Below are 230,686 nucleotides of genomic sequence, written 5' to 3'. Positions count from 1 at the left end.
ATCCTAGGGTGTGGGTTCGTTATAATCATAGGCTTTATATCCTCCAACGGCTGAGGTGCCATGCGCGTCATTCGAGGTCTGCACAACTTGAGAGCGGCTCATCGTGGCTGCGTTGCCACCATCGGTAATTTCGATGGGGTGCATCGTGGCCATCAAGCCATTCTGCAGCAATGCCGCGAGCATGCGGCGCGCTGGAATGTGCCGCTAACAGTGGTGGTGTTCGAACCCCAGCCGCGTGAATTTTTTGCCGGTGATCAAGCGCCGCCACGGTTAACGCGCCTGCGTGAGAAAGTGCGGTTGCTGCGTGATTTTGGAGCGGAACAAGTGCTGGTGCTGCCGTTTAACGATACGCTGCGCAGTCTTACCGGGCGTGAGTTTATTGATCAGGTGCTGATTGATGGGCTGGGCGTTAAGCACCTTGTCGTGGGCGATGACTTCCGCTTCGGCTGCGACCGCCGCGGCGATTTCGCGCTGCTGGCGGAAGTCGGGCGTGAACAGGGGTTTGGCGTCGAGCACACTCGCACCTTTACCGTGGATGACGAGCGGGTTTCCAGTTCGCGGGTGCGCACGCTGCTGGCTAGCGGTAATTTCTCCGCCGCCGCGAGTTTGCTGGGCCGAGCCTATTCGTTACATGGCCGCGTGGTACGCGACCAGCAGTTAGGGCGCACCATTGGTGTACCGACTGCCAACTTGCCGCTGATGCCCCAGCCATTAACGCTGCGCGGAGTTTATGCGGTGGTGGCTGAACTGGAAAATGGCAAGCGCTATCCAGCCGTGGCGAATGTGGGCTTCCGCCCTACGGTAGGTTCGAAACGGCCAACGCTTGAGGTGCACCTGCTGGATTTTAAAGGTGATCTCTATGGCCAACGTATGACGGTGTTTCCCTGTGCCCGTCTGCGGGGCGAGGTGAAGTTTGACGACCTTGAGGCACTTAAAGCGCAAATTGAACGTGACCAGGCCCGCGCTCGCCACTATTTAACGGAGGCTGTTGGTGGGCAAAGCAGCGCTGACCAGGAGCACTCGGAACAGGACTATTCTCTTCCGCTGGCCTCGGCCCCGCTTGGGCGGGAGGCCGTGTCTTCAAGTGCCATGTCTTCAAGTGCGGTGTCTTCAAATACGATTTCTTCTGATTCATATTCGGCGGATGATGCCGCCGATGCTAACAACGGCTGACCAGACCATGGATTATAAGCACACGCTGAATTTGCCTGAAACTGATTTCCCCATGCGCGGCATGCTGCCTAAGCAGGAGCCAGGGCGAGTTTCTCAGTGGCAGGATATGAATATTTACCAGCGCCTGCGGGAAGCGCGTGCGGGCGCGCCGCTGTTTGTGCTGCACGATGGCCCTCCCTACGCTAACGGCAGTATTCATATTGGTCACGCCGTTAATAAAATCCTGAAAGATATTATCGTTAAATCGAAGAATTTAGCCGGTTTTGATGCGCCTTATGTGCCCGGCTGGGACTGCCACGGCTTGCCCATTGAGCACAAAGTAGAAACCACTCACGGTAAGCACCTGGCGCCGGAACACGCCCGTGAGCTTTGCCGTGAATACGCGGGTGCCCAGGTTGAAACACAGCTGGCCGACTTTGTGCGCTTGGGTATTATCGGTGATTGGGATCACCCGTACCGCACTATGGATTTCGCCAATGAAGCGGGCGAAATCCGCGCTTTGGCCGAGATGGTCGATGCGGGTTACGTGTTTAAAGGTTTGAAACCGGTCAACTGGTGCTTTGACTGTGGTTCAGCCCTGGCGGAAGCCGAAGTCGAGTACGCAGATAAAAAGTCTGACGCTATCGATGTCGCCTTCCCGGTAGAAGATGCCGACAAGCTCGCCGCCGCCTTTGGCTTACCCGAGCTGGCCAAGCCAGCGGCAGTGGTTATCTGGACGACCACGCCGTGGACCATTCCGGCTAACCAAGCGCTTAACGTTCACCCAGAGTTCACCTATGCACTGGTCGATACTGGCGAGCGTTTGCTGCTGCTGGCGGAAGAGTTGGTGGAGAGCTGCCTAGAGCGCTTTGGCCTGCAAGGTAAAGTGATTGCTACCACTCAAGGCAAGAATCTTGATCTGATCAATTTCCGTCACCCGTTCTATGATCGTCTCTCTCCTGTCTATCTGGCAGAGTACGTCGAGTCTGAAGTGGGCAGCACCGGTATCGTTCACTCCGCACCCTCTTACGGCATGGATGACTTTATCACCTGCCGCGAGCATGGCATGGAGTTTGACGACATGCTCAACCCGGTGCAGGGCAACGGCGTTTACGTTGACGACCTGCCGTTCTTCGGCGGCCAGATGATTTGGAAGGCTAACCCCCAGATCGTCGAAAAGCTGCGCGAAGTGGGTGCGCTGATGGCGCATATTCCGATCAAACATAGCTACATGCACTGCTGGCGCCATAAAACGCCGGTGATCTACCGTGCCACGGCGCAGTGGTTTGTGGGCATGGATATTCAAGGCAAAGACGGCAAAACGCTGCGTGAACGTGCCCTTGAAGGTATCGAAGCCACGGCGTTTACGCCTGCCTGGGGGCAGGCGCGTCTGCACAGCATGATCGCCAACCGCCCGGATTGGTGTATCTCCCGCCAGCGTAACTGGGGCGTACCGATCCCGTTTTTCTTACACAAGCAAACCGGCGACCTGCACCCGCGTACCGTTGAACTGATGGAAGAGGCTGCCAAGCGCGTTGAGCAGGAAGGCATCGACGCCTGGTTCAAACTCGACCCCGCGGAACTATTGGGTGCTGAAGCGGCGGATTATGACAAGGTCACCGATACACTCGATGTTTGGTTCGATTCCGGCACCACACATCGCCATGTACTGCGCGGCTCCCATCCGCACGGCCATGAAAGCGGCCCGCGGGCTGACTTGTACTTGGAAGGCTCTGACCAGCACCGTGGCTGGTTCCACTCGTCGCTGCTCACCGGTTCTGCCATTGATGGCCATCCGCCGTATCGTCAGTTGTTGACCCACGGTTTTACCGTCGACTCCCAGGGCCGCAAGCAGTCCAAGTCGCTAGGCAATGTGGTCGCGCCCCAGGAAGTGATGGACAAGCTGGGCGGCGATATCCTGCGCCTATGGGTCGCTTCCACCGACTACTCCGGTGAAATGGCGGTGTCAGACGAGATTTTGAAGCGCACTTCCGATGTGTATCGTCGGATCCGGAATACGGCTCGCTTCCTGCTTTCGAACCTTAACGGCTTCGATCCAGAGAAAAACCAAGTAGCGTTTGGCGATATGCTGGCACTGGATCAGTGGGTGGTGGATCGTGCTCACCAATTGCAGGCGCGGATCGAAAAAGCCTACGAAGAGTACCGTTTCCTGGATGTTTACCAACAGGTACATGGTTTCTGCGCCCGTGAGCTTGGCGGCTTCTATCTGGATGTGATTAAAGACCGCCAGTACACCACGCAAACCGACTCGCTGGCACGCCGCAGTGCACAAACCGCGCTGTATCACGTGGTGGAAGCCTTGAGCCGCTGGGTCGCGCCGATTCTCTCCTTCACTGCCGAAGAAATTCACGAGAACATCCCCGGCAAGCGCGGCGACAGTGTGCTGCTGGAGACTTACTACTCTGAACTTGGCAGCCTGGAAGAGAGCGCTGAGCTGGGTCGTGCTTTCTGGGAGCAAGTGCTGGAGGTTAAGCACTCAGTCAACAAGTGTCTGGAAGATGCCCGCAATGCCAAAGTCATTAAAGGCAGCCTGGCAGCTGAAGTCACGCTGTATGTCAGCGATGACCTGCAGACGACGCTGGCTAAACTGGGTGATGAACTGCGCTTTGTGATGCTGACAAGCGAAGTCACGCTGAAACCCCTGGCTGATGTGAGTGAGACTGATGCAAGCGATGTAGAAGCCACAGAGCTTGAGGGTCTTAAAGTCGCCGTCAAAGCCAGCGACAACACCAAGTGCGAGCGCTGCTGGCATCATCGCCCGGATGTGGGTACTCATGCTGATCATCCGGATCTATGTGGTCGCTGTATCAGTAACCTCCCCGAAGGCAGCGGTGAGATTCGTTACTATGCCTAGTCAAACTGATACGCCTGATACAAACGCGCGGCCAACGATGCACCGGCCGCTGCGCTGGCTATGGCTGGCAGCGGCGGTGATCGTGCTTGATTTGGCCACCAAATACGTGGCCAGCAGTCAGTTGGGCTATGCCCAGCCGGTAGAAGTGCTGCCTTTCTTTAATCTGACGCTGCTACACAATACTGGCGCGGCGTTCAGCTTTTTAGCCACGCATCCTGGCTGGCAGCGCTGGTTGTTCGCGTTGATTGCGATTGGCGCTAGCGTGGGCTTAACGATCTGGCTTACACGCATCAAACATGATGAAAAACTATTGGCGATAGCGCTGCCGCTGATTATTGGTGGGGCGCTAGGCAATCTTTATGACCGCCTGGTGCATGGCTATGTGGTCGACTTTTTATCGTTTCACGTCGCCGGGTGGTACTACCCGGCGTTTAATGTGGCGGATATAGCGATTACCCTGGGGGCGGTCGTTTTAATCTGGGAATCCATTATGGGCGAGCGTAGGCGCAAAAAAGCGGCCAACGCTTCCCATTAATCGAACGTTGAGAACTGCGATGAGCGACTACCTGATCGATGAAGGCATGGAAGTGACGCTACACTTCACCTTAAAGCTGGAGGATGGCACGTTGGTGGATTCCACCAAAGACAAAGCTCCCGCCACGTTTGAGTTTGGTGACGGCAATTTGCCACCGGGTTTTGAACACCCTATTAAAGGGTTGGCCGCGGGGCAGGAAGGCACCTTTCAGATAACCCCCGAGCATGCTTTCGGTCAGCACAACCCGCAAAATATTCAGACCCTCAAACGGGTAGATTTTGGCGATGAAGCCCCGGAAATTGGTATGGTGATGTCGTTTGCCGATAAAGCGGGAACGGAATTGCCAGGTGTGGTCAAAACCATTGACGGTGATCGTATCGAGGTCGACTTCAATCACCCGTTAGCAGGCCGCACGCTCACCTTTGAGGTCGAAGTGCTCGACGTCAAGCCGGTGACAACGCATTAATTCACTAAGCGATGCCGCTTACGCATCAAGGCGCTATTATGCAATCGACGCAAGCACAGCCCATTCAGATTAAATTGGCCAATCCGCGTGGTTTTTGCGCTGGTGTGGATCGCGCCATCGATATCGTCAACCGCGCACTGGATGTGTTTGGGCCGCCCATTTATGTGCGCCACGAGGTCGTCCATAACCGTTTTGTGGTCGAAACGCTGCGCGCCCGCGGGGCCGTGTTTGTTGAAGAACTGGATGAAGTGCCGGACGACGTTATTGTTATTTTCTCCGCCCACGGTGTTTCCCGTGCAGTGCAGGCCGATGCCGAACGGCGGGGTTTGAAGGTGTTCGATGCCACCTGTCCGCTGGTCACTAAAGTGCACCTGGAAGTTTTGCGCTATGCCAAGCGTGGCCAGGAGTGCATTCTCATCGGCCATGAAGGCCACCCGGAAGTCGAAGGCACCATGGGGCGTTATGACACCTCCCACGGTGGGCGTATCTATTTGGTAGAGGATGAAAAAGACGTTGCTAAGCTGGAGGTGAATGATCCCTCAAAGCTGGCCTTCGTGACCCAAACGACGCTGTCGATGGATGATACCGCCAAGGTGATCGACGCGCTGCGCGAGAAGTTTGCCGAAATTCAGGGGCCGCGCAATGACGATATCTGCTATGCCACGCAGAACCGTCAAGACGCGGTGCGTGAACTAGCGAGCCAGAGCGATCTATTGTTGGTAGTGGGCAGCCCGAATAGCTCAAACTCTAACCGTTTGCGCGAGCTTTCAGAGCGCATGGGCACACCCGCCTACTTGATCGATAACGCTGATCAAATCGACCCCAATTGGCTTGAGAATGTAGCGCGTGTCGGGGTAACTGCTGGTGCCAGTGCCCCTGAAGTATTGGTGAAAGGTGTGATCGCCAAGCTGCAAACCATGGGTGCTGCATTACCTGAAGAGCTACAGGGCCGCGAAGAGACCATTACCTTCTCTATGCCGAAAGAGTTGCGTGAAAAGGTGATCGCCAGCAGCTGATCACACGCTTGGTAATGCAATGCGTATTGGTTTGCGACATACTGAAACAGTTTGAGCCAACTAATACGGGAGCGAAGCCGCGTGTCTTATGTCTCTAATCTTTCTAATGGCCGTTCTTTACTGAATGGCCAGCGCGGCTTCACCCTCATTGAATTAATGATTGTGCTGGTGATTATCGGCATCGTCGCCTCCATTGCCTACCCCAGCTATACCCGCTACGTGCAAAAATCAGTGCGAACCGACGCTCATGCGGGCCTTATGCAAGCCGCTTCGGAGCTAGAGCGCTGTTATACGCGCTCTTATACTTATAGCAATTGCACCATTAGTGAGTCTTCCCCCGAAAACAACTATGAGATTAAGGAGAGTATTACCGGTAGCGGTTATCTACTGACAGCAAGTACCACTCAGAATGATGGTTGCGAAGAAGATATAACTTTAAGTTCGAGCGGCGAAAGGTTACCCAATGCCTGCTGGTGAATTGAATAAACAGCGCGGCTTTACTCTGATTGAGCTGTTGGTAACGCTGATGATCGCAGCGATTATCGCTGTTATGGCGGTTCCCGCGTTTGCTGGTTTCCTTGCCCGCCAGCGACTGGCGAGCGATGTAAACGAACTGATCTCTGTGCTGAGCTTTGCCCGTAGCGAAGCGATAAAGCAGCGCCAACCGGTCTTAGTAGCGTTTTTACCCCCTGATGATTGTGACGATGTTGAAGGAGTAGACGAGGGTAACGATCGTCAACAGTGGTGTTACCGCGTACAACGTGAAGATGATGATGAGATCATGCGAGTAGGGCAGTCAGCCAATATCACTACGCCGGACCAAGCTTTCTCACTCATCTTTCAAAGTTTAGGCGATGCCGATATTGATGGCTGTGGCGCTTCTACTTGTAACGTCACGCTCACTCCACAGCGTGACAATATTGATCCTGTGACGCTTGTTATTAATACGACTGGCAGTATTCGACGGGGGGAACCATGAAGCAACAGCGTGGTTTTAGCCTGATAGAGGCTTTAATTGCTTTAGTGGTTCTTTCTATTGGCCTAATCGGCGTAGCAGCCATGCAGCTTAAAGCGCTGCAGAGTGCGAATGCGGGTTATCAGCGTTCGGTAGCCAGCGTCGCTGCAGTAGATGCCCAGGAGCGGCTCTGGGCACACTTGGCAACCCTGGATGCTGGCCAAACCTGTGAAGATATCGTGGCTGCCGCTGTTCAAACTGCATGGAAGGAGCATTGGTTTAATAACAGCGGTGAAGGGACCCCGCTGCGTGGCGCTTCCCCAGGCAACAGTGCTATTGAGAGTAGCAATAGTAATGCTAGCTGCCGGTTCCGTGTCATCGTGGCTTTAAGTGATGATGTGAATGACCAGTTTGATTATACCTTTAGCCTCCCACGTATTGAGAGTTCGCCATGAGTCAACGCCAACATGGCTTTACGTTGGTTGAGTTGATGGTGGCAATGGCTATTGGCACGGTCATCATTTTAGGTGCTGGTCAGCTGTTTTTAACGACCTTTAAAACATTTAAAACCGTCGACCAGGTAAGCCGTAAGCAAGAGGCATTAATCTTCGCGGTCAGTACTCTGACTGAAGCCGGTCGTAAAGGAAATATTGGTAACTACGCTATCGTTCCAGATGAGAGAAACTCTGAAGGTATTGCTCGCCATTATTGTGTTCTGCAAGACCTCTCACAAGGTCAGCCTATAGTAGATCTTGCCCAGGTTGATCAAGCAACAGATTGTCCAATGCTATCTGAATTTAATGAAGATGACACATCTCACTTAGTAACGTTGGCAGTTGGTGATTGCCGAGAAGAAAAGAGGGCGATGTGTGACGTGATCACAATTTTCGTCACAGAGCGAAATAAAGTAATCGCATCACAAGAGACAACACTATGAAACAGCAGCAAGGTGCAGCTTTAGTGATTGTGATGGCATTACTATCAGGCGCCCTGATGTTAGGCATGTCAGGGATGCAGAGCGCGTTGATTGATGAGCGCTTGGCAGGCAACTATCGTGCGTCCGTTCAATCACAAATGAGTGGTGAGGGTTTTGTAGCTGGTGCTGTCAGTGATGAAAACAATGACAACTTAACCGAGTTTTTAAAAAATAGCTTGGCTGATCTAGATGATGGAGAGAGCAAAACACTTAGCGAAGATGAATTAATAGCTCTTTCAGGCAATCATCTGAGTGAAGCTGATAGCAACCTGATAGTGAATGTGTCTCGCAGCGGCGACCAAGTGACGTTAGAAGCATGGGGAGCGCAGGCTGGCGCTAAAGCACCTACAGTGATTACTTTCAATGCATCAGGAACTGCGCAGAATTTTCGTTCGCCCTTCTTGGCATGTCGGCAAATACTGCTCAATGGAAGCTCGTTGGCTGCAAGCTATCGCTCTAATGAAGATCCAGCAGAATTTATTTCGGCTGATTCACAAACCTACAATCTTCTTTATAATTTAGGCAGTGAGCAAGGTGATAACATTACGTTAGACGTAGATGCTGACGTATACGGTAATGTGCGATCTCAACGGGATATTTTATTGACTGGCTCTTCAAGCATTAGAGGTGATGCATATGCTCAAGGCGCTATTATCCATGGGGGAGAGACCCGAGTTTGGGGAGAAGAATTGATAACAGAAAGCTCGCCCCAACGTTGCGATCTTTATCTAGATTCTCAAGGCTTGAGTGTTGAAGTTGAAAATCTTAAACAGCGATATGGTGATAGCGTTGGCAATATAAAAATGGGTACTGATAAAAGAAGGCAATGGGCATTAACGCCTGAAGGACTATTTTTTTATGATGAAGAGACTCGGTCGTCCGGGCCGCCGGTATTTAGCCAATGTGGTTTTTTAGATTTTCGGTGCATTGTGAATTTTTTCGTAAACTTTTTCCGGAATTTGTTGGGTTTTAATATTTGCAATAATAACTATGTTTCATGTGACAGCAGTCAGGCTGGCTGGACTAAGCACTCTCAAATTATTGACAACACTATTGTTGTCAATAATTTAATGTTAACGGGTAACCCTACCTTCATTATCTCGGGACTTGAAAGCGATACCCAAGTAAATCCTGCTCAGCTTCGAATGGTGGTAGAAGGTGAGTTTAGTGTTAGCGGTGATGGAAGAAATGGCTTAGTGGTCGAAGACAATGCTCAGCTTGAGCTTTTTGTGAAAGGGAAAACGGAGCTAGGGTCTAATTGCCAATTAGGTGATACAAAACCAACGCGAGCTGGCACGCCGCCGCTAACGATCAACTCTAGTTACTCAGGGGCGGGCGATGCAGTCGCCGTCAACAGCGGCAGTCACTTGGTAGGTAATATCTATGCACCGGCCGGGAAGGTGTCAGTCAATTCAAGTCGTGTAACAGGTAGTATTTGGGCGCAGGAAATCAATGTCCTTAATAACAGCTACATCATTTATAACGAAGTAAATGTGGTCGCAGATAGCCAAGCCATTGAAACAGAGACGGCCGGTGAGAGCGGCAATGGTTTTAATTGGCAATGGAGGTGATCGAGAATATATGTCGATTAGCACCTATGGTATGTTAGGTCTTTTTACACCCTGAAGGATCTGCATATCATATGCAAGCGTCTAACAAAACCCGCGTTCTTACCGGTATTACTACCACCGGCACACCTCACCTAGGTAACTATGTAGGGGCGATCAAGCCTGCTATTGAGGCCAGTCAAGACCCTAATGTTCAGTCGTTCTACTTTTTGGCCGATTACCACGCGCTGATCAAATGCCCAGACCCAAAGCGTGTTCAGGAGTCGCGACTTGAAATTGCTGCTACTTGGCTGGCGCTGGGGCTGGATACCGACAACGCGATTTTCTATCGCCAGTCTGATATTCCAGAAATCCCAGAGCTCACTTGGATGCTCTCCTGTGTATGTGCCAAAGGCCTTATGAACCGCGCCCATGCCTACAAGGCGGCGGTTGCTGAGAATGAAGAGGCGGAAAACCAAGATCCGGATAAAGGCATTACCATGGGGCTTTTCGGTTACCCCGTGCTGATGGCAGCGGATATTTTAATGTTCAACGCCAATAAAGTACCGGTAGGGCGTGATCAGATTCAGCATATCGAAATGGCCCGTGATATCGCCGGGCGTTTCAACCATCTCTATAAAGGTCAGCACTTTGTCCTCCCGGAAGCCGTCGTTGACGATAAGGTACAGCTGTTGAATGGCTTGGATGGGCGCAAAATGTCCAAAAGCTACAACAATACCATTCCGCTTTTTGTTGCTGAGAAGAAGCTCCAAAAGCTGGTGCGCAAGATTAAAACCAACTCGTTGGAGCCCGGTGAGCCGAAAGATCCGGATAGCTGCACGCTGTTCCAGATTTACTCAGCCTTTGCCACAGCGGAAGAGACTGCAAGCCTGCGTGAGCAGTATATGAACGGTATTGGCTGGGGCGAGGCTAAGGATCAAGTGTTTGAATACTTGAATGCCCACTTAAGCGCCCCGCGTGAGCGCTATAACGCCCTGATGGAAGACCCCGCCCACATTGAAGCGGTTTTGCAGAAAGGTGCGGAACGAGCGCGGGAAGAAGCCGCAGTCACGATGGATCGTTTACGAGCTGCTGTAGGCCTGGGTCGGTTTGTGTAATCCCCGAGCCTTGCCGCAGCACCAGTAGCGATACGTCAATAACGCCGAAGCCCCTTCCAACTGGAAGGGGCTTCGCTTTTTTAAGGCCTAGTGTCTAGGTCTCGTTTAGGCTTTTCACAGCTTAGCCTTCAATCGGTGCGCGCCAGTCGTCGGAGCCAGAAGTGCCGGCAACAGTGTGCTCCCAATCAATCTTGCGGTAAGCCAATGATACGTCCATCAACTGAGTGAATTCAGACTTGTTGATGTCTTGGGCATGCGGCATGCGCAGATTGATGTCTACGATAGTGGCGTCGGTCAATGTGGTGGTGAAGAAGTGTTCCTGTTTACCTTCAACAGAAGTGCGGTACCACTTAAGTGCTACGTTAGGCAGCATTTCACCAGAAGCCAGTGCGTTATACATCAGCGGCACTGATTTGTTGAGTGCAACAGTAAAGATAAAGGGTTTATGTGCGCGCTGGCCAGAAGGCTGACCAGACTGTGGATCCGTCGGTACAGTAACGACATGCTTGAACTCTTGAACCAGCATCTCATCTTCGTGGCCTTCAACATAAATGTTGCCGACAGAATCAGGAGTAAAGGCTCCTGCAGTGATATTGCCCTGAGTTTGGCCTTCAATGCTGATATAGCATGGTGTTGGCATGGTCATCTCCTTGAGTGAAATAGTAAAAGAATATCGCGTGTACTATGTGGTTAGAGCAAACAGCATGCCACTATTATTTTTCACTTATTTTTCAATAATTTATATATTTTTTATTATTTTATTATTTATAATTAGGCAATTTATTGCCTGATATAAGCAACTCATTGCCTAACAAGCCATGAGTTGCTTGCTCTCATCGTATTGATAATTTAAAAAGCCTTGAGCAGTAATTTTGCATATGTTTTAAGTTTTATTTGGTAACCAATATCTGCTAAATGTTATTTTTTAAATCGCCCATTCACCTATAAATGCCTTTTCTTTTTGATATCGACTCGTTTTAACAACGACCTTTGTGCGTTATCTCTGTCAAAAACCTTAAGTGATTGACGATAGAATTTGTAAGAGATATCTTACAAATTTTAATTAGATAATTTTTTGATGTCATAAGTGCCGCTATTTTCTTGAAATTTCGCCAAAAAATACAAAAAAACATGAAAGCAGGGCATGTGATTTTTGTTCGCTAAACCAACAGCTGTTTTTGCTAGATAAAGTTGGATTTGGCATTACTTTTTATAATAGTTACGCTCCCACGAATTGAGAACTATTCACAGTTACATTGATACATCTCTCTTCAGGGCTAAATATCATGGCTAAACAAGGAACCGTTGCGCCCAAAGAGCGCATCAACATCAAGTATGTGCCAGCCACTGGCGATCAGCAGGCTGAGACAGAGCTACCGCTGAAGTTATTGGTGGTGGGTGACTTTAAAGGTGGTGAGGAAGAGGCGCCCATAGAAGAGCGTCAGTCCGTTTCTGTCGATAAAAACAACTTTCAGTCCGTTATGCGCGAAGCTGGACTGAGCTTGCAAACGGCAGTACCTAATCGCCTTGATGAAAGTGACGAGCCTACAGATATTGCTGTCAATCTTGACTTCAAATCCTTGGAGGATTTTTCCCCTGATGCTGTTGCTAAGCAAGTGCCCGAATTGCGCAAGCTAGTTGAATTGCGTGAGGCGCTGGTTGCGCTAAAGGGCCCGTTGGGCAATGTGCCGGCTTTCCGTGATCGGCTGCAGAAGCTCCTGGAAAACGATGAGGCCCGCCAGCAGTTATTGAATGAGCTGGCTTTGCTGGAAACGGATAAAGATCAATAACTCCTCAGCATTAGCAACGTTTTTTTATTGCAGATCACCGGATTCGAGGCACAGCAATGAGTAAGACAGCAAAGCAGCAGAATGCAGCGGTAGAAACGGAAGCGGATGTTTCGTTGCTTGACCAAGTGATGGCGCAAACGCGCATGGCGCCAGCAGATGAAGGTTATGACGTTGCCAAGCAAGGGGTAGCTGCCTTCATTGCGGAACTGCTGAATGGCGATGAGGCGGCTCCAAAGGTCAACAAAGCACTTGTTGATAATATGATTGTTGAGCTAGATCGTAAAATCAGTCATCAGGTGGATGAAGTCCTGCATGATACGAGTTTTCAGCAGTTGGAGTCGGCTTGGCGCGGCTTGAAACTGTTGGTTGATCGCACTGATTTCCGTGAAAACATTAAGCTCGATGTGCTGCACGCCACCAAGCAAGAGCTGCTGGAAGATTTTGAGTTTGCCCCTGAAATTAGTCAGAGCGGTCTCTATCAGCACGTGTATAACGCGGGCTATGGTCAGTTTGGCGGAGAGCCTGTGGCAGGCATCATTGGCCACTATGACTTTTCTCCCTCCACGCCGGATATGAAGCTGCTACAGCACACGGCAGCGGTTGGCGCCATGGCGCATGCGCCCTTTATGTCTTCAGTTGATCCCTCTTTCTTCGGTGTTGAGAGCTTTGAAGAGCTTCCCAACATCAAAGACTTCAAAGCCATTTTTGAAGGGCCTAAATATGCCCGTTGGCGCAGTCTTCGAGAGTCTGAAGACGCACGCTACTTGGGGCTAACAGCGCCGCGTTTCTTACTGCGTACTCCCTATGACCCGGTAGAAAATCCGATCAAAACATTTAACTACCGCGAAGACGTTAGTGAAAATCACGAGCACTATTTATGGGGCAATACCGCTTATTTGTTGGCGGAGCGCCTTACGGATAGCTTCGCCAAGTACCGTTGGTGTCCCAATATCATTGGTCCACAAAGTGGTGGTGCAGTCGAAAACCTACCTGTTCATACCTACGAAGCATTTGGCCAGTTGCAGGCCAAAATTCCTACAGAGGTGTTAATTACTGACCGGCGCGAGTTTGAAATGGCCGAAGAGGGCTTTATTTCATTAACCATGCGCAAAGGCAGTGATAATGCCGCCTTCTTCTCGGCCAACTCTGTTCAAAAACCTAAGGTCTTTCCGAACACAGCTGAAGGTAAAGCTGCAGAGACCAACTTCAAACTGGGCACGCAGCTTCCCTACATGTTCATCATTAATCGCTTGGCGCACTACGTAAAAGTGCTTCAGCGCGAGCAAATTGGTTCATGGAAAGAGCGCCAGGATCTTGAGCGTGAGCTAAATACTTGGATTCGCCAGTACGTGGCCGATCAAGAGAACCCCCCTGCCGATGTACGTAGCCGCCGCCCGCTGCGCGCCGCCTCAATCCAGGTGTCGGATGTCGAGGGTGATCCAGGCTGGTATCAGGTATCCATGGCGGTGCGCCCGCACTTTAAGTACATGGGTGCCAACTTCGAGCTTTCGCTTGTTGGTCGTCTCGATAAGGAATAATGGGGCGCCTAATGGCAACTGATGGCAGTGGATTGTTGAGTAGGGCGTCGCTAGGGAGCCGGTTATTTGAACGGCTTGCGGCCCCCTCTCATCCCGTACTTAGGCAAGAAGCAGACGAGTTGGTAGCGGTTGTCGAATCAATTAAGCGCCATTTGGTTGATTTGCTTAATAGCCATCCGGGGAATAGTGCCTGTGCACCTGAGCTTGGCCTGCTCGACTTTAACGATGCCACGATCGGAGTATTGGATCTGGAACGCAATATTCAGCAGGCCATTTGTCAGTGCATTGAGCGCTATGAGCCCCGTGTCAAACGCGTAGATGTCGAGTCTTTGCCTAATCATGGTGACCCGTTGCAGTTACGTTTTCAGGTGCATGCCACCGTCGCTTTAGGTAAGGAAAATACGCAAGCGACTATCGATTTGTTGCTTAACAACAAGCGTTATCAGTGTCTCAACTGATAGGCCTGAGAGGCACGAATGCTGAATCGCTATTATCGAGATGAACTCAATTTTTTAAAGCGACAGGGGCGGGAGTTCGCCGATGCGAACCCCGGCTTGAGTCGCTTCTTATCCGAGCGCAGCACTGACCCTGATGTAGAACGGTTGTTAGAAGGGTTCGCCTTTCTAACTGGCCGAATGCGCGAAAAAGTGGAGGATGAGTTTCCCGAGCTGACTCACTCGTTAATCAGCATGCTATGGCCGAACTACCTGCGGCCGGTACCTAGTATGACAGTGGTGCAGTTTACCCCGAGCTGGTACGCCTTGAGTCAGCAACAACGGGTCGAGCGAGGAACGCAACTGGCCAGTGAGCCCGTAGAGGGTACGCCATGCTTGTTTAGAACTTGCCATGATGTCGCACTCTATCCATTGGCGCAGATAGGCGTCGATGCAAGACATACGCGAGAGTCCTCTATCGTCGAATTAGCAATGGAAGTGCGCAGCGACCAGCCGATGAATGCGATGGGCATCGACTCGCTGCGTTTGCATCTCGGCGGCGATGGCTACACAGCCCGTACGCTGTATTTATGGATGAGCCATTACCTGACACGGCTGGAGCTAGAGATTGATGGGCAGACGCAGCGCTTACCTGCTAATGCGCTTAAAGCCGTCGGGTTTGAGCGTGACCAAGCACTGCTGCCTTACCCGCAGAATGTTCATCAAGGGTATCGCATTTTGCAGGAGTACCTCTGCTTTCCAGAGGCTTTCCATTTTTTCGATGTCGTAGGGCTTGCCCAATATCTGCCTGCTGACACGGCCAGCAATGTCACCCTGCGCTTTGTTTTTGCCCGTACTCTTCCCACCGATGCACGGGTGCGGAATGAGCATTTGGCGCTTTACTGCACGCCGGCGATTAACCTTTTCGAGCACGACGCTGAACCCATTGATCTAAGTGGCGAGCGCAGTGAGTACCGTATACGGCCCAACAGTCGGGCACCCTCTCACTATGAGGTTTTTAGTGTTGATGACGTGCTAGGCACGCTAGAAGGTGAGCGCACGGGGTGGCAAGACAAGCCGCGCAGCTATGTACCGTTTGAAAGTTTTCAGCATCAAATTGAGCGTGATCGAGGGCGTGAAGCACTGTATTACCGTGTGCGAGTACGTGACAGTCTGCGTAGTGATGGCTTTGACCACGACATCGCCTTTGTACGCGGAGATGAACGTGCGTCCCTTGGCCGCCGTGAGACGATTTCCCTGCAGTTAACGTGCAGCAATCGTGAACTGCCCGAGCAACTGACTATCGGCGATCTGTGCGTGGCGACGGAAGAGAGTCCTGCTTACGCCACGTTTCGCAATATCACCCGGCCAACGCCCGTGCTCCGCCCTGCGCTCGATGATGGGTTGCTGTGGATATTAATCTCAAATTTGTCGCTCAACTACCTCTCCTTGCTAGAGCGCGATGCGCTTTGCTCGGTACTACGTGCCTACGACTTTAGGGCCCTGGTAGACAGGCAAGCAGAAAGGGTCGCGCAAAAAAGGCTGGCCGGCATTCTTGATATCGATACCCAGTCCGTTGATCGCCTGCGCAAGGGGCTGCCTGTGCGTGGGCTGCGTTCAGTGATGACGTTAGATCAAGAGGCCTTTGGCGATGAGGGCAGCCTCTATTTGTTCGGCAGTGTGTTGGCGCGCTTCTTTTCGTTGTACGCAAGCATCAACTCATTTCACGAGTTGCATGTCATTAACCGCCATAACCAAGAGCGCTATCAATGGACCTTACAGGAGGGGCAGCAGCCCCTGATGTAGCGCTGGCGCCGGTTATTCGGGGAGCGCGACGTTACGAGTTTTATCAACTAGTAGAGCTTCTGCACCGTCATCACGGCGATGATTTAGAGCAGCGGCATGGCGGTAGCGTGCCCTCATTTGAGCGCGTGCGCTTCACTGCGTCGGCTTCACTGGGTTTTCCAGGTAGCGATGTGCTTGCTCTTAGCGCTAGCCAAGCCGGTCAGTATGCGATGGAAGTCAGTTTCCTGGGGTTACAAGGTGCGCAGTCGCCACTGCCAGGTTACTACTTGGAAACCCTGGCGCACAACGCGGCTCACCGGGAGGGGGCGGCTGGGGATTTCCTGGACTTCTTTAACCATCGGTTAATAACGCTGCTGCACCGAAGCTGGCGCAAATACCGCCATTACGTTCGCTATCAAAACGATGCGAAGGATGGTTTTTCTGCCGCTATCTTTGCGCTGGTAGGGCTTGCTGACAGTGATTTGCGCGGTGAAACGCCAATCAACTGGAGCAAAATGCTCGCTTATGCGGGCTTATTGGCTGGGCGTTCGCGTTCACCTGATGTGGTCAGCGGCATTGTTGGGCACTGTTTCGACTTAGCCAGGGTAGAAATAGAGGAGTGGGTGCAGCGGTGGGTGGAGATCCCTCTGGACCAGCGCAGTTGTATGGGCACTTCAGGGATGACGCTTGGCAGTGACATGGTCGCAGGCGAACGTGTTGCGGATGTGAATGGCAAGTTTGCGCTGTGTCTGCGCGGTTTAAGTCTGGCCCGTTTTAGAGATTTTCTACCTGATGGTGAAGAGCATAGCCCCCTCAAAACGTTGGTGAGTTTTGTGTTGCGTGAGCCTTTGGCCTACGACCTTGAGCTTGAATTGTTAGAGAGCGAAGTAAAGCCCATGTGTTTGGGTGATGCCGGGTCGTGCCAGCTTGGCTGGACCACCTTCGTAGATCCCGAGAGTGACGACCGTTCCACGCGCCGTCGCGTACGTATTCAGATGACGAGTTAACCCATGCAACCCAATCAACTAGACGCCATTACGTTGGTCGTTACCAACAGTGAGCTGCTTGAAGGGCGATCAACCAGCAGCTTCGTCTTCTACGAAGAGGGGGGGACGCTAGGCAGCAGTCTCCACGATGACTGGCTACTGCAAGATCATGGCGGCCGCATCAGACCCAGTCATGCTGAAATCACCAAGATCGATGGCAAGTTCTGCTTAGTAGATCTTAGTGGCCATACCTACATCAATCGCACCACGATGCCGATTGGGCGCCAACGAAAGGTCGCTTTACGCGATGGCGATGAGCTGTTGATTGGTGAGTATCACCTGAAGGTACATCTCGGGGATCGCCATGCGTGGCAGCCAGGCGTGAATTCGCTTGCCACTCTCATTGACGAAGAGCATGACGAAGTAACCACCCACGGCTCTGTTTGGTCAGTTGGGAAAGGGGAGGTCTTTGATCATTCAGAAGAAAAAGGCGATCCCATGGAGGCCTTGGGCGGTGCAATGCCCGGCTCTATTCAGCATGACCCGATGGTTGCATTAGATCACGATGAACGGTCTGCGGAGGCCATGGAACCGATAGAAGCGATGGGGCTCTCGAATCGCGACTACATACATCAAAACGCTGCGCATCAAAGTGGGCAGCAGTGGCAGTACCAAGAGCGCCATGATGAAGCATTAAGCCTTCCCGGTATCAGAACACCTAATGGCACAACAACGCAGAGGAGTAGTGGCATGGATGAGCGGCAGATAAACGACTTGGAGCGCTCTGTTGGGGAGCAATTGGAAGATCGCTGGCAAAAACCGGCATCGCCTTCGCTTGGCCATATTGGCGCAGATCCTTTGTTAAGAGGCTTAGGGCTGGATCTACCTTTTCGTGATAGCGAAGAGCAGCAAGCGTTCTTAGAAGAAGCGGGGCAAACGCTTCGCGCTACTATTGATGGTCTGCGTCTACTGCAGCAGTCCCAAAACGATAGTAAGTACCCGCTTCGGGACCGTCGCTTACAGCCAATTGAAGATAATCCCCTGCGTCTTGGTCAATCCTATGAGGAGACGGCTGAAACCCTATTTTCTGCCCAGCGTAGCCCCGTACACCTATCAGCACCAGAGGCGGTAGCAGAGTGCTTACGTCACCAGGGCCAGCATCAAGCCGCTGTAGAAGAAGCCATTGGTCACGCCCTGGGTGCCATACTCGATGCGTTCTCACCTGACGCTCTGCTCAAGCGTTTTCATGCTTACCGTGGTGCTGGTAATCGCATTGAAGACGAAGGGGGCTGGGCGTGGGAGATGTACCACCACTACTACCGCGAGCTTAACTCAGGTCGCCAGCAAGGCTTTCAAAAACTGTTTTGGGAAGTTTTTGAGCAAGCCTATGACCAATCGGTGCGTCGCCAGCAGCGGGAGGAGGCATGAACGCGCAGAGCATGAGCTTGCAGAATGTGGCACGACTTGTCTGGTTACTTTGCATCATTTTGCTGTTAACAGGCTGTGCCTCAACGCGTGAAGCCACAGGCAAAGCGTGGCAGGTAATGCGCGATCCATCGATTCCTGTCGGTTATCCCGAAGACCGACCTACAACGGTGGATCTCAGCATGATTGCTGAGCCAAACGTCAATCCCAACCTGGAAGGCGAAGGAACGCCGCTGCGCTTTCAGGTGCTGCAGTTAAAAGATGACTCCATGTTGATGGCCGCCGACTTAGGTCAACTAAGTCGTGATTTGGAGGAGGCATTAGGTACCAATTACCTCACCCACGATGACTTTACTCTGCTACCGGGGCAGTGGAAGTTTTATGAACCTTTCGACGTCGATGAAGAAACGCGCTACATCGGGATAATTGCTTTCTACGCCACCCCCAACGAAGCCGAGTGGAAGAAGGTCGTTAAGGTCAAAAGCCGTGGCGAGCATTACCACTTGCTGGTTCATCTCCGGGATAGCGAAGTAGAACTAAGGAAGGAGGAGTAATGGCTAGCCGAAATCGTGTGGTATGGAGCGAGGGGCTATTCATTAAGCCCCAGCATTTCCAGCAACAGCAGCGCAGTTTAGAAGGGCTGATAGATGCTCGTCTAAAAGCTATTAGTCACTATCTATATGGCTTTCATACGCTGGAGTTGAACAGTGAGTTCCTCAGCTTCGGGCGTATTGCCATTAGCCGTGCCAGCGGGGTTATGCCCGATGGCGTCGCTTTTCAGCTGCCGGACGATGATATCGAGCCTAGCCCGTTAGAAATTAGCGATGCCAGTATTACCAATCAGGTGGTCTACCTGGGGCTGCCATTGGCAACCGATGGTGTCGGCGAAGTGCGCTGGCCGGGAGATGAGCTACCGGCACGCTATCGCCTCTCGTCACGCAGCGTACGTGACCTGCATTCCCGCGATGGTTCTACAGCAGAGCTCGAGGTGGCGCGCGTTTCTCCACGCTTGCTACTCGAAAGCGATGATCGCAGTGGTTACGCCTGCCTATCGGTAGCGCGCATTATCGAGCGTCGCCCGGATGGCAGCTTAGTCCTCGATGAGCAATTTCTGCCCACTCTACTTAACGTCCAGGCAGCGCCTGGTTTGCAGCGCTTTGTGGGGGAGATGGCCGGTTTAATGCGAGAGCGAGCGCGCAATATTGCCCAGCGACTTTCTACACCGCATCAAGCAGGGGTCGCCGACGTCTCTGACTTTATGCTGCTGCAATTGCTGAACCGTGCTCAGCCGCGTTTTCAACACCTGGCCCGGCTTGGTCAGCTCCACCCAGAGCGACTTTACGACACCATGCACGAAGTGGCCTGTGAGCTGGTGACCTTTACCGATGAGTCGCGGTTACCGCCGGAGTGTCCGGCCTATGATCATGACCACCCTGAACGCGCGTTTCGGCCGCTGATGAAGATGCTACGCCAGGCGCTTTCCACCGTGCTTGAGCCACGCGCTGTCGCCATTCAAATTCAGACCCGCCGCTTTGGCTTGCTGGTGGCGCCGTTGTCGGACGTTAGCCTCATTGAGTCGGCAGAGTTCATTTTGGCGGTTCGGGCTGACATGCCCAACGAGCGCTTGCGCAAGCTGTTCTTGCAACAAACCAAAGTGGCCAGCGTCGAGCGTATTCGTGACCTCATCAGCCTACAGCTACCCGGTGTACCACTTGAACCGTTACCGGTCGCGCCCCGCGAGCTGCCCTATCACGCTGGCTATACCTACTTCCAACTGGATCGCCAGAGTGAAGCGTGGGGAATGCTCAACGGGGCCAGCGGATTTGCCTTCCACGTCGCCGGTGAATTTCCAGGACTGGAAATGCAGTTCTGGGCCATCAGGAGTTAAGCCATGCAACATCTCGCAACCGATGATCAACGCTTTGTACGACCGCGTGGCGATCACGACAAAGTGCGCCATGAAGATCTGATTAATGAGCGTGGCTTGGAGCATCTGATACATAGCCACGCAGAGCAGCTTGATGCCGATGAGGACTACTGGTTTCGTCTGCGCGGCCATAATCTAAACCCTCTAGTGGATGCCGCCAGCAGCCTACTTGGCATGGTGGTGCGCGTTCGCCAGCTCGACAGTGCGGGCGATGTGGAGCGCCTCTACCGCCAAGTGGTAGATGAAATTGCCGCCATTGAAATTGAGCTGACTGAGCAAGGCTATGACCGTGCCACGCTGCTCGCTTACCGTTACGTGCTCTGCTCCTTCATTGACGAAGCAGTCATGGGTATGCCCTGGGGCCGGCAAAGCAAATGGGCTGAGCACTCGCTGTTAACACGTTTTCATAATGAAACCTGGGGCGGCGAAAAAGTATTTTCTATTCTCTCGCGCCTACAGCAAGAGCCTCAGCGTTACCGCGATATGTTGGCGTTTATTTATTTGTGCCTGTGTCTCGGCTTTGAAGGCCGTTATCGCGTGATGTCTCACGGACGCGATGAGTACGAGCAAATTGTGCGTGCCCTGGGTGACCAATTGGCCACGCTTGATCAGCCACCTGAGGAAGCGCTGACACAGCCGTTGCGCAATGTAGTGAAAGGCCAACAAAACCTGCGCAGCGGGTTTCCTGTATGGGGCATCTTTACCCTGTTTGGGATAGCCATGGTGGCGGTGTATTTGGGCCTGTCTTGGTCGCTTGACCAACAAGCCGAACAGATTACCTCGCTTCTTAACCAAATTTACCGTTAGGAGAACCCATGCTCAGGGTAGAGCTTCCAGCGCTTATTAGCCGTTTAAATGTGATCGCTCGCCAAGGACTCGAACAAGCCGCCGTGCTGTGCGCGCAGCAGCAGGCGCCCGAAGTCACTGCCGCTCATCTATTACAAGCGTTGCTTGATCAGCCACTGTGCGATGTGCGCTGTTTATGTGAAAAATTCGATATTGATGTTGCACAGCTGCGTGCTCAACTCGCAGAAGAGACGCGTCCACCGAGGGATTTAGACGTAACGACCCCCAGCTTTTCACCTCTGTTGGTGGAGTTGCTACAAGATGCCTGGCTGCTGGCCACCACTGAGTATCAGCATAGCGAACTGCGCAGTGGGGCGGTGTTAACCGCTTTGCTTCATAACGCTGACCGTTACCTTGGGGCAGGCTCCGCTCGTCTATTAGCGGACATTAATCGTGAAAATTTACGTCGCCACTTTAAGAGCTTAACAGCCGATTCAGCCGAAGCGCCTCAGCAGAGTGCTGACACGCGCCAAGGCCAGCCTGCCCACCGTGCGGGTGATGATAGTGCGCTGGCTCGCTTTGCGACCTCGCTGACCGAACAAGCACGTCAAGGTGAGCTTGACCCCGTTCTGGGGCGTGACCCGGAAATCGACCAAATGCTCGATATCCTGGGACGTCGGCGAAAGAACAACCCCATTGTGATTGGCGATGCCGGGGTGGGAAAAAGTGCCGTGGTAGAAGGCTTGGCAGCCCGCATTGTGGCAGGGCAAGTGCCCGCCGCGCTGGCAGATGTTGAGCTGCTGACCCTTGATCTAGGTGCACTGCAAGCCGGCGCCGCGGTGAAAGGTGAGTTTGAAAAGCGCCTGAAAGCGGTGATCGACGAAGTCAAAAACGCCCCGCGTCCCACGCTACTGTTTATTGATGAAGCGCATACGCTAATTGGTGCTGGCAATCAGGAAGGCGGTGGTGACGCGGCCAACTTGCTCAAACCTGCCCTGGCGCGGGGCGAGCTGCGTACCATCGCCGCCACTACTTGGCGTGAGTACAAAAAGTACTTTGAAAAAGACCCAGCTTTATCGCGGCGCTTTCAGCCGATTGCGATTTCCGAGCCAAGTGTCGAACAGGCGCTGGTCATCCTGCGCGGTTTGCGGGATGTGTATGAGCGCGCACATGGTGTATTGATTGGCGATAGCGGTCTGCGTGCTGCCGCTGCGCTTTCGGCCCGTTACCTGGCCGGTCGGCAACTGCCTGACAAAGCCATTGACGTGCTGGATACCGCCTGTACTCGGCTGGCGCAGGCTCTGGATACCCCGCCCCGCAAGCTAAGCCACTTGCAGAGTGAGCATATCGCTGCGCTACGTGAGCGCGATCAGGTCGAGCGTGAACGTCTGCTGGGGCGCGAACCCGATAGCGAGCGCCACCACGACTTATCCGAACGCTTAGCCAAGCTGGAAGAGGAGTTGGCAAGCCTGGAAGCCGCCTGGCAAGCGCAGCGCGAGTGTGTGGATGCCATTGTGGCGCTACATCGCCAGTTGCTAGAGGCCACCGATGGCGATGCCGTTGATCAACTTCCCGAAGGCGTTCATCAAGAACTCGCCGAACGGGAGCAGCAGTTGGCCCAGCTTCAAGAAACGTTTGCACTGGTCAATCCCAGCGTAGAAGAAGCCCAGATCGCCCAGGTGATTGGCGACTGGACCGGTGTACCGGTCGAGCGCATGACCAGCGATGAGCTAACGCGGCTCACCGAACTGCCGACGCATCTGGAGGCATTAATTCAGGGACAAAGCAGTGCGATTGAACGTATTCACCGCCACTTGCTAACCGCGCGTGCGGACCTGCGCCGCCCGGGACGGCCCTTGGGCGCGTTCCTGCTAGTAGGCCCCAGTGGCGTTGGTAAAACCGAAACCGTGGTGCAAATTGCCGACCAGCTATATGGCGGCCGTCAGTTTCTTACCACGATCAACATGTCGGAATACCAGGAAAAGCATACCGTTTCACGTCTGATTGGTTCGCCGCCGGGGTATGTCGGGTTTGGCGAGGGCGGGCTACTCACCGAAGCGATCCGTCAGCGTCCTTATTCGGTGGTGCTGCTGGACGAAGTCGAAAAAGCCCATCCAGATGTGCTTAACCTCTTCTACCAAGCGTTCGATAAAGGCGAATTGGCGGACGGGGAAGGGCGCGTTATCGATTGTAAAAATGTGCTGTTCTTCCTGACCTCCAACCTGGGCTACGAAGCCATCGTTAGCTATGGCGATGACCCAGTAGCGCTGGATGCCGCGCTCTATCCGGTGCTGGCTGGGTTCTTCAAGCCGGCACTATTAGCGCGTATGGAAGTGGTGCCTTACTTGCCGCTGGACGTCGATACTCTGCGCGACATCGTCAAAGCCAAGCTGGATACCTTGGCTGCTCGCATCCGCGAGCGCCATCGCCATGCCGAGGTGGTGCTTGATGAAAGCCTAGCCGAGGCGATCTGCAAACGCGCAACGCGCAGCGAAAACGGCGCGCGGATGCTGGAGTCGGTGATTGATGGTGAACTGCTGCCACCGCTTTCCCGTGCACTGCTAGAGCGTATGGCACGACGCGAGCAAGTGAGCCGGGTAGCGTTGGGTGTGGACGCTGAACACGGCACCTTTACTGCGGAGGTCGCGTGACACCATGACGCTTCAAGCCATTGATACCTTCGCTGCTACTCGAGAGAGCTCATCTTCACCGCTAGCCGCCATGCCTATTGCGGTAACACTGGTGGAGAGCGTTAGCGCAGAAGCATTGCGCAAACGCGCAGCTCAAGTGCTGCGCGAGGTAGTAGGGCTGGATTGCGCTGAGTGTCTCTATGTAGAGGGCAGTGGACGTTGGCTTGGGCGCGACGGTGATGAGGTGCAGTTTGATTGCAGCGATTTTAGCCACCCTTACGCCCACGTGATACGCAGTGGTAAAGCGCTCACATTAAGCGTTGGTGATGCGCGTACGCGTTTGGATCATGCCGGCTTTCAAGCTCAGGTCGTTCACCTGGGAGCCAAAAAACGCCTGCAAGTAAGACCACTTCGCGCCAAAGATGGTGAGCAAGAGTGGCTGGGGGCGCTGTTAATGGTGGGCGAGGGCAGTACCTTTAGCGCCCTAGACGATGATCCAGGTATGGCGGCGTTTGAAGAATTGTTATGCCAGCTATGGGCGCGACTCTCTCGCGAGCAGGGTGAGCGCCACCGTTCGCGGGCACTGCGTGATTCGTTAGTCAAGCTTAACGACGGGGCGCGCCGACAAGCGTTGGCCGACCAGTTGTCGGAAGACCTGTTGGGGCAGTCAACCGCCATGCAAACACTACGCCGCCAAGTGGTGAGGGCGGCAGAAACCAACCTGGCTGTGTTGCTGCAGGGAGAAACAGGCACGGGGAAAGATCGGGTGGCGCGTGCCCTTCATCAACTCTCTGGGCGTGCGAAAGGCCCTTTCATGGCCATTAACTGTGCCGCTATACCCGAAGCGCTGCTCGAATCGGAGCTTTTTGGCCATGCCAAAGGCGCGTTTTCAGGGGCTGACCACGCCCAGCAGGGGTTAATCAGCCAAGCCGATGGCGGTACGCTATTTCTTGATGAGATTGGCGATATGCCCCTGGCACTGCAAGCCAAGTTATTGCGAGTGCTAGAAAGTGGCCGCTATCGCCCGCTCGGCGCTAGCGAAGAGCGTTGTGCCGATTTACGTCTTGTGGCCGCTACACATCAACCGCTTCGCGAGCATATCCGTGCGCAGCATTTTCGTGCCGACCTTTACTACCGGCTGGGCCAGTTCCCCCTTTCCTTGCCGCCCCTCGCAGAGCGGCGCGATGACATTGCCCAGTTAGCGCAATCCTTCATTAGCGATTTCTGCGCGCGTGAACAGCGAGACGATATGGGTATCACCCCGTCAGCGCTGCGCTTATTACAGCGACGCGAATACCCCGGCAATGTCCGTGAGCTGAAGAACCTGATTGATTACGCCTGCGCTATGACACCGCAAGGGGCGGATATTGATGCCTATGTCTTGCCGGGCGAGCAAGAGAGCGACGCTCAAGCGTCACCGAATTCGCAGGTAAACGGCACGGCGTACTCTTTGCCGAACGATATCGATGACTTGCGCCAAACGCTTCGCGACGTTGAGTCCGCCATTATTCGCCAGAGGTTAATGCATTTTGGCGGCAATCGTGCCCAAGCCGCTGCAAGTCTCGGCTTACCCAAGCGAACACTGGCACATAAATGCCAACTGCTAGAACTGGATACCAAATGAAAGTGACGCTACCAATCCGCCAGTGGTCACGCTGGGGAATGCTTATCATCGCTGTTTTGGGGAGCTCGGCTGCGTTAGCAGAAGAGCACCAGGCAATGTTGGAAAGCGCCTTGGCATGTGCTGATGAGACTTCGCGCTTAGAACGTCTGAGTTGCTATGACGATGTGTTCAAAACAGCGACCGTATCGACCCAGGATAGAGAGTTGCCTGATTTGTGGTACGCGATTGACCGGCAAGAGAGCGAGCGTGATAGCGATGATCTTAGTTTGCTGGTTGGGCACACCGGCGACGATGTATTGATGAGTGTTCCTGCGCTGGGTACCACTCCGCCACGGCCCATTATGGTGATGGCCTGTGAAAAGCAGATCACTCGTTTCCAACTACACATGCCAGAGCCAATCGATAACGCCCGCGTTGATCTGCAGCTACACGCGAATGGCACCACTATTCGACAGCAGTGGCGAGTCCGTGATGGTGGGCATGTCATCAATGGTGGCCGTGGGTTGCCGGCCATCGAAACGCTTCGCCAACTGCTAAGTGCCAACAACGTCACGATTAACAGCGATTTGGCGAGCTTAGACGGGCTGCGTTTTGATATTACCGATCTCCGCCAACTCATTCAGCCGTTACGCGAAGCGTGTCGTTGGTAAGGGAGCAAGAGCTATGCGTATTACTGCTGAAACTCATCTTGAACCTTTATTGGCACCGCTAGCGGCCAATGATCAAGGGCAGCCAGTGGGGGAGCCGCTTGAAGAGTCGAGCGATTATTTGGCGCTTGATGCTGAAATGATGAAAGTCGGTTCGTTGCAGCACGCTAGTGTCGCTTGGGAAACCGCTGAAACACTTGCTATTCAAATGCTTAGCCAGCGTGGCAAAGACTTGAAAGTGTTAGGCCATTTACTGCACTGCCTGCAGCACGATGGTAACGGTGTGCGCTTTGTTCTTTCGCTGCGCTTGCTAACGCGCGCGCTTGAGCAACCCTGGTGGGAACATGCCTACCCGTTTAATGGCCAGCGTGGTGCGAAGCTGCGTCCGCGGCTGTTTCAACAGTTTACTCAGCGCAGCGTAAAACTCGCTGGGGGGCTCGACTTTCACAACGCCGAAGATGAATTCGAGGCCTGCCAAACCGCGCTCACCGAACTAAAGGCGCAGGTAGAGCAACTCTCGTTACCTGGGGATTCGCTGGGCGAATTAAGTCGTCAGTTAATGACGCAGCGCCCGGCCCAGTCGTCCTCTACAGAGAAGAGTAGTAACGCTTCCCAGCAGGCAGAGAGTAGCGACAAAACGAATAGCCCTAATGCTGATCACGCTGACTCTGCGCATGCGGCAGCCCAAGCCCCTGCGAAAGCGCCAGAGCTGCGTTTAGAAGCGGGCAATGAACGCTCTAATCGTCAGGCTCTGCTCAAAATGGCGGATTTTTTGAGCGAGCAGTCGCCAGGTGAACCGCTCGCTTATCGCCTTCGCCGCTACGCCATATGGAGCGCAATACAAGCGCTGCCAGCAGCTAAGGCGGAAGGGAAAACTGAGTTAGCTCCGGTCTCGGCAGACCGTATTGCCGATTATCGCGAAGCTCTCGCGCGGGGTGGCGACAGCGGTCTTTGGCAGCGAATCGAAAATAGCCTGGCGGTAAGCCCCTACTGGCTGGAAGGCCACCGGCTTAGCGCTGGGCTTGCCAAGCAGCTCGGACATCCCCGTTGTGCTGAAGCGATTCGTGATGAAGCACAACGATTTGTAGCGCGGCTTCCGGGCATCGAAACCCTGACATTCAACAACGGCGCGGGGTTTGTCGACGATGAAACGCAACGTTGGCTATATAGCAGCGCATCAGGTGGCAGCGGATCCAGCGGTAATGGCAGTGATGCATGGCAGATGGGCCTCGAGGAAGCTCGCGATGCCGTGGAGAGTGGCGATATTGGCGCGGCATTAAAAGTGCTCGACCAAGGCTTAAGTGCCGCCCGATCACCTCGCGAGAACGCCTATTGGCGCTTGGCAAGTGCGGACCTATTGCACGAAACCGGGCTAGAAAGCCTCGCGCAGCAGCACTACCACACCTTGCGTCAGCGTGTAGCCGAGCTGGCGCTAGAGCAGTGGGAACCAGCGCTGGTATCACGCCTTAAAGCAGCGGTTAAAGAGACGCACTAATAATGTTCATCATTAAAGGGACGAGGGATAAAGGCTAATGTGGTCAACATTAAAATCGAAGCTAAGCCGCTGGGTGCCAGGTATGTCGAAGGCACAGTCAGCGCACAACCGGGCCCAGGCACATGGTAATAAAGCCAAAGGCCTACTGCGGATCTCAACGCTGCTGTGGGCAGTCCTGCTGATTGTGTTACTGGTCGCGATCTGGTGGCTAGGGCCTAGCTGGGAAGTGCGAGGTGTCATGCCCCTCGCGCCCTTAACGAATCGTCTATTGGCCACGTTGGTAGTGGTCACCGTGATTGCCGTGGTATGGGGAGTCCGCTTGGCGCGTCGTTTACGGGCGTTGGATGAAGAGCGTCAACAGGAAGACGCCCGCCAACAAGACCCGATTATGTCGCAAGTCGAGCGTCAGGAAGCGTCTCTTAACAGCGTGTTAAGCGAGATTACCAATAGTTTGGGAGGTGGTCATAGCAGCCGCTACCATCTGCCCTGGTACTTGGTAATGGGGGTCGAAAACGCGGGCAAAACCAGCCTTATCAATCGCTCCGGCCAGAATTTTGCACTCACCCACGTCATGAAGGCATCCGGCCAAAGCAGCAAGCAAGGGCAGCTTGGCTTTGACTGGTGGATTGGCGATAAAGCCGTATTGATAGACCCTGACGGAGAGCTGTTGACCCAAGGTGCCATGGAAGGGGGCGAGCCGCAGGCATTGCAGAGCAGGCTGTGGGATCACTTTGTTGATTGGTTAGAGCGCAATCGCGCCCAGCGGCCGCTGGATGGTGTGGTGCTGGTGCTGGATCTTGCCCGGTTGAGCCACGCTCAAGTGGCAGTGCGCAAGGCCTATGCCGCGCTGCTACGCAGCCGTCTGCGAGAGCTGATGGAGCGTCACGGCACTCGTCTGCCGGTTTACGTCACGTTCAGCAAAATGGATTTGCTACACGGCTTTGATGACTTCTTTCGCCACTACTCTCGCGAGGCCCGACGTGCGCCGCTTGGATTTACCTTTACCCCGGCGTCCATGGAAACGCCAGGTAAGTGGGAGTCAGAGTTTGAGACCGACTACGATGCCATGCTGGCGCGTTTGAATCAGCTGTTACCGTCCATGTTGTCGGAGTGCCGAGACCGCGAAGAGCGCGAATCAGTATTCCGTTTTGTACGCCAGTTGGCGGGTCTGCGCGATGTGTTGTTCGGCTTCTTGACCGAGGCGCTATCAAGCGACCGCTTTTCGACTGCCGCCATGGTTCGCGGTACTTATTTTACTTCCGTGTATCAGCAAGGCGTTCCCGAAGACCCCTTTGTGGATGCGGCTGCCCGGCGTTACGGCATGGATGACAATGTTCAGCCCGCCCACCGCGCTACGCGCAGCGCACTCTACTTTACCGAGGAGCTGTTCGATAAAGTTATCTACCCCGAAGCAGGGTTGGCCGGGGATAACGCTAGGGTCACCCAGCGGCGGCGGCGCACACGCAATATCAGTCTCGTCGCCTGCTTGGTGATGGGGATGGGGCTTATCGGTGGCTGGGCGCACTTCTACCAGAAGAACAGCGTGTCTCTCGCGGCCGTCGAAGAGCGGGCAGAAACATTTTTAGCGACTCAGCCGGAGGCGTTTCAAAGCGATGACCCCAGTGGTTATGAGTTTCTAGCGCCATTAGACAGGCTGCGTTATGCGTTAGAGACCTTCTCCGAATACCGCACGCACACGCCTTACCTGGCGGATATGGGTCTGTATCAAGGGCATATCATTGGTGCCCAAATTGAGCGGGCTTATCTAGCCATGCTTGAAAATCAATTTCTGCCTGCACTGATGATTGGCATCATGGATGACATGAACCGCGCCGAAGAGGGCAGTAATGTCAAATTAGCGCTGCTGCGCGTGCTGCGCATGATGTCGGATGCCAGCGGCCGTCAACCGGAACGGGTAGAGCGCTTTATGGCCCAGCGCTGGCAGGGCTATTTTCCCCAGCGGGGCGAGATTCAAGAGCGGCTGTTAACCCACCTGGACTATGCCTTGGAGCATAGCGATTTAGTGGGCCATATTGCTGAAGGTCAGCAGCTTCCCGCCCAAGCGATGGCGCCGCTTCAGGGCAGTATTGCAGCGGCCCAAGATGAGTTAGCGCGTCAGCCGATCGACGAACGTGTTTACGCCGCACTCAAAGCCGCAGGTAGCCGCCAAGGCGAGCCGCTGGATCTACGGCGCAGTGTGGGCACGTTGTTCGATACGGTATTTATGGCGCGTAGCGATAACCCCGAACATGTGCGCTTACCGTATCTGGTCACCCGGGATGGGTTTGAAAATTATTTCTTACAAGAACTTGAGCGGGCCACAGAACTGGCACTGATCGATGTGTGGGTGCTTGGGCAGCGCGACAACATCAACTTTAGTGATGCTGATAAGCAACAACTGCAAACGGCGTTACGCGAGCATTACGTCAGCGATTACCATGTTAGCTGGCGCGATGCCCTGCGCGATACGCAACTGGTCCCCCTGCCGGACATTCATCAAGCCATCGTGGTAGCTGATGCTCTGGTTGGGGCACAGCGTCCGCTTGATCGGCTGTTGGCAGCGGTTGAGCGCAATACCAGCCTCTACCCTGAACTACCCGTTGATGATGAACAGGCGCGCAAAGCGCTGCAACAGTCCCAGCGTTACCAGCTTGCACTCGCGATTGAGCAGCCCTTTACGCCTATTAATCAGTTGAGCCAGGAACGTAACGATAATCCGTCATCGCTGGAGGAGATTAAAACCGCGGTAACAGAGCTGCGTGACTATTTACTTGAAATTGAAGAATCGGGTGATGCCGGGCGTACTGCTTTTATCAATGTGCGAGACCGGCTCTCGCTTCGCGGTAACGACCCGATTAATAACTTACAGCGTATTGCAGACAACACGCCCCAGCCAGTGGGTGACATGCTGCATAACTTAGCCGATCAGAGCTGGCAACTGATGATGGCGAGTGCCACGCGCCACTTGGAGCACCTCTGGCTTGATGACGTCGTTGCGCCTTACCAAGAGCGTCTGGCTGGCCGCTACCCTCTCGCTCCCGGCGCCAGCCGTGAAGTGGCGCTAAGCGACTTTGAAGAGTTTTTTGCCCCCGACGGCATCTTGGATGCGTTTTATGAAGAGAGCTTAAAACCCTTTATTGAAGGCGCCCCAGAGTACTTAGTAGATGCCGAAGGCAACTCACTGCTTCGCGATAGCCTGCATACGGCCATTCAACAGGCCGAACAGATTCGCCGCGCCTACTTTAGCCGTGACGGTGTTTTAGACGTGGAGTTTGCCCTTGAGCCCGTCAGCCTAAGTCCCGATAAGCGACGCAGTGTGATCAGCGTGGATGGCCAGTTGATTGAATATGCCCACAGCGCCAGCCAGCGTGTTTCGATGATTTGGCCGAACACACTGCGCGGCGGTACAGAAAGCCGCGTCACCATGGTGCCCAGTGAGGTTAATCGCTCACCCCGCAGCGTGAGCCAGGACGGCGCCTGGGCGTGGTTCCGGTTATTGGAGCAGGCCGATATCACCAGTATTAGTGAGCGTGAATTGGAGCTGCGCTTCAATGTTGACGGCGGCACGATGCGATACCGTCTATTTGCCAATGGTGCGCCTAATCCCTTTACGCGGCCGCTAGCAGCGGGCTTTCAACTGCCGGCAGCGCTCTACGCGGAGCGAGGTAGCAATGCTGACCAAACTTAAGCGGCTGTTTACCCCAGGCTCGCCCCAACCCACTGCCCGCCAGAAGCGTCAGGGGAGAAAACGCTCCCCTCCATTAGAAGACGCGTGCGGAGAGGATATCGATAATTTTATCCAGGCGGTCTACCAAGCCGATGCCAAGGGGCATTCGCCGTGGGTGTTGCGAGATAAAAGCGTGCTGGAGACGCTGCGCCGGGCGCTGGAGTTTACTGTTCATCGCGGCTTGTGGCTGCAGCGGGAAGAGGGCCAGGTAGCCCACTGGCAGGGGCGGTTGCTAGCCCTTCGCCACGGTGAAGGGCCACCGCTCGGCATGGTGCTCGCCTGTCGGCCAGATGATGAAGCCGCTTGGCAACTGCGCTTTTTCTACATCAGCCAAGAGTGGAAAGGCAGTGGTCATGGCACCCGACTGCTTATGGCCGTACGGCGCAGTTTAAGTGGTGTGCCACTGCAAACACGCCTGCCACTGACCTGTCACTCGGCCATCGACAGTCTTGAAGCCGCTGGCTTTACCCGTCAGTTCGTAGACGCTTTTGACGTTGCCCGCTACGAAGCGCCGGCAAAGTGGGATGAATAAGCGGAATCGGAATTAAGGAGCATCAGCAATGGGCCAGAAATTTGTACTAGTGGGTGATATAGGTACCGACCACGATGGTTTTCCGCCGACGCCGGTTACCGCAGGCAGCGGCACAGTGCTAATGGATGGCAAGCCGGTTGCTCGCTTAGGCGACCCGCTAGCGCCGCATGATAAACCCAAACATCCGCCGCACCCGCGAGCCATCGCTCAGGGCTCTAGCAGCATTTTAATTGACGGTAAGCCGGCAGCACTGACGGGCCACTCGGTGGATTGCGGCGGCGTGGTGATTGGCTCTGGCTCAGGGGAGGGAGGCGATATGACCGGTGCCAGTGGAGTGTCCGCGATGGGGTTTATGGCAGTTGCTGCGCCCGCAACTGAATCGACTAACAACGACGATGCCACTCTTTCTGATGCTACATCCCTAAGCTTAGAAGGACGGCAGTGGCTACAGAGCATTGAGAGACTACGCTTGATGCCTTATGACGATCAAACAGGGGAATATATTGAGCAGTGGATGCCCGGTGCCACTATCGGCTATGGACATCTTATCGCTCAACAGGAGTGGTCAACTTATCAAAACGGTATTACTTCAGAACAAGCTGATCAAATTTTTGAAGATGATCTTGCCCCATTCGTCAATACAGTAAATCGCGTTATCAACGTTCCACTTAAATCTCACCAATTTGATGCAGCCGTTATGCTGGCTTATAACTCTGGGGTTAGCGGATTTAGCTCATCTTCAGCAGCAAAACTAATCAATGATCCTAACGCAGAAACACCCTATTCCTCACTTGAAGATGCATGGAAGGCATGGAATATATCACAAGGTAAAGTAAATCAAGGTCTGATAAATCGACGTTCCGCAGAATGGGAAATGTTTTCAAAAGGGGTGTATGAAAGATGGTAAAAACATTGAAAGCACTCATATGTTTTGTTTTTCTAACGTCTTTTTCTTCAACTTATGCTGGCGGTGTTGAAGAAGGCGATCTATTGGAGAGCCTTTACGGTACTTATGAAGTGGCCAATACAGAGCGATATCGTGGAGGATTAACGAGTAGAGAAGAAGCTCTTAAGCAGCTAGATACGTTAGTGATAGTTAGAAAAAATGAGTTTTCATTTTGGAATGGGGTTTTTTATGAAAACCCCATTTATGAAATAAAAGATTATCCTGTATTGAACCTGGAAGGTGAGGTTCCTAGTGCAACTCAAAGGTTTGGGGATTTCTACGGCTATGGCCAAGAAAGAGAAAATATTAGAACGCTAAGTGTGTATAGCCAAGAGCCAAATGAGCCCCCTTATATATTTGAAGTGGTGGAGGGTAACCTTTGGATGTTTTTAGACGGGTGGTTTTACACGCTTGAGAGAGTTTCATCTGACGATAGCGTCCTTTCATTCAGCAAGAACGCTGGCCCCTGCTTAAGCACTGAAATCAAAGGATGATGCCATGACAGGTTTGCAATTTACCCTAACGCTACCCGGCGTTGATGACGTCGCGGTGATCGACTTCACCCACCGCGAGGCGCTCTCCCAGCCTTTCGAGCTGGTGCTGAACCTGGCGAGCCGGGACGGCAGTCTTGATGCCGCTGAACTGCTGGATCGCGAAGCCACCCTGACCATCTGGCAGGACGGCGAACCGCTGCGTCGGGTACACGGTATCGTTAGCGAATTTGGCCGGGGTGATCGCGGCCACCGTCGTACCTTCTACTCACTAGTGCTGCGCCCAGCACTATGGCGGCTCTCGCTGCGCCAGAACTCGCGTATTTTCCAAAAAGTCGACCCGCTCACGATCATTAATACCCTCTGCGACGAGCGGGGTATTACCGACGTCTCCTTTGCGGTCACCCGCGAGCCGGAGCAGCGTGAGTACTGTGTACAGTACCGCGAGACCGACCTCGCCTTTATTGAGCGTTTAGCCGCCGAAGAAGGCTTGTTCTACTTTCATGAATTTGAAGAGAGTGATGGCGGCACCCACCGCTTAATCTTTGCCGATGATCCAAAAGTACTCACCAGCTTGGGTGAGCGCACTTACCACAGCCGCGCTGGTGGAACAGCCCCCACACGCCATGTGCGCAAGCTTAGTCATACCGCCCGCGTGGCAGCGGCCACCGCCACCCTGAAAGACTACAGCTTTAAAAACCCGGCCTATGCGCAGTTGCATGAACACCTAGGCCGCGATGTTGAGCAGCACGGACAAAACGCTGACTACGAGCACTACGACTACCCCGGCCGCTACAAGCAAGACGCCTCCGGCAAGCCCTTTACGCGCATTCGTCTGGAACAGCTACGCCGCGAAGCGATTACCGCCAGCGCTGAAAGCGATTTACCCGAACTCGCTCCAGGCCTGCGTTTCACCCTGACCGATCACGATACCGACAACCTCAACCGCGATTGGCAGGCCATTGAAGTAAGCCACTTCGGCGAGCAACCCCAGGCGCTGGAAGAAGATGGCATGACTCAGGGTGATGCAAATGGTATGACCCGTTATTACAACCAGGTCACCCTCATCCCCGGCGATGCACCCTGGCGAGCAACCCCGAATCCCAAGCCCCGCGTCGATGGCCCTCAAGTGGCCTTTGTCGTCGGCCCCGAAGGCGAAGAAATTCACTGCGACGAACACGGCCGGGTCAAAGTACAGTTCCCCTGGGACCGCTACGCAGAGCCAAATGACACGGCGAGCTGCTGGGTACGCGTCGCCCAAGGCTGGGCAGGCGGTGGCTACGGCAGTATCGCCATCCCGCGTATCGGCCATGAAGTGATTATCTCGTTTCTGGAAGGTGATCCCGATCAACCGCTGGTCACCGGGCGTACCTACCACGCGGTGAATACCGCACCTTATCCGCTGCCGGAACACAAAACCCGCACGGTGCTGCGCACCCAAAGCCACAAGGCTGAAGGCTTCAACGAACTGCGCTTCGAAGACGAAGCAGGCGAAGAACAGATTTGGCTCCACGCCCAGAAAGACCTGGAGCTGTTAACGCTTAACGACCGCACCGAAGAGATCCGCAACGACAGCCACCTCAAGGTGCACAACGACCGCATCAGCGAGATCGACAACAACGATCACCACACGGTGCATAACAACCGCCACACCCAGGTAGACGGCGACGACCACCTGAAGGTCGACGGCACCCGCCATGAAAAAGTCGGCCAAGCGCAGCTGATGGAAGCAGGGCAAGAGATTCATCACAAAGCGGGCATGAAGGTGGTGATCGAAGCAGGCGCGGAAATCACCCTAAAAGCCGGCGGCAGCTTCCTGAAAATCGACCCCAGCGGCGTCACTATTGTTGGCCCGCAGGTCAAGATTAACTCTGGCGGTAGTCCTGGCAGTGGCAGTGGTCAGGCTGCGCAGGGGCCGCAGTTGCCAGGTCAAGCAACTGCAGAAACACATGAAGCAATACCGCACGTGACCCATGAGGCACTGCTGGAAGCCTCGGCAGTAGAGGCCAGTATCATCCAGTTATGCCAAAAGCAAACCGATGGCAGTTGCCCGCTGGCTGACTGTCCTTGCCGGGCTAGGGTTAGCTGATAATGCGCTACGCAGTAAAATTGCCGGAGCAAAGGAAGCAGCGTTATTGGTTGGTTGATACCGGAAGTCTTCCCGAGGGGGAGGTGTTACGTCGTTTCTATGCAGAGGCGACTCAACCCACGTTTCGCTGGCTTTACGACGATACGGCTTATAAAGGGGTCAGAAATAGCGGCCCTGTGTTACTTGATATCACTCAAAATAGCGACTTTTGGCAACAATGCTGCACCGATTGGGTGGGAACAGCCGCGTCGGTAGTGATTGACACAAACGAGACCCTAGATGAGCTGCAACAGCGTTTAGCAACGCATCTAACCATACACACCTTAGGGAATGGAAAGGGATTGCTGCGGTTTCACGAGCCAGCGGTCTTACATCTCTTGCTAGGCGAAGAGCAACTTTCTCCGGACGGTCGACTGATGCTGATGGGCAAAGACACGACATGGTATTGGGCGCTTTGTCTAAGCCAGGGAACGATCATTCATGAGCATTGTTCCTCAGTTAACAGCGAGGACATTACGCCCAACCAGGCATTAAGGTTAGACGACGTTACCCAACAGCGACTGACCAGCTTGAGGCAGTTTTCCCGATTAATGCCGTTAATGGGTGATGCTATTGATCGTTTCGATCTGTTGCAAAGTGAGGACGAGATCACATCCCTCTGGCGGGCGCTTGAGCAGTATTGGGGTGCCACTTGGCAAACCCATTTGCCACGCAAGCAAGCCGTTGAAAACGCGCGAAATATGCTGGTAAGCAGTAACGCACTCGAACAATTCATTGATGAGTTGGGCGCGTATGTGCAGAGCTCCTCTCTCGATGCGATGAGATGACAAAGGATACAGAAATGTCACAGAATCATGCGTGCAGCCCAAAGGCCATCTATCTAGAAATGACCGGCCAACATGACGATAACCACCAGAATGAATACTGGCTTTATCAGGGTGACAATGCAGTTGAACTCCTGGCAGAAGGAGATGCGTCGGAGGGGCGTTTCGGGCCCATCGTCGAGTCGCAGAAAGAGTTTTTTGAAGAAGAGCTGGCAGACTATCGACTGGTACAAAAGATAGGCGATATTGAAGTACCGCTACTGCAGGTGGAAGAGGTCTCACAATGTGGTCTGATTCCCAAACAGCGCGCATTCCAACATAACCTCATGGTGTCGACCGTACCCATGCTGTACCTCGATCATCAGGAGCTAGCGTCGGGGCCATGCCGCGGCGGTTTTATCTATGTGTTTCTCAACGGGCGTCTGATTCGTGAACTAGTGGTATCGGGTGAACCGAGCCAAGCGCCTCGCTTTATCGATAGTGATATCGCCACTTATAGGCAGCAGGGAGATGAGGTGCCTGCCGTTCGGGAGTTTACCGGCCCAGCCCTGTCCCATCTGCATTTGCCTCTCAAGCTCGATGGCGAGGCTGCCGATGTAAGCCTTGCCTTCTCGGATCACCCATGGCCCTGGGCTCACATCCAGCAGCTAGAAGCCAACCCAAGCCTGATTGAGAAACGCTGCCAGCCACTCGCCCTCAATGAATCGTCGGTGAGTGCCATGCTGCAGAGCGACATGCGCAACATGTACACCCATAGCGTGGAAGTCAACCGTGACGAGTGCGCTGGCAAGGCCTCCCTGGACTGGCTGCCGCCCATGCGCCCACGCGATGTGATGTACGAGCAAGCCTGGGGCAGCGCACGGGATTATCTGGAAGACACCTCTGCCGAGGGCTGGAACACGCTCGTCGAACAGCTACGCGCCGAGCGTGAGTTCTTCGAGTCCGATGATCAGCAGGCAACACCACCAGAAAGCGATATTCAGACGCGTCAGCGATATTTTTCACCTGCGCTGCGTAGCTGCCTGGTGCAGCAATGGAACAATGCCTGCCGTGCGGATGATGAGCGTGCGGATGATGCCTCGCTTGCCATGCTTCCCGCGCCGGAGGGAACCGACGATTGCCTGGCGGCGCTTCGCGCACAGCAGCTCTGTGCAGTTTTCTTGCGTGACCCCAAACAGGCGATTGACCACTTGATCGAAGATATCCAGGCGGGTCAGGAACTGCTTTGGGTACTCTCTGAAGGCATGAAATATCATCCCCACGGCAAGTCTGCTGAACTGATCCAGGCCAACTGTTTCATGCCGCACGGCCCAAGTGGTGAAGAAAACCCACTCTACCTCGACACTTGGTACGACACGCGTCTCGAACGCTCCCGGGAGAGCCTGTTCGCCCGCTTGATCAAGGAAGAAGAGCGCCGCCTAGCCCGCCTGCGGATCGACGAGCGGCTATCGGCGCTGGTGACGCTGTTCAATGACACATCGCCGGGGGCCTTTTGCCATACCCTGCGCGACGCCATGCTGTTTGATGATATCAACCACCTGGAGCCCTACACACTGCTGGCAAGGTGTATAGAGACCCTACAAATCGGCTTGAACTGCCTCGACTTCAAGGCAACACCCGACGAAGCCCAAACCCTCCAGGCGCCTGCACAGTGCCAGCAAGCTCTTGAAGCACTGTTCGCTTCCAATCAACAGCAGGCGGGCCATGCTTGCTCTCCCCTGCTGTTTGCCGAGGAGAGTTGCAGCACAAACCTCTGGGGCAGCCCTTATGCCAGGAACCTGGACGTGCTGCAGGTGGCCGCCAAAAACGTCATGGACCAGCAAGATAAGGTCGCTACCCCAACCGGAGAGCAACTGATTGCCTGGCAGCAGCGCCTGGATGAAGAAGTCGGTGATCTGGGGCCCGCCATGAGTAGTGCCCGCATGGCGCTCAACGGTACGGACGCCGTCGCCAGCAGCATCGTACCGACCTTGCTCAACGCGGTGGCGGGCCTGAAGCTGGGCGAGACCATGACCATCACCCTGGCCTCCGATATAGCCGACCTCAAAGGCGCTTTGATGGGAGGCCTCCCCATTGAGGTGGCCGATGTCGATGGCACAGTTCATTGGCTCTTGCCCAGCCAGTTCAAACCTTTGACCGAGGAGATGGCCCAAGGTGGCATCGCCCTCCAGGCCGCCTCCGCCCGCAATGTCTTGGGTGGCGAAGTCACCTCGTCTCCATCAGCCACGAGTCGAGCGCAGGTGACGGGGCAAGTGACCAGCGAGCAGGCCTTCCGGTGGACACAGACGGGGTATATCGGGTTGTGGTCGGGTTTGGTAGTGTTGGAGGCATTCAATCTGGTGTCGGCTATTGATGACGCTTTGGAGAAAGGAAGTATTGAAAACCTTCTAAAAGCTGCTAGTTCGACTATTGATGCCTCCCTGCTGACATTACAGGGCCTTAAGTTGTCCAATGTCCGCTGGGGTTGGGCTGTTCGTGCCAATGAGTTTCTTGATATACGCTTGATCAAAAATGCCGGGTGGCAAGAAGCTATGGGTGAGGCGGGTCAGGTGCGTGGCTTTATGACACTCAGTGCTGGGTTCTTTACCGCCTCGTTGGTGGCCATCGATGCCTATCAACTTTATCAGCAAGGTTTGAGGGACTCGGCTAAGTGGACAGCGGGCGCCAGTGGCGCTATCGGCGTAGGTAGTTATGTTGGTTCCGGCTATGGTCAGGGGATGGCGAACGCCGCCAGGATGAATCTGGTGCGCAATCGCTTTCTGAATGGCCTGTTGGGCTTGGTGGGCACTCCGCGTCCGGTACCGGTGATGCTGGTTAGTCTCGGGGTGGCGTTGGTATGTCAGTACATGGCTACCAACGCTCGCGATGATCGCCTCTCCCTTTGGGTACGCTATGGACCCTTCGGGAATCATCAGGATGAACTGGCAGGGAAGCTCCAGTCCCTGGCGGAGGAGGCCGAGGATGATGCTCGGCAGATGGACAAGCACGATTACCTCAAAGACCTTCAGTCAGCTTCTTCCGAAGGTGCATATTTCCAGTTATTGCAAGGACTTTTCCAGGTACGCTTCGCGCTGGTGGCGCCCCAAGGCTTGGTCGATATCGATCCGGATTTCCTTGACTGCGATATCGCTATTCGCATGACCTGCCCGGGGCTGCGTTATGGCGAGTTTCAATTGCCCATCACCCAAATCGAAGCCGCCTGTTCGGCACCGGTGCCAGATAGGCGCCACACCTATCAATATGCTCCCATGGATCGCCGCCGCTTACTGGTAGAGCTTTTGAGGCAAGATCCAGATGACCCTACGGTGCGTTATTTGGGTATTCGTATTCCTCGGGAGTGGCGTCGCCTGGGTGTTCCCACCACGGGGCTTGGCGATGTGCCCGCCAAATGGTTGGCGGCCAGCTATGATCAATTCCGCCATGAGCCAGATTATCAACGCGAATACCACCAGGGCAGTTACCTGGTGCGCATAGGCCTGGGTGATATCGAAGGCCAAGGGAGCGTGGAATACTGGGACCCAGTCGAAAGACAACACCGTAAGCTGGAAGATAGCGTTGCTTTTGCGGCGCAACCTTCGACGCTGACCTGGGTATGGAACAAACAAGGAGCCGGAGTATGAGTTCGACGGAACAGCCACAAGATCACTATGCCGAGACCGCGTTCCGGGCCGACGCCATTCCCCGCCAGACACCACCGCCAGAAAAAAGTGTTTGGGGGAAACTGGGAAGTAACTTTGACGTCGCCCGTCTACCTTGGGGTCACTATGTAGGCATTAATCCATCGGAATTTGAATATGAATATTCTGGAGGATGGTATCGTGACTACGAGTATATGGGCGAGCATGATTTCCATGACTTTAACCATATAAACGAGTTGCGTTGGTCAAAGTTCGTCGATGAAGACATCAGCCTAGTCTATCGTTTTTTTCGCTTTTGGTTTGTCGTTATTAGTCATGGATTTAGTTTTATCGCATCGGGTGGGGGTAAGGGGGGAGGGTGGTTTTTTTCGGCAATAGGTGTGTTTGTTTTACTGCTATTATTAACTTCTGCCTTTTGGGTAAACCCAGATGAGCCATTTCCATATGATGGGCTTTTGGTTCCGTTGTCATTTTTTTTAATCTGTGGTGTAGCGACTGTATTTAAAACCCTGTTTGAGAAACATAGTATTCGTTTCTACAAGAGTAACCAGAACTGGTCGGATGATGTTGCTTTCTGTCGTCGTTCGGGCCTGGTCAAGAGCTTTCAGGGCAATTTTCCTTTCTACGAGTTCGATGCCTTTATCGAGATGGCCGCAGACATGAAGGGCAATCAGCGTCACACCCTCAAGGTGCGTCATCGCTATCCCCAGTTTAGCAAGGACAAGCACAGTGGCTTGCCGATGGAGTTCACCTTCCCCACCGATACCGGCAGTATCGCCGAGCGCTATGCCATGTGGGACATGCTGGGCCGCTATATGGATGTCAGCCAGCCGCTGCCGGATATTCCTCGCTTAGAGCCGTTTCGGCATCTTGACCCCACCACCAAGGCCTTCGATGAGGCGGGTAAGCGCGGCCGCCCGGCGACCTACTGGCGCGATCTCTACGCCAAAGCCAGCGAGCAGGAACTGAAACAATGGCGCGAGGAGCACCGACAGGTTGTCGACGCCGCGCCTTGGGGTAGCCGCCCGGACCTGATGGCCCAATCCGTGCCCGGCTATGGCGACAGCTATACCGCAGAACCCGAAGACGTTAACGCCTACGGCCGCTTTCCCAGCAAGTCGGACCGTTTTGTCGAGCGCGCTGAAGCAAACGACGCTTTCCCGCAAAACAAACGCGATAGCGATTAACGACACCACAACAGCGTTATCAAGACTTGCTTCTGGAAGGCCGCTGGCGGCCTTCCCTAGCGGTAGTGTGGCTAAACGAGTATGGAACACATTAGGAGCCGGCATATGAGCCAAACAGAACAGCCACAAGATCACTATGCCGAGACCGCCTTTCGGGCCGCCGCCATTCCCCGCCAGGCGCCGCCGCCAGAAAAAAGCACCTGGAAAAAACTGGGCAGTAACTTGGACGTGGCCCGGCTACCCTGGGGGAATTATGTCGGTGTCAATCCAACCCTATATGAGTACGATAATGAGTGGTTTGAGGATTACCAGTACATGAAAGAAGATTATCTTGGCTATGCCATGATTAATGAAGTGCGCTGGTCGAAATTTGTCGATGAAGATATCAGCTTGCTTTATCGCTTCTTGCGTTTTTGGTTCGTGGTCATCTCTCACGGTTTTAGTTTTATCGGTGGGGGGGGGTACTTTATTCTCGCTCTAGCCGTCATAACTTCTATTGTTGGAGTAATTGCGCAATTCTTTTCTGAAACACCTGAATACCCACTTCTCCTTTTGAAACTTCCACTGGGAGTAGCAGCATTCTGTGGAATCGCTACCATACTGAGAAGGCTTTACGAGACATACAGCATTCGCTTTTACAAAAGTAATAAAAGCTGGTCAGACGATTTCGCTTTTTGTCGTCGCACGGGCATGGTGAAGACCTTCCGTGGGGAGTTCCCTTTTTATGAGTTCGATGCCTTTATCGAAATGCGCGCGGATATGAAGGGTAATCAGTTCCATAGCCTCAAGGTGCGTCATCGCTATCCACAGCACAGCAAAGACGAGCGCAACGGTCTACCGCTTGATTTCGATTTCCCGGCTGACGGTAATATTGCCCAGCTTTATGCCATGTGGGACATGCTGGGCCGCTATATGGACGTCAGCCAGCCGCTGCCGGACATTCCTCGCCTGGAGCCGTTCCGCCATCTCGACCCCACGACCAAGGCCTTCGATGAGGCGGGTAAGCGCGACCGCCCGGCGACCTACTGGCGCGATCTCTACGCCAAAGCCAGCGAGCAGGAACTGAAACAATGGCGCGAGGAGCACCGAAAGGTTGTCGACGCCGCGCCTTGGGGTAGCCGCCCGGACCTGATGGCCCACTCCGTGCCCGGCTATGGCGACAGCTATACCGCAGAACCCGAAGACATTAACGCCTACGGCCGCTTCCCCAACAAGGCGGACCGCTTTGTCGAGCGCGCTGAAGCCAAAGACTCAACTGCGCAGAACAAACGCGACAACCATTAACATCATCACAATAACTGTCATCAATACATTCTTTGGAAGGCCGTTGGTGGCCTTCCCTAGCGGTAGTGTGGCTAAACGGGTATGGAACAAACAATGAGCCGGAGTATGAGTTCGACGGAACAGCCACAAGATCACTATGCCGAGACCGCCTTTCGGGCCGACGCCATTCCCCGCCAAGCGCCGCCGCCAGAAAAAAGCACTTGGAAAAAACTGGGCAGTCATTTAGACGTAGCCCGGCTACCCTGGGGAAATTATATCGGGGTTAATCCAACTGATTTTGAATATGAACATACAGTAGGCTGGTTTCGAAGCTATCAACACATGGGAGACGACTATCGCAAGTACAACATGATCAATGAAACGCGCTGGTCACAAGTTGTCGATGAAGATATCAGCTTACTTTATCGCTTCTTGCGCTTTTGGTTTATGGTCATCTCTCACGGTTTTAGTTTTATAGGTGGGGGGGTATTTTATTGTTGGCCTTACTGTTGTGGCTTCATTGTTGATTGCAGTACCACAGCTTTTTTCTGAAACCCCTAAACTATCAGTTAACTTATTGATCATTCCAGCATGGACTATCGCTTTCTGCGGAGCAGCTACCATACTTCGAAGACTTTACGAGAAATACAGCATCCGCTTTTACAAAAGCAATAAGAACTGGTCAGACGATATCGCTTTTTGTCGGCGCACGGGTATGGTGAAGTCTTTCCAAGGTAACTTTCCATTCTATGAATTCGATGCCTTTATCGAAATGAGCGCCGATATGAAAGGTAACCAGCTCCATAGCCTTAAAGTGCGTCATCGCTACCCTCAGCACAGCAAAGACCCTCGAAACAATCTGCCGCTTGATTATAGTTTCCCGGCCGACGGGAGAATTGCCCAGCTGTATGCCATGTGGGACATGCTGGGCCGCTATATGGATGTCAGCCAGCCGCTGCCGGACATTCCTCGCCTGGAGCCGTTCCGCCATCTTGATCCCACGACCAAGGCCTTCGATGAGGCGGGTAAGCGCGGTCGCCCGGCCACTTACTGGCACGACCTCTACGCAAAGGCCAGCGAGAAAGAGCTTAAGCAGCTACACGGAGAGCACCGACAGGTTGTCGACGCCGCGCCTTGGGGTAGCCGCCCGGACCTGATGGCCCAATCCGTGCCCGGCTATGGCGACAGCTACACCGCAGAACCCGAAGACGTTAACGCCTACGGCCGCTTCCCCAACAAGGCGGACCGTTTTGTCGAGCGCGCTGAAGCAAAAGATGCATCCCAGCAGAACAAACCTGACAACCAGTAACGGCCAAGATAAGTCGTCATCAATCCATTCTTCTGGAAGGCCGCGGGTGGCCTTCCCTGGCGGTAGCGTGGCCTAAGCGGGTATGGAACAAGCAAGGAGCGGGAGTATGAACCAGACGGAACAGCAGCATGAACATTATGCCGAGACCGCCTTTCGGGCCGACGCCATTCCCCGCCAGGCACCACCGCCAGAAAAGAGTATATGGGGGAAGCTGGGCAGTAACTTCGATATTGCCCGCCTGCCTTGGGGAAACTATGTAGGCATTAATCCATCGGAATTTGAATATGAATATTCCGGAGGTTGGTATCGTGACTTCGAGTATATGGGAGAGCAGGATTTCCATGGCTTTAATCATATTAACGAATTGCGGTGGTCGAAGTTCGTCGATGAAGATATAAGCCTGATCTACCGCTTTTTTCGCTTCTGGTTTGTTTTCTGGACGCACCTTCTTAGCTTTATTGGCCCAGGCGGGGGGAAGGGAGGGGGGTGGTTTTTTACTAGTATAGTTGCAGTCTGTACGATTTTGTTTTTGTTTGCCGCAGATACTATCTTGGCTGCGCTAACTCCTCTAGCTATTACGGTAGGTTTGTGTGGGGTGGCGACTGTATTTAAAACTTTGTTTGAGAAACATAGTATTCGTTTCTACAAGAGTAACCAGAACTGGTCGGATGATGTTGCTTTCTGTCGTCGTTCGGGCCTGGTCAAGAGCTTTCAGGGCAATTTTCCTTTCTACGAGTTCGATGCCTTTATCGAGATGGCCGCAGACATGAAGGGCAATCAGCGTCACACCCTCAAGGTGCGTCATCGCTATCCCCAGTTTAGCAAGGACAAGCACAGTGGCTTGCCGATGGAGTTCACCTTCCCCACCGATACCGGCAGTATCGCCGAGCGCTATGCCATGTGGGACATGCTGGGCCGCTATATGGATGTCAGCCAGCCGCTGCCGGATATTCCTCGCTTAGAGCCGTTTCGGCATCTTGACCCCACCACCAAGGCCTTCGATGAGGCGGGTAAGCGCGGCCGCCCGGCGACCTACTGGCGCGATCTCTACGCCAAAGCCAGCGAGCAGGAACTGAAACAATGGCGCGAGGAGCACCGACAGGTTGTCGACGCCGCGCCTTGGGGTAGCCGCCCGGACCTGATGGCCCAATCCGTGCCCGGCTATGGCGACAGCTATACCGCAGAACCCGAAGACGTTAACGCCTACGGCCGCTTTCCCAGCAAGTCGGACCGTTTTGTCGAGCGCGCTGAAGCAAACGACGCTTTCCCGCAAAACAAACGCGATAGCGATTAACGACACCACAACAGCGTTATCAAGACTTGCTTCTGGAAGGCCGCTGATGGCCTTCCCTGGCGGTAGTGTGGCTAAACGGGCATGGAACAAACAAGGAGCCGTAGTATGAGTTCGACGGAACAGCCACAAGATCACTATGCCGAGACCGCCTTTCGGGCCGACGCCATTCCCCGCCAAGCGCCACCGCCTGAAAAAAGCGTTTGGGGGAAATTGGGCAGTAACTTTGACGTCGCCCGTCTACCTTGGGGTCACTATGTAGGCATTAATCCATCGGAATTTGAATATGAATATTCTGGAGGATGGTATCGTGACTACGAGTATATGGGCGAGCATGATTTCCATGACTTTAATCATATAAACGAGTTGCGTTGGTCAAAGTTCGTCGATGAAGACATCAGCCTAGTCTATCGTTTTTTTCGCTTTTGGTTTGTCGTTATTAGTCATGGATTTAGTTTTATTGCATCGGGTGGGGGTAAGGGGGGGGGTGGTTTTTCACTAGTATAGTTGCAGTCTGCACGATTTTGTTTTTGTTTGCCGCAGATACTATCTTGGCTGCGCTAACGCCTCTAGCTATTACGGTAGGTGTGTGTGGTGTGGCGACTGTATTTAAAACCCTGTTTGAGAAACATAGTATTCGTTTCTACAAGAGTAACCAGAACTGGTCGGATGATGTTGCTTTCTGTCGTCGTTCGGGTCTTGTCAAAAGCTTTCAGGGGGATTTTCCCTTCTACGAATTCGACGCTTTTATCGAGATGGCCGCGGATATGAAGGGCAGTCAACGTCACACCCTCAAGGTGCGTCATCGCTATCCCCAGTTTAGCAAGGACAAGCACAGTGGCTTGCCGATGGAGTTCACCTTCCCCACCGATACCGGCAGTATCGCCGAGCGCTATGCCATGTGGGACATGCTGGGCCGCTACATGGATGTCAGCCAGCCACTGCCTGATATCCCTCGGTTGGAGCCGTTCCGTCACCTCGACCCCACGACCAAGGCCTTCGATGAGGCGGGTAAGCGCGGCCTTTCAGCCACCTACTGGCGGGATCTCTACGCCAAGGCCAGCGAGAAGGAACTGAAACAATGGCGCGAGGAGCACCGAAAGGTTGTCGCCGCCGCGCCTTGGGGTAGCCGCCCGGACCTGATGGCCCAATCCGTGCCCGGCTATGGCGACAGCTACACCGCTGAGCCCGAAGACGTGAACGCCTACGGCCGCTTCCCCAATAAAACCGACCGCTTTGTCGAGCGCGCTGAAGCAAAAGCTGCATCCCAGCAGAACAAACCTGACAACCAGTAACGGCCAAGATAAGTCGTCATCAATCCATTCTTCTGGAAGGCCGCGGGTGGCCTTCCCTGGCGGTAGCGTGGCCTAAGCGGGTATGGAACAAGCAAGGAGCGGGAGTATGAACCAGACGGAACAGCAGCATGAACATTATGCCGAGACCGCCTTTCGAGCCGACGCCATTCCCGATCAGAGCTATGCACCCAAAAACGAAATGCTGCGCGGGTGCATCCTCGAAACCCGCTTGCCTTGGGGCAGTTATCTGGGGGTAAACCCCACTACTTATCAATACTCGGAAAGCTGGTTTCGGGATTATAAATATATCGGTGGCGACTATCATGACTACACCATGATCAATGAGAGGCGCTGGTCAAAGCGGGTTGATGAAAATATAGGCATTCTTTATCGCCTGTTACGCTTTATCTTTGTTATCTACTCCCATGGTTTTAGCTTTATTCGAACGGGTGGTGGTGTGTGGGGGGGGGTATGTTCACGGGAATAATGGCATTTTGCACAATACTTTTTATCTTTGCGGCCGATACTTTGTTACAAGCTTTTATTCCTCTTGCCATAGTATCGGCCTTTTGTGGAGGCGCGACTCTTCTTCTTAAGCTTTGGGAAAAGTATGAGTTAAAATTCTACAAAGGCAATCGCAATTGGTCAGATGATTATGCTTTTTGTCGACGCACTGGCATGGTCATGACCTCTCGAGGTGACTTCCCCTTCTATGAGTTCGATGCTTATATCGAAATGCGGGTAGGCACCCAAGGGTCACAGTTTCACTCGTTCAAAGTAATCCACCGCTACCCTCATCGTAGCCCTGACCCGCTTACTAATAACCCACTGGAATTTAGCTTTGCCGTGGATGGCAGTATCGCCCAGCTATACGCCGCCTGGGATATGCTGCAGCGCTATATGGATGTCTCTCAGCCACTGCCGGACGTACCCGAATTAGAACCCTTCCGTCACCTAGACCCGACCACCAAGGCTTACGACGAAGAGGGTAAACGCGGCCGCCTCGCGACTTACTGGCGCGATTTATATGCCAATAGCAGCGAGGAAAAGCTCAAGGTGCTGCGTGAGGCGCACCGCGCCGAGGTGGATGCTACCCACTGGGGCGGCCGCTCAGACCTGATGGAGCTCTCTGTGCCCAACTTCCGCGAAACCCGTAAGGGCGAACCCGAAAACGTCAATGCCTTTGGCCACTTTCCCTGGAAGGCCGGTAAATTCCTTGACCGGTCGGAAGCGACACCGTCAGTGGATTCAACGGATCAGCAGCAGAGCGACGATAACCCGCGCTAAGCGCTAATAAGACAAACATCCATTTATCCGCTTCGGAAGGCAGCGACTGCCTTTCAGAGCGCTGCTGCCCAATTAAATACTCACCAGCCTGGGTGAACACACCCACTACAGCTTCGCCAAGGGCTAACTAGAAGAAACGACACTTTCAGCTTGAAGTAATAGGCATGTCAGGCCGAGAGCATGCTCGACAGTAATGAATCAATAACCCAGCAGAGGAGAGCTAAAGCAGTGAATGAAAAAGAACCTATTGAAAAGCAAGATAAAGCATTAATTGAAAGTATTGATTTTGAATGCCCCGCATGTGGCTCTTGTTTTTGCGAGGAGTCGCAGTGGATTAATGGGCTTTTGAAAGCCGATACGGCCACTTGCCCGCATTGTGAAAGCGATCTATTGATCGAAACCGAAGACAAGGATCGTCTAACGATCACAATGAAGAAAAAAGAGCAATTCGGAAAGGCAATGTTTGTCTTTATGGTGCCCTACATCATCGTAGGACTTATCGTCTCCCTCTCATTCGGCGGAATCGGCTTTATGCTTTATATGCCCGTCGGGCTGTTGGCTTTTTCTTTACTAAAAATGCTATTCGATAATCAGCCGGATCTGACGATAAGTCTGAAATCAGCCACATAACTGAAAGCTATCTATTCAATCGACAGTTAGGTGCTCGGCACCATTTTAAGGGGCGTTTGCGTGTTTCCATTAAGTTTTAAGAAGTCTTTTGACATTGAGTTTATCCAATCGCTGTATGACCGGCTAGTGAGCCATGACGACTCTCTAAAGCTAATACTCAGAACAAAGAATGGACGAAAGACCGATGATCCCAGCAAGGCCGGTATTGGTGAAATTCGAAATGCCAGCAACAAGCAGCTGTTTGGGATGAGTGCGAAGGAAGGCATCGTCCACACGAAGCATGCGGGGGTGCTCCAAACCCCTTTGTTTGACTTTCTGAAGGAGCGGGGCATCCACCAACAGGAGGTCAGTCCGGATACCGGCGTAGCTTGTGTTCTTCTTTATGTTGTTTTGGTTGCCGGCGGTGGGTTGCTATATACCACTCACAATAATGTCGGATTTCTCTACCCCTATCTGCTGGGCTGTGTGGCCTCCGTCCTCTTAGGACTCGCATTGATATCTTATGCTTACAAGCCTGGCCAAAAGAAGTGGTCCATCCCCGCTATGGTACTCCTCGCTATCGGCGCCTTACCCACTGCCCCTTCGAGCCTGCTGGCATTGCCGATGATCAATTACCTGGGGCGAGCCAAGTTACATAGGGTATTTAACCAGGGTGGGGAAGACGCCGAGACAATCCATACCTAGCCCCATATATGCAGCACCCGATGTCGCCCTACCGGTGGCAGGGGCTCAAAGCATGATCATGTTAACGCGACAAGGATGTCAGTTATGAGCCAGAAGACACCAGACTCGCCGCGCCCGGATATCCTCTAGCCCCACCGGGCCGGTGATATCGAGCCCTTCCCAGGTGGCAAGGTTATTTACCTGTCGCCGACTCCCTTACCCACGGGAACAGCCCCCCTGGATTTTAACCAGGCGATTGGGGAAGTAAACGATGCTTATCTGGATTTTGGCGGCAGTCTCCCTTCACCCTTTACATGGCAAGTGGTACTAGGGGGGGCCTTTATTAGTTCTCTGTGGATTGTTGTGCTTACTCCTTTGGTACTCGGTTGGCTAACTTCTAACGGAGAACTCTCTTTTGCCAGTGAGTTTATGGCCTTCTTCGACATTACTCTCGGAATGGGGCTATGGGGGGGCGATATTCCTTACATTAGCCCTAGTAATCAAAGCCCACTACCACTTTAAGTTCCGTGAGGCTGTCCCCACTCGTTTCCACCGCCAGCGTCGTGAGGTGGCTTTTGCTCCAGGCGGAGGAAAGCCAGCCATCATTGTGCCCTGGGAAGATGTCGTCTCGGTATGCGGTTTTAATCCCAACTTGGGGCCTGGGGCAGTCACCGGCTTTGGCTACAACTTTGGACTGTTGCCGCCGGACCCTCAGCGACCTGGTTGCACGCTGCCGGGTGCTGGCATTATGGTCAGCGTAGGTGGCCTGCCAGGGGCGCTGGCCCAGTGGGCCAAGCCGTCGGCAGTTGTTAACGAACTCAGCGAACACCTGCGCGCCGCTTACCAACGTGGCGAAAAGTTTGTGGAGATGGGCGATATCGAAAAACGCTTTGGGGTAGCGGCCCCATCTGCCGAACAAGCTCCCTATCCGTCGTTTCCGTTCCGGGCAAAGGCGGAGCGGGCATAATCACCAATGGTCAACGACAAGGATGACGTTATGAACGACGTGACGAAAAAAAGAACGTTGGCCTTTTGATGCGCTGGCCATCGTGACCTGTGGCCAGTGTAGCCATTCATGGGCAACTAAGGGGAAGCAGGTCACCACGCTCAAAGAGGGGCATTCGTTTACTTGCCCACAATGCCACCATGAAGGCTCACACAATGAAGATCAGCAGGTCGATTTGGTCGCTCATCTTACACATGTCGATAAGGTGACAGGGAAAGGCAGCACTTGGGTCACTATCGCTGGATTAGCCGTTTTTTTGGTGGGGATCGGCAGTTTCTTGGGCCTAGTGCCTATTTGGGTTGTCGTGGCGGTCGTGATTCCAACGGTGTGAGCGATGGTGTCCTCTTCCTCCGAGGCGAACAAAATCAATCCTATCTGCTTAGCGCTCAAGTCACCTTAACGTTGTGAAGAAGCAGTTGAGACGTATTCTCGCGCCTAGCTGTTAGCCGAGGATAATGTCATAGGCGCTTCCACCATCCGGAACCCCATAATTAATCATTTAGATAGGCTCAAGAATGATAAAGATCATCAGATATCTTATGCTTTCTACAGTTATGCTGACTAGCTTTTCGGTAGCTGTGGCCGAAAATGAGGGCGAGAAAGACGAAGTGGTTGAGTTGTTTTTCGAATATCTGGAAGCGTATTCAAATTCAGACTTTCATAGGGCAGCTACGTTTGTCCACCCGAAACATTTGAATGACTACGAAGAATATACTCTCCCTGTACTTATTGAGGCAAAGAGCAATCCGCGTAGTGAACAGCACCCAATTGTGGAGGTGTTTTTTGAAGGTGTCCCAGACGACAAAGCTCATGAGTTAACGGGTATTGAGATATCTGCTCGCCTTGATAACGCTATGGTGAGCGTTTTACCGGTGCTGATTGAGTCAGCGCGTTTAGAAAATCTTGATATTAAGTCGGTCGTTTTTTTGGACGAAAGCCGTGCCAGAATAAACTACGATTATCTTACTGGAAATGGCGAGAAAGAAGCGCTTGAGGATAGTTTGGCTAAATATGAGGGGGAATGGCGCATTTTGCTACCCGAACCACCTAAACAATCTGCTGAGTATTTGGAAAGCCTTTATCAGTAAGCACGATTAGTTTTGTTGGGTGGGCGTTATGGACAAGCTGGACCTTGGTTATCTTGAGCGCCTCCTATTCGCTCTTTACTCTATTTGTCAAATATACAGACTTGGTGCAAAAACCTTAGGATTTGGCTTTATCGCAGTAGCAGGGGGAGTTATAGCCAATGGTCTGATAGCGATGAAGAGCGATCCGCTGAGCTACTCTCACTAAGGAGGTGCTGCTTGAGCCTTGCCCGCCTCGCTTCCACCGCTAGCGTCACGATATCGCCCTTGCGCCGGGCGACGGAAAGCCGCCTATCATCGTGCCCTTCGAGGGCGTGCATACCTTCCACAACACAAAATGCTGCAATGTGAAAGTTCCCTGCGAAGATTTTCATTTAGATCAAACCAATCGCAGCCTCGAAACTGGCTCGCTATCACAACTGATGTTCTATAGTGCCTCTCACAGGTCAAGCATCTTCCTCATTTTGACAATAGCTTGGCGGTATCAAGGCATCTACAAAGGGATATTGTATGCGATCAAGGTATCGGCATCAGACGTTTACGGAGTGTGCTTTGATTGCATTAACGCTGGCGGTCGTCGCGTTAATACTTTGGAAGCTGGTTGGCCTACTTATCTTGATTTTTGGCGCGGTGGTGGGCGCCTGTATATTGCAAACGTGTATGATGCCGCTTTTGCGGCTAGGGGCACCCAGTTGGCTTGCGCTGACGACGGTGATTATTACGCTAACCCTGGCGCTGGGCTTAATTAGCTGGGCATTTGGCGCGCAGGTGTCTTCTGAGCTGGAATCACTGATGGCTCTGTTACCTGACGCGTGGGAACAGCTACAGCAGCGGCTTGAAGGTACGCAGTTAGCACCATTGATTAATGATGCCGCTGATCGGGCAGGTGGCGTTTTAGAAAACGGTATTTCTCAGGTTGGCATGGTTGTGGTCTCGATGGGAGGCAGTGTTGTCAGCTTCTTCGCGCTCATTGTCGGCATGGTTTATTTTGCTGCCCAGCCCGGTGTTTATCGCCGTGGGTTATTACTACTTGCACCGATTAAAAGTCGGCCACGTTTGGCTGAGGCCCTCGATGAGAGCGGCAAGGCGCTGCGTTTTTGGCTTGGCGGGCAGTTGGTGGCTATGGTGATTACCGGTTTGTTAGTTGGGGTAAGCATGTGGTTGTTAGGGGTGCCAGCGCCAATTGCCTTGGGGCTAATTGCAGGGCTAATGGATTTTGTACCGTTAGTAGGGCCTCTTATCGCTGCTATCCCGGCGCTGTTGCTTGCCTTCACCGTGAGTCCTCAAACCACGTTGTTTGTACTGATTGCATATACGGTTATTCAACAAATAGAGGGCAATATTTTACAGCCGCTGGTACAGCAGCGTGCAGTCAGCCTACCCCCTGCGATGCTATTATTTTCGCTGTTTGCGGCAAGTACCCTATTTGGTGTAGCGGGTTTGCTATTGGCCGCACCGCTGACCGTCGTGGCATTTGTATTGATTAATCGTCTTTACGTCACCCGTGAGGAAGACGTGCCATAGCTAGATAAAAACGTAATATCAAACGGTTTATAAATAGTTTTACGCTCTATGAGAGCAGCGTTAAGCTTATAGCCATTAATCCATACTGTCTGAGAGCGTCTGTTTATTAGCAGGCGCTTTTAGCATTGAAAAAGGTGAGTGTATGTCTACAACGGCTGCTGCTGCGTCGCCGCAGAGCTACCGCGTGCCGATGATAGCCACAGCGGCGATTGTGCTGGGAGCATTGCTTATTGGGGTTGTCTTTGACGCCAACATTGGTCTGCTAATGATTGTCGGCGGGCTGTTTGGCATGGTGCTGTATCACGCCGCGTTTGGTTTTACCTCGGCTTGGCGCGTGTTTATTACTGAAAGGCGGGGACGTGGCTTGCGGGCACAAATGGTGATGCTGGCGATTGCCGTGGTGCTGTTTTTCCCGGCGCTGGGCGCAGGTAGCCTGTTTGGTACCGAGGTGCGCGGCTTCGTTGCTCCCATTGGTATCTCTGTGTTGGTAGGGGCGTTCCTGTTCGGGGTGGGCATGCAGTTGGGCGGCGGCTGTGCCTCTGGCACGCTTTTCACCGCGGGCGGTGGTAACGCACGCATGCTGATTACTCTGGTGTTCTTTATTGTCGGCTCGGTGATTGGCACCGCGCATTTTGCCTGGTGGCAGAGCTTACCGGCCTTTCAACCGGTATCGCTGGTTAACGTTGCCGGGGTTAGTGGTGGCATATCGATTAGTCTCGTGCTGTTTGCTGCAATTGCTGCTTTCACCTGGGTGATGGAGAAGCGCCGCCATGGTCAGTTAGAGCAGGCGCCCATGGTCGATAAGCATGGCTATGAGCGTTGGCTGACGGGGCCTTGGCCTTTGATTGCTGGTGCCGTCGCGCTAGCGCTGCTGAACTTTGCCACCTTGGCACTGGCAGGGCGCCCGTGGGGAATTACCTCTGCGTTTGCGCTGTGGGGGGCTAAAAGCTTTGAGCTGGTGGGCGGCGATGTCAGCCAGTGGGGTTATTGGCAGTCTCCTGGCAATACAGCGGCCCTTGAAGCCAGCGTTTGGAGTGATATCACTACCGTCATGAACGTGGGCATTATGCTCGGGGCACTGGCTGCCGCCAGCTTGGCGGGGCGCTTTGCGCCTAACTTTAGGATTCCGCTGAAGTCTATCTTGGCCGCGGTCATCGGTGGCATCTTGCTAGGTTATGGCGCTCGCTTAGCGTATGGCTGCAACATTGGCGCTTATTTCAGCGGTATTGCGTCTGGCAGCCTCCACGGTTGGGTATGGCTGGTAGCGGCGTTTGCGGGCAACATGGTCGGCGTTAAGCTACGGCCGTTTTTCTTCGCTGGCGTAGAGGGCCGCAAACCCACCGCTAAAACGTGCTAAGACATCATTAATAGCGTTGTTTGCGGAATAGCGAATAGCGTCATTACGCCTCGGTTTAGGACGACTAAACCGAGGCGTTTTTTTATCGACATGGTTGCGCGCTTCCACCTTTGTCGCAGGAGCATGTTACATTACGCTCAAACGCCGCGAACGCCCGATATTGCTGCATTGCAGCAGTGATTGATATAAAAAAGAGAGTGCTTATGACTACCCAGAGTAGACGCCCCCTATACCTTCCTTACGCCGGTCCTTCTTTGCTCGAAATGCCGCTATTGAACAAAGGCAGCGCGTTTACTCAGCAGGAGCGCTTGGCGTTTAACCTGATTGGTTTGCTGCCGCAAAAGGTGGAAACCATTGAAGATCAGCTAGAGCGTGCCTATCGCCAGTACCAGCAATGCCATAGCAGTCTTGAGAAGCATATACATCTTCGCGCCATTCAAGATGACAACGAAACGCTCTATTTCCGGCTCGTATCCCAGCACCTTGAAGAGATGCTGCCGATTATTTATACCCCAACGGTAGGGCAGGCGTGTCAGGAATTTTCCAATATTTACCGTAACCACCGCGGCCTGTTCATTAGCTATCCTGACCGCGAACATATGGATGACATTCTGCGCAGCGCCACCAAAGATAACGTCAAAGTGATCGTGGTGACGGATGGTGAGCGCATACTAGGCTTGGGTGACCAGGGGATCGGTGGCATGGGCATCCCGATTGGTAAACTGGCGCTGTATACCGCCTGTGGCGGCATTAGCCCCGCTTACACACTGCCGATCATGATTGATGTGGGCACTAACAACAAAGCGCTGCTGGATGACCCCATGTACATGGGGTGGCGCCATGAGCGGGTAGGGCAGGAAGAGTACGATGCTTTCATGGCGGAGTTTATTGCCGCTGTGAAGCGCCGCTGGCCGAACGTACTGCTGCAGTTTGAGGACTTTGCCCAGGCCAATGCGGTGCCGCTGCTAGAGCGCTACCGCAACGAGCTTTGCTGCTTCAATGACGATGTGCAGGGCACCGCCTCTGTGGTGGTCGGCACATTGATGGCCGCTTGTCAGGCCCGGGATGAAACCATTGCCCAGCAGCGTGTCGTGTTTGTCGGTGGCGGTTCGGCGGGCTGTGGGATTGCCGAGCAGGTGGTCGTTGCCATGGAAGCCGAAGGCTTGACCGAAAGTGAAGCTCGGGCGCGCATTTTCGTTGTTGATCGTGATGGCTTGATGACCAGCGATCAGGAGTGGCAGCGCGACTTCCAGCGACGTTTAGCCCACGACCCTTCGCTAGTCGCCGGGTGGAATGGTCAGGGTCTGGAAGAGACGATTGCGCAGATCAAACCGACGGTATTGATCGGCGTTTGCGGCCAGCGCGGTATCTTTACCGAGCAGGTAGTGCGCACCATGCATGCGGGCTGTGAACACCCGGTCATCATGCCGCTATCTAACCCTACTTCCCAGGCAGAGGCCGTACCAGAGGATGTTATTCGCTGGACCGATGGACAAGCCTTGGTAGCCACCGGCAGCCCCTTTGCGCCGGTGGTTTACAATGGCCGTACTTATCCGATTGCCCAGTGCAACAATGCTTATATCTTCCCAGGCATAGGTTTGGGCGTGATTGCTGCCAGTGCCAATCGAGTTACCGACGAGATGCTTATGAGCGCCTCGCGGGCGCTGGCTCGTGAAGCGCCGCTGGTTAAAGAGGGCAAAGGTGCTTTGCTGCCGCCGCTTTCGCGTATTCGCGATATCAGTAAGTCGATTGCCTTTGAAGTCGCTGCCCAGGCACAGCAGAACGGTGTAGCGTTAAAAACCAGTGGCACAACGCTGCGTGAGCTAATCGAACAAGCGTCCTGGACACCGGATTACCGCACGTATCGTCGCCGCGCTTTTTAAGCGTTTGGCTAAAAAAAAGCCCCCACCGAGGTGGGGGCATGCAAGCATTGGTAGGTTTTACCCTTTAGGCTGCGCCGATCATCTTGCGCAGCACGTAGTGAAGGATACCACCGTGACGGTAGTAAGCCAGCTCGTTTACCGTATCAATTCGGCACTTGGCATCAACGCTACGTTCCCCTTCGGCATTTTTGATCACGACTTTGACCGTACCACCCGGCGTCAGGTCGCTTAAACCGGCAATCGAAATCTCTTCATCCCCGGTTAATTCCAGCGTTTTACGGCTTTCGCCTTCGGCAAACTGCAGCGGTACAACGCCCATGCCGATCAGGTTAGAGCGGTGAATACGCTCGAAGGATTCGGCGATCACCGCGCGAACGCCCAGCAAACGGGTGCCTTTGGCCGCCCAATCCCTTGAAGAGCCGGTGCCGTACTCTTTACCGGCGATGACGACCAACGGTTTGCCTTCCTCTTTGTACTTCATGGCCGCATCGTAAATGGCCATCTGCTCACCGCTGGGTACGTGGCGCGTTTCACCGCCAACCACACCATCGAGCATCTCATTTTTGATCCGCACGTTGGCGAAGGTGCCGCGCATCATGACTTCATGGTTACCCCGGCGTGAGCCGTAGGAGTTGAAGTCGACCGGCTTGACGCCGTGTTCTTGCAGATAGTGACCGGCAGGGCTGTCAGGCTTGATGGCACCGGCAGGGGAGATATGGTCGGTGGTCACCGAATCACCCAGCATGGCAAGTACACGGGCACTGTGCACATCTTCAATGGCATCCGGCTCGCGGCCCATGCCTTCGAAGAAGGGCGGGTGCTGAATGTAGGTGGATTCAGGCCACTGGTAGACCTTGCTTTCTGAGACGTCGATGGCTTTCCAGACGTCGTCACCCTCAAACACCGCGCCGTACTCTTTACGGAACATGGCGGTGTTGACCTGCTCAACTGCGCTGGCAATCTCGGCCTGGCTGGGCCAGATATCTTTGAGGTAGACCGGGTCGCCGTTACTGTCTTTGCCAAGCGGCTCCTGGGTAAGGTCAAGCTGGACGTTACCCGCCAGGGCATAAGCCACCACCAGAGGCGGTGAAGCCAGCCAGTTGGTTTTGACCAACGGGTGTACGCGGCCTTCAAAGTTACGGTTACCGGAGAGCACCGACGCCACGGCGAGGTCGCCGCTGTTGATCGCTTTTTCGATCTCATCGGGCAGGGGGCCGGAGTTGCCGATACAGGTGGTGCAGCCGTAGCCGACCAGGTTGAAGCCGAGTGCATCCAAGTCGTCGTTTAATTCAGCGGCTTCCAGATAATCGGTGACCACTTTGGAACCCGGTGCTAGTGACGTTTTCACCCAGGGCTTCGTGGTTAATCCCTTTTCACGCGCTTTACGGGCCAGCAACCCGGCGGCCATCATCACGCTGGGGTTAGAGGTGTTGGTGCACGAGGTAATCGCCGCAATCACCACCGCGCCGGGATCGAGGCTGAAATCATGATCATCAAGCTTAACGGCTTGGCTGGTGTCATGCTCGAAGCTACGTTCCGCCCCTACAGCGGTTTGGCCACCTTCAGAGGAGAGTTTCCCTTTTGCACTGGCATCCGCGTTGACGTCTTCCTGCATGAACTTGTCAAAGGCCGCCGCCATGTCTTTCAGCGCCACGCGGTCTTGGGGACGTTTGGGGCCGGCCAGGCTGGCCTCTACCTCGGTCATGTCCAGTGCTAGGGCGTCGGTGAAAATCGGCTCGTCATTAGGTTCACGCCATAGCCCTTGGGCCTTGCTGTAAGCTTCCACTAGCGCGACTTGTTCATCCTCACGCCCCGTTAGGCGCATATAGTTCAGGGTTTCTTCATCCACCGGGAAGAAACCACAGGTAGCACCGTACTCAGGGGCCATATTGGCGATCGTGGCACGATCCGCCAGCGGCAGGTCTTTCAACCCATCGCCGTAGAACTCGACAAATTTACCCACTACGCCTTTTTTACGCAGCATTTCGGTAACGGTGAGTACCAAGTCAGTGGCAGTAATACCTTCGCGTAGCTTGCCGGTGAGTTTGAAACCAATCACTTCGGGGATTAGCATTGAAACCGGTTGGCCAAGCATGGCTGCTTCGGCTTCAATACCGCCCACGCCCCAGCCAAGTACGCCCAGGCCGTTGATCATGGTGGTATGGGAGTCGGTGCCGACGAGGGTGTCGGGGTAGGCAAAGGTTTTGCCGTCTTCGTCCTTGATCCATACCGTTCTGCCTAGGTACTCCAGGTTGACCTGGTGGCAGATACCGGTGCCAGGGGGCACGACGCTAAAGTTGTCAAACGCCTGCTGGCCCCAGCGTAGAAACTCATAGCGCTCGCGGTTGCGCTGCATTTCGATATCGACGTTCTCTTGGAACGCGGCAGGATTGCCGAATTTATCGACCATTACCGAGTGGTCAATAACGAGATCGACAGGTGATAGCGGATTGATCTTCGCCGGGTCTTCGCCCAGGCTTTCAACCGCGGCACGCATGGAGGCCAAATCCACCACGCCGGGCACGCCGGTAAAGTCCTGCATGAGTACCCGTGCCGGGCGATAGCCAATTTCTCGGCTGGATTTGCCCTCGGTCTGCCAGTCGACCAGGGCCTGCATATCTTCTTGATCAACGCTTTCGTCATCGGCGAAGCGCAGCTGGTTTTCGAGTAGAATCTTGAGCGTCTTGGGAAGGCGGTCAATGCTGCCCAGGGTGTCGGCCGCATGGGGCAGGCTGTAGTAGTGATACGTTTTACTGCCCACCTCTAGGGTGCTTAGCGTATCGGGTATCTTGCTCATATCTCTCTCCTCATGTTGCTGAGCGCTGCGCTCAGCGTGACGGTCACGATCTTTCTTTTATGGATTTCCCTAGTATGGCGTTGATTTAGTAATAACACATGGGTCTTTGCACAGGGGCTTTCAAGGTTTCTTCGCCTAATAGCGTAGACGAAACCTTGCAATAGCTTGTACTTGGCACCATTTCAGGCAGACTCTGTGGCTAATTTTTTATAAAGCTCTTAACACAGCTATCGGCAAAGCTATCAGTCAGATATTTACAAGGTGGTGTCATGGAAACTCGTCATGAGCGTTTGATTATTCTTGGATCCGGCCCTGCGGGCTATACGGCGGCTGTATATGCCGCACGGGCAAACCTGAAGCCGCTGCTGATTACCGGTATTCAGGCGGGTGGCCAATTGACCACCACAACCGATGTGGATAACTGGCCGGGTGACGCTCAAGGGGTTCAAGGCCCGGAGTTAATGGAGCGCATGAAGCAGCACGCTGAACGTTTCAATACCGAAGTGCTGTTTGATCATATCAATGAGGTCAGCCTAGGTGAAAAACCCTTCACCTTAAAGGGTGATAGCGGTGTTTATACCTGCGATGCACTAATTGTAGCGACGGGTGCTAGCGCACGTTACTTGGGGCTGCCTACCGAACAGCAGTTTATGGGGCAAGGGGTTTCGGCCTGTGCCACCTGCGACGGCTTTTTCTACCGCAATCAGGAAGTCATTGTGGTGGGCGGGGGTAATACCGCCGTGGAAGAGGCGCTCTATCTCTCTAACATCGCCTCCAAAGTGACCCTGGTACACCGTCGGGACACCCTGCGGGCGGAAAAAATTCTCCAAGATAAGCTGTTTGAGAAAGCCGAGGCAGGCAAGATCGCCCTTGAGTGGTTCCAGGAAGTCGAGGAAGTGCTCGGTGATAACTCCGGCGTTACGGGAGTGCGGGTTAAATCCACTAAAGATGGTTCAAGCAAAGAGATTCATGCGCCTGGTTTGTTTATCGCCATTGGCCATAGCCCCAACACCGGCATTTTTGAAGGTCAGTTGACCATGAACGGCGGCTACATCAAGGTGCATTCTGGCCTGGAAGGCAATGCAACCGCGACCAGCGTGCCGGGCGTGTTTGCTTGCGGCGATGTGATGGATCACATTTATCGTCAAGCGATTACCTCGGCGGGCAGTGGCTGCATGGCCGCGCTGGATGCAGAGCGCTATCTAGACGGTATTGCCGGGTAAAAGCTCAGTCGCGTGGAGCGCCTAGCAATCGATAGGCGCTTCAGCAATCCTAAGGCGGCCCAATTGGCTCAGTACCAGCTTCTTACCTTTGGCGCCGCTGCTTGAACAAATAGTAAAACTGCCGTTGTAACCGCTGGTATAGCCTAAAGGGCTGTAACGGATTCGCGACCAGCCACGGCTGTAGGCCACCTGCGTACCTTGTTGTGCGGGTACAATACGCAGAATGTCGTCTTCAGTGATGCTATCGGTTTTATCCCCCCGCACGATCATTAGCTCTCTACTCCAGTTATTAGCGCAGGCCTGGCGGTTTTCGGAGGCTGGGCAAAGCGTCAACTGGCGACGTTGGCTAATCGCCGTATTGCGCGCTAATGAAAACGCGCTCTGGAATCGATTGACCTCGCTAGTCTGCGCGGTACGCTCCCCCAATGCTTGAAAACTGGGCAGACCCCAGGCGGCGATGATGCCCACCAACAGCAGTGTGATCAGTAGCTCAAGCAGCGTGAATCCACTTTCAGGTGTGGTGTGCGTCTTGACGTGAGAACTACTCATCGCCTCTCCTCACTTGACCTGGTTACTGTCCGCGCTATGCTCGCTAGCCGACTTTTCGTACAAACCTTTGCAGCGAACACATCGCAATTAATAGGTCATACTAGGCGGCGCTACGCTTTTTTTATGTAAGCCAAAACGGACAATGTTGTGAGCGATTTCTTAATTATTGGCGGCGGCGTAATCGGAATGATGACGGCGCTGCAGCTAGCCGATGCCGGTCAGCGGGTCACACTGGTTGATCGTGGGGAGTGCGGTAAAGAGGCGTCATGGGCGGGGGGCGGTATCGTTTCGCCGCTCTACCCCTGGCGTTACGACGCCGCGGTGACACAACTCTCCCGCTGGTCGGAAGGCGTTTATCCTTCTTTGGCCCTGCGTTTGTTGGAAGAGACCGGCATTGACCCAGAGTATCGCCAAAAGGGGTTGCTCTACCTAAATGTAGATGACGCCGAAAAAGCACTGCAATGGGCACGCCAGTTGGGTAAGCCGCTAGAGCGGGTAGGGGCAGACTTTGTCCACGCTAAAGAGCCTGGTGTGGCGATGGCTGACGATAGCGCGCTATGGATGCCAACGCTGGGCAGCGTGCGCAATCCGCGTTTAGCCAAAGCGTTGAAAGCGCGGTTAGCCGCGATGCCCCAGGTAAAGCTGAAAGAGCATTGCGAAGTCAGTGGTTTTATCCAGCGCGGTAGCCAAGTGGAAGGGGTAGTGACGTCGCAAGGGCCGTTAACGGCTGAGCGCATTATTGTTTGCGGCGGGGCCTGGGCCGCACAGCTCTTGTCGCAGCTGAATGTGCAACTGCCGGTAAGGCCCGTTAAAGGGCAGATGATCGCTTACCAAGCACCCAGAGGGTTGGTGCAGCGCGTGGTGTTAAAGGATGGTCGCTATATTATTCCGCGTGCAGATGGCCTGCTGTTGGTCGGCTCTACGCTGGAAGAGGTGGGCTTTGATAAGAGCACCGATGAGGCGGCTTTGGCGTCGCTAAAGCAGAGCGCTGAAGCCATCCTGCCCGCTTTGGCAACGTGCCCAGTAGCGCACCAATGGGCCGGGCTGCGACCAGGATCTCCAGCGGGCATCCCCTTTATTGGCGCGCTGCCTGAATGGCCTAATGTCTACATCAATGCCGGGCACTATCGCAACGGCTTGGTGTTGGCGCCTGCCTCGACCCATTTACTAGCGGATCAGCTGTTGGGTCGCGAGCCACTGATTGACTCTGCGCCTTACCAGCCTACGCCAGCGCGATTAATCCCAGCTTAAGGTGTTCCGCCTTTATCCTGCTGCTCTTGCAGAAAACGGTCTCGATGGGCGCTAGAACAGAACCACTGTTCCTGGTCACGCAGTGCTTCGTCTTCAGGAACGTGTACTTCACACCAGCGGCAGCGCACCATTTTGCCACCCTCCTGGCGGTTGACTTTTTTATGCTGCGCTTCATGCTCAAGCTTACGTTGCCGGTAAATGCCGTAGAGTTTTAAACCGGCATAAAATATAACGGCGAAAATAATCAGCCGAATGATCAAGAGGTTCATCCTTTTGTGTCTCCCGAAGTGGGAATCTAGGCACAAGGCGTTAGGATAGACCCGCAGCCTTTGCCAGTTGGCGGCCCTTGCGGGACAATACGACTATGTCGGTGTAACCCTGTCGGTGTAACCCTATTTTAAGATTCTCAAGAGATTTTGACGCCCATGCAAGACTTAACGCTGGTGATGGCCCAACTCGATCCTCTGGTCGGGGATATTCCCGGCAATGCCGCACGCGCGATTGAAGCCGTGCGCGAAGCGCGGATTGAGCATGGGGCGGATATTGTTGTCTTTCCAGAGCTTTTTTTGTCGGGCTACCCGCCGGAAGATCTGCTGCTACGTCCCTCAATGGAAACCCGCTTGCGTGAAGCCCGCGCGCTAATGGCATCGAAGGTCGCTAGTGATGTGCTGGTGATTATTGGCTACCCCGGTGTGCGCGAAGGCCGCTGCTACAATTTGGCGGGTCTGCTTTACAACGGGCAGTGGGAGGCCGAGTACGCCAAGCAGGCGCTGCCTAACTACCAAGTGTTTGATGAGCAGCGCTACTTCACGCCCGGCACTGAAACGCTGGTGTATGAGCATAAAGGCGCCAAGCTGGGTATCTTGATTTGCGAAGACCTGTGGGATGGCGCACCGGTTAGAGCCGCAACCGAAGCAGGCGCTGAGATGCTGATCACCTTGAACGCCTCGCCCTATCATCAGGACAAGCCTAACGAGCGGCTGCGTCTAATGCAGATGCACGCCCAAGACGTTAACCGTCCAATAGTGTATGTGAACACTATTGGTGGTCAGGACGAGCTGGTGTTTGATGGTGGCTCTTGCTGCGTTAGCGCCAAGGGGCAGTTACAGGTGCTGGCGCCGTACTGGCAGGCGGGCCTGATGCCGATTCAGTTTTTGCAAACCAGCGCCACTATTTGGGAGCCCCAGCCCGGCGAGATTGACCCAGAGGTAGAACCTGAAGAGAGCCTTTATTGCGCGTTAGTCACCGGGCTGCGCGACTACGTCAACAAGAGCGGCTTTGAGGGTGTGGTGCTGGGGCTTTCTGGGGGAATCGATTCAGCGCTTTCGCTGGCCATTGCCGTTGATGCGCTGGGGCCCCAACGGGTGCAGGCGGTGATGATGCCCTACCACTACACTGCGGATATCTCTAAGCAGGACGCAGCCGAGCAGGCCAATATGCTCGGTGTGCACTACGAGATCATGCCGATTGAGCCCATGGTCGAGGCCTTTATGGGCACGCTGGCGGAGAGCTTCGCGGGAACAGAGCGAGATACTACCGAAGAGAATCTGCAGTCGCGCTGTCGCGGTGTGCTGCTGATGGCAATCTCCAATAAAAAAGGCTTGATGGTACTAACTACCGGTAATAAGAGCGAAATGGCGGTGGGCTACGCCACGCTGTATGGCGATATGGTGGGCGGTTTTAATGCGATTAAAGACGTCTATAAAACCTGGGTATATCGCCTGGCCCGCTGGCGCAATACGCAATCACCCGCTATCCCCGAGCGGGTGATTGAGCGCCCACCCAGTGCCGAGCTGGCGCCGGATCAGCAGGATAGCGACTCTTTGCCCGATTACGATATTCTCGACGCTATCTTATTAAGCTATATCGAAGGTGACATGAGCGCTGAAGCGATCATTGCCGCCGGTTTTGACGCTGAAGACGTCTATAAAGTAGTGAAGCTTGTCGACCGCTGCGAGTATAAGCGACGTCAGGCGCCCATTGGTGTTCGCGTTACTCCCCGTGGCTTTGGTCGCGATCGCCGCTATCCGATCGTCAACGGCTGGCAGCCCGGCGAGTAAGCCGAGCACTGTTTCATAACGGGCCCTACCTCTGTATTAGGTGAGCATGCGTGGTGGGGCCAAACTGCGCAGTACCATCTCGGTAGCCGATACCGGTTTGCAAAAGTAATACCCTTGGTAGGCATGACACTGGTGCTCGTTTAGGTAGCGCCAGTGTTCTAGGTTTTCTACACCTTCGGCAATAACCTGTAATCCGAGCGAATGCCCCATGGCAATAATGGTTTGCACGATGGCTTTATCGTCTGTGTCTCTATGGAGTTTGCATACGAACGACTGGTCGATTTTAATTTGATCTAAGGGGAGTCGTTTGAGGTACTGCAGCGACGAGTAGCCAGTACCGAAATCGTCTAACGAAAAGCTAACACCCAGCGCTTTGAGCTGATGCATGCGGGCAATGATGTTATCTACTTTGCCGATCATTGTGCTTTCGGTCAGCTCCAGCTTTAGGCGATGTGCCGAGGCACCGCTTTTGGTTAGCATGGCGCACACGGTGTCCACGAAATCGGGCTGTTGAAACTGTATGGCGCTGACGTTAACGGCTAATGTGAGGTGCTTCGTGTGCTCGTCGTTGGCCCAGGCGACCAACTGCTCGCAGGCCGCTTCTAATACCCAGTTGCCAATGGGGACGATTAGGCCCGTTTCCTCAGCCAAGGGGATAAAGGTACCCGGCGATACAAACCCGTTCCGAGGATGTTCCCAGCGAATCAATGCCTCAGCGCCAATAGTTCGTCCAAGGCTATCCACTTGTGATTGGTAAACTAATACAAACTCTTGTCGCTCGATGGCCAAGCGAAGGTCGTGCTCTAGTGAGGTTCTGGCTTCTAGTTCGGCTTGCACTGCCGGATCGTAAAAACGTAACCCGTTGGGGCTCGTTAGTTTGGCAAGATGAACGGCCGCGTTAGAATATTGAAAGAGGCTATCAACGCTCTCTTGAGCGCCATGAAACAGCGCGATTCCCAAACTCACACTGAGGAAGTGCTTCTTATTTTCCATACGATAGCAAGGGTTTAGCGCTTGCTGTAACTGTTCGGCAAATAGCTCAACTTCCTCGGCCGCTTTTAGCTGTTCGTTGGCTAAGCCATCGATGATCACCATGAACTCATCGCTGCCTAAGCGGCCAATGGTGGTGCCTTCTACCTTCAAGCCAGTAAGGCGCCCGGCAATCTGCTGGAGTAGGTTGTCGCCCATACGGTGGCCCCAGCTGTTGTTGATACGTTTAAAATCGTCAACGTCTATATAGATCAGCGCACCGTAGGTGTCTGTTTGGTGGCTTTTATCAAGCGAATGTTGAAGATGCTCTCTCATCAATTGCCAGTTGGGTAGCTTGGTCAGGGGGTCGTAATACAACAATCTGTGTACCTTACCCTCGGCTTCCCGGCGTTGCTTTTCTGCATCTTTAAACGTCATAAGTGCCATGGCGATGCGCTTTAAAGATCCGCGGCGCTGACGACTCATCTGCTCAATCGCCTGGAAAGTGGACAGTTTTTGCTGACTATCGGCGAGCGATAAAATAGCGTCTCCGATGATCATTAAACGCTTATTGCTATGCCAGACGAAAAAGAAAGCAGCTCCGATCAGCCCACCCATGACACCAATTACCAGCCACATTGTTGCAACCTGAGCGATAGTGTCTAACTTGTCGAGCGACTGCTTCACCCGCATTTCCATGGCAATCGTCATGAGTAACAGTGCGGGAAGCGCTACCATTAAGATCGGTAGCAAGAACATCTTAAATAGACTTTGAGTGGGCTTCATCGTTATCTCTGGGAGAGGGCTATTAAGAACGGCCCTAAAGGGTTAGGAGCCGTATCCCTCAAAACAGTTAATCGAAAAACCATTTTTAATTTAAAAACTTTCCCACTCCGGTGCTGCCTGCTGACGTTTTGCGGCGGGCAAAGCGTGCGTGTTGGTAGAATGACTACGCGCAGGTGCCAAGGCGGTATGCGATGGCTGTGCGTTTTGTAGTGTATTCGGCAATTTAAAGACTTCCATGGCATTCAGTAGCGAGTGAGCGTTTTGACGTAAATTGTTAGCTGCGGTAGCACTTTCGTGTACAAGGGCAGCGTTCTGTTGGGTGACCTGATCCATCTCGGTCACTGCTCGACCCACTTCTTGGACACCGGTGCTCTGCTCTGCGCTGGCGTGACTGATCTCCTGCATAATGCTAGTCACACGCTCGATAGCCGCAACGATCTGTTCAGTCGATTTGCTGGCTTCTTCTGCGCGCTCATTGCCGTGGTTAACACGCTCAAGATTGCTGGAAATCAGGGCATTTATTTCTCGCGCAGCGTCGGCGCTGCGCTGGGCTAATCGACGCACTTCCTCTGCGACTACTGCAAAACCACGGCCGTGCTCGCCAGCGCGGGCTGCTTCAACCGAAGCATTAAGCGCTAGAATATTGGTTTGGAAGGCAATTGCATCAATAGTAGAGATAATGCCGGCAATTTCCTGAGAGCTCTTATTAAGATCATTCATTGTGGCAACGACTTGATTGACCGCTTCGCCACCTTGCTTGGCGGTGCTTGATGCACTTGAAGCTTCCTGGCTGGCCTGCTCAGAATTTTCAGCGTTGAGTTTTACCGTGCTGTTGAGCTGCTCCATTGCAGAGGCCGTCTCCGCTAGCGCGCTGGCCTGCTGCTCAGTACGTGAAGAGAGGTCGTTATTGCCTTCAGCAATTTGTTCGCTATTGCTTGCAACCGCCTCTGCAGAAGCACGCACCTGGGTCACAATCGTTTGTAGCTGATGCGCCATCGCGACCTGAGACGCCATAATGCTGCGGGTGTCGCCTTTCTTTAGCTGCCTCTGGCTGGTTAACTCGCCACGACCAATGGCTTCAGCAAACGCTTTGACTTCGTGCGGTTCAGCACCCAGTTCGCGTAGTAGTTGGCGGGATAAGAACACCGCGATCAATCCACCTACCAGTAACGCAAACAGTGTCAGACCCAACATCTGCATTTGAAAGCCGGAAGCGGTATCGCGGGCTGTCGCTGTGGTGGCGTCGTTCAACTGCTGTTGGAGATTGATAAACTGGTTAATGCGATTAAGCCACTCGGCGTAAGCTGGGCCCGCTTGTTCCAGTAACAGCGTTTGGGCATTGGCATACTCACCTGCCTGGCGAGCTGCTATTACCTGCTCGGTCAGTCCTCGTGTTAGCTCTTCTTGTTCGGTAATGCTGTTAATGATGCTCTGCTCTTGAGCAGTGCCAGCGTGTTCGCTGGTCACTTGCTGCATACCTGTTGTAGCCGAGCGGTAAGCGTCACCTAGGCGTTCCATTTCTCCTTCAAGTGAGGGGAGATTGTTACTGCCTTCTGTGATGACAATATCGCGAAGAACGATAGCACGATCATGCACGCTGCCTCGCCAATCCACCGCAAAACGCTGTTTGGTTCCGTTGACGTCGTTGATCGTCGCTAGGTCTCGGTCAATTTGATTGACTTGGTAAATACCCACGACTGTTAAAATAATTAGCAAGCCCAAAAGAGTGGAAAAGCCGAGCGCTAAGCGTGTGCTTATTTTGGTGTTGCCGGAACGGGCGTTAAAAAAAGACATGGAGTGCTCCCTCAGGCGCCGTTTAGGCGCTTTATTATGTAACAGAGACTAATCATATATTGCTGTATAATATTTGTATAGAAAATAATAATTATTTGTACGCTGCTTGCCTTTGGCTTGTATCTTGGCCTTCAAAATCAGTTACTTGCGCTTTTTTTTGTATAAAAAAAACCACGCCGAAGCGTGGTTTAATAGGTAACTGTTGTACAGTTCTTAGCGACTGAGTACTCGCCTGTTAGTAATTTTGGCCTAAGTGCTTGGGAACAAAACGACTGCCCTGCAGCTGCTCATGGTTGGGTGCGTTCTCGCGCAGCACTGCGAGCACTTCATCGGCGCGATCATCCATGTCTAGGCCTTGATAGCCTTCTACCATGGTGGCCAGCGCATCCCGGGTGGCGCTGGATTCAGGGTAGTTCTCGATCACCCAACGACCACGCTCAACGGCCGCTAAATAGGCACCACGGCGCAGATAGTAGTCGGCAACGTGCAGCTCATGGCGGGCCATCAACTCGCGCAGGTAGACAATACGCTGCTGAGCATCGGCGGCATATTCACTCTGCGGGTAACGCTGAATCAGCTCGCGGAAGTCATTGTAGGCATCACGGGAAGCGCCTAGATCGCGCTTGGAAATATCGATTAGGCGCAGGCGCTCTAAGCTAAAGCGGCCCGCTTGCCATGCAGAGAGACCACTCAGATAGTAGGCGTAGTCCACTTGGGGGTGGTCGGGATGAAGGCGAATAAAGCGGCTGGCCGCTGCCCGAGCTTCTTCCCAATTGCTATTTTCATAGTAGGCATAGATTAGCTCAAGCTGGGCTTGCTCGGCATGAGCGCCGAACGGATAGCGCGTATCGAGTGCTTCCAAGCGCTCTATCGCAATCGGGTAGCGGTTATCGTCTAGAGCCGTGCGTGCCAATTCATAGAGCTCACGCTCCTGCACTCCAGCAAATTCATCTTCCTCTTCTTCGCTGGTATCGTTACTCGCACAGCCCGCTAAAAGGGCAAGGCTTAGGGCTATGGCACCAAAGCGGTTGGCAGCTGAAAAAACGCGCATCATCATCCTCGTTGCAAACAAGCCTCAATCACCAAAAAGCGGCGATGGCCATAAGTAGAAATGGTAGAATAGGTCGCAGTCCGCCCACTATAAAACACCTCGGCTCAAAACGCAGGCTTAGCGACGTTTCGTCGGGTGTCGTCAAAGCTTATTTTTCCATGTCGAGGCTGGTTTTTGCGCCTTGCTGGGGGGTTTGCGTCTTAAAGAGGTTTTTCATGTCTCGAATAGTTGAAGACACGCAGCGCGTGCCCGCTACGTTAGCCGGTGCGCGATTAGACCAAGCGGCGGCTGAGTTGTTCAGCGATTACTCCCGTGAGCGCTTAAAAGCGTGGATTAACGCCGGCGAATTGACGGTTGATGGCGCGCAAGCCAAGCCGAAAGCCAAGCTGCATGGCCATGAAGTGTTGACGCTTCAGGCGACCATCGAAGACGATACGCGCTTTGAAGCCCAAGACATCGCGCTGGATATCGTATATGAAGATGATACGGTGATGGTGATTAACAAAGCCGCTGGCATGGTGGTGCATCCTGCCGCAGGCAACCCGGATGGCACGCTATTAAATGCATTGCTTCACCATCATCCGGCACTGGCGGAAGTGCCGCGTGCGGGGATCGTTCACCGCCTAGATAAAGACACCACGGGATTGATGATGGTGGCGAAAACGCTGCCCGCCCAGACAGCGCTGGTGGACCAGCTACAGGCGCGCAGCGTGTCACGCCAATACGATGCCGTCGTGATTGGTAAGCCTGTATCGGGTAGTACCATTGATGCACCCATTGGTCGTCACCCTAAAGACCGCAAACGCCAGGCCGTGACGGCTTCGGGTAAACCTGCTATTACCCATTTTCGCGTGGTTGAACGCTTCCGTGCCCACACCCACGTGCGCTGTAAGCTGGAAACGGGGCGCACCCACCAAATTCGTGTGCATATGGCCCATGCTCGCTATCCCTTAATTGGTGACCCTATGTACGGCGGTCGCGCCAAGTTACCGCCGGGTGCTGCTGAGCCGCTGAAGGAGATCTTGCGCGAGTTCCCTCGTCAGGCTCTGCACGCGCGTAAGTTGATTTTCAAGCACCCGGTAAGTGGCGAAACATTAACGTTTCAGGCAGACCTCCCTGATGATTTGTTAATGTTGTTGGACTACCTGCGCGAAGATAATGAGACCATGAGATGAGCGATGCCATTAATTTACGGCCAACGCTTTTAGTGCCCGACTGGCCGGCCCCGACCAATGTGCGTGCCTTTGTGACGACCCGTGAATCGGGGCCTAGCCAGGGTGATTTCGCCGCCTTCAACTCCGCTTCCCATGTCGGCGATAATGCTGATCATGTGGCGTTGTGCCGTCGTTTGCTGCAAAAGGAAATTGGCGATGAGCGGCCTCTGCTGTGGCTGAATCAGACCCATGGCGCCCGTGTGCAGCAGTTTTATCAGCTTGAGGCTGCCGACGCAGATGCCTCCCTTGCAACCTCCAGCGAGTACGCATGCGTTGTGCTGACAGCAGACTGCCTGCCGGTGATGTTCTGTAATCGGGCGGGTACCCAGGTGGCGGTTGCCCATGCCGGTTGGCGCGGTTTGGCGGGCGGTGTGCTGGAAGCAACCATTGCTGCGATGAACACTGACCCAGATGATATTCTGGTGTGGTTAGGGCCTGCTATCTCCAACGCTCAATTTGAGGTTGGCCCAGAAGTTTACGGCGCCTTTGTTGCCGTTCACCCGGATACCGCTGACGCCTTTGACCATAGCCCTTATCGGTTGGGTCATTACATGGCTGATCTCTATCGACTTGCACGATTTCGCTTAGAGGCGCTGGGAGTCAATAACATTAGCGGAGGCCACTTCTGCACCGCCTGCGAGTCGCGCTTCTACTCCTATCGTCGTGATGGCGGCAACACTGGGCGAATGGCCAGCGTGATCTGGATCAATTAATGTGAATTAAGGCTTCCATAAGTCAGCGGTTTACACCGCCACCTCTTGAAAAGCATGGAACTGACGCCATTTAACTTGTCAAGCTAATAGTGATTTAGCATGTCTAATGACACGTTATCGGGTCACGCGGTGCGTCCAAACGCACGGCTACCCCAGGAGGAATTTCATGCGTTTTGATAAATTTACCGCCAAGCTTCAAAGTGCGATTGCCGAAGCGCAGTCGCTGGCCGTTGGCCGCGGTCATAATCAGCTAGACCCAGCGCACTTGCTGCTGGCCCTGCTTGACACCAAAGATACCGGTATTAAAGCCCTGATCGAAAAAGCTGAGGGCAACCCTTCGCGTCTGCGCGATGGGTTGGTACAACAGTTAGATAACCTGCCCAAGGTGGGGCAATTCGATGGTGAAGTGCAGCCGTCGCGAGACTTTATCAAGCTTTTCAACTTAACCGATCGCGAAGCCCAGAAGCGCGGCGATCAGTTTATTGCTAGTGAACTCGTTCTATTGGCAGCGCTGGAAATGAATTCAGCGATTACCAAGCTGCTTAAAGACGCGGGCATCAATCGTAAATCACTCGAAGCCGCCATTAACAGCCTGCGCGGCGGAGCGACTGTCGACGATGCTAACGCCGAAGATCAGCGCGAAGCGCTGAATAAATACACCATGGATCTTACCCAGCGCGCGCTGGACGGCAAGCTCGACCCGGTGATCGGCCGCGACGACGAAATTCGCCGTACCATTCAAGTACTGCAGCGGCGCACCAAGAACAATCCGGTGTTAATCGGCGAGCCGGGGGTGGGCAAAACGGCCATCGTCGAGGGGCTGGCCCAGCGTATCGTTAACGGCGAAGTGCCGGAAGGCCTCAAAGATAAGCGCGTGCTTTCGCTGGATATGGGCTCGCTGCTGGCGGGTGCTAAATTCCGTGGCGAGTTCGAAGAGCGCTTGAAAGCGGTACTCAAGGAGCTTTCCCAGGAAGAAGGCCGCGTGATCCTGTTTATTGACGAACTGCACACTATGGTCGGGGCAGGCAAAGCCGAAGGTGCCATGGATGCAGGTAATATGCTCAAGCCTGCCCTGGCTCGCGGTGAGCTGCACTGCGTGGGCGCGACCACCCTAGATGAGTATCGCAAGTATATCGAGAAAGACGCCGCTCTTGAGCGCCGCTTCCAGAAGGTACTGGTTGATGAGCCTTCCGAAGAGGACACCGTGGCGATTCTGCGCGGCCTGAAAGAGCGCTACGAAGTGCACCACGGCGTGGATATTACCGACTCGGCAATTATTGCCGCAGCCAAGCTTTCTACTCGCTATATTACCGATCGCCAACTGCCCGACAAAGCCATCGACCTAATTGATGAGGCCGCCTCGCGTATTCGCATGGAGCTGGACTCCAAGCCGGAAGCGATGGATCGCCTTGATCGTCGTCTAATTCAGCTCAAGATGGAGCGTGAGGCGCTCAAAAAAGAGACCGACGAGGCCACTAAAAAACGCCTGGAGGCACTCAATACCCAGATTCACGAGCTAGAGCGAGAATACGCTGACCTTGATGAAATCTGGAAAGCCGAGAAAGCCAGTATTCAAGGGGCTGCTCAGTTTAAAGCGGAATTGGAGCAGGCGCGCATTGACCTTGAACAGGCCCGTCGTCAGGGTGACTTGGGGCGGATGTCGGAAATTCAGTACGGCAAAATTCCAGAGCTAGAGAAGAAAATTGCCGAAAGCGGCGAAGGCGAGGCGGATACCTCAAGCCACCAGCTGCTGCGCTCTAACGTTACTGAAGAGGAGATCGCCGAGGTGGTCTCTCGCTGGACTGGCATTCCGGTTTCCAAAATGCTCGAAGGCGAGCGCGATAAACTGCTGCGTATGGAGGAGGCACTGCACCAGCGGGTAATCGGTCAGGAGGAAGCCGTCGAGGCAGTGGCTAATGCGGTACGCCGCTCTAGGGCCGGTCTTGCCGACCCCAACCGCCCTAACGGCTCATTCCTGTTCCTCGGCCCCACCGGGGTGGGTAAAACCGAGCTGTGTAAGTCGCTGGCGAACTTCCTATTCGACACCGAAGAGGCCATGGTGCGTATCGATATGTCCGAGTTTATGGAGAAGCACTCCGTGGCTCGCTTGATCGGTGCGCCTCCAGGTTACGTAGGCTATGAAGAGGGCGGCTATTTAACCGAAGCAGTGCGGCGCAAGCCATACTCGGTGCTGCTGCTGGATGAGGTGGAAAAAGCCCACCCGGATGTCTTCAACATCCTGCTGCAGGTATTGGAAGATGGCCGCTTAACCGACGGCCAGGGCCGCACGGTGGATTTCCGCAACACCGTGATCGTGATGACCTCGAACATGGGCTCTGACATTATCCAGCGTATGGGCGGTGATTCTAGTGGTGACGAAGATCAGGACTATGAGGTAATGAAAAACATGGTCATGGAGGTGGTGGGTAACCACTTCCGGCCTGAACTCATCAACCGCATCGATGAAGTGGTGGTGTTCCACGCCCTGGGCCAAGAGCAGATTCAGGCGATTGCCGGTATTCAGCTTGAGCGTTTGAAAGTGCGCCTTGCCGAACACGACCTGAAGCTTGAGGTTAGCCCAGAGGCCATGGCGCAACTGGCGGTCGTGGGCTTCGACCCCGTATACGGGGCGCGGCCACTCAAACGGGCAATTCAAAGCCGTATTGAGAACCCGCTGGCGCAAGACCTGCTGGGGGGCAAATTTGCCCCTGGAGATACCATTCATATCAACGCGGAAGAGGGCAAGCTGGTGTTTAGCTCATAATTGGTGCCGCCACTTTGCGCAATTGAGTAAGCAAAAAGCCCCGCTAGCGTTGCTGGCGGGGCTTTTTTAATGGCTTCTTGCGACCTTTGTTGCGTTTGGCCTGATCGGAGGTTGACAGGCTAAGGGCGCTAATGGAATCTTGTCGGTTCCTGATTTGCGGGCGCGGACTCAACGGGCAACCCCTAATCCCCGCGCGAAGGGTAGGCTAAGGCCTCTACCCGCCGAAGGACTTCCGGGCTTGGGCTAACCGCCCAACCTGGCCAACGCCCCGACACGGCGAACTGCCGTGATAAGAGTGCAGGCCCTAACCGGGCCATCTGCCAGGGTTTGGCATCAGGTGCCGGCAAGGGCCGGCAGCGGCATACCGCCGCACTCGACACCGCAGGATGTCCTGCGGATCGCACTCGAGACCTTCAGGGGAGAAATACAGTGGAACTGCTTTCCGGCGCAGATATGATCGCCCGCTTCTTGCAAGATGAGGGCATCGAATACATTTATGGTTACCCCGGCGGTGCAGCGCTGCATATTTACGATGCACTTTTCCGCCAGGACAAAGTGAAGCACATTCTGGTGCGTCACGAACAAGCGGCTACCCACGCCGCCGATGGCTATGCCCGCGCATCAGGCAAGCCCGGCTGCGTGCTGGTTACCTCTGGCCCCGGTGCCACCAATGCCGTCACTGGTATTGCCACCGCCTACATGGATTCAATTCCCATGGTGGTGCTGTGTGGCCAGGTGGCGAGCCATCTGATCGGTGAAGACGCCTTCCAGGAAACCGATATCGTCGGTGTGACACGCCCGATCGTGAAGCACAGCTTCTCGATTCGTCACCCGTCGGAAATACCGGAAGTACTTAAAAAGGCGTTCTATTTAGCCGCTACAGGCCGTCCGGGCCCGGTGGTAGTCGATATTCCTAAAGATATGACGGCGCCCACCGAACGCTATGAGTACATCTATCCGAAAAAGGTCAAGATGCGCTCGTATAACCCCGTCACGCGGGGCCACACGGGGCAGATTAAAAAAGCCGTTGAGATGATACTCAAAGCCAAGCGCCCGGTGTTCTATACCGGTGGCGGCGTGGTAACGGGTAAAGCCAGCGAAGGCCTGACCGATCTGGTCAAGCAACTGGGCTATCCGATCACCACCACCTTGATGGGTATCGGTGCGTATCCTCAAAGTGACCGGCAGTGCTTGGGCTGGCTGGGTATGCACGGCTCCTATGAATCCAATATGGCGATGCATCACGCAGACCTGATTATTGCCATTGGGGCGCGTTTTGATGATCGCGTGACCAATAGCACGTCTAAGTTCTGCCCGACGGCTAAAATCATCCATGTGGACGTCGACCCGAGCTCAATCTCTAAAACGGTGCGTGCCGATGTGCCGATCGTGGGCCCGGCCTCCAGCGTTATCAACGAGATGATCAGCTTGGTGCAAGGGCACAACATTGCCCATCCTGAAGCGCTAACCGAGTGGTGGCAGAAAATTGATGGCTGGCGCGCCGACCGTGAAGGCAAACTTTACGAGCCTTCCAAGCCGGGTGAAGTGCTTAAGCCCCAGGAAGTGGTTGAGGCGGTTTGCCGGGTTACCCGCGGCGAAGCCTTCGTGACGACCGATGTTGGCCAGCACCAGATGTTCGCGGCTCAGTACTACAAGTTTGATAAACCCAACCGGCTGATTACCTCGGGTGGCTTGGGCACCATGGGCTTTGGCTTCCCCGCTGCCATGGGTATCAAACAGAACTATCCGGATGATGACGTGGTGTGTATCACCGGTGAAGGCAGCTTCCAGATGATGATGCAGGAGCTCTCCACCTGTAAGCAGTACGGGGTGGGCGTTAAGATCGTCAATCTTAACAATGCGTCGCTAGGCATGGTGCGTCAGTGGCAGGACTTGAACTATAAGTCGCGTCACGCACACTCCTATATGGAGTCGCTGCCCGACTTTCATATGCTAATCGAGGCGTATGGGTTTACCGCGATTACCGTCAATACCCTTGACGAACTGGAGCCTGCGCTGGAGCGTGCCTTTGCTGATAAGCACGAGCTGGTATTCCTTGACGTGAAGGTCGATCCCCATGAGCACGTCTATCCGATGCAGGTACCGTTAGGTGCCATGCGCGACATGCTGCTGTCTAAAACGGAGCGTACCTGATGCGTCATATCATCTCGATTCTGTTAGAAAACGAGCCGGGTGCGCTGTCACGTGTGGTCGGGTTGTTCTCCCAGCGTAACTTCAACATCGAAACGCTTAACGTGGCACCTACTGAAGACCCGTCACTGTCGCGTTTAACGGTCACTACCGTGGGCGATGACCGCGTGATCGAGCAGATCACCAAGCACCTTAATAAGTTGATTGATGTGGTCAAACTGGTGGATCTCACCGAAGGCAACCACATCGAGCGCGAGCTGATGTTGGTTAAAGTGAAAGCGCTAGGCGCGGCACGCGATGAAGTGAAGCGCACGGTGGATATCTTCCGCGCGCAGATCGTCGACGTAACGCCAAGCCTGTATACAGTGCAGATCACCGGCGACGCAGGCAAGCTTGATGCTTTCCTTCAAGCCATGGCGCCGGTAGGCATTCTTGAGGTCGCCCGCACTGGGGTCTCGGGTATTGCCCGGGGCGATAAGGTTTTGTCGCTTTAATTTGTAAGTTGTTGATGTCGGTTAAGAGGGCCGCCCTTGGGGCGGCTTTTTTTGGCGTAAGTCTTGAGAAGCGCTGCTTCTATGAGAGGTACAAGGGGGGAGAAAGTCTCGTGCGCAACCAGTAAGTAGAAGTAATAGCTGACGGCAATCATGTTTCCCTAAAGGGAAAATATGAGGGCAGCCCGAGGCAAAACGCTGATCTGGTGAGTAGGCGTTGAATAAGAGACATCATAGCAAGGTGGGCTGCCTCATTTTCCTAATCTGCAAAGATTTTAACTCGTGTTTAATGTTCAAGTTCAGCCTATCTACATCGACTGTCAGTGTATGTTCCAGAAAGCCCAAGCAACTCAATTGTCCCACCCTAGTTGTTTCTTGCGGAAGACCAAAGTCTAGGGCACGTGGACTCCGCTACCTACACGTCGGGCATAAGCAGCGGCCACCTCGGCCGCCAGTGAACAGGTTAGTGCGTACATTGATGGCGCGGCGGCAGGTTCATAGACAGCGGCAAAGCCCATGGAGGGCAGCTCCACTCCTATGTCTAGTTCTTGTAGGTGCGCCTCATGTGCCATGCTGCGCGGCAGTGTGATAACGCCCAGCCCCCGTTCTGCCATGGTGCGCATGGTAAACAATGAGGTACAGCCCGAAACGGAGGGCATGGCAGCCAGCCGTAGTTGCGACAGGCGTTGTACCACATCAATATAGGGGCGTGACCCTTGTGGGAATGTGATGATGTTGGCCTCCGATAGCGCCTCAGGAGACATCTTGCGCGGGTGAGACGGGTCATTGCCTGGCTCGCAGGCACCGAAGAAGGCTACGTCCATAACGCAGAGCGGTACCTCCGCCAGCGCTCGATCATAGGAAGGGCCTAGGACCAGGGCGATATCCACATTGCCATGCTGCAGGTTATCGAGTAACTCAATCGTTGGGGCGGAGACTACCTCGAGTTTAATATTGGGATAACGCTGTTGGTGTAAGTCGAGGAAGTCGGTAAGCCAGGTGGAAATGATTGTGTCGACCGCGCCGAGCCGTATGGTGCCCTGCCATTTTTCCGGCTCGTTAAGGCGTTGCCCAGCCTCGTCGAAAGTGGCTATGATTCGCTGAAAATAGGGAAGAATGGCCTGACCTGCTGGGGTTAAGCGCATGAATGCGCCCGAGCGCTCGACAAGTTGGTGACCGAAGTGCTCTTCTAGCCCGCGGATCCGTTTCGAGATCGCGGGCTGGGAGATGTGCATGGCATCTGCAACCCGGCGATAGTTGCCGTATTGCGAGATATTTACCAGCGTTCTGAGCGCATCAATATTCATTACTCTAACAGGCGCTCTTCGACCATTTTGGAGGCGCCAGTGATCGTCCCTAGTGGCTCGCCTGCCTCCAGGCGTGCTATCAGATCCAGTTCCATTTTCTGCATGGCAAGCGCCTTGTCAGCGATGGTGTTCGCCTCTGTCGGGTCAAGAATGATTACTCCGCTTTCGTCAGCCAGTACTGCGTCGCCAGGTTTTACCGTTACTCCGCCGATGGAAATTGGGATGTTGAAAGCGCCCGACTGGGCGTAGAGTTTTGTAGTAACAGAGGAACGTCCGCGGCTCCACATTGGGAACTGATTGCGGCGTATCTCGTTAACATCGGTCACTGGCCCGTCGACGATGCCCGCCTTGAATCCGCAGATTGCGGCGGCGTTGGTTATCACACCGCCCCAGCAGGCGTGCTTAGTGTCGCCAGAGCGGTCAATAAGCAATATATCTGTCGGCCGGAGTGTTGATATCACGTCATGTAGCAAGGTGGAGTCGTTGGCGGCTAGACGTAATGTCACAGCGGTGCCGGCGACACGCTTTGTTGAATCAATAGCGGTAATGTCGCGATCCACGAAGACCGAGTGCAAAAAGTGGCCTACGGTTGCAGTCTCAACTTTTTCCAGCTTGTCTATCAGGGATTGGGGGATAGACTTGGGGAGTGGATTCTTGACGAAGTCTTTCATTTCTTCCTTCCTTTTCAATTCTTTAGACTTGAAATGATGGTGTTCAAGCCAATCGTGATCACTTGATGTTCGGCTGCAATAACACGTATTGAAACGCCGTTTTCGTGAGCAAAAGACTGTTCTTCGGGGCGCCAAGTCGGCATCCACCATACTTTGCCCGCGACTTTGGCTGCTGTGGCCAGCGTGGCAATGTCGGCACGGTCGGCATCGGTGAAAGCATAGGTGGGGCGGCCACGCGTTAGGGCGAGGTCGAAGGGGCCGACGAAGATTCCATCCACGCAGTCGTGGCCCAGGAGCGCGTCTACGTCTTCAAAGGCCTCGGCTGTCTCGATCATAGGTAGGCAAAGTATCTGGCGATTGCAGCGTTCAAAGTAATCCGCATCGGGAGCAGAGAACTTTGCCGAGCGGCCCGCGGCAAAGCTGCGGGTCCCCAATGGTGGGAACTTGGTGGTTTCTACAGCCGCCTTCACGTCCTCTAGTCGACCAGAATGTGGGATGATCACTCCGTCCACGTCTAGATCAAGGGCTCGCTGCACCCAAACAGGTTCTGGTGCCTCAATCTTGAAGAAGATTTTCATGCCAAGAGCCTTGGCTACTACCACCAGTGCTTCGCGGCGGTCTGGTGAATAGCCGTTGTGTTCCACGTCGCAGACCACCGAGGTGAAGCCAGCGTTATGCGCCATTTCGAGAAAGTCGAGATTGGGCGTACTCATCCAGATTGCGTAATTATCAAGCATATAATCAGGCCAAAACGTGATGTTTATTGGAAGGCAAAGAGGTACGGACGTTGTCCTGCAGCGCCATATCCATGTCGGCGATGGTCACCCCAGGTCTATTGGAGGCACGCGCGATCACGGTGCCCCAGGGGTCTATAAGCATAGAGTTGCCGTAACAGGCGCGTTCGCCCGCAGGTTCTTTATGTAGACCGACTTGGCCGGGGGCTATGACCCAGCACTGGTTCTCGATGGCGCGGGCTCGTAGGATAGGCTCCCAATGATCTTTGCCCGTTTCCATATTGAAGGCCGCTGGAACGGTCAGCACGTTGCAGCCGTCCTTCATCTGTTTCTGGAACAGCTCTGCAAAGCGCATGTCATAGCAGATCGCGCAGCCGATCTTCAGGTTGCCGGCTTCATAAGTCACTACCTCCTTTCCGGGATTAATAATGTCGCTTTCGCGAAAAATGTGGCCCTGCGGTGTTTCTACATCGAAGAGATGAATCTTGCGGTAGCGGGCTAGTTCGTTGCCTTTTGGGTCGAAAACCAAGGCGGTATTGTAATACCCGTCTTCCGCCGCCTCGATCATGGAGCCGACATGGAAGGTAACCCCGTACTCGATGGCGAGATCGCGCATGGCGTTGTAGCCTTCGCCTTCGGGAAAGGCTTCGCCTGCGGCCCATTGTTCATCCTTCGAGCCGCCGAGGAAGGTGGCATATTCTGGCGCGATCACTAGGTCGATGCCTTGACCTTTGACCCGAGTTTCAAACATCTCACGGATTGCGGAAATGTTTGCGGCCTTGTCGTGGCGAGAGTTCATTTGCAGCATTGCAACACGCATTGTATGTCCTTATCTATTGAGTGGAGGAGTGCTAGTCTTAGCGTCAAGGTGCGCCGTAGACTAGGTCGGGCAGAAAGAGGGAAATGCTGGGCACGAAGGTGATCAGCAGCACTGCGATTACAATTGGGATTAAGAAGGGTACCGTCGCCTTGGCTACTGCTTCGAAAGGCAGCTTTGCTACGTCCATCATGATGTAGAGGGCGATACCGATGGGGGGAGTCAGAATGCCTACCATTAGGGTCAGCACTGTGAATATTCCGAAATGTACTCGGTCGATCTCAAAGCCATCCACGATAGGTAGCATGATTGGCACGAGGATGATAAGCGCCGCGGTGGCATCGAAGACGCAGCCTATCAGCACTAGGAACATCAGATAAATCAGCAGAAACTGCCACTTGGCATCGATGGAACCAAGAATGAATTCGGCCAGCCGTTGCGGCACCATGTCGAATGCTAGGATCCAGCCTACGCAGGCGGAGAAGCCGATCATCAAGAGCGCGATCGTCGAAAGTATTGCGGTTTCACGGAAGGCAGTGATTAGCACTTTCATATTTAGTGTGCGATACCAGATACCAAGCGCCATTGCGTAGAGACAGGCCAGTACACCGGCTTCGGAGGCGGTGGTAAATCCCGTGAGCATTGCGCCTAGGATGATACCCGGTGCCAGCAGGGTAAGGAGACCATCCACGGCGGACAACAAGATTTCCTTTAAGGGTGGACGTGGATCCTTGGGGAAGTTGCGGCGTGCGGAGACGATGTGGACGTAAGTCATTAGTACTATAAGCAGCACTATCGCTGGCAAGACACCTGCTAGGAATAGTCGTCCGACGGAGGCATTAGCCACGAAAGCGAAAATCAGCAGCGGAATTGAGGGCGGGAAGATCGGTCCAATGATCGAGGAGGCTGCCGTCACACCGGCCGCAAAGTCTGCTGGGTAGCCGCGTTCGCGCATCGCCTTGACCTCGACTGTGCCGAGAGCTGCGCAGTCCGCTACAGCCGCGCCGGAGATTCCAGCGAAGAGCAGTGAGGCGAGAATGTTCACCTGTGCCAGCCCGCCGCGAATATGGCCCACTACATTGTTGGCAAAGCGAAATATCCGGTCAGTTAGTTGCAGGCCGTTTAGCAGGTTGCCCGCAAGAATGAAGAAGGGAACGGACAAAAGCGTAGGGGAATTGATCCCGTCCAGCATTTGTTGTGAGACAATCCCCAATTGATCGGTAAAGCCGAGCGCAACAACTCCAGTGGCGGCGGCTATGATGATGGCAGTTAGGATTGGCACTGACAGGAACGCCAGTATAATAAACACACCGAGTACGAGAATGCCTGTCATTTCGTAGCCTCCGTCACTTCGATCATGCCGAAGGGCACATAGGCCGCGCCCGACAGAATTCTAATGGCATCTAGCAGCGCACCGAGAAAGATGGGCAGCGCTGAGGCCAGAAGTGGCCAGATGAGAATTTTCCGCGGAAGACCTACCATCTCGATCGTACCTCGGAGGGAGGCTAGACGTTCCGGGAAGGTATAAATTAGTAGGCCCGAGGCGATCATGATCGACACTGCCACGAGGACGCCGAGAGCCCGCTGAGCAACCGACGGCAGGAATTGCAAAAGGATGTAGATTGAGACGTCTTTGCGCCGCTGGTAGAGCGGAAAGAAAGCCAACATTACCCAGGTGAGAAAGGCCACCATAGTCCAGGGCCAGACCCAGTTGAGGGAGGAGTCGAAGACACCGCGGGTGACAATGTTGAGCGCATTGATGACCAGCATCGCGATGAGGAGAATGACGCAGATACTTTCGTAAAGGTGGGCCAGACGGTCTAGACCGTTGCGACCCTTGTCGAGAACCCGGTGCATTTAGATCTCCTGGGTAGAGGAAGGCCCTTCCCATGTCGGGCGCAGGAAGGGCGATATTCAGGCGAAAAGATCAATTGCAGCTGGTACGCGCTTGATCGACGGCGTCGAGCAAACCCTCGGGCAGTCTGCCCTCGGTCTCGTAGCTTTCGTAGATTTTCGCCGCCGTCTCGACGAAGGGGACAGTGTTAAGTTCAGTGTAGGTCGCGCCTTGCGCCTCCATTTTCTCCAGTGACTCATCGAAGCTAGCCTGCAAGCCTTCCATCGCATCGGCAGAGACCTCGTGATATGCGCGGATCACTGCTTCCTGGTTCTCGCCCGAGATTTCGCTCCACGAGCCGAGATTGATCATGTAAGCGTTGGCCTGGTTGAATTCATCGGTTCGCGCGATATGCGGCGCGACCTCGTAGAACTTCATCGATTCAACAAGGATGGAGGGCGAAGTCACAGCCTCGACAATGCCAGTCTGCAAAGATTGGTAGACATCGGTCCATGCCATCACTAATGGGTCGGTACCGAGCGCGGTCCAGACGTCGACCATCATTTGGTTATCCCACAGACGTAGTTTGGTGCCCTGCACGTCATCGAAGGACTGCATTTCATCCTTGGTGACTAACACACGGAAGCCGCGGCCGAAGGGACCTACCTCGCCGATAACGCCGATATTGTCTTCTTCCTCAATCTTGCCCAGGATGTCGTGAAAATAATCGGACTTCATAAAACAGGTCCAGTGGTCGCGATCATCGAAGAGGAAAGGTGCCGATGTCCAAGTGATGTCTTCGTTGAAACGATTCAGATAGCTGACGTCATCCACGAAGATGTCAATAATGCCGGAGGAGACTTGCTCCAGCACAGTCTGCGCGTCGCCTAGCTGTTCGGAGGGATAAACGTTAATCTTCACGCCACCGTCGGTGTATTCATTCACTTTATCGGCAAATTCTTTATGCAGTCGGCCTTCAAAGCTGTCAGCGGGTACCTTTGTAGCCATACGCCAAGTTTCGGCGGCAACCTGGGTGGATGAGAGCGCTATGGCGGAACCAAGGAGCCCAATCAGTGTAGTGCGATAATATTTCCTCATGCTACAAATCTCCTGTTTTTGCTTTTGCTTTTGCTTTTTATCTTTTCCTCACTCTATGGCACATCATAAAAGAATTAAAAGTGATTATTTTTCACAGCAAATGATTACTTATGGTTATTGCCTGCATGTGGTGAATTTCTTGATGCGGCCTCTCTTTTCGGTGATATGAAGGTCGCTGTCGGTGTCTATATTTCAAAGTTATTGATATTGACACGATTCTTTAGTTTTGCATGTCAAAGGCAATGTCTCATGACTGCATGTTTCCCTACGACTGTGGCGATAATTAATATTCTTGACGGAGCTTGTAACCGGGACGTTAGCTTTAACGCTTTATTGTTTAATATTCTTTTTCGAAGTGTTGCGTGTTTATATTTGCCAAGAATGCCATGCTGTAACGTATACAAGATCGGCGTTTCTGATTAATTACATATCGCTACTCGCTTACAGCGCTTCAATCATGATTTTTTTAGCATCGGTTGAGCACACGGAGACCAACATCGTATTTGGAGAGCTTGGGTTTACGCTGATTACTTGCACACGCTCGGCGAGAGGGGATTATCCGCGCGATTTTGGGCTCCATGTCTACCTCAAAGCCTAGTCTGGCCATGTTCACAATCGCCTGTTACCTGGTCACAAATACGTGGAGTAGTGTCGAATGCTTTAAGTCACGTGCTGACGTATTCCTCGTAAAGACTTACTTCGGAAAATAATGGGCACTGTTTGCCGCTGCTGTGTGTTCTCGCTTTAAAGTGAGGTAGCCAATAGATGGGCTTATTCGGGACTATACATAAAGTGATAGTGTCCAGGTGGCACGCGCAGACGTTGGGCAATCGCCAATCATTCCTGCCTGCCGTACACGCTCCATCAATTCTGCCGGAGTTTATAGTGTGCGATTTTAACTCAAGGCTTGGATGGCGATGTACGAAAAACACTAGTGGCCATACACCAAAATGTTTATCAACGAAGGCAGTAGTGACTGCTCTTCAATGACGGCGCGGCCCGTTTCGATTGTGACTGTTGTGTTGAGGTGCTCGTAACGCTCTGTTTGCCTATGCCAAGGTGCAATTGGCTGGCCGAGTTGCACTCACCGTGTAGAATGAAAGCGACTACTGTTCCCGTGACTTCACTTTTAATGGATGAAACCTATGACACAGGACGCTCGCGATCAAGATCACTCAAGTTTTGATCAGTCAAACCCAGGCCAGCCAGGCGCGGCTCAGCCTGAAAAAACTGAACAGCCTGATAGTGCCGATCATTCAGAGGCGGGCGGCAATGAAGATTTGGCGGCTGCCTTCCTACGTGAAACTGAAGTGGTCGAAGAGGCCGTAGAAAACGGTAAAAAGATACGCCGCAAAGGCATCTATTTACTGCCCAACCTATTTACCACTTCGGCACTTTTTGCCGGTTTCTTTGCGGTGGTGGCTGGCATAAATGGTGAGTTTACCTCGGCGGCCGTTGCGATCTTTATTGCCATGGTGCTGGATGGATTGGATGGCCGTGTCGCACGCATGACCAATACACAAAGTGAGTTCGGTGCTGAGTACGATAGTCTGTCTGACATGATCTCCTTTGGTATGGCGCCTGCTTTGGTTGCCTTTACCTGGATTCTTCAGGATATAGGTAAAACAGGATGGGTAGTGGCCTTTCTCTACGTTGCCTGCGCGGCGCTTCGCCTTGCGCGCTTCAATGTGCAAATTGGGAGTGTCGATAAAAAATGGTTTATTGGCTTACCCAGCCCTTCTGCTGCGGCGCTAGTCGCAGCCAGCGTGTGGACTTTCCATAGTTTCGACGCCGACGCTTTCGGTTTCAAACTGCTGATGTTGGTCGTCGTGGCTGCAGCAGGTGTACTGATGGTGAGTAATATCCGTTACTACAGCTTTAAGGACCTCGATTTTAAAAAGCCAGTGCCTTTTGTTGTGCTGTTGGCCATCGTACTAGCCTTTGTGTTGATCTCGGTTGAGCCTTCAGTAATGCTGCTATTGCTATTTGGTACCTACGTGGCTTCAGGCCCTGTTTTAGCCGTTATGCGTAAAGCAAAACCCAAGAGCTAAACTTTTCAGTCTGTTTTTATACTTATTTTTGCATTAGCCCTTGCCAACCCGGCGGCGAATCCGTAAAGTACGCATCCGCTGCCGGGGACGCCTAGCGTTACCAGCGGTGAATGAGGTGTAAAAGCCTTGGTTTGTCAAACAGTTATCGCTTCTGCGATAGCTCGCGGTTTTGGATGTTAGCAACATCACATCGAAAACAACGCCCTTGACAAACACTAGGAAATGCGTAGAATACGCCTTCCTCGCTGCGGCAAGCCAAGTCAACGGCAAGCCGGTTACTTTCACAGTAACTATCCAGCGAAACAGCTCTTTAACAATTTGATCAGGTAATTCATGTGGGCGCTTGCTGACGTTGGTGACAAATCACCCAATATCAAGGCAAGCGACTCAAGCAATAAGGTTGTAAAGGATTCGTCCTTTGGAATCTGTTTTGAATGAATTCGTTTGAACCTTGAGCCAAGTTTGGTTCGCTTCTGTCGCTTTCGAGTGGCAGGTAAGAACCGCATAGATCTTAAACTGAAGAGTTTGATCATGGCTCAGATTGAACGCTGGCGGCAGGCCTAACACATGCAAGTCGAGCGGTAACAGATCTAGCTTGCTAGATGCTGACGAGCGGCGGACGGGTGAGTAATGCATAGGAATCTGCCCGGTAGTGGGGGATAACCTGGGGAAACCCAGGCTAATACCGCATACGTCCTACGGGAGAAAGGGGGCTCCGGCTCCCGCTATTGGATGAGCCTATGTCGGATTAGCTAGTTGGTGAGGTAAAGGCTCACCAAGGCAACGATCCGTAGCTGGTCTGAGAGGATGATCAGCCACATCGGGACTGAGACACGGCCCGAACTCCTACGGGAGGCAGCAGTGGGGAATATTGGACAATGGGGGCAACCCTGATCCAGCCATGCCGCGTGTGTGAAGAAGGCCCTCGGGTTGTAAAGCACTTTCAGCGAGGAAGAACGCCTGGTGGTTAATACCCGCCAGGAAAGACATCACTCGCAGAAGAAGCACCGGCTAACTCCGTGCCAGCAGCCGCGGTAATACGGAGGGTGCAAGCGTTAATCGGAATTACTGGGCGTAAAGCGCGCGTAGGTGGCTTGATAAGCCGGTTGTGAAAGCCCCGGGCTCAACCTGGGAACGGCATCCGGAACTGTCAGGCTAGAGTGCAGGAGAGGAAGGTAGAATTCCCGGTGTAGCGGTGAAATGCGTAGAGATCGGGAGGAATACCAGTGGCGAAGGCGGCCTTCTGGACTGACACTGACACTGAGGTGCGAAAGCGTGGGTAGCAAACAGGATTAGATACCCTGGTAGTCCACGCCGTAAACGATGTCGACCAGCCGTTGGGTGCCTAGAGCACTTTGTGGCGAAGTTAACGCGATAAGTCGACCGCCTGGGGAGTACGGCCGCAAGGTTAAAACTCAAATGAATTGACGGGGGCCCGCACAAGCGGTGGAGCATGTGGTTTAATTCGATGCAACGCGAAGAACCTTACCTACCCTTGACATCTACAGAAGCCGGAAGAGATTCTGGTGTGCCTTCGGGAACTGTAAGACAGGTGCTGCATGGCTGTCGTCAGCTCGTGTTGTGAAATGTTGGGTTAAGTCCCGTAACGAGCGCAACCCTTGTCCTTATTTGCCAGCGAGTAATGTCGGGAACTCTAAGGAGACTGCCGGTGACAAACCGGAGGAAGGTGGGGACGACGTCAAGTCATCATGGCCCTTACGGGTAGGGCTACACACGTGCTACAATGGCCGGTACAAAGGGCTGCGAGCTCGCGAGAGTCAGCGAATCCCTTAAAGCCGGTCTCAGTCCGGATCGGAGTCTGCAACTCGACTCCGTGAAGTCGGAATCGCTAGTAATCGTGAATCAGAATGTCACGGTGAATACGTTCCCGGGCCTTGTACACACCGCCCGTCACACCATGGGAGTGGACTGCACCAGAAGTGGTTAGCCTAACGCAAGAGGGCGATCACCACGGTGTGGTTCATGACTGGGGTGAAGTCGTAACAAGGTAGCCGTAGGGGAACCTGCGGCTGGATCACCTCCTTAAACGATGCGTCACAGTCAGTAAGCGTCCACAATGAATTACCTGATCAGATAGCTGTGATATGAGCAGTGATAAGCGAACGCTTTTCTAGCTTAGAAAAAGAAAAAGGTCTTCTTTTTTTAATGTGAAAAAAACGCTTATCACTGCTTATAGCAGTCGCTCTTTAACAATGTATATCATGCTGACAAGAACACTTCGCAAGAAGTGGTCTTAAATTGTGATACGCGTCAGCGTATCCGGCAAAATGAAACGTGATTATTGCGATATCCAGACTCCTTCGGGTTATAGGGTCAAGCAATTAAGCGCACACGGTGGATGCCTAGGCAGTCAGAGGCGATGAAAGACGTGGTAGCCTGCGATAAGGTTCGGTGAGGTGGCAACAACCTGTGACCCGGACATTTCTGAATGGGGAAACCCACTGACCATAAGGTCAGTATCTTACACTGAATACATAGGTGTAAGAGGCGAACCAGGGGAACTGAAACATCTAAGTACCCTGAGGAAAAGAAATCAACCGAGATTCCCCTAGTAGCGGCGAGCGAACGGGGACCAGCCCTTAAGCATGTGAATGATTAGGCGAACAGATTGGGAAGTCTGGCCGTAGCGGGTGATAGCCCCGTAGTCGAAAATCTGATCATGTGAAATCGAGTAGGTCGGGGCACGAGAAACCTTGACTGAAGACGGGGGGACCATCCTCCAAGGCTAAATACTCCTGACTGACCGATAGTGAACCAGTACCGTGAGGGAAAGGCGAAAAGAACCCCGGAGAGGGGAGTGAAATAGATCCTGAAACCGTGTGCGTACAAGCAGTAGGAGCAGACTTGTTCTGTGACTGCGTACCTTTTGTATAATGGGTCAGCGACTTATATTCAGTGGCGAGGTTAACCGTATAGGGGAGCCGTAGGGAAACCGAGTCTTAACTGGGCGACACAGTCGCTGGATATAGACCCGAAACCGAGCGATCTATCCATGAGCAGGGTGAAGGTTGAGTAACATCAACTGGAGGCCCGAACCAGGATCTGTTGAAAAAGATTTGGATGACTTGTGGATCGGAGTGAAAGGCTAATCAAGCTCGGAGATAGCTGGTTCTCCTCGAAAGCTATTTAGGTAGCGCCTCACGTAGTACCGCCGGGGGTAGAGCACTGTTTCGGCTAGGGGGTCATCCCGACTTACCAACCCGAGGCAAACTCCGAATACCGGTGAGTAACGCGTGGGAGACACACGGCGGGTGCTAACGTCCGTCGTGAAAAGGGAAACAACCCAGACCGTCAGCTAAGGTCCCGAAATCCTGGTTAAGTGGGAAACGATGTGGGAAGGCTTAGACAGCTAGGAGGTTGGCTTAGAAGCAGCCATCCTTTAAAGAAAGCGTAATAGCTCACTAGTCGAGTCGGCCTGCGCGGAAGATGTAACGGGGCTAAACCAGGTACCGAAGCTACGGGTTCATCCTTTTAGGATGAGCGGTAGAGGAGCGTCGTGTACGCCAATGAAGGTGGATTGAGAAGTCTGCTGGAGGTATCACGAGTGCGAATGCTGACATGAGTAACGATAAAGGGAGTGAAAAACTCCCTCGCCGGAAGACCAAGGGTTTCTGTTCGACGCTAATCGGAGCAGAGTGAGTCGGCCCCTAAGGCGAGGCCGAAAGGCGTAGTCGATGGGAAACGGGTCAATATTCCCGTACCGGACATGGTTGCGATGGGGGGACGAAGAAGGCTAGGTGAGCCAGGCGTTGGTAGTCCTGGTGAAAGTGAGTAGGCTGGGATCTTAGGTAAATCCGGGATCCTTTAAGGCCGAGACACGAAACGAACTGACCACGGTCAGGAAGTCACTGATGCCACGCTTCCAGGAAAAGCCTCTAAGCTTCAGATCATGTGCGACCGTACCCCAAACCGACACAGGTGGTCAGGGTGAGAATCCCAAGGCGCTTGAGAGAACTCGGGTGAAGGAACTAGGCAAAATGGTGCCGTAACTTCGGGAGAAGGCACGCCGGCGTAGGGTGATGAGACTTGCTCTCTAAGCCCGAACCGGTCGAAGATACCAGGTGGCTGCAACTGTTTATTAAAAACACAGCACTCTGCTAACGCGCAAGCGGACGTATAGGGTGTGACGCCTGCCCGGTGCCGGAAGGTTAAATGATGGTGTTAGCCGCAAGGCGAAGCTCTTGATTGAAGCCCCGGTAAACGGCGGCCGTAACTATAACGGTCCTAAGGTAGCGAAATTCCTTGTCGGGTAAGTTCCGACCTGCACGAATGGCGTAATGATGGCCACGCTGTCTCCACCCGAGACTCAGTGAAATTGAAATCGCCGTGAAGATGCGGTGTACCCGCGGCTAGACGGAAAGACCCCGTGAACCTTTACTATAGCTTCACACTGGACGCTGATGTTGCCTGTGTAGGATAGCTGGGAGGCTTTGAACTCTGGACGCCAGTTCGGAGGGAGCCAACCTTGAAATACCAGCCTGGCATCATTGGCGTTCTCACTCAGGTCCGTTATCCGGATCGAGGACAGTGTGTGGTGGGTAGTTTGACTGGGGCGGTCTCCTCCTAAAGAGTAACGGAGGAGCACGAAGGTACCCTCAGCACGGTCGGACATCGTGCATTGAGTGCAAGAGCATAAGGGTGCTTGACTGCGAGACAGACACGTCGAGCAGGTGCGAAAGCAGGTTCTAGTGATCCGGTGGTTCTGTATGGAAGGGCCATCGCTCAACGGATAAAAGGTACTCCGGGGATAACAGGCTGATACCGCCCAAGAGTTCACATCGACGGCGGTGTTTGGCACCTCGATGTCGGCTCATCACATCCTGGGGCTGAAGTCGGTCCCAAGGGTATGGCTGTTCGCCATTTAAAGTGGTACGCGAGCTGGGTTTAGAACGTCGTGAGACAGTTCGGTCCCTATCTGCCGTGGGCGTTGGATGTTTGAGAAGGGCTGCTCCTAGTACGAGAGGACCGGAGTGGACGACCCTCTGGTGTTCCGGTTGTCACGCCAGTGGCATTGCCGGGTAGCTATGGTCGGACGGGATAACCGCTGAAAGCATCTAAGCGGGAAGCCCCCTTCAAGATGAGACATCCCTGAGGCCTAGAGCCTCCTGAAGGGCCCAGCGAGACCAGCTGGTTGATAGGCACGGTGTGGAAGCGCTGCAAGGCGTTGAGCTAACGTGTACTAATGGCCCGTGAGGCTTGACCCTATAACACCCAAGGGGTCTGGTCGTGATGATGACGTTGATGAAGCCGGATACGCAGCGTGTGGCCCAGGCAACAGCCAGGGCGGCACCATAAGACGCACACAATTTAGTTAAAAACAGTCAGCATGATATATAGCCAGTTACGCCTGACGACCATAGCACGCGTGAACCACCTGATCCCTTGCCGAACTCAGAAGTGAAACCGCTTAGCGCCGATGGTAGTGTGGGGTCTCCCCATGCGAGAGTAGGTCATCGTCAGGCACCTATACCACAAAAAACCCAGCCAATCGGCTGGGTTTTTTGTGTGTGGAAGAAAAGTGTAATAAAAGCAGCCGATAAAAAAGGCGGCTTGCGCCGCCCAGATAAAACTTACACATGAAAGGTTAAGCGCAGATCGTCTCTAACGCTTCAATCAGGCTATTCATCTCATCATCGGTGCCGATGGTGATACGTAGGAAGTTGTTGAGGTCTGAGGTATTAAAATGACGCACCAGAATGCCTCGCTCGCGTAGGCCAGCAAATAGCTGCGCGCCTTCATAGTTAGGGTGTTGGGCAAGCACGAAGTTGGCTTTAGAGGGCAGTACCTCAAACCCTAACGCTTCAAGGCGTTGGCGAGTACGTTCGCGAGTAGTAATGACATGCTCGCGGCAAGCTTCGAAATGCTCGACATCTTTAAGAGCGGCGATACCTACTAAGCTTGCTAGGCTATCCACTGGGTAAGAGTTGAAAGAATCTTTTACCCGCAGCAGGCCATCAATCAATTCCTCAGAGCCCACCGCATAACCCAACCGCAAGCCTGCCAAGCTGCGGGACTTAGAAAACGTACCGGTGACAATCAGGTTCGGGTAGCGATCAACTAGCGTTACAGCACTCTCAGCGCCGAAATCGACATACGCCTCGTCTACCAGCACTACTCGATCAGTGACGCGCTTAAGCAGCGCCTCTATCGTTGTGAGCGAGTGAGCGTGTCCGGTAGGGGCATTCGGGTTAGCGAAAATAACACCGCTGCGGTCGGTTTCCGACGCCAGCGCATCAATATCGACTTCCCACTTCTTATTGAGCGGATGCTTACGCAGCTCAACGCCATAAAGATTGGCGTAAACAGGGTAAAAGCTATAGGTAATGGCAGGCACATCAAGCGGTGCCTGATGGCAAAAGAAGGCCTGAAAAGCGAATGCCAGTACTTCATCGGAACCGTTGCCGACAAACACTTGGCTACTCGCTACCTTAAACGTCTCCGCTAACGCTTCACGCAGCGCTTTGGAGGTAGGGTCAGGGTAGAGGCGCAGATGGTCGGTCGCGTAATTGCGTAGCGCCTCACCGACGCCAGGCGCAGGTGGGTAAGGGTTTTCATTGGTATTGAGCTTAACAAGCTGCTCGCGTGGCTGCTCGCCGGGCACGTAAGGCGTAAGTTCGCGAACGGCCGGACTCCAGTATTGGCTCATGTGGGTAACCTGATTATCCTAGCAAGGTGCACCATGGTCGCTTGAAGGCTAACTTAGCGCAAGCATTCGCATCACTAGGGGGTGTGCGTCGCACCTTGTAGCGGTTATGCTGTCATAAGTGCGCGTAAATAAATGTGATGTCCAACACGAGATTAAGGAGACACTCTATGCAACTTAAGAGTTTGCTGGCCGGTTCGGCTATGTTGGCACTACTGGCTGGCTGTGCGAGCAGCCCCATGGAACAGCAGCAAGAAGAGGCTGCCGCCGCGCAGGCAACTTACCAAGGTTCATTACCTTGCCGTAACTGCGATGGTATCGATCTGGATGTCACAATGGTGGGTGAAGATACGAGTGCCGCCGAGGAGCGCACCTTCACATTGAACGCCAGCTACCGTAACCACCCCCAAACCCCGCCGGATGAAAACTACGCGGGTAACTGGGAAGTGCTGACCGGTACACCCTCTGACCCAGATGCGACTGTTTACGAGCTGACGCCAGATGGCGATGGTCAGATCTATTACTTCATGCGTATTGATCAGAGCACGCTGGAGCTGATTGACCCAGAGCGTCGTCGTTTTGAAAACGGTGAAATGCTGCAGCTAAAGCGTCAATAAGGCGTTAGCCAGTAGTACAAAAGGCGGCCTCTGGCCGCCTTTTGTGTTTGCTGGCACTAATGAATACAGAGTACGCAACGGTCAAAAGTGCTTAACGACATTGAATGCTAGCGGCAGCCCAGCGAACGTTGCCACTTAGTGACAGCAACAGTAGGAGTGTAATGGCAGTGGCAAAAGCCAAAAGCGCCTTTGTATGCACCGAGTGCGGCGCCGAATACCGTAAATGGCAGGGACAGTGCAGCAGTTGCCAAGAGTGGAATACGCTTAGTGAAGTGCACTTGGCGAGCGCTCGCCCTGGTGGCGGCACAGCCCCTGGTCGATCTGGCTATACGGGTGATCTGTCCCGCGAAGTGATCGACCTGGGCAATGTGGATCTTAGTGAAGTGCCACGCATGAGTTCCACCTTCGCGGAGTTTGATCGCGTGCTAGGGGGTGGGCTTGTACCCGGTTCGGCGGTGCTGTTGGGTGGCAATCCTGGGGCGGGCAAATCGACCCTACTACTGCAGACGGCCTGCAAACTGGCCCAGCAGCGGCGTATCCTCTATGTGACCGGTGAGGAGTCGCTTTCCCAGGTAGCCATGCGTGCCCACCGCCTGCAGCTACCTACCAATGGCTTGAAAATGCTAGCCGAGACCAGCGTAGAAACCATTCTAGCGGTGTCTGAACGAGAGAAGCCAGAGATTCTGGTGATCGACTCCATCCAGACCATGCATCTGGAAGATATCAGTTCTGCGCCGGGCGGCGTTGCCCAGGTGCGCGAGTCAGCCGCGGCGTTAACGCGCTTTGCTAAGAAGACGAACACCGTTCTGCTATTGGTGGGGCACGTGACCAAGGACGGTTCGCTGGCAGGCCCTAAAGTACTTGAGCATATGATCGATGCTTCTCTGCTCTTGGAAGGCGGCGCAGACTCACGCTTTCGCACCCTGCGGGGGCAGAAAAACCGCTTTGGCGCCGTCAACGAGCTAGGTGTTTTCGCCATGCTTGAACAGGGCCTTAAAGAAGTTAAAAACCCCAGCGCAATCTTTCTTTCCCGTCAGGAGGAGCAAGCGCCGGGTAGTTTAGTCATGGTGGTCTGGGAAGGCACTCGACCGATTCTAGTCGAGGTGCAGGCGCTGGTAGATGAATCGGCGCTGGGCAATCCTCGCCGAGTCGCCGTCGGCGTGGATCAAAACCGTCTGGCCATGCTGCTTGCGGTGCTTAATCGCCACGGTGGGTTGTTTACCGGCGACCAGGATGTGTTCTTGAACGTCGTCGGCGGTGTCAAAGTGCTCGAAACCAGCGCCGACCTGGCGGTATTGCTAGCGGTGGTGTCGAGTCTGCAAAATCGCGCACTGCCCAAAGAGCTAGTGGTATTCGGTGAGGTTGGGCTATCGGGCGAGATACGCCCGGTGCCCAGCGGCCAAGAACGCATTGCCGAAGCGGCCAAGCACGGCTTTCTACGCGCCATTGTGCCGCGCGCTAACGCACCCAAGCAGGCGCCCAAGGGCATGGAGGTGATTGCCGTGGATAAGCTCAGCGATGCGCTGGATGCCCTGTAGCATATGTCATGCTGGGCTAAACTAAATATATATTTCCCCAAGTGCCAAGGAGAGACACGATGAGTTCGATTCGCCTGACCCAATATAGCCACGGCGCGGGCTGTGGCTGCAAAATCGCCCCGGACGTACTGGATGGCATTCTCGCCAAGGCGGGGCCAGTGGCGGGCCATAAGCGGCTTATCGTCGGCAATCAAGGGCGCGAGGATGCGGCTGTGTACGATCTGGGCGATGGCCGCGGCATGATTGCCACCACGGATTTCTTTATGCCTATTGTCGATGACCCCTTCGATTTTGGGCGTATCGCGGCGACCAATGCCATCAGCGATGTTTACGCCATGGGCGGCACGCCGGTCATGGCGTTAGGCATTCTTGGTTGGCCGCTGGATAAGCTTAGCGCTGAAGTCGCGGGGGACGTAATGGCCGGTGCCCAGGCGGTATGTCGTGAATTAGGCGTTGCCCTGGCGGGGGGGCACTCCATTGATGCGCCCGAGCCAATTTTCGGGCTCGCAGTAAACGGCTTGATTGATCTAGACAAACTCAAGCTAAACAGCACTGCCAAGCCCGGTGATCTACTGTTCTTAACCAAGCCGTTAGGCGTGGGTATGTTAACTACGGCAGAAAAGCGCGGTTTATTGGAAATGGGCCACCATGGGCTTGCCCGTGAAACCATGCTCAAGTCCAACAGCATTGGCGTGAAACTTGCCGATGTGAAAGGGGTGAACGCCATGACCGATGTCACCGGTTTTGGTCTGGCAGGCCACCTTACAGAGATGTGCCAAGCCAGTAACGTCATGGCGCAAATTGATTTCCGCCGCCTACCACGCTTAGCCGAGGCAGAATCCTATCGCCGCCAAGGCGCTGTGCCCGGCGGTACGCTGCGCAATCGTGATGCCCTGGGAGAAAGTCTGCCCGCTATGGATGACGCCCACTGGCAGTGGCTGTGCGATCCGCAAACCTCCGGCGGTTTGTTGCTAAGCGTTGACCCTGCCTGGGAAGATGACGTGGAACGTATTGGCCGTGAATTCGGGCTTTCATTGCGTTCATTTGGAGTAATGAAAGCGCGCCAAGGCAGCGCCTCCATTGAGGTGGTCGGGTGACCCTAGCCTCTATGTCAGCCACGACGCCAGCGGTATTGGGTTTGATCAAAGAAGGGCGGCCGCTGATTGATGTGCGCGCTCCGGTGGAATTTGCCCAGGGCGCGCTGCCCGGCGCCGTCAATCTGCCCTTAATGGTCGATGATGAGCGTCGTCAGGTGGGCATTGCCTATAAAAAGCACGGCCAAGCCGCGGCGATTGAGCTGGGCGAGCGTTTAGTCAGCGGCGAGGTCAAGCAGGCACGCATCGCCGCGTGGCAGGCGTATTTAGCCGAGTATCCCAACGCGCTGATTTACTGCTTTCGCGGCGGGCTGCGTTCGCAAATTGCTCAGCAGTGGTTAGAAGACGCTGGTATCTACAGGCCACGGCTTGAGGGCGGTTGGAAAGCCATGCGCCAAGCGCTTTGTGAGCGTATTGATACGGCAGCGCTTCAGCCGATGTTGGTGGTCGCAGGGCTCACCGGTTGCGCAAAAACAACGCTGATTAATCAGCTCGATAATGGCGTCGATCTAGAGGCTTATGCGCACCATAAAGGCTCTGCCTTTGGGCGCAGGCCCGAAGAGCCTGCTACCCAAATCAACTTTGAGCATGCGCTGGCCAAGCGGCTCATCGGGCTGACGGAAAGGCTGGTCATTGAAGATGAGTCCCGGCAGATTGGAAACGCCAATATTCCATTGAACTTCTGGCGAGCACAGCAGCAAGCCCCCCGGATACGTATCGAAATGCCGCTGGATTGGCGCCTTGCCCAGATTCAGCAGGATTATATTATTGACCTGGAGCAGGCCTATGCCGCTCGTCATGGGGCCTACCAGGGCTGGCAATTAATGCAGGCGCAGTTAAGTAATGCGCTTATCCGGCTAGGGAAGCGCTTGGGTAATGCGCGGCTTCAGCGTTTACAGCGGCTGCAGGTACTGGCATTCAAAGAGCATGCTCAAGGTAACCCCCAAGCCCATGAAGCCTGGCTCGCGCCGCTGCTCACCGAGTACTACGACCCGCTTTACCGCCACCACTTAGAGAAGCAGCGCGCCGCTGCGCCGCCAGAGATTCATGTGGGCGATTGGGGTAGCTGCTTAGAGGCCGCCAGACAGTGGAGCCGCTGACGGCCTGACAGCTTGCTGCTGTTACGCTACTTTAAGCCACTGGGTCATCAGTCGGTCAAGCTGAGGCGCGAGGTGAATAAAGCGGTTGGGGTCTTCCAATATCTGGTCCGCGTCCTGAATATAGCGGGTAGCGGAAGGCGTCGCACCGGGCCACTCGGCGGTGCCCAGCAGCTGTTTGACGCTAGCCGCGGTGGCTTCTAAGTGGCACAGCAGGCCGATAACGCGACCTCTATCCCAGGCAAACCCTTGCAGCGGTGCTGCTTCGCTACCGCCTAGGGGAAGCGCATCGTCGGGTAGGCTGAAAACGTAGCGATGCCACATAAAAGCGGTGAATGTTTCGGGTAAATCCAGCGAGCTTTCCGGCGCCAGGGTGACCGTATGCCAGCCGGTTTCAGTATAAGTACCCGGAGCCACCACCGAGCCCAGCGCCTGGGCTATCCAGTGAGCGCCCACGCCAATACCCAGCAGCGGTTTTTGCCCATCCAGGTAACGGTTGATCAGTTTATCTTCAGCTTTACACCACGCCGGTGGTTGGCGGAGTAGCTCCTCTGGGCCATCAAGGACGATCAGCGCATCCGCCTCGTTTGGGCGAGGCGTTAGCTCGCCTGCGTAGAGATGAAAAACGGTGTAACTATGGCCCATACTGGTTAGCCAGTCGGTTAATCGGGCGGGGCCATGGTCAGGGCCGTGCTGTAGCAGATGAATATGCATGGTAATCTCCTCGCCGGCCGTACAATCATCAAGGCGCTGGGGGATCGCCCCAAGCGTATAGAGACGATAACGTACCCGCTACTTTTCACCAATATCCCACGTCAAGCGATCCAGGAAATCAGTATGGTGTCGAACCCCCAGGGCTTTTACCAACGATTACAAGAACTCCCACTACCTGCCCAGCAGGCGTTTATGGCGGCGCTGTGCGAGCGTTTGCTGCCTAACTATGTGCTCTATGAGCAAACCACAGGCCAGGGCGATAGCCATACGCTGCGCACCGTACTGAGTTTGGTGTGGGAGCGACTTAATGTGCCCAATGCCAGTATCGACTTTGCACGCCAAGCGGAAAAATTAGCCGAGTGTGAGCCCCCGGAAGAGGATGACAGCTTTGGCGCTCGACGCGCTCTGGATGCGGTGGTGTCGGTCTCGGCGCTGCTGGACACCCTACAAGGCGACTCTCCAGAGGCCGTGCTCGATGTTAGCCGTACATCCCGAGCGGGCGTACGCGCCTTTATAGAACTCACCGAGGGCGAAGTTGACGCGCAGAAGCTAGCGCTGATTATTCGCGACCACCCGTTGATGGCCGACGAGAACGACTTTCAGGATGCCGTATTGGAAATGGTCAGCGAACCGCTGGATAAAGCGGCACTAAAAGAGATTCGAGAATTAGGGCGTAACGGTGGGATCAGTAATCTTGGCTTATCGCTTGAGGATACCGGGGCTTAACGCCCCGGCAGGCGGCAGGCTATAAGCGCATTTCGATGCCGCGTTCGGCCATATAGCGCTTAGCTTCAGGAATGGTGTACTCGCCAAAGTGGAAAATGCTGGCGGCCAGTACCGCATCGGCGCCACCTTTCAGTACGCCATCTACCAAGTGATCCAGGTTGCCCACACCGCCAGAGGCAATCACCGGCACGCTAACCGCTTCGGAAATCGCATGGGTCACGCCCAGGTCAAAGCCAATCTTTGTGCCGTCGCGATCCATGCTGGTGAGCAGTAGCTCGCCAGCGCCGAACTCCACCATCTTCTTCGCCCACTCAACTGCATCCAGGCCTGTGGGGCGGCGGCCACCGTGGGTGAAAATCTCCCAGCGAGGCGTTTCGCCCTCTTTCGATACGCGCTTGGCGTCAATCGCCACCACAATGCACTGGCTACCAAAACGCTCGGCGGCTTCGCGCACAAACTCAGGGTTGGTTACTGCAGCGGTATTGATCGAGACTTTGTCGGCCCCGGCGTTCAGCATGGTGCGAATGTCGTCGCAGCTGCGAATGCCACCGCCGACGGTCAGCGGAATAAACACTTCGCCAGCAATGCGTTCGACCATCTCTACCGTTGTGTCGCGGTCTTCGTGGCTAGCGGTAATGTCGAGAAAGGTGATTTCATCGGCGCCCTGCTGGTTATAGCGCTGGGCAATCTCCACCGGGTCGCCGGCATCGCGAATGCCAACAAAATTAACGCCTTTGACCACGCGCCCGGCGTCTACGTCCAGGCAGGGGATAATGCGTTTGGTAAGGCTCATGAACCGCCTCCGGTCAGTTGGTCGCTCAGTCGCTGAGCTTCGGCAACATCCAGGCTGCCTTCGTAAATTGCCCGACCGGTAATCGCGCCCAGAATACCGTTATCAGCAACCTCGCAGAGTGCTTTGATGTCGTCCAGGTTGGTCACACCTCCAGAGGCAATCACCGGCAAACCGCCTTCGCGGGCAAGCGCAGCGGTGGCTTCCACGTTGACGCCTTGCATCATGCCGTCACGGGCAATATCGGTGTAGACGATGCTGGAGACACCGTCGTTGGCGAAACGCTTGGCCAGTTCGGTGGCTTTAATCGTGGATACTTCGGCCCAGCCGTCGGTGGCGACATAGCCATCTTTGGCATCCAGCCCAACGATCACATGGCCGGGGAAGGCGCGGCACATCTCGCCGACAAAAGCGGGTTCTTTTACCGCTTTGGTGCCGATAATGACGTACGAAACACCGGCGCTTAAGTAGTGCTCGATAGTTTCCGCACTACGAATACCACCGCCAATTTGAATCGGCAGGTTGGGGTAGGCGCGGGCGATAGCCGTGACGGCGTCACCGTTCATCGGTTTGCCTTCAAAGGCGCCGTTCAAGTCCACCAAGTGCAGGCGGCGGGCGCCTGCCTCCACCCAGCGTGCCGCCATGGCCACTGGATCATCACCGTAGGAAGTTGCGTCTTCCATGCGGCCCTGCTTCAACCGGACACACTGGCCATCTTTGAGATCAATAGCGGGAATTACCAACATACAAAATCCTCTCAGGGCGTCCAGGTGACAAAGTTTTCAAGCAGGCGAAGGCCTGCACGGGAGCTCTTTTCGGGGTGGAACTGCACCGCGAAGGTCGCGTCACGGCCAATGGCCACGTGGGCGCTTACCTTGCCGTATTGGGTCGTACCAAATACCTGGGCATCGTCCGCGGCATTGACGTAGTAACTGTGCACGAAGTAGAAGTGTTCACGGTTATCAATGCCTGCCCAAAGTGGGTGCTCATGGTGCTGGTCAACTACGTTCCAGCCCATATGAGGTACTTTCAAGCGCTGCTCGTGGGCGTCGCGCATATCACCAGGAAAGCGATCCACGCTACCTTTAAAGAAACCCAGGCACTCCACGCCGCCGTTCTCTTCGCTGCGCTCAAGCAACATCTGTTGTCCCACGCAGATTCCCAGTAACGGCTTAGCCTGACGGGTTAAAATATCGTCTACCAGTCCGCGTAAATCGGTGCGTTCAAGTTCGCCAACGCAGTCACGAATGGCCCCTTGGCCAGGTAGCACTAAACGCGTTGCGCCAAGGATGCGGCGCGGGTCGCGGGTAATGACGACATTTTCATGGGTCACATGCTCCAGCGCTTTGGCGACAGAATGAAGATTGCCCATTCCATAGTCGATCACAGCAATGGTCATGAAGCGCTCCTTATGGAGGTAGACAAAATGTGGCTAGCGGCATAGCCGGTCATATAGACCGTGATATAGCCCAGCATTACAAGCTCCCTTTGGTGGAGGGCATTTGGCCTGCCATACGCGGGTCTTCCGCCACGGCCATGCGCAGGGCGCGTCCGAAAGCTTTAAAAATCGTTTCCGCCTGATGGTGGGCATTAAAGCCTTTAATGTTGTCGATATGCAGCGTCACCCGGGCGTGATTGACGAAACCCTGGAAAAACTCCCAGAACAGCTGGGTGTCCAGGCTACCGATGGTGTCGCGGGTGAACTCAACGTTCATGAACAGCCCCGGGCGACCGGAGAAATCGATCACCACGCGAGAGAGCGCTTCATCAAGAGGAACGTAGGCGTGACCATAGCGGTAAATGCCGCGCTTATCGCCAATGGCTTTAAAAAAAGCTTGGCCTAGCGTAATACCCAGGTCTTCTACGGTATGGTGGTCGTCAATATGCAGGTCGCCAGTGGCATTGATGTCGAGATCGATCATCCCGTGGCGGGCAACTTGATCAAGCATATGATCCAGAAACGGAACGCCGGTTTGGCAGCTAAGACGGCCTTCACCGTCGAGGTTGACGCTGACCTTGATCTGCGTTTCGTTGGTGTCACGGCTAACCGTGGCAATACGCGCTGACATGTTGCATCTCCTGCGCTGAAGCGCACTCTGAGGGGCGGCTGGTGGCTCTCATCAAGCTCTTATCAACTGACCACTGATTGATCAGCCTGTGGCGAAGCGACCATTATAGTGAATCAGCGCCCTCATCCGCTACAATGCGCAAAATGTAGCCGCAATCAATTGCGGCAGAAATAGCAGCCAGGCTGCTTTGGCGAAGAGGATTTCACCATGCCGGTGACACTGCACCACGTCGACCAGGCCCGTTGGGAAGCCGATGAACAGGTGCGCCTTGATCTAATGCGCATCTACCAGGATGCGCCCCAAGAGCGTATGCCCACCCCAACGGTTGAGCCATTTATTGAGCAACATTTTGCAGGTCAGCACTTTTTTGCCTGCGCACTCTTCAATGATCGGTTGCTGGGGGCCGTCGCCGTTCAGGAGGGTGAAGACCGGGCATGGTGGCTGTCTGAGCTCTGCGTGCGCAAAACCACCCGCCGCCGTGGCGTCGGTTCGCGCTTGATGGCGCTACTTGGCGAGCAAGCCAAACAGGAAGGCCGCGTCCTGCGCATTGAAACGTCCACTCTACCACTGGCTGACCGGGTGCTGCTCTCCAAGTTAGGTTACCGGCCAATGGCCAATCCAGAAACTCCGGTGGCGGGCATGCCCGCCACCAGCGATTTTGTTGAGTTAGACCCACAAGGGAAAGGGTAATGAAACAGCTATTACGTATTATGCTGGCAGCCGTTGGCATCCTCGCCATCGTGGCGGTCGCCGCCGTGGTCTACGTGACCACCTTCCTGGATCCAGAAGACTTCAAACCTCGTTTAACCGCCGTTGTGGAGGAGCAAACCGGGCTCAACTTGGCGCTCGAAGGCCCCATAAACTGGTCATTCTACCCACGTATAGGCGTTAGCGTAGAGAAAGCACGCGCCTGGTTGCCCGAGCAGGCTGAAGAAGCCGCCGCCTTCGCCGCGATTGACCGCGCAGAGGTGAGCGTGGCATTCGGCCCGTTACTGCGTGGGGAAATAGCCGTTGACGGCCTAACACTGGACGGTATGCGCCTCAACCTTGAGCGCGATGAGCAGGGTGAGGGCAATTGGGAGCCCTTGTTAGAACGTCTCTCAGAGCATAATGAGGGGACGGCTGAAACGGTGCTAGCGCCCGCCAGTGCTGGTCCTAATGCGGACGCCGGTAATTTAGCCGTGAAGTTGAGTATTGCTAGCGTTGAAGTGAAAAATGCCGATATTCGCTTCCGCGATGCGCAAACCCAAGCACTCTGGCGTATGCAACAACTGAATATCTCAGGTAGCAACGTCAACCCGCTGCGCGCCTTTCCGCTGAAGGCCATGTTCACCCTGACCAAGCATAACCGGCTCGATGCCGAAGTGTTGGAGCGTACTCCAGATTTAACCAGCGAGATCAATCTCGAAACCCGCGTACGGCTTGGTTTAGCGGATGAGCTTTTCGCCCTGGAAGATATGGCACTGATTACCCGGACGACGTCTGGCGCAGAGAGCGAGCCACAGCAGCTGAGCTTAAAGGCTGCCGAACTGGTTGCTCGGTTGGGCGAGCAGCAGCTCACCATTAACGAGGGGGTGCTTGAAACGGGTCTGCGCAATGCGGATAACTGGCAGGGCAGCTTGGCGCTGGTGCTCGCCTTTGGTCTGGAGAGCGATTGGCAGGCACAAACAGCCCAGCTCAAGAATCTGCAGCTCACCGGGCCGGATGGCCTAAGGGTCAGTGGGCACCTTAATATTGAGCAGCTGCGCGATGCCCCCCGCTATCGTGGCCAGCTAACCGCTGCTCCCTTTACGCTGCGCCCATGGCTTGCCCGCGCTGGCGTTACCCTCACCACGGCTGGCGAGGCTGCGCTCAGCGATGTAGCCCTGACCAGCCCTATTGAAGGTGATGCCGAGCAGCTCTCCCTGCCTAGCCTCTCGTTGGTAGTAGACGACAGCACCTTTACTGGCGACCTCACAGCCGCGCTGGATGGTTCACGCTTAGCGTTCGATTTAGCCGGTGATCAACTAGACCTTGATCGCTATCTACCCGGTGAAGCCACCGCTAAACAGGCTAGCCGGGGCTTTTTGCGTAAAGCCTTTGCCCAGGAAACCAACACATTAGTGCCGCAATCGTTACTCAGTGAGCTGGCGCTAGAGGGCGACCTGAGTGTCGATACGCTTATTTTTGCAGGCCTGACCTTCAACAACCCGCGCTTGCAACTGCGTGGCGACGACGGCGTCCATCGGCTAACGGCGTTTGAGTCAGGCTTCTACGAGGGTGAACTCAGCGCTACCGGTCAGGTTGATGCTACGGATTCCATCCTTGAGTGGGCGCTATCGCCGACCATTAATAATGTTCAGATGGCGCCGTTGATTGAAGCGATCAGCGAAAAAGAGGAGGCGTCACCGCTGCGCGGCCGCCTCAATTTAACTGGGGATGTCACCAGTCGGGGCAATACCCGTGAAGCACTTATCGGCAATCTCAATGGCGCGCTTGATGCTCGCCTTAACGAAGGCGCCATTTTGAATACCAACATTTCCAAGCAAATGTGCGAACTGGTGGCCCAGTTAGAGGGGCAGGGCACTTTGCGGGATTGGCACACCGATACTCGCTTTGAGCGTTTTGATGCTACCTTCCAAATCATCAACGGCTTAGTGGAAAGTGACGACTTGCTAATCACCCTGCCCGGCATAGATGTACGTGGCGAAGGCGAACTTAATCTCGCCAGCTTGAACTTTGATACCCGGGCCAATGCTCGCTTGGTCGATACCGCCGACGCGGCCTGTGAAGTTAATCCCCGCCTGGAGCAACTGCCGCTGCCCGTACGCTGTGAAGGTAATCTTGGCGATGAGCGCACCGAGTGGTGCCGATTCGACCGTGAAATGTTCCAGACCGCTGTGGTTGACCTGCTGCGCAACGAAGCGGGCGAGCGAGTTAATGAAGAGCTGGAAGAGCGTCTAGGCGACTCTTTAGATGAGCTAGATGAACGCCTTGGCGAAGGCGCTGCTCAAGAACTTCGCGATGGCCTACGTAACCTGTTTAACTGAGTATTGCGCAGGATGTGAAATGACGCATTAATCAAAACAGTCAGTGCTGCGCCGGCCCTCACGCCGGCGCTTTTTTATTGGCGCCTCTGTAGTCCTATTTCTATTTCATATCCCCATTTCTGTTTAAGGAGCGTGCATGGCAGATATGCCCACGCCGCGGCTGGCGGCAAGTGAATTCCAACAGCGCCTACTGGCCTGGTTCGACCGCTACGGCCGTCATGACTTGCCGTGGCAGTCACCGCGTAACGCCTACCGCGTGTGGGTGTCAGAAATCATGCTGCAGCAAACCCAAGTGACCACCGTTATAGGCTATTTTGAGCGTTTTATGGCCCGCTTTCCTACCCTGGAAAGCCTCGCCAAGGCGCCACAGGATGAAGTGCTACACCTCTGGACGGGCCTTGGTTACTATGCCCGTGCGCGCAACCTGCATAAAGCTGCACAGGTGGCGTTGGCGGAGCACAATGGCGAGCTGCCGACGGAGAGTATTGACGCGTTAGTGGCTTTGCCCGGTATTGGCCGCTCCACCGCTGGCGCTATCATTGCGCAAAGCACGGGGCAGCGTGCCGCTATTCTAGATGGCAATGTAAAACGCTCGCTCACTCGCCTGCATGCGCTGCCCGGCTGGCCGGGCAAGCCTATCGTGGAGCGAAAGCTATGGGCGCTGGCAGAGTACTACACTCCAGAAGAGCGCCTAGCGGATTACACCCAGGCGATGATGGATTTTGGCGCCACGCTATGTAAACGCAGCAAACCGGACTGCCTGAGCTGTCCGTTTAACGATGTCTGTTTGGCCTATGCCCAAGGCGAGCCAAAGCGCTACCCGGAATCCAAACCCAAAAAGGCGCTGCCCACACGACAAACGATCATGCTGATGCTGCGTGACCCGGAAGGGCGGATATGGCTGGAGAGGCGCCCTCCCAGTGGCCTGTGGGGCGGGTTATGGAGTTTGCCGCAGTTCGAGAAGCACAGCGAACTCAACGATTGGCTTGAAAACAACGCCGTTAACCCTAAGCGGGAGGCTACATCGCCCAGCTTTTACCACACCTTCAGCCATTTTCGCTTAGAGATTACCCCGCAGCCGGTGAGCTGCGATAGGCTGGGCGGTGTTCGCGAAAGCGGCGTATGGTACGACGTTAATCAGCCACCCGCGCTGGGCCTTGCTGCCCCCGTTAAAGCGCTGCTCAGCCAGTTAACGCCCTTTAGCCTCAATCCCACAGCAGGGCACGCTTAAGCGTTTGCTAGCTGATTGGATGAGATCCTTGAATGAAGTCGCAGAACCAGGAGCACGTTATGAGCAATACCGTTTTTTGCCGCAAGTACCAAAAAGAGTTGGAAGCACTGCCATTTCCTCCCTTGCCAGGTAAGCAGGGCCAGGAAATTCAGGCCACCGTTTCCAAACCCGCCTGGGAAGCCTGGCAGGCGCTGCAAACCCGTCTGATCAATGAGAAACACCTCAACATGCTCGACCCCGAATCCCGTGCGTACCTAATGGATCAGATGCAGCGCTTCCTGGACAATCAGGAAACCGACCAAGCCGAAGGCTATGTACCGCCCACGCAGGCATGAGCAGACATGAATAGCAGGCATAAAGAGAAAGTAGGCTCTTTCTAGTAGCGGGCGGTGGTCGAGCAACTGACTTGTCATCAGTGGCTTTAGGTATCGGTGTATCGAAGCCCGAGCCAGATATGGCGCAGGAAAAAAGACCTCTAAGCATCGGTATCGCAAGAAAGTTTCACAAAGGTGTTGACGAAAAGCGGGGTTTTTAGTTTAATACGCACCGTTGGCAGCGGCCAGATAGCTCAGTTGGTAGAGCAGGGGATTGAAAATCCCCGTGTCGGCGGTTCGATTCCGTCTCTGGCCACCACACTGCTGGGGTATCGCCAAGTGGTAAGGCACCGCTTTTTGGTAGCGGCATTCCCAGGTTCGAATCCTGGTACCCCAGCCATTGCCAACAAAATTTCTTGTTGATTGCGAAGCCTAACAGTAAAGCAATCATTTTCTCAAGAAAACGTGAAGCGCCGACATAGCTCAGTTGGTAGAGCAACTGACTTGTAATCAGTAGGTCCCGGGTTCGACTCCTGGTGTCGGCACCACTGAAATAGTGGTAAAAACAACACGTTAGAGAATTTGAATAAGCCGTCCGAAAGGGCGGCTTTTTCGTATATGTCTACAAAGTGTCTACAGCGTAGACATTGCCAATGGATTCAGCTTGGCTGCTTCCTCCAAGTGCTCAGGCGCGAAGTGAGCATAGCGCATTGTCATCGTGATCGACTGATGGCCAAGTATCTGTTGAAGCACCAAAATATTGCCCCCGTTCATCATGAAGTGACTCGCGAAGGTATGGCGTAATACGTGGGTTAACTGTCCTTCCGGTAATTCAATTCCTAGTTCGTTTATCACTCGCCTAAAGGCTTTATAACGGTTGCCAAATAGGCGGCCTATTCTTCGCCGCTGTCGCAGCTGTTTAGCCAAGTCGGGCGAGATGGGTACGGTGCGTGTCTTGCCTGATTTGGTACCTGAAAACACTATGCGATCAGTGCGGACGTTCTCACCTCTAAGTGATTGGGCTTCGCCCCACCGTGCGCCTGTTGATAAGCATATGACGGTGATGAAGTAGCAATCATCGGTTAACTGGTCGGTGAGATGCTCGAGCAGGCGTTTTATCTGATAGTCGTCAAGGTAGCCTTTTTCGGTTTCATCGGTGCGAACCTTGCGGACTTTCTGCATCGGGTTCCCGTGTGGCCATAGCGATAGCCGTTCCAGTTCTGAAAAGACCGCCTTTAAGTAGGTGTGTTCGTGATTAATGGTACTTGGTTTAACGTCCTTTAAGCGTTGGGCGCGATACTCGACCCATTGTTGAGCCGTGAATTTTTTAGCCTGTGGATTACCTAAAGCCGTGGCGAGGTTACGCAGTGAGCGTAGGCGATCCGGAGCGCTTTTAAGTGTTTGCCCGTGATGTTCATACCATTGATCAACTAGGTCGCTAAGGCGGCGTTTGTCGCTTAGTAGTCCGGTCATGTCTTCACCGGCTGCCCCTTGCCCCATTATTTTGGCTTCGAAGCGTTTAGCGGCTGATTGTTGTTTAAAAGTTCGACGTACCCTTGGGCCATAACGACCCGTTGGCCAGCAATCGACCAACCATCCATTATCGACTTTCTTAATGCTCATTACGCGGCTTTCCCTACCAATCGTCGCTCTATCAGCTTTTGTTCGACGATCTGTCGGAACTGGCCGGTGTTGACGCCTCGTCGTCGGTAGTACTGTTCAAGGTCTTCCCACATTCCTGAGCGCTTGAGATAGACAATAGCTTGGTCGGTGCGGATACCCTGGCGGGCATAGATGCTAATCAGGTTGCCAAACGCCAGGGTTACGTTCTTTTCGTTGCCGAGTCCAGGCGCTTTCCGCGCACGCTTGTACATAAAGCCTGGTTCGTGACAGTAGAAACGGGCGTCATCCTGCATGACTTGCCATGCGGGATCGATCAGGTTGCGTCGGGCGTCCAGGCGATAGGATTGCATGGCGGTACGCCATAGGCCGGTAAGGTGCGGAACCACATCTATGAAGCGGCTGAAGCCATGGTTATGATCGAGCACTTCACCGGTGTCGACGTTGCAGGGGATGCCTTGGGCGTACTCACGGAGTACGGACTGGTGGAAACGCAGCTCAATACGCCAGACGGTTTCTTCAGGGTTGTAGGTGCTGTTTAGGTCATCATCGACAGCGTTTTGCCAGATACCTTCCCAGAAGTGCATTTTGTCGCGGTGCTTGGCTTCCAGTGTTTTGTTGTAGATACAGCATTGGAGCGCGCCTGCTGTACCAAACATATAGGTTTCACCCCGGCCATAGGTGGTAGCAATGTTGCCGTGGTCAAATTCCAGGGTGTCGATGCCGTCGATCCGCATGATCTTCTTAGAGCGGGTCACGAAACGTTCCATGAAGTTTTTGGGAGGCTCCCAGCCCTGTACATCCAGGGCGAGGTGAATAGCTGCACCCACTGGCTCCACTTGGGTCAGCATTGAGGCGGCGATCATATCCATGAACTTTTGGCACTGCTGAGGGGAGCGCTCCTGGATGAAGTGGGGGCTTAGCTCAATCTTCAGATGGCTACCGGTATTCTCGGTTTTCACGTGCCGTGCCTGGAAGAAGACGATAGCGCCTAGCTCATTGTTTTGGAGGCGGTAGCGGAAGCCTGAACCTGCTGCGCCGGCACCCACAGACCACTCCTGGTCAAAAATGCGCATAGTGGCACCTTTGCCTTCGTTGTAGACGTTGATGATCTTATCGAATTGGGGAAGCTGCGGTTTGCCCTGGTAGAGCTGGCGTACTGTATCCACGCCCGCGTTTAACATGCGCAGATTGTGCATTTCTCGCTGTCCTAGCGAACTGATAAGCAGCTTTCCAAACTGGTCTTGTTCGCCTCGCTGGAGCGACGCAAGAGAGTACCGTTCCCAACGTTCCATAGCCTATAACCCTGTAATTTTGAAAATGTTGAAACGTGCTGTAGTGAGCCATTAGCTCGATTGGGTTAATTACTCTGCGAGACGTGTTACAGGGAGGGTCTCGACCTCTTGCCGCCAGCTTGTTGCGATCAGCCCGGCTACCGTTTGGTTAGCATGGGAAGCTGTCGCGAGCTGGCTGGGGTCAAAGCGAGGAAGCACCGTCGCCTGTAACAGTACGTGCAGATTGGTACGTTGGCGGGAGTTGGATTCGTTCTGGAATAGACGACCGGCAACAGGGACGCTGGAAAGGCCTGGAACGCCGGAGACCTGGGAACGGTCATCCTGTGACGAAAGGCCACCTAACAGCAGTGTTTGGCCGGAACGTATCTGAACGGTGGTATTGATTTGCCGTTGATTCGTAATGATATCTGAGGCTAGCACAGAATCCGTGAGTGAGTCAGCCGATGTAGTGATATCCATGATTACGAGGCCCGACGCAGTGACCACCGGCAGCACGTTTAAACGGATGCCTATGTCCCGGCGTTCGATGGTCTGAAAGGGGCTGGTAACGTCTGCCGATTCGCCGGTGACGCGACCCGTGACGAACGGGACATTCTGACCGATGGAAATGGTGCCACGCTTACCGGAGAGCGTGAGAATTTGCGGTGTGGATAACACGTTAGAGCTTGAGTCGCGCTGTAAGGCATTGATGGCAAACGCGAGTACATCCCCATCGAAGATCCCGAAGGTGCCACCGGCGGAGGCTAAAGAGGTGCCGAGGTTGGCGGTGTTGAAGCCACCGGCAATAGTCGAACCCGACGCACGACCGAGCGAGACGCCGAGATCCAGCGTGTCGCCGTTGGTGGTTTCAAAGATGACCGCCTGAATGAGTAATTGCGGGTGGGCAACGTCCACCTGGGGAATGAAGTGTTGAAGCTGCTCAAGCTGCTTTTCTGGACCCTTGGCCAAGATGGCATTAGAGGCATGAAGCACCTGGACACGCGGCAAGGTGGTGCCTTCCTGGGCGTTCTGGGTCAGAAAGGTGGTGATCAGCGGGGCAATATCGTCAGCGCGGACGTTATCGAACGAAAACAGGTGGGTGGCCTGGGGTTCTGGCGGTGGTGTGAGCGTTGGGGCGTTGGCGATCGCAGCGGCGGGATCGAGTGGTTGTGTTGGTTGAGCAGAAACACCTGGTGTTTTTGTGGCGGCTGTTTGGCTGGCCGGTGCAACGGTCGGCGGGTTGCCAGGGAGAATAGTGTAGCCGTGTGAACTCAAGACACCTTGAAAGAATTCATCCAACTGGTGATCCGGCACATCGGGGGCGTAGACCGTGAGTGTGCCGGTGGCGGTCGGGTGAATGGCCAACGGGGTATCGGTTTGCTCGACGTACCAGCGCACGAAGTCCCTGATATCGGTGTCCTGCATCTGAATTGGGGTGGCCTGGGCGCTGGTGGCGATGACGGTGGCTAGGGCGAACGAAGCGGCGGTTTTAACAGCGAATTTCAGCATGGGTAACTCCATTTTCTATGCGGACGAGACAGGCGTTCACAGGGACGATGCGGAAGCCTTGGCGGGCGAGATCGTCGGTAGTGAGGGACTGGCGGTCGCTATCAATGAGGCGGTAAGTGGTGTGCTCGCCAAACTGGCTAAAGCTGGCGATGCGGGTGGTGCTAAGGTCGGGCAGTTCTAGCGGTGCAGCGGGGGTGTCGTCTTGTGATCGAGCGTTCACACGGTCGGCGACGAGTACCGAGAGGGTGATAAAGCAGCCCAGCACGAACGATGCCAGGGTGAGCAACGGGCGGTTGAAGCGTTTCCAGTAGATACGGGTCATTTTCATGTAGAACCTCGCGTCGTGAGGCACACGAAGCCTGCCGTGGGTGAGCCAGGGCGGCAGCACGGAGTAAGTGCCGTGGGGGTAGTGGTCAGAAAAGGCTTGTTTGGTGTCGTACGCGGGGTAGAGCGCGCGGCCGGTGTAGGTCCAGCGTTCAACGGTGAGGCTTTGCGGAGAGTCGCCGTATTTGACGATGCCTAGATGGACTTTTGGCATGGGCATCTTGGAGCCCATGAACATCGAGTAAAGCGCGCCCACGAACGGGACGGAGACGCGATCCAGGCGACGGCAATAGACCACGTGTTCAGCGAGAGCGACGCGGGCTTGCTTGTCCATGATCGACAAGTCTTGAATCAGAAAAATGATATCCCAGCCCAATTTACGAGCGTGGAGAAACCAGTTGATGACGTCCTGACGGCTTTTATCGTTCCAGGAGCGGGCGTTAAACCATGTGCCACATTCATCGAGTACCAGTAAGCCGTTTTTGTTTTCGTCGTAATCGTCGGTACCGGTACCGATGGACTCCAGGTCAGCCAGGACGGGTTTATCAGGGATGCGGTAGCAGCGGGTCAGCTTGGCGTGTTCGCCAATGAGCTTATCCAGGTTTAAGTCCAGGTTGGTGGCGACTTTGCACCCCTGGGTCAGCTTGTCCTTGATCTTGCCCACGGCAACCAGGGTTTTACCGGCACCTAGTTTGCCGGTGACGACGTAAACGGCCATTAGAGAACGGGCCTCCCTTGCTCCCAGTCGATCAACTGTTTTTTCTGCTGGAAGACCCACATGGCCACTTTGCTGCTGTAGATGGCTGCAATACAGGCTTCAAGGTTGTTAGGTTTCACGGCACCCATACCGTTAGCGAGATCGGAAGGGAGTGAGGCGCTAATACCGTTGATGATCATGGCAAAGGTCGAGGCGAGCGCCACCAGGAGCGTGATATAGAGCGTTGTCCATACCAGCATGCCCGCCAACCGGCTCGTAAAACGGGAGGCAATACGGGTAACAAACCATTCCACAATGCGCGTGAAAAAGCTGATGAGGGCGCCCATGCCGAGCAGTGCAGGAAGTGCCATTTATGCCGTCCTCTGTTCAGAGCGAAAGAAGGTGTCGACGATGCTGACGACCGTCCAGAAATAGATAATCCAGGTCAGCCAGAGCTTGATGGTGTTAAACGCTTGGCAGGAGATTTCCATGGGGCCGAACTGGAGGGGGACGCAGCCACCGGACGGTAGCGAGGGAAGGCGGGAGGTAATCTGATCGGCAATGCCGGAGGTGGCACCGTCGCCGATCTCATCCATGAGGGCATTTACTTCGCCGGTGTATTGCTGCTCTTGCTCGGTCACCCCGTCGAGGGTTTCATCCAGACCGGACGAGTCAAACAGGTCGTCACCGTCGCCAAGGTCTTCGGTAAAGCGGGAGGCGAGTTTATTGACCATGCGGTTGAGCAGTTTGGAAATGCCGCCTAACAGGCCATCGCCTTCACCGTCTTCACCTTCTCCCTCGCCATCACCTTCACCGTCGCCCGTATCGTCACCCACACTCCCGAGACCTAAGCCCTTGAGCGCCTCGGTGAAGGTGGTGCCCAGGGCATCAAGTGAATCGGTTAGGGTTCCCGTCTGGCCGTCAATGGCACTGGTAAGGTCGTCGGTCTGATCATCTAGCGAACTATTGATGGAATCGGTTTGTGCAGTAGTGGCGGTATTGAGGTCATCGGTCTGGTTACTGATGGCACCCGTTACATCGTTGGAGAGGGCGTTAATGGCGTTTCGGTTGGACTGGCCAGCGGAGCCAATCGCTTCAATGATGCCGGATTCATCAAACTCAAAATCCGGTACGGTGGAACCGCCACCAGAGCCACCGCCATTGTCGTTGTCATCATCGGAATCATCCCCGCCACCGCTACCGCCTGAATCACCACCATCGTCACCGCCTGGGTCAGTGGGGTCGGTGGGGTCTGTGGGGTCGGTAGGATCACCACCGCCATTGTCATCACCACCGCCATTGTCACCACCACCGCCGCCGCCACCGGAAGACGGTTTGGAATGGGTGGTTCCACTGGAGTCGACATAGGAGAAGTAATCAGGCGCGGAATCCCAATCGACTAAATAAGAGGTATCGCCAATGGTGACGCAGCTAGACGGGTCAGAGCAGCCGCCAGGGAGCTCGTTTAGATACTCGGGGGTATTAAAGTCAACAACAGAGAAAGTGCCACCATCGCCTAGCGACGCGATGTATTCACCCTCGACGTACTCGCCGTATTCACCTGTAGAGGAAGCTTGAATAGGAACAGAACAAGAAACATTGTCATCAGTACCGCCACAAGCAACAACACCACCGGTACCGGAAACAGAACAAGCACCGCCCGCAGTTTTAACTGCACCACCAGCAGCAAGATAATTAGCTGCTGATGCTGAACCTGAATAAGTACCGGAATTTTGAGTCTGGCACTCTTCATCTGACAGTTTGGGCATTAAATTAGGATTTTGCTTAACAGCTTCATTAAATTCATTATCTAAATTGCAGGAAGGTTTAGCAGAAGTACAAGTGCCGACATAACCTTGAGCGTAAACAGAGTCGTTAGTAATAAGCTCGCCTGCATAATCACCTTGATTAGCAGCATGTCTTACTGAACCTACACAGATAAACCTATCTGATCTATTAAACTTAACACCACTTCCGCTAGTTACAGTATCAGTGTCGTTTGGTTTGTTAGCAGCGCAAAAAGCTGTAGGTGAGCTATACCCCTGACTACCATCATAATAATAAGCGCCAGTTGCTTGAGCATAAGAAAAAATAGAAAACACCATTAAAAAAGGCGCTAAGAGCAGTGGTAAAACGGCTTTTTTAATCATGTTGCCCTCGCTATATAAAAAGGGGCGTTTCCGCCCCTTGGTTGTCCCTTGCTTAGCGGTATTAAGAGGCGCGGTTAGCAAACTTCTTAAACAGCTTGATGCCGATTAAGGCGGCGGTGATGGAAGCAACGACAGGCCATGCGTAACCCGCCATATCAGCCCCTTGAGATTGAACCTCGCTGAAAGCTGCTTCTGCACCGGCGGGGGCAGTTTGCGCAAGAGCGGTAGCAGAACTCATGACGAGAGCAGCACCGCCAGCGACTTTGCCGCGTGTGGTGGTAGCGGCTTGTTTTACGTGTTGTGCGATGGTTTTAAGTTTCATGAGACAGACTCCATAAAGCGTTTAAGGGTCAAGATGATGTGTCCAAACGCCCAACCGACGGCGTAGGACGTGAAAAGGGTGCCAACAACAAACGTAAGGCTCGGATCGTTCATCGTTGGCCCCCATTTATCGCGCCGATCCCGAAGGCGAGGACGAGGCCGACGCAATAAACCAGGAGCCACAGACCGCTAATTTCTGTTGTGTCCATGGCTCAAAATCCTATTTTTTGTCGCTGGCGGTAGCTTGTTGCTGGCTACCGGTAGCGTTGGGTTTGCGGGCGGCGATGACGTGAAGCACGGTTTTGCCACCGGCCGCAGCGGAGGAGGTGCGGAGTTCTATATCCAGTTCCATGGCACAGGGCATGTGCGGGGCAGCGGCGTGGAGCTGGTCGAAAATGTCATAGGGCGCTGTCATGACGCTGACCTGATTGCCGATAGCGTTTTCGTTCTCGGCAGAGGCAGCCTGCATGATGGAAATTTTGGCGCCCTGGACGCCGTTATCCATCTTGTAGCGAGAGGCACCGATAACGTGGGCTTGAATGGTGTTGATCATGGTGATGGTTCCTTTTCGTTAGCGTTGGGTTCTGGCGGCTTGGGTTAAGCAGTAGTCCGCGAGAATGGATAGCTCAGTGGTTTCAGGTGTCACGCCGTTTTGTACTAGTGCCAGGTATTCGGCCTGGGCGTAGTAGGTGGCGGCGCGTGCATAGTCCCTGCCGTGGAGGCACCGCTGGCCCCGCTCCCTCAGAGCTCGGGAATCGAGGCAGGGGGGTGCCCCAACCCGCCCTCCGTGGCCCTTCGGTCTTTCTGCACGGCAGCCCACCCCGTCACGGCTGTCAACCGCTCGTGCCTCGGGTATGACAGCCGCGCCGGGGCGGGCTAAGTACGCCGTGCGACCGAAGGGCGACGGATGACGGGCAGGGGGCACAGGATCAGGCCTCGTTGCTGTGGGGAGCGGGGGAGGCGGCACGGGAAAGGGCTTCCAGCGGTGCTTTGTCGCCGCTCTCCAGTTGCGCTAGGCCGTATTCAATCAGGCGTTCCGACAGGGCCGAGGAGGTCAGGCCGTTGGTGCCCGCCTGAATGAGGTGGCGGCTGTGGGTTTCCGGATCGAGAAAGACGCGGATTGGCTGTTTTTTACTCATGTGCATAACTCCGTTGGGGCTAAAGGCCGTTGTGGATAACGGTTGGCGCGTTAGCCGTGGGGGTGTGGATAGATGCGCCGGTACCACAATCACCGAGGAACAAGGGGAGGCGTCGGTAGATGTAGAGGCGCGGTCTGTGGCCTGGGCGAGACCGTAGTGCTTGGCGAGGTAGGCCAGGGCGTGGTGGTAATGCTTGAAAGAGATCCCGTAACGCTCGCAGTGGTCGGTGTCGGACAGGCGGATAATGGTGCTGTCATCCAGGTCTAGGGCGAGCATGTGAGCGGCGGGTACATCAATGAAGAAGAAGCCGCCAGCGGCAACAATGTGATGATGCAGGTAGACGCCACCAGGGGCGCTTTCATCATCGAATAAGAGCTTTTGGTACGCGATGGTGAGGTCATCGGACTCTAGCAGCGTGCAGGGAGCCGCGAGCGTGGCGATAGGAGCAAAAGCGGTCATTAGTGCCAGTCCTCCGATTGAAGGCACTCAGCGGTAAAGAGCGCGACATTAACGAGGCGACGACGACCCACTTTGATAAGCGGGAGATTCCCCTGGTTAAGCTGGCCCCGCACGGTGTCGGGGGTAAGGCCAGTTAGCTCGGAGAAACGCTCTATCGTCATAACGGGCACTTGAGGTGCGGGGACGTGGGGCGTGTTGCTCGTTTCCATGCTGTACCTGCTCGCTGTGGCATGTTGTGGTATCTTCAAATCAGCAGATGTTCAGATTGTATCTAGATTTGAATACAGTATCTATATCCGAATATAGGCAGAAATAAATATATGTCAAGCGAACTTGGCAAAAAAGTACGAGAAATTCGTGAAGCGGAGGGGATGGGACGCCAAGCCTTCTGCGACCTAATCGACGTGCCTAAGCAGACCCTGATCAATATTGAGATGGGGCGCAGCGGGCCGTCTGGGAAACTATTAGCTGAAGTGAGCAAGGCGTTTACCAAGTACACACTTTGGTTGATGACCGATCAGACAGATGAAGCGTGCGGACAAATAAGCCCCGACATAGAGAGGGCGCGCCGCGAATTGAAGCAAACAGGGACGGATACCAACTAGCACAACGGGTTGTGGATAGATGGTATCCAGGGGGAAGGCATTGTGGATAAAAAGCAGGGTATCAAATGAAAAAAGTAATAACTATTAGGTATTACAATGAAAATACACCTAATGATCACACTGTATTAGTAAGGCAACTAGTACCGTCTTTACAAAGCTTTCAGCGTAGCTTAGATAAATTATCAATATATACTCATGAAGGAAGAATCTTAAAAAATTCTAAACTTAGCCATGAAAGGCAGTTTGAAACAGACTTATATGTAAGTGCATTTGTCGAGGGATCTTTTGAAGTCCCCTTGTTAGGTGTTTTGGGCAGCAAGATAAAAAAAACGTACGTTGATTTTATGAAAGAACCTTATGAAAAAGCTGCAGCTGAATTTTCGGAGGAATTACATCTTACTCTTGGTGAAAGGGTTGCAGTGCTTAAGCAGCTGGAAGGTGAAGGTGGTTTAGATTTAATTTCTGAGGAGATGCTAGCAGATGGAACTCCTGGATTTAACAGAAGTGATGCTCAAGGTAAATTTTTAAGAGATATGAACAAGGCAGTTTATCCAGTTACTAGAGAAGATGGACAAGCTGTTGATATAGCAATTTATGACGGTGCAGAAACCTTTAAATATACGTTTGATAAAAGAATAGCTAAAAGATTTAACTCAATAGTTGAGAGAACAATGGTGGAAGAGCCAGTAATTTGCTATGGTTCCATTGATGGCTTGGGAAGAAAAAGCAATACTGGCCCATACAGATATTATGCCAAATATACCAGTGCTTCGACTGGGCAAGAAAGAAACCTTTATATACTTAACGATGAAGATGCAAATAAGTTAAAATCATTTAATTTAGAGAATGATTTTAGCTTTCTAGCCAGTCCAGTTTCTCGGAATGGGGCGTACGATACCATGAGGGGAGACCTAATATTCATTAGGCTTTATTAAATGTTACCTGAAGCTATAGTTCTAAGATTGTACGGTAGCCTTATAAAATTCATAAGGCTTAGCAGACTTGTGGTTTTTTCACTGCTAATTTTTGGAACATCAGAAAAGGTCTTTGATTTTCTACTTAGTGACTTTTTAAGCGCTTCCGTTAGTAAAGTGTATGATTTTATTAAAAGCGAGTTTTTAGAGGGCTCTTTTCTCATAGCTGCTATATCGTTTGTATTGGCTTTTTTTATAATACCGATGATTAATAAGGCTGTGCTTGAAAATTTCGCTAAAAGAGAACATAAATTTACTGACGCTTTAGTTGAGAAGGTTCAGCAAGCTATAGTAACTAAGTCAAGTGTTTTAGATCTGCATAAATGGAAAAAAAAATCCCAGGAAGGTTCAAAGAGCATAAAGCATATTTTCTTCTTTCAAGAGCTGTTTCTTGGGCTTTGTTTTTATTTGTTTTATTTTTTTATATTAAGAAGCTCAGCAGTCTCTTTACTTTTTTTTATATTGCTAATTTTTGTTTACTTAGTTTCAAGCTGGTTTTTTGTAAGAAAGATAATGATTATCTATATAACTAAAATATACTTCTTCAATGAAGTTGTTAAAGAAAGAAATAGATTAGGTGTTGATCAAATGAATAACGAAATTTAAACAGTTAAAAGCTAATTGGCTAGGCTAAATGAGCAGAAAAAATGTCTACAGAAGCATGACCTATTGAGCTAAAGCGGTATTTCTGGTTGTCGTAAGTCACTGTTTTTTGATATTGTATGCTCCAGCGGCTTTCTCAGACACGTTCTTGTAATCAGTAGGTCCCGGGTTCGACTCCTGGTGTCGGCACCACTATAAGTGGTTAAAAGTTAAGCGTTAGAGAATTAGACTAAGCCGCCCAAAAGGGCGGCTTTTTCGTGTCTACAGTACCTGTCCAGTATTGGCGTTATCCACAACCACTATTTATTTAGGGTTGTGGATAAAGCGCTATTCAGGAAGCTTGCTTTCACTTGTATATCCGTCGGTTAACCAGCGAAGCTTTATAACTTTAAACATAGCGTTGTCTGTGCGTATTACTAATAAAGATGCACCGCCTTAAAGGCTGCCAGTGGTTCATTATCCTCCCCAGAAAGGACAAGCGTCGCGCCATCCACGCTCCATGCTGTTACCTGCTTGAGTGCGGCTAGAAAGTCTCGCTCGGTTTTCATTTGGGGTGTTGGGCAGGCCATTTTAGTGCTGGCGATTTGCTCAAACGCTATGCGCTCGTTTTCCAACCAGTAGCTGCCCATTAAGGTATTGCAGCCGGTAGCGCCAGCTAGGCGGGAAGCCTCTTGATGAAGAACCAAATGCGCTTCACGGAAATTCTCTAGCGTGACGACCGGTATGTCATCAATCGTCACCAGCTTCCAGTAGGTGTTGATCAACGCTTCATCCGGGTGGTGCGTTGTCTCGAGAGTATCCATTGTTGCTGAAGAACACCCCGCGGTTATTAATAGAGCGCTGATCAACCCATAAATCGGTAGCCGTCTTTTCAAAGTATGATTTACCATTTAGTTAGATAAAAAATATGAGCAACATTAGCCGCAAACATTGTGGTTTGGAGTGAGCTTTTAGGTGATGTATTGCCTAAAAGCCACTTTTCAATTTTTTTCACGTAACCTACGTTATCAAACCAGAAATCATGCCTTGCGAGTGAATTTTAGTGGTCTAGGCTACTCCCTGCACGACGCTTGAACCGTGCTCTATTATTTATACGTGCAATATGTTCGATCTGAAACCTAATCATACAAGGAGTGGATTAGATGACAGTCAAAAGCACACCGCTAAATTCTGTAACCGCCCATAAGCAATATAGCGAAATGGCCGATACACCTAACGTTCGCAGCACTCAGGCTCGGCGCGCAGAGGTACAGGATAGCTATCCCTCGCGCTTAAGCACTGCCCCTGAGACAACCTGGCTGCCGCGCCAAGATGCAGTTGTCAAAGGCCGTCAGCTTTCCGGCCCGTTAAGCCAAGCGCAGCTTGATGAGTTTGAACACAAAGGGTTTCTGTTTATTCCCAACCTCATTGAAGGCGCAGAGCTTGATGAGCTGCGTCAGGAAATGAAGGCGTTGATGAGCAATGATGAGTATCTCAATAAAGACTTCAGCGTGACTGAGCCTGAGAGCCAGGAAATTCGTTCACTGTTTGCGGTGCACTTTCTCTCTGAACGCTTGGGCAAACTGGCCAGCGATCAGCGTGTAGCGGGCGCTGCGCGTCAAATCATTGGCGATGATCCATACGTTCATCAGTCGCGGATTAACTATAAGCCTGGGTTTGCCGGTAAAGGCTTTAACTGGCATTCCGATTTTGAGACATGGCACGCGGAAGATGGCATGCCAGCAATGCACGCAGTCAGTGCATCGCTGATCCTAACCGACAACCATGAGTTCAACGGCCCGTTAATGTTGATTCCTGGTTCGCACAAAAAGTTTGTGCCATGCCTGGGGGAAACACCAGAAGATAACCACAAAAGCTCGCTGAAAGCCCAAGAGGTGGGTGTGCCAAGCCCCGAGGCGCTTACCGAGCTCGTAGCTAAGCACGGGATTGAAGCACCAAAAGGCAAGGCGGGCGGTTTGCTGCTATTCGATTGCAATACGCTGCATGCTTCGAATGCAAACCTTTCGCCTGACCCGCGTAGCAACGTGTTCTTTGTATTTAACCGTCAGGATAATCGTTGCGAGGCGCCTTACGCTGCGGCTAAACAACGGCCTGATTTCTTGGCTCATAGCCCCGACCAACCGACGCAGCAATATCGCTAGCATGAAGTGGGGAAACAAATTCATAACCCAAGGGAGTGGAACCTTCGCATAGGTGGGGTAAACTGTTGCGCCTGTCGTTGCGAATGCGGCACGCATAATGAGAAGGAGAATACCCGCCATGCGTTTTGTTCCACAGTTCACCGATGGCCAGGAGTTTCCCCACCCGCTGGGCAAGGTTGTCTGCATCGGCCGTAATTATGCCGACCATGCGAAAGAGTTGGATAATCCGGTTCCCACGGAGCCGCTGCTGTTTATTAAACCCGCGACCAGTGTTGTGGATCTAACCAAGCCGTTGGATCCGCCGTTTTCACGCGGTGATGTGCATTATGAAGCCGAGCTTGCGCTGTTAGTGGGTGAAACGTTAACCCACGCCACCCTGGATGAGGCCGAGCGTGCGATTGTCGGTATCGGGTTGGCGATGGATTTAACGCTGCGTGATGTACAGACAAAGCTAAAAGAGAAGGGGCATCCCTGGGAAATCGCCAAAGCGTTTGATGGCGCTTGCCCGCTTTCGTCGTTTCTGCCGCTAAGCCGTGTTCCCAACTGGAACGCGCTGGCTTTCACGCTTGAGATTGATGGTGAAGAGCGCCAGCACGGTGAAGGCTCCGACATGATCTTCGCCATACCGACCTTGGTAGCCGAAATGAGCCGTCACTTCACTCTAGAGCCGGGCGATGTAATTTTGACCGGCACGCCATCAGGCGTTGGAGAGCTGGTTCGCGGTTCATCACTGCGATTAACCTTGACCGGTGGTTTGGAAGTCGAAACCAGCGTAGTCGAGTAGCGAAAAGAGCAGAGAGTTGCTGGACAGTGGTGGATGAAAGTACTGGATAGCGAAGAAACACCACCCCGCAATCAGGGTGGTGTTTCTTGTTTAGAGCGACTAAAACGTTCTCTTCAAGACCAAGCGTTCAGCCTCGTTACTCAAGATAGGTATAGCCTTCCAGCCCTTCGCTTAAGCTCGCCGCAAAGCGCGCTTGCTCGTCGGCAGTAAAGCCGCTGGCGGCTAGCTGGTCGGTAAGCTTCTGCTTGAGCACATTGGCATTGAAGTTGACGTAGGCAAGCACCTGGGCCACCGAGTCCCCGGCCAGCGGGTTAGACAGTGTCCACTCGCCGTCGGCATTGAGCGCAGCGTCCACGGAGTCGGTGTCGCCAAACAGGTTGTGTAGATCGCCAAGAATTTCCTGATAGGCGCCCACTAGAAAGAACCCTAGCCAGCGCTCGTCGTCGCATGACCACTCGGGCAGTGGCAGGGTGCTCTCGACCCCCTGGCCGTCGACGTAGCTGTCGATGCGGCCATCGGAGTCGCAAGTGATGTCCTGAATCACTGCCCGCCGGGTGGGGGCTTGGTCCAGCCCGCTAAGCGGCAGCACCGGGAATATCTGCTCGATACCCCAAACGTCAGGCACAGACTGGAACAGCGAGAAGTTGACGAACAGTTTATCGGCGAGCTTCTCCGCCAGCTCATCCATGATTTCGCGATGGGCACGGTTACGGGTATCCAATTGGTTGCGCAGCCGCGCGCAGGCGGCCATATACACACGCTCGCCTTCAGCGCGGGCGTTAATGTCGCTCAAGCCCATTACAAAGCGTTCCTGCAGCTCGCTAACCGCTTGAAGCAGATCATGCCACGCTTCTACCAGCATGCGTGGCTCTTGGGCGGTAGCGAGTTGCTCGAACACACGCCACAGTAACTCAACTTGAGTATCCTCTTGGACGTGTCGTTCCGGCGGGGTGTGATCAATACGCTCTTCGCCAATCACGTTGGTGATCAGTACCGCGTGGTGTGCGGTCAGCGCGCGACCTGATTCGCTGATGAGATGAGGCTGGGGTAGGTTTGCCTCTTGGCAGAGCTGGGCAAAGGCGCTGACCACGTTGCGAGCGTACTCACGCATCGAGTAGTTGGCCGAGCAGAAGCTGCGCGAGCGAGTGCCTTCATAGTCGATGCCCAGGCCGCCGCCTACGTCCACGGTGTCGATGGGCGCGCCCAGTTGCATCAGGTTCTGGTAGAAGCGTGCGCACTCGCGCAGGCCGCGCTGAATATCGCGAATATTGGCGATCTGGGAGCCCAGGTGGAAGTGCACCAGCTGCAGACTTTTCAGCGCGTCCTCACGGCGAAGGGTGTCTACCACCTCGAGAATCTGGCTGGCGGTGAGGCCAAACTTAGACTTCTCGCCGCCGGTATTCTGCCACTTGCCTTTACCCACCGAGGCAAGGCGGGCGCGCAGGCCAATTCGCGGGGTAACGTCCAGTTCGCGAGCCTCTTCCAAAATCATCTGCAGCTCGGAGAGTTTTTCGACCACCAAATAGACCTTATGGCCGAGTTTTTCACCCAGCAGTGCCAAGCGCACATACTCGCGGTCTTTATAGCCATTACAGACAATCAGCGAAGAGCCGCCGTCAGAAAGCGCCAACACTGCCAGCAGCTCCGGCTTGCTGCCCGCTTCCAGACCCACGCGGCCGTTGCCGCGCTCAGCGGTGGCCAGAATTTCTTCAACGACACGACGCTGCTGGTTCACTTTAATCGGGTAAACAGCGGTGTAGCCGCCCTGGTAGTCGCAGTCGCTCATCGCGGCATCAAAAGCGCCGCAAAGCTGCTCAACCCGGTCATGGAGAATATCGCTAAAGCGCACCAGCACCGGTAGACGCAGCCCGGCACTCTGCAGTTGGCGAACCAGTCCGCTAAGCGGTAGTGCCGGGCCTTCCGCATCATTACCGAGGGGCCGAACCAGGGCCTGGCCCTGGTCATCCACGTCGAAGTAGCCGCTACCCCATTGGTCGATATTCCAGGTGCGCCGTGCGCGAAGGGCAGGGCTAGTTGTCGCCATCACACTCATGCAGAAACCTCGGGTAGCGGCAGTGCCCCGTGGGCAATGCGCGCGTTTAAAATGGTTCGGAAACGTTCGGGGTCGTGGGGCGTCAAATCGTGGGCCGGGGGATCAACGTAGACCACCAGCAGGCGTGACAGCCAGTAGCGCAGCGCCGTCATGCGCAGCATGGTCGGCCAAAGTTCCCGCTCGTCCTCTGTTAACGGCCGGCGCGCCTGGTAGGCGCTCAACAGCGCGCTATAGCGTTCGGCATTGAGCGTGCCATCGTCGTTAGAGGCCCAGTCGTTAATGACAATCGCCAGGTCAAACAGTAGGTCGCCGGTGCAGCCATTATAAAAGTCGATAATACCGCCAAGCTGGTCACCCTCGAACAGGGTATTGTCGCGAAACAGATCACCGTGCAGGGCGCCCTGGGGCAACTCATCGTGCTGGCTGAAAGCGCTTTCGAAATCGTCGACTTCGTCCTTCATCAGCGTTTGATCGGCGGGACTTAGGTAGCTCAACACCTTGTGGTGCATCACGTGCAGCCAATTGAGATCCCGTGGGTTCGGGCGGTGGCCTGGAAAGCGCTTCGATACCACGTGCAGGCGGCCCAAAGTGTCGCCAAGGGCGTGGCACTGGGCTAAATTGGGCGCTTGCGGGTGACGGCCAGGCAAGCGCGGAAATAGCAGCGCCGGCTTGCCCTCCAGGCTATGCAGCGCGATACCTTCGCGGTCGTGAATCGTGCCGGGTACCGGCAGGCGGTGTTCGTCTAGATAGTCCAACAGCTCAACAAAGAACGGCAGCTCTGCGTGCTCACCCTGTTCGAACAGCGTTAACACCAGCTCGCGGCGGTCTGTAGTCACAAAAAATGTCGAATTTTCGGTGCCGTTCGCGACGCCCTTAAGGGAAACAAAACTGCCCACATCAAATTTTTCTAAAAACGCGGCGACCTGTGCGTCGCTAAGCGGGGTAAATACAGCCATGAGAGTCTCGCCCAGGTTGCTAAGCCCATTATTGTAGCGGCTTGATCGCTCAGTTGGCAGCGTTGTCGTGATAAGAGAGTCGAGTTTGGCTCTGCAGGCTGCCTGCGCAACGCGTATCATATGATCAACTCTTATTAGCCGTTATTTTTTAAGCAATCTTATTTAACAATGGAACTTGGTTATGGCTCGCGCTCCGATCGTCCTCGTCGATGGCTCTTCCTATCTTTACCGTGCCTTTCATGCGCTGCCGCCGCTGACGACCTCCAATGGTCAGCCGACGGGCGCGGTGAAAGGCGTCTTGAATATGCTCAAGCGGCTGATCAAGGATTACCCTGAAAGCCCTATGGCCGTGGTCTTCGATGCGCCGGGCAAAACCTTCCGCGATGAGATGTACAACGACTATAAAGCGCACCGCCCGCCGATGCCTGATGATCTGCGCAGCCAGATCGCGCCACTGCACGCCTGCGTAAAAGCGCTAGGCCTGCCGCTGCTGTGTATTGAAGGTGTCGAGGCGGACGATGTGATTGGCACCCTGGCACATCACGCCACCCAGGCGGGGCGCGATGCGGTGATCTCCACCGGCGATAAAGATATGGCGCAGTTGGTCAATGCCCATATCACGCTGGTGAACACCATGAAGGATGAAACCCTGGACGAGGCGGGCGTGGAAGAAAAATTCGGCCTGCCGCCCGCGCTAATTATCGATTTTCTTGCCCTGATGGGGGACAAGGTCGATAACATTCCCGGCGTGCCCGGTGTAGGTGAGAAAACCGCCATTGGCCTGCTGCAAGGCATGGGCGGTGGGCTGGAGACCATTTATGGCGATTTAGAGCGAGTAAAAACGCTCACTTTTCGGGGCGCCAAAACCCTGCCCAAGAAGCTTGAAGAGCATCGCGATCAGGCATTTCTCTCCTATCAGTTGGCCACCATCAAAGTCGATTGCGATCTGCCGGTAGGACTGGATGATTTGGATATTGCCCATCCAGATCGCGAAGCATTGGTTACCCTGTACAAAGAGATGGAGTTCCGCCAGTGGTTGGGCGAGCTGCTGGAAGGCAAAGACGAAGGCGTGGATGACGTTAAAGGCGGTGAGCCTGCGCCCGCCAGCGCTGATGAAGCGGGTAGCGAGTCCGTGGATAGCGGTTTCGGTCAAGCGTCTGTTCGTGAAGACCAGGTCATTCTCGAACAGGCAGACTTCGAGCGCTGGCTGGAGCGGCTACACAACGCCGAGCGCTTCTGCTTTGACTTGGAAACGACCAGTCTCAACTATATGGACGCGGAAATTGTTGGCATTGGCTTATCATTAGAAGCGGGGGAGGCGGCTTATATCCCCCTTGCCCATGACTACCTGGATGCACCTAAGCAGCTTGACCGCAAAACGGTGTTGGCGGCGCTAAAACCGCTGCTGGAAGACCCGGAAAAAGCCAAGATTGGCCAAAACCTCAAGTACGACATTTCCGTGCTGGCCAACTATGCGATTTCCGTGGCGGGCCCTTTTGCTGACACCATGCTGGCCTCCTATGTGCTCAACTCCACCGCCACGCGGCACGATATGGATTCGCTGGCGCTCAAGTATTTGGGCGAAAAAACCATTTCATTTGAAGAGATTGCCGGTAAGGGGGCGAAGCAGTTGACCTTCAACCAAATTGCCCTGGAGCAGGCGGTACCTTACGCCTGCGAAGATGTCGACATCACCCTGCGACTGCAGCAGGTGTTGCGTCCCCAGGTCGAAAGCGAAGGGCGCCTGGCAGAAGTGCTGGATCATATTGAGCTGCCGCTAATCAAAGTGCTCTCGCGGATTGAGCGCAACGGAGTGGCGGTGGATGCTGAGCTGCTGCACAAACAGAGCCAGCAGTTAGAAAAGCGCATTGGCGAACTAGAGCGCGAGGCGTTTGAGCTGGCCGGGCGTGAATTTAACCTCGGTTCGCCCAAGCAGCTAGGGCAAATTCTGTTTGAAGAGCAGAAAATCCCGGTGCTGAAGAAAACCCCTAAAGGCGCACCTTCCACTGCTGAAGGGGTGCTGGAAGAGCTGGCGCTGGATTACCCGCTGCCCAAGGTGATTATGCAGCACCGTGGCCTTGCCAAGCTGAAGTCCACCTACACCGATAAATTGCCGCGGCTGCTCAATAAAGCCACTGGCCGTGTACACACCAGCTACCACCAGGCGGTCACCGCCACCGGGCGGTTGTCATCGTCTGATCCGAACTTGCAGAACATCCCCATCCGCACCGAAGAGGGGCGCAAAATTCGTCAGGCATTTATTGCCCGCCCCGGCTACCGCATTGTCGCCGCCGACTACTCGCAAATTGAGCTGCGCATCATGGCGCACTTATCTGAAGATAAAGGCCTGCTTGAGGCATTTGCCGAAGGGCGTGATATCCACACGGCCACGGCGGCGGAAGTGTTTGGTACCTCCCTTGATAAGGTCTCTGGCGATCAGCGTCGTAGTGCCAAAGCAATCAACTTTGGTTTGATTTATGGCATGAGTGCTTGGGGCCTGTCACGTCAGCTGCGTATCGAACGTGGCCAAGCGCAGACCTATATTGACCGCTACTTTGACCGTTACCCAGGGGTTGCCCGCTACATGGAGCGTATCCGCTCCCAGGCAGCTGAAGATGGCTTTGTCGAAACCGTGCTGGGTCGGCGGCTCTACCTACCGGAAATTCAGTCACAGAATCGTAACCGCCGCCAAGGCGCCGAGCGCACTGCCATTAATGCGCCGATGCAGGGCACTGCTGCCGACATTATCAAGCAGGCGATGATCGACGTGGATGCGTGGCTGGCAGAAGGCGAGTTCGACGCGCTGATGGTCATGCAGGTGCACGACGAACTGGTGTTTGAGGTCGCTGAGAAGCAGGTCGAGGCGTTTATTGAGCAGGTGCAAAAACGCATGCAGGGCGCGGCGGAGCTGAAGGTGCCGCTGATTGTGGAAGCAGAGAGCGGTGCCAACTGGGATGAAGCGCACTAAAGGACGGGCATTTTGTCGCAACTACGCTGTGCACCGATAAGGAGTTGACCGGGATCAAATTCTTGACTCGGGTGGAGGCATAACCTTATACCCATCGCTTTACCTGGGTGAGCGCCAATAAGTGGCTTACCGGTGGGGCGAGGGGGTGTTTATGCTATCCATCGGGAGTCACTCATGGACATTGTTGAATTATCCAGGTTGCAGTTCGCCTTTACGGCGATGGTGCATTTCCTGTTTGTACCTTTAACGCTAGGACTGTCGATACTGCTGGCGATCATGGAGTCAGTCTATGTGATGACCGGCAGAACCATTTATCGTCAGATGACCAAGTTCTGGGGCAAGCTATTTGGTATTAACTTTGCGCTGGGGGTCACCACCGGCATCGCCATGGAGTTTCAGTTCGGCACCAACTGGTCGTACTACTCTCACTATGTCGGCGATATTTTCGGTGCGCCGCTGGCGATAGAAGCCTTGATGGCGTTCTTCCTTGAATCGACGCTGGTCGGGCTGTTCTTTTTCGGCTGGGATCGCCTGTCAAAACAGAAGCATCTGGCGGTTACCTGGCTGATGGCGCTGGCGACCAATATGTCGGCCCTATGGATTCTGGTTGCCAATGGCTGGATGCAACATCCGGTAGGGTCGGAGCTCAATCTTGCCACCATGCGTATGGAGTTGGTCAGCTTTGCTGAAGTGCTGCTCAACCCCGTTGCCCAAGTCAAATTCGTGCATACCGTGTCGGCGGGCTACGTCACCGGCGCGGTTTTCGTGCTGGCGATTTCAAGTTGGTACCTGCTCAAGGGCCGCGAGGTTGCCTTTGCCCGGCGCAGTTTCGCGATTGCGTCTGCCTTCGGGTTGGCCAGCGCACTATCGGTCATTGTGCTGGGCGATGAGTCCGGCTATGAGCTGGGGGACGTGCAGAAGGTCAAGCTGGCGGCCATCGAAGCAGAGTGGCAAACCCATCCCGCGCCGGCAGCCTTCACGCTGTTCGGGCTACCCAACGAGGCGCAACAGCATACCGACTTCGCCGTTCGCATACCGGGCGTGATGGGCTTGATCGCCACGCGCTCGCTGGATACCGAAGTGATGGGCATTCGCGAGCTTAAGGAGGAACACCGCGAACGTATCATCAATGGCCAGGAAGCCTATGCTCTCATGCAGCGGCTGCGCAGTGATGAAGGGAGCGAAGGAGACATGGCCCGGTTCGAGGACGTGCGCCGCGATCTTGGCTATGGGCTACTGCTTAGCGCCTATAGCGACGATGTGGCCAATGCCTCCGCCGCGGAAATTGATCAAGCCGTTGAAGCGTCGATCCCCAAAGTTTGGCCGCTTTTCTGGTCTTTTCGGGCCATGGTAGCCGCAGGGTTTAGCATGCTGTTGCTGTTTGCGCTGGCCTTCTGGCATAGCGTACGTCGTCAGCCAGAGAAGTCCCGCTGGCTACTTCGCTTCGCACTGTTTAGCCTGCCGCTGCCTTGGATTGCCTGTGAGGCGGGCTGGTTCGTGGCCGAGTATGGACGCCAGCCCTGGGCCATCGGCGAGATCCTACCGGTACATCTGGCCATTTCCAGTCTGACGGCTGAACAGGTGCTCACCACGCTGATTGCCATTGGTGTCCTCTACACCACTTTCGTCATCATCGAAATGTGGTTGATGCAGCACTTTGCTCGCAAGGGGCCTTCCGGCAGCGGTTACCTGGAGGATGACGCCGACGCTGACTATCCAATCCCAACCCCCACACGGGAGGCATGATGATGGACTACGAAACACTTAGGTTTGTCTGGTGGGTGCTGATCGGCGTGCTGTTGATTGGCTTCGCAGTCACCGATGGGTTTGATATGGGCGTTGCCACCTTGCTCAAAATAGTCGGGCGTGGCGATGAAGAGCGCCGGGTAATGATCAACTCCATGGCGCCTCACTGGGACGGCAATCAGGTCTGGCTGGTGACCGCCGGGGGAGCACTGTTTGCCGCCTGGCCACCGGTTTACGCAACGGCTTTCAACGGCTTCTATTTCGCCTTGATGCTAACGCTGTTTGCGCTGTTCCTGCGGCCCTTGGCGTTCGATTACCGCTCCAAGTTGGACAATCCCAACTGGCGCAGCCGCTGGGACTGGGGGCTGACGATCGGTTCGGCCGTTCCCGCGCTGATCTTTGGTGTTGCCTTTGGCAACCTTCTTCAGGGCGTTCCCTTTCTGTTCGATGATTACCTGCGCTTGGAGTATCAGGGTGGCTTGCTGGGGCTATTGAATCCGTTTGCGCTGTTAGCTGGGCTTTTAAGCCTGCTCATGTTCGTCACCCACGGAGCGGCCTGGCTGCAGCTCAAAACCGAGGGCGAACTGCGCCGTCGTAGTGCGGCCATCGGCAGCCTGACAGCACTGGTGTGCGCGGCACTGTTCGTGCTGGGTGGGATTTGGCTGCTATGGGGAATTGATGGCTACCAGGTAACCAGCGTGATCGATACCCAGGGGTACAACGATACCACCGGCAAAATCGTGGCGGTCAGTGCTGGCGGCTGGATGACCAACTACAACCGCTTCCCACTGTTGTGGCTACTGCCCGTACTGGGCGTAGTAGGGTTTGTGCTCTGTGCGCTGACCATGAAACTGGGACGCCATGCGCTGGCATTTACCAGCTCAGCGGTGGCTATGGCCATGGTGGTGGTCACCACGGGTGTGACGATGTTCCCCTTCGTGATGCCATCGTCGCTCAACCCTAACCATAGCCTGACCATGTGGGATGCCACGGCGAGCGAGCTAACGCTCAAGATTATGTTCGTGGTGGTGTGCATCTTCGTGCCGCTGATACTGCTCTATACCGCCTGGAGTTATTGGGTCATGCGCGGTCGTCTGAATGAGCAGTTCATTCGTGATAACGACAAAGCGCTTTATTGAGGAGGGGATCGTATGTGGTATTTCGCCTGGATTTTGGGTGTCACGCTGGCGGCCACCGTCAGCATTCTTAACGCCATGTGGCTTGAAGTGAATGGCTATGAAGGCGAATCCGAGCATGAGCGGAGCGACTGAAGCCAATGACGCGAGGCAGTTGCTAAACCGCTGCCTCGCCGCTCAACGCTGGCGGTTGCGTGGCGCCGCGCTGCTGGCGATGAGCGGCGTGGTGCTGCTGATTGCCCAGTGTTGGCTGCTGGCCAAACTTTTCCATCATTGGTTGCTGTTTTGGCAGGGTGGGGCGTCTCAGGCTCCCTCGCCGGTTTTGCTAGCAGGACTGGCCATTTGTATGGTGCTACGCCCTTTCCTACACGCTGGCCGTGAGCGGCTGTCTCGGCAGGCCAGCCTGCGTGCCCGAGATTCGTTACGCAGCCAGTTACTTGAGCAGCTTGGGCGATTGGGGCCAATTAGGCGCCAATTTGGCAGTGATGGTGCCTTGGCCACCCAAGTGCTGGAGCAGGTGGACGCCCTGGACGGCTACATTAGCCGCTATTGGGTACAGCGTCTGCTCGCGGTACTGGTGCCATGCCTGATAGCCGCGGTGGTAGCGCTACATAGTCCGTTGGCGGCTGGATTGATGCTAATGACCGCGCCGTTGGTGCCGCTGTTCATGATTCTTGTCGGGCGTGCTGCAGCGGGGGCTAGTCAACAGCAGTTCACGGCGTTAGCGCGTATGGGAGGCCGCTTCCTCGACCTGGTTCGGGGGATGGCCACGCTGCAACGCATGGGCGCAACGGACCAGGCAGAGACCCAGGTCGCCCAGGCGAGTGATGCTTACCGTGGGCGTACCATGCGGGTTCTAAGGCTTGCCTTTCTATCCAGCGCGGTATTGGAGTTTTTTGCCGCGCTGGCGATTGCCTTGGTGGCGCTTTATCTCGGCTTAGGGCTGCTTGGCCTGTTGCCCTGGGCGAAAGCAGAGGTGCCGGTACCCTACCAGGGGGCGCTGTTTATTTTACTGCTGGCGCCAGAATTCTATGCGCCGCTTCGCCAATTGGGTACCGACTACCATGCCCGGGCAGAGGCTGTGGGCGCCATGCAGGCATTGGCGCCGCTGCTCAAAGCCGACACCTGGCAGCCTCAAGGGGCATCGCTATATCCGGCCGCCGTCAGCGTCGGGTCGTTCGCGTTAGAGTGCCGCGCGCTGAGTGTCATGGGTGAGGGTGGTCGTTTACGGCTGGCACCGCTTAACCTGACGCTGGCAGCAGGCGAGCGACTGTTGGTGCAAGGGGAAAGCGGAGTGGGAAAGTCGAGCTTTTTGCAGGCATTGTTGGGTTTTATTGCCTATCAGGGCAGTCTGAAGGCTAAGGGATGCGAACTGAGTGAGTGGCCCCGAGACGCTTGGCAATGCCAGCTTGGCTACCTGAGTCAGCAACCGCCGATCCAGTCCGGCAGCATTGCAGAGAACTTGCGCTTGGCGGCCCCGGATAAAACGGACGAAGAGCTCATTGAGGTTCTGACTCTGGTCGGCCTGTGGTCGATTCTGCTTCGTGGCAATGGGCTTGCCACGTCGTTGGGCGAGCGCGGACAGGGTCTCTCCGGTGGCCAGCTACAACGTTTGGGGTTGGCGCAGTTGCTGCTTCGCGACGCAGCGCTATGGCTATTCGATGAGCCCACGGCCCATCTTGATCCGGAGGCCGCTTGGCAACTCAATGCATTGATCGGCAAGCTTAGCCGCGGGCGCAGCGTGATTATTGTCAGTCACGAGTCGGCGGGGTTGGAGTGGGTCGATCGGCAAATTGAGTTGTCATCGAAAGAGGCCGTCGCATGCTGCTAAACAAGACACCCTCTGCAGAACAACCTCCCACTGTCCGGCTGCGTGATTTGCTGTTGCTGCGTCGCGGCGGGTGGTCACTGGCGTTCTTGCTAGGCGCCGCCACGCTGCTAGCTGTCATTGGCTTGCTAGCTATCTCGGGTTGGTTTATTACCGCGGCGGCGGTTGCCGGCACGGTGACGGCGACCGCCTTCGGGTTCGACTATTTTCGCCCCGCAGCGCTGATTCGTCTGTGTGCCATTGTACGCACAGCCGGGCGCTACGGTGAGCGCTTGGCCTCCCATGATGCAGCGCTAGGATTGCTGAATGATCTGCGTTGCCGATTGTTCATGGCACTGGGGAAAAAACCGTTATTGCAGAACGCTTCCAGTCCTTCTCACCACGGTACGGCTAACGCTATGCATCGCCTTGTGACCGATATAGACCAGCTTGATCAGGTGGTCTTGCGGGCGTTGCTGCCCTGGGGCTGGGCCGGGCTAATGGTAGTGGTGGTTATGGCAGGACTCTACTGGCTGAGTGGCACGCTGATGTGGGCTGCTTTGCCGGGAGTGCTGTTAGCTTGGCTAGGGTTGCCGTTATTGGCGTTATGGCGTGGTATCGATCAGGCACGTCAGGGGGCCGACCTTGCTGAGCGTCGTCGGGTGGCGCTGATTGAGCCCTTGGCCGCTATTACCTCATTAGTGCTGTGGGGGCGATGGCAAGAGATGGCCCAGCGAGTAAAAAAACGGGACGCAGACTATCTGGCGCATCAGGAACGCCAGCAACTACTTGCGAGCCTGACCACCGCGTTACAGCAGGTGGCGCTGGGAGGTGCCATCGTTAGTGTGCTATGGCAGGCCGAAGCGCTGTTAGCGGCCAGCCATTTGACGGTGCCAATGCTGTTAGCCGCCGTCTTGTCGATCCTGGCATTAGGGGAAATGTTGTCACCACTGACGCATAGTTTTCTTGCCTTGGGCGCGAGCCTTGCCGCACGGAACCGCCTCAATGCCTTGGTGGAAGGGCTGCCAAGGGCGCAAACCACCATTGAGAAGGCTGAAGCCACACCGCTAACCTGGCATCTAAATGTCAGCCAATTAACCGCGCGCCTGCCCGGTGCACTGGTGGGGCCGCAGCGTATCAGCCTGGCGTTGAAAAGCGGGGAAATACTCTGTTTGCATGGCCCCTCGGGGTGTGGCAAATCGACTTTGTTGCAGGTACTAGCCGGTGAGTTGCTGCCGCTGTCCGGGCAGTGTTGTCTTAACGGCCATCCCATTGAGCAGTGGTCAATGCACAATGCCGTCGGCTACCTGCCCCAGCAGTGGGATTTGTTTGACATGAGTCTGGCGGAAAACCTACGTCTGGGTGATCGTTATGCCAGTGAGAGTGAGCTGTGGAGCGTTCTTGATGATTTGGCTCTGGGCGCTTGGGCTCAAGGGTTACCTCAAGGCCTACAGACGCCTTTGGGCGAGTATGGCACTGCCGTTTCCGGTGGGCAGGCGCGGCGTATTGCATTAGCGCGCGTGCTGCTGTCACGGCGGCCCATTCTGCTGCTTGACGAGCCGTTTGCCGGGTTGGACGCGATGACCCGGCGCCATGTGGTAGCCAGTCTTGTGCGCCGTGCCGGGGGCGGGATAGTGGTTATTGTAAGCCATGTGCCCCTGGAACTGCCTGCCAACCAAGTGCGTAGCCTTTATATGCAGGAAGATGGCCGTCTAAAGAGCTCCCCGCCTGTGCCAGCAACTGTAGCACTATAATAAAAAACACCCGCGGCCTGGCTGCGGGTGTTTTTAGCAATTGCTAAGTATTTTTCCTTAAAGCGGACTGGGGCTTAACGCCAGCCGACACGATCAAAAATGCGGATCGCTTCAGGGTTGTTCTCACCCAGCACGCTGATGTTCACTTCATCCGTTTTGAAGTTGCCCCAGGATTCCAGCACGGGGTCTTTCTTGATGCCCTCAACCACCGGGAACTCATTGTTGCCGGAGGCAAAGATTTCCTGGGCAGTGTCTGAGGCCAGGTATTCAAGGAAGCGTACGGCGTTGTCGCGGTTAGGTGCGCCTTCTACTACACCGGCGCCGCCAACGTTAACGTGGGTGCCGCGGTCATCCTGATTGGGAAAAATAATACCCACTTTACGGGCCGCTTCACGCTCGGCGTCGTCGTCGGATTTTAGCAGGCGAACATAGTAGTAGTGGTTAGCCACTGCGATGTCGCACTCGCCGCTGGCAACGCCGAGAATTTGGTCGGTGTCACCGCCTTCGGGGTCGCGCGCCATGTTATTGACCACGCCCTGGGCCCACTCTTCGGCACCCTCTTCACCGTGGTGCTCGATCATTGCGGCCAGCAGTGACTGGTTATAAATATTGTTGGAAGAGCGGATGCACACCTTGCCTTCAAACTGTGGATCGGCAAGATCTTCGTAGCTAGAGATCTGGCTTGGATCGAAGTTTTCGCGATTATAGAAAATAACCCGGGCGCGCTGACTAAAGCCGAACCACAGGCCGTCAGGGTGGCGCATGGCTTCAGGCAGGCGCTCGTTGAGAACGTCCGACTCGACGCTCTGGAAGATGCCTTCATCTTCGGCGCGCCATAGACGGCCTGCATCGACGGTCAGCATGATGTCTGCAGGGCTAGCCACGCCTTCACGCTGAATACGCTCAATCAGCTGGTCTGAGTCACCTTCAAGGATGTTAACTTCGATGCCGGTCTCTTCGGTGAACGCATCGTAAAGACGTTCGTCAGTGTCGTAGTGGCGTGCGGAGTAAAGGTTGAGCTCGTCTGCCACCACCTGACCGGCAAACGTAGCGCCCACCATCATCGCTGCCATCGGAGCAACAAAGCGTACGGTTTTCATCAAGTACATCCTTATTTATTGAATGATAATAAGTTACATTATTAACATTGTTATTGAAGCGTTTCGTATGCCTTGCGTCAAGAGTAATTGCCTACCCAAAAGGTGGTACGTGCATAACCGGCCAATAAAAAATAGAATGCAAACAACTTACAAATGTACTCAATCCGCGTTTAGGCTTTTAGAGGTGCGGTTTGCTCACCTGGAAAGTGCTATTCAGACACTACTAATCAGACAGTGCTAATTCATAGCGGTGATTTATGACAGCGACGCTAAAGGTAACTGAAAGAAGGGCTGCTGAGGTAGCGCCCGGCTCATCGGCGTTAACACTGCACAACGTACGGCATGCTTACGATGGCCATACGGTGGTAAAAGGTGTGGATTTAAGCGTTGCTCCAGGCGAGGTGGTTTGCCTGTTGGGCCCCTCTGGTTGTGGCAAAACAACGCTACTGCGTATCGCTGCGGGCCTTGAAGTGCTGCAAGAAGGCAGCGTTTCCTTAGAAGATATCTATATTGCAGGTCAGGGGCAGCGCCACGTGCCGCCGGAAAAGCGCAATGTTGGGCTGGCGTTTCAAGACTCGGCACTTTTCCCCCACTTAACCGTTTTGGAAAATGTCACCTTCGGTCTTAAACATTTAGCGTCTCGCGAGCGTCGGGAGCGTGCGGCCCAACTGCTTGAGCAGTTGGGTATGGCCGCGTATATCGATGTTTACCCGCACATGCTCTCAGGTGGGCAGCAGCAGCGTGTGGCCTTGGCACGGGCGCTGGCACCTTCGCCGCGCTTAATGTTGTTGGATGAACCGTTCTCAAGCCTGGATGCGCGTCTGCGTGATCGTATCCGCGACGATACGCTGCACGTGCTCAAAAAAGTCGGCGCGGCGACGCTGCTGGTGACCCACGACCCTGAAGAAGCCATGTTCATGGCGGATCGCATCGCGCTAATGCGGGATGGCCGGATCGTGCAAACGGGTACGCCGCGGGAGCTTTACTGCGCCCCTCAAGACCCCTTTGTCGTGACCTTTTTTGGTGATGTTAATGAGCTGCAGGGGAAAGTGCATAATGGCGCGGTGAACACGCCAGTGGGGCGGGTGCCTGCCGGTGGGCTAGCGGAAGGCAGCGACGCTCAGGTGATGATTCGCCCAGAGGCGCTGCGAATAGTTGAGCGTGATCTGCCTGCGGATGAGCATCGCCATAGCCATGTGGTAATGGCGAAGCTGCTGGGCCGCACCAGCCTTCTGCATCTGTGTGCCCATGGTGAAAACGGTCTTGAGGCCCACCTGCACGCCCGCGTACCTGGGGTGTTTTTACCCGCTGAGGGGCAGCCGGTGGATATTCACCTCGACCTTTCACAGGTATTTGTTTTCCCGCTTTCGTCCTAGGAGTTAGTCAGGACTTAGCGCCGGGGCGTGAGCGGCGCATGGCCATGCTAAGCAGAATCACCGGCAGGATGCCCACCACTACAATCGCTAGCGACGAGGTGGAGGCCTCGGCCAGCCGTTCATCAGAGGCTAGGTTATGCGCTCGGACGGCCAGGGTGTCGAAGTTGAAGGGGCGCAGAATAATCGTCGCAGGCAGCTCTTTCATCACATCAACGAAGACTAAAATTCCCGCCGCTAACAGGCTGCTACGCATCATCGGTGTATGAATGTGGCGCAGCGTGCCCCCCGCCGTTTGACCCAGGGTGCGCGAAGCGGCATCCATGCTCGGCGTCACTTTGCCTAAACTCGCCTCAACGGCATTGAACGAGACGGCTAGAAAACGCACGACGTAAGCGTATAGCAAGATAAACGCCGACCCACTGAAGACTAGGCCAACAATGTAGCCATAGTGATTATTCAGCCAGGTGTTGAGGGCGTTATCCAACCAGGCAAACGGAATCAGAATACCCACCGCGACTACTGAGCCCGGAATCGCGTAGCCCATGGAGGCAACCCGAGAAGCCACCCGCGCAAACGCCGTATCGTGCATACGTACGCCATAGCTCAGCACGACGGCCAAGCCCACGGCGATCAGGGCGGCCACTGTTGCCAGCCCCAGGCTGTTCCAGGCGTAGCCAATAAAGCGCGAGCCCCAGAGTGAATCGCCCCCTTGCAGGGCTAGATTGAGTAGAATACCGCTGGGCAGTAAAAAGCCCACCAGCACCGGGACCAAACAAGCCAGTGTCGCTGCCGCGGCTCGCCAGCCGTGCAGCGTGTATTCGGGCAACTGCTGGTAGCGATTGGTGGTATGAAAGTAGCGGCGCTTGCCCCGCGACCAGCGCTCTAGCAGCACTAATACAATCACGAAGGTGAGCAGGCACGCCGCTAATTGCGCTGCCGCCACCTGCTCACCCATGCCAAACCAGGTGCGGTAGATACCGGTGGTAAAGGTATCCACGCCGAAGAACTGTACCGCGCCAAACTCGTTAAGCGTCTCCATCAGAACCAACGATACCCCGCCTACCAGCGCCGGGCGTGCAAGCGGTACAGCGACGCTGGCAAACAGTTTCCAGGGGCCGCGGCCGAGGGTGCGGCCCACATCCAACACGCAAACCGACTGTTCTAAAAACGAGGCGCGGGCCAGCAGGTAGACGTAGGGATAGAGCACCAGGGTAATCACTATCGCGGCGCCACCAAGGGAGCGAATATTGGGAAAGTAGTAGTCGCCATACCCCCAGCCAAACGTCTCGCGCAGCAGGCTTTGTAACGGCCCGGCAAACTGCAGAAAATCAGTATAGGCGTAGGCAATGACGTAGGTGGGTACTGCCAGCGGCAGCAGTAGCGCCCACTCGAATAGCCGCTTGCCGGGAAATCGGCACATGACGACCAGCCATGCCGTCCCGGTGCCAATGATGAGGGTGCCGAGCCCTACGGTTAAGACAAGCCAAAAGGTGTTGTTCAAATAGCGACCCAGTACGGTGCTGGCCAAGTGCTGCCAAACGCCATCGGTAGGCATCGCGATATGGGCAAACACGACCAGTACTGGCAGGGCAACCACGAATGCCACCACGATCAAGGCTATCGACCAGGGGCTGGCACGACGGCCAAGCGAAGAGGCGGCGGCGGATAGCCCGCGATAGCTGTATCTGAACAAGCGAACACTCCTTGCATTGACGGAAAGCAGTAGAGGAAAGCCGGAAAGTAGCGCAGTAAACATCTAATGCGAATCACTGGCGGGCGTGAATAGTAGCATTGGCGCTGTCCTACTGCAGCTTTGCAGACCCGTCGTAAACGCAAAAAAAGCCCGCCGAAGCGGGCTCATAATGGTTGAACGTTACACTTTAAGGTGGCACGGCCTAGTAACCGCCTAACATCATTCTAGGCAGGCCTGTAATCAACCACGGGAAGAACGCCATCAGCGTACACGCGAGTAGGATCAACGCGACGAAGGGCACTACCGCTTTGTAAAGGTCGACGATTTCTACCCCAGGCGGTGCAACGCCTTTCAAGTAGAACAGCGCATAGCCAAAGGGCGGGGTCAAGAAGGATGTCTGCAGTACCACCGCTACCATCACCACGAACCACAGCATATCGACGCCCATGGTTTCGACGATAGGCAGCATGATCGGAAAGCTCAGCAGAACAATGCCGGTCCAGTCCAGGAACATACCAAGAACGAACACCAGGAATAGCATTAGGATTAGCGCACCCACCGTGCCGCCAGGCATGGCCAGTACCAAATCGCTGATCACTGTCATACCGCCGCCGCGCGAGAACACGCCAGTAAAGGCAGTGGCGCCGACCAGCACCAGCATGACCATGGTGGTGGTTTTACCCGCTTCTATCATCGTCCAGAAGCAGGTGCTTATTTTGCGATCACCGAAAATCAAAAACAAAATGAACGCGATAAACACGCCGATGGCGGAGGCTTCAGTGGCGGTGGCGATACCGGTAAACAGTGCACCTAGTACACCCAGAATCAACGACATGGGTGGAACCACGTATTTACCCAGCATTATCAATAGCTGTTTCGTGCTGACTTCGGCGCGTTCCTCCGCCGGCACTTTGGGGCCGTAGTGGGGCTTGAGGTAGCAGATGATCAATACGTAGAGCGCATACATGACCCCTAACAACAGGCCGGGAATCAATGCGCCCGCAAATAATGCGCCCACGGATACCGGCGAGTAGCTAGCCATCAGAATCAACATGATGCTGGGCGGAATCAAGATACCCAGGCAGCCGCTCGCCATAATAACCCCGGCGCTAAGCTCTTTGTTGTAGCCGTACTTGAGCATCGGTACCAGGGCAATCATGCCCATCACCGCAATGGAGGCGCCAACAATACCGGTAGTGGCGGCTAGCAGCACCGACACGATGACCACGGTAAGTGCGAGGCCGCCGCGCAGGTTCGCCAGTAGTAAGCGCATGGCGTCAAACATTTTCTCGGTAACGCCCGAATCGTTTAAGAACCTTGCCATCAAAATGAACAGCGGTATCGCCACCAGAACATAGTTGTCCATGGCGTTACCGAAAATATTGTTGATCAGGGTGCCGAGGATGCGCTCGCCCGGGCCAAGAAAGGCGCCGATAACCGCTACGCCGCCGAGCACAAACGCCAGCGGGTGACCCATAAACAACCCCACCATCAGGCCGCCAAACATCACCAGCGTGAGCATTTCAGGACTTAGATTCATGCTGATGTCTCCTCGCGAAGCTGCATGATGGCACGTAGCACAATGGCAACTGCCTGCAGCAGAATCAGGATAGCGGCGACCACAATCACGCCTTTAATCGGGTAGACCGGGATCGAGACCATGCCATAGGTGGTTTCACCTCGGCTCCAAGCGCGTTCAAAGAAGCTCCAGCCCAGGGTGATTAGCATCCAGATAAAGGGGACAAAGAAAACTAAGTAGCCGAGCACTTCAAGCGCAGCTTGCTTCCTGCGCGATAACAAGCGCTTTAGCACATCGACTTCCACGTGGGCGTGGTGTTTGAGCCCATAGGCCGCCATTAGCATGAAGTGAGCGCCAAACAGCATTTTGGTCACGTCAAAGGCCCAATCGCTGGGGCGTCCAAACAGAAAGCGTGACGCAATGTCGAAAAGAACAATCAGGGTGATGATGGCAATCAATGGGGCGATAATTCGCCCAAAGGCTTCATTGATGGCATCGATCGCCTTGGCAATCGCATTCATGGAAGATCTCCGCGGTCAGCACAAAAAAACCGCCCCGGTAAAACCGAGGCGGCACAGAAGCGCCTTACAGGCAGGCTTCGATCTCTTCCAGTGAGGGTAGGTTATCCATTACGCGACTCATATTGAAAGGAGCGGAAACGTCGCGCCAAGTCGCGTAGTGCTCAAGGTAGGCAATCATCGATTGGTAGACCTTGGCGTGGTCGGGGGCTTCACAAGCACCGCGCAGAATCACTTCGTTGGTGACTTCCTGAATGCGCGCCAAGTCCTCTTCAGAAAATTGGTTGATCGTGACACCCGCATCAATGAACTTCTGCGTGGCTTCGGTGGACTGGCGCTCAGACCAAGCGAGTGACCACGCCATGGTGGCATCAGCGGCAATACGCAGGGTCTCTTGGGTCTCTTCTGAGAGGGCGTCCCAGGCATCTTTATTGATCATGACCCCGAATACGCTGGCCGACTGGTGCCAACCTGGCGTTGCCCAGTAGTCAGCCACTTCGGCAAAACCGGCGTTAAAGTCAACGCCAGGGGTCGAGAACTCACCTGCATCGATAACGCCACGCTCAATGGCTTGGTAGACTTCACCGCCCGCCAGGGTGACCTGGGAGCCGCCCAGCTCTTCAAGCACACGGCCCTGGTCGCGACCTGAAAGACGCAGACGCTTGCCGTCTAGGTCAGCAATGCTTTCAATCGGGGTGCGGCCCATAAAGCCGGACTCGTTGTTGGTAATGCCGTAGGGGAGATAGACCATGTTGAACTGACCATAGATCTCTTCGTACAGCTCGCGGCCGCCCCACTGCTGAATCCAGTTGAGGTAGTCAACGCCATTAAACAGGCTTGTCGTGGTAGCTAGCGGCGAGAAGGCGGGGTTCAAGCCTGCCCAATAGCCGGGCCAGTCACCCGCGGCTTCAATGCTGCCTGTTTCAGTTGCGTCAAATACTTCGGTGCCGGGCATTAGTGTGCCGCCTGCGCGGAAATTGATTTGTAGCTCTTCGCCCGCCAGTTTATTGACCAGTTCTACCCAGTGCTGGTCAATCTTGATTAGATCAAGGTTTTCCGGCCAGGTAGTGGTCATAGTCCACTCTTCTTGTGCTTGTGCGGTGGTCGTTAAGGTAGCGAAGGCAATACCGGCAGCCAGGCCGGTGAGGGCGAATTTGGTCATTTTTTTCATGATGTATTTCCTGGTTGGGCGTGTGGCGTTATTAGTGTTGGTTACCTGAAGTCAGGAAAGTGCTGCGCTGCTAGCTTACGTTTACGTAAACAAGGATTTCAACGCTTCAGAGCTAAATTAGCACATCAACCCCGCTGCGGTGCAATATCAGTAATGTAAGAGTTTTCAGTCAGGGTTTTTATAGACATCCGGATAAGGTTAATAAAAACAAATTCTTATATAATTATTGAGCGTTAAGGTGAGGTGTGGAATAGCGCAAAAACGTTGAAAGCAGTTAAATTGTTCAACCAAAGTTGTAACCATCAGGCTCGCTATAAGACTTTCACCAGCACGCTGACACACTTAAAAGGGTAACGTGATGGTCAGTAGTCACGTTGGAATAGGAAATCATTTGTTAAATGCCCATGTACCAGAGAACAAACGGCAAACGCGAAGGGTGGCCGCGTTAGTCCATCATGCACAGCGTCTAGCCCGCCGCCGCTGGCGCCAGCTGGTGTGGCTAAGCGGTGATGCCGAGCAGTGCCAGTCCATTGCGCAGGCTTTGTGGCAAGCCCACGCCTGGAGTGCGCCGTTATGGGTGGGAGACGAACACCTTTCTCCGCGCAAGGCACGCACGCGCCTGGGCGCAGAGCACCAGCTGGTCGTGCTCGACACCCATGGCGCTGGGTTTGATCCCGAAGCGTTCGGGGCACTGGCAGGAACGATCACCGCCGGTGGCTTACTGGTACTGCTCACCCCACAGCCATGGGGAGAGACGCCGGATCCCGATTACGCTCGTTGTGCTGACCACCCCTGGCACTGGTCCGATCTGAGCTGCCACTTTTTGGCGCGCTTAGCGCGTCAGTTGCATGTGTCGCCTGAGGTAGTGCGCTGGCGCGCTGACCAGACGCTGCACCTGCCTCGCTTGCCTTTGCGCAAGGTAGACGATATTGGAAGTGGGGACAGCGATTGCCTCACCTCAGATCAAGCCTACGCGGTGAAGCAACTGGTTGGCCTAAAGCGACGTCGCCCACTGGTAATAACCGCCGATCGAGGGCGTGGCAAAAGCGCCGCGCTAGGTATTGCCTGCGCACGGCTGCTAACGGACAAAACTCAACGTGTAGTGCTCACCGCGCCGCGGCTGAGTGCGGTGGAGAGCGTGTTCGAACGGGTAGCGGCGCTCTGCCCGGATGGCCGACGGGTGGCCCCAGGCCAGTTTGTGCTGGCCCAGGGCAGCGAGCTGGTTTTTTTACCCCCAGATTGCTTAACCGAGCAGATCAATACTGGGCAGCAGGGCGGTGATGGCAGCTATTTAATGGTCGATGAGGCGGCGGCGATTTCCGCTGCACTGCTGGGCCAGTGGCTCGCCGCTTTTCCGCGTATTGCTTTCGCCACAACGGTGCACGGCTATGAGGGGTCCGGACGAGGGTTCGCCTTGCGCTTTCGCACGACCCTTGATCGGCTGACGCCCCAGTGGAAAGCGCTAACGCTTAACGCGCCCATTCGCTGGCGTAGCGGCGACCCACTGGAAGCGATGACCAATCAGCTGCTGTTGTTAAAAGCACCGCTTCCACTTGCTCAGCCTGATGGTGGCGCCGTGGCAACCAAAGTGCTTGATCGCGCTTGGCTTGCCCAGCAAGACGCTGCATTGGAGAAGCTGTTTGGTCTGCTGGTTCAGTCGCACTACCGCACTTCTCCCAACGACCTGCGCCAACTGCTTGACGGCCCAGGCACCCAGTTACGCATGATTGAGCAAGCTAGTGAGCCTCAAGCGGTGTTGGTCACCCGTGAAGAGGGCGGCTTTGAGGCAGTCCTTGCCGACCAGGTCGCCCGCGGTGAGCGTCGCCCCCAGGGGCATCTGTTGGCGCAGTCGCTGGCGACCCACGCCGGTAGCCGCGCGGCGCTGACTGCCCGCTGGCGGCGGGTGGTGCGTATCGCGACTCACCCCGAACGGCGTCGCCAAGGCTTGGCGAGAACGCTAGTGCAAGAGGATATGGTCGCCGCCAAGCAGCAGGGGATTGTGCTTTATGGTGCGACCTTCGGCGCCGAGGCATCACTGCTACGCTTTTGGCTGGCGCTGGGTTTTACGCCGGTACGCTTAGGGATTACCCGGGAGACATCCACCGGTGAGTTCGCTGTCATGGTGGCCAAAGCGCTGAATCCAGAAGGCGAGGCGCTGCTTGCTGATCTTAGTGAGCGCTTCCAGGCAGCACTCCCAGGCCTGCTAGCCTTTGAACTGAAGGCGCTGTCTGCCGCGGTGCTCGTATTGCTGCTCGGTCAAATGCCAAGCATTACGCTAAGCGTCCGCGAGCGGCAGGATATCGAGGATGTGGCCACGGCTCACCGCGATCCCGCTCTTGCCCGCCCGGCTCTGCAAGCCTTGGCCCGTAAAGCCAGCCTCCGCGCTTTATCAGTGCCGCAACAGCAGGCGCATCAACAGTTAGCCGCTTGGGCGTTTCAAAATATTGCTCTAGCGGATGCTCATAGTGACGCAGTGAAAGCCCTACGCCTCGCTGTCTATAGCCTCATTGAGGTAAAGTAGGTCGGTTACCGATAACGAAGAGTCTTTAATGAACGCACATCTTGACGCGCTTGAACCCGCCTTGGTTTGGCGCCACTTTCGAACGCTGTGTAATACGCCGCGCCCCTCTGGGCATGAGGCGGCCCTGGTTGCTATCATCGAAAGCTGGGCCGATGCCCAAGGGCTCGCCCATGACCGCGATGACTTCGGTAATTTACGCCTTCGTAAACCAGCTTCTCCCGGCTGCGAACAGGCACCCGGCGTGGTGCTCCAGGGCCATCTGGACATGGTGGCCCAGGCCAATAGCGATCACGCCCACGACTTTACCCGCGACCCGATCACTACCTATGTAGCCGACGGCTGGCTGCACGCCGATGGCACCACCTTGGGCGCTGACAACGGCTTGGGCGTGGCCGCGATTCTCGCCGTGCTGGAAGATGCCGACCTACGCCACGGGCCGTTGGAAGCACTATTCACCTTGGAAGAAGAGACCTCCATGGGTGGCGCGCTAAACCTGGCTGAGAACTGGCTCGAAGGCTCGCTGCTACTCAACCTGGACAGCGAAGATCGCGGGCAGGTCTATATTGGCTGCGCGGGCGGAGCCGACGTTGAAGTCGATGCCCAGCTGCCCAGTGCCGCCGCCGGAGACCACGAGCGGGTCATTGAGATCGCCTTAACCGGCTTGAAGGGCGGCCACTCCGGCATGGATATCCATAAGCCGCTGGGTAACGCTAACCGATTGTTGGTCAGAGTGCTGCGTTCTCTTGAGGCGTTTGATGCGCGCTTGATTAGCTACCACGGCGGCACCTTGCGCAATGCGATCCCCAGGGAAGCCTTTGCCCAAGTGGTGGTGCCCGCCGACGAAGTAGATGCCGCCTTGGTAGCTATCGCGGGGCTGGAAACGATTCTGTTAAGAGAATTAGGCAGTGGTGATAGCGGCCTTTGCATCAGCGCCCAGCGTTTGGCTGCGGCGCCCGAGGCGGAGCCATTAACTCTGGACGCCAGTGTGATGCTGCTGGCAGCGCTTCATGCGGCCCCTTGCGGCGTCGAGCGGATGAGCGCCGATGTGCCTGGCGTGGTGGAAACTTCCAATAACCTGGGCGTGCTAAGTCTGGAGAATGGGCGGCTGCACCTCTGCGCGCTGGTACGCTCACTGCACGATAGTGCGGTGGTCGCTATGGCGGATCGCTTTAAAGCGCTATTTGAGTTGATTGGCGCGCGGGTAAAAGTGGAGAACAGCTACCCAGGTTGGGCGCCCAATCCGAACGGCGAGCTTTTGGCGAGCTTCAAAGTTCGACATGCGGCGCTGCTGGGTCGCGAGCCGGAGGTGAAGGTGATTCATGCCGGGCTCGAGTGTGGCATTTTAGGCAGCAAGTACCCGCATTTGGATATGATCTCCTTTGGCCCGCTGATTCGCGGCGCCCACTCGCCGGATGAGCGGGTGGAGCTTGCATCGGTTGAGGAGTTTTGGGAGATGCTGCGGGCGCTGATCGAAGATCTTGCCGACCAGCACTCGTCCTTGAATCCTAGCTGACGCGCATAAAAAAACGGCACCTAAACGGTGCCGTTTTTACATCAAAAAATGACGCTTACTTGCTTAAATAAGCGTTGAGCATCCAGATGGTTTTTTCCTGCTCGCGAATGTAGTCACCGGCCTGCGCGGCGGTGCCTTCATCGTCGGCGTCAGAAGCGAGCGCCAGCAGTTCACGCTGAAGCTCAATGATCGTTTGGTACCCTTTAAGCACGCCTTTAACGCAGGTGGTGCCATCGTGAACGTCTTTATCTTCTTGAATACGTGACAGCGTTACATAGTCGCTGTAGGCGTGTACCGGCTTATGACCCAGGGTCAGGATGCGCTCGGCAACTTCGTCCACTTTGGTCAGCAGGTCGGTGTAAAACTCTTCAAACTTGGCGTGCAGTTCAAAAAAGTCGCTACCGCGTACATTCCAGTGGTAGCCGCGCACGTTCATGTAGAAAATTTGGTAATTGGCCAGCAGGTGGTTGAGCTTTTCGGCGAGTTGACTAGCGCTACCTTCGTGTAGGCCAATGCTGTTGGTGTCAGTCATATCCTGCTCCCTCTTTATGCCGCAATGGTTATGCCACAGTAGGCGGCGGTTAATGCGTTTTTCCAGAATAGAGTGTCTTCGGTGCAGTGCAAAACAAGTTTTTTGCATCGCTTCCATAGCGCTACGACATTGGATGCATGTCGTTACCCTTTGATTACAGTCTAAATGCTGGCGCTGAGGGCTCTTTTCAAGGCCCGTCAGCAAAACGCTGCTTAACCTGCCTCTGCTGCTGCCCAAAGCCGGAGCAGGTTTTCACAGCGTGCTTCCAGCAGTTCAGCGGTGCGCGGTAGCGCGTCGGTTAAGGTCATGGGTCCATCGGCTAATGCAAATGCCGCCGTGACGCCTTCGTCAAAACAGGCTTGCCAGCCATCGCCCAGGCTGCCTGCCAGCACAATGACAGGTTTGTGAAGACGCTTGGCGGCACGGGAGACGCCAATGGGTGTTTTACCCGCCAAGCTCTGCCCATCCAAACGGCCTTCGCCAGTAATGACTAGATCGGCGCGGGCTAAGAGCGTCGCCATGTCGGCCTGCTGCATTATCATTTCAATGCCGGGTTTCAGGGTGGCCTTTAAAAATGCCTTGGCTGCAAACCCCATGCCGCCTGCTGCCCCTGCGCCCGGCAGCGTTCGGTAATCATCGCCTAATGCCTGTGCGCTGATGTCAGCAAAGTGGCCAAGCGCACGATCCAACTGCTCGACTTCTTCCGGTGAGGCGCCTTTTTGCGGGCCAAATATTGCGCTGGCACCGCGCTCGCCGAGCAGGGGGTTATCCACATCAACGGCGGCTTCGAGGGTGAGCTTGGCTAACCGTGGGTCTAGCCCATCGAGTTCTAAACTAGCCAGTTGGCTCAGCGCCGCGCCGCCAGGGGGCAGCGATTCGTTGTTTTGGTCCAAAAAGCGTGCGCCCAGGGCCTGCAGCATGCCTGCCCCACCGTCATTGGTAGCGCTGCCACCCAGCAGCAAAAGCGCTTTTTCAGCGCCTTGCTCCAGCGCCGCTAGCAGTAGTTCACCCACCCCAAAGGTAGAGGTGTGCAGCGCATTGCGCTCATCGGCCTCGAGGTGCTGTAATCCGCTGGCTTCTGCCAGTTCAATAAACGCGGTACGCTGGTCGCTCAACCAGCCCCAGGCTGCTTGGCGGGGGCGCCCCAGGGCATCTTGAACATTTAGTTGGCGTCGTTCGGCGCCAGTGGCGGCGATGAGTGCATCTAAACTGCCTTCGCCACCGTCAGCTAAAGGGCATACCTGAACGTGTGCCTCTGGTGAGGCACGCAGCACTCCCCGCGCCATGGAGGCCGCGGCGTCTTGGGCGCTCAGCGCATCTTTGAAACTGTCGGGGCAAAGCAAAACATTCATTAGCACGATCTCCGCAAAACAGTGTCTTCACTACAGTGTCTTTACTACAGTGACAGTTAAGTATGGCCACCTTTGGCGAGCTTAGCGCGCTAGCCTGCGCCAAACCAGCGGCCTCGGCCGTTAGAGGATCTAACATGAAGTCGATACCCATAAGCTTAACCTGCCTGCTGGCGCTTGCTGGCTGCCAAGTGACCCCAGATCGTTTGCCCCAAGCAGAGCCAGCACCTTCCGCCGCGTGTTACTTTCCTTCAGCGGATGAACGAGCGCTTGAAACCAGCGTAGATATCCTGACCGAGTGGGGGTTTACCCTTACCTCTACCGATACCTCTTTGGGTTTAATTAGCGCCAGTCGTGAGCGTGAACTGCACGGCTATTATGACCCTTACGATAATGCCTATGGCTATGGGAGAGGAATGAGTATTTTTGGTGGCTTGGGCATTGGGGGTGGTTCGAGCATAGGATTTGGCGGGGTAGGTTTTGGTGGCGGAATAGGGCAGCAGCCGATAGAAGTGGAGCGCGTTTCGTTGTTTGTGAATGACGCTCATATACGCATATCCCGAGATATCCGGCGCTTCGATCATTTGGGTGACTTACGTGAATCGTACAGTGCCAGCAATGACGATTTTTGTCGGCGCTTTCAAGCCACTTTCGAGCAGAGCTTGCCCGCCGATGGGAGGTCACTATGAACCTTCGACACTGGCTATTGATGTCGCTGTTGGGCGGATTGGTCGGCTGTGCCACCACCACTCCTTTGGAACCTCGAGAATTGGTTTACGCAACGCCATACGAGGAGACGTTTCGAGAAGCGGTAGATTTAATGGTTGAGCAGGGCTATGTAGTGCGCCATGCGGATATTGCTCTGGGCCGCGCAGAAGCCTCTCTTGCCCGCTGGCCGGGATATCGGCTGCAATTGCAGGTAAGTGAAGAGGTTGGCGGTAGCCGCGTGCTCGTGTCGGCCTTGAGGGGTAATCAACCTCTGCCGCCCTATTTGCTCGACCCTTGGCTTGTCGCCTTGCAGAATAAGCTAGGTGTCGCACCATGAAGTGGGCGGGTACTGCAGTCGCTTTTTTCGTGGGCATGAGTAGCTTTGTGGCCAGCCCCGATGCGCGAGCCCACCCCCACGGCTGGATCGACCTGAGTGTGCGGGTCATCACCGACGATCAGGGCATGGTGAGCGGCCTCCATCAAACTTGGCGGATGGATCCTTTTTACAGCCTGGTCGTTTTTGAAGAGCTGCAGCAGGTTGAAAACGCCAGCCTTGAAGAAGGGCTTGATCAGCTAGGCAAAGAGATTCGCGATAATCTTGCCGCGCAGCACTACTTAACCGAAGTAAGTATTAACGGTGAGCGCCAGGCATTGGGCGAGGTAAGCGAATATACCGCCATGGAACGCGATGGTCGGCTTATCTTTATGTTTATCCTGCCGCTGGAAACGCCCCAGCCGCTGACAGATGCCATGCTTAGTTACCAAGTGTTTGATCCCACCTACTACATCGAAGTTGTGCATGAAGAGGAGGATGGCCAACCCCGGGATGATGCGCTGATACTCCACGGTGAGCCTGCCTGTGAGCTGTCTATTCTTCCCGCTGACCCCGATCCTGAGCTGGTGATGCAAGCGGCATTGCTCGATAAGGATGAAAGTGGTGAGCCAGGCTTGGGGCGCTATTTTTCCGAGACCGGTCAAGTTGACTGTCGCTAGGCGCTGTTCGAAACCAGGCAGTGCTGGTTTATTTTATGGCCATGTTACATTATAACCATTTTCGCAATGGAGCGGTTAGATGTACTTAACACGGCCCTTTAGACGCCAGTTAGGTTTAATGGTGGGTCTGCTGCTAGTCACAGCAGTGCTGATCATCGTTTGGCAGGGCGGGATTCAGAGCGTGAGCTATCAGCTACTTGGTTGGCAGCGTGATTTGCACCGTTCGCTAACGCTGGCGATTACCGAACTGTCGCGCACTCCCACCATGGCGACCTGGGTGAGCCTATTAGGCGTTAGCTTTGCCTATGGCGTCTTTCATGCTGCCGGTCCGGGGCACGGTAAAGCCGTGTTGGCGACCTACTTAGCCACTCACGGTGGTGCGGTAAAGCGCGCCTTGGGGCTCTCTTTTGCAGCCTCCTTACTGCAAGGCGTGACTGCCATTGCACTGGTCATCGTGCTGGTTTATGGCCTGGGCTGGATAACCCGACAGGCCATGGGCAGCGTTGCCTGGGTCGAGCAGGCAAGCTTTCTGCTGGTGGCGGCGTTAGGGGCTTGGCTATGCTGGCGAGCCGTCAAGCAACTGCGGCGAGCCTATCAGCCAGATCGAGCGGCCCATGCGCACAGCCCTGGCCATGAACACAATCCAAACCACGAACACAGCCATGAGCACAGCCACTGTTGCGGCGGTGCTCACCATATTGAGCCTCATCAGGCGTTAGATTGGCGAACGGCGATGATGACGGTCGGCGCCATTGGTATGCGCCCCTGTAGTGGAGCGGTATTAATGCTGGGGGCGGCCAGCTTGCTGGGTCAGTTCGAGGTGGGCGTGGCATCGGTAGTGGCCATGTCGATCGGCACAGGGATCACGGTGTCAGCGCTCGCCCTGGCGAGCATTTTTGCCCGTGGTTGGGCGCAGCGGCGCTTATCCAAACAGCAGTACAGCCAGCGCGGTGTACAAAAAGTTACCGGCTGGGTGGCTCTGGCTGGCGGTGCGCTGATTGTGGTGCTAGGGGTTTCTCTTAGCGTTGCGGGTGTCGCACAGCCTGCCAGTGGCCCGGTTCTCAATGAGCCACCTGCTCGGCAAGGCCACCCATTAACGGGGTAGAAGTAGTCTACACATCAAGCCCATCAATAAGTGCCAGCAGTTGATCCCGTAACTGCGCCTGACCATCTAGATCGTAAGGCTCGGGGCTGCCTTTGCCCCATACGGGTGCTGGCCACGTCGCATCGCTGTGACGTCTAAGCACAACATGCACATGCAGTTGGCTAACCACGTTGCCTAGCGAGGCAATATTGACTTTGTCCCCCTTAAGCGCTGTTTTCATTGCTTCACCTAGCTGAGTGGCTTCACGCCAAAGCTGCTGCTGGTCGTCGCCAGAAAGCTCAAACACTTCGCTGATAGCGGCCTGACGCGGTACTAAAATCACCCAGGGGTAGCGCGCGTCATTCATCAGCAGCGCACGGCTTAGCGGGAGGTCTGCGATGGGTAAGGTATCGGCGGCAAGGCGTTCATCTAGCTCGAAATTGATCAAAAGATAGGCTCCAGACAGCGCTTTAAATAATTGTTAGCATAGCAGCCGCGAAGTAAATTAGTGAAAGCGAGCGCGATTGCTCAAACGCTGTTACCCTGAAAAAACTCCCAAGTGGCAAATTAGGTTGCCAGTGGAGTTTCTCAATGTTGAATGACTCGTTAAGGAGAACGGAAAATGAAAAAATTATTGGCCATGAGCTTTATGCTGCTGATGACAGCGGGTGTTCTAACTGGTTGCAATACCATCGCTGGCGCAGGCCAGGATGTTGAAGAGGGCGGTCAAGCTGTCCAGGATGCGGCGAGTTAACCTTTCAGTAGAAAGATAGTGGTATCCCACGGGTCAGGCTAACGCCTGGCCCGTGAGGTTTTATAGCCTCTAACCATACTCTACTTTTTGGAGATTCAAGGATGAAAGCCTGTATCATGCTGGTTAAATTTGCCGCTGTTAGCGCTGGTGCGCTGCTGCTAACGGCCTGCGTTAGCTCCCAAATGCCGATTTCCCCGGCCAACGACGACGTAGACGCAGCGCCAACGCCGCCCACAGTAGCAACGAACGGCGCCAGTGAAGACCAGGCTGCTAGCTGTGATCTAGACGCTATCCAGTCCGCAATCGGAGAGCCTTTCGATGAGGCTAACGTTGCGCAGTTACAAAGTGATAGCGGTGCTCGACAGGTGCGCGTGCTGCGCCCAGGCGATATGGCTACCATGGATCACCGCCCGGATCGTTTGAATATTCATCTCGATGATCAAGATCGCATAGAAGCGCTTCGCTGCGGCTAACGTATTGTCATCCTAAAATTAGCACGACGCAGGCGGCGGTCAGCACCCCCATGGTGATGTTGAACGCCCGCCATGCAGCATCTGTTTTGATCCACTGTCCAATCGCACTACCAAAGGCGGCCCATAGCGCAATACAGGGTAACGCCACCATCTCCGCAAAGCCTGCAAGTAGCAATGCATTAAATACCGGTTGGCCACTTTCGGGTAGAAACCCCGCCATCAACGCCAGCCCCATTACCCACGCTTTAGGATTGGCGAACTGAAACGCCGCTGCCTGCCAAAACGTAAAGGGTACGCTATGAGCCTGTGCCTTAAGATTAGGCGGTGGGGCGCTGGCAATTTTCCAAGCCAAATAGAGCAAATACGCGCTGCCTACCCAGCGTAGTGCGGTTTGAATCGTCGGGTAGCGCTCAAACAGCACGCCCAAACCCAGCGCAATACCCGCAAATAGCAGAAAGCAGCCGCCTAAAATCCCCCACATATGCGGCAGCGTGCGCTTAAAGCCGAAGTTCGCACCAGAAGCGGTCAGCATAACGTTGTTAGGCCCTGGGGTAAGCGTCATCGACAGCATATAGAGCGCGGCCGGGCCGAGGATTAACCATTCGCTATTCATTTTATTGTATCCATACAATTATGGGGTGAAAGATTGTCTTATTGCCGCTTTTGCTAGCATAATGGGGATTAAATTGACGTCAAAGGTTTTATTGTCACCATGACAATTTGGGTGCCTCCGCTCGCTGAGTTTTCTGGTTCACGCTACCGCGCTATTGCCAGCGCCATTGAAGCCGCTATCCAGGCAGGGGTGCTACTGCCCGGGGAGCGATTGCCTCCCCAGCGCCGTTTGGCGGATGCGCTGGGTGTGACCATCGGCACGGTGACCCGAGGATACGCTGAGGCTGAACGCAATGGCTGGGTGTCGGCAAGGGTGGGTAGCGGCACCTATGTGAAGAATCAAACCCAAGACCATGCTTTTAGCCTGACGTTTCCCGCTGACGAAACGGCCGGAGTGATCGATTTAAGCCTTAGCCTGCCGCCGCCGCACCCGTTGCGGCAGACGCTGTTAAGCGAAGCGCTGCTCGCCTTAAGTCAATCCGCGGCAGCATTAGCGCGCGGTGTCACCTACCAACAGGCCCAGGGGCGTCGTGAACACCGTGAAGTACTCGCTCGCTGGTTAAATACCTTAGGCATGCCGCTGATGGCCGATGAGCTGCTTATCACCCAGGGAGGGCAGCACGGCATTAGTCTGGCGCTAAGTACTTTGCTACGGCCAGGCGAGCTGCTGGCCGCCGATGCCTTGACCTATCCCGGTGCTATCAGTGCAGCACAGCAGGGCCATCTAAAGTTGGTGGGGATTGGCCAAGACAGTGACGGAATGCGCATGGATCTGCTTGAGGCGCAGTGTGCCCGGCAGCCACCTAGAGCGATTTATCTAACGCCGGAGCAGAACAACCCCACCGGCGCGTGTTTAAGCGAATCGCGTCGCGAACGGCTGGTAGCCTTGGCGAGGCGCTACGATATATGGCTGATTGAAGATGGCGTTCAGTATCTGCCTGCAGAGCAGCGTGGCACACCTCTTTACAAGCTTGCACCAGAGCGCGCGCTGTTTGTATTTAGTACCGCTAAAGTGTTGGCGGGAGGGCTGCGAATCGGCGTACTGCGTGCGCCCAAGGGCTTGCACGAGCGGTTAGCGACTGGCTTGCGCGCCCAAAGTTGGATGGTCCCGCCGCTAATGGTCGATGTCGTCTGCCACTGGATTAATCAGGCCGCGGCTGAAAAGTTACTTAGCTGGCAAACCCAGGAGCTCGCGGAGCGCCAACAGTTGGCCGCCGAATGGCTAAAAGATTTTTCCCTAAGCGGGCGACCGCACAGCAGTAATGTTTGGCTTGCGCTGCCAGAGGGGAGCCGGGCCGAAGAGCTGTGTGATCGGCTACTTCAACGAGGCGTTAAGGTCAGCAGCGCGGAGCCCTTTTGTGTCGGGAGCACGCCAGCGCCCCAGGCAATTCGGCTATGTATTGGGGCCGCGGCGGATCGCAGCGAGCTGATTCAGGCATTGAGTATTGTCGCCGCCTGTTTAAGCGAGCGTCCGTTAGCCCCTGCCACTTTGTGAATTACTCGTAGCGGTCTTTCCAGCCCTGATGGCGCACCTGATCTTTAAGCATTTCGAGTACGTCGTAAAGCACCTGCTCGGTGACTCGGTTGCTGCCTTCGTCAACCGTCAGCCAGGTGTCGAAGCCGCTGTCGGCGGTGCGCTCCACTAACTGCCTAAACTCCTCCGAATGAATGCCTAGCAGCAGCTCGTCAACTAGCCGCTGGGCAACACCGCTAAGTGATGCTTCCATCGCGCTGGTGGCCTGCTGCCCCATAGGCAGACGGTTAAGGCGCTGAATCTCTGGGCTTTCTCGTAGCGTACGGCTAACTAAATCGCTAATCGCCACCATAATAGATTGGCGGTTGTGCTGATAAGCTTTGCCGATAGTGCTCTCCAACCGCTGAGCGATCTCACTAATCAGCTGAGACTTGCGCGGCATGATCACACGCTCAATGACCCGCTCGGTCAGTGAATCGCTGGCGCGGATCTGCTCCTGCACATTGCCCAACAGTCGCAAAGCGATACGGTCGGAAAGTTCCTCAAGCAGAATGTCGTAATACTTGGCAGCCGATTGATAGATGTACCAGTGGGTAACATCAACCAAACCGAGGCGATGCAGTCGGTTGATTAACGAGACGACGCGTAAAATACGCAGTAGGCGGAAGCCCGCCAAGGGTATACAGCCTAGGACGTCATACCAGTGCACGAAGGGGTAAAAGAACCAGCGGTGGTAGCGCCGCTCGGCAATCGCGATTGACCAGCCCAGCAGTACATCGGCGATAAAAAAGCTGACAAATACCAAGTCGATGGTGATGAAACGGCTATGAATCACGTCATCGTAGAAGGTGTGAAAACCGGGCGTGAGGTTGGCGATGCCCTGGTTAATAGGGCCGATTAGAAACAGCGAATCAAACAGCAGCAGCGCGAGGTTAATCACCACCAGCGTCAGAATAAAAAAATCCCAACCAATATGGGCGTATTCAACCGCTTTAGGCAGGTGCGGGTAGCGTTCCCTGGCTGGCATACGAACTCCTTGTCGCTGGGTCTTTTAATGGGCCTGGGACTGGTGATGCTGCTGGGTTAGCAGTTCTTCTCTTTCCGCCTGTTTGCGTAGCTTTTTGCGTAAAGCCGCCTTTTCAAAACGCAGTTTCTGCAGCGGCGTTGCTAAATTGAGTGGCGGTACGCTGGCGGGTTTACCATCAGCGTCCACCGCGACCATGGTGAGGTAGCAACTGTTGGTATGGCGGATCAGCTTATTGCGAATATCTTCAGCTACGACCTTAATGCCCACTTCCATCGACGAGCGGCCAACATGATTGACGCTGGCTAGAAAAGTGACCAGTTCGCCGACATGAATCGGCTGTTTAAACAACACCTGATCCACCGATAGTGTCACCACATAGTGGCCCGAATAGCGGCTAGCGCAAGCAAAAGCGACTTCGTCGAGCTTTTTAAGAATCGCGCCACCATGCACTTTGCCGCTGAAATTCGCCATATCGGGCGTCATCAATACGGTCATGGAGAGTTCATGCTGCCCAGGCAGGGCAGCGTTCGCGCTGATTTCGGCGTCTGTCATACGTTGCTCCTGCTGTTACTTGAGCCCAATAACGGCTGCCCGCTACCCATAGGCTGGGCAAACTGAGCGGCGGGCAGTCATTGGCGGTTTTTTAAAACTATATTCTCTTTAAAACCATACCAGACCGACGGAGATAATAATGCCGGTAATAAAAAGCTGAATCAGGCAGAAACCCATAATATCTTTTGCCTTCAGCCCGGCAATGGCGAGCACCGGTAGTGCCCAAAAGGGCTGCAGCAGGTTAGTCCAGGCATCGCCCCAGGCGACCGCCATGGCGACCCGTGAAATGTCAGCGCCTAGCGCCTGCGCAGCAGGTAGCATTACGGGGGCTTGCACGGCCCACTGGCCGCCGCCGGAGGGAACGAACAGATTGACAATCCCGGCACTGATAAATGACCAAAACGGCAGAGTATTGACGGTGGCAAAGGAGACCAACCATTCGGACATGCTCTCTGCTAGCCCAGACTGAACCATGATCGCCATGATGCCAGCGTAAAACGGGAACTGAATAACAATCCCTGCACCGCCTTTAATCGCCTCGTTCAGGCTATTAAGCAGGTTACGCGGCGTGCGGTGTAACACTATGGCTAGGAACAAAAACATAAAGTTAACGACGTTAAGGTTTAAGCCGCCACCCCGTAGCAAAAAGTGGTCAAGCAAAAACAGCAGCCCCGGCACACCAACCAGCATGGCTAGGGTGAAGCTGTTTTCCAGGCGCTCCGCAGGGCGGGTAATACGACCAACCGTCTCTGGCTCATCATTCAGCACGCTGGGATCGACGTAGACGCTATCCTTATCGTCCGGCAGCATCATGCGGTTTACCAGCGGGATGGCGATAAACAGGCAGACCACAATAGCGAGGTTGAAAAAGGCGAAAATCGTTGAGCCTGTACCAATCACCCCAATTTGGTCGGCGGAAAAATGCCCTTCGGTAGCGATGGTCAACGGGATCGAGCCTGCCAAACCGCCGTGCCACACCACAAAACCGGAGTAGGCACTGGCGACAAGCAGTCGGTAGTCAACGCGGATTAGCCGGGCCAGCTCTTTGGCAAAGAGTGCGCCGACCACCAGGCCAAACCCCCAGTTAATCCAGCTGGCCGCCAATGAGACTAGCGTCACCAGGATGATTGCGCCGCCGGGGGATTTAGCGGTGCCAGCAATTTTCTGCAGAATTCGTTTTACCGGCGGTGAGCTTGCCAGCATAAAACCGGTGACCAGCACCAGCAGCATCTGCATCGAGAACGTCAGCAGGCCCCAGAAGCCATCGCCCCAGAAGCGCAGAACCGCCAGCGGTGTTTGGCGCTCAATGGCAATCGCAGCGACCGAGGCAATTAACGTCAGCAGTAGAACGAAAATATACGGGTCGGGGAGATAGCGCTCCACCAGCTTTACCGCTGGTTTTGAGATCATTTTAAGCATGGGATGCTCTCTTTATTCATTATTAGGAAGTGCCTAGCAAGTGGCTAGGAAGTGCATGGCTAATATACGGGGGAGCGCACTGTTTTTCACGTGGAAGCTGCCCTCCTAATCTCACGTTAGCGCAGTTATCAAGAATTGCGCCTGTTTTAGCGCCAGTGGCTTAACCGGTATTGGCGATAATAGAAGACCAACACTGCCGAGCGAACCAGCGTAAACAGCATGAATGCCAGCCACAAACCATGATTGCCCAGCCCTTGGGTTAGCCACCAAGCGGGAAGGTAAACAGCCAGGCCAATAAAAATACTGTTGCGCATTTCACGTACCGCGGTGGTGCCAATAAACACCCCATCAAGCAGGTAGCTCCATACCGCGATCAGCGGCATAACGACCATCCAGGGTAAGTACTGTGCCGCGGTCGCACGTACCTCTGCAAGACCGGTGAGTAGCGCAATCAGCGCATTGCCGCCTAGTGCAAAAAGCAGGGCGGCAGCGCCCGCGGTCCAGAATGAAAAATGCGCGGCAGCGCGCACAGTGGCGGCAAAATCACGCCAATCTTTGCGACCATAGGCGCGCCCAATCAGAGATTCAGCCGCGTGGGCAAAGCCATCCAAGGCGTAGCTGGTGAGCATGATAAATTGCAGGAGTACGGCATTGGCGGCGAGCACCGTGTCACCCTGGCGGGCGCCCTGGGCGGTAAAGAACGCCATGGCGAACAGCAGGCCAAGGGTGCGCACAAACAGGTTGGCGTTGACGTTGAATAGGGCTGCATAGGCCGCTAGGGCAAGCAAGCGCTCGCGCAAAAAGAGGCCTTCTAGCCTAGCTAGCTGGCGCAGCACTAAGTAGCTGCCAAACGCCAGCGCACTGTAGTCGGCGATCACGCTGGCCCAGGCCACGCCGTTGCTGGTCATACCCAGACCCACTACAAACCATAAATCCAGCACGATATTAACGCTGTTGGTGAGCAGTAAAATCATCAGCGTGACGCGGGAGTTCTGCTGGCCCAAAAACCAGCCCAGAATGGCGTAGTTGGCGAGCACCGCTGGCGCTGACCAGAGGCGGATATGGGCGTACTCGCGGGCTAACTCGGTTGCTATTTCACTGCCATCCAATAGCCACAGGCCCAACGAAATCAGCGGCGAGGCAAACAGAATCAATAGGCTGCCAATCACCAGCGCCATGATTAGTGACTGCCCCAGCAGATTGCGCACGTCTGTGTCGCTCTCGCGCCCCATGGCTTGGGCGACTAGCCCCGTAGTGCCCATACGCAAGAAGCCAAAGCCCCAGTAGAGAAAGCTAAACAGCGTGGCACCCAGGGTGACGCCCGCTAAATAGCGAGAGTCGGGCAAGTGCCCGACCACAGCGGTATCCACCAACCCGAGCAGCGGGACGGTGATATTGGAGAGAATGATTGGCCAGGCAAGGGCCCAAATTCGCACTAGGTTTAGGCGGCAGTGATGATGCGGTACTTCTGCATCAGCTGTTCTTGGCTTTCGTGGCGCTCTGGGTCAAGCGGAATACAGTCTACCGGGCAAACCTGCTGGCACTGGGGTTCGTCATAGTGTCCGACGCACTCGGTGCATAGATTGGGATCGATGACGTAGATCTCCTCACCTGGGGAGATCGCATCATTGGGGCATTCGGGCTCGCAGACGTCGCAGTTAATGCACTCGTCGGTAATCATCAGGGCCATGGGCATACCTCGCGGATGGCATTCACACTCAGGCTATCTAATACCTGAGTGTTTTACTCAACAATGGCGTTGGCTAGCTAGTGTAGTGCTTACGCAGCGCCTCGGCGACCTGTGGATGCACTAGGGGAGAAATATCGCCGCCGAGCTTGGCAATTTCACGCACGATGGTCGAAGAAATATACGAATTTTCCACCGCCGGGGTTAAAAATACGCTTTCAAGCTCCGGGTTCTGCGCGCGGTTCATATTGGCCAACTGCAGCTCGTACTCAAAATCGGACACCGCACGCAAGCCGCGCAGAATGATCGTAGCGCCCTGTTCGTGCATCATGGTAGTGAGCAGGGTCGAGAAGCCGATCACCTCAACGTTGGGCAGCGACGCACAGACCGCTTTGACCAGCGCCATGCGGGTCTCTAGATCGAGATTAGGGCTTTTTCCAGGGCTGGCCGCCACCGCGATGACCACTTTGTCGAACATCCGCGCACCGCGCTCGATCAGGTCAAAATGGCCGTTGGTGATGGGGTCAAAGGTGCCCGGGTAGACGGCGATATTCAGTTTGCGCGTGGTCATTCCTCGCTCTCCTCGTCCAGACGGCCAAACGGGTTATCGCTGGTTAATGAGACGGCGTGGTCGTAACCGGGTATATGAATCCGGTCGGCGTGAATATCCAGCTCTGGGCCTTCGAGCACCGCTTCACCAAACTGATAGCGCGGGGCGTAGTGGCCATGATCTGCCTGGGCCAAGTAGGCCGCTGCCGTTTCGCGGGTGGTTTCGCGACGGGTTTTCCAGGCGTTCACCGCTGCCGCGCCGTGGCGCTGAGTCAGCAAGCGCTCGGTCACCGCAGGTGAAAGCACCACGCCTGTGGCGTTGTTGCCGCCGAAGCCCTTGGCGTTAATAAAAGCGGCGTCCGCGCGGAAAGTTTGTGCCGTTTGCGAAAAGCGCAGCCGATCAGCATAGACATCATCAGCCACTGCATCGAGCGTGGGAATGCCCGGCAGCAAGTCGTGAGCAAAGCTACCCAAGGCACTCGCCAACTGGTCGCCCGCCGCGGAGCCTTGTGAGTGACCAATAAAGGCTTTGATTGCCACTACGGGCCAGTTGCTAATGCCGTTGGCGCGGGCGATTTCGTCGAATACGTGGGATTCGGTAATGCGGTTTTTGGGCGTGCTTGTGCCGTGAGCGTGCAAAAAGCTGCGCTCTTTAAGGGCTTTTTCGCCCAGCATATCGCGCACCAGCGCAGTCGCTTTGCCGAGGGTGATGTAGTTGCCGATGCCCGGCGCCGAGATCGAGCGCTTGTAACCGTCGGCATTGACGAACACATCCGGCACTGCGCCGAGAATATCCGCGCCGACTTCCATTGCCAGTGCATCGTCCATCAGCAGCACAAACTGGCTGGCTTCCGCCATAGTAAAGCCACAGTTGCGCGCAAATGGGCGGCAGGCGCGCTGATAGTCGCTGTCGGTAAGCAGCTCAAGTGCATCCAGGGCTTTCAGACCGGCGTCGTCCGCCAGCGCACCCATGGCACGGAAGCCCTCAATGATTTCTGGGGTAATCGGCGCGTCTGCGGTACCCACCATCACCACACGACGGCGGCCAGCGCGAATGTCATCAATGCCCAGGCGCAGATTATAGAGAAAGCTGGCGCAGGCGCCTAATGCTGCGCCGGTGCCACCTACGCTGCCCAGCACATAGGCATTCAAAAAGTCGGCAGGCATCTGACCATAGCCCAGCGGCATCTGCTTGGACGTTGCGCGCTGGCCGCTCACCAGGCTTTTCAGTAAGCCACCCCAGCCCTGATCATCGAGTTGGCCGATGGAGTTACCGGCGTACACGGCAATATGATCCGGGTTCAATTGCTGGCGCAGCGTCTCCCAGGAGAGACCGCTGGCCCCCAGGCAGTCGCTGGCGCCAAACACCGCCAGCGATAGGCCGCGGGGGTGATGGACGCTGCGGTAGAGGCTTGCGGGGTCGAAGCCGCTGGGTAGCTGAGCCGCCGCGCGGACTTTGGGCAACTGCGCGTCGGGCAGCAGTACCTCCAGCACCCCTGCGGGCACGCTCACCTCTACCTCGCGGGCATCAATGTCGCGCACCTGCCAATCCGCTGGCAGGTGTTCGGGCAACTGGCGGCGGCGCAGAGTGAAACGTATTGGCTCGGCCAACTGCATACTGGCCTGCCGGTTAGATGGCATGCCAGGGTCAAGAAAGCGCGGGTCTTCATTGCGCCGGATCAGAGTGTGGTTGAGCACCCGATCGCGCAGCGACTTCTCAGGAGCCTCTACGGGCTGGCCTTGACTATCGTGCCACCCCTTTTCGGAGTGCTCTACTAGGCGCATAAGCGCCGCCAAGCCTTCCAGTGTCTGGCGTTGCTGGTCAGCAGGAAGGGCATCAAGCACGGTGCGGCGGAAGGCCTGATGGCCAGAGGTTCTGCCAGCGGGATTGATGCCGCCCATGCCGACAATCACCGGTAAGTGTGACAAGCCGGGTTCCTCGTGGTGCGGTGGTGGTAACAACAATTATTGGCAACAGTACTAGGCGTATAAAGCCCAATACTATGCGCTTAATGAGTACGCTAATAAGCACGTCAGGCATGATCATAGCACCGGCTGTGCAATGGCGTCATGCCGCAAGCGTTCGAGACTGATAGAATCACGTTTTTCAGCCGAGTGATGGCATGCAGCATAATTCGCGACCAGTGATTTCTAATCAGCCAGGCCCGCACCAGGATTTGGCGCGTCGGGTGAGCCGGGCGCTAGCACATCCGCTGCGTAAACCGATTGCCGAGCACACGCAGCGTAACTTTGCCCTGGCGGCGGAGTGGTTCGCGGAGCGCCAATCGCCGTTGATACTTGATTCAGGTTGCGGCGTAGGCATATCGACACGTCAACTGGCAGCGCAGTTCCCCGCCCATGCGGTGGTTGGCGTTGATCGTAGCGAGGATCGCTTGGGGCGCGATCATGGCAAGTTGCCAGAAAATGCACTGCTGGTGAGAGCCGATCTTGTGGATTTCTGGCGTTTGGCCTATCAAGCTGGCTGGGCGCCCGAGTATCACTTCCTGCTGTATCCAAACCCTTACCCCAAGGCGGCGCACTTAAAAATGCGCTGGCATGGCCATGCGGTTTTACCCACACTGTTGGGCCTTGGAGGGCACCTTGAGCTGCGCTCCAACTGGTCACTCTATGTTGAAGAGTTTGCCTTGGCGGTGGCCCAGGTTACTGGTAAGCAGGCAGCCGTGACTGAAATTGCGCCTAAAGGCGACTATTTAACCCCATTCGAGGCTAAGTATGCTCGAAGTGGCCAGACACTGTGGCGTTTATGCGTTGATCTGGAGCGAACATGACGTTTGTCTATTTAGTGCTGGCGATAGTGGCCGAGGTGATCGCCACGAGTGCCTTAAAAGCCTCCCTGGGATTTACTCGACCACTGCCTAGCTTAGTCGTCGTGGTGGGATACGGGTTGGCCTTTTATTTACTCAGCCTAGTGCTACGCACGCTGCCGGTAGGGGTTGCCTATGCGATTTGGGCGGGCCTAGGCATTGTGCTGGTCACCCTGGTCGGCATAGTGATATTCGGTGAAAAGCCCGATTTACCGGCAGTGGTCGGCATTAGCTTGATCGTGGCGGGCGTCGTCATGCTGCAAGTGTTTTCTAAAATGAATGTGCATTGAGGAACTGTAATGGGGTGTTTTTTTACTGTTAAGCGTAGGCAGCGCTGGTCGCTGGTGACAGGTATAGCCACGCTGGCACTATGTGCCAGTACCAGCCTGTTCGCCGATTTCAATCGCCTGGGCCAGCTGCAGAACAAAGGCTTTTCGATTAGTGCCGAAGCACGTCTTTTGGATGCTGACGCAGGCGCCAATGCATTATTGGGCAGTATTACCCCGGACCGCCAGCTGTCGCCCGCTTCGGTCACTAAAGCCTATTTATCGGCGGCGGCGCTGAACCGTTTTGGTCCCCAACACCGTTTTACCAGCCAACTGGTCAGCTCCGCTGACATCGAAAATGGCGTGCTACGCGGTGATCTGGTGTTTGAGGGCGGGGGAGACCCGGGTCTCACGACTGAAAACCTATGGCGCTTGGTGCAGCGTTTACACTTGGCCGGGGTGCGTGAGGTAGAGGGGGCGTTGGTGGTCAGCCAGTGGCGCTTTGGATCGGTGGACTGCATTACCACAGACCGCTGTGATGCCCTGACTCGGGTTGCCAATGCCTATAGCGCACCGCTCTCATCAGCGGGGGTCAACTTCGGCAGTTGGTGCGTTAATGTCGCGCCTGCCGCTACCGCAGGTGAATCCGCCCAGGTGGGGCTTTGCGATAGCCAGACGTCGCTGATCACCATTGACAACCAGGTAGTCACTCGCCCAGCCAATAGCGGTACCGAGATTAGCGCTGAGCGTATCACCGACGCGCGCGGCGACGTGATGCGTCTGACGGGCCAGATTTCGACCAACGCGACTGCCCGCGATGTCTATCGTGGCGCGGGTGATGCCGCTGAAACCACCGCGCAAGTGTTGATGGGCATGTTGAATCAGGCGGGTATTCAGGTGCGCGAACCGTGGCGCGTTAGCACGTCTCAGCCGCCCAGCAGCGCTCAGCGTCTGGCAGCGGTGGATAGTCAGCCACTGCAAGAGCTTTTGCTGCGTATCATGAACTACTCCAATAACTACATGGCCGATGTGCTGGCGCTCGATCTAGTCGATACGCCCCAGGCACAGCTACGTCAGGCAGGCCTGGCGATTGAAACGTACGCCCAGAATCTACCCGGGCACGGGCCGTTAACTCTGTATAGTGGCAGCGGGCTGACCACTGAAAACCGTACCTCGGCTCTGGGCATTAATGTGATGCTGGAAGACATGTTTCATCAAAGCAGCCTGTTTCCAAGCTTCGTGGCGTCCTTTCAGTCGCCAGCAAACGGGGTAATGCGCTTTATTCGGCGGGGGTCTTCCACCTTTCAAAATAATGTCATGATCAAAACTGGCACGCTTAACCAACCCTTTGCAGTCCGCGCATCGGCTGGCTATTTTCGCACTGCGCAAGGGCGTTGGGGAGTGTTTAGTGTCATGGTCAATGGTAACAGCAGTACGCCTTATTTAAGCTGGTCAGAGGTGCTGGATCCGTTGTCACTGGATCTAGAAGCAATGATATTAGCCAACTGAACAAACTCCACGCTCACAAGGTGAGGCGACCTGCATGAAACCTGGGCATACCGGTTTAACACATTTGGTTCACTCCACGCGGTATTCGTGGAAAGGTCTGAAAGCGGCGTTTAGAAACGAAGCGGCTTTCCGCCAAGAGGTCGGCATTACGCTGGTATTGCTGCCGTTTGCCTGGTGGATTGGCGAAGGTCCGATCAGTTGGCTATTGCTGGTAAGTAGCCTGTTTTTTGTACTGATCGTAGAGCTACTTAATAGTGCAATAGAAAACGTGGTTGACCGGATCGGCACCGAGCACCATGAGCTTTCAGGGCGGGCCAAGGATATCGGTTCGGCGGCGGTAATGCTGTCGCTGATCATGGCCGGTCTTACCTGGGGGCTATTGGGCTGGGAAAAATTCTTTGGCTAAGCCAGGGTTTGAGCTCAAAATTTGCAATAAGACGTTGAAATGAGGCTTTGCAAGCTAACGTTTAACGCGCTGTCAGCGAGGTGGTTATGCAAGTGAACGACGATTTTTTACCGTTGTCGACGCTGCCAGCGTCGTTACAAAAAGCCACTCAATCCGCTTGGCAGCGGCTAAGTGAGGCGCTTGCCCAAGCCGATAATGTTGCTGAGATGACCAAGCAAGAGCTGCCCTCCAGCAGCTGGCAGGGGCTTTCTGATCAGCGCCGCGAAGCCCTGGCTAGAGTGCTGGCCATTTCGACCTTTGCGCTGGACACACTGGTGCGCCACCCCCATTGGCTAGCTGAACTGGATATCGTCGGAGAGTTGGACGCAAACCCTGGGCGCGATGAGCTTGCCAATTGGCTGAATGAGTCGCTTGAAAGTGCCGAGGATGAAGCTGCCATGCAGCGGGCGATTCGCCGATTTCGCCGTAAGCGTATGCTGGGTATTGTTTGGCGTGACCTTAACCGTGCTTCCGGCCATAGCATGTGGGATACCGCCAAGGCGGTTTCAGAACTTGCAGAAATATGTTTAGAAGCTGCTTTAGCTTGGCTTGAGCAGTTTTATGCGCCGCGTTGGGGCTTGCCTGCCCCACGCAAAGACGGCACTCCCCAGCGTCTGGTGATTCTGGGTATGGGAAAGCTGGGCGCAGGGGAACTGAATCTATCTTCCGATATCGATCTGATTTTTGCCTTTCCCGAAAAGGGCGAAACCCAGGGAGGACGCAAGCCCTTAGAGCACCAGGAGTACTTTACCAAGCTGGGGCAAAAGCTGATTGCCGCCTTGGATGCCATGACGGCTGACGGCTTCGCCTTCCGGGTCGATATGCGCTTGCGGCCTTTGGGTGATGGCGGGCCGCTGGTGGGCAGTTTTGCCATGCTCTCCAGCTACTACCAGGATCAAGGCCGCGAGTGGGAGCGTTACGCGATGCTTAAAGCGCGTCCGGTCGCTGGGGATCTCGATGCCGGCGACGAGCTGCTGGCCGGGCTGCGCCCCTTTGTGTATCGCAAATATCTCGATTTTGGCGCCATTGAGTCGCTGCGTGAACTGAAGGCGATGATCAATCGCGAAGTGAAGCGCAAAGGCATGCAGAGCAATATCAAGCTTGGCCCCGGCGGTATTCGCGAAGTTGAGTTCGTGGTACAGGCGTTCCAACTGATTCGCGGCGGCCGCGATACGGAGCTGCAGGTCACAGCGCTGAAAACGGCGCTCAATCGCTTGCCCGAGCTAGGCCTGTTACCCCAAGAAGTGGTCGATGAACTGCTGCCCGATTACGCCTTTCTGCGCGATGTCGAGCATGCACTCCAAGCGTTGGAAGACCGCCAGACCCAAACCCTGCCCAGCGATGATAGTGATCGTGAGCGGGTCGCTTTCGCCATGGGCCATGAAGACTGGCCAGGGCTTGTCGCCCAGCTTGACGAAGTGCGCGAGCGGGTACGTCGACATTTCGACGCAGTGATTGCCGACCCCGAAGAAGATGTCGAAGAGGCCAACGATGATCGCCAGCTTGGCTTGGCCCAGTGGCGGCTTATCTGGCGCGGCGAGTTAGAGGTGCCGGAGGCTACCGCTCACCTTGCCGAGGCGGGCTTTAACGAGCCTGAAAAAGCCTTGAAGCGGCTGCAGCGTCTTTACCATTCCCGGCAAGTGCAAAGCATGCAGCGGATTGGCTTTGAGCGCCTGGATGCGCTGATGCCGCTACTGCTGGATGCCGTGGCGGACAATGAGGTACCGGATACCGCGTTTGAACGGGTGCAGCCGCTGATTGAAGCCGTGCTGCGGCGTACGGCTTACCTTGCGCTGCTGCGCGAAAACCCACAGGCGCTTGAACACTTGATGCGCCTATGTGCACCCAGCCCATGGATAGCCGAGCAGCTGTCACGCTACCCCATTCTGCTTGACGAGTTGCTGACGCCAGAAACGCTGTATACCCCCGCCGATAAAGCGCGCCTGGCCGATGAACTGCGCCAAACGCTGAATCGTCTGCCTGAGGATGATGAGGAGGCCCAGCTGGAGGCGCTGCGTGTTTTCAAACACGCGCAAACCCTGCACGTAGCGGCCTCGGATATCGTCGGTACTCGGCATCTTATGAAAGTAAGTGATTACTTAACCTTTATCGCCGAAGTCATTCTCGATGCCGTTTTGGCCATGGCGTGGAAGCATATTACCCGCAAGCATGGCGTTCCGGAGGGGCTGAATGCCCGCGAGGCTGAGTTTCTGATTATCGGCTACGGCAAGTTGGGGGGGATTGAGCTGGGCTACAGTTCAGATTTAGACTTGGTTTTCCTTCACGATAGCGATGGGCAAGGCACTACTGATGGTCCACGGCCCATTGATACACCGGTGTTTTTTACCCGTCTGGGTCAGCGCATTATTCACCTGCTCACTGCGGTAACGCCCACCGGCACGCTTTATGAAGTGGATATGCGCCTGCGACCTTCGGGTAATTCTGGGCTATTGGTCACATCGCTTAAAGCCTTTGCGGAGTATCAGCGTCAGAATGCCTGGACCTGGGAGCACCAGGCATTGGTGCGCGCCCGCGTGGTAGCGGGTAGCGATGAATTGGCCGAGAAGTTCAGTCAGCTGCGGGGCGATATTTTAGGCGGTGAGCGAGATAAAGCTGCGCTGCGCGAAGAGGTGGTCAAGATGCGTCACAAAATGCGCGACCATCTGGGCAGTAAAACCACCAGCAATACCTTCAACATTAAACACGATGCTGGGGGCATGGTGGATATCGAGTTTCTTTGCCAATACGCGGTGTTAGCGCTTGCTCACAAAACGCCTGCGTTACTCGCCTACAGCGATAATATCCGCATTCTAGAGAGTCTTGCCGAGAGTGGGCACTTACCTGCTGAAGAGGCGGAGCGCCTTCGTGAGGCCTACCTAGCATATCGTAGCGCTACGCACCGAGCGGCGCTCACTGGTGAAAAAGCGCTCAGCGATGGTGAAGAGTTTCGTGTCCATCGCGATATAGTCACCGCACTCTGGCAGCGCTTTCTTGAGCCTTCGGCCGCTAATAATAACTAGTCACATAAACAGGAAGAAACCTTGATGCCAGGGAGCAAGGCGGGACGGCCCGTATGATCGGACATATTCTGGCCACGCTACTACCGGTGTTTTTAATCGCTGGCAGTGGCGCCGTCTATGGGCGCTATCGTACGCCGGATATTCGTAGTCTCAACACGCTCAATATGGAGCTGTTCGTTCCACTACTGGTATTTGCCGTGCTGGCTGACCGACAAGCCCCGTTAGCCGAATACGCCTGGCTTGCTACAGCGGCGGTAGCGGTGGTGCTGGGGTCGGGGGTTGTGCTGTGGCCGCTGGCTAAATGGCTAAAGCTGGATAGTAAAATTTTCCTACCCCCGATGATGTTCAACAACGCGGGCAATATGGGCGTGCCGCTGCTGGTGTTGGCATTTGGTGCGGAGGCACTTCCCGCGGCGGTAGTGGTTTTTATCGTTGAAATGCTGCTGCACTTTTCGGTGGGGCTTTACATGCTTAATCCGCGCACTTCGCTATGGCGAATGCTGCGCATGCCGATTGTGGTGGCGAGTCTGACGGGCTTAGCGGTGAATATCAGTGGGCTACCGTTGCCAAGCTGGCTGCTGGAAGCGATGCATATGCTGGGCGGGGTGTGTATCCCACTAATGCTGTTTGCGTTAGGGGTGCGCCTCTTGGAGATCGACTTTAGCGATTGGCGTACGGGTATACTGGGCGCGGTGCTTTGTCCGCTTTCCGGATTGGTGATTGCGTTGCCGTTGATGTGGCTGTTGCCACTTAACGCGCTGCAGGCGGCGGTGCTGCTGGTATTTGCGGCGCTGCCACCCGCTGTGTTGAATTATTTAGTCGCCGAGCAGTACAAGCTAGCACCACAAAAAGTGGCATCGCTGGTGCTGATTGGGAACCTGGGTAGCTTAGTCGTTATGCCACTCATCTTGGCCGCGGCATTTACCTGGGTTTACGCGCCACTGTAATGCCACTGTAATAAAGTACCCAGCACTGTATGGCGCGAAAAGGTGACTAACTGGTTAACGATCACCTTTCACTTCATCGATCATCTTTAACTTCATAGCTACCTTCTAACGCGTCCTGGTGACCTGGACGGTTGTGCGCAGAAGCATGCCCGTGAGCATAGCCGCCGCCGATATCCTGCGCCTGCTGGGCACGCATCTGTTCCATACGCTTTTTCATTTTATGGCGCATAAACGGCATCATTGCCCAGCCAATGAGTAAGAAAAACAGGCCGAGTACCACGCCGACTATCATTAACGCGCCAAACGCCAGCCATGTGAACAGCAGTTTCAGGCTGCCCGCCAGACCAGTGGGTTGGGTTTGCGCAGCACGGGCGCGCCATTGGTTAGCCGCTTGCCATGCAGCGTTGCGTTGATCGCGATTCATCTGTGGCATGAGAGCCTCCATCGGTTATTCGCATCTATTGGAACACAGTTGCTCTAGCAAGTTCACTGCTTGGCGGTAACGGGCAGGAGTGTCGTTATTCTCCAAGCAAGAGTTCTTAAGTACAGTTCCTGCTAACAGTTTCTACTTACATGCGCTTAGGTTTTTCAACTGTTACCATTAAGCTGTACACGACAAGTTTAGTTGTACAAGCATACGTTCAATACGCTGTGCTTAACTAAACAGAGCTCATCTAACAGGACGTTTATATGGCTAATCATGGAGGCAAGTCGGTATTCATCGCATCGGTGGTGATTATTTTTGGCTTGGTAGTTGTTGGAGCATCCTTTCCTGAAGGATTTGCCAACGCTGCAGAGGGGGCGCTGACCACTGTTACCGGGCTATTCGGATGGTTTTATCTATTTTCGGTTTTTGGTTTTGTGATTTTTCTGTTCGGTCTCGCGCTGAGCAAGTACGGCAAGGTACGCTTGGGCCCCCAGGACAGTCGCCCCAACTATACGTTTTTTTCGTGGATCAGCATGCTGCTGGCCGCAGGCTTTGGTGTCGGGTTGGTCTTCTATGGCATGGCGGAACCCATGTTTCACTTCATCGAGCCGCCCTATGGAGACAGAACCGCTGAAACCGAAACGGCAGCCCGCTACGCTATTCAATACAGCTACTTTAACTGGGGTATTCACCAGTGGGCGGCCTTCTCAATCGTCGGTTTGATCATTGCCTATTTTCAGTTTCGCAAAGGGCAGGCCGGCTTGGTTTCTTCCGTACTGTCCTCGATAACGGCTAAGAATCCTAAAATTCGTCCCTATGCATCCTGGCTGGATGTCTTTGCGGTGGTTGCCACCGTAATGGGTGTCGCTACTTCGCTTGGGCTGGGCGTGCTGCAAATGAACGGCGGTTTAAACGCCGTGTTTGGCCTGCCTGAAAACGGTTTGTGGCAGTTTGTGATTCTCTTCGTTATGTTCTGCGCTTATATGGCATCGACTTGGTCGGGCTTGGATAAAGGCATTAAGCGTCTTTCTAATCTCAATATGATTTTATGTATCGGGTTGATGCTGTATGTGCTGTTCACTGGTCCGACTGTGGCAATATTAGAAACCATCACGGTAGGCATTGGTGACTATCTGCAGAACTTTATCGGTATGAGCCTACGCATTTCCCCTTATAGTGATAATGAGTGGGCGAGCAGTTGGACGATTTTCTACTGGGCTTGGGTGATAGCCTGGTCACCGTTTGTCGGTACCTTTATCGCGCGTGTATCCCGTGGCCGCACCATCAAAGAGTATGTGTTTGGGGTGCTGTTTGTACCGCCGCTGTTAGCCTGTTTATGGATCGGCGTATTCGGTGGCGCGGCGCTGCATATGGAGTTGAATGGCAGTGACGTCGGCCTTGCAGCCGCGACCCAGGATAATATAACGGTCGCGCTGTTTGAGATGTTTGAGCTGATGCCCTATACGGGCGTGCTGTCGGTTGTCGCAATGATGCTGATCTTTATTTTTCTGGTTACGTCGGCTGACTCAGCTTCGTATATCGTGGCGCAAATGACCGATAATGGTTCGATCAACCCACCGCTTTACAAACGTGTCATTTGGGGTGTGCTGATCGCCGCTATCTGCCTGACGCTAATTGCCTCGGGTGGTTTAACAGGACTGCAGTCGGCGTCGGTACTTTCGGCACTGCCGTTCACCTTTATCCTGTATATGATGGTGTTTGTATTAGTCCAGGAACTACGTGCGGACCGCAAAGCCATGCTTACCCAGCTTTATCGTCGCCATGGCGAAACGCCTGTGGGCGCCGATGCCTTTGAAGCAGAGTTGCTAGGTGAGGAAGAGCGCTTGCGCCGTGCACCGAGTGTGGTCAACCGGCGCATTAATAGTTAGCATCAGCCATCAGCATTAATAAAAAGTACCAAGCCTTTGTTACGGGGTAAGGTGACTCGGGAGCAGTAACACATGAAGCGAATATGCTAATGGTGCGGCAAGAGCGCCATGGAGCGACGCGAAGGCAGCCTAAGGGGCTCAAGGGGGTTGCTTTCGATCGCTGGCTTGATCGGGTGGTCACAGTGGCAGTGCTAACGGCGATGATCATTGGTCTGGCCGCTGTGGCCGCTCACTGGTTGCTCTAAAGCAGCTGCTCTCCGTATGTTTGCGCTTAACGCCTGGCTTTATGCCGGGCGTTTACGTGTCTCTACCCGGTTTCGGCCCAGTCGTTTGGCGTGGTAAAGGTGTTGGTCTGCGTGCTCAATCAGCGCTTCGGCGCTAATGAAAAAACCGGGCGACATGCTGGCAACACCCATGCTAACGGTGAGGTCTGAGTGGGTGCTTGAAAATGCGTGAGGAATGGCCAAAGACAGCACGGCTTCGCGCAAGCAGTTGGCAATATTGATCGCGTCGTCATGATCTTGGCCCGGCAGTACACAAACAAACTCTTCGCCGCCGTAGCGGGCGAATAAATCCCTGGCGGGATCAATACACTGATTGAGCGCTTTAGCCACGGCACGCAGCGTATCGTCACCCATGGTATGACCATAGTGATCGTTAAACTCTTTGAAGTTATCGATATCGATGAAAATCACCGATAGCGGCTGCTGCATTTGCTGCGCCAAGCGCCATTGGTGCTGATAAAATTCATCAAATTGGCGGCGGTTAGCCACGCCCGTTAAGCCATCTATATTGGAGAGATGATGGAGCTGGTCACGCTGCTCCAACCCTTGTTGGAACGCTTTTAATAGGTGGTCCAGACTATCCACCAGATGGCCCAGCTCATCATGCTGGTGGCCGCGCAACGCTGGCTTGGGCCACTGGCCGGGGCGATTTGGGTCTGTCTGAGTAATGGCAGCGTGGACTTTAAGCAGTGGGCGGGTAATAAACAGATGAAAAAAAGCCACCACCAGCATGCTTAAAATAAACGCCTCTAAAATACTTACCCCTACCACCGTATAAATACGCGCTAGAAACTGCTGGGTTAAATATCCTTCTGCCAGCGTTAGTTCAATTTCGCCGACGATCGCTTCCGGCATATCGCTGCCTATGTAATAGGCGAGGGCGGTTTGGTGGTGCAGTATATCGCCAAACAAATACTGGCTGAGCCAGGTCGAGTCAGCCCGTTCCGGGCTATCAAATTCAGCCAGTGAACGGCCAAAATCGTCACGAATAGATACCCAGGCAACCTCATTATCACTAAATAGCCCATAGGCTATTTGATGGGCGAGGTCGGGATTAAGCTGGAAAGCGGCTTCTGCTGCTGCGCCATTAACAACCGCCAACTGTTGAGTAATGCGTTGCTCGGTTTCCTGGCGCATGTTGGTGGCATGGCTGAGAAGCTCAATACTGCCTGCTACACCACTAATCAGCATGGCGAACAGCAGTGTGAGCAGCGCTTGCTTAGTGGTCAGACTGCCTTTTTTAGGTGCTTTGCCTGGGGCCGAGAGAGGAAACCGGGGGCGGGGGCTCTTCACTGGCTGCCCTCCTGCATTTCCTGATGTAGGGCATCTAGTTGCGTTTGCAATCGCGCCAGCAGTGCTTCAGAAACGCTTGGGTGGCAGGCGAGATAAAGCGGCGCAAGGTAAAAAGTAAACAAATGCGCTAAAGCGATGTCATGTTCTTGTGCCATAAATTCACCGGTTGCTTTGCCTGTCACAATGACATCAAGCAGGCCCGCCTCTAAACGCGCAATATTTTCTCGCTCCGTGGGAGCCAGTAGAACATCAGTGCCGCGAGAGGCAACGTAAGCGCCTACGGCATCTTCCCGAAAACTACCCACTCGCCAAGCGTCAAGACCTGAAAGTGAGTCAATACTGAGCCCGCGCTCGGCTAAACTAAACGCAGCCCACTCATTGACGACCAGTGGTCCCACCCAGTGAAATAGCGCTTCACGCTCATGGGTGCGGGTGGTGGAGTAGACGCAGTGGTTCTCTTTTAAGCGTGCTTCGGTGTAAGCGCGCGCCCAAGGCAGTAGCCGAAAATAAGCCTCAATGCCCGCTTGGCGTAGTGCATCACGTAGTAGTAGCGTCGCACTACCGATTATTTGTCCTTGGTCGTCCGAGTAGTTGAACGGTGGGTACTCTTCGGTATTGATCGTCAACGGCATCGCATGAAGTGACAGACTGCAACTGCCGATAGTGGTGATCAGAGCGACGCCCATACGGTACCGCCATCGGCGAGTTAAGCCGCTAGTCATCGTCAACTACCTCTCGACTCGTCCCGCTTGCACCCTTTCTAATGCCTGCTGCATCAACGTTACCAGACGTGGGTCCGTGTTTTTGTTGATGGCAAAGTATAGCGAAGATTCGCTGAGGGTGTGTATCGGAATTAAATTATCTTTTGGGTAGCCTTCGGATTCCGCTATCCAGCCGGCCACGTCCTGGCTGTAAGCCCAGAGATCAACTCGCCCGCGGGTGAGCATATTGAGAGCGCTGCGGTTATCCATAGCGGGTACGATCAAGGACTCTGGGTAGCCAGCCTCCAACAGCGCTTGGGCGCCAATGTCTTCCCGAATGACCGCCACGGTCAGGCCGCGATAAATCGCCTGTGACAAAGAGTCAATCATGATCGGTGCGTCACGGTGGGCAAGCAGCACTACCCGGTCTTGAGCAATCGGCCCCACCCAGTGAAAGTTAGTCTCCCTTGCTGATGTGCGAGTGGTGGAAAACAGCACCGTATTAGGTTGGCTTAGTGCCAGCTCATAGCCGCGAACCCAAGGGTAGGAGCGGACGTCGTGACGGCTTAGCGGTGTTTTTGTCTCCGCAAAAATAGCCTCCAACAAATCAATTGATACTCCGCTTAATCGCTGATTATCAATATAGTTGTAGGGTGGATACTCTTCAGTAATAAAGGTGAGTGGTGATAAACCGCTGGCTTCATCCGCCTGCACGCTTGAGACGACTGCCAGCCACAGGCATAGCACGGCCGCCCAACTGTTTAACAGTGGTTGGTATAATTGCCGTGGAGAGGGCAGGACTAATCCCATTGTAGTCAATCCGTATTGCCTATCAATCAATCAAACTTAGAGCAACGCTGGTCGGCTGTCACTTCTAATGTGCAAACGCAAGCCGTGGCGCCTAGGCGGTTCCATCTGCTAGCCTTACGGCTCCCCCTGTGAGAGAAAACTAATGCTGCCTGCTAATACTGCTAAGGTGACGGATGGCTACGCATCGCGACGCGAAATTTTTGGCTGGGCGATGTTTGATTTTGCCAACCAGGCCTACACGCTTTTGATTATTACCGTGGTATTTGGCGAGCTTTTTACCACCGTCATTGTTGGGGATCGCGGCGATAACTTCCGGCTGGCCAACTTTCTATGGAGCTTGGCCCTGGCGATTAGTTATTTATTGGTGGTGATTACGGGGCCGTTGTGCGGTGCCGTGATGGATTACCGGGCGGAAAAAAAACGCTTTTTGCTGATTAGCTATCTCGCCACAGTGGTCACTACGGGCATGCTCTACTTCGTTGAACCGGGCTACGTCGTTGTCGGTTTGTTATTGATCGTGCTGTCTAACTATGCCTACTCCATGGGTGAGTCATTTATCGCCTCCTTTTTACCCGAGCTTGGGCCGCCGCAATCCCTGGGCAAAATTTCCGGCTTTGGGTGGGCGCTCGGCTACATCGGCGGGCTGTTTGCGGCAGGCTTCACCCTGGTGGTGCTAGGCGAGGCCAGCGCTGACAACTTTGAACGCATACGCTGGGTGGGACCCTTTGCGGCGGGCTTTTTTCTGATTACCGCTATTCCTACGTTTTTATGGCTAAAAGAGCGGGGCACCCCCCAGCCACGCGGCGTCTCTTATCGGCATATTGCTCTCAATCGCGTTACTACTACTTTTCACGAGTTGCGTTATTTTAAAGACCTGACGGTGTTTTTGATTTCATTGCTGTTCTCGATGGCCGGTGTCTACATCATTATCGCCTTCGCCTTTATTTATGGCGCTCAAGTGATTGGCTGGGATGAGAGCGTACGCAATATCATGTTTATTATTGTCCAAATTACTGCGGCGGCGGGGGCGCTGGGGTTCGGCTGGATTCAGGATCAGCTAGGCGCTAAGCGCACTTACCAAATGACACTGGCGCTATGGGTGCTGGCGATTATTGCTATCTGGGCAACGCCTGAGGTGACGCAGTGGGTAAACGGACGATTTGACCTGCAGTGGCAGGCTCAGTACGTGTTTTTGGTGGTCGGCTGCCTGGCGGGACTTAGCCTGGGTTCAAGCCAATCAGCCAGCCGGGCTCTGGTCGGGCTGTTTTCACCCTTGGCGAAATCAGCCGAGTTCTTTGGCTTCTGGGGGCTGGCTAATAAGTTAGCGGGGGTGTTAGGCATCGTTATGCTGGGGGGGCTGCAAACGCTGGTTGGCTTACAAGCGTCTATTCTATTATGTGTTGCCCTGTTCGTTATCGCGATGCTGATTTGTGCCAGGGTCAACGAGGGTCGCGGCCGGGAGGCTGCGCTCTCCTGGGAAGCCAACAGTCATAGCAACAATAATAACGCTAACGAGGCATCCTTACCTCTGTGAGGTGGAGTATGGCAACGCATCTGGCAGGTCAAACAGCACAGCGTGGTGGCATTGTTATGATGCTGCTGTTTTGGATCCTGCTAATGGCGGTGGGCACTTGGTGGATTCACGGTGGCCTTGAAAACATGATGCGCCCCAACGCTAATATTGTGTATACACTACCTGCAGGTGAGCCGGTTACCTTAAAGCGTAACCGTGCCGGGCACTTTGAAGCGCCAGGGCGTATCAATGGCACGCCGGTGACCTTTTTGCTCGACACTGGCGCCACTTACGTGGCGATACCGGCCGATTTAGCCAACGAGATTGGTTTGAAACCTGGGCGCAGCGCTTGGTTCAATACCGCCAATGGCCGAGTCGAAGGTGCCTTAACCGAACTTGATGAGGTTTCGCTGGGCGGACTTAAAGTGCAGAATGTTCAGGGGTCAATCAGCCCCGGCATGGAGCGCGACACTGTGCTACTCGGCATGAGCTTTCTAAATTTATTGTCGATTGAAATGCAGTCGGGTGAAATGGTGTTGAGTCTTCCCGAGCAGTGAGTTCAGCTTGTGAATGTGCCATTGAAATGATTGTCTAAATTAATACGAGTGCCAACACGCTAAGGAGTTGCTATGGGCATTGAAGTAGGTGGTTTATTAGGGCTAATTTGGCTTATTATCGTAATTTGGGCCATTGTTAAGGTGGCCAAAAGCGGCGCAGGTGGTTTTGCTAAGCTGATATGGATACTGGTGCTGCTGTTTTTCCCGCTAGTCGGCTTAATCGCTTGGTTCCTGTTTGGACCCAAAGGCTAGCCGCTGAAAAGCACGCCCCGTGCAACCGCGTCAAAACGTGTAGTAAAAAAAAATTAGTTGTAAAAAAGTAGTTGTAAAAAAGTAGTTGAGAAAAAAAGGCAGACCACTGATGGTCTGCCTTTTTGATATGCTTTAGCGATAGCTACTCAATAATATATTACTCAATGGCGTCGTTTCCTTCCCCGGGTGGCGACTTATAATGCCCCGGGATTTTTAACTTCTCCCCATTGGGCAGGTCGCGCACTTGGGCTGGAACGTAAACACGTTTAATAACACTTTTCGTTTTGCTACTTCCCATGGCAGTCTCCTCCTGTCAAATTGTCGACAGTTAGCGCTTACACATTAGACCTTGCTTGAGGAAGAATCAAGTATCCGGCCATACCCACCAGCCGATACGTACAATTGTAACGACAGAGGCGGGTGTTTTGACGGTTTTGAGTTATCCTGAGTGCCAGTAATGGGGCGCCTGCGTTGTTGTCGGGTGAGCGGGTGAAAAATAAACAGCCTAAGCGGAGTGTATAAAGAGGATGGTAGATCATTTGGAACAGCAATTTCAGGCGCTTGAATCCCAAGAGTCTGTGATGCCTGACTACCCGGATCAAGACCATGTCTTGATCATCGAAGATGACCAGCGTCTGGCTGAGCTTACCCGTGATTACTTGGAAGCAAACGGCTTCCAAGTAACGCTGGAAGCCGACGGCGCTAAAGGTGTCGACCGCATTTTAACGCTGCAGCCTGATCTGGTGATTTTAGACTTAATGCTGCCAGGAGAGGACGGCCTAGCGATCTGTCGCCGCGTTAGACCCAATTTTGCAGGTCCGATTATGATGCTGACCGCACGCACCGACGATCTTGATCAGGTCTTGGGTCTCGAAATGGGTGCCGACGACTACGTGCCGAAGCCGGTACAGCCGCGGGTGCTGCTGGCGCGCATGCGCGCGCTCTTGCGTCGCGCCGACGGGCCAGCCCCTGACGGCGAGATGCGGCTGCGTTTCGAAAACCTGGAGATCGATAACGCGACTCGTGAAGCCTGGCTCTCGGGTGAGCGTATTGACTTAACCAGCGCCGAGTTCGACCTACTTTGGCTACTGGGTCGTAACGCAGGTCGAGTGCTCACCCGTGAAGAGATATTCAGCGACTTACGGGGCATTAAGTACGACGGCCAAGACCGCTCGATTGATGTGCGCGTGTCACGCATTCGTCCCAAAATTGGCGATGATCCTAATCAGCCTCATCGGATCAAAACCGTGCGCAGCAAAGGTTATCTCTTCGTCAAAGACAGTTGATTATTCAGAGGGACGGCATCATGCGGCGGGTGCTCAGTAACGGCTCGTTTTTACGCTTCTATGTGTTGCTGGGGATCGCGCTATTAGTGGTGTTTATCATCGCGTTAGTAGGGCGCTCTTTTATCGAACAGGTGCGTCGCGAAGATTACCGTGAGCAGTTGGCTGCGCTACCCATGTCGCTGATGACGCGACAGTTAGACGCCACGCCGGTAGTACAACGAAATGCCTTGCTCGAGCGTTTTTCAGAGCAGCTCGATTTGCAACTGACTCTGCGGCCCATCAGCGAGGCTGAGTTGGGCTATTTTGAGCGCTCTCGTCTTGAACAGGGCAAAATACTGGTCGCCGAAAGCCCCTGGTTATTGCAACAGCGCCTACCTAGCGACACGTGGCTGCTACAAGCGCGCCTTGATGATTGGAGCGAGCACCAGTGGCATGGCAGCATCAAGCTGCTCGGCGATTGGCTCGAGGCAGTGCCTGCGGAAGAACGAGATACCCGTATAGCCCAACTGCGCACAGGGAGTTGGCCGTTGCAGCTTTTGCCTGCGTTGCCTGTGGGGTTAACGGCTCAGCAGCAGGCCCAACTGGCCAGCGGTAACGTTATTACTCTGCTAGTCTCCGATAAGCTATCGATTACCCTGCTCTATCAGTTGCCAGGCGAGTCACAATGGCTGCAAGCGGGACCTATTTCCCGCGGCGACACTCTTCCGCTAAATTTACATCTACCTCTCCTGCTTGGGCTGATGATTGTTCTCAGCCTGATTATCTATTTGATTATGCGCAGCATTGAAGCCCGCATGGCGCGACTGGAGCTGGCCGCCACGCGGATTGCCAGCGGCCGCCTGGAGACCCGTGTGAAGGTAGAGAGCGGTGACTTTTTAGGCCGCTTGGGCATGGCGTTTAACGGTATGGCCAATCAAGTGCAGAGCCTGCTGCGTGGTCAGCAAGAGATGATTCGGGCAGTTTCCCACGAACTACGTACCCCCGTAGCGCGCATTCGCTTTGCCGTGCAGATGGTCGAGGATATGACCGACCAGCCCGCCATTCGCCGCCAGCTTCAGGGCATTGATGCGGACATTGCCGAGCTCGATGAATTAGTCGATGAAATTCTCACTTATGCACGGCTAGGTGGAGAAACGGTGAATGGCGCTGAGCTTGAAACGGCGCTGGTAGAGTGTCGGGCTATGGCGGAACGGGTGATTGATACGCTATCGCCGCTGCATAAGGGCTTAACGCTGTCGCTTGCGCCTGGCCCTGAAATTGAGTTGTTTGCAGAGCCGCGCTATCTTCAGCGTGCGGTACAGAATTTAGTCGGCAACGCCTGCCGCCATGCTAAGTCCCAGGTGCTGATTCACCTCTGGGATGAGCCCAACCTAGTGCGTATAGACGTTGAAGACGACGGCCCCGGCATTCCGCCGGAAGCGCGGGCGGATATTTTCAAGCCGTTTGCCCGGTTGGACGACAGCCGCGCTCGCAGCTCTGGCGGCTACGGGTTAGGGCTTTCGATTGTACAGAAAATCATGGCCGGGCACGGCGGCAGCGTGACTATCGATACCAGCCCCACTTTGGGCGGTGCCCGCTTTACGTTGCTGGTTCCGCGTCGCGGTCCGCCGGCTTAACCCCCGACAGCACTGCAAAGGAAGTCTCCCGCGCAGTGCGTAAAAAATCCTGCATCCACGGCGCTTCGCGGGTCTCTTCGCGAATCGCTGCATACAGCGTGCTCCATACCCCATGCTCGCCTAGCTTCACCGCGCTGACGTAATCGCGCTCTAAATACTCGGTGAGTGCCCAGTTGGGCAGCGAACAGACGCCGCGTCCGCTGGCCACCAGTTGCATCATCATAATCGTCAATTCGGCGGTGCGAATCTCCCGAGGGCGCACATTTGCCGGTTGCAGAAACTGAGTGAAAATATCCAGCCGCGACTGCTCAACGGGGTAGGTAATCAACGTTTCCTCGGCCAACGCCTGGGGCTCTATATACCCCCGGCCGGCAAAAGGATGCTGGCGCGCGACGGCCAATAGCCCCTCATAGCGAAACAGCGGCGCGTAGTGAATGCCCTCAAGGGGTTGGGGGTCGGCGGTGATCACCAGATCCAGCTGCTCACGGGCAAGCGCCGGAAGCGGGTCGAAGTGGTGACCGCTGGGAATATCGATTTCTACCGCTGGCCAATGGTCGCGAAAATAATCCACCGTCGGCATCAGCCACTGAAAACAGCTGTGGCACTCGATGGCCATATGCAAACGCCCCTGCTCGGTGCCTGCCAAACGTGCCAGATCCCGCTCCGCTTTGCGTACTTCAGGCAGTACCTGATCGGCCAGGGCGAGCAGCCGCAAGCCTGCGTGGGTAAATTCCACCGGGCGGGTTTTGCGCACAAAAAGCGCGCTGTCCACCCGGCTCTCAAGATCCTTGAGCTGGTGCGAAAGCGCCGATTGGGTCAAATGCACGCGATCGGCAGCATCGACCAGAGAGCCGGTTTCGCGCAGAGCCAGCAGCGTGCGTAGATGTCGTAGCTCAATCATGTCGTGGCTCAATCATTGTGAGTATTTTTCATCTTTGCTATTAGAAACTTTAGTTTGATTCACTAAGGTGCACTGCCCAGACTGTGTGAATTCATTCACGTTGGTAGGTTTCATCATGACAGTTTCTCATATTCTCGGCTATCCCCGCATTGGTGCTCAGCGCGAGCTAAAGAAAGCCACTGAGGCGTACTGGAAAGGCGAGTGTTCGCGTAGCGAGCTGGAAAGCACTGGCCGTGAGCTGCGTTTGCGCCACTGGCAGGCGCAGCAGGACGCGGGTCTGGATTTCGTTAGCGTGGGCGATTTCGCGTTTTACGATCAAGTGCTGAATGTTTCGGTGATGCTGGGGGCGGTACCTCTACGTTTTAACGCCCAGGCAGAGGTCGCTGGTGGCGATATCGACCTTGACACTACCTTTCGTATGGCCCGGGGTAGAGCGCCCAGCGGGGCGCCCACTGCGGCCTGTGAAATGACCAAGTATTTCGATACCAACTATCATTACCTCGTCCCCGAACTGCACGAAGGTCAAACGTTTACCCTGGCTTCCAACCGCCTGTTTGACGAAGTGGATGAAGCGTTACGCTCAGGTTTTACCCCGAAAATAACGCTGACGGGGCCACTAACCTGGCTATGGCTTGGCAAAACCAAGGGCCGTGATTTTGATCGCCTGACGCTGCTCGACAGCGTACTCAACGTGTATGGCGAAATATTAGCGCGGCTTGCTACCCAAGGCATCGAGTGGGTGCAACTGGACGAACCTGCGCTGGTGCAGGATCTGCCGCTGGCATGGCAGCAGGCCTATGAGCGGGCTTATCACCGCCTTCAGTCTGCGCCGCTAAAGTTATTGCTAGCCACTTACTTCGGCGGCTTGGGCGACAACCTTTCGCTGGCGACCCGCCTGCCCGTGGCGGGTTTGCACATTGATGCCGTGCGCGCACCGCAGCAAGTCGAGAGTGTGATTGACCGCCTTGGTCCCCATCAGGTGCTATCAGTCGGTTTTGTCGATGGCCGTAATATCTGGCGGACCGATTTGGCTGCCTTGCGGGAACGCCTGCTGCCATTAAAAGTGCGTCTGGGTCAGCGGCTTTGGTTAGCGCCGAGTTGCTCGCTGCTGCATGTGCCGGTGGATTTGGAGCAGGAGACGGCGCTGGGTGATGAGCTAATCAGTTGGCTGGCCTTCGCGCGGCAGAAGCTTGACGAGGTGGTCACTTTGGCGCGCTTGATCGATAACCGCGCCACCCGCGCCGACGAGCAGCGCCTGGATCAGGCCACTCGGGCGCTGGATGCCCGGCGTGAATCAACGCGTATTCACCAAGCAGTGGTCAGTGAGCGTTTGGCGGCGGTTCGCCCTGCTGATAGCCAGCGCCAGGCGCCCTACAACGCGCGAGCTGAAGCGCAACGGCGCGCCCTTAAGCTGCCGCTATTCCCCACGACGACGATTGGTTCTTTCCCACAAACCGATAAGATTCGTGCCGCCCGGCGTGCTTTTAAGGCCGGTGAGTTGGCGTTGGCCGACTATGAAGCCCGCATGCAGGCCGAGATCGCCTATGCAGTTGAGCGTCAGCATGCGCTGGATATCGATGTGCTCGTTCACGGCGAAGCCGAACGTAATGACATGGTGGAGTACTTTGGCGAGCAGCTTGAAGGCTTTGCCTTTACTCGGTTTGGCTGGGTGCAGAGCTACGGCTCACGCTGCGTAAAGCCACCGGTCATTTTTGGTGATGTATCGCGCCCGGCACCGATGACGGTGCGTTGGAGCGAATATGCTCAAACCCTGACCGACAAACCCATGAAGGGCATGCTGACCGGCCCGGTGACGATTCTGCAGTGGTCGTTTGTGCGCGATGATCAGCCGCGGGAAACCACCTGCCGCCAGATTGCTCTAGCGCTGCGCGATGAAGTGCTGGATCTGGAAAAAGCTGGGATCAACATTATTCAAATCGATGAGCCAGCGTTGCGCGAAGGATTACCGCTGCGCCAACATGAGTGGCAGGCATACCTTGATTGGGCGGTAGAGAGTTTCCAGCTTAGCGCCGCAGGCGTTGGCAATGCCACTCAGATTCATACCCATATGTGCTACTCGGAGTTCAACGACATCATTGGTGCGATTGCTGCACTGGATGCCGATGTGATCACCATTGAAACATCCCGCTCGGATATGCAACTGCTGGACGCCTTCCAGGACTTCGCTTATCCCAACGAAATCGGCCCAGGGGTTTACGATATCCATACCCCGAATATTCCCGAAGTGAGCTGGATGGTCGATTTGATCGAAAAAGCCCTGGAAAAAATCCCCGCCGAACGGCTGTGGGTAAACCCGGACTGTGGCCTAAAAACCCGCGGTTGGGCGGAAGTGGAGCCAGCGCTGGCCAATATGGTGGAAGCCGCTAAGGTGTTACGCCAACGCTATGCATAAACGGTGACAGTTCCGAATCAAACCCGCTGCCTTAAGCAGCGGGTTTTTAATAGGAGAGCTAATGCAGAAGACTAGCTTTTCGATGCATAGGCATAGAGCAGGGTTTCCTGGGCGCTGATGGCATCGCTGTCACCCGGATCCTGGAGCCGGTAGCTGCCGTCGGTCTGGAGCAGCCAGCTCTGGCAGTTATCCACCAGGTAGGTCTCTAGGTCTTTACGCACTCGGGTGGCGAGCTTCTTGTCCAGCAGCGGGAAGCAGGTCTCCACGCGGTGGAACATATTGCGCGACATAAAGTCGGCGCTAGAGCACCAGGTCTCCGACTTGCCATCGTTGTGGAAGTGGAATACCCGGGTATGCTCCAGCAAACGACCAATAATCGAGCGCACGCGAATATTGTCGGAAACCCCCGGTACGCCGGGCTTCAAGCAGCACATACCGCGAATAATCAAATCGCACTCTACGCCTGCCTGTGAGGCCCGGTAGAGCGCCTTGATAAGCTTGGGCTCGGTTAACGAGTTGCACTTAATGATGATATGCCCGCGCTTGCCCTTGCGCGCTATCTGCGCCTCGCGCTCAATCATTGCCACCAGCCGCTCGTGTAAGGTGAACGGCGCGTGCAATAGCGTGTCGATTTTGCGAGCCCGGCCCATCCCCGATAGCTGTTGAAACACTTTATGCACATCGGCACACAGCGCTTTGTTGGCAGTCAGCAGGCTGTAGTCGGTGTAAAGCTTGGCGGTTTTAGAGTGATAGTTACCGGTGCCCAGGTGCGCGTAGTAGCACAGCTCGCCCTTTTCACGCCGCACGATGTGCAGCATTTTGGCGTGAGTTTTGTACGCCATAATACCGTAGACAACGATTGCCCCGGCTTCCTGCAATCGAGAAGCCAGCTGTAGGTTATCAGCTTCATCAAAGCGCGCGCGCAGCTCAATGACCACCGTGACTTCTTTACCCTGGCTGGCTGCTTCAACCAACGCACTGACGATGGCCGAATCTGCGCCCGTTCGGTAAAGGGTCTGTTTCACCGCCAGTACATTGGGATCCCGGGCGGCCTCGCGCAGCAGGTCTTCAATCGGCGTAAACGACTGAAAGGGGTGATGGAGTAGAATGTCGTTCTTGGCGATGGCGTCAAACAAACTACCCGATTTAAGCGCTTTGGGAATGCTGGGGGTGAACGGCCGATAGAGCAGTTCGGGACGATCCACATCACCCAGCACCGACATCATACGGGTCAAGTTGACGGGCCCTTTGACGCGATACAAGTCGTCGCTCTCAAGCTCAAACTGGCGCAGCAAAAAGCTGGTCAAGTCATCCGGGCAGCTGTCGGCGACTTCCAGGCGCACCCCACTGCCGTAGCGGCGTGCCAGCAGCTCGCCGCGCAGCGCAGAGGCCAGGTCCGAAACCTCCTCTGGGTCAACGCTCATATCCGCGTTGCGAGTCAGCCGGAATTGGTAGCAGCCGCGCACACTCATGCCGGGAAATAGCTCCTCGGCGTGGGCATGAATCATAGATGAGAGGAAAACATACTCCGAGAAACCCTCTTCGCACAGCTCCTTGGGCAGTGCCATCAGGCGCGGCAGCGAGCGCGGTGCGGGAAGAATCGCCATGCCCCCAGCGCGACCAAAGGCATCTTTGCCTTCCAGCTCAACAATAAAGTTGAGGCTTTTATTCACCAGCCGCGGGAAGGGGTGCGAGGGGTCGAGGCCGATCGGGCTGATGACCGGCATGATTTCGTTATCGAAAAATGCCTTAACCCAGGCTTTCTGCTTACCGGTCCACTGATCGCGGCGACGAAAACGCAGCCCATGGGTTTCCAGCGCGGGTAACAAAGTGTCATTGAGTATCTGATATTGGCGGTCAATTTGCGCGTGTGCAAGCTGCGATATCTCGGCCAGCACCGCTTTGGGCAGGCGGCCATCGGCGGCGGTGGTGTCGTCGCCCAGGGCAATTTGATGCTTTAAGCCCGCCACGCGAATCTCGAAAAACTCGTCCATGTTGGAGGAGAAAATCAGCAGGAACATTAACCGGTTAAGCAGCGGGTGGGCGTCGTCTAACGCCTGCTCCAATACACGAATATTGAACTGCAGATGCGACAGCTCCCGGTTGAAGTAGAGCTGGGTATCGTCGAGGTCGGTTTCAGGCAGCGCTTCACGTGCTTGAACGCCGGTCGGGGTGCGGTTGATCCGTAGCGGCATATCACCGTCGCTGCTGGTGTGATCAGTAGACGATAATGGTAAGGAATCTGAAACTTGCTCGTCCATAGTGGATCTCCCCGCGTTGATAGCTCGAAGGTATCATAGCCTGATACTTGTTTATCAGTGCAGTATGCGGGGAGAAGATGACAAACAGGTGTCACCTGGTTGTCATATTAGCGGCGCTGAAGTAAACGCGCTGCGTCTAGGGCAAAGTAGGTCAGAATGCCATCCGCGCCTGCCCGTTTGAAACACATCAACGACTCCAGTATTACCGGCTCCGCTTCCAACCAGCCGTTATCGAAGGCCGCACGGTGCATAGCGTACTCGCCGCTGACTTGGTAAGCGAAGGTGGGTACCTGCAGTTCGCTCTTTACCCGCCGAACGATATCTAGGTAGGGCATGCCGGGCTTGACCATCACCATGTCGGCGCCCTCGGCGATATCCATGGCCACTTCGTGGAGCGCTTCATCGCTGTTAGCAGGATCCATTTGATAGGTGCGCTTGTCCGCTTTACCTAAGTTGGCAGCTGAACCGACCGCATCGCGAAAAGGCCCGTAGTAGTGCGACGCATACTTGGCGCTGTACGCCATAATACGCACGTTATGCAGGTTTTCCTGCTCCAATACCAGGCGAATAGCGCCAATCCGCCCATCCATCATGTCGGAAGGAGCGACCACGTCGGCACCGGCTTCGGCATGGGAGAGTGCCTGTTTGAGTAGCGTATCCACCGTGCGGTCATTCTGCACGTAGCCGTGTTCGTCAAGAATGCCGTCTTGGCCGTGGCTGGTATAAGGGTCAAGCGCGACATCAGTGATGATGCCTAATTCGGGCAGTGCTTGTTTGAGGGCGCGCACGCTGCGCTGAACTAGACCGCTTGCGCTGTAGGCCTCTTCGGCAAGCTCACTTTTGTGCTCAGGGCCAACTACCGGAAACAGTGCCAGCGCTGGAATACCCAGCTCATACGCCTCACGAGCTTGCTCGATCAGTAGATCGATAGACAACCTTTCAACACCGGGCATAGAGGCGACGGCTTCGCGCTGATTTTCGCCTTCCAGCACGAATACCGGCAGGATTAGGTCTGAGGGAGACAGGCTGTTTTCCTGCATCAACCTCCGCGAGAAATCATCTCGCCGCATGCGTCGCATGCGCGTGGCGGGAAAGTGACGGGCAGTAGGTGTATTCAAGGGGTCTCTCCATAGAAGTCGTAAAGATCAGCAATCGTGAACATTAAAGATCGAAAATAAATAGCCTGAAGGCCTTGAGTCAGTATATCAGTCATACCTTGCGGCGAAAGGCGTCTTGTGGCGACACGATAGACTGACTAAAGTGAGCGATTGCTTTGCTGTATTGCGTTCGGCAGACCCTGGGATAAGGAGATAAGCATGACCAAACAGGTGGCGGTGATTCTAGCCGGCTGTGGCGTTTACGATGGTTCAGAAATATACGAGACCACGCTAACGCTGCTGCGCTTGGATCAGTTGGGTATCGGTTACCGTTGTTTTGCCCCAGATATAGAGCAGCACCATGTGGTTAACCACCTCACTCAAGAGGTGGTAGAGGGCGAAAAGCGCAACGTCCTGCTGGAGTCTGCCCGCCTGGCGCGGGGAGAGGTCAGCCCGCTGGAGGAGTTAGACGCTGACAGCTTCGACGCAGTTATAGTGCCCGGCGGTTTTGGCGTCGCCAAGAACTTGTCGGACTTCGCCAGCGCCAGTGACAGTATGCAAGTTCTAGATACATTAAAAGCGACCTTGGTGGGGTTTCGTGAGGAGGCCAAGCCGATTGGTTTGATGTGTATTTCCCCCGTACTGGTGCCCCGCCTATTGGAGGAGGGCATTGCGGTGACGGTGGGCAATGATCCCGCGGTTTCCGGGGCCATTAGCGCCATGGGCGGCCTGCACCGTAGCTGCGGGGTAGAAGACATCGTGGTGGATCTTGAGCACCGCGTGGTCACTACGCCTGCCTATATGCTGGCAACGCGTATCAGCGAAGCTGCTACCGGTATTTTTAAGTTGGTAGACCGCATTGCAGAAATGATGGATTAAGCTCGACGCTGTGCTGCAGATAAAAAAACCACCGCCATTAAAGATGGCGGTGGTTTTTAAGTATTTGCACCCTGACCCCGTGTTTAGAGGTCTGCTTCTTGCTCTTCGGCGGCTTCTTTCTCCTCTTTGCGCTTGCGCACCAGCCGACCAAACAGCAGCCCGACTTCATAAAGCAGGTACATTGGTATCGCCAGCAGGCTCTGAGAAATCACGTCTGGCGGCGTTAGCAGCATGCCGACAACGAAGCAGCCTAGAAGAATATACGGGCGCTTTTTAGATAGGCTTTCTACCGACGTAGCGCCTGATAAGATAAGCAAAAAGGTCGCAATGGGGATTTCAAACGCTACGCCGAAGGCAAAAAACAGCTTAAGAACGAAGTTCAGATACTGGTTAATGTCGGTCATGACGGCGACGTTTTCCGGCCCGGTCTGGGTGAAAAACTCAAACAGCAGCGGAAAAACCACGTAATAGGCAAACGCCGCGCCGCCGTAGAAAAGCGCGATGCTCGAAACCAGAATCGGTATCGCCAGTGCTTTTTCATTGTCGTAAAGCCCCGGCGCGATAAACGCCCAGGCTTGGTGTAGCACAAAGGGAATAGCGATGAATACCGCAACCACCAGGGTGAGCTTGAACGGCGCTAAAAACGGCGAAGCGACTTCCGTGGCGATCATCTGCGAGCCTTCAGGCAGCAACGCCATTAACGGCTCGGCCACAAAGGTGTAGATATCATTGGCAAAGGAGTAGAGGCCCAAAAAGACCACCAGGATAACGATCACGGCGCGCATTAGCCGCGAGCGTAGCTCAATCAGGTGCTCAATCAGGGGGGCTTGGCTCTGCTCTTCCCGCGGCTCCTTTGAATCGCCAGACATACTCATTGGTGATTACGATCCTTATTAAGTGCAGCCGAGTCAGGGTTAGGCGTTTCAGGTTCGGCCGCGCGGGTGGGCGTAGTCGAGGCAGGTGTAGATGATGACGGAGGCGTTTCCTCACGCACCGTTTGCAGGGCGTCATCCAATCGAGAGCTGGCCTTGGCAACCCGCTGCTCAGTATCGCTTTGCGACGCTGGCGCTGCGTTTGAAGGGCTATCGGCAATACTCTCTACGTCCAGCTTGGCTTTCTTCAAGCTGTCATCGAGCTTCTTTTGCTGTTCGTTGAGTTTTTGACGCAGCTCTTCTGCTTCCAGTTGGGCGCTGATTTCACGCTGCATACCGGATACCGTGCGCTTGATTTTACCAATCCACATGCCCGCCGTTCGGGCGGCGCGGGGCAGCCGTTCCGGCCCAAGCACCAACAGCCCGACGACGCCAATCAGCATCAGTTCAAGAAAGCCGATATCCAGCATGGTTTATTTGCGCTCTTCGTTGCGGTCGTTGGCAGTCTGTTTCTCTTCGGCTTGAACGTCATAAGTGTTGCCCGGCTCTTCATGGCTCACTTTGGCATGGGGTTGGTCGGCGTCGTCCTTATCTGCCTCTTTATTTTTTTCTTCATCGTGCATGGCTTTCTTGAAGCCCTTGACCGCCCCGCCCAGGTCGGTACCCACGTTACGCAGTTTTTTGGTGCCGAAAACCAGGATGATGATGCCCAGTACAATCAGCAACTGCCAAATACTAATGCCACCTAACATATGTGTTTCCTCATGGGAGCAGGTTAACTTTCATTGTTGATGCAAACGTTGATGCAAGCGCTGATGTAAACATGGCTACTACCAGCGTTACCACTACATTACGCGTGTTACCACTATGCAACAGCCATATGTGGCAACTATGGCTGGCGGGCGGCTTTTTCCTCGTGTCCGGAAATACCGAAGCGCCGTGCCAGTTCGTCTAAAACGGCCTGATGATCCATTCCCAGGTGCGAAAGCATCACCAAGCTATGAAACCACAGGTCAGCGGTTTCAGAAATCAACGCTTGGCGTTCTGCCTCGCTACCATGCTCGGCATCTTTTGCCGCAAGCACTGTTTCTGTTGCTTCCTCGCCCACCTTTTCGAGTATCTTGTTCAAGCCCTTATGATGCAAGGAGGCAACATAAGATTCTTCTGCCGCTGCATGTCGCCGCTGTTTTAACACCTCATTGAGCGTATCCAGCACATTGGGATGGCTAGTCGAATTGTTAGGCGATAATGCGTTGCTGTCCATGGGAATCCTTGTAAACGTTTAGTGCGCCGCTGCGTCGTTATCTAACAATAGCTTATTGCCATACCAGCAGCAGTAGGCCAATGCCAGCGGCCGCGAGTATCGGCCACTCCTGAAGCGCAATCCAACCGCTTAATGGCTGCCAGGCCAGTGCAAGCGCCAGCAAAATCAAGCCGAGCCGAAGGCGGTAGAGGCGTTTGCCCTGGCGTGCCATCTGCACCCGCATGGCGTTGATCGAGTCGACCTGCTGGTGGCGCTGGCGATGCTCATGCTCCATACGGCTTAGCGCCTGGTGGGCCAGTACGGGCAGTTCGGGCAACTGGTGCGAAAGTTCCGGCGCCTGACGCTTTAGCGACTCCCATAAACCGCTCACCCCGGCACGCTCTTTCATCCACTGCTCTAAATAGGGCTTGGCGGTGCTCCACAGGTCTAGATCCGGGTAGAGTTGGCGCCCCAGGCCTTCAATATTGAGCAGCGTTTTCTGCAACAGTACCAGCTGCGGCTGCACTTCCATATTAAAGCGCCGCGCGGTTTGAAACAGCCCTAAAAGCACTTGGCCGAAGGAAATATCTTTCAAAGGCTTTTCTAAAATGGGCTCACAAACGGTGCGAATCGCCGCTGCGAATTCATTCGCACGGGTGTTCTCACCTACCCAGCCGGATTCAATGTGCAGTGCCGCGACTTCGTAATAATCCTGGTGGAAAAATGCCAGTAGGTTACGCGCCAAGTAGTCCTGGTCTTCCCGGGTCAGGCTGCCGACAATGCCGCAATCGATGGCAATGTACTGGGGATCTTCGGGGTTGTCACAGTTGACGAAGATATTGCCGGGGTGCATATCTGCGTGGAAGAAGTTGTCGCGGAATACCTGGGTAAAGAACAGCTCGACGCCGCGTTCGGCAAGCTTCTTCAAATTAGTGCCACGCGCAATCAGGGTATCTAAATCGGCGACCGGAATACCGCGAATGCGCTCTTGCACCATCACGTGGCGGCGGGTGAAGGGCCAGTAGATGGTGGGGACAAACAGTAGCGGTGAGTCTTTGAAGTTACGTTTGAGCTGCGAGGTGTTAGCAGCCTCTTTGTAAAGGTCCAACTCGTCAAACAGCGTGGCTTCGTAGTCGCGAATGACTTCCACCGGGCGCAGGCGGCGTGCCTCGGGGATTTTGGAGCATAATTTGGCGACTTGGTACATCAGCGCCATATCCTGGCGCATTACGCGATCAATGCCGGGGCGAATAATTTTCACCACCACGTCTTCACCGCCGTGCAGCCTTGCCGCATGCACCTGGGCAATCGACGCCGAGGCCAATGGCACTCGATCAAACTCTGCAAAGGCCTCTTCCAGCGACGTTTCCAGCGCTTTTTCGACGCGGTCCGCGGCTTGATCACCTGGAAAAGGCGGCACCTGATCCTGCAGGCGTTTAAGCTCATCGGCGATATCCGCTGGCAGCAGGTCGCGACGGGTCGAGAGCATTTGGCCGAATTTAATAAAAATCGGCCCCAGTGCTTCCAGCGACAGGCGCAGACGTTCGCCCCGTGAGCGCTTGCCAATGGGAATCAGGCGTAGCGGAGAAAACCACAGCAGTGCCCGGAGCCACCAGGGCAGCCGCTCTAACGGCAGCAACGTGTCCAGTCGGTGGCGGCTGATCACCCAACTTATCCGCAGCAGGCGCAGACTCATGGACGCGACTCCTGTGGCGCAGGCTGAAGCTGTTCTAGTCGTCGCTGTAAGCGGTTTAGGCGAGCTTCCAGGCGATCGGTCGCCACCTCTAACTCGGTCAGGTGCTCGCGGAGCAGGTTACGCTGCTGTGGCCCTGGCAGCAGGCGTGCCTCTTCAAAGACATATTCAGACACATCCTGCATCAGCTCGTCTTTGGCGCGCAGCCCCCAGCGGGCCGTGCGCCGCAGGCCTTCGGCCAGGGAGTGGGCGGGTATATCGCCCAGCCAGCGGGCCAGCTCGCTTTCCCAGTCGATGTCCAGGTCGAAGAGCAGGTCGCGAGTGGCTTCAAGCAGATGGATACGCCCGCGGACGGCCAGTTTGCCGTCAAACATAAGACGCTCAACCGAAGCGCCGCTGATCCACTCGGAAAACGTTTCCGGGGTGAGCTCGACCACTGCGTCAACGTCGGTTTCATCAACGTCATCGCCGCGCATCAGGTCGAGCCCGGCGTGATGGTAGTGAATGACCAGCGCTAAGTGAGGCTGCTCAAGGCGCACCAGTAGACGGCTGCCCGCCAGTGCCGCTAGCCGTGCGGGGGCCGCAGGGTCGCGGGCGAGTAGGGCGTTGAGCGTGCGTTCACAACCGGCCAGCAGCAGGGTCGGGGTTACCAGCATGCTGACCTCTTGGCAGGAGACATCAGGTTGCAAACCGTCATAGCTTAATGCCGCGGTGTAGAGCGACGATACCGCCGGTGAGATTGGTGTACTCAACCCGCTCAAGCCCTGCCTCTTCCATCATGGCTTTGAGCGTTTCCTGATCCGGGTGCATGCGAATCGACTCCGCCAGGTAGCGGTAGCTGTCGCCGTCCCCCGCCACGAGTTCGCCCATTTTGGGCAGCAGGCGGAAAGAGTACTCATCGTAGGCCTTGGAGAGCAGCGGATTGTTGGGTTTGGAGAACTCCAGCACCAGCAGGCGACCACCCGGCTTGAGCACCCGGGCCATGGAGCGCAGCGCGGCATCCTTATCGGTGACATTACGCAGACCAAAGGCAATGGTAATGCAGTCGAAGCTGTTATCGGGAAAAGGCAGGCTTTCGGCATTGGCTTGAACATACTCGACGTTGCCACCTACGCCGTTATCCATCAGCTTGTCGCGGCCCACTTTGAGCATTGAGGCATTAATATCAGCCAGTACGACTTTGCCCCGGGGGCCAACCAAGCGGGAAAACTTAAGCGTTAAATCGCCCGTGCCGCCCGCAATATCCAGCACGTGGTGACCGGGGCGCACGCCCGCGCGCTCAATGGTAAGACGCTTCCATATCCGGTGGATGCCCATGGACATGAGGTCGTTCATCACATCGTAGCGAGCAGCCACGGAGTGGAAAACATCAGCCACTCGCGAGGCTTTTTCATCAACAGGGACTTCCTGAAAACCAAAGTCTGTGGTGCGTTTTTCTGTGGGGCTCATTGGGCAGTAGCTCCCGAATTCGAGGCGGTGGCAAATCGGCCTTAGGTTTTTGACCTTAAGCCCGACGCGATTAAAAGTTAACGCCATTGTAGCCTTGTCCACCCAGCCTTGTCTGCCTGGCTTCTTGTATAGGGCTGAGTCAGGTAGTCACAGTTGCTTGAATTGGATGCTGGCGGGCTCCCGTGAGGCCCCGGCCTCTTTTAAGCGCTGCAAGTAGTTGTTCCAGTAAGCTTCCTGGTGGGTCGCTAGGTCATACAGATAGTTCCAGCTAAACAGCCCGCTATCATGCCCATCGTCAAAGTGCAGTTTCAGCGCGTAATTGCCCGCCTGGGTAATATTCTGTAGACCGACATCTTTTTTACCCACTTGCAGTACCGCCGTGTCACCACCGTGCCCGCGCACTTCGGCGGAGGGTGAATAGACGCGTAACAACTCAACCGGGAGGTGAAAATTCTCCCCATTGGCGTAGCCAAGTTCCAGTTCGCGGTTCTGCTTATGGTAGTGAACCCGAGTGGGGGTAGGGGCATTCATGACGAGACCTCATCGCTAAGTGTCCATGGCTTACAAACATAGCAGCAAGCCCGCAAAGTGCGGGCTTGCTGCTGACGATACCAGTGCTGATAATAACGGCAGACGTAGCTTATAGAATATACCGAGACAGGTCTTCGTCGACCGCCAGTTCACCAAGCTGAGCGTTGACATAATCGCCGTCAATCACCAGCGGGCTCTCCATATCGCCACCTCTGAATGAGGCCTCTTCTAGCAGCCGCTCCATCACCGTATGGAGGCGGCGGGCGCCGATATTTTCAGTGCCTTCATTGACCTGCCAGGAGATCTGCGCGATGCGCTCGATACCGTCGGGAGTAAACTCAACGTCGAGCCCTTCGGTGGCCAGCAGCGCTTGGTACTGCTTGGTCAGCGAGGCGGAGGGCTCGGTGAGGATGCGCTTAAAGTCGTTGGGCGTAAGCGCGTCGAGCTCAACGCGGATCGGCAGGCGGCCCTGAAGCTCTGGAATCAGATCCGACGGGCGCGACAGGTGGAAGGCACCGGAGGCGATAAACAGGATGTGATCGGTTTTAACCATGCCGTACTTGGTTGAGACGGTAGAACCTTCAATCAGTGGCAGCAGATCACGCTGGACGCCCTCACGGGAAACTTCGCCACCGCTGGACTGGCCGCTGCCCTTGGCGACTTTATCGATCTCATCCAGGAACACGATACCGTGTTGCTCGACCGAGTAGACCGCGCGGGATTTGATCTCTTCCTCGTTGACCAGCTTGCCCGCTTCTTCATCGCGTAGCAGTACCAGCGCCTCTTTGACCGTTACGCGGCGGTTTTCACGCTTCTGCTGGCCCATGTTGGAGAACATGCTCTGCAGCTGGCTGGTCATCTCTTCCATGCCTGGCGGCGTCATGATGTCGATGCCTTGGCCCTGGGAGGAGATTTCGATATCAATCTCTTTGTCGTTCAACTGCCCTTCGCGAAGCTTTTTGCGAAAGGTCTGGCGGGTGCCGCTGTCTTCACGGGGTTTATCTTCCTGACCTCGCGGCGGCGGCAGAAGGGCATCCAGTACGCGGTCTTCGGCAGCATCTTCGGCGCGGTGACTGACCTCCTCTTTGGCCTGTTCGCGCACCATCTTGATCGCTGCTTCCATTAAGTCGCGAATAATCGACTCAACATCACGGCCCACATAGCCAACTTCGGTAAACTTGGTCGCTTCGACTTTAATAAACGGCGCTTTAGCCAGTTTGGCTAGGCGGCGGGCAATCTCGGTTTTACCCACGCCCGTGGGGCCAATCATCAAAATGTTTTTAGGCGTGACTTCAGGGCGCAGGTCGTCATCGAGCTGCATACGACGCCAGCGGTTGCGAAGAGCGATTGCAACGGCACGTTTAGCATCCTGCTGGCCAATAATGTACTGGTCTAGGGCGTGAACAATTTCGCGGGGTGTCATCTGAGTCATATAAGTAACCTTAGTGTGCAGTGAGCGGCGTTTGAAGATCGCGTGAGTGAATTAGCGATCGTCAATCGACAGCTCTTCGAGGGTCACGTGGTGGTTGGTGAATACACAGATATCACCAGCGATCGAAAGCGACTTCTCGGTAATTTCACGCGCCGATAGCTCGGTGTTTTCCAGTAGCGCTCGAGCGCTGGCCTGGGCGAAGTTACCGCCAGAGCCAATGGCAATAATGCCGCGCTCGGGTTCGACCACATCGCCGTTGCCGGTAATGATCAGTGAGGCGCTGTGATCGGCGACGGCGAGCAGTGCTTCCAAGCGGCGCAGCGCCCGGTCGGTGCGCCAATCTTTGGCAAGCTCGACAGCAGCCTTGGTCAAATGGCCCTGGTACTTTTCCAGCTGTGCTTCAAAGCGCTCAAACAGGGTGAACGCATCCGCCGTGCCACCCGCAAACCCGGCCAGTACCTTGCCGCGGTAAAGGCGGCGAACTTTGCTGGCGTTACCCTTCATTACGGTATTGCCCAGCGATACTTGGCCGTCGCCAGCGAGGGCGACCTGGTTACCACGACGAACGGAGACAATAGTGGTCATGGAGATAACTCCTTGGGGGAGGCTCGCTCCCGATGACTGGCAGGCCACTCATCAAGCGGCCATTGTTTAAGCATTCACAACAAAATGCGGGCGGCTGATAAAAAATCAACCGCCCGCAGGGTATTCCAGGAGGGAATATTAGTTTTGCAGTTGAATAAGCAGGGGCTCGATACCTTGGGTATTCATTAAGTCCTGGGCGCGGTTCAGCTCCCGGGTGTCCTCGTAAGGCCCCACTTGTACCCGGTGCCAGGTATTGCCATCCGCCTGTACTTCGCTGATTTCCGCCAGCAGGCTTAAATTGCGCAGTCGGCCGCGCAACTGCTCGGCGTCGCTTGCCTCTCGAAATGAGGCCGCCTGAAGCATATAGCGCCCTGGGGTATTGGTAGCTGCCTCATTTTTCTGGGCCGCTGAGACCTGGTCTTCAGGCCGGGTATTGGCGGCGATGACTTGGGCAATGGGGTCATCGCCTGCGGCGTCCGTGGCTGCATCGCTATCGGCTGTTTGTTCAGGAGCCTCTGGGCGCACTACGCTTGACGGCAGCGTGACGCCGGGGGCAATGACCTCGGTTTCAGGCAGCAGGGTATAAAACTCAAACGTTGGCATGGACGGCTCGGCGGCTTCCTCGGTTTCCCGAGCGGCGGCGCGCTCTTCGCTACCCGAGGGTTTGGGCATCACAGTGGCTTGAGGCGCTTCGCTCTGCTCTTGCCAGGGGGCGGTGCCGTGCTGGTGCTGAGCCAGAAAGAAGCCAGCTGCCATGCCGGCAAGGCCCCACAGCCAACCGGGTAGGCGAAAGCCGCCGCCTGAGCTGCGGTTGGACTTGCGCTGCGAGGTGGCTCCGCGGCGGGGGGCGGGTTTTTTGCGCGGGCTAGCCATTGCTTACATCTCCTCTGGGGCGCTAACCCCCATTAAATCAAGCCCGTTGCGTAGCACTTGACGGGTGGCGAGGCCCAGCGCCAGACGCGTATTGCGCAGGGTGTCGTCATCGACCATCACTTTGACAGCGTTATAGCAGGTGTGGAAGTCGCCGGAAAGGTCGAGCAAATACTGGGCAACCTGCTGGGGCTCGCGGTTTCTGGCGGCGGTTTCCACGACTTCAGGGAAGCGCGCTAGCCGATTAAGTACGGCTTTCTCCTGGTCGCTGTCCAATAACGCCAGGTTGGCCAGTGCCAGGGCATGATCAAACGGCTGGTCGGCATCCTGGGCTTTACGCAGCATGCTGCAGACCCGGGCGTGGGCGTACTGGATGTAGTAGACCGGGTTGTCATTCGACTGGGAGCGGGCCAGGTCGATATCAAAAGTGAGCTGGGAGTCGGCGCGGCGGGCGGCGAGGAAGAAGCGCGTGGCGTCGCGGCCCACTTCGTCGATCAGGTCGCGCACGGTGACGTAGCTGCCCGCGCGTTTGGATAGTTTTACCTCGACGCCAGAACGGGTGACCATGACCATCTGGTGGAGCACATAGTCGGGCCAGCCTTTGGGAATGCCCACTTCCAGCGCCTGCAAACCGGCGCGCACGCGGGTGACGGTGGAGTGGTGGTCGGCGCCCTGTTCGTTGATCACGGTTTTGAAACCGCGTTGCCATTTGTCCAAGTGGTAGGCCACATCGGGCAGAAAGTAGGTGTAGCCACCGTCCTGTTTGCGCATCACGCGGTCTTTATCATCACCGAAGTCGGTGGTGCGTAGCCACATGGCGCCATCTTCTTCATAGGTGTGGCCCGCCTTCACCAGCTTCTCAACGGTGGCGTCCACTTTGCCATCTTCATAGAGTGAGGACTCTAGGAAATAGACGTCAAACTCCACACCGAAGGCTTTTAGATCCAGATCTTGTTCGCGACGCAGCCACGCCACGGCAAAATCTTGGATGGCGTCTAAATCATCTGGGTCTTTTTTGGCGGTGACTTCGCGGTCATCGGCACTGACCGTTTTGCCTGCCAGGTAGTCGTTGGCGACATCGACAATGTACTCGCCGCGATAGCCGTCTTCGGGCCAGCTATCATCGTCAGGGCCTAAGCCTTTTACCCGGGCTTGTACCGAGCGCGCCAGGTTGGCGATCTGGGCGCCAGCGTCGTTGTAGTAGAACTCGCGGGTGACATCAAAACCGGTGGCTTCGAGCAGGCGGCATAGGCAGTCGCCAATCGCTGCGCCACGACCATGACCTACGTGCAGCGGGCCGGTGGGGTTGGCGGAAACGAACTCGACCTGAACCTTCTCACCTTTGCCCACCATGCTGCGGCCAAAGGTGTCGCCGCAGTCGAGCACCTGGGCAACGATTTGCGCGGCGGCATCGGCGGCGGCGAAAAAGTTGATAAACCCGGGGCCCGCAATTTCGGTTTTTTGGATAGCGTCGCTTTCGGGTAGCGCTGCGACCAGCGCGTTGGCTAGTTCACGCGGATTTTTGCCTGCCGGTTTGGCCAACATCAGCGCCAAATTGGTGGCGTAATCGCCGTGGGCCTTGTCTTTGGTAGGATCCACTTTGATGGTGGGCTGAAGGTCGTTTGGCAGCACGCCTTGGTGCTTGAGCGCGGTGACCGCGCCTTCGAGCAGAGAAACTATCGTGTCTTTCATGTAGGTATCCGGTTACGTCTGTGGCGGCGTGTGCTAACGCGCAGCAGTAAAGGTGCGTCGGCAAAGCGGCTATTATCGGCAATTGAGCCGCAGTTTCAAAGGCGTGTTGCTAAACAAGTGCCAAGAGATAAGCGCTAAGCGAGGGTTTGCGGGTCGATATCAATCGACCAGCGTACCTTGCGTGCCTCGCGATTGGCTTCAAGCCACTGCACCAGCCAGCTAACGGCCGGGTGCAGTTGGCTGCGTTTATGTGCTGTCAGCATAACGTGTAAATGGTAGCGGTTCTGGCGTCTTTCCATTGGGGCGGGCACCGGCCCCAGGCAGCGGGTGGCTACATCGGTCTCTTTTAACCACTGGCGCAGAGCCTGGGCGGCCTGTTGCGCCATGGCCAAAGCGGCCTCCTCTTTTGGGCTTTCGATGCGTAGCAGCGCCATAAAACAGAACGGGGGCAGTTGGGAAATGCGCCTTTCTTCCAGCATATTGCGCGCCAGCGCCCCGTAGCCATGCTCAGCCAACTGGCCTAAGTGAGGGTCGTCGGGATGCAGGGTTTGCACCAGCACTCGGCCTGGGTGGGCGGCGCGACCGGCACGGCCCGCCACCTGCTCAAGTAGTTGGGCGCTGTGCTCCAGGGCGCGAAAGTCAGCGGCGTAGAGGCCGCCGTCGGCATTGACGACCACGACAAGTGTGACGTGGGGTAAATGGTGGCCCTTGGCGAGCATTTGGGTGCCGACCAATACACAGGGTTCACCCCGGTGTATCTCTTTGAGTACCTGTTCAAAGCTATCTTTACGCCGCGTGCTGTCGCGGTCGATGCGGTAGATGGTAGTTTTCGGGAACAGCGTTTGCAGCGTCTCTTCGGTACGTTCTGTACCACTACCCAGGGCGCGCAGGTCGCCGCTGCCGCACTCGGGGCAGGCATCGGGCAGGGCGCGGCGGCTATCGCAGTGGTGGCAAGCCAGTAAGGGAGGCTGGCGGTGTAGCGTCATGCGCGCGTCACACTGATTGCAATCGGCGATCCAGCCGCAGGCGTGGCAGGCAAGCGTTGGTGCAAAGCCGCGCCGGTTGATAAAAATCAGCACCTGCTTGCCAGCGCTCAAGGTGCTTTTGATAGCCTTGATGGCGCCAGGAAGCAGCCCTCCCTGGCGACGCTGGTGGCGCAGATCGATCAGCTCCAGCTTGGCTGGCGGGTGCTGGCTGGGGCGCTGAGTCAGACGGAGATGGCGGTATGCGCCGCTAAGCGCCTGATGCAGGCTCTCCAGGGAGGGGGTGGCACTGCCCATCAGCAGCGGGATTTTGTGGTAATGGGCTCGCACCACGGCTAAATCGCGGGCGTGGTAACGCAAACCGTCGTGCTGTTTGTAGGAGCCGTCGTGCTCTTCATCGACAATAATTGCGCCGGGGTTGGCCAGCGGGGTGAAAATCGCCGAGCGGGTGCCGATGATAATGAGCGCCCGGCCGCTGGCAGCGGCTTCCCACACATCCAGCCGTTCGGGGTCGGTGAGGCCTGAGTGCAGCGCTACCACGGGAACCCGAAAGCGGCTTCTAAAGCGGGCAAGCGTCTGGGGCGTTAAGCCAATTTCCGGTACCAGTACCAGCGACTGCTTGCCCTTGGCGGCGACGGCTTCAATAAGCTGCAGGTAGACTTCTGTTTTGCCGCTGCCGGTGACACCCTCGAGTAAGCAGGGGTGGTAGCCATCGAGCCTCTCATGCAGTGCGGCCAGCACCGTCGCCTGTTCACGGTTAAGCGGCAGGGCCGGTGTTGCCAGTAAGTTTCCGTTGGCGGGTGTAGGAGCAGTGAGGATGTGCTCCTGGCTGGATGCCAGGCCTTTCTTCTCCAGCGCTAGTAGCTGGTCGCGGGCAAAACCGTGGGCGCTAACCGCACGGCCAGGTAACCCATGAGGGTGCTGGCGCAGCAGTTCATACAGCTCGGCTTGCTTGGGCGCTCGGCTGAGTATGTCTTCTGCGCCTTCGCCTTGGACAAACCAGAGGGTTTGGGTGCGACCCGCCATGGGGTGCCCTTGGCGTAGCCGCGCGGGCATGGCGTGGTGCAGGGTATCGCCTAGGCTATGCTGATAGTAACGAGCGGCAAAGCGGCATATCCACAGCCAATCTTCCGGCAACGGAGCATCATCCAGCGCTTCACTGATGTTACGCAACTGGCTGCGCGGGAGGTCGCTGTGGTCGGCTATTTCGACGACCACGCCGACGACTTCGCGACGCCCAAAGGGCACCCGCACTCGTAGCCCCGGCTGCCAGCCGTAGGGGGGCACTTCCCTGGACGGCAAGTAGTCGAACAGACGGCGCAGCGGCGAGGGCAGGGCTACTTTAAGCACATGGTAGAGTGCTTGAGAGGGTCTTTGAGACTGTCTTTGAGAGTATGCCTGCGAAGAAAAAGAGTCAGCCAATTGGCCTCCGGCGTTAGTTTTGCTAGAATATGCGACCGCTCTGAATCCTAACGATCTTTATCGATCTATTTATAAAGACCTATCGTAACGACAGAGCGGCTAACCGGTTAGTCGTTTTTTCCAAACCCTTATGCGGTACCTGGCACGAGATCAGGTGGCGGCATATAGCTTCGTGAGGCTCGAAATGAGACAAGGTATTCACCCGAATTACAACACGGTCACCGCCAATTGCTCTTGCGGCGCCACCTTCCAAGTAGGTTCGACCTCTGGTCAGGACTTCTCTTTGGACGTGTGCTCCAACTGCCACCCGTTCTACACCGGCAAGCAGAAACAAGCGACCACTGGTGGCCGCGTAGAGCGCTTCAACAAGCGTTTCGGCGCTGCTGTTAAGCGCGGCTAATCCCAGTCGGATAGCCATATCGCCAGCAGGCCTGTTCACATCAGGCGACGCTCGCGCAAAACCCACGCCCCGGCGTGGGTTTTTTGTTAACGGATATGTTTGCTGGATGAACTGTATGTGGAAAATTTTTCCATAAATGCTGTGTTGCAGCAATAAGTAAAGCGTTATCGGGTGAGCTATGTTTGCATGATTTTCTACAAATGGTGGCTAAAAGTGACGAATGTGAAGGGAAAAATCAGTTAAACGGGCGTTTTGTTGTAAGTTGACAGCGTGCTTGAGGCGCTATGGTTTTTTGTATATTCTGAAACGACTTATCTACTTTATGTTGACTGGACTCTGACCATGACGGATGCAAATAAGCAGGCTGCTTTGGATTATCACGCGAAACCGATCCCCGGTAAGCTTTCGGTGGAGTTGACCAAGCCCACCGCGACAGCACGGGATTTGGCGTTGGCGTATAGCCCTGGCGTGGCTGAGCCAGTACTTGAAATCGCCAGGGATGCGGAAAATGCTTACCGCTATACTGGCAAGGGGAATCTGGTCGCCGTCATTACCGATGGCAGCGCTATTCTGGGCCTGGGTAACCTTGGCCCACTGGCCAGCAAGCCCGTTATGGAAGGTAAAGGCGTACTGTTTAAGTGCTTTGCTGGCATTAACTCTGTGGATATCGAAGTGGATGCGGAGAGCCCGCAGGCGTTTATCGACACCGTTGCGCGCATTGCCGATACCTGGGGCGGCATCAATCTTGAAGACATCAAGGCACCGGAGTGTTTTGAAATTGAGAAAGCGCTGATTGAGCGCTGTAGTATCCCGGTCTTCCACGATGACCAGCACGGCACTGCGATTGTCACTGCGGCAGGCATGCTCAATGCCTTGGATATCACTGGCAAAAAAATTGAAAACGTTAAGATTGTTTGCATGGGCGCTGGTGCGGCGGCCATTGCCTGTATGCGCCTGCTGATCTCTTGTGGTGCTCGTAAAGAGAACTTAGTGATGCTGGATAGGCGTGGCGTTATTCACACCGATCGCGAAGGCATCAACGAGTATAAGGCCGAGTTCGCCCGCGATACTGAAATGCGCACCTTAGACGATGCCATTGACAACGCTGACGTCTTTATCGGCCTGTCAGGCCCAGGGCTGCTCTCCGCTGATCAGGTAAAGAAAATGGCGCCTGATCCGGTGATTTTTGCCTGCACCAACCCTGATCCGGAAATTCATCCTGACGTTGCCCGCGAAGTACGTCCGGATGTGATTATGGCGACTGGCCGTTCTGACTTCCCAAACCAGGTCAACAACGTGCTGGGCTTCCCGTTTATCTTCCGCGGCGCTTTGGATGTTCGTGCCACCCGCATTAATGAAGAGATGAAGCTGGCCGCGGTTCACGCACTAAAAGACCTTGCCCGCGAGCCGGTGCCCCAGGAAGTGTTGGACGCCTACGAGCGCACCGAGATGAGTTTTGGCCGCGAGTACATCATTCCCACGCCGGTCGATATTCGCCTGCTGGCAAGGGTCTCTTCGGCAGTGGCGCAAGCCGCGGTTGATTCTGGTGTCGCGCGTAAGCCTTTCCCGGCGCACTACCCTTTGCAGTCAATTAACGACGTCTACGGTGGCTAAGCTCCTAGTTTATTCGCTGACTTACGCCCGCTACTCGCGGGCGTAAGTGTTTTGAAAGGTTGCCTCGTTAGTCTTGTGAATAGCGCGTTAGCCCTTCCTGAGCAGTGGAGGCCACTAAGCGGCCATCGCGGCTGTAAATATGCCCCCGCGCCAGCCCGCGGGCGCCGCCTGCCCAGGGTGAATCGATAACGTACAGCAGCCAGTCATCCAGGCGGGTGTCCTGGTGGAGCCACAGGGCATGGTCAAGGCTGGCGATGCGCAGCTTGGGATCTCGGTACTCAATGCCGTGGAAAATCAGGCTGGTGGTCAGCAGGTTGAAGTCTGAGGCGTAAGAGAGCAAGTGGCGGTGCAATGCTGGGTCGTCTGGCAGCGTGCCGGAAAGACGAAACCATAAGCATTGGCCGACAGGCGTGCCGTTATCGGGGTTGCCGGGTAGATGCAAGAACTCAATCGGGTGACCGGGAAAGCGGTCGTGCTTGACCTCGCCGCTCTCGATTAACGCTTCGGGTATCGGTACCTCCGGCATTGCACGCTGATGGCTAAAGCTCGCCTCTTCGCTTTGAAAGGAGGCGCTGCAGAAGAAGATCGGACGGCCTTTTTGAATGGCGGTAACGCGTCGGGTAGTAAAGCTGCCGCCGTCGCGAATGGTATCCACTTGATAGACAACGGGGCGATGTGGGTCACCGGGGCGCAGAAAGTAACCGTGCTGAGAGTGCGGGCGTCGCTCGTTGTCTACGGTGCGCGCAGCTGCCGCAAGCGCCTGGCCGAGTACCTGACCACCATAGAGCTGGGGAAAGCCTAGATCCTGGCTCTGACCACGAAATAGTGTTTCTTCCAGTGTTTCTAGCTCCAGTAACGCTACCAGTTTGTTCAGCGCGTCTGTCATTCTCGGTATCCTTGCGGCTGTCTCTATAAGATGCTGTTGGTGAAAGCGTGTTACCACAGCAGCGGGCAACCCTTTCATACGATCGTTTAGCTACCTTAGCGGAGTTTACGTTTATGCGCAGCGATGAATTTTACATGCACCGGGCGCTTGACCAAGCCCACCTAGCCGCAGCGGCGGGCGAGGTGCCCGTGGGGGCGGTGGTGGTCGATGCGCAGGGGGAGATTATTGGCGTCGGCTGCAACGCCCCGGTGGCGAGCTGCGACCCTAGCGGCCACGCGGAAGTTCGTGCTCTGCGCGAGGCGGGCCAGCACCAGGGCAATTATCGCCTTGAGGGCTGCACGCTGTTTGTCACCTTAGAGCCCTGCATGATGTGCTCGGGCGCGATGATCCATGCACGCATAGCGCGTCTGGTGTATGGCGCCGCCGAACCTAGGGCTGGCATGGTCGAATCCAAGGCTAACCTGTTGGCGCAGCCGTGGTTTAACCATCAGATGTTGGTGACCAGGGGGGTGTTGGCGCCAGCCTCGCAAAAACTGCTAAAAAGCTTTTTTGCCGAGCGGCGCGAGCAGCCAAATGAGTAGCTATCCGCAGGCGGGTAACGGGTCAGTGAAGTGGGTAGGTGACAGGAGGCTTTTAATTAAGCGGCGGTACAAGCTCGAACAATAGCAGCGGATCATCGTTGACAGCCGTTTGTTCTAGTTGGAAAAACTGCTGGCGGCTGCGCTCAACATACTTAATCATTTCGTAGTAGCGGCGGATATTGCGTACGTATATAACCGGCTCTCCACCGCGCGCATAGCCGTGACGCGTCTGGCTATGCCACTCCCGCTGCTGCAGTAACGGTAGCGCAGCGCGCACATCTTCCCAGCTATCGGGGTCGCCGCCGCGCATTTCAGCAATCTTGCGCGCGTCGTATAAATGCCCGAGGCCCACATTGTAGGCCGCCATGGCCATAAACAGGCGGTCATCACCGGTAATGCTTTCCGGTAAGCGGTCTTTAATGCTTCGTAAGTAGCGGGAGCCACCATCAATACTCTGTGCGGGGTCGGTACGGTCAGCAATGTCCATTTCACTCGCAGTGGGGTTGGTCAACATCATCAGGCCTCGCACCCCAGTCGGCGATACAGCATCTGGATCCCAGTGAGACTCCTGGTAGCCCACAGCAGCGAGTAGCTTCCAATCAAACCCCGTTTCTTGTGCAGACTGCTGGAATAGCTCAGTGTAGCGGGGTAAACGCGCATCCAGGTGATCAAGAAAAGTACGGGTGCCTACATACTCCAAGTAGTCGTCATGGCCAAAGTAACGACTGACCAGCCGATCCAGTGTGCCGCTTTCCTGAAGGTCCTGGAGGAAGCGATTGGCGGCTTCCAGTAACCCTAAGCCGCGGCCACTGGGCACCGCCCACACCATGGAGAGCGGGTCGCCGAGGATAAAACCGCGCTCAACGTTGGGGAAAAACAGCCTGTTTAAACGAAACTGATGTTCAAAAATAACCGCAGCGTCCAGCGTGCCGTTCTCAACCCGGGCCAGCAGTTCGGCGACCTCCAGCTCATGGGACTCTTTCCAGCTCAATGTTGGATGGCGACGCTGCAGGTCGCGTAGTGCTTCGCTGGTGCCCGCTTCGCTAAGCGTACCAAGCTCCAGGCCGACCAGGTCGCTCGGCTCGCTAATACCATTCAGGCCGCGCCGGTATACCACCAGCGGCTGCATCTGAATAATCGGCCGAGTGTAGTGGATACCGGAGGGCGCGGGTAAAAGCGGTAGTGCCGCCGCGCCCAGGTCGCCGCTTTCGCGTACCGCCGGGAGCACGCTCTCGGGGTGATGGCGGGCGTTAAGGTTAAGGCTCACCCCCAGGTAGTCGGCAAAGCGGTGCATTAGCTCGTACTCAAAGCCGGTAGGGCCTTGGCGACCTTCGTAATAAGTGGTGGGCGTGTTGCGGGTGTGTACGGTAATAAAATCTTTTGCAGTGATCTGCGTAAGATGCTCGCCGGGAGGAACCAGAGAGAGCGTCGGTACTAGGGACAGTAGCGTAATCGCGATCAGCGCATAATAAGCGCCAGCAAAGGCTACAAAATGTCGGCAAATCAACGTCAGCATGGCGTCTTGTCGGCATGAAACAATCTGTCACGATACCCAGCCAGAGGCAGGCTGTCACCTTGTTGATTTCGTGTGGCGGCTGGTTTCCAGTATCATAGGCGTTTTCCGGTACCATATTATCTGTGTTTTCCGGCATCATAAAAGCACGGCCGCCTGGCGGCCCAGTGATTTCCCTGCTCGAATTTCCCTGCTCTAGAGGCTTCAGGATATGCTCGAACTGCGAGGCGCCCCCGCCCTTTCTGACTTCCGTCATGCTCGGCTGTTAACGGTGCTGCGTGAACGTATTCCCGAGGTGGAAGCGCTGTCTGCCCATTATGTTCATTTTATTGATGTTCATTCCCATGACCGCCACGGTGAGTTGGATGACGCTGCCCGCGAACGTTTGGTGCAGTTACTTGATTACGGCACTCACTCGAGCGTAGAGGTTCCCGAGCGCGCCCAGCGCTTTTTGGTGGTGCCGCGCCTGGGCACCCAGTCACCCTGGTCTTCAAAAGCCACTGACATCGCCCACAACTGTGGTTTGCGCCAAATTAGCCGCATCGAGCGCGGCATCGATTACCGGGTCAGCTTTAGCGCTATGCCGGACGAAGAGGGTTTGGATGCGCTGGCGGCTCTACTGCATGACCGTATGACCGAAACCGTGCTGGCGGATGCTTCGGATGCCGCTAAGCTGTTTGCCCAACACGACCCGGCACCGCTGGGCAGTGTGGATATTCTAGAGGGTGGACGGGATGCGCTGGCAACGGCCAACCAGGCCTTGGGGCTGGCGCTGGCAGAAGACGAAATCGACTATCTTGTCGATGCCTTCAATGAGCTAGGGCGCAACCCCAGCGACGTTGAGCTGATGATGTTTGCTCAAGCCAACTCTGAACACTGCCGTCATAAAATCTTCAACGCCGATTGGGTGATCGACGGCGAGCCGCAGAGCCACTCGCTGTTTAAGATGATCAAGAACACCTTTGCATCATCGCCGGACAACGTGCTCTCGGCCTACAGCGACAACGCTGCGGTCATTAAGGGCAGCCAGGGCGGGCGCTTCTTTGCCACACCGCTGACGGGCGCCGACGATGAACGTGCGCTCTACGCCACTCATCAAGAACCCATTCATATCCTGATGAAGGTTGAAACCCATAACCACCCCACCGCGATTGCCCCTTTTCCGGGGGCGGCGACTGGCTCGGGTGGTGAAATCCGCGACGAGGGGGCTACGGGCATCGGCGGCAAGCCCAAAGCGGGCCTTTCCGGCTTTACGGTTTCCAACCTACGCATTCCAGAGTTCGTCCAGCCCTGGGAAGCCTTTGATTACGGCAAGCCAGGGCGGATGGAGTCCGCGCTTAACATTATGCTTGAGGGCCCCATTGGCGGCGCCGCGTTCAACAATGAATTTGGTCGTCCCAATCTGACTGGCTATTTCCGCACCTACGAGCAGGAGTCGCTTAACGAGGGTGGTATTGAGCGGCGCGGTTTCCATAAGCCGATTATGCTTGCCGGGGGTTACGGCAATATCCGCGCCCACCATGTTCAGAAGGGCGATATCCCCGTTGGTGGCAAGCTGATTGTGATGGGTGGCCCGGCGATGTTGATTGGCCTGGGCGGCGGGGCAGCCTCCAGCATGTCATCCGGCACCTCTAGCGCCGATTTGGATTTTGCCTCGGTACAGCGTGAGAACCCTGAGATTGAACGCCGTGCTCAAGAGGTGATCGACCGCTGCTGGGCGCTGGGCGACCACAACCCGATTCGCTTTATCCACGACGTGGGCGCTGGTGGGCTTTCCAATGCGCTGCCGGAGCTGGTAAAAGACGGCAATCGTGGCGGCCGCTTTGATCTGCGCGCGGTACCCAACGCCGAGCCGGGCATGAGCCCGCTGGAAATCTGGTGTAACGAAGCCCAGGAGCGCTACGTGCTTGCGGTCGCGCCAGAGGATTTGGACACTTTTGACGCGCTATGTAAGCGTGAGCGCTGCCCCTATGCGGTCGTCGGTGAAGCCTTGGAAGAGCACCACCTTGAAGTGCGCGACGGCCACTTTGAAAGTAAGCCGGTCGATTTGCCAATGAGTGTACTGTTCGGCAAAGCACCCAAGATGCAGCGCGAATTTGCCCGTCACGAACCTGAACTGTCCGGCGTAATGCTTGATAACCTTGACCTGCGCGAAGCGCTGGATCGGGTGCTGCGTCTGCCCACTGTGGCCTCCAAAAATTTCTTGATCACCATTGGCGACCGCTCGATTACCGGCCAGGTGGCTCGCGACCAAATGGTCGGCCCCTGGCAGGTGCCGGTGGCCGATGTCGCAGTAACCACGGCAAGCTTTGACAGCCATGCGGGTGAAGCCATGGCCATGGGGGAGCGTCCGCCGGTCGCATTGATCAACCCTGCGGCCAGCGCTCGCTTAGCGGTGGCCGAAGCGATCACCAATTTGGCGGCGGCTCCGATTGCCAAGCTGAGCGATATCAAGCTCTCCGCTAACTGGATGAGCGCGGCGGATCACCCAGGTGAAAACCAAGCGTTGTATGACGCTGTTTATGCGGTGGGTATGGAAATGTGCCCGGCGCTGGGCATTGCGATTCCGGTGGGTAAAGACTCCATGTCGATGCGCACTTCCTGGGTCGATGAGAAAGAGGAGGGTGAACACGAAGACAAAAGTGTCACCTCGCCGCTTTCGCTAGTGGTGACCGGTTTTGCCCCGGTGACCAACGCCCTGGCGACGCTCACGCCGCAGATCAATCTGGATCAAGACGAATCGGATCTGATTTTGATCGATCTGGGCAGCGGTCAGAACCGGTTGGGCGGCTCTGCCTTGGCGCAGGTGTATGGCCAGGTAGGCAACGACTGCCCCGATGTAGACGACCCGGAAGATATCAAAGCGTTCTTCGAAGTCATTCAGGGACTGAACCGCGACGGCAAGCTGCTGGCGTATCACGACCGCAGCGACGGCGGCCTGCTGGTCACGCTGCTAGAAATGGCCTTTGCCGCCCACGCTGGGCTTGAGATTAAACTCGACTGGATGATCGACGAGCCAGTGGAGGCATTGAACGCGCTGTTCTCGGAAGAGCTGGGCGCCGTTATCCAGGTCAACCGTGAACACACTGAAGAAGTGCTGGCGCAGTTTGCCGTGGCGGGTATCGAAACCTGTGGTGTCATCGCCCGCCCGCGTTACGACGACCAGGTGCGCGTCACGCTGTTTGAAGAGCCCTTGCTGGAAACCACTCGTCAGCTTACCCAACGTACCTGGACGGAAACCAGTTACCGTATGCAGGCGCTGCGCGACAACCCCGAATGCGCCAAGAACGAATACGACAATCTGCTCGATGGCCGCGACCCTGGGCTTTCCGCCACCCCAACCTTTGATATCAATGAAGATATCAGCGCGCCTTATGTCAACACAGCTAAGCCTGCCATGGCGGTGCTGCGTGAACAGGGCGTCAATGGCCAGGTAGAAATGGCCTGGGCTTTCGATAAGGCCGGGTTTGAGGTCGTGGATGTGCATATGAGCGACATTCTCGAAGGGCGCGTTTCGTTGGAAGAATTCAAAGGGCTTGTGGCCTGCGGTGGCTTCTCCTATGGCGACGTGCTTGGCGCTGGCGGTGGCTGGGCCAAGTCGGTGCTGTTTAACGAGCGCGCCCAGGAGCAGTTTGCGGCCTTCTTCGCCCGCGATGATAGTTTCTCGCTGGGCGTATGTAATGGTTGCCAAATGCTCTCGCAGTTGAAGTCGCTGATTCCTGGCGCTGAAAACTGGCCGACCTTTGTGCGCAACGAATCCGAGCAGTTTGAGGCGCGGGTTTCGATGGTGCGGGTTGAAAAGAGCCCCTCGATTCTGCTCGCCGGTATGGAAGGCTCTCAGCTGCCCATCGCCGTGGCTCATGGTGAAGGGCAGGCGGAGTTCCGCGATAGCGCTCATCTGCGCACCATGCAGTCAAGTAACCAAATTGCCCTGCGCTACATTGATAACTACGGTCAGGCGACCACGCGCTACCCAGCAAACCCTAACGGCTCGCCTGCGGGCATAACCGGCCTGACCACGCCGGATGGCCGGGTGACCATTATGATGCCCCACCCCGAGCGTGTTGCTCGAGCGGTCACCAACTCTTGGCGCCCGGCGGAGTGGACGGAAGATGGTGCTTGGCTGCGGCTATTCCGCAACGCTCGGGTGTGGCTCAACTGATTCCAGTAATGTTCATGATAATGCGTTGGGCCTAAGCGCCCATGCTAACGGCGGATTTTTTTCCGCCGTTAGCAGTTTCTCGAGTCGTGACAATAGTCATTAAGGGTGACGCTGGGGAGCGCTAGCCGTTGTTTTGTCAGCTCCTTCGGGCGGCAATCCTAGTTTAGCCTCCAGCGTTTCAAGCTCTAACCGGTAGCGCTCAACGAGGTATTCGAAGCGCCCAAAATCATGTCCGCAATCCATGCAGAACACATGGGCTTTACCACGCCGCGTGGCGGGAAGGCGTTTTAGGCGACTGCTGCATTCTGGGCACTCAGGGCTGAAATGGTTGGTAGTCATGGCTCTCCTCACTATTGTCTTCTCGCTGACAAACGTTGCGAGTTCAGGGATTATTTAAACCATCACTACTACGACGCGACGAAAGTCGTAATGGTTCAATAGCGGGCTAATTAATTTGTCGACACCTAGCTCCTCTCTAGTCCCTTCACTAACGCCCCAGCTTCGCCCCTACCAGCAGGAGGCGGTCAAGCGCGTGGTGGTGCACTTTCGCGCCTCCAGCGAACCTGCTTTGGTAGTGCTGCCCACCGGCAGCGGTAAATCCCTGGTAATTGCTGAGCTGGCGCGCCTGGCGCGGGGGCGTGTACTGGTGCTGGCCCATGTGCGTGAACTGGTGGAGCAGAACCACGCTAAATATCAGGCGTATGGGCTGGAGGCGGATATTTTTAGCGCCGGTTTAAAGCGCAAAGAAGCGAGTCGCCAAGTGGTATTTGGCTCGGTGCAGTCGGTGGTGCGTAACTTAGCGAGTTTTAACGACGCGAATTTTACTCTGCTGGTCATCGATGAGAGCCATCGCGTATCGCTCAACGAAGACGCCAGCTACCGCCAGGTGATTGAGCACCTGCGCCAGCTCAATCCGCAGCTTAAAATACTCGGCCTCACTGCTACGCCCTACCGTTTGGGGCAGGGGTTTATCTATTACCGCCACCACCATGGCATGGTGCGAGGCAGCGAAGAGAGTTTTTTTCGCGACTGTGTCTTTGAACAGCCGCTGCGGCTGATGGTAAAGCAGGGCTACCTTGCTGCGCCCAAACGACTGGATATGGCCATTGAGGGCTACGACTTCTCCGCACTCAAGCCCTCTTCAAGCGGCCTGTTTCAGGAAGAAGAGCTTAATCGCGTAGTGGCGGGCAGCCGGGCGACGCCGGGTATTATCGGGCAAATTGTCGAGCTCGCGGTTGATCGCCAGGGGGTGATGATTTTTGCCGCCACCGTGGCCCACGCTGAAGAAATCATCGGTTATTTACCCCGGTCAGAAGCCGCGTTAATCACCGGCGCAACCCCGTCAAAAGAGCGCACTGCGCTGATCGATGCTTTTAAATCGCGGGAGCTTAAATATCTGGTAAACGTGGCGGTGCTGACCACCGGTTTCGATGCTCCTCACGTGGATTTGATCGCCATTTTGCGGCCTACCGAATCGGTGAGTCTCTACCAGCAAATGGTAGGTAGGGGGCTGCGCCTGTCGCCGGGTAAGAGCGACTGCCTGATTCTGGATTACGCCGGTAACCCCTGGGATATCTTTGCGCCGGAAGTGGGTGAACCCAAGCCAGATAGCGACAGCGAACCGGTGCAGGTGGAGTGTCCCGCTTGCGGCCATGCCAACCTTTACTGGGGTAAGCGCGACGGTGATGTAGTGATTGAGCACTTTGGCCGCCGTTGTCAGGGGCTAATTGAAGATGATCAAGGAAAGCGCCATCAATGTGACTTCCGTTTCCGCTTTAAGGTGTGCGATGAGTGCGGCGCCGAGAATGATATTGCCGCCCGCCGCTGCCACGGCTGTGAAAAGCTGTTAGTGGACGCGGATGATAAGCTCAAGGATGCCCTTAAGCTGAAGGATGCCAAGGTATTGCGGGTAAGCGGTATGCAGCTGGAAGCGACCACCAACGGTCGTGGCCTGCCGCGCTTAAAAGTCACTTATCATGACGAAGATGGCACCCATTTGGCCGAGTGGTTCGCGCTGGAAACCCCCGCCCAGCGGCGCGCCTTCTATGCCGCCTTTCTGCGCTACCACCTGCGCGCACCGGGGGGTAAATGGCAACCGCTAAGCGCCGATGAAGTCGTTGCCGAACAGCGCCGCCTGCGCCACCCTGATTTTGTTGTAGGCCGCAAAGTAGGGCGCCATTTTCAAATCCGTGACAAGCTGTTTGACTATGCTGGCCGCTACCGCAAAGCAGCGGAAGCTGGGTAGTACGCTTATGCTTACTCTCTACTAGAGCGACGCGAATGCGGAAGACTTTGCTAAACTGTTCGCTGGTGCCGATTTCCACTTTTCAGGAGAGCCGACCCGCGTGAGCGAGACGCCAAGTGCTACCGTCGATTTAGAGACGCCCGATTCCGAGCCCGCTGATCCAGTGGCGGTTTCGTTTGGGCGTCTGTTCAATGAGCAGATTACACAAATGCCGGAGGATTTATACATTCCTCCCGAGGCGCTACGGGTCTTTCTAGAGACTTTTGAAGGCCCGCTGGATCTGTTGCTCTACCTGATTCGTCGCCAAAATCTGGATATTCTGACCATTAACGTAGCCACCATTACCCACCAGTACATCGAGTACGTGGAGCTGATGAAGGCCATGGAGATAGAGCTGGCGGGCGAGTACTTGTTAATGGCCGCTATGCTGGCGGAGATCAAGTCGCGCACGCTGTTGCCCCGCCCGCCGAAGGTCGAGGGCGACGATGAAGAAGACCCCCGCGCTGAACTTATCCGCCGACTGCAAGAGTACGAGCGCCTTAAAGAGGCGGCAGAAACGCTGGATACGCTACCGCGCATGGGGCGTGATTGGTTTAGCGTGCAGGCGGGCTTACCTCCGCTTGAATCCCGGGTGATTCACCCTGAAGTGGAGTTGGATGAGCTGCTTGACGCGCTCTCCGATATCCTCAAGCGCGCCGAGCTGGTGCAGGCCCACCAGATCAGCCGCGAGGTGCTCTCTACCCGCGAGCGTATGCTCAAGATTATGGAGCGGCTAAGTCACGATGACGCCCATCAGCGCTATACCCCCTTTGAAGCGCTTTTTACGCTGGAAGAGGGGCGTGCAGGGGTGGTGGTCACATTTATGGCGATTCTCGAACTAGCCAAAGAAGCCATGATTGAAATTGTTCAAAACGCGCCGCTGTCGCCGATTCACGTGCGGGCGCGGCGCGCAGCCCTTGCTGACGGCGAGGAGAGTGCTTTTGATGAGGGCGTGATAGAGGATGATGCCTATGGTGAGTCCGCTTTTGAGTCTGACGAGGAGACGCCATGAGTAACGCCGTCACCGCGTTAGATGACATTGTTTTAGATGATATTATTGAAGCGGCACTGCTGGCCGCTGGCGAACCCTTGCCCCTTGAGCGGTTGGAGACACTTTTTGTTGAGGGTGAATGTCCCACGCGCAAGGAGTTTCGTGATGTCCTGGGGCGTTTACAGTATCGCCATTCCGGCGGTGCGCTGGAGCTGCTGGAAACGGTCTCAGGCTATCAGCTGCGCATTCGTCCGCGGCTTTCCCAGTGGGTGTCGCGGTTGTGGGATGAACGCCCCCAGCGATACTCACGGGCGCTGCTGGAAACACTGGCGTTAATCGCCTACCGCCAGCCGGTGACGCGTGGGGACATTGAAGAGGTTCGCGGCGTCAGCGTTAGCAGCTCAATTATGCGTACCCTGGCGGAGCGCGGCTGGATTCGCGTAGTCGGCCATCGTGATGTCCCTGGTCGACCGGCGGTATACGCCACCACGCGCAGTTTTTTAGACGATTTTGGGTTAAAAACCCTTGATGCGCTGCCGCCCATGCACACTCTGGCAAGCTGGGAAGAGAATGAAATACCTGAAGAGCCGGGGATGGCCGAGGATGCTGACATCCAGGAAGAAAATGACCCCGGTTCAGATGCTGAAGCACTAGACGAAACGATCAAAACGGTGCAGGATGCGCCACCTCAGAAAGAACAGATAACCTCGGCTGAGATAGCCGACACGCACGCCGAGACGGCGTTAACCCAGCCGCTGAGTTTTGCCGACCTACAGGCTCGGCTCGCGGCACGTGCCAAGCGCCAACAAGAGGAGCGCGAAAGCACGGAGACTACCGATGTGAGGTCAGACGACCATGAGTCAGAGTAATAACACCACGCCCCCCACCAGCGAAAAGCTGCAAAAAGTCTTGGCCCGTGCAGGCCTTGGCTCGCGTCGTGAAATGGAAACGGCGATTTCCGCCGGCCGCGTTAAAGTGAATAGCCAAGTGGCTAAGCTGGGCGACCGCGTTGAAGCGCGGGACAAAGTCAGTTTTGATGACCGTCCTGTGGCACTGCGCCCCGAAGAAGAAGTGCCACGCCGGGTAATTATGTACAACAAACCGGAAGGCGAGCTGTGCACCCGTAAGGACCCAGAAGGGCGCCGCACGGTGTTTGACCGCTTGCCGCGCCTGAAAGGCGAGCGCTGGATTGCGATTGGGCGCCTGGATATCAATACCAGCGGTTTGCTGCTGTTTACCACCGATGGTGAGCTGGCCAACCGTTTGATGCACCCCTCTACTCAGGTGGAGCGCGAGTACGCGGTTCGCGTGATGGGTGAAGTGAAGCGCGAGCATATCATGGCCATGGTCGATGGCGTCATGTTGGAAGATGGCCCGGCGCGCTTTACCGATGTACAGGAGTTTGGTGGCGAAGGCATCAACACCTGGTTTCACGTAGTGATTTTGGAAGGGCGCAACCGTGAAGTGCGGCGTCTTTGGGAATCGCAAGCGCTGACGGTTAGTCGCCTTAAACGCGTGCGCTACGGCAATATCTTCCTCGATAAGCGGGCAAAAGCTGGCGAGTGGGTCGAACTTACCCAGGATGAGGTGGATGACTTAGCCACGCTGGCTAACTTGGAAACCCGTAAAGTACCCGCGCTGACGCCGGATGAGAAAAACCGTTGGAACCGCGACAAGCACAAGCGTAAGCCGGTACAGGCATTGCGCAAACCGAAAAGCAAAGCCCGTTAAGTGATTAAGCTGATAAGCGTGCCTGTCAGCATTGAGTGACGCGAGCAGGCATGCGAAAGGTAGCTTGTTGTAGAGTGAAGGCGAAAAAACGCTTGCTATCAATGAGGTGTAAGCGTAGGATATGCATCCGTTCAGGCGGGTCGTTAGCTCAGTTGGTAGAGCAGTTGACTTTTAATCAATTGGTCGCAGGTTCGAATCCTGCACGACCCACCATTCAAACAACTGATCAGTTTGGATTAAGTTAGTTTGAGTCCAGTAATGAACGTTCAAAGTGTTGTACCGCTAGTAAATGAATAGCAAAGCAAGTTTGGGTCGTTAGCTCAGTTGGTAGAGCAGTTGACTTTTAATCAATTGGTCGCAGGTTCGAATCCTGCACGACCCACCAAATTCAACGCCCTTGGCAGTTCATCTGCCAAGGGCGTTTTGCTATGTGTCTTGAAAGCCATTTGTGTGACAATCTGTTTGCAGTCAAAAACTATTTCCCGCCAAAATAGTCTAGAATAATGCTATCCAGAATAGATTTTAAGTGATCGGCCATCGCGATAGACGCAGAGGCCCATCGCTCATACGAGCGGCACATGTGCAAGGCGTGCATGAGTCGTGACCCAGTGTTTAACAGGGGGATTCCCTGTTCGTCACAGTGGTAGACACAATGACTATTATGACTACTCAAGCGAAGCTTGAGGCCTCGCTACCGACAGCCTACTGCCCGACCCGCATTCCCGCGGAAGATCAGGCCCGGGTTGAAGAGATCAAACGGCTGTTGAAAGCCCATAATGCCGTTCTGGTCGCACACTACTATACCGCTGATGCCATTCAGCAACTGGCGGAAGAGACCGGCGGCTGTGTCGCGGACTCGCTGGAGATGGCGCGATTTGGTGCTCGCCATGACGCCACCACACTGGTTGTCGCCGGTGTCCGCTTTATGGGCGAAACCGCCAAGATCCTCTCGCCTGAAAAGCGCGTGCTGATGCCCACTTTGGAAGCCACTTGCTCACTGGATATTGGCTGTCCTGCGGATGAGTTCAGCGCTTTCTGTGATGCCCACCCAGACCGTACCGTCGTGGTGTATGCCAATACCTCCGCTGCTGTTAAAGCGCGGGCGGATTGGGTAGTGACTTCGTCGATTGCTGTTGAGGTGATTGAGCACCTGCAGGCCAAAGGCGAGAAAATTCTTTGGGCACCCGATAAGCATTTGGGTGGCTATATCCAGAACAAAACCGGCGCCGATATGTTGATGTGGGACGGCGCCTGCATCGTCCATGAAGAGTTCAAGGCCAAGGGCGTTGAAGACCTGAAACGCATCTATCCGGATGCCGCTGTGCTGGTGCATCCGGAGTCGCCAGAGCCGGTAGTGAAGCTGGCGGATGTGGCAGGCTCCACCTCACAGTTGATCAAGGCGGCGAAAGAATTACCCAACGATAAGCTGATTGTGGCCACTGATCGTGGCATCTTTTTCAAGATGCAGCAGGCGGTGCCGAATAAAACCCTGTTTGAAGCGCCGACGGCAGGCAACGGCGCTACCTGCCGCAGCTGCGCCCACTGCCCCTGGATGGCCATGAATGAGCTGGATAATCTAGCCGGTGCGCTGCGCGAGGGGAGTGGTGAGATTCAGGTGGATGAAGCTCTGCGCCTGCAGGCCTTAAAACCCCTTGAGCGCATGCTTAACTTCAATACATAGCGAGAAAAGATTAACCGAACGTCATTGCGAGCGTAGAAGTGTCATTGCGAACGAAGTGAAGCAATCTCGGTGTTACTGCCACCACTGGTAAAGATTGCCGCGTCGCTGCGCTCTTCGCAATGACATAGGTTCAGTTAAAATCTTCCAAGGCTTCGCGATACTCAATAAAGTCCTCGCGGCGCTGCTCGATTCTTGCCAGCGCCTGCTGGTCATTTTCTCGCTCTGCGGCATCCCGGGCGATAGAGAGCTGGCGAATGCCACTATCAACGCGGCCGGTCAGTTGAAGGTGCTCTGCACGTGCTAAATGCCCCCAACTCTCATGCCCACTGCGCCCGGCGGCTTCGGCCAGCAGGTTGAAGACCTGCGGATTTTCCGGGTTTTGGGAAGTGATGTCGCGTAGCAGGTCATAGGCCGCCTGCGGGTCGCGCTGGAGCTGTGCTTCGGCCAATATTAGCTGGGCAGGTAGGTAGTTGGGCATAAAGCGTAGCAATTGCTGGCTGCGCTGAATGGCCTGATCGTAGCGGCCCGCTTCCAAGGCGACGCTAGCCGCAGAGGCAGGCAGCATGGCAAAGTCGGGATGCTCGTTAGCAAGCCTATCCAGCTGCCCCAGAGCGCTATCGGTTTGGCCGTTGCGAGCATCGATCAGTGCAGCTAAGTAGTCCTGAGCGGCCTGTTCGGCGCCTTCCTGAGCTAGGCGCGAAGCAGCTTGCTGTGGCGTATTGTTGTAAATGCTGAGCAGCGCTCGGGCGCGCATCATGTCGTAGAGGGTGTTGCTGGTGTACGCATCGGCCACATTGAGTTGGGCAGCGCGAGCTTGTGCGGCGCTTAAGCGATTGTCGGTAACCGGGTGGGTGAGCAAGAACTCCGGCGGCGTATCGCCCTGTAAACGCGCCATGCGCTGCATGGCGGCGAACATGCGCACCATTGCTTGTGGGTCGTAGCCAGCATCGGCCATGGCCTGAATGCCAATGTTGTCGGCTTCCTGCTCAAATAGCCGTGAGTAGCTTAGCTGATCCTGAATTAGCGCCGCCTGTGAACCCACAGCGGCCGCCATGCCAGCGTCGCCGCCCCCACTGGCGGCTATCAGCATACCCGCCAGCATGGCCGCCATGGCGGGCAGTTGGGTCTGAGCTGCGCGGGCGCTGCCTCGGGCATAGTGGCGTTGAGAGAGGTGGCCCAGTTCGTGAGCTAATACCGAGACAAAGGCGCCTTCATCTTCGGCAAACGCGAATAGCCCTGAATTGATCCCTACCACCCCGCCAGGGACGGCAAAGGCGTTCAGTGAAGCATTATCGACCATCACGGTGATCGTACGCAGACCCTTAATATCGCTATGCGGTGCCAGCCGGGCAATCAGGCTTTGCAAATAATCATTGGTAATGGGGTCTTGCCACTGGGGAGCTTGAGCACGAAACTGGCGCAGCCAAGCGCGGCCCAAGCGATACTCTTCGTTGCTGACGGATGTAGACGCCGCCCCTAAACTTGGCAAGCCGTAATCGTTGATAGCCGCACTTTGTGGACTAAACAGCAAGCTGCCAAAGGCACAAGCGAACGCACATATCCAGCCTGGGTAAGCGGTACGAAGGGTCGGCATGGCATCCTCTTAAGTGATGGTTAAGCACAGCGGTGACTGTGTGACATTGATAAAGACTGGGAAGTGCCGTTAAATCGACAGCCTAGTGAAATCAATCGTTAAAAAGACAGTTTATGTCGCAGCGTTTATTAAACAATGTTTATGCAACAAGATTTATAAATCTATGCCGTTAATAGGCAGGTCATTTTGAGGGAGTGCGTATGTCTGAGCAAACCGGGGGCTTTCAACCCGACACGGTGCTTGACGCCTGTGGGCTGCATTGCCCGTTACCTTTGCTAAAGGCCAAACAGGCCCTCGCAGGCTTGGCGGCTGGGCAGTTACTTGAAGTACGATCAACGGATGCGGGCTCGTGGCGGGATATGGCGTCGTTTACCGACCAGAGTGCGCATAGGCTGGAAGGCCGAGAGCAGCGCGACGACATTTATATTTACTGGATTAGAAAAGCTGGGGATGCGCACTCATGACCCTGCGCACGATTTTAAAAAGCTGGGTTGAACGCTACTTCTCAGACGAAGAGGCGCTCATCCTGCTGGTAGTGCTTGTGGCAGGCTTTGCGGCGATTATTTGGTTTGGGCGGATGCTGGCGCCATTTTTTACCGCACTCGTGATCGCGTTTCTGCTCCAGGGCGTAGTGGGTGCGCTTACCCGGCGGGGGTTGCCGCATCTGTTGGCGGTCATCCTGGTCTTTTTAGCCTTTATCAGTGTGTTGCTCTCCCTGGCGTTTATTCTGATGCCGTTGATCTGGAATCAGTTAGTGGGGCTGGTTCAAGAGACGCCGCGCATGTTCGCAAGTGGCCAGGGGTGGCTGGATGAGTTGCAGGCGCGCTATCCGAACATTATTACGCCGGATCAGATGCAGAGCTGGATAGGGGTAGCAAGCCGCGAGATTAGCCAGCTAGGCCAGCGCGCCTTGACGCTTTCGCTGGCCTCGCTAGGCAATATTATGTCGCTGATTATCTACTTGGTGCTGGTGCCAATTCTGGTGTTCTTTATGCTCAAGGACCGCGAAGTACTGATCGGCTTTATACTTTCGCTGTTGCCTCAAAAGCGTACGCTACTCTCGCGTATTTGGCGTGAGATGGACGATCAAATTGCCAACTATATCCGCGGTAAATTTATTGAAATAATTATCGTGGGTACAGTGGCGTTCTTTACCTTTGCGTTCTTTGGCTTGCCGTATACGGCGTTATTGGCGGTGTTGGTAGGGCTTTCGGTGTTAGTGCCTTATATCGGTGCGGCAGTGGCCACGCTGCCGGTCGCCGCAGTGGCGGGGTTCTATTTTGGCCTTAGCGAAGATTTTGTCTATGTGCTGGTGGCTTATGGCGTGATTCAAGCGCTGGATGGCAACGTATTGGCACCGGTATTGTTCTCTGAGACCAATAATATTCACCCGGTTTCGATTATTGTGGCGGTACTGTTCTTCGGTGGGATTTGGGGCTTCTGGGGGATCTTCTTTGCGATTCCCTTGGCAACACTGCTGAAGGCGCTGATTTACGCCTGGCCGCGAAGCATGCACGGACGTGATGAACGGAGAGGGCTGCAAGCCCCGGCGGCCCAGGAGGCCGAGTAAGGTTCACTCATTGCCCGTGGTGGGTCGGAACGGGCAATGAGTTGGCGGAGAAAAAGTTGTGGAAAGCTAGCTGGCCGCGTTAAGTTTTTCAGCCGCAGCAAGCACTTCTTCAGCGTGGCCAGGTACTTTAACACCGCGCCACTCGTTGGCTAGCTTGCCCTCCTTGTCAATCAGGAAGGTGCTGCGCTCGATACCCAGGTGTTCCTTGCCGTACATTTTCTTGAGCTTGATAACGTCAAATAGCGTGCATACATTTTCGTCTTTGTCTGAAATAAGGTCGAAATTGAAATCTTGCTTGGCCTTAAAGTTCTCCTGGGCGCGCAGGCCGTCGCGAGAAACGCCGAGAATCACCGTATTTGCAGCATCAAAGGCGGGTTTGCGGTCACGGAAGTCTCCGCCCTCGGTGGTGCAGCCGGGCGTGCTGGCTTTGGGGTAGAAGTAAATAACTACTTGTTTTCCACGCAGCTCCGACAGCGTCACGGTGGTATCACCGGTGGCAGTAGCAGAGAAGTCAGCAACGGATTGTCCAATTTCAACAGGCATAAAGCGTCCTCATTGGGGGTTAAGATGGGGTGTTTCGCTGAAGCGCTAATGTGAATAGCTAATGTGAAGAGCTATGCACGATTACACGTAAGCCAGGGGCCGTTGTCAAAGCCCAAAACCGGGTGACGACAAACTCACAGCGCTTTACGCTGTACAGGCTCGAATCGCCTGAGTACCATTTGGCCTCTGCGAGATGTAGGTGTTTAATGCAAAATAGCCTGATCGCGCTCGGTTTCGATGCAAACGTAGTCCTTAAAAACACGAGTACTTAACAACACGAGTACTTAAAACCTAGATAGTGATATCACAATTTGGCTGGTGAGGAATAAACGGATGATCACAGGCAGCATTGTCGCCCTGGCGACGCCTATGAAGGTCAATGGCGACATCGACTGGGAGGCGCTTCGCCGTCTGGTGAACTTCCATCTCGAAAATGGCACCGATGCGATTGTGGCCGCTGGTACCACGGGCGAACCGACTACCATGTCCTTCGCCGAACACTTCGACGTCATTCGCAGCGTAGTGGAAGAGGTTAATGGCCGTATTCCCGTCATTGCCGGTACTGGTTCTAACAATACCACCGAAGCAGTAGAGCTGACCCGCTACGCTAAAGAGGTCGGTGCCGATTATTGCCTAACGGTTGCGCCTTACTACAACAAGCCTACTCAGGAAGGTTTGTTTCAGCACTTTAAGGCTACCGCCGAGGCCAGCGACCTGCCGGTCATTCTTTACAATGTGCCTGGTCGCACTTGCTCGGATATTTACAACGAGACCGTCTTACGTCTTGCCGAAGTAGATAATATTATCGGTTTAAAAGACGCTACGGGGAACCTAGAGCGTGCGGAAGATCTAATTACTCGCCTAAAAGGCAGTGGCTTTATGCTCTACTCCGGTGACGATGCGACCGCCTGCGATTTTATGTTGATGGGTGGCCATGGGGATATCTCAGTAACCGCCAACGTTGCACCTCGGGCGATGCATGAGCTCTGCACTGCAGCCGTGGCCGGTGATGCCGACAAGGCGCACCAGATCAATACGCGGTTGATGCCGCTGCACACCAATTTGGGCATAGAGTCGAACCCTATCCCGGTAAAGTGGGCGTTGAATCGTATGGGTTACGCGGACGTAGGGATTCGGTTACCGCTAACCTGGCTGTCGGAAAAGTACCATGCGACGGTTAGTGAAGCGCTGCAACTGGCGGGCGTCGTAGAGGAGTAACCCGGCGCGATGCCCTTTGCTACCCAGCTCACTTACTGTGAGCTGGGTACTTGATTTGTTGACTTAAGGTGGCTTGATGAGCTCTGTGCTTGAAATACGTGTGCTTAAATGGGTGCCGCTGGCACTCGCAGCGGCTGTGGCGCTCTCTGGTTGCGCGCGGGATGGTTTTTACCACGACCGCAACCTGGACTACACAGAGGTCGCTCCGGCACCGCCTCTGGTGCTGCCAGAGACCCGCAATACCCAACGCTATCGCGATGCGCTGCCGGTTCCTCAAGCCGCTACCCAAGGTGCGCGGCTTGACGAAGCGGCAGAAATTCAACCTCCGCAGTCCCTGGCAATGGGTAGTGGCCTGGAGCCAGAGTACGTTGAGCGCCGCGAAGTGGGCGACAAAACCTGGCTAGTGGTGGCTGCCGATACTGGTACGGTATGGCCGCAGTTGGAAGAGTTTGTGCGTAGCCGTCAATTAGCGGTGCTGGAGAGCAACGCTTCTCAGGGTGTTATCGTTACCTCCCAGGCAGACATACAGCTGCAAAGCGCGCTGCGCTCAGGCAGTAGCGAAGTTCGCTGCGAACGCGGCGGGCAAACCATGACTAGCTGCCTGGATGCGCTGGAGAGCCACCTAAGTGCGCGCAGTGCATCCGTCAGCGTCTCCTCTTCCTGGACGGCTCAGCGCCTTACCGATGAGCAAACGCTGCAAATTCGCGAGCAGGGCGACGAGTGGGAAGTCGTTATCCCGCAGCCGATTGATCGTGTGTGGGCCGAGTTGAACCACTATCTTGAGCTCGATTTTGCCCAGGAAGGGCAGCGCGATTTGTTAGCCGCCGACCCCGCCAGTCATGAGTTTATGGTTGAGTACATGACTGAAACCGAGCGTAACCGCAATCCGCTGCAAATCATCTTCAGCCCTGATGTTCGCAAAATGTCCCAGCAGATACGTCTTGCCCTGCAGTCTAACGGCGACCAGACGATTCTGCGTGCCATCAATGCCAGCGAGCGGGCATTAAGCGCCGATGATCAGCGCGAGCTGCTTGAGCGTGTCTCCAGCTATTTACGTTAATTTATTGATCCTTTACCCCTTACGGAGTCCCCATGGAAAAGCGCCAAGAACTCTACGCCGGTAAGGCGAAATCTGTGTATACCACCGACGATCCGGATTTGTTGGTGCTCAATTTTCGTGATGACACCAGCGCCTTCGATGGCAAAAAAGTGGAGTCTCTGGCCCGCAAGGGAATGGTCAATAACGTCTTTAACGCCTTCATTATGGAACGGCTGCAGGAAGCGGGCATCCCCACCCACTTCGAAAAACAGCTCTCCAACACCGAGAGTCTGGTCAAAAAGATGCAGATGATCCCGGTGGAGTGTGTGGTGCGAAATATTGCCGCGGGGGGGTTGGTCAAACGGCTCGGCGTGGAAGAGGGAATTGCGCTGACGCCCCCCACCTTTGAGTTGTTCTTGAAGAACGATGAGAAGGGCGACCCGATGATCAATGAATCGCTAGCGGAGACTTTCGGTTGGGCTACACCTGAGCAGTTAGCTAAGATGAAGGCATTAACTTTCAAGGTTAACCATATCCTCAAAGCGCTGTTTGCAGAGGGCGATATGCTGCTGGTGGATTACAAGCTGGAGTTTGGTGTATTTAAAGGCGAGGTCGTGCTGGGCGATGAGTTCTCTCCGGATGGTTGCCGCCTATGGGACGCCAATACTCGTGAAAAGCTTGATAAAGACCGCTTCCGTCAGGGATTGGGCGGTGTGATCGAGGCGTACGAGGAAGTCGGCCGCCGTTTAGGTATTACTTTCCCCGCTTAAACCGTCACGGTTGTGTCATTACTCGGCGCATGGTTCGATAGCCATCACCTCTAAGGTGGTGGCTTCGCCTTTTTGGCGTTGACGAAATTTAACGTCCACATCGCGCAGACGAACGCCGTAAAGTCGCTCAGAGGTCCTATCTTTTTGCTTATAGGCGGGCCTAGGGTCTTGGCTTAGTACCTGCTCAATTAATGCTAGCAGGTTGGCACTGTCCTGGCGCTGGGCGAGCGTATCCAGTGCGGCTGGATGAAAGGCAACCTCCATGAGTGTCGGTGTCTCGGGGGCAAAGCCGGCCTGTGCGTTAGGATGAGATTCGGCCCAGGGTAGGTAAGGCTTGATATCGACCACCGGGGTGCCGCTGACTAAGTCGCAGCCCTGAAGTTGTAAGGCGACACCGTGCTGGAGGTCTATCCCAACTAATCTCACTAGAGAGAGCCCCAGGCGGTTAGGGCGGTGGGTGCTGCGACTGGCAAAAACCCCCACCTTTTTATTGCCCCCCAGACGCGGCGGCCTTACCAGCGGCGACCAGCGCTCGGGGCTTTGATGAAAAATAAAGCTCAGCCACAGGTGGCTGAAGTCTTCCAAGCCGCGCACAGCGAGTGGATCGTTGTAGGGAGCGTTGAGTATCAGGCGGGCATTGGCAGCAGGGGCTAGCCCTGGCTGGCGCGGAATGCCGAATTTGTCGGGATAGTCGCTGACCACATGACCAATGGGCGTTAGCGTAAAGTGCTCGCTGTTAGGGGCATCGTCCATCACACTGCCTTTTGCTAGGGTTGATCCGCGTAGGGTTGACCCGAGCAGTATAAAGCAGGCAATGGCTTAAGCGTGACCCAATGGGGCGTGATCGAATGTGTCTTGATCAAATGATAGCTGAACAGCTCAGAGGTGACGCATGACTAATACCGAGGAGCAGCAAGCGCCAACCAGTACGCGGATAATGTATCGCGCGGCGCTGGCACGCGATGCCGCCGACCAGGCGGAAGTGTTCTACCACGCAGTCATGCAGGGGGCGGCCACTCACTACACGCTAGACGAGCGGCGGGCCTGGGCTAATGCGCTGCCCCGCGAAGGCAGTGCGTGGGGCGTGCGCCAAGCGCTCTACACGACCTTAGTCGCTACCTGCGATGGGCGCTGCGTAGGATTCTTGGAGCTGGATTTGGTCGCTGGGCGGGTTGAAACACTCTATGTATGGCCTTCACTGGCCGGTCGCGGTATCGGTACCACGCTGCTGGTGCATGCCGAGCGGCTGCTGCTTGAGCAAGGTAAGGGGCAAATCGAGATAGAGGCAAGCTCCATGCTCTATGAGCGCCTTCTGCGCCGTGGTTGGAAAAATCACGGCGAGGAGTGGGTCGAGCGAAGCGGAGAGCGTCTGCTGCGTTATAAGCTTTCCAAACCGCTTAATGCTGTCGAAACGTAATCATTAAACGCTATAACTGCGGGTAATGCGCATGGAGAGATCAATCGAGGCGATGTCCTTGGTTAGCGCGCCGCTCGAGATGCAATCAACGCCGGTGTCGGCGATTGCCCGCAGGGTGGTGTCATCCACGTTGCCTGAGGCTTCTAGGGTGGCTCTGCCGCCGTTGATTTCAACCGCAACGTGCAGGTCTTCGATGGCGAAATTGTCGAGCATGACAATGTCAGCTCCCGCTGCCAACGCCTGATCCAACTCCTCAAAGGTTTCTACCTCGACTTCCACAGGTAGGTCGCTGGCTAACTTGCGCGCCTGGGCAACCGCCGCTTGGATGCCCCCACAGGCAGCAATGTGGTTCTCTTTGATCAAAAATGCGTCCCACAGACCAATGCGGTGATTGTGTCCGCCTCCGCAAGTGACCGCATATTTTTGCGCCAAGCGCATACCGGGCAGCGTTTTACGCGTATCAAGCAGGCGTACGCCGGTACCTTCAATAAGGTCGACATAAGCGCGGGTGGCGGTGGCGGTGGCAGACATCGTTTGCAATACGTTAAGTGCCGCCCGCTCGCCGGTGAGAAGAATGCGGGCGGGGCCTTCGAGGGTTAAGAAACACTGGCCAGCCTCGAGCTTGTCGCCATCGGCGGCGTGCCAGTTCAGGCTTACCCGGCTATCCAGGCGGCGGAACAGCTCATCTACCCAGGGTGCGCCACACAGCACTGCGTCTTCACGGGTAATGACGTCGGCGCTGGCCCACTGGTGCTCAGGGATCAATTGCGCGGTAATATCACCCGGGCCAACGTCCTCTGCCAACAGGCGAGCGGCGCTGGCGCGGATTTCTTCAGCAAGAGCGGATTGATAATGCATGGCAGTGATTCTCTGAATATCGTCGATTGTGGGCGGCCATTATAATCAAAGAGAGCCGTGGAAGAACGCGTTACCACAGAGGAGACCATGCGTATGGAAGACAAACAACCCCTTAGTGGTTGGTGGAGTAGCGCCCGACAAGTCATTTCACCCAACTGCGACGCCCGGCCTGATAAAGAAGTCTCGCTGCTACTCATTCACGCGATTAGCCTGCCTCCCGGTGAGTTTAGCGGCGATGCTATCGAGGCGCTATTTACCAATCAGTTGGCGGTAGGCGAACACCCATTTTTCGCAGAAATTGCCCATTTAAGAGTCTCCGCGCATCTGCTTATACGCCGCGATGGTGAGTGTGTGCAGTTTGTTGATACGGATCAGCGAGCGTGGCACGCAGGGCGCTCCGTCTGGTGGGATAACCGCCAACTGCGCTGGCGAAGGGCGCTCAATGATTTCTCGGTGGGCATCGAGCTTGAGGGCGATGATGTTACCCCTTACAGCAAAGCCCAGTATAACGCGCTGATAGACGCGGTGGTTTGGTTAATGGCGCGCTATCCACAGCTCGATAAAGAGCGTATTACCAGCCATGCGCATGTGGCGCCGCTGCGCAAAACAGACCCCGGGCCGGCGTTTGATTGGGCTTATTTTCAACAGCAGCTATCATCGAGGGTTGAGCGATCGCGAACTAACGAAGCATTGCAGTAACCAAACAAATATTTGAGTAACACAATATTTCAATAGCTAAGTAGTTCAGTAAGTAACTCAATAGCAAGGCAATAAAACGGTAGTTTAATTACAATTGGCTCGCTATTGGTGGCACAGGCAAATGTTATATCTTTTACTTATGTTGCAGTGCAATAGTTTGTTTTCGATAGGCTTTTCCGTTGAACCAGAATTGGCAGCGTGGCGACTTTGAGGTATCTTCGCCTATACAAAAGGCTAACTTTTAACAGAATTGTGTAGCTTTACTACATCAATAAGTACGTAGCTTGTTGAATGTAGAGCTAAAACCCCTATCCGGCGTTTAATCGCCGGCGGAATGTCGGCGCGTGGTGGAGTTCCACACCGCCGCCCCAGGCCCTTCAGGGTAGCGGGGCTAATTGTCATTTATCGTCATTCGGAGAGACCTCTATGAGTCTGGAGACAAGAGAAGATCTCGATCCGATCGAAACTACGGAATGGATTGATTCCCTAGAGTCGGTATTGGATCGTGAGGGCGAGGATCGAGCCCGCTACCTGATGACCCGCCTGGCGGATCGCCTGCGTCGGGATGGCATGAAGGTGCCCTTCTCGGTGACGACCCCGCACCGTAATACTATCCCGGTTCACCGCGAAGCACCGATGCCGGGCGATCTGTTCATGGAGCGTCGTATCCGCTCTTTGATCCGTTACAACGCCATTGCTCAGGTTATTCGTAATAACCGCGCCAAGCCGGGCCTGGGTGGTCACATTGCCAGCTTTATGTCCTCGGCAACCCTGTATGACGTGGGCTTTAACCACTTCTTCCGCGCGCCCCAGGGCGATTTTGCCGGTGACTTGGTGTATATCCAGGGTCACGTGGCGCCGGGCATCTACGCACGTTCCTATTTGGAAGGTCGCCTGAGCGAAGAGCAGATGGACAAGTTCCGCCAGGAAGTCGATGGCGATGGTCTATCTTCCTACCCGCACCCGTGGTTAATGCCAGACTATTGGCAGTTCCCCACGGTTTCCATGGGTCTTGGCCCGATTCAGGCGATTTACCAAGCGCATGTGATGAAGTACCTGCATCACCGTGAGCTGAAAGATATGTACGACCGCAAGATCTGGTGCTTTATGGGCGACGGCGAGTGTGACGAGCCGGAATCCCTGGGCGCTATTTCATTGGCCGGTCGTGAAAACCTCGACAACCTGATCTTCGTCATCAACTGTAACCTGCAGCGCCTTGACGGCCCTGTACGCGGCAACTCGCGCGTGATGGACGAATTCGAAGGCGTCTTCCGTGGCGCTGGCTGGAATGTGATCAAGGTCGTCTGGGGCCGTCACTGGGATCCGCTGTTCGAGAAGGATAAGAAAGGCATCCTTCAAAAACGCATGGACGAAGCGGTTGACGGCGAGTACCAGAACTATAAAGCCAACGGCGGCGCGTACACACGCGAGCACTTCTTTGGCAAATATCCAGAAACCGAGGCGATGGTTAACGACCTCTCCGACGAAGATATCTGGAAGCTCAACCGCGGTGGTCACGACCCGTTCAAGGTTTACGCGGCGTATAACGAAGCGGTTAACACCTCCAACGGCAAGCCCACGGTCATCCTGGCGCATACCGTTAAAGGCTACGGCATGGGTAGCGGCGATGGCGAAGCGGCCAACGAAGCGCACCAGGTCAAGAGCATGGAGTACGAAGCGCTCAAGACCTTCCGTGATCGCTTCGGTATTCCGTTAACCGACGAGCAGCTCAAAGAAGTGCCGTACTACAAGCCGGAAGACGACTCTCCCGAACTCAAGTACATGCACCTGCAGCGCGAGCGTCTGGGCGGCTACCTACCCAGCCGTCAAAGCGACTTCGAGGCGCTGGAGATCCCGAGTCTCGAAGACAAGACCTTTGCCTCGCAAATGGGTGGCTCGAAAGGTCGTGAAGTCTCCACCACCATGGCGTTTGTGCGCGTCCTTAACGGCCTGGTCAAAGATAAGAAGCTGGGCAAGAAGGTAGTGCCGATTATTCCTGACGAAGCGCGTACCTTCGGTATGGAAGGCATGTTCCGCCAGTTGGGTATCTACACCTCGGAAGGTCAGAAGTACGAGCCGGTGGATAAAGGCCAGATCATGTTCTACCGCGAGGATCAGAAAGGTCAGATCCTCGAAGAGGGCATTACCGAAGCGGGCGCGATGTCGGCCTGGATCGCCGCGGCGACCTCCTACAGCAACAACAACGTCACGCTACTGCCGTTCTACATCTACTACTCGATGTTTGGCTTCCAGCGCATCGGCGATCTGGCCTGGGCGGCGGGTGACCTGCAGGCGCGCGGCTTTATGGTCGGCGGCACGGCGGGGCGCACCACGCTTAACGGCGAAGGTCTGCAGCACCAGGATGGCCACAGCCTGATTCAGGCCTCGACCATTCCTAACTGCCGCAGCTACGACCCGACCTATGGTCATGAAGTGGCAGTCATTGTTCAGGATGGTCTGAAGCGCATGTTCACCGACAAGGAGAACTGCTTCTACTACCTAACGGTAATGAACGAGAACTACGAGCACCCTGCGCTGGAAAACGTGCCCGCCGACGATATCGTCAAAGGTATGTATCTGCTGCGCGAAACCAAGGGTGACAAGGGCCGCGTTCAACTGCTGGGTTCGGGCACTATTCTGCGCGAAGTGGAAGCCGCCGCTGAATTGCTCGAGAACGATTGGGGTATCGGCGCCGACATCTGGAGCGTAACCAGCTTTAACGAGCTGCGTCGTGAAGCGCTGCTGCTGGACCGTGAAGCTTTCCTGAGCCCTGATGCGGAGGCCAACAAGCCTCACGTCACTAAGTGCCTGGAAGGGCGTGATGGTCCGGTGATCGCGTCTACCGACTACATGAAGCTGTATGCCGATCAAGTGCGCGCCTGGGTACCGGGTGACTACACTGTACTGGGTACCGATGGCTTTGGCCGTTCAGACACCCGCGAGAAGCTGCGCTACTTCTTCGAAGTAGATCGCTACTTCGTTACCGTGGCAGCGCTACGTGCGCTGGCTGAGCGTGGCGAGATTGATCGCAAGCAGGTTGGTGAAGCGCTTAAGAAGTACGGCATTGATGCCAATAAGCCTAACCCGCTGACTAGCTAAACCGCTGACCGGTGGGCGGTTGCCCACCGGCTCGATCCGATTTGGAAGGAGCGCGACCTTGAGTAGCGAAATCATCAAAGTTCCCGATATCGGCGGCGATACCGATGTCGAAATCATCGAGATTGCGGTGTCAGAAGGCGACGTCATTGAAGCGGAAGACACCCTGATCACTCTGGAATCCGACAAAGCCAGCATGGACGTACCGGCCCCGAAAGGCGGCAAGGTACTCAAAGTGCTGGTCAAAGAAGGCGATAGCGTCTCTGAAGGTGACGATATCGTTGAGCTGGAAGTCGAAGGTGGCACCGACGAGACGCAAGAGAGCTCGTCTGATAGCCAGCCCGAAGAGGCTCCAGCGAAGCAAGAAAAACCCAAAGAGCCTTCTCAAGAGCAGTCTAAAGAGCAACCGCAAGAGCAAAAGCCCGCGGCTAAGAAATCCGCCGGTGGTAAGCAGACGGTTGATATTAAAGTGCCCGATCTCGGTGGCTCTGACAGCGTCGAAATCATCGAAGTCGCGGTAGGCGAAGGCGATGAAGTTGAGGCCGAAGACACGCTGATCACGCTGGAGTCTGACAAAGCCTCCATGGACGTGCCCAGCCCCCATAGCGGTAAGATCGTCAGCTTTACCGTGAAAGAGGGTGACACGGTTTCTGAAGGCGATGTGATCGGTAAGATGGAGATTACGAGCGAAGGCGATGACGAGAGCGAGGAAGCGTCTGAAGAGAGCACTTCTTCAGACGCCTCTAGCCAAGCCAGCAGCGAGCCGGAAGAGTCTAGCGAAGACGATCAGGAAGAGGCCGACAGCGGCCCGGAGCGCAAAGAGATTCGCGTACCGGATCTTTCTGGCTCCTCTGACGTGCCGATTATCGAGATCGGCGTAGCGGCGGGTGACGAGGTCAACGAAGAAGACCCGCTCATCACTCTAGAGTCCGATAAAGCCTCGATGGACGTGCCCAGCCCCTATAAAGGCAAACTCCTGGAGTTGACCGTAAAAGAGGGCGACACCGTCTCTGAAGGCGATGTGATTGGCTATATGGAAGTCGCTGGCGCCAAAAAAGCGACACCGAAAAAAGCCGCACCCGAAAAATCTGAGCCTAAAAAAGATAAGCCGTCCAAGGCCACTGAATCTCCGGCGGGTACGCCCAGTCCCGAAGCCCAGATGGCGGCCCATAAGCCCCGCGATGGCAAGCTGGTTCACGCTGGACCTGCGGTGCGTATGCTGGCTCGTGAGCTGGGCGTCGATTTAGAGCTGGTGAAACCCAGTGGCCCGAAAGATCGCGTGCTTAAAGAGGACGTACAGTCCTACGTGAAGCAAGCGGTTGCCAATCAGGGTAAAGCACAGCCCGGCGCTGCAGCTGCGGCCACCGGCGGTGCGGGCATTCCGCCGATCCCGGAAGTCGACTTCAGCCAGTTTGGTGAAGTGGAAGAGAAGCCGATGGGGCGTCTGCTCAAGATGGGCGCGACCAACCTGCATCGTAGCTGGCTCAATGTGCCCCACGTCACGCAGTTCGACGAAGCGGACATCACCGAGCTGGAAGCTTTCCGCAAGGCGATGAAAGCAGAGGCTGAAGCCCAGGGCGCCAAACTGACGCCGCTGCCATTTATGGTCAAAGCCTGTGCCTTTGCGCTGCGTAAATTCCCGCAGTTCAACGTCAGTCTGAAGGGGGACGGCGAAACCCTGGTATGGAAGAACTATGTCCATATCGGTATTGCCGTTGACACACCTGATGGTCTAATGGTGCCGGTAGTACGCAACGCCGACAAAAAATCATTGATCGAGATTGCCAAAGAGATGGCGGAGCTAGGCAAGAAAGCCCAGACCAAAAAGCTCAAGCGCGATGAGATGACCGGTGGCTGCTTCACTATTTCGAGCCTCGGTTCGATTGGTGGCACGGCGTTTACACCGATCGTTAACGCACCGGAAGTGGCCATTCTGGGCGTGTCCAAAGCGCAGATGAAGCCGGTTTGGGATGGCAGCGCCTTCCAGCCGCGCCTGATGATGCCGCTCTCGCTCTCCTACGATCACCGCGCGATCAATGGCGCCGATGCGGCACGCTTTACTGCCTTCCTGGCAGATGTGCTGACTGATATACGTCGCTTACTGCTGTAATTGGTAGCGATGTGCTCACACAAGCGGCGCCCCTCGGGGCGCCGCTTGTGTTTGCCAAATTTATAGCAGGGCGACCAAAGTGGTAGTTTTGCGCCACCTGTCTGTTTTAATTTTAAAAAAGTGAGATAAAAGCGGGTCTCTCAGGCTTTTGGGGAGTTGTGTCGCCCGAGAGGCGCGGTTATTGTCAATTAACAGAATTTTCATACTCATTTTTCATACGCTTTTTTCATACTAAGAACTTCAAGGAGCAGTGCCATGCGTTTAATCCTGTTGGGTGCCCCCGGCGCGGGGAAGGGGACTCAAGCTCAGTTTATTTGCGAGCAATTTAAGATTCCTCAGATTTCCACCGGGGATATGCTGCGCACGGCCATTAAAGATGGCACAGAGCTGGGCCTGAAAGTAAAAGAGATCATGAACAGCGGTGGTTTGGTGTCCGATGACATCATTATTGATCTGGTTAAAGAACGCATCAGCCAGCCCGACTGCGAAAATGGCTTTCTGTTCGATGGCTTCCCGCGAACGATTCCCCAGGCCGACGCCATGAAAGAGGGCGGCGTCAAACTGGATCACGTGGTGGAAATTGCCGTACCCGATGAAGAGATCGTTAGCCGCTTGGCGGGGCGTCGTGTTCACCAAGCGTCAGGTCGCGTCTATCACGTTGATCACAATCCGCCCAAAGAACCGGGTAAAGATGACGTCACTGGCGAAACGCTTATCCAGCGTGAGGACGATCAAGAGTCCACGGTGCGTAATCGCTTGTCGGTTTATCACGATCAAACGGCACCGCTGGTCGATTACTACCAGCAGTGGGCCGCGCAGGACCCACAGAGCGCCCCCCAGTACCACCGCATCGAAGGCGTCGGCAGCGTGACGGATATCACCCGTCAGGTAAAAGAAGCCCTTAGCTGATAAAAGCGCATAGCTAAAAAAGCGTTTTACGCCTTTGCCGATGGCCCGCTCAATGCGGGCCATCGTCGTATTAGCGTGACAAAGGTATAATGCAGCAACCTTTCTTTCGAGTGGCCACTTGCTATGCCGTTACATCTGCTCGCCCTGGACGCCTCTTCAAGCGCCTGCTCTGCAGCCCTACTGCGCCAAGACGACTCTGGTACTGAGTGCCTGGCGCGCTTTGAGATGACGCCTCGTGCCCATACCCGTCGACTGTTGCCGATGGTGGATGAAGTGCTTGCTGAAGCGCAGGTAACGCCTTCCCAGCTTGATGCCGTAGCGTTTGGTCGTGGCCCGGGTTCGTTTACCGGACTGCGTATCGCGGCGGGAGCAGCCCAAGGGCTGGCGTTTGGCCTCGACTGCCCGCTACTGGGAATCTCTACGCTGGAAGCGCTAGCCCTTCAGGCCCATCGCCGTTATCACCTCCGCCACGTGGTGACGGCGTTGGATGCCCGCATGGGCGAGATATATGCCGCGACCTGGCACTGCCTGAAAGACACTATTACGCCGATGAGCGCCGAGGCCGTGCTGGCCCCAGAGGCACTGCGACTGCCTGGCGACGAAACCGATTGGGTAGGCGTGGGCAGCGGCTTTTCGCTATGGGACCGCTTTACTGTCGATGTGCAGCTAAGCATGCCCCAGCATTTGGGTGATTTAGAGCCCCGCGCCGAAGAGATGGCGTGGCTGGCGGCGCGTGATTTTGCCGCTGGGTTGGGTCAGTCGGCGCATTTGGTTCAACCGGTATATCTGCGTAACGACGTCGCTTGGAAAAAGCCCGCATGAGCATTGCGAAGAGCGATGTTGAAAGCATCGTGCTGCCTGACGGCCTTCGCTTGGTGCAGGACGAAGAAGGGTTGGTGCTGGTCGGTGATGAAAAACGCTACGGTAAGCCGCTTAACGTTGATTTCGTGGCGGGCAAAGCGGCCCATCGTCGACGCTTTGGCGGTGGGCGTGGCCAGCTAGTTGCAAAGGCTTGTGGGCTAGCCAAGGGCATGTCACCCAGCATTGTTGATGCAACGGCAGGGCTAGGCCGCGATGCGTTTGTGCTGGCCAGTCTAGGTGCCCAGGTGCTGTTGATTGAGCGGGTCGCGGCGATTGCGGCGCTGCTGGGCGATGGCCTGGCGCGCGCCGCCAGGCATAGCGACACGGCAGACATTGCCGCCCGAATGACGCTGCGCCATGGCGATGCGGCTCAATCACTGGTGGAGCTTGTCGCCAGCGCTCATTTTGCGCCTCAGGTAATTCATCTCGATCCGATGTTTCCCCACCGTGAAAAATCGGCCTTGGTAAAAAAAGAGATGCGTCTGTTTCGTGAGTTAGCGGGTGATGATGACGACGCTCCGCGTCTGCTTGAAGCGGCGCTGGACGTGGCGACTCATCGCGTGGTGGTAAAGCGCCCCCGAAAGGCGCCGCCTATTGCGGGCCCAGCGCCGCAGCATACCCTTGAGGGTAAAACCAGCCGCTACGATTTATATGTACATCGCTCATTAGTGCGCTAATCGGCTCGCTTATCGGCAGTACCGCAAGGAGCACCCATGCAGAACGCGTGGCGAGAAGGTAATCGATTTACGCTGCTGCCAGAGGCCACACGCTTTCTGCCGGCCATGTTTGAAGCAGTACATAGTGCGCGTCACTATGTGTTGATCGAGCTCTATTTGATGGAGTCGGGAGAGCTTGCAGATCAAGTCAGTGATGCGCTTATTGATGCTGTCCAGCGCGGCGTCAGTGTCTATTTGCTGCTGGATGGGTATGGCTCGATGGGTCTCTCCAACGAGGATCGTCAGCGGTTAAGAGATGGTGGTGTAATGCTGCGCTTTTTTAACCCGATCGGTTTTCACTCCTTAGCACTTAATTTAAGCCGCGATCACCGCAAAATAGTCGTGATTGACGGCGAGCTTGCGTTTACCGGTGGCTTTGGTGCGGTCGATGAGTTTCTCAGTGCCTGGTATGAGATTGCGCTGCGTATTGATGGACCAGTGGTGGCTGACTGGGAGCAGCTTTTCCGCCGGCTTTGGAGCTCGCGGCTAACCCGCAATGAGAAAGGCGATAAAAGCCCGGGGGCGTTGCCTGATCGGCGTGAACCTCGAACGCATGCGAATGGCGTACCTGGGCGAGCGATGTCGGCACGGGGCTATCGATACCAGGCCATTCGCCATTCACTGCATGAGCGGGTTAATCATGCACAAAAACAGCTATGGCTGTGTACCCCCTATTTTGTGCCGACCTTCGCGCTACGTCGGCGCTTGGTTCGGGCCGCCCGGCGCGGGATCGACGTGCGCTTACTGCTGCCTGGGGAAAAGCATGACCACCCCAGCGTGCGTTTTGCTGGCCAACGTTTCTACCATTCGTTGCTGAAAGCGGGCGTGCGTATTTATGAGTTTCAGCCAACCTTTATCCATGCCAAATTCGTGCTTGCCGATGAGTGGGTAAGCATTGGTTCGTGTAACTTTGATCACTGGAATTTGCACTGGAACCTAGAAGCAAACCAAGAAGCGATGGACCCACAGCTAGCGGCTGACGTACGCGAGCTATTTGAGCGCAACTTTGCCGCTAGCCAGGAGGTGGATGCAGCGGCCTGGGCGGCGCGCCCCTGGGGGCAGCGCGCCAAAGAGTGGATCTATGGATTATTGGATGGAATCATCACGCGGCTCAAATGAGGGCTACTGATAGCACTAGCGTTTCTTACCCTTTGCGGGCGTTTTCTTGCGTGGCTTGGGTTTGGGGGTTTCCGGCGGCACGCGGTAATGCAGGTAAAGGTCCAGAACGAGCTCTGGCAGTTGCACCACGAGAGACTCCTGACGCGCTTGATCCTTAGCCAGTTCGGCCATGTCCGGCTCATCGTCGAATAGCCCAGAAAGCAGCATAAACGGCAGGAGCAGAGTGGCGGCGGCTTCTTCATCGTCCTGGAACCAAGCGCTTTCGTCGCTGAAAACGCCCTCCATAAAGCCCGCACACCAGTCGCCAATGGGGGTTTCTTCGGCGGGTTCGCCCCCCAGGGTTAGCTCAAACGGCAGTTCCGGCAAGCCGCCTTGCTCGAGTACCGCCACCGCGTTGTCACGCAGTAGCGTGAGCAGGCTGATAATCTCGTCACGCTCGGTGTCGTCGACGTAGCGTGGCTCACCCTGAAACAGCTCAGCCAGCCACTGGGTAGGTGGCACTTCGCTGGGGGCCACGGCAAGTGCCACTAAAAAGCCATGAGCAGAGATCAGATCCAAGGCGTCTTCGTCCACTTGATCAGAGTCGAGGAAGTCGTCCAATCTATCCAACTGCTCATCCTCGAGCAGTGGCTGTGGTGGCGTGGTTGTATCGGGCGTGTCACTGCGCTCTGCCATGAGTAAAGCCTCGTCAGTACAAATCGTTCATCAATGGTTATCTATAACGGTTAGTTTATCACTAATGAAGACGTCACCACTGCCCCCTTGGCCTGCCACT

Annotated in this window: 204 protein-coding genes, 5 tRNA genes and 3 rRNA genes (1 of these 212 only partly in view); 132 read left to right on the top strand and 80 right to left on the bottom strand. The window is 55.1% G+C overall.

Going from position 1 to position 230,686, the window contains the following annotated elements; translation table 11 throughout:
* The first annotated feature begins 60 nt into the window (after positions 1-60).
* The 11 genes from ribF (at position 61) to QEN58_RS16305 (ending at position 10,640) form a co-directional block, all read left to right on the top strand.
* Positions 61-1,173: a bifunctional riboflavin kinase/FAD synthetase gene (gene ribF / locus QEN58_RS16355; protein ID WP_280104657.1), complete on the top strand. Its 1,113-nt coding sequence runs from the start codon at positions 61-63 to the stop codon at positions 1,171-1,173.
* Entirely contained in the window at positions 1,157-4,027 is a 2,871-nt protein-coding gene (ileS, locus tag QEN58_RS16350; protein ID WP_280104656.1) for an isoleucine--tRNA ligase, read from the top strand. The genes ribF and ileS overlap by 17 nt, the downstream gene beginning before the upstream one ends.
* Positions 4,020-4,562: a signal peptidase II gene (gene lspA / locus QEN58_RS16345; RefSeq protein ID WP_280104655.1), complete on the top strand. Its 543-nt coding sequence runs from the start codon at positions 4,020-4,022 to the stop codon at positions 4,560-4,562. The genes ileS and lspA overlap by 8 nt, the downstream gene beginning before the upstream one ends.
* 19 nt (positions 4,563-4,581) lie before the next feature.
* Positions 4,582-5,028 carry an FKBP-type peptidyl-prolyl cis-trans isomerase gene (gene fkpB / locus QEN58_RS16340; RefSeq protein ID WP_280104654.1) on the top strand — a complete coding sequence of 149 codons (447 nt, stop codon included), beginning with the start codon at positions 4,582-4,584 and terminating at the stop codon, positions 5,026-5,028.
* Between the two features lie 38 nt (positions 5,029-5,066).
* Positions 5,067-6,044, top strand: a complete 978-nt coding sequence (ispH, locus tag QEN58_RS16335; protein WP_280104653.1) for a 4-hydroxy-3-methylbut-2-enyl diphosphate reductase — start codon at positions 5,067-5,069, stop codon at positions 6,042-6,044.
* Positions 6,045-6,125: 81 nt separating this feature from the next.
* Positions 6,126-6,521 carry a type IV pilin protein gene (locus tag QEN58_RS16330; protein WP_280104652.1) on the top strand — a complete coding sequence of 132 codons (396 nt, stop codon included), beginning with the start codon at positions 6,126-6,128 and terminating at the stop codon, positions 6,519-6,521.
* Positions 6,508-7,023, top strand: a complete 516-nt coding sequence (locus QEN58_RS16325; protein ID WP_280104651.1) for a GspH/FimT family pseudopilin — start codon at positions 6,508-6,510, stop codon at positions 7,021-7,023. Before QEN58_RS16330 ends, QEN58_RS16325 begins: the two co-directional genes overlap by 14 nt.
* A complete protein-coding gene (gene pilV / locus QEN58_RS16320; RefSeq protein ID WP_280104650.1) occupies positions 7,020-7,454 on the top strand; it encodes a type IV pilus modification protein PilV in 435 nt (144 codons plus the stop codon). The genes QEN58_RS16325 and pilV overlap by 4 nt, the downstream gene beginning before the upstream one ends.
* Complete coding sequence (locus tag QEN58_RS16315; protein WP_280104649.1) at positions 7,451-7,936, top strand: PilW family protein; 486 nt, start codon at positions 7,451-7,453, stop codon at positions 7,934-7,936. The genes pilV and QEN58_RS16315 overlap by 4 nt, the downstream gene beginning before the upstream one ends.
* On the top strand, positions 7,933-9,546 hold the full coding sequence (locus QEN58_RS16310; RefSeq protein WP_280104648.1) for a pilus assembly PilX family protein: 1,614 nt from the start codon (positions 7,933-7,935) through the stop codon (positions 9,544-9,546). Before QEN58_RS16315 ends, QEN58_RS16310 begins: the two co-directional genes overlap by 4 nt.
* Positions 9,547-9,617: 71 nt before the next feature.
* Positions 9,618-10,640, top strand: coding sequence for a tryptophan--tRNA ligase (locus tag QEN58_RS16305; RefSeq protein ID WP_280104647.1), 1,023 nt, complete (start codon positions 9,618-9,620; stop codon positions 10,638-10,640).
* 121 nt (positions 10,641-10,761) lie between these two features.
* Here the strand turns inward: QEN58_RS16305 and QEN58_RS16300 are convergent, their stop codons facing one another.
* A complete protein-coding gene (locus tag QEN58_RS16300) occupies positions 10,762-11,280 on the bottom strand; it encodes an Hcp family type VI secretion system effector (protein ID WP_040480043.1) in 519 nt (172 codons plus the stop codon).
* Positions 11,281-11,926: 646 nt separating this feature from the next.
* Between QEN58_RS16300 and tssB the strand changes: the two genes are divergently transcribed.
* The 33 genes from tssB (at position 11,927) to QEN58_RS16135 (ending at position 50,973) form a co-directional block, all read left to right on the top strand.
* Entirely contained in the window at positions 11,927-12,430 is a 504-nt protein-coding gene (gene tssB, locus QEN58_RS16295) for a type VI secretion system contractile sheath small subunit (protein WP_280104646.1), read from the top strand.
* A gap of 56 nt (positions 12,431-12,486) precedes the next feature.
* Positions 12,487-13,968 (top strand): type VI secretion system contractile sheath large subunit, encoded by a 1,482-nt coding sequence (gene tssC / locus QEN58_RS16290; protein WP_280104645.1) that lies wholly within the window; start codon positions 12,487-12,489, stop codon positions 13,966-13,968.
* Between the two features lie 11 nt (positions 13,969-13,979).
* On the top strand, positions 13,980-14,426 hold the full coding sequence (gene tssE / locus QEN58_RS16285; protein WP_280104644.1) for a type VI secretion system baseplate subunit TssE: 447 nt from the start codon (positions 13,980-13,982) through the stop codon (positions 14,424-14,426).
* 18 nt (positions 14,427-14,444) lie between these two features.
* Complete coding sequence (tssF, locus tag QEN58_RS16280) at positions 14,445-16,208, top strand: type VI secretion system baseplate subunit TssF (protein ID WP_280104643.1); 1,764 nt, start codon at positions 14,445-14,447, stop codon at positions 16,206-16,208.
* Positions 16,172-17,194, top strand: a complete 1,023-nt coding sequence (gene tssG, locus QEN58_RS16275) for a type VI secretion system baseplate subunit TssG (protein ID WP_280104642.1) — start codon at positions 16,172-16,174, stop codon at positions 17,192-17,194. The genes tssF and tssG overlap by 37 nt, the downstream gene beginning before the upstream one ends.
* 3 nt (positions 17,195-17,197) lie before the next feature.
* On the top strand, positions 17,198-18,601 hold the full coding sequence (gene tagH / locus QEN58_RS16270) for a type VI secretion system-associated FHA domain protein TagH (RefSeq protein ID WP_280104641.1): 1,404 nt from the start codon (positions 17,198-17,200) through the stop codon (positions 18,599-18,601).
* Positions 18,598-19,152 (top strand): type VI secretion system lipoprotein TssJ, encoded by a 555-nt coding sequence (gene tssJ / locus QEN58_RS16265; protein WP_280104640.1) that lies wholly within the window; start codon positions 18,598-18,600, stop codon positions 19,150-19,152. The genes tagH and tssJ overlap by 4 nt, the downstream gene beginning before the upstream one ends.
* On the top strand, positions 19,152-20,486 hold the full coding sequence (gene tssK / locus QEN58_RS16260; RefSeq protein WP_280104639.1) for a type VI secretion system baseplate subunit TssK: 1,335 nt from the start codon (positions 19,152-19,154) through the stop codon (positions 20,484-20,486). The genes tssJ and tssK overlap by 1 nt, the downstream gene beginning before the upstream one ends.
* Before the next feature lie 3 nt (positions 20,487-20,489).
* Positions 20,490-21,332 carry a type IVB secretion system protein IcmH/DotU gene (icmH, locus tag QEN58_RS16255; protein WP_280104638.1) on the top strand — a complete coding sequence of 281 codons (843 nt, stop codon included), beginning with the start codon at positions 20,490-20,492 and terminating at the stop codon, positions 21,330-21,332.
* A gap of 8 nt (positions 21,333-21,340) precedes the next feature.
* Positions 21,341-23,962, top strand: coding sequence for a type VI secretion system ATPase TssH (gene tssH / locus QEN58_RS16250; protein WP_280104637.1), 2,622 nt, complete (start codon positions 21,341-21,343; stop codon positions 23,960-23,962).
* Between the two features lie 4 nt (positions 23,963-23,966).
* Positions 23,967-25,565 carry a sigma-54 interaction domain-containing protein gene (locus tag QEN58_RS16245; RefSeq protein WP_280104636.1) on the top strand — a complete coding sequence of 533 codons (1,599 nt, stop codon included), beginning with the start codon at positions 23,967-23,969 and terminating at the stop codon, positions 25,563-25,565.
* Positions 25,562-26,215, top strand: coding sequence for a type VI secretion system-associated protein VasI (gene vasI / locus QEN58_RS16240; protein WP_280104635.1), 654 nt, complete (start codon positions 25,562-25,564; stop codon positions 26,213-26,215). Before QEN58_RS16245 ends, vasI begins: the two co-directional genes overlap by 4 nt.
* 13 nt (positions 26,216-26,228) lie before the next feature.
* Positions 26,229-27,707 carry a type VI secretion system protein TssA gene (gene tssA, locus QEN58_RS16235; RefSeq protein WP_280104634.1) on the top strand — a complete coding sequence of 493 codons (1,479 nt, stop codon included), beginning with the start codon at positions 26,229-26,231 and terminating at the stop codon, positions 27,705-27,707.
* Between the two features lie 82 nt (positions 27,708-27,789).
* Entirely contained in the window at positions 27,790-31,395 is a 3,606-nt protein-coding gene (gene tssM / locus QEN58_RS16230) for a type VI secretion system membrane subunit TssM (protein ID WP_280104633.1), read from the top strand.
* Positions 31,379-31,966, top strand: coding sequence for a GNAT family N-acetyltransferase (locus QEN58_RS16225; protein WP_280104632.1), 588 nt, complete (start codon positions 31,379-31,381; stop codon positions 31,964-31,966). Before tssM ends, QEN58_RS16225 begins: the two co-directional genes overlap by 17 nt.
* A gap of 28 nt (positions 31,967-31,994) precedes the next feature.
* Positions 31,995-32,873 carry a type VI secretion system PAAR protein gene (locus QEN58_RS16220; RefSeq protein ID WP_280104631.1) on the top strand — a complete coding sequence of 293 codons (879 nt, stop codon included), beginning with the start codon at positions 31,995-31,997 and terminating at the stop codon, positions 32,871-32,873.
* Positions 32,867-33,406 carry a hypothetical protein gene (locus QEN58_RS16215; protein ID WP_280104630.1) on the top strand — a complete coding sequence of 180 codons (540 nt, stop codon included), beginning with the start codon at positions 32,867-32,869 and terminating at the stop codon, positions 33,404-33,406. Before QEN58_RS16220 ends, QEN58_RS16215 begins: the two co-directional genes overlap by 7 nt.
* Positions 33,407-33,410: 4 nt before the next feature.
* Entirely contained in the window at positions 33,411-35,492 is a 2,082-nt protein-coding gene (locus QEN58_RS16210) for a type VI secretion system Vgr family protein (RefSeq protein ID WP_280104629.1), read from the top strand.
* 2 nt (positions 35,493-35,494) lie between these two features.
* Positions 35,495-36,319, top strand: coding sequence for a DUF4123 domain-containing protein (locus tag QEN58_RS16205; protein ID WP_280104628.1), 825 nt, complete (start codon positions 35,495-35,497; stop codon positions 36,317-36,319).
* A 14-nt stretch (positions 36,320-36,333) separates the two neighbouring features.
* Entirely contained in the window at positions 36,334-39,936 is a 3,603-nt protein-coding gene (locus QEN58_RS16200) for a hypothetical protein (protein WP_280104627.1), read from the top strand.
* Positions 39,933-41,141, top strand: coding sequence for a hypothetical protein (locus QEN58_RS16195; protein WP_280104626.1), 1,209 nt, complete (start codon positions 39,933-39,935; stop codon positions 41,139-41,141). Before QEN58_RS16200 ends, QEN58_RS16195 begins: the two co-directional genes overlap by 4 nt.
* Positions 41,142-41,246: 105 nt before the next feature.
* Positions 41,247-42,425 (top strand): hypothetical protein, encoded by a 1,179-nt coding sequence (locus tag QEN58_RS16190; protein ID WP_280104625.1) that lies wholly within the window; start codon positions 41,247-41,249, stop codon positions 42,423-42,425.
* 105 nt (positions 42,426-42,530) lie between these two features.
* Entirely contained in the window at positions 42,531-42,956 is a 426-nt protein-coding gene (locus tag QEN58_RS16185; RefSeq protein ID WP_280104624.1) for a hypothetical protein, read from the top strand.
* Between the two features lie 163 nt (positions 42,957-43,119).
* Positions 43,120-43,713: a hypothetical protein gene (locus QEN58_RS16180; RefSeq protein ID WP_280104623.1), complete on the top strand. Its 594-nt coding sequence runs from the start codon at positions 43,120-43,122 to the stop codon at positions 43,711-43,713.
* A gap of 106 nt (positions 43,714-43,819) precedes the next feature.
* A complete protein-coding gene (locus QEN58_RS16175; protein ID WP_280104622.1) occupies positions 43,820-45,007 on the top strand; it encodes a hypothetical protein in 1,188 nt (395 codons plus the stop codon).
* A 105-nt stretch (positions 45,008-45,112) separates the two neighbouring features.
* Complete coding sequence (locus QEN58_RS16170; RefSeq protein WP_280104621.1) at positions 45,113-45,511, top strand: hypothetical protein; 399 nt, start codon at positions 45,113-45,115, stop codon at positions 45,509-45,511.
* Between the two features lie 89 nt (positions 45,512-45,600).
* Entirely contained in the window at positions 45,601-46,299 is a 699-nt protein-coding gene (locus QEN58_RS16165) for a hypothetical protein (RefSeq protein WP_280104620.1), read from the top strand.
* A gap of 106 nt (positions 46,300-46,405) precedes the next feature.
* Positions 46,406-46,786 carry a hypothetical protein gene (locus tag QEN58_RS16160; RefSeq protein ID WP_280104619.1) on the top strand — a complete coding sequence of 127 codons (381 nt, stop codon included), beginning with the start codon at positions 46,406-46,408 and terminating at the stop codon, positions 46,784-46,786.
* A gap of 197 nt (positions 46,787-46,983) precedes the next feature.
* Positions 46,984-47,586 (top strand): hypothetical protein, encoded by a 603-nt coding sequence (locus QEN58_RS16155; protein WP_280104618.1) that lies wholly within the window; start codon positions 46,984-46,986, stop codon positions 47,584-47,586.
* Between the two features lie 180 nt (positions 47,587-47,766).
* Positions 47,767-48,216: an FmdB family zinc ribbon protein gene (locus tag QEN58_RS16150; RefSeq protein WP_280104617.1), complete on the top strand. Its 450-nt coding sequence runs from the start codon at positions 47,767-47,769 to the stop codon at positions 48,214-48,216.
* Positions 48,217-48,276: 60 nt separating this feature from the next.
* On the top strand, positions 48,277-48,900 hold the full coding sequence (locus tag QEN58_RS16145) for a hypothetical protein (RefSeq protein ID WP_280104616.1): 624 nt from the start codon (positions 48,277-48,279) through the stop codon (positions 48,898-48,900).
* 400 nt (positions 48,901-49,300) lie between these two features.
* Positions 49,301-49,846, top strand: a complete 546-nt coding sequence (locus QEN58_RS16140) for a hypothetical protein (protein WP_280106954.1) — start codon at positions 49,301-49,303, stop codon at positions 49,844-49,846.
* A gap of 554 nt (positions 49,847-50,400) precedes the next feature.
* The gene (locus QEN58_RS16135) at positions 50,401-50,973 is read left to right on the top strand and encodes a hypothetical protein (protein ID WP_280104615.1); all 573 of its coding nucleotides are present in this window, start codon (positions 50,401-50,403) and stop codon (positions 50,971-50,973) included.
* 149 nt (positions 50,974-51,122) lie between these two features.
* Here QEN58_RS16135 and QEN58_RS16130 read toward each other — a convergent pair whose 3' ends face one another.
* On the bottom strand, positions 51,123-51,290 hold the full coding sequence (locus QEN58_RS16130; protein WP_280104614.1) for a hypothetical protein: 168 nt from the start codon (positions 51,288-51,290) through the stop codon (positions 51,123-51,125).
* A gap of 232 nt (positions 51,291-51,522) precedes the next feature.
* Here QEN58_RS16130 and QEN58_RS16125 point away from each other — a divergent pair, with 232 nt between their 5' ends.
* The 3 genes from QEN58_RS16125 to QEN58_RS16115 all read left to right on the top strand — a co-directional run bounded on the left by QEN58_RS16125 (position 51,523) and on the right by QEN58_RS16115 (position 55,734).
* The gene (locus tag QEN58_RS16125) at positions 51,523-52,494 is read left to right on the top strand and encodes an AI-2E family transporter (RefSeq protein WP_280104613.1); all 972 of its coding nucleotides are present in this window, start codon (positions 51,523-51,525) and stop codon (positions 52,492-52,494) included.
* A 142-nt stretch (positions 52,495-52,636) separates the two neighbouring features.
* A complete protein-coding gene (locus QEN58_RS16120; RefSeq protein ID WP_280104612.1) occupies positions 52,637-53,851 on the top strand; it encodes a YeeE/YedE family protein in 1,215 nt (404 codons plus the stop codon).
* Between the two features lie 203 nt (positions 53,852-54,054).
* Entirely contained in the window at positions 54,055-55,734 is a 1,680-nt protein-coding gene (locus tag QEN58_RS16115; RefSeq protein ID WP_280104611.1) for an NAD-dependent malic enzyme, read from the top strand.
* Positions 55,735-55,798: 64 nt separating this feature from the next.
* Here QEN58_RS16115 and acnA read toward each other — a convergent pair whose 3' ends face one another.
* Entirely contained in the window at positions 55,799-58,531 is a 2,733-nt protein-coding gene (acnA, locus tag QEN58_RS16110) for an aconitate hydratase AcnA (RefSeq protein ID WP_280104610.1), read from the bottom strand.
* Between the two features lie 269 nt (positions 58,532-58,800).
* Between acnA and trxB the strand changes: the two genes are divergently transcribed.
* Positions 58,801-59,754: a thioredoxin-disulfide reductase gene (gene trxB / locus QEN58_RS16105; protein WP_280104609.1), complete on the top strand. Its 954-nt coding sequence runs from the start codon at positions 58,801-58,803 to the stop codon at positions 59,752-59,754.
* A 21-nt stretch (positions 59,755-59,775) separates the two neighbouring features.
* Here the strand turns inward: trxB and QEN58_RS16100 are convergent, their stop codons facing one another.
* Positions 59,776-60,303 carry a GspH/FimT family pseudopilin gene (locus tag QEN58_RS16100; protein ID WP_280104608.1) on the bottom strand — a complete coding sequence of 176 codons (528 nt, stop codon included), beginning with the start codon at positions 60,301-60,303 and terminating at the stop codon, positions 59,776-59,778.
* 147 nt (positions 60,304-60,450) lie between these two features.
* On the opposite strand from QEN58_RS16100, the gene thiO reads away from it, so the two are divergent.
* A complete protein-coding gene (thiO, locus tag QEN58_RS16095) occupies positions 60,451-61,554 on the top strand; it encodes a glycine oxidase ThiO (RefSeq protein ID WP_280104607.1) in 1,104 nt (367 codons plus the stop codon).
* Here the strand turns inward: thiO and QEN58_RS16090 are convergent.
* Positions 61,551-61,823: a PP0621 family protein gene (locus QEN58_RS16090; RefSeq protein WP_280104606.1), complete on the bottom strand. Its 273-nt coding sequence runs from the start codon at positions 61,821-61,823 to the stop codon at positions 61,551-61,553. The two genes, thiO and QEN58_RS16090, sit on opposite strands and share 4 nt — an antisense overlap.
* Before the next feature lie 156 nt (positions 61,824-61,979).
* Here QEN58_RS16090 and QEN58_RS16085 point away from each other — a divergent pair, with 156 nt between their 5' ends.
* The gene (locus tag QEN58_RS16085; protein ID WP_280104605.1) at positions 61,980-63,614 is read left to right on the top strand and encodes an NAD+ synthase; all 1,635 of its coding nucleotides are present in this window, start codon (positions 61,980-61,982) and stop codon (positions 63,612-63,614) included.
* 36 nt (positions 63,615-63,650) lie between these two features.
* On the opposite strand, the gene QEN58_RS16080 is transcribed toward QEN58_RS16085, so the two are convergent.
* The 3 genes from QEN58_RS16080 to QEN58_RS16070 form a co-directional block, all read right to left on the bottom strand.
* Positions 63,651-65,369: a putative bifunctional diguanylate cyclase/phosphodiesterase gene (locus QEN58_RS16080; protein WP_280104604.1), complete on the bottom strand. Its 1,719-nt coding sequence runs from the start codon at positions 65,367-65,369 to the stop codon at positions 63,651-63,653.
* Between the two features lie 90 nt (positions 65,370-65,459).
* A complete protein-coding gene (locus QEN58_RS16075) occupies positions 65,460-67,163 on the bottom strand; it encodes a methyl-accepting chemotaxis protein (RefSeq protein ID WP_280104603.1) in 1,704 nt (567 codons plus the stop codon).
* A gap of 235 nt (positions 67,164-67,398) precedes the next feature.
* The gene (locus QEN58_RS16070) at positions 67,399-68,214 is read right to left on the bottom strand and encodes an outer membrane protein assembly factor BamD (protein WP_280104602.1); all 816 of its coding nucleotides are present in this window, start codon (positions 68,212-68,214) and stop codon (positions 67,399-67,401) included.
* 215 nt (positions 68,215-68,429) lie between these two features.
* Between QEN58_RS16070 and rluD the strand changes: the two genes are divergently transcribed.
* From rluD to ilvN, 5 genes are all read left to right on the top strand, one after another.
* Positions 68,430-69,389, top strand: coding sequence for a 23S rRNA pseudouridine(1911/1915/1917) synthase RluD (rluD, locus tag QEN58_RS16065; RefSeq protein WP_280104601.1), 960 nt, complete (start codon positions 68,430-68,432; stop codon positions 69,387-69,389).
* Entirely contained in the window at positions 69,386-70,141 is a 756-nt protein-coding gene (gene pgeF / locus QEN58_RS16060; RefSeq protein WP_280104600.1) for a peptidoglycan editing factor PgeF, read from the top strand. The genes rluD and pgeF overlap by 4 nt, the downstream gene beginning before the upstream one ends.
* Positions 70,142-70,307: 166 nt before the next feature.
* On the top strand, positions 70,308-72,905 hold the full coding sequence (clpB, locus tag QEN58_RS16055; RefSeq protein WP_280104599.1) for an ATP-dependent chaperone ClpB: 2,598 nt from the start codon (positions 70,308-70,310) through the stop codon (positions 72,903-72,905).
* A gap of 429 nt (positions 72,906-73,334) precedes the next feature.
* The gene (locus tag QEN58_RS16050; RefSeq protein WP_280104598.1) at positions 73,335-75,059 is read left to right on the top strand and encodes an acetolactate synthase 3 large subunit; all 1,725 of its coding nucleotides are present in this window, start codon (positions 73,335-73,337) and stop codon (positions 75,057-75,059) included.
* Complete coding sequence (gene ilvN / locus QEN58_RS16045) at positions 75,059-75,550, top strand: acetolactate synthase small subunit (RefSeq protein ID WP_007113940.1); 492 nt, start codon at positions 75,059-75,061, stop codon at positions 75,548-75,550. The genes QEN58_RS16050 and ilvN overlap by 1 nt, the downstream gene beginning before the upstream one ends.
* Positions 75,551-75,939: 389 nt before the next feature.
* Here ilvN and QEN58_RS16040 read toward each other — a convergent pair whose 3' ends face one another.
* The 7 genes from QEN58_RS16040 to QEN58_RS16010 all read right to left on the bottom strand — a co-directional run bounded on the left by QEN58_RS16040 (position 75,940) and on the right by QEN58_RS16010 (position 82,008).
* Complete coding sequence (locus QEN58_RS16040) at positions 75,940-76,854, bottom strand: LysR family transcriptional regulator (protein ID WP_280104597.1); 915 nt, start codon at positions 76,852-76,854, stop codon at positions 75,940-75,942.
* A complete protein-coding gene (locus QEN58_RS16035; RefSeq protein WP_280104596.1) occupies positions 76,854-77,525 on the bottom strand; it encodes an RraA family protein in 672 nt (223 codons plus the stop codon). The genes QEN58_RS16040 and QEN58_RS16035 overlap by 1 nt, the downstream gene beginning before the upstream one ends.
* A gap of 14 nt (positions 77,526-77,539) precedes the next feature.
* A complete protein-coding gene (locus QEN58_RS16030; RefSeq protein ID WP_280104595.1) occupies positions 77,540-78,262 on the bottom strand; it encodes an HpcH/HpaI aldolase family protein in 723 nt (240 codons plus the stop codon).
* Positions 78,263-78,266: 4 nt separating this feature from the next.
* The gene (locus QEN58_RS16025; protein ID WP_280104594.1) at positions 78,267-79,079 is read right to left on the bottom strand and encodes a carbon-nitrogen hydrolase family protein; all 813 of its coding nucleotides are present in this window, start codon (positions 79,077-79,079) and stop codon (positions 78,267-78,269) included.
* A gap of 43 nt (positions 79,080-79,122) precedes the next feature.
* Entirely contained in the window at positions 79,123-80,409 is a 1,287-nt protein-coding gene (locus tag QEN58_RS16020; protein ID WP_280104593.1) for a TRAP transporter large permease, read from the bottom strand.
* Positions 80,406-80,933 carry a TRAP transporter small permease gene (locus QEN58_RS16015; protein WP_280104592.1) on the bottom strand — a complete coding sequence of 176 codons (528 nt, stop codon included), beginning with the start codon at positions 80,931-80,933 and terminating at the stop codon, positions 80,406-80,408. The genes QEN58_RS16020 and QEN58_RS16015 overlap by 4 nt, the downstream gene beginning before the upstream one ends.
* A gap of 70 nt (positions 80,934-81,003) precedes the next feature.
* Positions 81,004-82,008, bottom strand: coding sequence for a TRAP transporter substrate-binding protein (locus QEN58_RS16010; protein ID WP_280104591.1), 1,005 nt, complete (start codon positions 82,006-82,008; stop codon positions 81,004-81,006).
* A 1,145-nt stretch (positions 82,009-83,153) separates the two neighbouring features.
* Between QEN58_RS16010 and pssA the strand changes: the two genes are divergently transcribed.
* From pssA to rrf, 4 genes are all read left to right on the top strand, one after another.
* On the top strand, positions 83,154-84,059 hold the full coding sequence (gene pssA, locus QEN58_RS16005) for a CDP-diacylglycerol--serine O-phosphatidyltransferase (RefSeq protein WP_425270292.1): 906 nt from the start codon (positions 83,154-83,156) through the stop codon (positions 84,057-84,059).
* 513 nt (positions 84,060-84,572) lie between these two features.
* Positions 84,573-86,105: ribosomal RNA gene (locus tag QEN58_RS16000) — 16S ribosomal RNA — on the top strand.
* A 286-nt stretch (positions 86,106-86,391) separates the two neighbouring features.
* Positions 86,392-89,284, top strand: a 23S ribosomal RNA gene (locus QEN58_RS15995).
* A gap of 142 nt (positions 89,285-89,426) precedes the next feature.
* Positions 89,427-89,542, top strand: a 5S ribosomal RNA gene (gene rrf / locus QEN58_RS15990).
* Together the 16S, 23S and 5S rRNA genes form the textbook arrangement of a ribosomal RNA operon.
* Positions 89,543-89,664: 122 nt before the next feature.
* On the opposite strand, the gene hisC is transcribed toward rrf, so the two are convergent.
* Positions 89,665-90,726: a histidinol-phosphate transaminase gene (gene hisC / locus QEN58_RS15985; RefSeq protein ID WP_280104589.1), complete on the bottom strand. Its 1,062-nt coding sequence runs from the start codon at positions 90,724-90,726 to the stop codon at positions 89,665-89,667.
* A gap of 167 nt (positions 90,727-90,893) precedes the next feature.
* Here hisC and QEN58_RS15980 point away from each other — a divergent pair, with 167 nt between their 5' ends.
* The 4 genes from QEN58_RS15980 to mnmH all read left to right on the top strand — a co-directional run bounded on the left by QEN58_RS15980 (position 90,894) and on the right by mnmH (position 95,072).
* Positions 90,894-91,340, top strand: a complete 447-nt coding sequence (locus QEN58_RS15980; RefSeq protein ID WP_280104588.1) for a copper resistance protein NlpE N-terminal domain-containing protein — start codon at positions 90,894-90,896, stop codon at positions 91,338-91,340.
* Positions 91,341-91,507: 167 nt separating this feature from the next.
* The gene (radA, locus tag QEN58_RS15975; protein WP_280106953.1) at positions 91,508-92,878 is read left to right on the top strand and encodes a DNA repair protein RadA; all 1,371 of its coding nucleotides are present in this window, start codon (positions 91,508-91,510) and stop codon (positions 92,876-92,878) included.
* A 59-nt stretch (positions 92,879-92,937) separates the two neighbouring features.
* Positions 92,938-93,975, top strand: a complete 1,038-nt coding sequence (gene selD / locus QEN58_RS15970; protein WP_280104587.1) for a selenide, water dikinase SelD — start codon at positions 92,938-92,940, stop codon at positions 93,973-93,975.
* A gap of 11 nt (positions 93,976-93,986) precedes the next feature.
* Complete coding sequence (gene mnmH, locus QEN58_RS15965) at positions 93,987-95,072, top strand: tRNA 2-selenouridine(34) synthase MnmH (RefSeq protein ID WP_280104586.1); 1,086 nt, start codon at positions 93,987-93,989, stop codon at positions 95,070-95,072.
* Positions 95,073-95,093: 21 nt separating this feature from the next.
* On the opposite strand, the gene QEN58_RS15960 is transcribed toward mnmH, so the two are convergent.
* On the bottom strand, positions 95,094-95,783 hold the full coding sequence (locus QEN58_RS15960; RefSeq protein WP_280104585.1) for a type 1 glutamine amidotransferase: 690 nt from the start codon (positions 95,781-95,783) through the stop codon (positions 95,094-95,096).
* 123 nt (positions 95,784-95,906) lie between these two features.
* Here QEN58_RS15960 and QEN58_RS15955 point away from each other — a divergent pair, with 123 nt between their 5' ends.
* Positions 95,907-96,509: a YjaG family protein gene (locus QEN58_RS15955; protein WP_280106952.1), complete on the top strand. Its 603-nt coding sequence runs from the start codon at positions 95,907-95,909 to the stop codon at positions 96,507-96,509.
* 19 nt (positions 96,510-96,528) lie between these two features.
* Here the strand turns inward: QEN58_RS15955 and hisF are convergent, their stop codons facing one another.
* The 4 genes from hisF to hisB form a co-directional block, all read right to left on the bottom strand.
* Positions 96,529-97,302, bottom strand: coding sequence for an imidazole glycerol phosphate synthase subunit HisF (hisF, locus tag QEN58_RS15950; RefSeq protein ID WP_008957631.1), 774 nt, complete (start codon positions 97,300-97,302; stop codon positions 96,529-96,531).
* On the bottom strand, positions 97,299-98,045 hold the full coding sequence (gene hisA / locus QEN58_RS15945; RefSeq protein ID WP_280104584.1) for a 1-(5-phosphoribosyl)-5-[(5-phosphoribosylamino)methylideneamino]imidazole-4-carboxamide isomerase: 747 nt from the start codon (positions 98,043-98,045) through the stop codon (positions 97,299-97,301). The genes hisF and hisA overlap by 4 nt, the downstream gene beginning before the upstream one ends.
* Before the next feature lie 11 nt (positions 98,046-98,056).
* Positions 98,057-98,698, bottom strand: coding sequence for an imidazole glycerol phosphate synthase subunit HisH (gene hisH, locus QEN58_RS15940; RefSeq protein WP_280104583.1), 642 nt, complete (start codon positions 98,696-98,698; stop codon positions 98,057-98,059).
* A gap of 76 nt (positions 98,699-98,774) precedes the next feature.
* A complete protein-coding gene (hisB, locus tag QEN58_RS15935) occupies positions 98,775-99,368 on the bottom strand; it encodes an imidazoleglycerol-phosphate dehydratase HisB (protein ID WP_280104582.1) in 594 nt (197 codons plus the stop codon).
* A 207-nt stretch (positions 99,369-99,575) separates the two neighbouring features.
* On the opposite strand from hisB, the gene QEN58_RS15930 reads away from it, so the two are divergent.
* The 7 genes from QEN58_RS15930 to QEN58_RS15900 all read left to right on the top strand — a co-directional run bounded on the left by QEN58_RS15930 (position 99,576) and on the right by QEN58_RS15900 (position 104,490).
* Complete coding sequence (locus QEN58_RS15930) at positions 99,576-100,058, top strand: GNAT family N-acetyltransferase (RefSeq protein WP_280104581.1); 483 nt, start codon at positions 99,576-99,578, stop codon at positions 100,056-100,058.
* Positions 100,058-102,397: an AsmA family protein gene (locus QEN58_RS15925; protein ID WP_280104580.1), complete on the top strand. Its 2,340-nt coding sequence runs from the start codon at positions 100,058-100,060 to the stop codon at positions 102,395-102,397. Before QEN58_RS15930 ends, QEN58_RS15925 begins: the two co-directional genes overlap by 1 nt.
* A 136-nt stretch (positions 102,398-102,533) precedes the next feature.
* Entirely contained in the window at positions 102,534-103,628 is a 1,095-nt protein-coding gene (gene mutY, locus QEN58_RS15920; protein ID WP_280104579.1) for an A/G-specific adenine glycosylase, read from the top strand.
* A 59-nt stretch (positions 103,629-103,687) separates the two neighbouring features.
* Positions 103,688-103,963, top strand: coding sequence for an oxidative damage protection protein (locus tag QEN58_RS15915; RefSeq protein WP_223288922.1), 276 nt, complete (start codon positions 103,688-103,690; stop codon positions 103,961-103,963).
* Positions 103,964-104,185: 222 nt separating this feature from the next.
* Positions 104,186-104,261: transfer RNA gene (locus tag QEN58_RS15910), tRNA-Phe, on the top strand.
* Positions 104,262-104,267: 6 nt separating this feature from the next.
* Positions 104,268-104,342 (top strand) — tRNA-Gln (locus tag QEN58_RS15905).
* 72 nt (positions 104,343-104,414) lie between these two features.
* Positions 104,415-104,490, top strand: a tRNA-Thr gene (locus QEN58_RS15900).
* Between the two features lie 85 nt (positions 104,491-104,575).
* On the opposite strand, the gene QEN58_RS15895 is transcribed toward QEN58_RS15900, so the two are convergent.
* The 12 genes from QEN58_RS15895 to QEN58_RS15845 all read right to left on the bottom strand — a co-directional run bounded on the left by QEN58_RS15895 (position 104,576) and on the right by QEN58_RS15845 (position 113,644).
* Complete coding sequence (locus QEN58_RS15895) at positions 104,576-105,565, bottom strand: phage integrase (protein ID WP_280104578.1); 990 nt, start codon at positions 105,563-105,565, stop codon at positions 104,576-104,578.
* Positions 105,565-106,761, bottom strand: coding sequence for a hypothetical protein (locus tag QEN58_RS15890; RefSeq protein WP_280104577.1), 1,197 nt, complete (start codon positions 106,759-106,761; stop codon positions 105,565-105,567). Before QEN58_RS15890 ends, QEN58_RS15895 begins: the two co-directional genes overlap by 1 nt.
* A gap of 165 nt (positions 106,762-106,926) precedes the next feature.
* Complete coding sequence (locus tag QEN58_RS15885; RefSeq protein WP_280104576.1) at positions 106,927-108,345, bottom strand: secretin N-terminal domain-containing protein; 1,419 nt, start codon at positions 108,343-108,345, stop codon at positions 106,927-106,929.
* Positions 108,326-109,387: a zonular occludens toxin domain-containing protein gene (locus QEN58_RS15880; RefSeq protein WP_280104575.1), complete on the bottom strand. Its 1,062-nt coding sequence runs from the start codon at positions 109,385-109,387 to the stop codon at positions 108,326-108,328. The genes QEN58_RS15885 and QEN58_RS15880 overlap by 20 nt, the downstream gene beginning before the upstream one ends.
* Positions 109,387-109,737, bottom strand: coding sequence for a DUF5455 family protein (locus tag QEN58_RS15875; protein ID WP_280104574.1), 351 nt, complete (start codon positions 109,735-109,737; stop codon positions 109,387-109,389). The genes QEN58_RS15880 and QEN58_RS15875 overlap by 1 nt, the downstream gene beginning before the upstream one ends.
* On the bottom strand, positions 109,738-111,135 hold the full coding sequence (locus QEN58_RS15870; RefSeq protein WP_280104573.1) for a hypothetical protein: 1,398 nt from the start codon (positions 111,133-111,135) through the stop codon (positions 109,738-109,740).
* Positions 111,136-111,577: 442 nt separating this feature from the next.
* Complete coding sequence (locus tag QEN58_RS15865; protein WP_280104572.1) at positions 111,578-111,838, bottom strand: major coat protein; 261 nt, start codon at positions 111,836-111,838, stop codon at positions 111,578-111,580.
* A gap of 109 nt (positions 111,839-111,947) precedes the next feature.
* Positions 111,948-112,046: a tail virion protein G7P-2 gene (locus QEN58_RS19520; RefSeq protein ID WP_425270291.1), complete on the bottom strand. Its 99-nt coding sequence runs from the start codon at positions 112,044-112,046 to the stop codon at positions 111,948-111,950.
* An 11-nt stretch (positions 112,047-112,057) separates the two neighbouring features.
* Positions 112,058-112,390: a hypothetical protein gene (locus QEN58_RS15860; RefSeq protein WP_280104571.1), complete on the bottom strand. Its 333-nt coding sequence runs from the start codon at positions 112,388-112,390 to the stop codon at positions 112,058-112,060.
* 18 nt (positions 112,391-112,408) lie between these two features.
* Positions 112,409-112,762, bottom strand: a complete 354-nt coding sequence (locus QEN58_RS15855) for a hypothetical protein (RefSeq protein WP_280104570.1) — start codon at positions 112,760-112,762, stop codon at positions 112,409-112,411.
* A gap of 4 nt (positions 112,763-112,766) precedes the next feature.
* On the bottom strand, positions 112,767-113,435 hold the full coding sequence (locus QEN58_RS15850) for a hypothetical protein (RefSeq protein ID WP_280104569.1): 669 nt from the start codon (positions 113,433-113,435) through the stop codon (positions 112,767-112,769).
* Positions 113,435-113,644: a MerR family transcriptional regulator gene (locus tag QEN58_RS15845; protein ID WP_273189616.1), complete on the bottom strand. Its 210-nt coding sequence runs from the start codon at positions 113,642-113,644 to the stop codon at positions 113,435-113,437. The genes QEN58_RS15850 and QEN58_RS15845 overlap by 1 nt, the downstream gene beginning before the upstream one ends.
* Positions 113,645-113,755: 111 nt before the next feature.
* Here QEN58_RS15845 and QEN58_RS15840 point away from each other — a divergent pair, with 111 nt between their 5' ends.
* The 3 genes from QEN58_RS15840 to QEN58_RS15830 all read left to right on the top strand — a co-directional run bounded on the left by QEN58_RS15840 (position 113,756) and on the right by QEN58_RS15830 (position 115,620).
* Positions 113,756-114,040: a helix-turn-helix transcriptional regulator gene (locus QEN58_RS15840; protein WP_280104568.1), complete on the top strand. Its 285-nt coding sequence runs from the start codon at positions 113,756-113,758 to the stop codon at positions 114,038-114,040.
* Between the two features lie 65 nt (positions 114,041-114,105).
* Positions 114,106-114,975, top strand: a complete 870-nt coding sequence (locus tag QEN58_RS15835; RefSeq protein WP_280104567.1) for a hypothetical protein — start codon at positions 114,106-114,108, stop codon at positions 114,973-114,975.
* On the top strand, positions 114,976-115,620 hold the full coding sequence (locus QEN58_RS15830) for a hypothetical protein (protein ID WP_280104566.1): 645 nt from the start codon (positions 114,976-114,978) through the stop codon (positions 115,618-115,620). It abuts the gene before it with no gap.
* Positions 115,621-116,033: 413 nt separating this feature from the next.
* Here the strand turns inward: QEN58_RS15830 and QEN58_RS15825 are convergent, their stop codons facing one another.
* Positions 116,034-116,420: an META domain-containing protein gene (locus QEN58_RS15825; RefSeq protein ID WP_280104565.1), complete on the bottom strand. Its 387-nt coding sequence runs from the start codon at positions 116,418-116,420 to the stop codon at positions 116,034-116,036.
* A gap of 339 nt (positions 116,421-116,759) precedes the next feature.
* On the opposite strand from QEN58_RS15825, the gene thpD reads away from it, so the two are divergent.
* Together thpD and QEN58_RS15815 are read left to right on the top strand one after the other, a co-directional pair.
* Positions 116,760-117,758, top strand: a complete 999-nt coding sequence (gene thpD, locus QEN58_RS15820; RefSeq protein ID WP_280104564.1) for an ectoine hydroxylase — start codon at positions 116,760-116,762, stop codon at positions 117,756-117,758.
* A gap of 118 nt (positions 117,759-117,876) precedes the next feature.
* Complete coding sequence (locus QEN58_RS15815; RefSeq protein ID WP_280104563.1) at positions 117,877-118,542, top strand: fumarylacetoacetate hydrolase family protein; 666 nt, start codon at positions 117,877-117,879, stop codon at positions 118,540-118,542.
* A 136-nt stretch (positions 118,543-118,678) separates the two neighbouring features.
* Here QEN58_RS15815 and speA read toward each other — a convergent pair whose 3' ends face one another.
* Both speA and QEN58_RS15805 read right to left on the bottom strand, forming a co-directional pair.
* Positions 118,679-120,595, bottom strand: a complete 1,917-nt coding sequence (gene speA, locus QEN58_RS15810) for a biosynthetic arginine decarboxylase (protein WP_280104562.1) — start codon at positions 120,593-120,595, stop codon at positions 118,679-118,681.
* On the bottom strand, positions 120,592-121,551 hold the full coding sequence (locus tag QEN58_RS15805) for a homoserine kinase (RefSeq protein ID WP_280104561.1): 960 nt from the start codon (positions 121,549-121,551) through the stop codon (positions 120,592-120,594). Before QEN58_RS15805 ends, speA begins: the two co-directional genes overlap by 4 nt.
* Before the next feature lie 181 nt (positions 121,552-121,732).
* Here QEN58_RS15805 and polA point away from each other — a divergent pair, with 181 nt between their 5' ends.
* From polA to cydC, 6 genes are all read left to right on the top strand, one after another.
* Positions 121,733-124,519, top strand: coding sequence for a DNA polymerase I (gene polA, locus QEN58_RS15800; protein ID WP_280104560.1), 2,787 nt, complete (start codon positions 121,733-121,735; stop codon positions 124,517-124,519).
* Between the two features lie 174 nt (positions 124,520-124,693).
* Positions 124,694-126,265 (top strand): cytochrome ubiquinol oxidase subunit I, encoded by a 1,572-nt coding sequence (locus tag QEN58_RS15795; RefSeq protein ID WP_280104559.1) that lies wholly within the window; start codon positions 124,694-124,696, stop codon positions 126,263-126,265.
* Positions 126,262-127,404 carry a cytochrome d ubiquinol oxidase subunit II gene (gene cydB / locus QEN58_RS15790; RefSeq protein WP_341870830.1) on the top strand — a complete coding sequence of 381 codons (1,143 nt, stop codon included), beginning with the start codon at positions 126,262-126,264 and terminating at the stop codon, positions 127,402-127,404. The genes QEN58_RS15795 and cydB overlap by 4 nt, the downstream gene beginning before the upstream one ends.
* 12 nt (positions 127,405-127,416) lie before the next feature.
* The gene (gene cydX, locus QEN58_RS15785; RefSeq protein ID WP_051052215.1) at positions 127,417-127,536 is read left to right on the top strand and encodes a cytochrome bd-I oxidase subunit CydX; all 120 of its coding nucleotides are present in this window, start codon (positions 127,417-127,419) and stop codon (positions 127,534-127,536) included.
* Complete coding sequence (cydD, locus tag QEN58_RS15780; RefSeq protein WP_280104557.1) at positions 127,520-129,232, top strand: thiol reductant ABC exporter subunit CydD; 1,713 nt, start codon at positions 127,520-127,522, stop codon at positions 129,230-129,232. Before cydX ends, cydD begins: the two co-directional genes overlap by 17 nt.
* Positions 129,223-130,962 carry a thiol reductant ABC exporter subunit CydC gene (gene cydC / locus QEN58_RS15775; RefSeq protein ID WP_280104556.1) on the top strand — a complete coding sequence of 580 codons (1,740 nt, stop codon included), beginning with the start codon at positions 129,223-129,225 and terminating at the stop codon, positions 130,960-130,962. The genes cydD and cydC overlap by 10 nt, the downstream gene beginning before the upstream one ends.
* Positions 130,963-131,036: 74 nt before the next feature.
* Here the strand turns inward: cydC and QEN58_RS15770 are convergent, their stop codons facing one another.
* Entirely contained in the window at positions 131,037-132,062 is a 1,026-nt protein-coding gene (locus QEN58_RS15770) for a Fe(3+) ABC transporter substrate-binding protein (RefSeq protein WP_280104555.1), read from the bottom strand.
* Positions 132,063-132,319: 257 nt separating this feature from the next.
* Between QEN58_RS15770 and QEN58_RS15765 the strand changes: the two genes are divergently transcribed.
* Positions 132,320-133,438 carry an ABC transporter ATP-binding protein gene (locus tag QEN58_RS15765; protein WP_280104554.1) on the top strand — a complete coding sequence of 373 codons (1,119 nt, stop codon included), beginning with the start codon at positions 132,320-132,322 and terminating at the stop codon, positions 133,436-133,438.
* A gap of 7 nt (positions 133,439-133,445) precedes the next feature.
* Here the strand turns inward: QEN58_RS15765 and QEN58_RS15760 are convergent, their stop codons facing one another.
* The 4 genes from QEN58_RS15760 to dctP form a co-directional block, all read right to left on the bottom strand.
* Complete coding sequence (locus QEN58_RS15760; protein WP_280104553.1) at positions 133,446-135,131, bottom strand: ABC transporter permease; 1,686 nt, start codon at positions 135,129-135,131, stop codon at positions 133,446-133,448.
* A 202-nt stretch (positions 135,132-135,333) separates the two neighbouring features.
* Entirely contained in the window at positions 135,334-136,671 is a 1,338-nt protein-coding gene (locus tag QEN58_RS15755; protein WP_280104552.1) for a TRAP transporter large permease, read from the bottom strand.
* Entirely contained in the window at positions 136,668-137,171 is a 504-nt protein-coding gene (locus QEN58_RS15750) for a TRAP transporter small permease subunit (RefSeq protein WP_280104551.1), read from the bottom strand. Before QEN58_RS15750 ends, QEN58_RS15755 begins: the two co-directional genes overlap by 4 nt.
* Positions 137,172-137,235: 64 nt before the next feature.
* Complete coding sequence (gene dctP, locus QEN58_RS15745) at positions 137,236-138,339, bottom strand: TRAP transporter substrate-binding protein DctP (protein WP_280104550.1); 1,104 nt, start codon at positions 138,337-138,339, stop codon at positions 137,236-137,238.
* Between the two features lie 358 nt (positions 138,340-138,697).
* Here dctP and QEN58_RS15740 point away from each other — a divergent pair, with 358 nt between their 5' ends.
* Both QEN58_RS15740 and QEN58_RS15735 read left to right on the top strand, forming a co-directional pair.
* Positions 138,698-140,860 carry a tRNA(Met) cytidine acetyltransferase TmcA gene (locus QEN58_RS15740; RefSeq protein ID WP_280104549.1) on the top strand — a complete coding sequence of 721 codons (2,163 nt, stop codon included), beginning with the start codon at positions 138,698-138,700 and terminating at the stop codon, positions 140,858-140,860.
* 28 nt (positions 140,861-140,888) lie between these two features.
* Positions 140,889-142,373 carry an aminoacyl-histidine dipeptidase gene (locus tag QEN58_RS15735; protein ID WP_280104548.1) on the top strand — a complete coding sequence of 495 codons (1,485 nt, stop codon included), beginning with the start codon at positions 140,889-140,891 and terminating at the stop codon, positions 142,371-142,373.
* A 55-nt stretch (positions 142,374-142,428) separates the two neighbouring features.
* Here the strand turns inward: QEN58_RS15735 and QEN58_RS15730 are convergent, their stop codons facing one another.
* The gene (locus tag QEN58_RS15730; protein WP_027958621.1) at positions 142,429-142,905 is read right to left on the bottom strand and encodes a Dps family protein; all 477 of its coding nucleotides are present in this window, start codon (positions 142,903-142,905) and stop codon (positions 142,429-142,431) included.
* Between the two features lie 212 nt (positions 142,906-143,117).
* A complete protein-coding gene (locus tag QEN58_RS15725; protein ID WP_280104547.1) occupies positions 143,118-144,257 on the bottom strand; it encodes a glycerate kinase in 1,140 nt (379 codons plus the stop codon).
* A 134-nt stretch (positions 144,258-144,391) separates the two neighbouring features.
* Between QEN58_RS15725 and QEN58_RS15720 the strand changes: the two genes are divergently transcribed.
* The 4 genes from QEN58_RS15720 (at position 144,392) to QEN58_RS15705 (ending at position 147,060) form a co-directional block, all read left to right on the top strand.
* Positions 144,392-144,943 carry a hypothetical protein gene (locus QEN58_RS15720; RefSeq protein WP_280104546.1) on the top strand — a complete coding sequence of 184 codons (552 nt, stop codon included), beginning with the start codon at positions 144,392-144,394 and terminating at the stop codon, positions 144,941-144,943.
* Positions 144,940-145,299, top strand: a complete 360-nt coding sequence (locus QEN58_RS15715; protein WP_280104545.1) for a hypothetical protein — start codon at positions 144,940-144,942, stop codon at positions 145,297-145,299. The genes QEN58_RS15720 and QEN58_RS15715 overlap by 4 nt, the downstream gene beginning before the upstream one ends.
* Positions 145,296-145,955 carry a DUF1007 family protein gene (locus QEN58_RS15710; RefSeq protein ID WP_280104544.1) on the top strand — a complete coding sequence of 220 codons (660 nt, stop codon included), beginning with the start codon at positions 145,296-145,298 and terminating at the stop codon, positions 145,953-145,955. The genes QEN58_RS15715 and QEN58_RS15710 overlap by 4 nt, the downstream gene beginning before the upstream one ends.
* Before the next feature lie 79 nt (positions 145,956-146,034).
* Positions 146,035-147,060, top strand: coding sequence for a nickel/cobalt transporter (locus QEN58_RS15705; RefSeq protein ID WP_280104543.1), 1,026 nt, complete (start codon positions 146,035-146,037; stop codon positions 147,058-147,060).
* Between the two features lie 7 nt (positions 147,061-147,067).
* Here the strand turns inward: QEN58_RS15705 and QEN58_RS15700 are convergent, their stop codons facing one another.
* Positions 147,068-147,487 (bottom strand): HIT domain-containing protein, encoded by a 420-nt coding sequence (locus QEN58_RS15700; RefSeq protein WP_280104542.1) that lies wholly within the window; start codon positions 147,485-147,487, stop codon positions 147,068-147,070.
* 174 nt (positions 147,488-147,661) lie between these two features.
* On the opposite strand from QEN58_RS15700, the gene QEN58_RS15695 reads away from it, so the two are divergent.
* Together QEN58_RS15695 and QEN58_RS15690 are read left to right on the top strand one after the other, a co-directional pair.
* A complete protein-coding gene (locus tag QEN58_RS15695; protein WP_226250697.1) occupies positions 147,662-147,793 on the top strand; it encodes an entericidin A/B family lipoprotein in 132 nt (43 codons plus the stop codon).
* 116 nt (positions 147,794-147,909) lie between these two features.
* On the top strand, positions 147,910-148,266 hold the full coding sequence (locus QEN58_RS15690; RefSeq protein ID WP_280104541.1) for an I78 family peptidase inhibitor: 357 nt from the start codon (positions 147,910-147,912) through the stop codon (positions 148,264-148,266).
* Positions 148,267-148,273: 7 nt separating this feature from the next.
* Here the strand turns inward: QEN58_RS15690 and QEN58_RS15685 are convergent, their stop codons facing one another.
* A complete protein-coding gene (locus QEN58_RS15685; protein WP_280104540.1) occupies positions 148,274-148,879 on the bottom strand; it encodes a LysE family translocator in 606 nt (201 codons plus the stop codon).
* Positions 148,880-148,978: 99 nt separating this feature from the next.
* Between QEN58_RS15685 and QEN58_RS15680 the strand changes: the two genes are divergently transcribed.
* Positions 148,979-150,373 (top strand): aminotransferase-like domain-containing protein, encoded by a 1,395-nt coding sequence (locus tag QEN58_RS15680; RefSeq protein WP_280104539.1) that lies wholly within the window; start codon positions 148,979-148,981, stop codon positions 150,371-150,373.
* A gap of 1 nt (position 150,374) precedes the next feature.
* On the opposite strand, the gene QEN58_RS15675 is transcribed toward QEN58_RS15680, so the two are convergent.
* The 7 genes from QEN58_RS15675 to QEN58_RS15645 form a co-directional block, all read right to left on the bottom strand.
* Positions 150,375-151,379, bottom strand: a complete 1,005-nt coding sequence (locus tag QEN58_RS15675; protein ID WP_280104538.1) for an ion transporter — start codon at positions 151,377-151,379, stop codon at positions 150,375-150,377.
* A 24-nt stretch (positions 151,380-151,403) separates the two neighbouring features.
* Complete coding sequence (locus QEN58_RS15670; RefSeq protein ID WP_071694225.1) at positions 151,404-151,931, bottom strand: acyl-CoA thioesterase; 528 nt, start codon at positions 151,929-151,931, stop codon at positions 151,404-151,406.
* Positions 151,932-152,039: 108 nt separating this feature from the next.
* Complete coding sequence (locus tag QEN58_RS15665) at positions 152,040-153,350, bottom strand: short-chain fatty acid transporter (RefSeq protein WP_280104537.1); 1,311 nt, start codon at positions 153,348-153,350, stop codon at positions 152,040-152,042.
* A gap of 146 nt (positions 153,351-153,496) precedes the next feature.
* Positions 153,497-154,786 (bottom strand): MATE family efflux transporter, encoded by a 1,290-nt coding sequence (locus QEN58_RS15660; RefSeq protein WP_280104536.1) that lies wholly within the window; start codon positions 154,784-154,786, stop codon positions 153,497-153,499.
* Between the two features lie 5 nt (positions 154,787-154,791).
* The gene (locus QEN58_RS15655) at positions 154,792-155,040 is read right to left on the bottom strand and encodes a YfhL family 4Fe-4S dicluster ferredoxin (RefSeq protein ID WP_280104535.1); all 249 of its coding nucleotides are present in this window, start codon (positions 155,038-155,040) and stop codon (positions 154,792-154,794) included.
* Between the two features lie 73 nt (positions 155,041-155,113).
* Complete coding sequence (coaD, locus tag QEN58_RS15650) at positions 155,114-155,608, bottom strand: pantetheine-phosphate adenylyltransferase (protein ID WP_280104534.1); 495 nt, start codon at positions 155,606-155,608, stop codon at positions 155,114-155,116.
* Positions 155,605-157,488 (bottom strand): beta-ketoacyl synthase, encoded by a 1,884-nt coding sequence (locus QEN58_RS15645; RefSeq protein WP_280106951.1) that lies wholly within the window; start codon positions 157,486-157,488, stop codon positions 155,605-155,607. Before QEN58_RS15645 ends, coaD begins: the two co-directional genes overlap by 4 nt.
* A 221-nt stretch (positions 157,489-157,709) precedes the next feature.
* Here QEN58_RS15645 and QEN58_RS15640 point away from each other — a divergent pair, with 221 nt between their 5' ends.
* The 6 genes from QEN58_RS15640 (at position 157,710) to QEN58_RS15615 (ending at position 164,598) form a co-directional block, all read left to right on the top strand.
* On the top strand, positions 157,710-158,375 hold the full coding sequence (locus QEN58_RS15640; RefSeq protein WP_280104533.1) for a methyltransferase domain-containing protein: 666 nt from the start codon (positions 157,710-157,712) through the stop codon (positions 158,373-158,375).
* Positions 158,372-158,701 carry a DMT family transporter gene (locus QEN58_RS15635; protein WP_280104532.1) on the top strand — a complete coding sequence of 110 codons (330 nt, stop codon included), beginning with the start codon at positions 158,372-158,374 and terminating at the stop codon, positions 158,699-158,701. The genes QEN58_RS15640 and QEN58_RS15635 overlap by 4 nt, the downstream gene beginning before the upstream one ends.
* A gap of 9 nt (positions 158,702-158,710) precedes the next feature.
* Positions 158,711-160,186, top strand: a complete 1,476-nt coding sequence (gene dacB / locus QEN58_RS15630; protein ID WP_280104531.1) for a D-alanyl-D-alanine carboxypeptidase/D-alanyl-D-alanine endopeptidase — start codon at positions 158,711-158,713, stop codon at positions 160,184-160,186.
* Positions 160,187-160,220: 34 nt separating this feature from the next.
* Entirely contained in the window at positions 160,221-160,592 is a 372-nt protein-coding gene (locus tag QEN58_RS15625; RefSeq protein WP_240718854.1) for a diacylglycerol kinase, read from the top strand.
* 86 nt (positions 160,593-160,678) lie between these two features.
* Positions 160,679-163,651: a bifunctional [glutamate--ammonia ligase]-adenylyl-L-tyrosine phosphorylase/[glutamate--ammonia-ligase] adenylyltransferase gene (gene glnE, locus QEN58_RS15620; RefSeq protein WP_280104530.1), complete on the top strand. Its 2,973-nt coding sequence runs from the start codon at positions 160,679-160,681 to the stop codon at positions 163,649-163,651.
* Positions 163,652-163,704: 53 nt separating this feature from the next.
* The gene (locus QEN58_RS15615; protein ID WP_280104529.1) at positions 163,705-164,598 is read left to right on the top strand and encodes an AEC family transporter; all 894 of its coding nucleotides are present in this window, start codon (positions 163,705-163,707) and stop codon (positions 164,596-164,598) included.
* Positions 164,599-164,671: 73 nt separating this feature from the next.
* On the opposite strand, the gene QEN58_RS15610 is transcribed toward QEN58_RS15615, so the two are convergent.
* Complete coding sequence (locus QEN58_RS15610) at positions 164,672-165,031, bottom strand: hypothetical protein (protein ID WP_280104528.1); 360 nt, start codon at positions 165,029-165,031, stop codon at positions 164,672-164,674.
* 257 nt (positions 165,032-165,288) lie between these two features.
* On the opposite strand from QEN58_RS15610, the gene QEN58_RS15605 reads away from it, so the two are divergent.
* On the top strand, positions 165,289-166,914 hold the full coding sequence (locus tag QEN58_RS15605) for a BCCT family transporter (protein ID WP_280104527.1): 1,626 nt from the start codon (positions 165,289-165,291) through the stop codon (positions 166,912-166,914).
* 83 nt (positions 166,915-166,997) lie between these two features.
* Positions 166,998-167,159 (top strand): hypothetical protein, encoded by a 162-nt coding sequence (locus QEN58_RS15600; RefSeq protein ID WP_280104526.1) that lies wholly within the window; start codon positions 166,998-167,000, stop codon positions 167,157-167,159.
* Between the two features lie 39 nt (positions 167,160-167,198).
* On the opposite strand, the gene QEN58_RS15595 is transcribed toward QEN58_RS15600, so the two are convergent.
* From QEN58_RS15595 to QEN58_RS15585, 3 genes are read right to left on the bottom strand one after another with little or no spacing between them, the layout of a single operon-like run.
* Positions 167,199-168,491, bottom strand: a complete 1,293-nt coding sequence (locus tag QEN58_RS15595; RefSeq protein ID WP_280104525.1) for a GGDEF domain-containing protein — start codon at positions 168,489-168,491, stop codon at positions 167,199-167,201.
* Positions 168,488-169,177 (bottom strand): substrate-binding periplasmic protein, encoded by a 690-nt coding sequence (locus QEN58_RS15590; RefSeq protein WP_280104524.1) that lies wholly within the window; start codon positions 169,175-169,177, stop codon positions 168,488-168,490. The genes QEN58_RS15595 and QEN58_RS15590 overlap by 4 nt, the downstream gene beginning before the upstream one ends.
* A gap of 42 nt (positions 169,178-169,219) precedes the next feature.
* The gene (locus QEN58_RS15585) at positions 169,220-170,002 is read right to left on the bottom strand and encodes a substrate-binding periplasmic protein (RefSeq protein ID WP_280104523.1); all 783 of its coding nucleotides are present in this window, start codon (positions 170,000-170,002) and stop codon (positions 169,220-169,222) included.
* A 142-nt stretch (positions 170,003-170,144) separates the two neighbouring features.
* Between QEN58_RS15585 and QEN58_RS15580 the strand changes: the two genes are divergently transcribed.
* The 5 genes from QEN58_RS15580 to QEN58_RS15560 all read left to right on the top strand — a co-directional run bounded on the left by QEN58_RS15580 (position 170,145) and on the right by QEN58_RS15560 (position 175,226).
* Positions 170,145-171,536: an MFS transporter gene (locus QEN58_RS15580; protein ID WP_280104522.1), complete on the top strand. Its 1,392-nt coding sequence runs from the start codon at positions 170,145-170,147 to the stop codon at positions 171,534-171,536.
* Between the two features lie 8 nt (positions 171,537-171,544).
* The gene (locus tag QEN58_RS15575) at positions 171,545-172,072 is read left to right on the top strand and encodes a retropepsin-like aspartic protease family protein (protein ID WP_280104521.1); all 528 of its coding nucleotides are present in this window, start codon (positions 171,545-171,547) and stop codon (positions 172,070-172,072) included.
* A gap of 72 nt (positions 172,073-172,144) precedes the next feature.
* Positions 172,145-172,324 carry a PLDc N-terminal domain-containing protein gene (locus QEN58_RS15570; protein ID WP_071694209.1) on the top strand — a complete coding sequence of 60 codons (180 nt, stop codon included), beginning with the start codon at positions 172,145-172,147 and terminating at the stop codon, positions 172,322-172,324.
* 527 nt (positions 172,325-172,851) lie between these two features.
* On the top strand, positions 172,852-173,610 hold the full coding sequence (locus QEN58_RS15565; RefSeq protein WP_007113866.1) for a winged helix-turn-helix domain-containing protein: 759 nt from the start codon (positions 172,852-172,854) through the stop codon (positions 173,608-173,610).
* Positions 173,611-173,630: 20 nt separating this feature from the next.
* Positions 173,631-175,226 carry an ATP-binding protein gene (locus QEN58_RS15560; RefSeq protein WP_280104520.1) on the top strand — a complete coding sequence of 532 codons (1,596 nt, stop codon included), beginning with the start codon at positions 173,631-173,633 and terminating at the stop codon, positions 175,224-175,226.
* On the opposite strand, the gene QEN58_RS15555 is transcribed toward QEN58_RS15560, so the two are convergent.
* Positions 175,189-176,127, bottom strand: a complete 939-nt coding sequence (locus tag QEN58_RS15555) for a LysR family transcriptional regulator (RefSeq protein ID WP_280104519.1) — start codon at positions 176,125-176,127, stop codon at positions 175,189-175,191. The two genes, QEN58_RS15560 and QEN58_RS15555, sit on opposite strands and share 38 nt — an antisense overlap.
* A gap of 115 nt (positions 176,128-176,242) precedes the next feature.
* Between QEN58_RS15555 and metE the strand changes: the two genes are divergently transcribed.
* Positions 176,243-178,540: a 5-methyltetrahydropteroyltriglutamate--homocysteine S-methyltransferase gene (gene metE / locus QEN58_RS15550; RefSeq protein WP_280104518.1), complete on the top strand. Its 2,298-nt coding sequence runs from the start codon at positions 176,243-176,245 to the stop codon at positions 178,538-178,540.
* Between the two features lie 71 nt (positions 178,541-178,611).
* On the opposite strand, the gene ppk1 is transcribed toward metE, so the two are convergent.
* Positions 178,612-180,801, bottom strand: a complete 2,190-nt coding sequence (ppk1, locus tag QEN58_RS15545; RefSeq protein WP_280104517.1) for a polyphosphate kinase 1 — start codon at positions 180,799-180,801, stop codon at positions 178,612-178,614.
* Between the two features lie 107 nt (positions 180,802-180,908).
* Positions 180,909-181,919, bottom strand: coding sequence for a porphobilinogen synthase (hemB, locus tag QEN58_RS15540; protein WP_280104516.1), 1,011 nt, complete (start codon positions 181,917-181,919; stop codon positions 180,909-180,911).
* Positions 181,920-182,117: 198 nt separating this feature from the next.
* Between hemB and elbB the strand changes: the two genes are divergently transcribed.
* Entirely contained in the window at positions 182,118-182,777 is a 660-nt protein-coding gene (gene elbB / locus QEN58_RS15535) for an isoprenoid biosynthesis glyoxalase ElbB (protein ID WP_280104515.1), read from the top strand.
* An 83-nt stretch (positions 182,778-182,860) separates the two neighbouring features.
* Here the strand turns inward: elbB and tatC are convergent, their stop codons facing one another.
* From tatC to QEN58_RS15470, 13 genes are all read right to left on the bottom strand, one after another.
* On the bottom strand, positions 182,861-183,652 hold the full coding sequence (gene tatC / locus QEN58_RS15530) for a twin-arginine translocase subunit TatC (RefSeq protein WP_280104514.1): 792 nt from the start codon (positions 183,650-183,652) through the stop codon (positions 182,861-182,863).
* Positions 183,649-184,119 (bottom strand): Sec-independent protein translocase protein TatB, encoded by a 471-nt coding sequence (gene tatB, locus QEN58_RS15525; protein WP_280104513.1) that lies wholly within the window; start codon positions 184,117-184,119, stop codon positions 183,649-183,651. Before tatB ends, tatC begins: the two co-directional genes overlap by 4 nt.
* Positions 184,120-184,122: 3 nt before the next feature.
* Positions 184,123-184,401, bottom strand: a complete 279-nt coding sequence (tatA, locus tag QEN58_RS15520) for a Sec-independent protein translocase subunit TatA (protein WP_280104512.1) — start codon at positions 184,399-184,401, stop codon at positions 184,123-184,125.
* Between the two features lie 137 nt (positions 184,402-184,538).
* The gene (locus tag QEN58_RS15515) at positions 184,539-184,913 is read right to left on the bottom strand and encodes a phosphoribosyl-ATP diphosphatase (RefSeq protein WP_280104511.1); all 375 of its coding nucleotides are present in this window, start codon (positions 184,911-184,913) and stop codon (positions 184,539-184,541) included.
* A 52-nt stretch (positions 184,914-184,965) separates the two neighbouring features.
* A complete protein-coding gene (ubiB, locus tag QEN58_RS15510; RefSeq protein WP_280104510.1) occupies positions 184,966-186,588 on the bottom strand; it encodes a ubiquinone biosynthesis regulatory protein kinase UbiB in 1,623 nt (540 codons plus the stop codon).
* A complete protein-coding gene (locus tag QEN58_RS15505) occupies positions 186,585-187,241 on the bottom strand; it encodes a ubiquinone biosynthesis accessory factor UbiJ (RefSeq protein WP_280104509.1) in 657 nt (218 codons plus the stop codon). The genes ubiB and QEN58_RS15505 overlap by 4 nt, the downstream gene beginning before the upstream one ends.
* 37 nt (positions 187,242-187,278) lie before the next feature.
* Positions 187,279-188,034 carry a bifunctional demethylmenaquinone methyltransferase/2-methoxy-6-polyprenyl-1,4-benzoquinol methylase UbiE gene (gene ubiE / locus QEN58_RS15500; protein WP_035585516.1) on the bottom strand — a complete coding sequence of 252 codons (756 nt, stop codon included), beginning with the start codon at positions 188,032-188,034 and terminating at the stop codon, positions 187,279-187,281.
* Positions 188,035-188,181: 147 nt separating this feature from the next.
* On the bottom strand, positions 188,182-188,565 hold the full coding sequence (locus QEN58_RS15495; protein ID WP_280104508.1) for a gamma-butyrobetaine hydroxylase family protein: 384 nt from the start codon (positions 188,563-188,565) through the stop codon (positions 188,182-188,184).
* A gap of 109 nt (positions 188,566-188,674) precedes the next feature.
* Positions 188,675-189,997, bottom strand: a complete 1,323-nt coding sequence (gene hslU / locus QEN58_RS15490) for an ATP-dependent protease ATPase subunit HslU (RefSeq protein WP_280104507.1) — start codon at positions 189,995-189,997, stop codon at positions 188,675-188,677.
* Between the two features lie 51 nt (positions 189,998-190,048).
* Complete coding sequence (hslV, locus tag QEN58_RS15485) at positions 190,049-190,582, bottom strand: ATP-dependent protease subunit HslV (RefSeq protein ID WP_007113850.1); 534 nt, start codon at positions 190,580-190,582, stop codon at positions 190,049-190,051.
* Between the two features lie 138 nt (positions 190,583-190,720).
* Positions 190,721-191,455 carry an SPOR domain-containing protein gene (locus tag QEN58_RS15480; RefSeq protein ID WP_280104506.1) on the bottom strand — a complete coding sequence of 245 codons (735 nt, stop codon included), beginning with the start codon at positions 191,453-191,455 and terminating at the stop codon, positions 190,721-190,723.
* 3 nt (positions 191,456-191,458) lie between these two features.
* The gene (gene argS / locus QEN58_RS15475) at positions 191,459-193,144 is read right to left on the bottom strand and encodes an arginine--tRNA ligase (RefSeq protein ID WP_280104505.1); all 1,686 of its coding nucleotides are present in this window, start codon (positions 193,142-193,144) and stop codon (positions 191,459-191,461) included.
* A 134-nt stretch (positions 193,145-193,278) separates the two neighbouring features.
* A complete protein-coding gene (locus tag QEN58_RS15470; protein ID WP_280104504.1) occupies positions 193,279-195,477 on the bottom strand; it encodes a primosomal protein N' in 2,199 nt (732 codons plus the stop codon).
* Between the two features lie 256 nt (positions 195,478-195,733).
* Between QEN58_RS15470 and rpmE the strand changes: the two genes are divergently transcribed.
* Positions 195,734-195,949, top strand: coding sequence for a 50S ribosomal protein L31 (rpmE, locus tag QEN58_RS15465; RefSeq protein WP_071694190.1), 216 nt, complete (start codon positions 195,734-195,736; stop codon positions 195,947-195,949).
* 342 nt (positions 195,950-196,291) lie between these two features.
* A complete protein-coding gene (locus QEN58_RS15460) occupies positions 196,292-197,563 on the top strand; it encodes a malic enzyme-like NAD(P)-binding protein (RefSeq protein ID WP_280104503.1) in 1,272 nt (423 codons plus the stop codon).
* A gap of 67 nt (positions 197,564-197,630) precedes the next feature.
* Here QEN58_RS15460 and QEN58_RS15455 read toward each other — a convergent pair whose 3' ends face one another.
* A complete protein-coding gene (locus QEN58_RS15455; protein WP_280104502.1) occupies positions 197,631-198,449 on the bottom strand; it encodes an acyl-CoA thioesterase in 819 nt (272 codons plus the stop codon).
* Positions 198,450-198,562: 113 nt separating this feature from the next.
* Between QEN58_RS15455 and tadA the strand changes: the two genes are divergently transcribed.
* Positions 198,563-199,030 (top strand): tRNA adenosine(34) deaminase TadA, encoded by a 468-nt coding sequence (tadA, locus tag QEN58_RS15450; protein WP_280104501.1) that lies wholly within the window; start codon positions 198,563-198,565, stop codon positions 199,028-199,030.
* A 52-nt stretch (positions 199,031-199,082) separates the two neighbouring features.
* Here tadA and mltF read toward each other — a convergent pair whose 3' ends face one another.
* On the bottom strand, positions 199,083-200,546 hold the full coding sequence (mltF, locus tag QEN58_RS15445) for a membrane-bound lytic murein transglycosylase MltF (RefSeq protein ID WP_280104500.1): 1,464 nt from the start codon (positions 200,544-200,546) through the stop codon (positions 199,083-199,085).
* A gap of 208 nt (positions 200,547-200,754) precedes the next feature.
* On the opposite strand from mltF, the gene purL reads away from it, so the two are divergent.
* Entirely contained in the window at positions 200,755-204,705 is a 3,951-nt protein-coding gene (gene purL, locus QEN58_RS15440; RefSeq protein WP_280104499.1) for a phosphoribosylformylglycinamidine synthase, read from the top strand.
* Positions 204,706-204,804: 99 nt separating this feature from the next.
* Here purL and QEN58_RS15435 read toward each other — a convergent pair whose 3' ends face one another.
* Complete coding sequence (locus QEN58_RS15435; protein WP_280104498.1) at positions 204,805-205,044, bottom strand: hypothetical protein; 240 nt, start codon at positions 205,042-205,044, stop codon at positions 204,805-204,807.
* 115 nt (positions 205,045-205,159) lie between these two features.
* Here QEN58_RS15435 and radD point away from each other — a divergent pair, with 115 nt between their 5' ends.
* The 7 genes from radD to nadA all read left to right on the top strand — a co-directional run bounded on the left by radD (position 205,160) and on the right by nadA (position 211,392).
* Positions 205,160-206,950, top strand: a complete 1,791-nt coding sequence (radD, locus tag QEN58_RS15430; protein ID WP_280104497.1) for a DNA repair helicase RadD — start codon at positions 205,160-205,162, stop codon at positions 206,948-206,950.
* 100 nt (positions 206,951-207,050) lie between these two features.
* Positions 207,051-208,001: a segregation and condensation protein A gene (locus tag QEN58_RS15425; RefSeq protein WP_280104496.1), complete on the top strand. Its 951-nt coding sequence runs from the start codon at positions 207,051-207,053 to the stop codon at positions 207,999-208,001.
* Complete coding sequence (scpB, locus tag QEN58_RS15420; RefSeq protein WP_280104495.1) at positions 207,998-208,849, top strand: SMC-Scp complex subunit ScpB; 852 nt, start codon at positions 207,998-208,000, stop codon at positions 208,847-208,849. Before QEN58_RS15425 ends, scpB begins: the two co-directional genes overlap by 4 nt.
* Entirely contained in the window at positions 208,836-209,711 is an 876-nt protein-coding gene (gene rluB / locus QEN58_RS15415) for a 23S rRNA pseudouridine(2605) synthase RluB (RefSeq protein ID WP_071694183.1), read from the top strand. Before scpB ends, rluB begins: the two co-directional genes overlap by 14 nt.
* A 137-nt stretch (positions 209,712-209,848) precedes the next feature.
* A tRNA-Lys gene (locus QEN58_RS15410) sits at positions 209,849-209,924 on the top strand.
* A gap of 96 nt (positions 209,925-210,020) precedes the next feature.
* A tRNA-Lys gene (locus QEN58_RS15405) sits at positions 210,021-210,096 on the top strand.
* Between the two features lie 267 nt (positions 210,097-210,363).
* A complete protein-coding gene (nadA, locus tag QEN58_RS15400; RefSeq protein ID WP_280104494.1) occupies positions 210,364-211,392 on the top strand; it encodes a quinolinate synthase NadA in 1,029 nt (342 codons plus the stop codon).
* Positions 211,393-211,522: 130 nt separating this feature from the next.
* Here nadA and QEN58_RS15395 read toward each other — a convergent pair whose 3' ends face one another.
* Entirely contained in the window at positions 211,523-212,986 is a 1,464-nt protein-coding gene (locus QEN58_RS15395) for a M48 family metalloprotease (protein ID WP_280104493.1), read from the bottom strand.
* 200 nt (positions 212,987-213,186) lie between these two features.
* Between QEN58_RS15395 and QEN58_RS15390 the strand changes: the two genes are divergently transcribed.
* Positions 213,187-213,450, top strand: a complete 264-nt coding sequence (locus QEN58_RS15390; RefSeq protein WP_280104492.1) for a sulfurtransferase TusA family protein — start codon at positions 213,187-213,189, stop codon at positions 213,448-213,450.
* On the top strand, positions 213,447-214,556 hold the full coding sequence (locus QEN58_RS15385; RefSeq protein ID WP_280104491.1) for an AI-2E family transporter: 1,110 nt from the start codon (positions 213,447-213,449) through the stop codon (positions 214,554-214,556). Before QEN58_RS15390 ends, QEN58_RS15385 begins: the two co-directional genes overlap by 4 nt.
* 66 nt (positions 214,557-214,622) lie before the next feature.
* Here the strand turns inward: QEN58_RS15385 and QEN58_RS15380 are convergent, their stop codons facing one another.
* Entirely contained in the window at positions 214,623-215,099 is a 477-nt protein-coding gene (locus QEN58_RS15380; protein WP_280104490.1) for a peroxiredoxin, read from the bottom strand.
* A gap of 333 nt (positions 215,100-215,432) precedes the next feature.
* Here QEN58_RS15380 and dapA point away from each other — a divergent pair, with 333 nt between their 5' ends.
* The 3 genes from dapA (at position 215,433) to purC (ending at position 218,126) form a co-directional block, all read left to right on the top strand.
* Positions 215,433-216,317 (top strand): 4-hydroxy-tetrahydrodipicolinate synthase, encoded by an 885-nt coding sequence (dapA, locus tag QEN58_RS15375; protein ID WP_280104489.1) that lies wholly within the window; start codon positions 215,433-215,435, stop codon positions 216,315-216,317.
* 76 nt (positions 216,318-216,393) lie between these two features.
* A complete protein-coding gene (locus tag QEN58_RS15370; RefSeq protein WP_280104488.1) occupies positions 216,394-217,377 on the top strand; it encodes an outer membrane protein assembly factor BamC in 984 nt (327 codons plus the stop codon).
* Positions 217,378-217,409: 32 nt separating this feature from the next.
* The gene (purC, locus tag QEN58_RS15365; protein WP_280104487.1) at positions 217,410-218,126 is read left to right on the top strand and encodes a phosphoribosylaminoimidazolesuccinocarboxamide synthase; all 717 of its coding nucleotides are present in this window, start codon (positions 217,410-217,412) and stop codon (positions 218,124-218,126) included.
* Positions 218,127-218,144: 18 nt separating this feature from the next.
* On the opposite strand, the gene tsaA is transcribed toward purC, so the two are convergent.
* Positions 218,145-218,879, bottom strand: coding sequence for a tRNA (N6-threonylcarbamoyladenosine(37)-N6)-methyltransferase TrmO (gene tsaA, locus QEN58_RS15360; protein WP_280104486.1), 735 nt, complete (start codon positions 218,877-218,879; stop codon positions 218,145-218,147).
* 139 nt (positions 218,880-219,018) lie between these two features.
* On the opposite strand from tsaA, the gene QEN58_RS15355 reads away from it, so the two are divergent.
* Complete coding sequence (locus QEN58_RS15355; protein WP_280104485.1) at positions 219,019-219,543, top strand: GNAT family N-acetyltransferase; 525 nt, start codon at positions 219,019-219,021, stop codon at positions 219,541-219,543.
* 3 nt (positions 219,544-219,546) lie between these two features.
* Here QEN58_RS15355 and nadC read toward each other — a convergent pair whose 3' ends face one another.
* Positions 219,547-220,401 carry a carboxylating nicotinate-nucleotide diphosphorylase gene (nadC, locus tag QEN58_RS15350; protein ID WP_280104484.1) on the bottom strand — a complete coding sequence of 285 codons (855 nt, stop codon included), beginning with the start codon at positions 220,399-220,401 and terminating at the stop codon, positions 219,547-219,549.
* Positions 220,402-220,494: 93 nt separating this feature from the next.
* Between nadC and ampD the strand changes: the two genes are divergently transcribed.
* From ampD to QEN58_RS15315, 7 genes are all read left to right on the top strand, one after another.
* A complete protein-coding gene (gene ampD / locus QEN58_RS15345) occupies positions 220,495-221,100 on the top strand; it encodes a 1,6-anhydro-N-acetylmuramyl-L-alanine amidase AmpD (protein ID WP_280104483.1) in 606 nt (201 codons plus the stop codon).
* Positions 221,101-221,526: 426 nt separating this feature from the next.
* Positions 221,527-224,199: a pyruvate dehydrogenase (acetyl-transferring), homodimeric type gene (aceE, locus tag QEN58_RS15340; RefSeq protein ID WP_280104482.1), complete on the top strand. Its 2,673-nt coding sequence runs from the start codon at positions 221,527-221,529 to the stop codon at positions 224,197-224,199.
* Positions 224,200-224,257: 58 nt separating this feature from the next.
* Entirely contained in the window at positions 224,258-226,306 is a 2,049-nt protein-coding gene (gene aceF / locus QEN58_RS15335) for a dihydrolipoyllysine-residue acetyltransferase (RefSeq protein WP_280104481.1), read from the top strand.
* A 255-nt stretch (positions 226,307-226,561) separates the two neighbouring features.
* Positions 226,562-227,215, top strand: coding sequence for an adenylate kinase (gene adk, locus QEN58_RS15330; protein ID WP_179916833.1), 654 nt, complete (start codon positions 226,562-226,564; stop codon positions 227,213-227,215).
* Between the two features lie 123 nt (positions 227,216-227,338).
* Positions 227,339-228,037 carry a tRNA (adenosine(37)-N6)-threonylcarbamoyltransferase complex dimerization subunit type 1 TsaB gene (tsaB, locus tag QEN58_RS15325; RefSeq protein WP_280104480.1) on the top strand — a complete coding sequence of 233 codons (699 nt, stop codon included), beginning with the start codon at positions 227,339-227,341 and terminating at the stop codon, positions 228,035-228,037.
* Complete coding sequence (locus QEN58_RS15320) at positions 228,034-228,753, top strand: class I SAM-dependent methyltransferase (RefSeq protein WP_280104479.1); 720 nt, start codon at positions 228,034-228,036, stop codon at positions 228,751-228,753. Before tsaB ends, QEN58_RS15320 begins: the two co-directional genes overlap by 4 nt.
* Positions 228,754-228,789: 36 nt before the next feature.
* The gene (locus QEN58_RS15315) at positions 228,790-229,911 is read left to right on the top strand and encodes a phospholipase D-like domain-containing protein (RefSeq protein WP_280104478.1); all 1,122 of its coding nucleotides are present in this window, start codon (positions 228,790-228,792) and stop codon (positions 229,909-229,911) included.
* Positions 229,912-229,926: 15 nt separating this feature from the next.
* On the opposite strand, the gene QEN58_RS15310 is transcribed toward QEN58_RS15315, so the two are convergent.
* Positions 229,927-230,586 carry a YecA/YgfB family protein gene (locus QEN58_RS15310; RefSeq protein ID WP_280104477.1) on the bottom strand — a complete coding sequence of 220 codons (660 nt, stop codon included), beginning with the start codon at positions 230,584-230,586 and terminating at the stop codon, positions 229,927-229,929.
* Between the two features lie 64 nt (positions 230,587-230,650).
* On the opposite strand from QEN58_RS15310, the gene QEN58_RS15305 reads away from it, so the two are divergent.
* A protein-coding gene (locus QEN58_RS15305) for a SprT family zinc-dependent metalloprotease (RefSeq protein ID WP_280104476.1) crosses the window boundary here: on the top strand, positions 230,651-230,686 show its 5' end (the start). 513 nt of this gene lie beyond the right edge of the window; only the first 36 of its 549 coding nucleotides appear in the window; its start codon is at positions 230,651-230,653; its stop codon lies off the right edge, out of view.

The sequence above is a fragment of the Halomonas alkaliantarctica genome, from assembly GCF_029854215.1.
Classification (GTDB): domain Bacteria; phylum Pseudomonadota; class Gammaproteobacteria; order Pseudomonadales; family Halomonadaceae; genus Vreelandella; species Vreelandella alkaliantarctica_A.
Note: the sequence above shows the minus strand (reverse complement) of the source record. Positions and strands in the feature narration are given on the sequence as shown.

Excerpts from the sequence above, each read along its gene's own strand:
- QEN58_RS15555 (WP_280104519.1), bottom strand. The coding sequence starts at position 176,127 with ATGATTGAGCTACGACATCTACGCACGCTGCTGGCTCTGCGCGAAACC.
- hisB (WP_280104582.1), bottom strand. The coding sequence starts at position 99,368 with ATGTCAGCGCGTATTGCCACGGTTAGCCGTGACACCAACGAAACGCAG.
- QEN58_RS15955 (WP_280106952.1), top strand. The coding sequence starts at position 95,907 with ATGGTGTCGAACCCCCAGGGCTTTTACCAACGATTACAAGAACTCCCA.
- QEN58_RS15835 (WP_280104567.1), top strand. The coding sequence starts at position 114,106 with ATGAAAAAAGTAATAACTATTAGGTATTACAATGAAAATACACCTAAT.
- QEN58_RS16090 (WP_280104606.1), bottom strand. The coding sequence starts at position 61,823 with ATGAACCTCTTGATCATTCGGCTGATTATTTTCGCCGTTATATTTTAT.
- QEN58_RS15645 (WP_280106951.1), bottom strand. The coding sequence starts at position 157,488 with ATGGGCGGCATCAATCCCGCTGGCAGAACCTCTGGCCATCAGGCCTTC.
- QEN58_RS15725 (WP_280104547.1), bottom strand. The coding sequence starts at position 144,257 with ATGAATGTTTTGCTTTGCCCCGACAGTTTCAAAGATGCGCTGAGCGCC.
- QEN58_RS15770 (WP_280104555.1), bottom strand. The coding sequence starts at position 132,062 with ATGAAAACCGTACGCTTTGTTGCTCCGATGGCAGCGATGATGGTGGGC.
- tatA (WP_280104512.1), bottom strand. The coding sequence starts at position 184,401 with ATGTTAGGTGGCATTAGTATTTGGCAGTTGCTGATTGTACTGGGCATC.
- QEN58_RS15830 (WP_280104566.1), top strand. The coding sequence starts at position 114,976 with ATGTTACCTGAAGCTATAGTTCTAAGATTGTACGGTAGCCTTATAAAA.
- QEN58_RS15585 (WP_280104523.1), bottom strand. The coding sequence starts at position 170,002 with ATGGGATTAGTCCTGCCCTCTCCACGGCAATTATACCAACCACTGTTA.
- cydB (WP_341870830.1), top strand. The coding sequence starts at position 126,262 with ATGATGATGGACTACGAAACACTTAGGTTTGTCTGGTGGGTGCTGATC.
- purL (WP_280104499.1), top strand. The coding sequence starts at position 200,755 with ATGCTCGAACTGCGAGGCGCCCCCGCCCTTTCTGACTTCCGTCATGCT.
- QEN58_RS15380 (WP_280104490.1), bottom strand. The coding sequence starts at position 215,099 with ATGCCTGTTGAAATTGGACAATCCGTTGCTGACTTCTCTGCTACTGCC.
- QEN58_RS15640 (WP_280104533.1), top strand. The coding sequence starts at position 157,710 with ATGCAGCATAATTCGCGACCAGTGATTTCTAATCAGCCAGGCCCGCAC.
- ileS (WP_280104656.1), top strand. The coding sequence starts at position 1,157 with ATGCTAACAACGGCTGACCAGACCATGGATTATAAGCACACGCTGAAT.
- tagH (WP_280104641.1), top strand. The coding sequence starts at position 17,198 with ATGCAACCCAATCAACTAGACGCCATTACGTTGGTCGTTACCAACAGT.
- scpB (WP_280104495.1), top strand. The coding sequence starts at position 207,998 with ATGAGTAACGCCGTCACCGCGTTAGATGACATTGTTTTAGATGATATT.
- QEN58_RS16170 (WP_280104621.1), top strand. The coding sequence starts at position 45,113 with ATGAGTTCGACGGAACAGCCACAAGATCACTATGCCGAGACCGCCTTT.
- ubiE (WP_035585516.1), bottom strand. The coding sequence starts at position 188,034 with ATGAGCCCCACAGAAAAACGCACCACAGACTTTGGTTTTCAGGAAGTC.
- hisC (WP_280104589.1), bottom strand. The coding sequence starts at position 90,726 with ATGAGCCAATACTGGAGTCCGGCCGTTCGCGAACTTACGCCTTACGTG.
- QEN58_RS16150 (WP_280104617.1), top strand. The coding sequence starts at position 47,767 with ATGCTCGACAGTAATGAATCAATAACCCAGCAGAGGAGAGCTAAAGCA.
- QEN58_RS16300 (WP_040480043.1), bottom strand. The coding sequence starts at position 11,280 with ATGCCAACACCATGCTATATCAGCATTGAAGGCCAAACTCAGGGCAAT.
- tssF (WP_280104643.1), top strand. The coding sequence starts at position 14,445 with ATGCTGAATCGCTATTATCGAGATGAACTCAATTTTTTAAAGCGACAG.
- hisF (WP_008957631.1), bottom strand. The coding sequence starts at position 97,302 with ATGAGCCTTACCAAACGCATTATCCCCTGCCTGGACGTAGACGCCGGG.
- QEN58_RS16155 (WP_280104618.1), top strand. The coding sequence starts at position 46,984 with ATGACCTCTCGAGGTGACTTCCCCTTCTATGAGTTCGATGCTTATATC.
- QEN58_RS15705 (WP_280104543.1), top strand. The coding sequence starts at position 146,035 with ATGTACTTAACACGGCCCTTTAGACGCCAGTTAGGTTTAATGGTGGGT.
- QEN58_RS15575 (WP_280104521.1), top strand. The coding sequence starts at position 171,545 with ATGGCAACGCATCTGGCAGGTCAAACAGCACAGCGTGGTGGCATTGTT.
- QEN58_RS15850 (WP_280104569.1), bottom strand. The coding sequence starts at position 113,435 with ATGACCGCTTTTGCTCCTATCGCCACGCTCGCGGCTCCCTGCACGCTG.
- polA (WP_280104560.1), top strand. The coding sequence starts at position 121,733 with ATGGCTCGCGCTCCGATCGTCCTCGTCGATGGCTCTTCCTATCTTTAC.
- QEN58_RS15355 (WP_280104485.1), top strand. The coding sequence starts at position 219,019 with ATGACTAATACCGAGGAGCAGCAAGCGCCAACCAGTACGCGGATAATG.
- coaD (WP_280104534.1), bottom strand. The coding sequence starts at position 155,608 with ATGACCACGCGCAAACTGAATATCGCCGTCTACCCGGGCACCTTTGAC.
- QEN58_RS15395 (WP_280104493.1), bottom strand. The coding sequence starts at position 212,986 with ATGCCGACCCTTCGTACCGCTTACCCAGGCTGGATATGTGCGTTCGCT.
- tssB (WP_280104646.1), top strand. The coding sequence starts at position 11,927 with ATGGCTAAACAAGGAACCGTTGCGCCCAAAGAGCGCATCAACATCAAG.
- QEN58_RS15560 (WP_280104520.1), top strand. The coding sequence starts at position 173,631 with ATGCGGCGGGTGCTCAGTAACGGCTCGTTTTTACGCTTCTATGTGTTG.
- QEN58_RS15565 (WP_007113866.1), top strand. The coding sequence starts at position 172,852 with ATGGTAGATCATTTGGAACAGCAATTTCAGGCGCTTGAATCCCAAGAG.
- QEN58_RS15570 (WP_071694209.1), top strand. The coding sequence starts at position 172,145 with ATGGGCATTGAAGTAGGTGGTTTATTAGGGCTAATTTGGCTTATTATC.
- cydX (WP_051052215.1), top strand. The coding sequence starts at position 127,417 with ATGTGGTATTTCGCCTGGATTTTGGGTGTCACGCTGGCGGCCACCGTC.
- QEN58_RS15825 (WP_280104565.1), bottom strand. The coding sequence starts at position 116,420 with ATGGATACTCTCGAGACAACGCACCACCCGGATGAAGCGTTGATCAAC.
- QEN58_RS15750 (WP_280104551.1), bottom strand. The coding sequence starts at position 137,171 with ATGAATGCGATTGCCAAGGCGATCGATGCCATCAATGAAGCCTTTGGG.
- QEN58_RS15730 (WP_027958621.1), bottom strand. The coding sequence starts at position 142,905 with ATGACTGACACCAACAGCATTGGCCTACACGAAGGTAGCGCTAGTCAA.
- QEN58_RS15715 (WP_280104545.1), top strand. The coding sequence starts at position 144,940 with ATGAACCTTCGACACTGGCTATTGATGTCGCTGTTGGGCGGATTGGTC.
- QEN58_RS16080 (WP_280104604.1), bottom strand. The coding sequence starts at position 65,369 with ATGAAGCCCACTCAAAGTCTATTTAAGATGTTCTTGCTACCGATCTTA.
- QEN58_RS15675 (WP_280104538.1), bottom strand. The coding sequence starts at position 151,379 with ATGCCAGCCAGGGAACGCTACCCGCACCTGCCTAAAGCGGTTGAATAC.
- argS (WP_280104505.1), bottom strand. The coding sequence starts at position 193,144 with ATGAAAGACACGATAGTTTCTCTGCTCGAAGGCGCGGTCACCGCGCTC.
- QEN58_RS16040 (WP_280104597.1), bottom strand. The coding sequence starts at position 76,854 with ATGAATATTGATGCGCTCAGAACGCTGGTAAATATCTCGCAATACGGC.
- dapA (WP_280104489.1), top strand. The coding sequence starts at position 215,433 with ATGATCACAGGCAGCATTGTCGCCCTGGCGACGCCTATGAAGGTCAAT.
- QEN58_RS16190 (WP_280104625.1), top strand. The coding sequence starts at position 41,247 with ATGAGCCAAACAGAACAGCCACAAGATCACTATGCCGAGACCGCCTTT.
- mltF (WP_280104500.1), bottom strand. The coding sequence starts at position 200,546 with ATGCTGACGTTGATTTGCCGACATTTTGTAGCCTTTGCTGGCGCTTAT.
- metE (WP_280104518.1), top strand. The coding sequence starts at position 176,243 with ATGACAGTTTCTCATATTCTCGGCTATCCCCGCATTGGTGCTCAGCGC.
- QEN58_RS16075 (WP_280104603.1), bottom strand. The coding sequence starts at position 67,163 with ATGTCTTTTTTTAACGCCCGTTCCGGCAACACCAAAATAAGCACACGC.
- mnmH (WP_280104586.1), top strand. The coding sequence starts at position 93,987 with ATGTCAGCCACGACGCCAGCGGTATTGGGTTTGATCAAAGAAGGGCGG.
- elbB (WP_280104515.1), top strand. The coding sequence starts at position 182,118 with ATGACCAAACAGGTGGCGGTGATTCTAGCCGGCTGTGGCGTTTACGAT.
- pssA (WP_425270292.1), top strand. The coding sequence starts at position 83,154 with ATGACACAGGACGCTCGCGATCAAGATCACTCAAGTTTTGATCAGTCA.
- QEN58_RS15635 (WP_280104532.1), top strand. The coding sequence starts at position 158,372 with ATGACGTTTGTCTATTTAGTGCTGGCGATAGTGGCCGAGGTGATCGCC.
- QEN58_RS15600 (WP_280104526.1), top strand. The coding sequence starts at position 166,998 with ATGCTAATGGTGCGGCAAGAGCGCCATGGAGCGACGCGAAGGCAGCCT.
- QEN58_RS16135 (WP_280104615.1), top strand. The coding sequence starts at position 50,401 with ATGATAAAGATCATCAGATATCTTATGCTTTCTACAGTTATGCTGACT.
- QEN58_RS15870 (WP_280104573.1), bottom strand. The coding sequence starts at position 111,135 with ATGCCCAAACTGTCAGATGAAGAGTGCCAGACTCAAAATTCCGGTACT.
- QEN58_RS16215 (WP_280104630.1), top strand. The coding sequence starts at position 32,867 with ATGGTAAAAACATTGAAAGCACTCATATGTTTTGTTTTTCTAACGTCT.
- QEN58_RS15455 (WP_280104502.1), bottom strand. The coding sequence starts at position 198,449 with ATGACAGACGCGCTGAACAAACTGGTAGCGTTACTGGAGCTAGAAACA.
- QEN58_RS16085 (WP_280104605.1), top strand. The coding sequence starts at position 61,980 with ATGCAAGACTTAACGCTGGTGATGGCCCAACTCGATCCTCTGGTCGGG.
- tatB (WP_280104513.1), bottom strand. The coding sequence starts at position 184,119 with ATGCTGGATATCGGCTTTCTTGAACTGATGCTGATTGGCGTCGTCGGG.
- QEN58_RS15875 (WP_280104574.1), bottom strand. The coding sequence starts at position 109,737 with ATGGCACTTCCTGCACTGCTCGGCATGGGCGCCCTCATCAGCTTTTTC.
- mutY (WP_280104579.1), top strand. The coding sequence starts at position 102,534 with ATGGCAGATATGCCCACGCCGCGGCTGGCGGCAAGTGAATTCCAACAG.
- speA (WP_280104562.1), bottom strand. The coding sequence starts at position 120,595 with ATGAGTGTGATGGCGACAACTAGCCCTGCCCTTCGCGCACGGCGCACC.
- QEN58_RS15860 (WP_280104571.1), bottom strand. The coding sequence starts at position 112,390 with ATGATCAACACCATTCAAGCCCACGTTATCGGTGCCTCTCGCTACAAG.
- purC (WP_280104487.1), top strand. The coding sequence starts at position 217,410 with ATGGAAAAGCGCCAAGAACTCTACGCCGGTAAGGCGAAATCTGTGTAT.
- dacB (WP_280104531.1), top strand. The coding sequence starts at position 158,711 with ATGGGGTGTTTTTTTACTGTTAAGCGTAGGCAGCGCTGGTCGCTGGTG.
- clpB (WP_280104599.1), top strand. The coding sequence starts at position 70,308 with ATGCGTTTTGATAAATTTACCGCCAAGCTTCAAAGTGCGATTGCCGAA.
- adk (WP_179916833.1), top strand. The coding sequence starts at position 226,562 with ATGCGTTTAATCCTGTTGGGTGCCCCCGGCGCGGGGAAGGGGACTCAA.
- QEN58_RS16120 (WP_280104612.1), top strand. The coding sequence starts at position 52,637 with ATGTCTACAACGGCTGCTGCTGCGTCGCCGCAGAGCTACCGCGTGCCG.
- QEN58_RS16115 (WP_280104611.1), top strand. The coding sequence starts at position 54,055 with ATGACTACCCAGAGTAGACGCCCCCTATACCTTCCTTACGCCGGTCCT.
- QEN58_RS16020 (WP_280104593.1), bottom strand. The coding sequence starts at position 80,409 with ATGACAGGCATTCTCGTACTCGGTGTGTTTATTATACTGGCGTTCCTG.
- QEN58_RS15505 (WP_280104509.1), bottom strand. The coding sequence starts at position 187,241 with ATGCTGGTAACCCCGACCCTGCTGCTGGCCGGTTGTGAACGCACGCTC.
- vasI (WP_280104635.1), top strand. The coding sequence starts at position 25,562 with ATGAAAGTGACGCTACCAATCCGCCAGTGGTCACGCTGGGGAATGCTT.
- tssJ (WP_280104640.1), top strand. The coding sequence starts at position 18,598 with ATGAACGCGCAGAGCATGAGCTTGCAGAATGTGGCACGACTTGTCTGG.
- QEN58_RS15580 (WP_280104522.1), top strand. The coding sequence starts at position 170,145 with ATGCTGCCTGCTAATACTGCTAAGGTGACGGATGGCTACGCATCGCGA.
- QEN58_RS16325 (WP_280104651.1), top strand. The coding sequence starts at position 6,508 with ATGCCTGCTGGTGAATTGAATAAACAGCGCGGCTTTACTCTGATTGAG.
- QEN58_RS15315 (WP_280104478.1), top strand. The coding sequence starts at position 228,790 with ATGCAGAACGCGTGGCGAGAAGGTAATCGATTTACGCTGCTGCCAGAG.
- cydC (WP_280104556.1), top strand. The coding sequence starts at position 129,223 with ATGCTGCTAAACAAGACACCCTCTGCAGAACAACCTCCCACTGTCCGG.
- QEN58_RS15865 (WP_280104572.1), bottom strand. The coding sequence starts at position 111,838 with ATGAAACTTAAAACCATCGCACAACACGTAAAACAAGCCGCTACCACC.
- QEN58_RS15320 (WP_280104479.1), top strand. The coding sequence starts at position 228,034 with ATGAGCATTGCGAAGAGCGATGTTGAAAGCATCGTGCTGCCTGACGGC.
- nadC (WP_280104484.1), bottom strand. The coding sequence starts at position 220,401 with ATGCATTATCAATCCGCTCTTGCTGAAGAAATCCGCGCCAGCGCCGCT.
- QEN58_RS16100 (WP_280104608.1), bottom strand. The coding sequence starts at position 60,303 with ATGAGTAGTTCTCACGTCAAGACGCACACCACACCTGAAAGTGGATTC.
- QEN58_RS15605 (WP_280104527.1), top strand. The coding sequence starts at position 165,289 with ATGGCTAATCATGGAGGCAAGTCGGTATTCATCGCATCGGTGGTGATT.
- QEN58_RS15655 (WP_280104535.1), bottom strand. The coding sequence starts at position 155,040 with ATGGCCCTGATGATTACCGACGAGTGCATTAACTGCGACGTCTGCGAG.
- QEN58_RS15670 (WP_071694225.1), bottom strand. The coding sequence starts at position 151,931 with ATGACAGACGCCGAAATCAGCGCGAACGCTGCCCTGCCTGGGCAGCAT.
- QEN58_RS15815 (WP_280104563.1), top strand. The coding sequence starts at position 117,877 with ATGCGTTTTGTTCCACAGTTCACCGATGGCCAGGAGTTTCCCCACCCG.
- QEN58_RS15895 (WP_280104578.1), bottom strand. The coding sequence starts at position 105,565 with ATGAGCATTAAGAAAGTCGATAATGGATGGTTGGTCGATTGCTGGCCA.
- QEN58_RS16245 (WP_280104636.1), top strand. The coding sequence starts at position 23,967 with ATGACGCTTCAAGCCATTGATACCTTCGCTGCTACTCGAGAGAGCTCA.
- QEN58_RS15735 (WP_280104548.1), top strand. The coding sequence starts at position 140,889 with ATGAACGCACATCTTGACGCGCTTGAACCCGCCTTGGTTTGGCGCCAC.
- QEN58_RS16070 (WP_280104602.1), bottom strand. The coding sequence starts at position 68,214 with ATGCGCGTTTTTTCAGCTGCCAACCGCTTTGGTGCCATAGCCCTAAGC.
- tssM (WP_280104633.1), top strand. The coding sequence starts at position 27,790 with ATGTCGAAGGCACAGTCAGCGCACAACCGGGCCCAGGCACATGGTAAT.
- tssE (WP_280104644.1), top strand. The coding sequence starts at position 13,980 with ATGGCAACTGATGGCAGTGGATTGTTGAGTAGGGCGTCGCTAGGGAGC.
- QEN58_RS15460 (WP_280104503.1), top strand. The coding sequence starts at position 196,292 with ATGACGGATGCAAATAAGCAGGCTGCTTTGGATTATCACGCGAAACCG.
- QEN58_RS15665 (WP_280104537.1), bottom strand. The coding sequence starts at position 153,350 with ATGCTTAAAATGATCTCAAAACCAGCGGTAAAGCTGGTGGAGCGCTAT.
- QEN58_RS15930 (WP_280104581.1), top strand. The coding sequence starts at position 99,576 with ATGCCGGTGACACTGCACCACGTCGACCAGGCCCGTTGGGAAGCCGAT.
- tadA (WP_280104501.1), top strand. The coding sequence starts at position 198,563 with ATGCGCAGCGATGAATTTTACATGCACCGGGCGCTTGACCAAGCCCAC.
- ilvN (WP_007113940.1), top strand. The coding sequence starts at position 75,059 with ATGCGTCATATCATCTCGATTCTGTTAGAAAACGAGCCGGGTGCGCTG.
- QEN58_RS15615 (WP_280104529.1), top strand. The coding sequence starts at position 163,705 with ATGATCGGACATATTCTGGCCACGCTACTACCGGTGTTTTTAATCGCT.
- QEN58_RS16185 (WP_280104624.1), top strand. The coding sequence starts at position 42,531 with ATGAGTTCGACGGAACAGCCACAAGATCACTATGCCGAGACCGCCTTT.
- QEN58_RS15680 (WP_280104539.1), top strand. The coding sequence starts at position 148,979 with ATGACAATTTGGGTGCCTCCGCTCGCTGAGTTTTCTGGTTCACGCTAC.
- QEN58_RS19520 (WP_425270291.1), bottom strand. The coding sequence starts at position 112,046 with ATGGACACAACAGAAATTAGCGGTCTGTGGCTCCTGGTTTATTGCGTC.
- QEN58_RS16310 (WP_280104648.1), top strand. The coding sequence starts at position 7,933 with ATGAAACAGCAGCAAGGTGCAGCTTTAGTGATTGTGATGGCATTACTA.
- QEN58_RS15385 (WP_280104491.1), top strand. The coding sequence starts at position 213,447 with ATGACCCTGCGCACGATTTTAAAAAGCTGGGTTGAACGCTACTTCTCA.
- QEN58_RS15795 (WP_280104559.1), top strand. The coding sequence starts at position 124,694 with ATGGACATTGTTGAATTATCCAGGTTGCAGTTCGCCTTTACGGCGATG.
- QEN58_RS16025 (WP_280104594.1), bottom strand. The coding sequence starts at position 79,079 with ATGCGTGTTGCAATGCTGCAAATGAACTCTCGCCACGACAAGGCCGCA.
- pgeF (WP_280104600.1), top strand. The coding sequence starts at position 69,386 with ATGAGCGATGCCATTAATTTACGGCCAACGCTTTTAGTGCCCGACTGG.
- pilV (WP_280104650.1), top strand. The coding sequence starts at position 7,020 with ATGAAGCAACAGCGTGGTTTTAGCCTGATAGAGGCTTTAATTGCTTTA.
- QEN58_RS16210 (WP_280104629.1), top strand. The coding sequence starts at position 33,411 with ATGACAGGTTTGCAATTTACCCTAACGCTACCCGGCGTTGATGACGTC.
- QEN58_RS16180 (WP_280104623.1), top strand. The coding sequence starts at position 43,120 with ATGGTGAAGTCTTTCCAAGGTAACTTTCCATTCTATGAATTCGATGCC.
- tsaB (WP_280104480.1), top strand. The coding sequence starts at position 227,339 with ATGCCGTTACATCTGCTCGCCCTGGACGCCTCTTCAAGCGCCTGCTCT.
- QEN58_RS15390 (WP_280104492.1), top strand. The coding sequence starts at position 213,187 with ATGTCTGAGCAAACCGGGGGCTTTCAACCCGACACGGTGCTTGACGCC.
- ispH (WP_280104653.1), top strand. The coding sequence starts at position 5,067 with ATGCAATCGACGCAAGCACAGCCCATTCAGATTAAATTGGCCAATCCG.
- trxB (WP_280104609.1), top strand. The coding sequence starts at position 58,801 with ATGGAAACTCGTCATGAGCGTTTGATTATTCTTGGATCCGGCCCTGCG.
- QEN58_RS16220 (WP_280104631.1), top strand. The coding sequence starts at position 31,995 with ATGGGCCAGAAATTTGTACTAGTGGGTGATATAGGTACCGACCACGAT.
- QEN58_RS15840 (WP_280104568.1), top strand. The coding sequence starts at position 113,756 with ATGTCAAGCGAACTTGGCAAAAAAGTACGAGAAATTCGTGAAGCGGAG.
- acnA (WP_280104610.1), bottom strand. The coding sequence starts at position 58,531 with ATGAGCAAGATACCCGATACGCTAAGCACCCTAGAGGTGGGCAGTAAA.
- tssG (WP_280104642.1), top strand. The coding sequence starts at position 16,172 with ATGGACCTTACAGGAGGGGCAGCAGCCCCTGATGTAGCGCTGGCGCCG.
- lspA (WP_280104655.1), top strand. The coding sequence starts at position 4,020 with ATGCCTAGTCAAACTGATACGCCTGATACAAACGCGCGGCCAACGATG.
- QEN58_RS15685 (WP_280104540.1), bottom strand. The coding sequence starts at position 148,879 with ATGAATAGCGAATGGTTAATCCTCGGCCCGGCCGCGCTCTATATGCTG.
- QEN58_RS16305 (WP_280104647.1), top strand. The coding sequence starts at position 9,618 with ATGCAAGCGTCTAACAAAACCCGCGTTCTTACCGGTATTACTACCACC.
- QEN58_RS15435 (WP_280104498.1), bottom strand. The coding sequence starts at position 205,044 with ATGACTACCAACCATTTCAGCCCTGAGTGCCCAGAATGCAGCAGTCGC.
- cydD (WP_280104557.1), top strand. The coding sequence starts at position 127,520 with ATGAGCGGAGCGACTGAAGCCAATGACGCGAGGCAGTTGCTAAACCGC.
- nadA (WP_280104494.1), top strand. The coding sequence starts at position 210,364 with ATGACTATTATGACTACTCAAGCGAAGCTTGAGGCCTCGCTACCGACA.
- aceE (WP_280104482.1), top strand. The coding sequence starts at position 221,527 with ATGAGTCTGGAGACAAGAGAAGATCTCGATCCGATCGAAACTACGGAA.
- QEN58_RS15625 (WP_240718854.1), top strand. The coding sequence starts at position 160,221 with ATGAAACCTGGGCATACCGGTTTAACACATTTGGTTCACTCCACGCGG.
- QEN58_RS16205 (WP_280104628.1), top strand. The coding sequence starts at position 35,495 with ATGCGCTACGCAGTAAAATTGCCGGAGCAAAGGAAGCAGCGTTATTGG.
- QEN58_RS15740 (WP_280104549.1), top strand. The coding sequence starts at position 138,698 with ATGGTCAGTAGTCACGTTGGAATAGGAAATCATTTGTTAAATGCCCAT.
- rluB (WP_071694183.1), top strand. The coding sequence starts at position 208,836 with ATGAGTCAGAGTAATAACACCACGCCCCCCACCAGCGAAAAGCTGCAA.
- QEN58_RS15590 (WP_280104524.1), bottom strand. The coding sequence starts at position 169,177 with ATGGGCGTCGCTCTGATCACCACTATCGGCAGTTGCAGTCTGTCACTT.
- hisA (WP_280104584.1), bottom strand. The coding sequence starts at position 98,045 with ATGTTGGTAATTCCCGCTATTGATCTCAAAGATGGCCAGTGTGTCCGG.
- hslU (WP_280104507.1), bottom strand. The coding sequence starts at position 189,997 with ATGACTCAGATGACACCCCGCGAAATTGTTCACGCCCTAGACCAGTAC.
- tssH (WP_280104637.1), top strand. The coding sequence starts at position 21,341 with ATGCTCAGGGTAGAGCTTCCAGCGCTTATTAGCCGTTTAAATGTGATC.
- QEN58_RS15515 (WP_280104511.1), bottom strand. The coding sequence starts at position 184,913 with ATGGACAGCAACGCATTATCGCCTAACAATTCGACTAGCCATCCCAAT.
- QEN58_RS16160 (WP_280104619.1), top strand. The coding sequence starts at position 46,406 with ATGAACCAGACGGAACAGCAGCATGAACATTATGCCGAGACCGCCTTT.
- QEN58_RS15720 (WP_280104546.1), top strand. The coding sequence starts at position 144,392 with ATGAAGTCGATACCCATAAGCTTAACCTGCCTGCTGGCGCTTGCTGGC.
- QEN58_RS15610 (WP_280104528.1), bottom strand. The coding sequence starts at position 165,031 with ATGCCACAGATGAATCGCGATCAACGCAACGCTGCATGGCAAGCGGCT.
- QEN58_RS15370 (WP_280104488.1), top strand. The coding sequence starts at position 216,394 with ATGAGCTCTGTGCTTGAAATACGTGTGCTTAAATGGGTGCCGCTGGCA.
- QEN58_RS15880 (WP_280104575.1), bottom strand. The coding sequence starts at position 109,387 with ATGGCCGTTTACGTCGTCACCGGCAAACTAGGTGCCGGTAAAACCCTG.
- tsaA (WP_280104486.1), bottom strand. The coding sequence starts at position 218,879 with ATGGACGATGCCCCTAACAGCGAGCACTTTACGCTAACGCCCATTGGT.
- tatC (WP_280104514.1), bottom strand. The coding sequence starts at position 183,652 with ATGAGTATGTCTGGCGATTCAAAGGAGCCGCGGGAAGAGCAGAGCCAA.
- QEN58_RS15310 (WP_280104477.1), bottom strand. The coding sequence starts at position 230,586 with ATGGCAGAGCGCAGTGACACGCCCGATACAACCACGCCACCACAGCCA.
- QEN58_RS15915 (WP_223288922.1), top strand. The coding sequence starts at position 103,688 with ATGAGCAATACCGTTTTTTGCCGCAAGTACCAAAAAGAGTTGGAAGCA.
- hslV (WP_007113850.1), bottom strand. The coding sequence starts at position 190,582 with ATGACCACTATTGTCTCCGTTCGTCGTGGTAACCAGGTCGCCCTCGCT.
- icmH (WP_280104638.1), top strand. The coding sequence starts at position 20,490 with ATGCAACATCTCGCAACCGATGATCAACGCTTTGTACGACCGCGTGGC.
- QEN58_RS16030 (WP_280104595.1), bottom strand. The coding sequence starts at position 78,262 with ATGCTTGATAATTACGCAATCTGGATGAGTACGCCCAATCTCGACTTT.
- QEN58_RS16225 (WP_280104632.1), top strand. The coding sequence starts at position 31,379 with ATGCTGACCAAACTTAAGCGGCTGTTTACCCCAGGCTCGCCCCAACCC.
- hisH (WP_280104583.1), bottom strand. The coding sequence starts at position 98,698 with ATGACCATTGCTGTGATCGACTATGGAATGGGCAATCTTCATTCTGTC.
- QEN58_RS15765 (WP_280104554.1), top strand. The coding sequence starts at position 132,320 with ATGACAGCGACGCTAAAGGTAACTGAAAGAAGGGCTGCTGAGGTAGCG.
- QEN58_RS16315 (WP_280104649.1), top strand. The coding sequence starts at position 7,451 with ATGAGTCAACGCCAACATGGCTTTACGTTGGTTGAGTTGATGGTGGCA.
- QEN58_RS15755 (WP_280104552.1), bottom strand. The coding sequence starts at position 136,671 with ATGAATCTAAGTCCTGAAATGCTCACGCTGGTGATGTTTGGCGGCCTG.
- QEN58_RS15805 (WP_280104561.1), bottom strand. The coding sequence starts at position 121,551 with ATGGCTGTATTTACCCCGCTTAGCGACGCACAGGTCGCCGCGTTTTTA.
- QEN58_RS16130 (WP_280104614.1), bottom strand. The coding sequence starts at position 51,290 with ATGCACGCCCTCGAAGGGCACGATGATAGGCGGCTTTCCGTCGCCCGG.
- tssA (WP_280104634.1), top strand. The coding sequence starts at position 26,229 with ATGCGTATTACTGCTGAAACTCATCTTGAACCTTTATTGGCACCGCTA.
- QEN58_RS15845 (WP_273189616.1), bottom strand. The coding sequence starts at position 113,644 with ATGGAAACGAGCAACACGCCCCACGTCCCCGCACCTCAAGTGCCCGTT.
- QEN58_RS15710 (WP_280104544.1), top strand. The coding sequence starts at position 145,296 with ATGAAGTGGGCGGGTACTGCAGTCGCTTTTTTCGTGGGCATGAGTAGC.
- fkpB (WP_280104654.1), top strand. The coding sequence starts at position 4,582 with ATGAGCGACTACCTGATCGATGAAGGCATGGAAGTGACGCTACACTTC.
- ampD (WP_280104483.1), top strand. The coding sequence starts at position 220,495 with ATGGAAGACAAACAACCCCTTAGTGGTTGGTGGAGTAGCGCCCGACAA.
- glnE (WP_280104530.1), top strand. The coding sequence starts at position 160,679 with ATGCAAGTGAACGACGATTTTTTACCGTTGTCGACGCTGCCAGCGTCG.
- QEN58_RS16010 (WP_280104591.1), bottom strand. The coding sequence starts at position 82,008 with ATGAGGAAATATTATCGCACTACACTGATTGGGCTCCTTGGTTCCGCC.
- tssK (WP_280104639.1), top strand. The coding sequence starts at position 19,152 with ATGGCTAGCCGAAATCGTGTGGTATGGAGCGAGGGGCTATTCATTAAG.
- ubiB (WP_280104510.1), bottom strand. The coding sequence starts at position 186,588 with ATGAGTCTGCGCCTGCTGCGGATAAGTTGGGTGATCAGCCGCCACCGA.
- QEN58_RS16200 (WP_280104627.1), top strand. The coding sequence starts at position 36,334 with ATGTCACAGAATCATGCGTGCAGCCCAAAGGCCATCTATCTAGAAATG.
- QEN58_RS15695 (WP_226250697.1), top strand. The coding sequence starts at position 147,662 with ATGAAAAAATTATTGGCCATGAGCTTTATGCTGCTGATGACAGCGGGT.
- QEN58_RS15885 (WP_280104576.1), bottom strand. The coding sequence starts at position 108,345 with ATGCTGAAATTCGCTGTTAAAACCGCCGCTTCGTTCGCCCTAGCCACC.
- QEN58_RS15480 (WP_280104506.1), bottom strand. The coding sequence starts at position 191,455 with ATGGCTAGCCCGCGCAAAAAACCCGCCCCCCGCCGCGGAGCCACCTCG.
- QEN58_RS16035 (WP_280104596.1), bottom strand. The coding sequence starts at position 77,525 with ATGAAAGACTTCGTCAAGAATCCACTCCCCAAGTCTATCCCCCAATCC.
- QEN58_RS15925 (WP_280104580.1), top strand. The coding sequence starts at position 100,058 with ATGAAACAGCTATTACGTATTATGCTGGCAGCCGTTGGCATCCTCGCC.
- QEN58_RS15960 (WP_280104585.1), bottom strand. The coding sequence starts at position 95,783 with ATGCATATTCATCTGCTACAGCACGGCCCTGACCATGGCCCCGCCCGA.
- ppk1 (WP_280104517.1), bottom strand. The coding sequence starts at position 180,801 with ATGGACGAGCAAGTTTCAGATTCCTTACCATTATCGTCTACTGATCAC.
- QEN58_RS15980 (WP_280104588.1), top strand. The coding sequence starts at position 90,894 with ATGCAACTTAAGAGTTTGCTGGCCGGTTCGGCTATGTTGGCACTACTG.
- ribF (WP_280104657.1), top strand. The coding sequence starts at position 61 with ATGCGCGTCATTCGAGGTCTGCACAACTTGAGAGCGGCTCATCGTGGC.
- selD (WP_280104587.1), top strand. The coding sequence starts at position 92,938 with ATGAGTTCGATTCGCCTGACCCAATATAGCCACGGCGCGGGCTGTGGC.
- rpmE (WP_071694190.1), top strand. The coding sequence starts at position 195,734 with ATGAGACAAGGTATTCACCCGAATTACAACACGGTCACCGCCAATTGC.
- QEN58_RS16015 (WP_280104592.1), bottom strand. The coding sequence starts at position 80,933 with ATGCACCGGGTTCTCGACAAGGGTCGCAACGGTCTAGACCGTCTGGCC.
- QEN58_RS16175 (WP_280104622.1), top strand. The coding sequence starts at position 43,820 with ATGAACCAGACGGAACAGCAGCATGAACATTATGCCGAGACCGCCTTT.
- QEN58_RS16195 (WP_280104626.1), top strand. The coding sequence starts at position 39,933 with ATGAGTTCGACGGAACAGCCACAAGATCACTATGCCGAGACCGCGTTC.
- QEN58_RS15890 (WP_280104577.1), bottom strand. The coding sequence starts at position 106,761 with ATGCACAATCTGCGCATGTTAAACGCGGGCGTGGATACAGTACGCCAG.
- tssC (WP_280104645.1), top strand. The coding sequence starts at position 12,487 with ATGAGTAAGACAGCAAAGCAGCAGAATGCAGCGGTAGAAACGGAAGCG.
- QEN58_RS15690 (WP_280104541.1), top strand. The coding sequence starts at position 147,910 with ATGCTGGTTAAATTTGCCGCTGTTAGCGCTGGTGCGCTGCTGCTAACG.
- rluD (WP_280104601.1), top strand. The coding sequence starts at position 68,430 with ATGTCTCGAATAGTTGAAGACACGCAGCGCGTGCCCGCTACGTTAGCC.
- QEN58_RS15495 (WP_280104508.1), bottom strand. The coding sequence starts at position 188,565 with ATGAATGCCCCTACCCCCACTCGGGTTCACTACCATAAGCAGAACCGC.
- thpD (WP_280104564.1), top strand. The coding sequence starts at position 116,760 with ATGACAGTCAAAAGCACACCGCTAAATTCTGTAACCGCCCATAAGCAA.
- dctP (WP_280104550.1), bottom strand. The coding sequence starts at position 138,339 with ATGAAAAAAATGACCAAATTCGCCCTCACCGGCCTGGCTGCCGGTATT.